The organism is Achromobacter sp. 01N37 (assembly GCF_056399725.1).
Genome location: NZ_JBFTRX010000001.1, coordinates 227,904 through 458,589, shown reverse-complemented (window position 1 = coordinate 458,589; position 230,686 = coordinate 227,904). Strand labels below are relative to the sequence as shown.

Below are 230,686 nucleotides of genomic sequence, written 5' to 3'. Positions count from 1 at the left end.
AGGCGGACACCACGCCGTTCACGGCCTGCACCGCCAGCGAACGCGTGAGCTTCAGCGTCAGGTAGCGCGGGTCGCGCATGTCGCCCACCAGCATGCCGCTGGCAAGCGCCTGCGGGCTGGCGCCGTCTTGCGCCATGTACGGCACGTTGACGGGTTTCCAGACCGGGTCCAGGAAGCCGCTGCCAATATCCACCACCTGCACGCCATTGGCGCGCGCGGCGGCCACATTGGCCTGCCATTGGCTGATATCGGCCGCCGACGCGCCTTCCAGCAGCTTGCTGTTGTAGATGAAGACGTCGCGGCTGTTCTCGTACAGGCCGAAGCGGTCGGCGAACAGGAACTGCACCGCGCTATTGGCCGACAAGGTCGTGCCCAGCTTCAGCGATGCGTCGTTGGAGAACACCGGCTCAAAGCGCTGCCACAGGCTCGTGTCGCTGAAGTCGACGCTGGCACGGTCCAGCGGCGTGGTGCCAGCCGGGCCGATGTAGCGATACAGCGTGTGATACACGCCCGCCAGGTTGACCGCGTTGGCGCGCGACAAGATGGCCTTGTCTGCCTCGGGCAGCGAGTCAAACACGTTGGCGCGTTCGTCGTCCGACAAGCCGCCCAGGCTGGGCAGTTGCAGGGTGTAGTCGCCCAGCTCGGCGCCAATGGAACCCTGGCCCGACGTGCGCAACACGATGCCGCCGCCCGCCTTCACGTTCAGGAAGCGGTCCGCGGGCGGTGCGCCGTCCGTATCACCGTCCACGTCGAACACCTGTTCGTTGATGGCCGCCGACACCGGATACAGCAGGTTGTTCTCGATGTTGCGCAGCGTGGCCGTTGAAAAGTAGAAGAAGTGGCCCGCGTTGTAGGTCTGGCCGTACAGCGCGATATCGGCCGCCGTTTGCGCCGGTGCATCCGCACGCACGGTATAGGTGCGTGTGTAGGCTTCTACGCCCGCCCCGTTCAGGCTGGATGCGTCAAACGCCATCGTGATGGCCTCGCCCATATTGGGATACAGCGCCAGCAAGCCGTCGTTCTGCCCTGCCCCCGTCTGGTACAGCATGGCGTCGGCCAACGACGCCGCCAGGCGGATCGTGCCGTCCGCGCCCACGATGGCGTAGTACGCCGTGTCGGCCCGCACATTGCCCACGGACTGGCGGAAATAGATCTCGTCGCCGGTACGCAGCGCACGCAATTGCCCCGTCCCATCGTCCACGATGTTCATGTTGGCCAGCTTGAAGCTGCCCGACCCCACTGCCGTCAGGCCCGAGCTCACCGCTCCCGCGGCGGACTCCAGGCGGTCGCGCCAGTAGTTGTGGTATTCGGCGGTCTGGGCCAGTTCCTTGTCCACCACGTAGTCGTAGACGATCTGGTTGCGCGTGGACTTGACCAGGTTCTGCGCCGCCGTGATATCCAGCGCGGCAGGCAGGTAGTTGGGGTCAAAGCCCTGGTTCTTCAGCTGTTCGTGCAGCGCCTGCATTTGCGCGGTCAAGCCTGCCGTCGAACCGGCGGCCTGCGTCTGGAACAGGTGCGTGGACACCGTGAACATGCCGTTCACGTCGGCCGCAGCAAAGCCGCGCAACAGCTCGCCCGTGATGCCGGCGTCGGTAAACAGCGCCTTGACCAGTTCGCGGCCCTCGGGCGTCTGGTTCAGCAGTTCAATCTGCTGATGCAGCACCGCCTGTTCCTTGGACGCAAACAGCTGAATCGTGTTGTTGGCGCCCACCAGCACGTAATACGCAACGTTCGTTTGCAAGCTGGCCGTTTTGCCGATCTGCACGCGCACGTCGTTCAGGTAGACACGGTCGTAGTTCTGCAAGGCGCGGTAGCCCGTCACCTGGCCACTGGCATCCGTGACCGGCACGATATTCATGTCGGTCAGCGTGATGACGTTGTCGGCAGACACGGTCGCGCCGCTGGCGGCCGCGTCCAGCAGCTTCACCGTCACCGCGCCCGGCGTGCTGCCTGCCACGCCGAAGATCTGCGCAATCGATACCGGCGTGCCGCCGTTGAAAGCGCCATCCACGCTGCTCGACAGCGTGACCACACGGCCGTTCACACTCTGGATGTAATAGATGGCGGTCTGCGTGGAGTTCGCAAAACTCAGCTCCACGCGCTGGCCTTGCACCAGGCGGTCGGTGCCCGGCAAGGTCAGCGTGGCGGCGCCAAACTGCGTCAGCGACTGCTGCGTAAAGCCGTTGTCCACCAGGCGGATGCCGGCGTTCACCGTCATGCCCTGCAAGGTCGGCGTATAGCCGCCGGAGGTCGCCGTGTCGTGGATGTTGGTGTTCTGGTAGACGTTCAGGTCTTCCAACTGGGACTTCTGCGCATACACCTTGCCCGTGAACGTGATGCGGCCGGTCAGCCAAGCGCTGTCGGGGCTGGCCGCCGTCAACGGATTGCCGTCGGCATCCACGATGGTCAGGATGTGCAGCGTGCCGTTGTCGTAGACGCCCAGGTCATGGCCTTGCAAGCTGCCGTTCTGGTTCGTCATGTACAGCTCAAGCCCGGCCAGCGAGATCGACTGCCCGCTTTGCAGCAGCGCCTTGATGCTGTTGGCCAGCTGCGTGCGCGCCACATCGCTCAGGTTGGCGTTGGTCAGATCCCAACTGAAGCCGTTGCCCATGTCGACGAAGTCGGCATACCCGGCACCCGCCGTTTCCGTATAGGTATAGAACGGCAGCAGGTTCGTGCCGAACCAGCCCCAATTGTTGTTCGGGGTATCCGACGTCAACACGCCCTGCTTCAACGCCGCGGCGCCAAAGCCGCGTTGGATCGTGTAGGCGACGGCCATGGAGCCGGTGCCCTTGCCCAAGCCCGTCAAGCCGTAGACCAGTTGCGACGGCAGCGGCGTTGACGTGACCATGTTCGCGCCATTACGCACGAAGAAACTCTTCAGCGAGACAGCCGCGCCCGAGAACGTGATCGAAATCTGGTTCTGCGCGTTGTAGACGCTGGTTGCCGGCGTGCCGTCGGCCTGGACGAGGCTCAGGGACTCGATACGGCGCCTGTAGCTGACGCCGTCAATCATGAACGTGATCTCGCTGCCAATCAGCCCATTGACGGCGCTGTTCATCCACTGGTTGTAGTCCTGCACGGAATTGCCGGACGGTATCGACCAGCCCAGCGTATTGCCGGCCAGCTGAAGCTGGTTGCTGGTGATGGTGCGCTCAACGACCGTCCAGGTGCTGCCCGGCGTTGTCGACGTCAGGTTTGCGTACAGCGACCCGGCGCCGGTGTTGATCTGGCCTTGCGGGTGGTCCAGGTTGTATTGATCAATTGCCGCGATGATGTCGGCCGAAATGTTCTGATCGTTGGCGCCCAGCGCGGGCGCTGGCGTGCCCGACCCAGGCACCACGGGACGCGTGGCGTTCTGCGTGCCGGTGACCTCGCCCCCGCCCAGCGTGCCGGCCGCATTGCCAAACACGATGTTCAGGTTGTGATGGCCGGTGCTGTCCAGGCTGGTCAGGTCGCCCACATACGGCGACTTTAGCGTGACCAGGATCGAGTCGAAACTGTTCGACCCCCACCACTGGCCGCCCGTCGGCACAATCTGGTCAATCGTCAGCTGCTGGCCGTCCACCAGGATGTAGGTGTAGGTGCGCAAGCCGGCAAGCGCGCGCTGATACAGGTCGCCCTGCGTCTGGCCCGACAGGCTGGCAAAGGCATTCAACTGGTCATTGCTCAGTTGCAGGCGCAAGGTGCTGGACCCCTGCTGCACCGTCAACGCGCCAGACGGCAACGTGAACGAAATCGGCAGGTTGGCGTTGGACTGATCCGTGGCGCCAGCCAGCGCGTACGACGGGCCGTACAGCACGCCTTGGCTGCCCGCCGTGTAACCCAGCGACGCCAGCGACACCGGGCCCGCGTTCGACGTCGGGTTGAGCGGGTCGTACACCGTGAACGTGAACTGGTAGATGTTGTTCGCACCGCTGCCTGCCACCAGGCCCAGATAGCCCAGGATTTCCTTGCGGACGTTCCCGTTCAGGCTGTCGTTGTAGGCCAGGCGCACCAGATGATGGCCATCCACCGCCGCCTTCAACGCGGCGTTGTACTGGTCCGCCGTCAGGTTCAGCGCCAGGTACTGGCCGCCTTCGGCCTGCGTGCTCAGGTACGTGCCGACGCCGCCCAGCGTGATCGTGGCGGTCTGCAACGACCGCACGCCCGACCAGTAGCTGTCGTACTGCGCCAATTGCGCGTTCAGGTCGGCCAGAATCTTGGCCGTGACGGTCGGGTACGCCTTCTCGGTGGCGGTGCGGGTATCGGCAAGCTCGCCATCCAGCAGCGAACCGCCGTTCAGCGTGATGTTGACGCTGCCCAGCTCTGCGTAGACGGACGCTTGCGGGTTTGTCCAGTTCACCGGCTTGACCAGGGTCAGGTCGGCATTCAGCACGTTCTGCGACAAGTAAATGCTCTTGTCGGCGCCGGCCGGGCCGCCCGCCAGGCCCGCCTGGGCGGCGAAACCCTGGCGCGCATTGATCGTCAGCGCCTTGGACGCCGTGCCGATGGCGCCGTAGCCCGCGTTCAATTCGATGCGGTTGCCTGACACGACGGTATCGGTGCTGCTCGTGGACGCATGGGCGAAGATGCCGTTACGCGCTTCGATGGTCACCGTGCCCGCCGACGAGTTCACTTTCTTCAGCGTCGCCCACGAGCTATTACCGCCGTCCGAGAAGTAATTCAGACGGATGTCGTTGCGTGCTTCCGCGCGGGTGTAGCCGTTGGACCCCATCACGTTGAGCGTGATCGCGCCGCCCAGCGCGATGGCGTCCACGTTGACCTGCGCGCTGGCGCCCGTGGGCATCTGCCCGTTCACATCGCGCGCCATGATGCCGACTTCGCCCTGCATCGTGATCGATGTCGGCTTCGAGGCCGACACCGCTTCGATATGCACCGTCTTGCCGTTGCCGACGATCAGGTTGCCCGCTAGCGTGATGTCGCCATTGCTGCGAATGTAGATGGCGTTGTCGGCGTTGCTGGAGCCCATGAAGCTCAGCGTGATTTCCTGGGAAGCCGGCATGTAGAAGGTGAACAGCTCTTGCTGCTTCTTCTCGACCACCTGCGTCAAGGTCGTCGTCTTGGTGCGCAGCCAGCCGCCGCCACTGGTGTGCGGGCCGTCGTTGCGCACGATGACGCCGGTGTTGAACTTGCGGTAAGCCACGCTGAAGACAGAGGTGTCCAGCGCCGTGCCACCCGAGGTTTCCAGACGGTAATGCTTGCCGTCGGGGCCTTCGATACTGCCAGCCGCGTCTTCCACCAGCGTTTGCGTGCCGCTGCCTTCGATCGTGGTGGGCAGCAGCGCGTCGTTCAGTTTGCCGCTGGCGATCAGTTGCTGTTTCAGCGCATCCGGCACGGAATTGACGCCGTCATAGGCGACGACGGTGGACACCAGCACGGGGCGCGGCGTCTCAAACACCGTGACCGGGCCGGACTTGCTGGTGTTCTTGTCCGTCAGCCAGCCCAAGGGGTCGAAGTCGCCGAACAGGTTGAATTGCTTGGTGGTGTAGACGGTGGTGGTGGTTTCGCCCGAGCTCCAGCCCATGACCCACACCATCATCTGGCCGGCCTGGGGCTTGTAGCTCAAGGTCAGAGTCTGGCCGTCCTGCAACGAGCCGGCGGTGTTGCTCAAGCCCGCCGAGCTTTGCTGGCCGTTGCCGTTGTCGTACACCCAGATCCAGGTCAAGGGATTCACTTCACCCGGCGTGGGCTGCACGGACACAAACTTGTTCCACACCGTGTGCACGACGTTGTTCGTGCCTTGCAGCTCGTACAGGTCTTTCTGGCCGCGCGCGGTGTCGATAATTTCGATCCGGCCGCGGCGGTAAGTGCTGACGTCGATGTCGCCGGTAACCAAGGCGTAGGTCGTCTGGTTGTCGATGTGCACCGACGCGTAGCCGTTGGCCACAACCAGGTTGCCATTGCCCACCGACACAATCTGGCCGGTCAGCGAAATGCTGCCGCCCGCCAGGCGGATCGGGTCCAGGATGATGGTCTGCGTGGCGTAGTCGAACCGGCCGGTGATGGCGCCGTACCGGTTCAACGACCCGTCGGCGCTGAACGACACGCCGCTGATGGCGTAGCCGTTGCCGTCTTGCAGCGCCTTGTCCTGGTCGCCGCGGAACGAGCTGTCGATCTTGATATAGGCGTCGGTCAGGCCGCTCTGGATCTTGCCGTCGATGTTCAGCGTCAGCGCCGAAATGCTGACCGCGCCCAGCGCGAAGATACGCGAATCACGCGCCGCCGAGTTGTTGTTCATGTACTGGGCGAAGGTGTCCAGCTTCATGTAGCCCCATTTCAGCAACACGTTCTGCATCGTGTCGCTGATACCGGTGCTGGTGCTGCCGCTCTTCAAGGCGTTGACGACGCTGGCCCAGCTGTCATTGAGCAGCGTGGGGTCAGCGCCGGTGTTGAACCACCCGTCGCTTTGCAGGCTGAAATTGCCCTTGGCCACAATATCCAGGCTCACCGCCTGGATCGTGCCCGACACATTGATGCTGCCCAGCGTGTTGATCACCGACACCTTGCCCAGCGGGTTGACCACCGCGCCCAGCAGGCCCAGGTCTACGGGCGCGTTCGCAATCATATTGGCCAGCGATTTGTCTCTGCTGCCATCGGGCCTGATCTCGTCCAGCATGCCGCCGAACGGGTCCGCGGCCCAGGTGTTCTTGACCTGGCTGATGTTGACTTCGGCCGTGTCGGCCCCTGACGCGCCCTTGACGGACACGTCGTTGATGTACAGATGGCCGGTCTTGAAGACCTTCAGCTGGCCATCGGAACCTGGCCGGATGATGGTGCCGTCCAGCACAACCGCGTCATACACGTTCATCAGCATCGGCGAATCGTTGACGATGTTGATCTGCGTGTTGGCGCGCGCGTCGATGCCCGCCTGATTCACGCCGCTGGTGTCCGTGGCGCTGACATAGACCGAACCGCCCGACGCGTACATGTCGGGGACTTCGACATAGAACGTGGAGAACGAATCCAGGTAGCGAAGCTGCCCATCCACCACCGTCGCCATCTGGATGCTTTGCAGCTGGCGCTGCAAGGCGGCGATGTTGGCCTGGTAACGCGCCACCGCCTGCGGGTCGGACGCGTGCTCGGTCTGCATCTTCGTCAACGTGCGGATCTGCTCGCTGATGACGTTCTGCTGGCTGGCGTAGCGCAGCGTGGGCATGCCCACGTCCAGGGTCTTCAGCACGAAGTACAGGCTGCCCACCTGGGCGGCCGCCGTGCTGCCGAAGTCCGTGCGCAGCGCGTCGTCCTTCTGGGCTTGCGTCGGGTTATTCAGGCGCAGCCAGTAGCTGTTGTTGTAGTTCTCGGTGGCCAGATTCAGGTCACGGCTGTCCAGGCTGTTGTAACGGTAGTAGTTGTTATTGCCGTCCGTAATGATCATGCCGGTCGTGACGTTGACCTTGATGTCGGCGGCGGTGAACGCCGTCAGTTCATAGTTCACGTCGATATTGACCGTACCGGCCGCGCCATCGAGGCTGGTCTTGCCCGCACCCAGCAGCTTTTCCAGAATCGCCTTCACGACGGCCGAGTTCGAATCGAACTTCACCGCACCGCCGGCCGCCTGCACGCCCAGGCCGGACAGGCCCAGTTCCTTCAGCAGCTCGGCCGGAATCACAAACAGGTTGGCCGCGTTGTTCACGCCCGCGATGATCTGCGTAGCGGAGCCCGTTGCCACCTTGCTGGACGTCGTGTCCACCACGCCATCGGCCAGATTGGCCGTGGGGTTCAGGTTCAGGCCGATGACCTGCACCGTGCCATTCACCTTGGCCTGGTCCAGCGTGGACGGGTTGGTTTCCAGGCGCACATTGCGCTGCGCTTTCAGCAGCGAACCGTTGGACGACACGCCGTCGATCAGCACCGTGTTGATCTGGCGCGCCTTCGCGCCGCTGTCCACGTCCGGAATCTGGGCAATGCCCACCAGCGTGAACGACACGTTGTCGTTAGCCAGCAGATAGCCAGTGGACAAGGGGTCGGACGCCTTGCCGCTGCCCGCCAGCGCCAGGATGCTGTCGGCCTCGATCGACGAATTGTCGATCTCGATGGCGTTGCGCACCGTCAGGTTGTTATTGCTGTCGGACTTGCTGAAGCTGGATACCGCCACCACCAGCAGGTCGCTGATGGTGGTCGTGACGCCGCGCGTGTTGGCCGCCATGACCACGTCGCCAAAGGCATTGCGCAGGAAGGCCCCGTCCACCTTGACCTTGGACAAGGCGCCGTCGGTGCTCAGGTGGTTGGTCGACAGCGTGACCGAGACCCCGGATACGCCGGTGATCTTGTTGCGCTGCGTGTAGATGATGTCGTTGGTCGTGACCAGGTCCAGCATGCCCGGCGTGCCGTAGTCGCCACGCGCGCTCACCACCGTCATACCTGCCGACGTGATGGTGTCGCCCGCCTGGCGCGAGCCGGTGATCGTAATCGTGGATTCCGGCTTGATCGTCACCGTGTGCTTGCTGACGTCGGCGCCCGCCACCTTGACGGAATAGCCGCTCAGCGTGGACGTGCCGCGCACGGTGTTGTTGCTGCGGATGTCCAGCTTGTTGCCCGTGACTTGCGCGCCGCCGCTGATGTCGATGGCCGACTTGCCGCCGACGTCCACGTCGATCTTGCCCTGGCGGCCCGCCACCAGCGCGATCGTGCCGGCGTCCATTTTCACGTCCACCGACTGCACCTGCCCCGCCGTGATGCTGAGCAAGGTGCCGTCCACGCGGGCGTTGTTGCCGATGGACACGCGCGCGTCCAGGCTCGTCGTGAGCGACGCGGAGTCAATTGACACCGTCACCCCGCCCACTTCCAGCGAACGCGCTTCGGCCAACAGGCCGGCTTCGCCGTTGCGTTCGGTGGTGGCGCCCACCGTGATGCCGACGATATCGCCCTGCACCTTGGCGTTGTCCACCGAGGCCTTCAGCGACCCGCCCAGGCGCGTTTCAGCGCTCATCACGCCCACGCCGATCACGCCGCCCGTGATCGCCTTGGAATAGGCGCGGCCGTAATAGGTGCCTTGCGCATTGATGTTGACCATGCCGGGCGCCGTGCCCAGGCCGGGCGACGTCACCGACACGCCGGTCAGCACCGCACCGTTCTTGGCTTCGGCCAGCGTCGTCGTGGCGATGTCCACCAGCGCCTTGTTGACGTTGACGGCCAGCCCCGTGGTGGCGGCCACGCCGGCCGTCTGGGTCTGGCTGAAGTCCACGCTGACCAGCGCGTTCATGTCCACCACCGGGGCGGCCACGTTGGCGCCGTCCACCGACGCTGTGGTGGTGTCGCGTGCGATGTTCTCGGCGATGCCCACGCCGACCGCCACGCCCACCATGCCGACCGCCACGCTGACTTGCGTCAGGTCGATCTGCGCGCTGACCTGAGTGTCGGCCGTGATCTCGACTTTGCCCAATGCCCCGACGTTGCCGCCGCCCGTGATCTTGGCGCTGACGTTGTTGCGGGTGTTGTTCGTGACCCGAACGCCTGCGCCCGATGCCGCGATGCCGCCGCCCACCGCGACCGATGCGGTCACGGCGTCCAGGCCCTTGAAGTCGGTCTTTTCCAGCGCCAGCACGGACACGGCGTCGTATGCGCCCACGTTCTTGCCGCTGGCGGTATTGATGTAGGCGCTGACCTGGTTCTCCGCCACGCTGTCCACCAGCGTCACGGCCAGGGCCAGGTTCAGGCCGAAGCTGCCCGGCACCGGCAACGAGGCCGCCACGGCCACGCCATACGCGCCGGACTTCAGGATGGTGCTGGTGTCTTGCGCCCGCACCGTCACGGAACCTGCGCCGCCTGTCAGGCCGGCCGTCACGTCAGACCCCTGAATATAGGCGGACGTCGTGGTGGCAAAGCGGTTCGTCACCTGCACGCCCGAGCCGGCCGCCGAGCCGCCAAAGCCCGCCACCGCGACGCTGCCGGCGAAGTTGACGCTGGTCAGCGTCTCGGTGGACGTCGCCAGCACATCCACATTGCCCTTGGTGACCGAGATGGTGCTGTTGTCGATATACGCCAGCGCGCGGTTGCTGCGGCTGACGCCGTCGCCCGCGTACGCGCCAAACGTATTGTTGGCGATCGACACGCCGATGCTGGCCGCCAGGCCCGCACCCGTTGCGCTGACCGACACCGCGCCCGTCACCGCCGAAATGGTGGACGTGTTGTCCGCCTTGACCGACACGCCCGTGCCTGCGGTGATGGTGGAACCGGTGATATAGCCGCCCACATCGTTGGCGATGATGTGCGTGCCTTCCGCGCCCGAACCGGACACGGACACGCCCGAGAACCCAGCCGCAACCGACGCCGCCACCGACACGCCATCCAGCTTGGCGGTCTCCTTGGCCGACACGGCCACTGCGTCCGACACGTTCAAGGTGGACGCCGACACGTACGACTGCACGCTCATGGCCGCCACGTTGCTCGCCACCGAGGCGCCCACGGCGAGCGACCCGCCCGTCATGGCAAACGCCAGCGATGCGCCAATGGCCTTGGCTTCCAGCGTCGTTGTGTCTTCGGCTGCGACGGACACGCGCGTCATCTGCGCGCCTGTGCCAACGCCCGAACCCACATTCAGCACCGAATTCGCCACCGACGCTTCCACCGCGCCCAGCGCCTTGTTGCTGGCCAGCGCCACGCCCACCGACAGGGCCAGGCCCTGCGACGTGCCAGAGAGGCTGGCGCCTGCGGCGGTGGCTTTCAGCGTGGACGTGTTCGTCGCCTTGACGGAAAGGCTCTCCGCCCCGCGCACGTTGGCGTCAATCTGCGTCAGGCCGTCCACCTGTGCGCGCGTCACCGCGCGCGTGGTGTTCGATGCATTGGAACCCGCCGCCGCCAGCGCGACGCCGTTGTACGCAATGCCCACCGCGCCCGCCACCACCACGGTTTCCAGCGTCTGGATCGTGTCGGCGGTGACGTTGATGGCGCCCAGGTTCGACACCTGCGTGTTGGACAGCGTGGCGCGTGCGCCCGCGTCTTGCGTGATGGTGTTCTCGGCCACCGATGCGCCGATGGCAAGCGAGCCGCCCGCCGCCGTGAAGGCCACGCTGGCGACCACCACCGTGGCCTTGATCGTGCCGCTCATGTCGGCATCAATGGTCAGTGCGTTGGCGCCGTTGCCACTGATGCGCGAGCCGTTCATCACCGCCGTCGCGGACGAACTGATCACGTTGCGCGCATCCGCGCCGCCGCCCGCCAGCGATATGCCGCCCAGGCTCACGCCCACGGCAACCGATGCCGCGACCGATACGGTATGAATGCTGGCCTTGCTGTCCGCCTTGACGGTAATGGCCGGCGCGTTGACGAAGTTCACCCCGTCAACCTTGGCCAACGCTGCGTTGCCCACGTCGTTCTGCGCCAGCGATGCGGCCACCGACAAGGACGCGGTTGCGCCCAGCGACACCGCCACCGAAATCGCCACGGCGGCAATCGTGCTGTCGATGCGCGCCACGTCCATCGCCACGACCGACACGCTGGCCGCATTCCAGGCATGCGCCTGATTCTGGTCCGTGATGCGGGCGGTGATGCCCGTCTTGATCTTATTGACGGCCCGCGCGCCTGCGCCAGCCCCCGACACCGCCAGGCTCGCGCCGTCCACGATGGGCGGCGCGTAGGCCACCGACACTGCGACTGCGCCCGCCACCACCACGGCGTCGATGCTTTGCTGCTGGTCGACGCTGCCGTCGGCCTTGAACGTGGCGTTGCTGGCGTTGACACGCACCGCGCCCGCCGTCACCGTGCTGCCGTCGATGGACGCCACGATCTCATTGACCGGACGGCCCGCGCCCAGCGCCACCACTTGGCCCGCGCTGTTGACGTCGTAACCGATGACGTTTTCGGCCATGGCCACGCCGATGGAGGCCGAAGCCGCCGCGTAATGGCTGACCGACACCGAGGCCGACATGCCCAGCACCACCGCATTGATCTGCGACAGACCCAGCGCCAGCACATCCAGCGCGCCCAGCGTGTTGCCCGCGCCAGACGTGTTGATGATGGCGTCCGCAATGCCCGCCTGCACGCTGGCCGAAATCACGTTGCGCGCCAGCGCGCCGCCGCCACCGATGGCGGCATTGGCGCTATCGCCCACCGACACCGCAACGGATGCGCCCAGCACCACCGACGTGATGTCGGCCTGTTGCGTGGCGCTGACGGTCAACGCCGCACCGCCTGTTTCCACCGCGCCGCCCTGAATGTGGGCATGCACCGTGTTGAAAACCTTGTTGACCGCCACGCTCGTGCCCACCGCAATGGCCACGCCCGCGCTGCCGGCCTGCACGCTGACCGCCCCGCCAATGGCGATGGCGGTGATGGCCGCGCTATCGCTGGCGGACACGGTCACGCCTTGGCTGCCGCCGCGCGTGCGAATGACGGAGTTGTCCACCAGCGCCTTGACGACCGTGCTGATGTCGCTGATAGCGACCGACACGCCCACGGACGCGCCCGCGCCCATGCCACCTGCCGACACCGCCACGGCCAACGCACCGGCCACGGTGACGATGCTGCCGGTGTTCTCGGCGTTGACGCGCACGTCGCCGTCCATGACGCCGCCCGCCTTCGGGTCGACATTGTGCAGCGTCGCCTCGACCGAGCCGCCGATGGTGTTGCCGCTGCCCGCACCCGCGCCGGCCCCGGCGAAGCCCTGGCCCACGGCCACCGCCGCCGCCACCCCGATTGATGCCGACACGATGCGCGAGTCATTGATTGCGTCTACGGCGATGCCGTTGGCCGAGCCGATCTGCGTGCGCAGGCTGGTGTCAGTGTCCGAAGTGCCATCAATATAGGCACGCGTGTTGTTGCGCACCGTGTTGTCGGTGGCCGATACACCGGCCGCAATGCCCGCGCCGCTGCCCGGCGACACCGCCACGCCCAAGCCGCCCGCTACCGCCAGCACATAGCCGTCGTCACGCGCCTGCACCGCCACGCCCGGCGCGCCGCCCGAGGACAAGGCCTCGACCAGACGCGCGTTGCGGATGCCGGCTTCCGTTTTGCTGTTGACGCGGTTGATCGACACCGCGCCGCCCACCGACACCGCCGCTGTGCCGACGGCCACGCTGCCGGCCACCGTCACGTTGTGGATCTGGCCGGTAAACAGCGATGCCACCTGCACGTGCGCGCCGCGCACGGCGCCCTGCGTGTCGCGGATCAAGGCCGACACCGAATGCTCGCGGGCCGTGCCCGCGGGCGCACCGCCCACGTAGTTGTAAGACAGGCTGGCGCCCACCGCCACGCCCGCGCCTTGCGAGCCCAGGCCCAGCGCCACCGCGCCCGCCAAGCTGTTGATGGTGGACGCATCATTGGCTTGCACCACGATGTCACCATCCGCCATCACATCCTGGCCGCTGACGGTGTCGCCAATTTCTGCGGTGATGGTATTGGCGATCCAGTTCAATACCGCCGACCCGCCAAAGCCCACGTTGGCGCCAGAGCCACCCGCGGCGACCGCGCCGCTGACCGCCATGGCGGAAATCTGCGCGTTCAGGCCCGGCGACAAATCATCGGGCTTGGCGAAGGTGGCCTGCACCACGATGTCGCCCGCCGCCGACAGCGACGAGCGCACCGCGCCCGCATACACCGTGTCGAAAATCTGGTTCACGGCAAACGCCATGCCGGCCGCGACGCGGCCTCCCACCGACACCGACACATTGCCGGCCAGCGCCGAAATGCTGGCCATGTCGCGTGCGGCGATACGGATATCGCCCGTGGTTGCGGTGACCGCGGCGTCGCGAATCTGGGCGTGTACCGTGTTCTGGATCGTGTTGACGGCCACCGAGCCGCTGACTGCCACGCCCGCGCCACCCGCCAAGCCCACCGACACGTTGTAGATGCTGGCGCGTTCTTCGGCGCGTACCTGGACGGATTCTGCCGTGACCGTCGCCGAGGCAATGGCGGCGCGCACGTTGTTGCGCATGTCCGCCACCCCCACCGACGCGCCGATGGCCGCCGATGCGCCTTGCGTCAGCGAAATGCCCAATGCGCCCGTGGCGGTGACGATGCGGCTGGCGTCTTGCGCCGATACCGACACCGCGCCGCTGTCCGCCAGCACCTTCGTGCCGGCCGCCGCACCCGTGTTGTCGATGATGGCGGTAACGTCCGCGCGCGACAGGTTCACGCCGATGGCACCCGCGCCGCCCAGGGACTTGCCGCCCGCGCCGGCCACGGTAATGCTCAGCATGCTGTTGGTCAGGGCATGGCCCTGCGTCAGCGAACCGATGTCCAGCGAAATCAAGCCGCCGGAGGTGATGCGATCCACCGCTTTCTGCAAGCTGATGCCGCCCGCGCCAGTCTTGGCGCCCAGCTGCATGGCGATGCCGTCTTGGGCATTTTCCAGCGAGCTGGCCAGTTGGTAGCGGAACGTGCCGCCCTGCGAGGCGTTGATCACGTAGTAGCGCTGGCCGTCGACCAGGCCAGCGATGTTCGTGCCCTGGCTGCGGTAGATCACGGTGTCGCCCGTGGCCAAACCCGCGTCGGTCGCGAACGTGAAACTGTTTTCGCCCGCCACCTGCGTCTTGCCGCTGCTGGCGGACAGGGTCGCATCCGTCGGCGTGCCTTGCGTGATGCTGGTGTTCTCGGTGCCGTCGCTGCCCGTGCTGGTCGTCGTTTGCGAGGTCTGGCGCTGCAATTCCACTTGCGTGAATGCGATCATCGCGTCGGGGTTGACCGAGACCGGCTTGCTCTGCGCGTCCAGCACCTTGTTGCCGGCCGCATCCGTCAGGAAATACTCATAGCGCTTGGTGCCGGTGTTGAACTCGGCCACGTAGCCCAGCGCAGCCAGCGTCACGGCCGCGCCGTTCACGTCCTTGAAGCGCAACGTGGTGCTGTCCACCACCTCGACCACGTACACGCCGTCGTTCGCCAGGCCGGTCAGCACGCCATTGGCGCCCACGCTGACCACCACCTTGTCGCCCGTGGCCAGGCCGTGCGCCTTGGGCAAGGTCAGGCTGCCATCGGCGTTCAGCACCGCGCCCGCGGGGTTGTTCACGCTGAAGCGCTGCAAGGCGCTGCCCACCGTGGCGCCGGACAAATCGATCAGGTTGCCCTGGCCGTCGCGCAGCTGGAACGAGGTCTGATCGGCGCTCAGGTTGACCACGTAATAGGTCACACCCACCTTCAGCACGTCCTTGCCTTGAGCCAGGATGCGGTTGGCCAGCACGTCGTCGATCTGGCCGTTGCTGCCCACCGACCCGCTATACACGATGGCCGAGCCTTCCTGCACGCCCGCGAACGGCGCGTTCAGCGTCAGCGTGTTGGTGGCGGGGTTCAGCGTCACGCCCGCATCCACGCCGTGGAAGGGTTGCAGGTTGACGCTGGTGGAATTCTGCATGCGCACATGGGCAAAGTCCACGGCGCCAAGATTGCTTACGCTGGAAAATTGCAGCGCCTTGCCGCGCAAGGCGTCTTCCTGCGTGTCCGCCAGCTGAATAACGGCTTCGCCATTGGCGGCCTCGCGGCGGATCACGTAGTACACGCGATCGTTGCGCAGGCTGGAGCCATCGGCCAGCTTGATGTTGGACGCGCCCGCGCTCAGGTAAATGCCGTCGCCGGTTTGCCACCCTGAAAACTCGCCGCCCGTGCTGCCCGTCTGGCCGGGCATGCCCGCATTGCCGCTCGTGTCTTGCGTGCCGTTGATGACAGCGGCGGCGTTGCCCGTAAAGGTCAGCGTGCTGCCGCCCTGGTCCACCTTGATGTCGTTGCCGCCCACCGACAGCTGGTCGCCGCCGTTGAGTTGCGCATTGCCGCCCGCGGCCATCGGGTCCACCAGGCCGGCGAACACGTTGACGTTGCCGGCCACCGCATGCACATCGCTGCGCAGGATGGCGGCCGAGACCTTCGGGTTGGGCGTCGCGCCCGCGTTATCCGCCACGTCCACGGTCGTGACCGCCGCGCCGGAATCGGCCAGCGTGGTGTTGTTGAAGCCCAGCAGGTTGCGGTCAAAGGCGGTGTTGCCGCCCATGATGTTGACCGCCACGGCCAGGCCCACCGCCGCGCCTTGCGTGGCGATGGAACCCGCGACCGTGATGGCGTACAGCGCGGAGGCATCCGAGGCGTTGACGCGCACCGCGTCGCCCGTGAAGCCCGTCTGGCTGCCCGCCTTGATGGTGCTGCCGCTGATGCGCGCTTCGGTTGCACCGCGCATCATGTTGACGTTGACCGCGCCGGCCAACGCCAGATTCTTGGACAAGGCGCCTGCCGCGCCCACCGACACCAGCAACGGCGACGAATGCGCCGACACATCCACCTTGCCGGCCACATCCACGTCCGCGTTTTCAATCAACGCGCTGGCGCGCGAGCTGACTTCGTTGACACTGACCGATGCCCCCGCCGCCACCGAACCGCCCGCCGCCACCGCCACGCCGCCCGTCACCGCAACCAGCGTGTTGTTCTCGGTGGCCGTCACCGTCAACGCCGTGGCGTTGATGTTGCTGCGCGCCACCACCGCGCCATTGGCGTCGTAGCGCGGCAGCACATAGGCCGCCACGGCCGAGCTGACGCGGTTCACTTGTATGGAGCCCGCGCCCGCGAACTTGGCCGTGCCCATCCCCACGCCGACGCCCACCGCGCCGCCGCCCAAAGACGACGTGTCTTCGGCGCTGATCTTCACCGCGCCGTGGCCCTTGGTATCCACGGTCGAGCCCTGGATGCCCGCCGTGACCGCGTTGCCGATCTCGTTGTAGCTGATGGCGATGCCCACGCCCGCCTTCTTGCCCACCCCCGCCGCGCCGGTAATGGCCACCAGCGTGGTCTTGTCCTGCGCCGTGACGTTGATGTCGTGATTGCCGGTGGCCGCGCCGCTATGCGTGACCTTGCTGTTGATCAGATAGCTTTCAATGCGGTTGGACACCACGTTGACGGACACCGAGCCGCCTACGCCCGCGCCATCGCGCGCCATGCCCAACGCGCCGGCAAAGCCGACGACGACCTGGGTGGATTCCGCCGACACGTCAATGCGGCCCGTGTACAGCAGGTCCGTTACCTGGCGGATGCCCGCCTCGACATTGCTGGTGCTGACGTTGACCGCAATGGCCGCGCCCACGCCCGCCTTGCCGTCCGTCGTCGCCACGGCGCCCGCCACGGTGGCCAGCACGCTCAGGTCGCGCGCTTGCACCGTGATGTCGCGCGCCGATACCTTGGCCGCGTTGCTCAGCACGGCGATGTTGGCGTAGTCAGCCACACCCACGGCGGCCGAGCCGGCCACCGCCACGCCCTTCTGCCCCTTCGCCCCGGCCATGCCGGCGGCAATCGTCACCGCCACGCCGGTCCGGCGCGCAGCCAAGGCCAGATTCGCCGTGACCGCCAATTCCCCCACCGCCATCACTTCGGCGCGGGCTTCGCCGCCCAGCATGTTCATGCTGTAGGCGCCCGCGATGCCCACGTTCGACTTCGCGGTGTCCGACTGCGCCAACGCCGCCGAGCCCGACAGGGCCAGCGTGTGCGTGTTGTTCAATGCCGTGATCGACGCATCGCCGCCGATCTTGATGACCATGCCGGCCGCGTTGACGTAGGCCTGAGCAAAGTCGCTGACCATGTTGACGGCCACCGCACCCGAGATCGCCACGCCCGCCTTGGACGGCTGGCTGCTGGCCGCGCCACCTGCACCACCGCCGGTCGCCGCGCCCGCATCCTGGGTCAGTTCGCCGACCTTGCTGCTCAGTTCCTCCAGCTTGGTCGAGACATCCGTGGACGACGACCCGTCGCCCTGGCTGCCGGGCAGCTTGATGGCCGACGTGTCGGTGCCACTGCCGCCGCTGCTGCCGCCACTGCCACCGCTGCCGCCCGTGCCTGCGCCCGTGCCCGTTCCCGCACCCGCCACGGGGCTCGACACCCGCGAGCCGGCCACGGCGAAGTTGCCCACAAAGCCCTTGTTTTCTGCCCGCACCGACAGCGACGCGGCCGAGAACGAACCGGCCGGCAAGCCGGTGGGCGCGCCATCGGACACGCGCAGCGTGTCGCCGATCAGCGCCTGCGTCCAGCGGTTCACATCATTGATGGACACGCTCATGCCCACGCCCGCCGCCTGCGAACTGGCGGCGGCACCCGCAATGGTGCCGACCCACGTGGCGTCCGTCGCCTGGATGACGGCCGCGCCGCTGGCGTCCACCGTGGCGCCGCGCCCCACCTGCGCCAACGTTGTCGCGCTGGTCGAATTGACCAGCACCACGCCGTTGACAGCCAAGGTCTTCGCCTGGCCGCCCGAGGCGCCCAAGGTCACCGAGATCAATTCGTTGTCGGCGTTGACGGTCAGCTTGCCGGTGTTGATCACGGCGGTATCGCTGACCACCGCGCGCGTGTCGTGCTTTGCGGCGTTCACATACACCGACACGCCAATCGCCGAGCCTTCCTTCGAGCTGCTGCCGTAGTCAAAGCCTTGGTACTTGGGCGTCAGGAAGCCCTTGGCCAGGTCCTTGCCGTAGCTCATGCGGCTTTGGCCGTCTGCCTTGGGATCGGCCTTTTGCAACGACTTCGCCCCGCCGATGGATATCGACGGCAGGATGATGTTGCCCACCAGATTCAAGCGTTGCGAGGAATTCTCGGCGTCAACCGTGACATCCCCGGCCGCGCCGCCCGCCAGGCGCGTGTCGATCTTGCCTGCCACGTTGGCGAGCGTCTTGGTGTCTTGCACCAGCACGGTGAAGGCGCCCGACAGGGCCAGCTTCTTGCTCTTGGCGGTGGCGCTGGCCCAGCTGCTGAAGCTGGACGAAATGCCGCCCGTACTGGTCAGCGTGGCTTGCAGATTGTTCAGGAAGCTGGTGGCGGCAGCGCTAGCCACCGACATTTTGGCCGTCGTGCCATCGGCCGCGTTCCACTTGGTGTCGATGCCGTCAAACGGCGCGTACAGGTTCACCAGCCACAGCTTGTTCGGGTCGATCTGGTTCAGCGTGCTGGCCGTCGCGGCCACATCGCCGCCATTCGTGGTGATGGTGGCCAGGTTGCTGATGCTGGATTGCGTCTTGACGTCGTCAATCCCGATGATCACCGCGGCCGCCGCGCCAAAGTCGGAGCCGTCCGGCCCCGCCGCGCGTTCCGGCTGATTGGTGGTCAGGTTGTTTTTCTTGTTCAGGAAGGCCTGCTTGTCAGCGATGGCCTGGTCATCCACCCCGCTCATGACCGTGAGCTTGGTGTTGTACTGCGTCACCGCATTGACGGTGACGTCGCCGCCCGCCGTGGTGACCGTGGCGGCGTTGATGCCGTTACCGATGCGGGCGGTCGTCGTGATATTGCTCATCGACATGCCCAGCGCCGCGCCCACTTGGAACTCGGTGGACGGTTCGTCGATTTCCTTCTGGATATCCGAGTCGTACTTGGCGCGGTCCTCGAAATCTTTTTCCTGCTTGATCTGCGTGATCTTGTCGCCGAACTTGCCGCCGCGGCTATCGGATACCAGCGCGCTGAAGAAGCTCTTCACGTACTGCGTGCCGGTGCCCAGGCCGCTTAGCGCACCGCCCACCACCGGGGTAACGGTCTTGGCGATGGCGGCGTTCTTGGCTTCAAGCTGCGCCGACGACAGGTAGTCGCTGCCCGTTGCGGCACGCCCGCCCAGAATGGTCTTGACCGCAATGGCGCTGCCCGTGTCCACGGCTTTGGCTTCAACGGTGACCTTGCCCGCGTTGCGCGTCACGATCGTGCCGTCCATGAAGGCTTCGGTGGTGAGCTGGTTGTAGGCAAAGCCCACGGCCACGCCCACCTTGGCCACGCTGGCCTTGTACTTGCCGGTTTCTTTCGACGGGTCGATCTTGCCGTCCGCGCCCTTCACCGGCTGGGTGTCGTCGCTTTCGGCCATCGCGCCATTGGCGGAAATCGAAATCGTGCTCTTGTGGTTCGTGATGGCCTGAATGGTGACGTCGCCGCCCACGCCGCTGACGGTACCCGTTGTGGGGTTCGCGGTGTGCTGCAAGCCGGTTTCCAGGCGCGCGGACGCACCGATATGCACCGTGGATTCGCTCAGCACAACCGCCACGCCCACGCCGATCACGGCCGGCACGGCGCCCATATGCCCCGGCAACAGGGCAATGGACATCTCGTTGGTGACTTCAGACTTGATGGTGATGGCCTTGGAGGCAATCACCGTGCCTTGCACGTCGATGTTTGAATAGTTTTGCAGCACGCCGACCGCAATGCCGGCAATCTTGGCCACCAGCGGGCTCAGCGTAACCGTGGCCGACGACGTCGACGTGATCGTCACATCGCTGTTGGACACAAGCCGCGCCTGCGTGCCGACATTGATGGACGACTTATAAGTGATGCCCGCCCACGACGCCATGGCGCTGGCGCCGTCCAGGAACTTCATCAGCGCGTCGAACGCGGAGTTCACCCCGCCGGCCAAGGTGCCCAGGATGCCGCTCTGGTTGGCGGCGTTCTTGATCAGCGGGTCCAGATCGTAGTCTTTGCTGTCGATCTTGGTCGTCAGGCTGACGCCCGAGCCGCCCGCGTCCTTGGCCCACAACGTGGCGTTATTGATGGTGATGCGGGTTTCCAGCGTGTAGATCTGGGCGAAGCCACTGCGCCACGGGCGGTAGCGCTGCGCCGCCAATTCGACGGCGCCCGCCGCCAGCACGATGTTCGCGCCCGACGTCGCACCCACCGTGATCTTCTCGCCTTCCAGCCGCAGGGTGTGGGCATTGTCCAGCGTGATGTCAGTAAGTACCGAGAACGATTGCCCACGGATGGTGACGTTGCGGCCCGTCACGGTGAGCGCCGTGTCGACCGTGCCGTTGCCGATGTCCACCACATAGTCCAGCTTGTCGGTGTTGGCGCCCATCGTCACGCCGACAATTCCGCCGCTGGTCGAGATCAGGTTCGACAAGGCCGTGCCCGCGCCGAGCGCCATCACTTGCAGGCTGTTGCCCGACCCCGTGTTTGACGCCAGCGACACCGTGACCGTGCCTGCCGTGGTGTCGGCAGGCTGCGTCACCATGAATGAAACGTTGCTGGTGTTGCCCATCAACGTGTCGTAACCGCCACTGGTCGCCAGCGTGACGGGTTTGCTCCAGGTGGACGCATCCAGCGTGGTCGCGCCCGTGGTGTTGGTGGCGATGAGGGTGGCGTCAGAGAACGCGTTGCCGCCGAAGTTCACAATCGACGTGCTGGTGCCGCCATTGTCGTAATGCACGTTCCCGTTGCTCAGCACCGCGCCCACGCTGGTGTTGACCACCAGGTGATTGCTTGCCGCGGTTTGCGCCTGGATATTGTTGCCCGCGCCGGTGTTCAGCGCCGTCTGGCCATAGTTGACGACAAAGGTGTTGTCGCCGCCGCCCGAGCGGATGGTGGAATTCGTGCCTGCCAGCACGAACTCCGTCTGATGGCCAATCGCCAGCGCCGCGCCGGTCAGAACACCGCCGCTGGTGGAGCTGCTTTGCAGCTGCCCCGCCGCGATCAGGCCCAGCTTGTAGGCCGCATCCGACAGGCTGACGGTGGAGTTCGAGACCGTGCCGTCGGCGTTCAGCGCCGCCTGCATGCCCGGCGCCAGCGAGAACACGCCCGAGAAACCGGCCGCAATCGCGTCCTGGCTGTAAGCCACCTGCAAACGCCCTTGGGCATCCAGGCTGGCCGTCAGCGCGTACAAATAGTCCCAAGGCGTGGTCTTGTCGGTATCCGGAATCAGCTTGCCCGCGTTCGGGCCGCTGACGGCGATGCGCAAGGGCTCGCCCGCCGCGTTCACCATGACGCCCGCGCCGATGGCGTCCAGCAGGTCTTGAACCGTACGCACGCCTTCCAGGCCGACATCGACCCGCGCATTAGCGTGGTTGGGGAACACGAACGCCAGCGCCGGGCCTTCAGCCGGCGTGTAGCCAGACGTCAAATCCGCCAGATAGGTCTGCGTGGTGACGCCGGTGAAGGCGGTGGTGTCCACGGTGTTGGCCGTTGCCCCGCCCTGCACCACAAAGCGGAAGTCATTCACGTTGGTGAATGCGCTGTTGACGGTAACGCCGCCCGTGCTGATCGCGACCTGGCTATTGTTCAGCGTGACGTTCTTGCCGCCGGTGGACAGCTCGATGGTGTTCGAACCGGCCGAGCCGATCACCTGCGTGGCGTAAGCGTTGCTGATGACGAAATAGTTCGACAGGCCGGCCACGCCGTCCAGCACCGCCGTGCCGGCAAAGCGCGAGGTGTCGATCCAGTTGCCGTATTCGCCGCTGACGATGCGGGCGCTGGTGATGCCGGTGTAGGTGGAGGCGGTGGCCTGCGTTTCGCTGGCGGAACGCTTGATCCACGTCGTGCCGCCCGTTTGCTCGAACGACACGTAGCCCACGCCGCCCGTCGCGGCCATCTGCGCAACATAGCCCGCGCCGTCAGTACCCGTCAGGCCATCGGCCGCCACAACCAGCTCGGTCGTGGCGTTAGCGCCGGTGCCGCCCGTGATAGCGTAGCGGCCGCCCAGCAGCATGATCTGATGCTTGGTATTCGCGCCGGAGCCGGACTTGATGACGCCACCGGCCATCAGGCCGCTGACCAGCACCGTGTTGCCGCTGAAGGCCGACGCGTCAATCAGCGTCGAACCCAGGCCGCCGTTCAGGCGCGCGTCGCTGAAGACACCATGCAGCGTGTTCGCCAGCACTGGCGCCGCCTGGCCCGCCGCCAGCGCCGTGCCGTCCGTTTGATACGTGGCCGACAAACCCGTGTTCGTCAGCGTGAAATTCCACTCGCCGTTTTCGTCCAGCGTGTTGCTGAGCGAGCCCGCCTGCGCCCAGAGCTCGTTTGCGCCCTGGTAGCCGGTAAACGTGTTGTGGCCCAAGCCGCCCTTCAGGACGTTGGCGCCTGCGCTGCCGATCAGGGTGAGATCGCCGCGATAATTCGTGCCGTCCAGCGTGACGATGGTGCCCGCGTGCGCGGCCGTGCCGGCCGCTGCGGTGGGGTCAATGGTGCGATAGTCCTGCAAGGTCACGGCGTTCACGCCGCGCAGGGTCACCGTCGTGGCGGCTCCCGCGTCCACGGGCGTGTTCGTCAGCGTGGCCGAGGTCTTGTCGCCGCTGAGGGTGGCGTTGCTGTCCACGCCCGCGATGTATTCGGTGGCGCCGCCCGTGGCCAGGTTGCCAATCACCAGATCGTTGCCGCCGCCCCCGCTGATGCGGTTCTGGCCGCGGCTGTTGGCCACGGTAATGATGTTGTCGCCCAGGCTGCCGACGATGTCGTTGCCGTAGGTGCCGCCCGCGCCAATGACGTTGCTGATGTTCAGCACGCCGGCCATGCCGCTGGCGTCGTACAGGCCGGTGTTGCCGTCCTGGAAGTTCAGGTTGACGGTGACGTTGTCTTCATAGGCCGAGTAGTCCAGCGTGGTCTTGCCGGCCACGCCGAAGAACATCTGCACATCAAGATTGCTGACCAGCGCCGTGGCGCCATTCAGGTTGTTGACGCTGCCGTCGGCGGCCACGCCTGCGCCCAGGTACACGGAAATGCCGCCGCTGGTCTGCACGCGGGCGGTGACGTCAACGCCATATTGGGAGAGGTCCAGGGTGTTGCCGCTTTGGCCAGCCTGCTGGGTCAGGGTGAAGCCGATGGCGCCGCCTGCAACGATGTAGGTGTTGCCGCCGCCGCTGCCGCTGATGATGTCTTGCGAATTGTTGATGGTGACGGTGGTGTCGCCCACCACCGTGATCTTGTTGCCGCCCTGCGTCGAACCTTTGACTCCGCTGATCGCGCGCACATAGCCGAATCCCGTCGGCGGCGGCGGCGGAACTTCTTCGCCATTGGCGTCCGCCGTGGGGCCGGACAGGTCCACCGTGATGCCGGTGGCGTACCCGCTGTAATCCAGCAAGGTCTTGCCGTCCAGCGCCGTGCCAATCAGGTTGAAGGTCTTGCCGCCGATCTTCAGGCTTTGTGTGCCGTCGGCCGACTTGAACACCACGTTCACGGTGTGCTGCGTCCAGACGTTAGCGGCGTCCACCGTCGAATACTGAATCTGGTAGGCGTCGTCGTTGCTGATGATGGCGGTGACGTTGCCCTTGATGGCCGAGAAGTCCAGCGTGTTGTTGCTGTTCTCGTCGTCGTCGTTGCGCACCCAGACGCCGTTTTCCTGCTTCATGCCCTGACGCACTTCGATCGTCGTGACAGCAGCGGTGGAGCTGTTGTTGAAGACGAAGGTGTTGTTGCTGCCGTAGCCGATCAGGTGGTCGTTGGTGGCCACGCCCTGCAAGGTCGAGCCGCCCGATTGCAGGCCGGTGGCGCTGGCCATCACGCCGTTCCAGCTGGCGACCGTAACCGAGTTGGTGTCGATGACGCCGTTGCGGTAGTCCAGCACCCAGTCGCCGCCCAACGCGGCGCTGCCGACCGTGTGCGTCGCGGCGGCCACGTCTGCGCGCGTGATGGCGGACAAGCTGTCCACGAAGGCGATGCCGCCCTTGCCGGCGGCCACGTTGCAGCCGTACAGCAGCAGGTCGCCGTCGTCAGACAGCGCGTCGCCCCAGGCGCGCAGCTGTTCCTTGTAGGTGTCGAGCTGGCCTTCGCCCAGCGTGGCGGTGCCCAAGGTCAGCGACCCGGCGCTGCCGTGGCTCATAATCTGCACCGCAGCCAGGTCCTTGTGCTGGCCCAGAATCTGCGTGATCTGGTCCACGCCGTCGTAACGGCCGTCCAGCACGATGATCTCGGTGTCGTGCGCGCGCAGCACCTGCACTTGCGGGCCTTCGCCCGTGGGCTTGATCAGGCCGTCCAGGCCTTCGGTCTTGCCGCTGATCAAGCCGTACAGGCCTTGCACGATCTGCTCGGCGTTATCAACGGCCGGGTCCACGAAGATGATCTGGCGCACCGGCGTTTGTTCAGACTGCGTGGTGTAGCCGGCAATGTTCGCCGCCAGCGCCGACGGCTTGGCCGCGTTCGCTTCCTGCCCGGGCAGCCACGCCTTGGCGTCGCCCTGGCGCGTGGCGTTGGCCTTGGCGTACTGGTCCAGCGTCAGCATCTCGCTGTGCTGCGCCACCGCCTTGAAGGCCGCGCGTTCCACCAGATAAGGATGGGTGCCGGGCGCGGCGGGCTTTTTGCCCTGATGCGCGCCCGCTGCCGGATCGGCCGGCGCCACAACGGGCGCCTGGTCGCTGGTAGGAGGCGGCGGCGGCACAAGCAGGTCGGCCGACATGAGATAACGGCGTTCCAGCGCCTCGAAGAGTGGCCGCCTGCGGAACAAGGATTGCTGCACCTCGCGAGAGGAACGGCCGGTCCACAGTTTGCGCGCCAGTTTCTTCATGCTCATATCGTCGCTCGACATTTGTTATTGCGGGCGCCGGACGCGCCCAGGATTTTGAACTTCCCCACGTGCGCGGGTGGTGCCGCGCACGTCCTGCCTTTTCTGCTTTGCTTTACAGAATCTGCTGGCTGATCGCCGCGATATCCGCGGCGTTCAGCGTGCCTGCTGCTTGCTTGAGCTTCAGGCCGTCCAGCACAAAGTTGTAGCCAGCCTCGGCCTGCTGGCGCTTGGCGTTGTACAGATTGCGCGAGGCGTCCAGCACGCTCACGATGTCGTTCAAGCCCGCCGTAAAGCCCTCTTCCTTCAGCTTCAGCGCCAGCTCAAACGATTCCACCGAACTGTTCAGCGCCCGAATGCGGTCCACGCCGATGACGATGTTCTGGAATGACGAGAACACCTGGCGCTGCACCTTGCGGCGCGTCAGGCTCAAGTCGGACGACGCGGCGCTCAAGCGGCTGGCGGCCGCGTGGCTCATGCCGTACGTGTAGCCGCCCTGAAAAATCGGCACCGACAGGTTCACGGTGAAGCGGGTATCGGCCACGGTGCTGCCGCCGCCAAACAAGCTGCCGCCGGTTTCGTTGCGGCCGGTGGACGCGCGCAGGTTCACACTGGGGTAGTAGCCCGCCTTTTGCACCGCCACTTCTTTTTCGGCCACGGCCACGCCGGCGGACGCCGCGCGGATCGACCAGTTCTGGTCCAGCGCCGTGCGCAGCCAGGCTTGCGCGTCGTTGGGCGCAGGCAAGGTCATGGGCAGGTCTTTGCGCACCGGACGCAGCTTCAGGTTGCCGTAGCCGATGATTTCTTGAATGGCTTGCTGCTTGTCCAGGTAATCGTTGCGCGCCAGCAGCGTGTTGGCGTCCTGGATGTCCAGACGCGCCTGCACTTCGCTTAAGCCCACGCGCGTTTCCTGGCCGCTGTGATAGCGGGCCTGCACCAATTCCATCTGCTTTTGGGTGGTGCGGCGCTCGGCCTCGGTCAGTTCCACCTGATCTTGCGCGGCCAGCACGCTGAGATACGCGGTGGCCGTGCGCAGCATCAAATCTTGCTGCGCGTAGGCGTAGCTGGCCACTTCCTTGCGTTCGGCGTCCTGCGCCTGGCGCCACTTGTGATACGCGCCCAGTTCAAAGATGGGCTGGTTCAGGGTCAGCGCCCAGCCGTTCTCGGCCCAGTTGGCGCGGCCCGTCTGGTAGACGGCGTTTTCGCTATCGACCACGTTCTGCTTGACGCGGCTGCGGTTCACTTCGCCGGTGACGCTGGGCAACAGGCCCGCGCGCGCGGACGTCACGCCGTAACCCACTGCTTGCAGCTCTTGATAGGCGCCCTGCAATTGCGGGTCGTTCTGTAGCGCCATCATGTAAACCTGGTCAAGCGTCATCGGATCGGTTTGATCCGGCAACTGCGCACCGTTGTACGCCGGGTTGTCTTGCGGCAGGTACGACACCGGCGCGGGCAGCACGGTGGTTTCGTCAAAACGCGGCGCGGGCGACGGCGCAACGTCATCCATCTGCGCGCTGGGCGTCGTCTTGCCGAAGCCGGAATCCTGCTCCGGCGTGCGCTGCCCCATCTTCAACGTGCCGCTTTCGGTCTGCACGCCGCTTGCCGGCGCTGCGGTGGCGGTGACCGGCGTGGCGACGCCCGGCGTGGCGACGCCCGGCGTGGCGACGCCCGAGGCCGACATCGGCGCGGTGTCAGCCTTCGCGGCCGGTGCGCTTTTTTGCGCGGCGCAGCCCGCCATACCCATTGCCGTCAACACGGCCAGCGCGATCATGCCCGTGCGCGTGGGCGCGGGGCGGAAGAGAAGCTTGTCGTTGTCAGTCATAGTAGACAGTCAGAAACTCGTGTCCGTCCCGCGCGGCGCCGGCAGCCAGGCTGTACAGACTGCGCGGTTCGTCGGGCAAAAGAAAACCCAGGACCTCGCTTTCGGCTAGCGCCAAGCTGGCGGCAACACGCAACAGGTCGGGGATGAAGGCTCGCAAAGGCAGATCTGCCCCGCGGAAGGTGACGGTGAACGAATCGCGACGGGTGTCGGCTTCGTCCACTTCCAGAAACATGAAGCCGCTGGGGTCGGCTTGCTCGCAGGCCTCTTGCGCGATGCGTTCGGCCACCTGACGCAACACGGGGTTGGCCAGCTTGGCCAAACGCGGCGCCAGATGCGCGTCAAACGCGGCGCGGTCAGCCAGATAGCGCATGCGGTAGGCGGTAATGGCCGCTTCCTGCTGCGTGGCCGGATGCCATTTGTAGCCGCAGCCCAAGGGCAACACGCCGTGCTGGCGCAGCGCTTCGGGCGTGGGCATGAATTCCAGGTAGATGCGGTAAGTGCCCGCCGCGCCGTCCGGCTCGTAAGCGAAGAACATGGCGCGTGCGTGCTCCATGTCTTGCTGCACGCGCATCCACAGGGATTGCGGAATGGCCAGCGCCTGCGACAGCGTGGCCATGTCCAGCTGATGCCAGTGTTCACGCTGGATGCCCAGCATGAACCGGTTGCCAACAAGACCCGCGGCCGAAAACTTCATCGACCACTCGACCCCGTCGATCTGCCTGCCCTTGAAGACAGACAGCAGGCGATCCGCCCAGATCCGCCGTTCCCCCCGCAGCGTGTGCAGGGGGATGTGGATCTCCGGCTCGGCGCCGGGTTGGCTTGCGGCCGGGCCGATCGCGGGAGTCAAGGTAGCGGTCAGCATGGCCCGGGTGGCGCTGTCAGGCCGCGGACTCGGCGGACGCCGTGTCAGCGGGCGCGGCGTCAGTGCTGGACGCCACGTCCTTTTGCTGCTGCGCCTTCAGGCGGCGCTGCTCGTCCAACTGCATGGCCAGGCGCTGGATGTTGCCCAGCGATGCGCGGTGCAGTTCGATCAAGCGCAGGATGCCCGAACGCTGAAGCTCGACCACGCGCGCGTCGTCGATGCCGGCAAACTTCTGCTCGTCCACCACCCAGAAGCCGCTCAGGTAGCGGTCGCCATCGGCTTGCGAAATCGTGATCGTCTTGGCCGACAACAAGCCCAGCTCGTTCAAGCGCTTGGCCATGTTCTTGGTCAGTTCCATTTCGCCCTGGAACACGCGCAGGAATTCCATCATCTGCGTCAGGTAGCCCGTTTCCTTGCCGTCTTCAAACAAGGCCACGCCGTCAGCGGTATTGATGCCGGGGTAGGACTCGTCGATGCAGACGGCCAGGCGGTCGGCTTCGGACGTCGTGCCCAGCACGAAGGGGTAACGGCGGGCAAAGGCCGGCACGTAGGTGTCGGGCCTCCAGGTGCCCTGCTCGGTCACGAACAGGTTGGACTTGTCTTCCAGGCCCAGCAGCACGGCAACGTGGAAGTTACCGGCTTCGTCACCGACGAAAACGATGGGGTAATGACGGCCGGCATCGGCGAATTCGCTGGCCGCAATGGGCAGCGCATTCGTGTCGTGCGCAAACGCGTAGTGGTCCGGCTGGATTTGGATTTTGGTGTTTTGGTGCGCCGCACGGTCCAGCGCAACAGCCCGCTCGTAAAACACAGTTGCTGACATTATTAAATTCTCCTTACCCGGTGTTTGTCACTTTGTCCACGTTTTCGGCAAGGATTATGCGCAACTTCAGCATGAAGTTTTTCCGAAAAATCCATACGTCATAAGGGTGAACAACCGCAAGAATTAGACGGGTTTTGTCAAATTTCGTCCATACCTGAAATTGGGCATTTTCCCTATGCAGAACACGAACCTGCCGGCTAATGCAGGCAAGTCCAGACATAAACCGATATATTTCACATCACGTCAAAAACGGCCCGGAACTTTTCGGGATAAATGGACAGAAATTGAATAATCGGGCCGTCCTCACCCGACGCTATCCTCACCGCAAAAAATATTCAGTTACCACTTCCCTGGTAACTGAATCCTTGCGTTGACGCCGAAAATTAACCGGAATGAATAGGGGCCGCATTGGACCTTAGTCCTAGGACGCAACACAATCCGACGCCACGGCGGCTGGATATTTCGTTGACCGGCACGTCAGGCTTTGTTAAGTTATTTCCGACTGTGTCACGGCCGATCCGCGCTACGCGGGCTCTTGCATCGGTGCCGGATTCCCCTTCCATCCCTACTCCGACTCGGCCAATTGGCTGACGCGGCCCGCTTTCCGGAGACTTCCCGTGACCGCAGTGCTGATGATCGAAGATCACACCATGTTCCGTGAGGGACTCATGATGACGATCGGACACATGGCGCCTTCGCTGGATATCTGCCCCGCCGCAAGCGGCGCTGAAGCGCTGGCCGTTCTTGAATCGCGCGCTGACATCAGCCGCGTCATCATGGATTACTACCTGCCTGACATAGGCGGCACGGCCCTTTTGAAGCGGCTGCGGCAAGTGCGGCCAGGCGTGCGCATCCTGGTGTTGTCGGCGTCTGAAGATGCGCACGACCGACGCTGCGCGATGACCGCCGGCGCCCGCGCCTTCCTGCACAAATCGGCGAGCAGCCAGATGCTGCTCTCGGCCCTTGAACAAATCGACCTGCCCTACCTGCCTGACGGCCAGCCTGACGCGCAACGCGTGCTGGGGTCGCCCGGTGTGCTGCGCGGTGTATCGCGCGGTGTGTCGCCCGGCGTGCTGCCCGGAGTGACGCCGGCTGTGCAGCCCGGTATGTCGCCACCATCGCCCCCGGTTGAACGGCCCGATGAAGCCGCCCTGCTCAGCGAATTGACGCCGCGTCAGATTGAGGTGTTGCGCCTGATGTGCGACGGCATACGCAACCGCGACATCTCCGAGCAGCTGGGCGTGACGGAGAAGACCGTCAAGGCGCATATCTCCGTGATTCTGGCCACGCTTGGCGTGCCCAATCGAACGCAAGCGACGCTGGTGGCGCGGCGCGGCGGCCTGTTGGGCAAACCGGTTTAGCGGCGGGTCTTGCGCGCCAGGGGTTTATGACAGAATGGCGCCATGCGTTTACTCATCACTGTTTGCATCCTGACTCTGGCCGCCCTGGCTTTCGTGGCTTACCGCTATGCCCAACGTGCGCCGGGCGATACGCCGCGCCGCATTGGCAGCGACGTCCTGGCCGGCGCCATCATGTTTGCCTTGTTCGCGCCAGCAATCGGCGGCGCCGCAGTCACCATCACCATCAGCACCATCGCGATGGCGCCGAAAAATCTGATGATGCTGATCTTCGGCTTGCCCTGGTTTTATATATTTGGCGCCGTGCCTGCATTGTTATGCGGCGTCGTGGCAGGCGCCTTGCGGCCCGCTCGAACCACGTGGTGGTCATACGCCAAGATTGCGCTCGTAGGCGGCGTTTTCGGCGTGGGCTTTGTGCAAGGGTTCACGAGCCGCGAGTTTTCATGGGAAGAACTCAACGGCTCGTTGGCCATCGGCGGCCCGGCCGGCGTGTTCAGCGCCTTTCTCTGCTCGATCTGGTTCTACGGCAAGCCCGGCAATACGCGCCCGGCCGATGGCGATGCGGCGCGGGTAACCGCGTAGCGGGCTGTCGTGTCGGGCAACGATGTAGCGGGCTGCCGTGTCGGACTATCGGGCTGCGAGGCTTCGGGCTGCGAGGCTATCGGGCTGAGGGGGCTATTGGGCTATGGAGCCCTATATATGGAGCCCTATATATAGGGCGATCGGGACACCGGATTATTGGTCAGAAGCCCTTAGCCCCTAGACCTTTCCCCGGCCTTTTCCGCTTCCTCTTTCTCTTCCGCCTCGGTCTTCACCTCTTGCAGCTTGACCGTCTGCGTACAGCCGTTTGCCGCCGCACACTGGCCGGGTTGCTGCGAGCTTTTCACGCATTCCGCAAACGCCAGCGCGGCATCCACCGTCGCGAAGTGGTACGAATGCCCGTCCGCAAAAGCGACCTTTCCTTCCACTGAGCAATCCATGGCTGACTCCATTAGCGTGACGATTCTTGGTCGCCGTAGCCGAAAGGCCAGCGGCGCTTGTTCGGTTCAGGGGTCGGCTTTTCGTTATTCATGATGGACTCCAATTTTCGAATATAGGAATCCTATCTGCGCAGTCGTAACAGCGATGTAAGGGTTCGAAAACAAGCCCTTCAACAGTGGAAATGCCCGCGCCGACGGCAGTCACCACAACAGGTTCAGCGATTTTTCAAGTCTCCGCATTTACCGTTGGCTTGTCATGCGCGAGCCACACTGCGCTGAGAAAATCGGCGAATGCCGCACCAGAAATTTCACCCGCCGCGAGCAGGACGACGACCTCTTCGAGCTCGGCGACCCGTGGTATTTGAATGCCTTGCCGATATAGGTAGGTCAACGCACAAGTCAGCGCAGTTCGCTTGTTCGCATCATTGAAGACATGGCCGGAAGACATGGCCGCGAGCTACCGCTTCCGCGTAGAGGCCCGCAATGCCAAAAACATCATCCAACCCTGCGTAGTGGGCGTGCATTTCTATCCGAAAAAGCGCTGCCTCTACCGCGCCGACGCCACCGCCCGCCAGACCGGGTAGGCCACCGGTTTCGGCCAGGATTTCATCGTGAATGGCAATGACAAACTGAGAATCGAGCACCTACCGATCCTTCAGAGCAATGAGCACATCCCGATGGACGGCAATGACGCTTTTCGCCGCCGATGCCACCTTTTCTTTATCCTTCTCGGTCATCACGGGCGGCAGTTCGCGTGCGGGTTGGATCTTCTCCCGCTGCACTAGCTTGTAGCCATACAACTTTTCACCGTACGAAATTTCCATCGCTGCCTCATTTGCCAATATTGCCGTTGCCCGGACCCCGGACGTGCATCTTGCAACTATACAAGCCCCACAGGGACCTTGGCTGGCCGGCCCAGCCTTTCCCGCGAAACACACACCCGGCATTCAACCACACGGGCGATATTCCCCTCCCCGCCTTCAGTGCTATCAATAAAAGCGCCAAGGGAGAAACCGCCATCCGCTGGCATAACAACATCCGGCCCGATGCGGAATGGCGATTTTAGGGAGGACATTGTCATGGCCTCAGGCTCACGACTGTCTGACGTAATTGTCAAACTGCCGGACCGATCGACCGTACGTGTTGAACGTCGCCTGGTCATTATTCGGAGCGCAGACGCATCGCCGGAACATCGCTATGTCTGCACGTTGGAATCGGGTGAACAAGTGATTTGGCTGGGCGATGGAAAGTACCGGTTGCCAGATGGCGCCGTCGCCGTGGCGGTTGCACACAAACGTCCATAGTTTGCGAACTTCGGCCAGTACGCATCATGGGCGGTTTTGCCATTGCGCTGACCGCCATCGCCGCATTCGCTTCAGTGGTTTTCCTTTGCATGATTGACCGTGTACTTGGGGATGTCGACCGTCAGGTCTTGTTGGCCGACGATGGCCTGGCAACTTAGGCGCGACTGCGGTTCGACGCCCCATGCACGGTCCAGCAGGTCTTCTTCGCCCTCTTCCACGTGATTGAGGGCATCGAAGCCGCTGCGCACAATGCAGTGGCACGTGGTGCAGGCGCGGCTTTTTTCGCACGCGTGTTCAATGTCGATGCCGTGATCCAACAACGCATCGCAAAGGGACGTGCCTGCGGACACGTCGAGCACTGCGCCGGCGGGCGCAAGATCGGGATGAGGAAGAACGGTGATTTTTGGCATATCGGGCGGCCTTGTGTGTCTGTCTTGGAAGATCCAAACCAAGACCCCGAGCCTAAAGATGCCAACGTTGGCAAGGTCAAGCGGCCGCCGCGAAAAACAATTGTGAAGTCCACACGGGTTACTGCGCCGAAACACTGTTATCGCCGCACAATAGTCGCGCACGAATTCTCTGGACATCTCGTCCTTTGGGAGAACCCTATGTGCGATTGCGCCAACTGTCTTTCCCTCTCCACCCCTGAAAATCCCCGCCGCCGCCTGCTACTGGGCGCCGCTGCTGGGATTGCCGCCATCGGAGCCACGGGCTGGCTTGAAGCCGCCCACGCCGAAGTCCCGTCCAACGATATTGGCGGTGACGCCGCCTTGAAGCGCTTGATGGCCGGCAACGCGCGGTACGCCGCCAACAAGCCCAACGTTCGAGACTTTTCAGCGGGCCGTGCCGCTCGCGTCAAGACGCAAAAGCCGATTGCCGCAATTTTGAGCTGTTCCGATTCCCGGGTGGCGCCGGAGTTGGCGTTCGACCAGAATCCGGGCGACGTATTCATCGTTCGAGTGGCGGGCAACTTCGTCAATGACGACGGCCTGGCCAGTTTTGAATACGCCACCAAAGTTCTGAACGTGCCATTGATCCTGGTTCTGGGCCACAACAACTGTGGCGCGGTCGACGCCACGATAAAGGTGCTGAAAGAGAATGCCGAACTGCCTGGCCACCTGCCCGAACTGGTCAACGCCATCAAGCCCGCCGTGGAACGCGCCAGCAAGGGCGACCCCAAGAACCTGCTGACCGCCGCCATCGCTGAAAACGTCCGCCAGGCCGTCCAGCGATTGCAGACGGCGCAGCCGGTGCTGCAAGGCATGGTTCAGCAGAAAAAGCTGATGGTGGCGGGCGGCGTCTACGACCTGGCCACGGGTAAAGTCACGTTGGTCTGATCGCGCGGCGCGGGAAAGCCGCAACGCGCCTTAGTGCTTAGCGACCAAGGGGTGTTCGAAGAAGAATCGCAGCATCTCTTGGGTCGCATTCGGGCCGCTGCCGTCTGTATAGGAACCGCGCGCGGAACCGCCGGCCCAGGCGTGGCCGGCTCCATGCACCACCCAATATTCCGCAACCACGTCGCCCGCCGCATTCCGGTACACGCGCTTGGTGCTGTCGCGCCCGTGGTTCGCGCTGGCGACGCGTTGGCTTTCGGCGCGGGCGCTGGCCCCTGCGCTTGCGGCGACAACCGCGTCCGCGTTGCTGGGGTGGACGGTGGTATCGCGATCGCCGTGAAAGACGATGGTCGGCACCGCATTAGGCGACGCCGCCGCCGGCCCCGCGCCCATTCCTTTCATGGCGGCCAATGCGCCCGGCAGATCCTTGGCGGCTCCCGCCGCCAGCCCGGAATGCACGCCCGCTGCGGCATACAGCTTCGGATAAGTGCTAGCCAGAATCGCGGCCATCGCCCCGCCCGCCGACAGGCCAGCCACGTAGACGCGGCGCGTATCGATGTTGTGTTCGGCAATGATGTGGCGCGTCATGTCCGCCAGAATCGACGGTTCGCCTTTGCCCGCCTGCTGGTGGTTGTGCTTGAACCAGTTCCAGCATTTCTGCGGATTCACCTCACGCGGCTGCACCGGATACAGCACATAGAAGCCCTGCGCTCGCGCGGCGTCGTTCATGGCGGTGCCGGCGGCGAAATCATCGGCGTCTTGAGTGCAGCCGTGCAGCATCACCACCAGCGGCCGGGGCTGATCGCCCGCGCCAGGCGGCACGTAGAGCTTGTAGCTGCGCTGGCCGGCGGCGTTGCGAAAGGCGCCGGAGAGGAAAACATCTGGTTGGGAAGCGGGCTGCGAGGGCGCTTCAGAAACGGGTTCGACAACGGGCTTGGATTCCGGAACTTCCCAGGCTTCGACGTCGATGACGTCGGCATCATCGAATCGCGGCTGCGCGGCGGTGGCCGTTGGCTGCACGCCAAGCAACGCGGCTTGAATGGCGGCCGTTGCCGCAGCCAGATTGCCGGAACGGGTAAGCCGGGTGGCTTGGCTCATGAGCTGCTGAAATTCAGGGTGCATGGTGTGACCTTTAAAGCGGCTAGGACTGTCAGCGAATGCGCTGACGCAGGGCGGCCTTGACGGCGGCGCTTGCGTGCAGCGCCCCCAACACCGTCACGGATTCAATCGTGGCCAGCGCCAGCTCGGGCGTCACGTCCAGCGCAATGGTCGCCAGACCCAAAATCCGAATCTGAAGCATTTCACCGGCGGCCTGAACCGCCAGCAGATCCTGGGCGGTGTAGTGCTGAATACCCAGCACCAACGTTTTCCGGCTGACCGCCTGCCGCACCGCTTCACCATGGGTGGCAAGCTGGTTGCGGATCGCGGTGCGGATCAGATCGGTCCGATTGGCGTAGAAGCCTTCCTGAACCAGCAGATCAATTTGACCCAGGTCGACATAACCCAGGTTGATCGTGATCTTTTCGTCGGAAGGCTTGGGAGCGGAAGCGAGGCGTGGGGGACGTGGAGGCATGAAACGGATCATAAAACCATCCAAGTGGATGGCATATGGATGTTTCAACTTGATAGATATGTTCGGCCAACGCCCCCTGAACCCAGGGCCGGAATCAAGATTGCCTGTTTCAATTGATCCGTAGGGGATCAGATTTTTAAGACGTACTGTGGGTAGGTGGCAAACCGTCACCGCGACCTTAAAGGTCGACATCACCACAACATCAAAGGTGCGCACTATGACATTCCCAACACGCTTTGGGGCTAACGCTACGGGCGCTCATCCGGACAAAACCCAGCCTCCCGGCAAGCCACAGGAAGCGAAGGTCGCGACCAAGGATGATGCTGCGCAAAAACAGGCTCAGGTCGACGCCAGCAAAGCAAGCGCCTTGCAAGGCGACAAGACCTAAGTCCGGCCCGTCGCCCGGGACGGGACTGAAGCTAGCCCTTGTTCCCCGTTGCGGCACCCGCAGGTCAGATCACCCGCCTACTCGGCAGAGGAGATCATCATGAAGCACTCCAGCAATTCAGGGCCCCGGCATACGGTTCTTAAAGAGATGCATCGGCCTGAAGCCCATCGCGTTGAACCCGCGGCCACCCCAAAACCCACACCACCGCGCTGGAGCGAGTCGCCCACAGGCGCCGCCGCAACGCCGCGGTCGGCCGGGCGAGACGACGACCGGGATTCCGTCATCAACGGCCATGGCCATGGGCCGCGCCTGCACGCTGATTGGGATGAGCCGTAATCAATACTTCAGGCGGGTTTGTGCCCGATCGGCCACCCGGCCAACAACGAAAAAATGGCCCCGCACCGGGGCCAGCCTGAACACAGAACGCGTGCGCTAGCACGTCACAGCATGGTGTCCCGCGCCTGTTCGGCGCGTGCGGCGCCAATCGCCGTCTCGACTTTCTTCACTTCCTCTGGCGGCGGCAAAACGGCGGGAAAGCCCAGCGCTTCGATCCACAGTTCCCGGGTCCAGCCCATCGTGTGATACAGGTGATGGTCCTCGTCTTGCTCGACCGCTTCGTGGGCCTTCTTCAAGACTTTGGCCTCTTTGCCCTTCAGCTTGTCAGCGACCAGGCCAATCAACTCCCAATTCTGATGGTCTTTCGTTTCGGCCAAGACGACGCATTCCGCAGCGGCCACCTGCGCCGCCACCGCGTCGCCCTTCGACTTCGCCAGCGCGATGGCCTTCACCAGTGAATCACCATGGTGCTTGACCACTTCGCGGCTGGGCACCCGCTTATCAGGGTCAAGGCCGAGTTCTTCAAACACGGTAAGGAGTACCTGCCGATGCGTCTTGGTTTCGTCGAGATAGCTCTGCCACTCTTTCGCCAAGTCTTCATTCGTGGCACAGGAAAGCGCTGCGGTGTAGACGTTGATGCCGCCCAGCTCCGTTTCCAGCGCCTGATAAAGCAAATCATGGATGCGTGCCATGTCACCGCTTTTGTTGGTAGCCATAAGGTTCTCTTGAGATCGTGAAGTCATGCGGCCCCACAGCGGGGCCGCATTTGAAGGTCAATGTTGGGAAGGTCAACTGCGGGGGATCAACTGCAGAAGGGTCAACTACGGCGCAGGCTGATTGGACGCGGGAGTGCCTACCGGCTCCTCCGGGTCCAACTCATCTGACTCGCCGGGCTCTTCGTCTCCGTCCGGGGGGAAGGGTCCTTCGTCTCCGTCCGGAGGAAAGGGTTCTTCAGCCGCGTCCTCGGGGATATCCAACTTCTTGGATTCCTCAGTGCTTGTCGGCTCGGTTGGCGCGTTGGGAAGTGGGGTATTCATGGGCTTCACCTTGTTCGGCCACATAGCCGCACAAGGGCATCGCAAGAAGCGCTCCCAAACGCCATCGCCCTAAGTCATTGAAATAACGCGCAGTTATGAAAAGGCATGAGGAAATCCCCAATTAGGGTATTTGCTTATGCCTTTTAACTATTTGCAGCGCGCATACTTGCTGGGCAAGAATTCGCTCTGAGCATAAAGCAAGACAGATGGAACTTCGCCAACTCGAGGCCTTCGCGGCCGTTATGTCCACCGGCAGCGTCACCGCTGCCGGGCGTGTGCTTGGCCGCTCGCAACCGGCCATCAGCCGCTTGCTTCAGGAGCTGGAAGCCGAGATTGGCTACGCCTTGTTCGCGCGCAGTGGCCCGCGGGTCACGCCCACCGAACAGGGCTTCCTGCTGTATGACGATGTGGAACGCGCGTTGGCCAGCTTGCAGCAGATACGCGGGCGCGCCGAAGAGATTGCGCGCGGCCAGGCCAAGCCGCTGCTGCTGGCTGCAACGTCTGCCTTGGCGGCGGGCTTGCTGCCCGACGCACTGAAGCGCATTGAATCCCAAGCCGGCGCGGTCCGCATTCAAGTGCGCAGCGCGTCACCTGAACGCGTGGTGCACGCGGTATTGACCGGCGCTGCGCAATTGGGCGCGACGAGCCTGCCGTTGGAACACCGTGGTTTGACCGTGCATTGGATTGGGCAGGCCGCCTGTGTGGCCGCATTGCCCGAAGACGATGCGCTGGCCGCCCTGGACGTGGTGCCGGTGTCGGCCCTGGCCGGGCGCCGTTTGATCACCATGGCCAACCCCTACCGCTTGCGCCGCCGCTTGGACGCAGCGCTCGCCCCCGACGGCAATGCGCCCGGCACCATCGAAACCAATTCGTCCGTCAACGCTCTGGCCGCCGTGCGCGCTGGCCTGGGTGTGTCGGTGCTGGAACCGATCACCGCTTACGGCGTCCCGATGCCGGGCGTGGCGATCCGGCCCATCGACCTGGACATCCCTTTTTTCTTTGGGGTCATCACCCCGCAGTCGCAACCCCTGACGCCGGCCTGCCAGGCCATGGCCGACGCGCTGGCCGATGCCGCCGCCGCCCTGCTGCCCGGCTTTGTGCTGCACGACGCCTGCGAGCATTCGGCGCTGTTGCAGTCGATCTACGGTGATGACGCCCCTGTTTTGGAAACCCCCGCACTATGAATCAGCCCATCGCCACCCCGCCGCAAGGCTTAGCCGCGCTGGAAGCGCGCCTGCGGCAAGACTTGTCCTGGCTGGAAATTCCCGCCAAGAACTGGGTCGCGCCCCGGCTTGTGGACGGCCAGCAAGTGCTGGACGTCGTCGTCATTGGCGGCGGCATGGCCGGCTTGGCTGCGGCGGCGTCGTTGACGCATCTGGGCATTACCGCGCCGATCTTTGACCAGGCGCCCGAAGGCTATGAAGGCCCGTGGGCCACGACGGCGCGCATGGAAACGCTGCGTTCGCCTAAGCAATTGACCGGCCCTGCCCTGGGCTTGCCGGCGCTGACGTTCCGCGCCTGGTTCGAAGCGCAGTTCGGCTCGGCGGAATGGGACGCGCTGGACAAGATTCCGCGCCTGCAATGGATGGACTACCTGCGCTGGTATCGCCGCGTGCTGAACCTGGACGTGCGCAATGAACACCGCGTGTTGTCGGTGCAGCCGCGTGCCGACCGTCTGGTGCAGCTGGACGTGGAATCGCCCGCCGGCCGCAACACCGTGCTGGCCCGCCGTGTTGTGCTGGCCACCGGCCGCGACGGCTTGGGCGGCGCGTATGTGCCTGACTTTGCCAAGAAACTGCCGCGTGACCGTTGGGCGCATTCGTCCGACGTGATGGACTACGCCACGCTGGCCGGCAAGCGCGTCGGCGTCGTGGGCGCGGGCGCGTCCGCCATGGACAGCGCAGGCACGGCACTGGAAGCCGACGCAGCCAGCGTCGACCTGCTGATCCGCCGTAACGACATCCCCCGCGTAAACAAAGGCAAAGGCGCGGGCAACCCCGGCCTGACCCACGGCCACCTGACCCTGCCCGACGAATGGAAGTGGAAGATCCGCCACTACATCAACGCCGCGCAAGTGCCGCCCCCGCGCGGCAGCACCTTGCGCGTGTCGCGCTTCCCGAACGCCCGCTTCAACCTGGGCTGTGGCGTGCAAGACCTGGCAATGGTGGGCGACGACATCCACGTCACCACGCCCAAGGGCGTGTTCGTGCTGGACTTCCTGATCTTCTCCACGGGCTTTCGTATCGACTGGACCGTGCGCCCGGAATTCGCGCCGCTGGCGCCTCACGTGCGCAACTGGGGCGACCGGTTCACCCCGCCCCCCGGCGAAGAAGACCAGGAACTGCATGACTCGCCCGACCTGGGCGCCGTCTTCGAGCTGCAAGAAAAAGTCCCCGGCGCCTGCCCGGGTCTGGACCGCGTGCACTGCTTTTCCTACCCCGCCGCGCTGACGCAAGGCACGATCTCGGGCGACATCCCCGCCATCAGCGACGGCGCCAAGCGCTTGGCGCAAGGCATCGCCGGCCTGTTCTACCGCGAAGACGTCGAAACGTACTACGCGAACATGGAAGCGTTTTCCGAACCCGAAGTGTTCGGCGATGAGTGGACGCCCGCCCCGCCGCCTGCGGCAATCGCCACCCCGGCCTCTCAAGCGGAGACCGCGCAATGACCGGTTGGTTGATACGCCGTGTCGCGCAAGCGGCGGTGGTGGTGTTCCTGATGACGCTGATCGTCTTCGTGGGCCTGCACGCCATCGGCAACCCCGTTGACATCCTGATCGGCCAGGACGTAGACCAGGTCGACCGCGCCCGCATCATCGCGGAGCTTGGCCTGGACAAACCGCTGTGGCAGCAATACCTGGCGTTCCTGAACGGGGCGCTGCACGGCAACCTGGGCAATAGCTTCGTCTACAACATTCCCGCCATTGAACTGGTCATCCAGCGCCTGCCCGCCACGCTTGAACTGGCGATCAGCGCCCTGGGCCTGGCCGTCATCATCGGCCTGCCGCTGGGCTTGATTGCCGGGCTCTATCCCGACAGCCGCTTTTCCAAAATGATCATGGCCGGCAGCATCGTCGGCTTCTCGCTGCCCACGTTCTGGGTGGCGCTGATGCTGATCATGACGTTCAGCGTGTCACTCGGCTGGCTGCCCGCCAGCGGCCGTGGGCAAACGGTGGAATTCCTGGGCTTTCAGTGGTCGTGGTTGACTGCCGACGGCTGGCGCCATTTGATCTTGCCCGCGCTGAACTTGTCGCTGTTCAAAATTTCGCTCGTTATCCGCCTGACCCGCGCCGGCGTGCGCGACGTGATGCCGCTGGACTTCGTGAAGTTCGCCCGCGCCAAGGGCTTGTCGCCGTTTCGCGTGGTCTGTGTGCACGTGCTGCGCAACACGATGATCCCGCTGGTGACGGTGCTGGGCCTGGAACTGGGTTCGACCATTGCGTTCGCCGTCATCACGGAGAGCATTTTCTCGTGGCCCGGCGCCGGCAAGCTGATCCTGGACAGCCTGAACGCGCTGGACCGCCCCGTGATCGTGGCCTACCTGATTGTGGTCGTGTGCCTGTTCGTGACGCTGAACCTGATCGTCGACATTCTTTATAAAGTGCTGGACCCCCGGGTACGGCTGGAGGGCTCGGCATGAGCACCACTGCAACCCCCGAGAAGGTTCCGGCCCTGCGCCGCGAATCGCCCTGGCGCCGCAACCTGACCGAATTCATGTCGTCCAAGACGGCGGTGTTCGGCCTGGCCGTGGCCACCCTGCTGATCCTGGCCGCCATTTTCGCGCCGTGGATCTCGCCGCAGAACCCGTACGACCTGCTGCAAATCGACGTGCTGGATTCCCGCATGCCGCCGGGTTCCATGAATGGCCTGGACACCTTCCACTACTGGTTGGGCACCGACGGCCAAGGGCGCGACCTGTTGTCCGGCATTCTGTACGGCCTGCGCATCAGCCTGATGGTGGGCGTGGGCTCGGCGGTTATCGCCGGCATCGTTGGCACGCTGCTGGGCTTGCTTGCCGCCTACGCGGGCGGCAAGGTTGACGCCTTCATCATGCGTTTGGTCGACCTGATCCTGTCGTTCCCGTCCATCCTGGTGGCCATGATGATCCTGGCCTTTCTGGGCAAGGGCGTGGGCAACGTGGTGCTGACGCTGGTGATTCTGGAATGGGCCTACTACGCCCGCACCGCGCGCGGCCAAGCCCTGGTGGAACGCCGCCGTGAATACGTTGAAGCCGCCCGCTGCCTGGACATTCCCAACTGGCGGATCATGTTGAAGCACATTCTGCCCAACTGCCTGCCGCCGCTGATCGTCATTGGCACCTTGCAGATTGCGCGCGCCATCACGCTGGAGGCCACGTTGAGCTTTCTGGGCCTGGGCGTGCCGGTGACCGAACCGTCGCTGGGCCTGCTGATTTCCAACGGCTTTCAATACATGCTGTCCGGTGAATACTGGATCAGCTTCTACCCCGGCATCGCGCTGCTGATCACCATCGTCGCCATCAACTTGGTGGGCGACCGCCTGCGCGACGTGCTGAACCCAAGGACTCACAAATGACCGACCGCACCGCTACCGGCGCGCCGGCCACGCTTGAAGTGCGCAACCTGCGCACGCACTTCCATACCCGCGCGGGCGTGCTGCCCGCCGTCGACGACGTGTCGTTCACGCTGGAGCGCGGCAAAATCCTGGGCCTGGTCGGTGAATCCGGCTCGGGCAAATCCGTGACGGGCTTTTCCATCATGGGTCTGGTCGACGCGCCGGGCCGCATCGTGGGCGGCGAAGTGCTGTTTCAAGGCCGCGACCTGACCAAGCTGGCCCCGCGCGAACTGCGCCGCCTGCAAGGCAACCGCATCGCCATGATCTTCCAAGATCCGATGATGACGCTGAACCCCGTCTTGCGGGTGGATGTGCAGATGATCGAAACGGTGCGCGCGCATAACAAGATGAGCAAGCGCGAAGCCCGCACGCTGGCCCGCGACACGCTGGGCATGATGGGCATTCCCAGCCCGGAAGAACGTTTGCTGGCCTACCCGCATCAGCTGTCTGGCGGCATGCGCCAGCGCGTGGCCATTGCCATCGCCATGCTGCATCGCCCTGACCTGATCATTGCCGACGAACCCACCACCGCGCTGGACGTCACCATCCAGGCGCAGATTCTGTCTGAAGTGCAAAAGCTCGCGCAGCAGCACGGCACCAGCCTGATCTGGATCACGCATGATCTGTCCGTGGTGGCGGGCTTGGCTGATGACGTGGCCGTGATGTACGCCGGCCGCATCGTTGAACACGGCAAGGTCGACGACGTGCTTGACCGCCCGCAGCACCCCTACACAGTGGGCCTGATCGACAGCCTGCCCAGCAACAACCAACGAGGCCAGCGCCTGCGCCAGATTCCCGGCATGACGCCCAACCTGCTGCACCTGCCCGCCGGCTGTGCGTTTTCCGCGCGCTGCTCGCGCGCCACCGCCGCCTGTGGCCAGCAACCCGGCATCACTCAAGCCCTGCCCGAACACGACGTGCGCTGCTTCCATCCGACTATCCAGATCCACAACGAGGTGACGGCATGACTGTATCCGCCGCCCCCACTCCGCTGATTGACCTTGCTCAAGTCAGCAAGCGCTTTGGCGAAAGAAAGGTCGGCGCAGCCGGCCGCGCCATGCAGCGCATGGGCTTGTCCAAGCCGCCCGCCATTACGCGCGCGGTCGACAACGTGGACCTGATCGTGAACCCCGGCGAAGTGGTCGGCCTGGTGGGCGAATCCGGCTGCGGCAAATCCACGCTGGGCCGCATCGCCGCCGGCTTGTTGACGCCATCGGGCGGTGAAGTACGCATCAACGGCGTGCGCCCGTCGGACATGACATCCGCCCAAGCCCACGCCGCGCGCCTGACCGTGCAGATGATTTTCCAGGACCCCTACGCCAGCCTTAACCCGCGCCTGCGCGTGGACGAGATTGTGGGCGAAGCGGCCCGCATCCATGGCCTGGTCGACAACGCGGGCTTTGACGACTACGTCAGCGCCCAGCTGGAACGCGCGGGGCTCGACCCCGCCCTGCGCCAACGCTACCCGCACCAATTCAGCGGCGGCCAGCGCCAGCGCATCGGCATTGCCCGCGCGCTGGCCGTGCAGCCGTCCATGCTGGTGTGTGACGAAGCCGTGGCCGCACTGGACGTGTCCATTCAAGCGCAAATCCTGAACCTGTTCATGGACCTGCGCGAAGAACTGAACCTGACGTACCTGTTCATCAGCCATGACCTGGGCGTGGTGGAACACCTGTCTGACCGCGTCGTCATCATGTACCTGGGCCGCGTCGTGGAAACGGCCACCGTGGACGAAGTGTTCCAGCGCCCCAACCACCCGTACACGCAAGCGCTGCTGGCGGAAATTCCCAGCCTGAAGTCGCGCCACAAGATCTTTACCGCGATCAAAGGCGAGATTCCCAGCCCGCTGAACCCGCCCGGCGGCTGCCATTTTCATCCGCGATGTCCGCATGCGATGCCGCGCTGCAAGACCGAAGTTCCCACGTTGAAGGGAATCGCCATCAACCATTTAAGCGCCTGTCATTTGAACGACATGGCCTGAACCTAATTGGCCGCGTTGTCCTGAATGCCTGTAGTGGCCTGAATGACAACGCAGCCTTCGGAACACTTAACTCGTTCCCCCCCTACCAAGGACCCCGAACATGAAACGCCTGATTCTTTCGACCCTGACCGCCGCCATTCTCGGCGCCTCTGCCGCGGCCTCTGCCGACAACCTGTCGATCGGTTTTGCCGACCCGCTGTCGTCCCTGGACCCGCAGCTGAACAACCACGCCGGCGACCGCTCGGTGGCCCTGCACTTCTGGGACCTGCTGATCGAAAACAAGTGGAACAAGCTCCAGCCGGGCCTGGCCGTCAGCTGGAAGCCGCTGGACTCCACCACCTGGGAATTCAAGCTGCGTGAAGGCGTCAAGTGGCAAGACGGCACGCCGTTCACCGCCGACGACCTGATCTATTCCTACACCCGCGCGCGCGGCGTGCCGGGCAGCGTGGCAACGTACGCCGGCTACCTGCGCACCATCGACACGATGACCGCCAAAGACCCGTTGACCCTTATCGTCAAGACCAAGGCGCCCAACCCCGACCTGCCGCTGAACCTGGCATCTGTACACGTCGTCAGCAAGCACGTTGGTGAAAAGTCGACCACCGAAGACTACAACTCGGGCAAGGCCATGGTTGGCACCGGCCCGTACAAGTTCGTGTCCTACACGCCGGGCGACCGCGTCATCATGGAACGCAACGACGGCTACTGGGGCGACAAGGCCACCTGGGACAAGGTCAACTACCGCTACATCAACAACGCCGCCTCGCGCACCGCTGCGCTGTTGGCCGGCGACGTGGACGTGATCGACAAGGTCTCGGTGTCGGACCTGGCCAAGCTGCAAAAGGCCCCGAACATCGCGGTGTACCCGTACGACGGCCTGCGCGTCATGATCCTGCAACCCAGCTTCAACCCCGCGCCCAACCAGTACATCACCGACAACAACGGCAAGCCGCTGGACAAGAACCCGCTGCTGGACCTGCGCGTGCGTCAGGCGCTGAACCTGGCCATCAACCGCAAGGCCATTTCCGACCGCATCCTGCAAGGCGCGGCCACCGAAGCCAACCAGTGGATGCCCAAGGGCACCTTCGGCTACAACCCCGACGTGAAAGACATCCCCAACGACGTCGCGCAAGCCAAGAAGCTGCTGGCCGAAGCGGGCTTTCCCGACGGCTTCAAGCTGACCATGCACGTGCCGAACGACCGCTACCCGCAAGGCCCGGAAACGGCCCAGGCGGTGGCGCAGTTCTGGACCCGCGTGGGCGTGAAGACCCAAGTGGAAGTGGTGCCATGGGCCGTGTACTCGGGCCGCGCCAACAAGAACGAATTCGCCGTCAGCATGCTGGCGTGGGGCAACGGCACGGGTGAAGCCAGCTACGCGCTGGTCAACATCCTGGCCACCGTCGACGCCAAGAAGGGCCTGGGCGCGTCCAACTGGGGCCACTACTCCAACCCCAAGGTGGATGCCGCGCTGGAACAGTCCACGTCGGAATTCGATGTGGCCAAGCGTGAAGCCATCTTGCGCGACTCGGTCAAGCTGGTGGCTGACGACGTCGCCATCTTCCCGCTGTTCCACTACAAGAACATCTGGGCCACCAAGAAGGGCCTGAAGGTCACCCCGATGACCAGCGACCGCACGGCCGCCATGATGGTCACCAAAGAACCCGCCGGTAAATAAGCCATGGTGCCGACCCTAACCATCACCCCCGCGGACGCCTTGATCGACGTGCCGCGCCAGATCCGGGTCGAGCACGTCGAGCCGGGCCAGAGGGTAGAAATCACCGCGCTGACCCGCCGCAACGGCGTGCTCTGGCAGGCGCAAGCTGCGTACACGGCTGGCGAGGACGGCGTGGTCGACCTGACCCGCGACGCGCCCCTCTCGGGCGACTACACCGGCGTGGCCCCGATGGGCCTCGTCTGGTCGCAAGCGCCCGTGGATTCCCCCAGCCGCGAACACTTCAACCACCCGGTCACCGATGCCTTGGTTACCGACGTGGTCGCCCGCGTGGCGGGTGCGCAGGCGCAAGCCACGTTCACGCAACGCTTGGCGCTGGACGGCGTCACGCGCCACGACGTCCGCGAAGAAGGTCTGGTCGGCACGCTGTACCTGCCGGCAGGCAGCAAGCCCGGTTCGCACCCCGCCGTCATGATCCTGAACGGCTCGGGCGGCGGCATCAACGAACCACGCGCAGCGCTGTATGCGTCCCGCGGCTACGCCGCCTTTGCGCTGGCGTACTTCAAAGCGCCGGGCCTGTCCGACTACATCTCGAACACCCCGCTGGAATACTTCCAGACCGGCCTGCGCTGGCTGCGCAAAAAGGTTCAACCCAAGCACGACTTCGTCGCCATCAGCGGCCAGTCGCGCGGGGGTGAACTCGTACTGCTGCTGGGCGCAACCTTCCCCAAGGAAGTGTCTGCCGTCGTCGCCTACGTACCCGGCGCCGTCGTCCACAGCGGCCAGAACGCCTGCGACCCCAAGATCGGCCGCGAAGGCCCGACCTGGCTGCTGGGCGGCAAGCCCATCCCCCACGTCTGGGAAAACAACCGCACCGCCACCTGGGCGCCGTTTGATGAAGGCCCATCGCCGCATCGTCACGAGAAAGCCATCCTGACCGCGCTGCAAGACCCCGACGCCGTCGCCCGCGCCCGCATTCGCGTGGAAGACATCGAAGGCCCGGTCATGCTGCTGTCGGCCACCGACGATGGTTCCTGGCCGTCCAGCCTGTACTCGAAGATGGTGCAGAACAAGCTGGTCGACGTGAAACACCCCTACCCCGTCGAATGGCTCGACTACGAAAACGGCGGCCACTCGATCCTGTTCCCGTACGTGCCCACCACCCAGCTCGTCTACGCCCACCCCGTGTCGGGCAAGATCAGCACGAGTGGCGGGAATCCGAAAGACAACGCACGCGCCGACCAGGAATCGTGGGAAGGCGTGAAGAAGTTTTTGGACGCGGCGGTGAAAGCGCGGGCGGCTTCGGCTTCGGCTTCGGCTGCGACAGCGGCTAGTTCGACTGGCGCGGATTCCGCAAGCTCGCAGTCGGCTCCTGCCCATTCAGCAAGCACTTCCGGCGACGCCGGCTGATCAGACACCAAGGAGAACATCCCCATGGCACAACAACCCATCGTCTATGACGCCGTCATTGATCTGGTCGACAAACTCGTCGGCCTGACGCCCGGCAGCAAAACTTTTGAAGTCCGCCACCAACGCGAAAAAGTCGCCGCCGCCACGCAAGGCAGCTACGACGCCCTGTTCGACCCGGCACTGCCCGGCTTGTCGCTGGCCGAACGCCTGCTGGTCGCGCTGTACGCCACCCGCATCAGCCCGTCGCCGCTGCTGGCCTCGCACTACCGCGCCCGCTTGGCAGAAACGGATGCAGCCCCCGCCGACATCGCCGTCGCAGAATCCGGCAAGCCGTCAGACGCCTCCACCCCGCGCCTGGCTGCCGTGTTGGAATTCACGCGCAAGCTGATCGAAAACCCCGTCGAAGGCGACGAAGCCGCGCTGAAGACCCTGCCCGCAGCAGGCGTCACCACGCCAGCGGTCGTCACCCTGTCGCAACTGATCGCCTTCCTGTCGTACCAGACCCGTCTGGTCGCCGGCCTGGCCGCGATGAAAGACCTGGAAGGCCAAGCCCCCCGCGCCGCCGCCGTCCCGCCCGCGCCCTTCGAACCCAACACCGCCGCCACCGAACCCGGCGCCGTCATCAAGGCCCACGGCTTCACCAACGAAGTGCTGGAGTGGAAGGCATGGCTCGACGTCGTCAACGTCGACACCGCCACCCCGGAACAAGTCGCCGTCCTGGAAGAAAGCCACCCCAAGGCCAAGGTCTCGGACTACTACCTGTTTCTGGTCCACCAACCGGAAATCCTGCGCCAGCGCTCCACCGCCTTCAACGCCATCATGTACGCCCCAGGCGGCCTGTCGCGCGCCGAACGCGAGCTGGGCTCCACGGTCGTCTCGCGTGTGAACGGCTGCGTGTACTGCGCATCCGTCCACGCGCAGCGCTTCGAACAACTGGCCAAGCGTAATGAAGTGATCGCGCAAGTGTTCGAAGACCCCTACACCGCCGGCACCACTGCGCGTGAACTGGCGATTGCCCAGTTCTCGATCCAGATCACCGAAGCCCAGGCCGACGTCAACGCCAACAGCATCCAGGCATTGAAGGACGCGGGCTTGAGCGAAGGCGAAGTGCTGGACCTGCTGCACTCGGACGCGATCTTCGCCTGGGCAAATCGTTTGATGCTGAACCTGGGCGAACCGGTTTTTGCCACCGTAGGCTAAGACCCGCTTTTCCGCCGCCCTGCGGCCACGTCAGCGTTTTCGTTAAACTGACGCTTTCCGCGCCACTACGCGCCCCGCCACTAGCGGGGCGCTTTGCCTTCCCCCATGTCAGAAAAAACCCACGACATCCGCCCCGGCCAGTCCGTCGAACTGCTAAAAGCCCTGCACATCCTGACCCGCGACGGCAAGATGAACCAGGACAGCCGCCGTAAGCTGAAACAGGTCTATCACCTGTTTCAGTTCATCGAGCCGTTGCTGAAAGACGTCCAACAAGAACGCGGCGCCGTCACGCTTGCGGATCACGGGGCTGGTAAGTCGTACCTGGGGTTCATTTTGTATGACCTGTTCTTCAAGGAACAGAAGGATGCCGTCGGGAATGGGTCCCATATTTATGGGATCGAGACTCGTGAAGAACTGGTGAAGTCGTCAGAAGAACTGGCTAAGCGGCTCGGGTTTGGCGGGATGTCGTTCTTGAATCTCTCCGTGGCGGAGTCGATTACGTCGGATAAGTTGCCGGCGTCGATTGATGTGGTGACTGCGTTGCACGCTTGTAATACGGCAACGGACGACGCGATTCACTTTGCGTTGGAGAAGAAGGCTAAGTACATCGTGGTTGTGCCTTGCTGCCAGGCGGAGGTGGCTTCGGTGCTAAGGAAGAATAAGGGCAAGGCACTGGCTGATCCGCTGGCGGAGATTTGGCGGCACCCGCTGCATACGCGGGAGTTTGGAAGCCAGATTACGAATGTGCTGCGGTGCTTGCAGCTGGAAGCGCATGGGTATCAGGTCAGCGTGACTGAGTTGGTCGGGTGGGAGCATTCGATGAAGAATGAGCTGATCGTGGCGCAGTTTAAGGATTTGCCGACCAGGAAGCCTGCGGAGAGGCTGACGGAGATGTTGGAGAGGATTGGGTTGCAGGAGTTGAAGGATCGGTTTTTTGTGCCGGTGGCTGGGACGGCCGTCGCTGAGTAGGTATCTGCTTGGGTGATTGGCATGAACCAGAGATAGCTTTAGCTGGTGGTGGGCTGCTGATCTTTCTGTAATCAGTAGCCTGCGATTGCGCTTACGTAAGAGAAAGCGTGATCAATTTGGCACGGAACCGCATCGCGTCCGTCGCCTAACGGGGCATACTCGCCCCGTGGTCCAAAGGATCGCCCGGGTTGACAGCCGGAAAGACAGAACAAGTGGCCGCCGCAATGGCGGCCTCCTTTCTTTCATTGCGTCAATTACACCGGAGCGCCGAGATGAGCGACCACCCTTTTACCTATGACCGTTGGGCCACGCCGGATGATCCGGAGTTTGGTGTTGTTCGAGTTGATGATTTGCGGAAGATCGAGCGGGCTTGCTTGGGAATTTGGGCTATTGCGAGGATTGTGGGGAATAGTGTGAATGAGCCGGAAGCTGCGGGGGCAAGGCCGTTGGATGCTTGGGTGGTGTCGAATTTGCTTGGCGGAGTGGAGAGCCTGTGCGATCAGATCGCTGACCTAGCGGCAAGCTCAATGGATGAACCGCCGGTAGATCCATTATTTTCCAGAGCAGGAACTCCGACGCAATAGCGCAATCATGTCAGCAAGCGCAGAAAACACTGTCCATAAGTCGGCTTGCGACCCATTGCTGCCGTTCGACCCTCGATTGGCCAAGCAACTCTTTATAGAATCTGTCAAGAATTTAGGGCTTTACTGACGTGTGGCCGCTATGCACCGCTTAGCTACGGTTGAACTAGGATGCAGCCTCGCATCAGCTTCCGTACGGCGAACGATTGCTTGCAATGGGGTCGAGATATGTTGCCGTTCGTGCAGGGGAGTTTGTCTGCTGACTCAATCAAGTTTGCTCAAAGCCGTGCTTTACCCCTTCCAACAGTTGGATAGCTAATCGCTTATCAGTGTCTTCGTACTTCAATTGCCTGACGAGATACGCGTAGGCAACTGCAAGCCTTTCACGCTTACTGGCCACCCGAGCGTCCGTCCATCGGCGACATGCCTTTACAAACTCGGCAGCGGGGCAGTCTCGGAGGTATGCATCGACATCTACAAATATGGCGCCTGCTGCATCTCCTGGCCATCCTGACCCACGCAGTGGCCCGTCAGAATGAAAAAGGGCGCTAAGTTCCAGTGTGATCGGGTCGCGGGACGATGGACCATCAGACATGTCACCAAAATCGATCAAGATGGGACGCGACTTTTCATCGACGAGGATGTTGGATCCATGCATGTCGCCGTGCGTGCAGGCCCAGCTGGTCCGAACGGCCTTTCGTTCAATTTCTGCTGTCCATTGGATGCCGAAGGTCTCGACAATCTCGTGATATTTATCGTCAGACATCTGCGCGCGGCGGATGTCGCACACCTGTTTTTGTTCCGTGCGCCTTACCCAATCCGCAGTCAATCGCTCAAGCTGTTGCACTGTATGAGCAATACGGTCGTCTGCCGAAATAATGGAGAACACCGTCTCGTCATAGCCCTTTGCAAGCTGATAAAAAAGGCCTGCATCACCCCCTCCTCCCCACTTCTGCACACGGATCTTTCTTGGCGTGGCTTCGGGTGGTAGCCGGTTTGCGAACTTGTCGTAACGGTTTGCCTCGTCCATGATTTTGCCAATGGGTCCGAGCTTTCCAACGACACCCTGCGTTACGTTTCCTTGAACGTCAGCGACTTGCAGCCGAAACACGGGCGTTCCCGAAAGTCCTCCAGTGATTTGCGACACGGAACACGAAACGTTGTCTAGAGCGCGTGCGAACACTCGTATAAGACGGTCAAACCCTTCCCGAATGTCTAAGGAGCCCTTGTCCAGTTCGACGTCGCGGATCGCCCGGTATGCCTCGACGTAATTAGCTAGAACTTCCTCAAAGCGCCGCAAATCACGTTTCAGACTGAAGTTCATGACGGCTCGCTCGACTCCGTCACCCCAAATATCCGCTTTCGCTCCCCCCTTCAGCAGATCTTCGACGTGTTCACCATATGCTCGCGCCGGCGAGCCAGTGAGGACGAAGATAGGCGTGCCCGCCACACGGGCCTGCGCTTCGGTTAAAACACGCATGCCGTGCGCCGCGCTATCAACCGTATCGGTTGCGTTCCACGGGATACTCATATCGAGGACGATAAAGTCAAAAAAATGGGTATTTAGTAGCTCAATTGCCTGTTCGGCGTTGTCCGTTTCGACGAGAGATACTCCACCCTCGAGTTTTGTCACAATCTCACGCAGCGTATCAAGGTAGTTCGGATCGTCGTCTACAAGAAGAACGTTCATAGGTTTAGCTGCCAGGTAATAAGAAACTTTGCACCGCCGCCATTCGACGGACCAAGGTCGACCGTGCCGTCCATGGTCTCCATTGCCTGGCGGGCGATAGCCAAGCCAAAACCGGAGTGCCCCCGCTTGGTCGTGGCGCCTAGGTCGAACCATGATCCACCAGTTTTCGGAATTCCGACCCCCGAATCGAGCACCGATAGGTAGCACGCAGTGTCTGTAACACCCCAGTTCACAACGACTTTTCTGCGTTCTCGCCCTTCAGGATCGATGTCGCGGATTTTGTAGACCGCTTCAACCTGTTTAGATGCTTCCACCGCATTTCGAAGAGCGTTGCGCAGCGCCAGCTTCAATAGGCGAGGAACACCAAATATCAGCATCGGGCGGGGGCCCACTGCGAGCAACTCAATAGCACCGTCAAACTGCTCGTCGAAAATCGTCTGGTCAACGAACCCCGCAAGATCGAACTCTTCCTGTGACATCGATTTGGTCGCGAGCTGAAGATCTTCGATTGCTGCCAGTGTTGTGGAGAGATCCGACATCCGACTTCTAGTCTTAGAATTTGCATAATCAGCTATTTCTTCGCCGGCGCAATATTCCGCGAGCCCAAACTTATTGCCGATCTCGTGCACGAAAACGCCGGTCACCCACTCCACTGCTTTGCGGTAGGCGATAGGATCAAAAGCGGTCGCCAAATGAGGGGCCGTCAGAGGTTCTCTTTCGCGACAACGCAAAATGGCTCGATCCAGCCACCCCAACACAAAGGCCTCAGCTTCCAGGCTCTTCGCGACTAGAAGCTCGGCGACATCTTCGGCCCGTCCTATTTCCGCCAATGCCCGAGCCGCTGCGAATCGCCGGAGAGGAGCAACTTCCTTTAACGCTCGCAAAGCCTCGTCTCGTTCCATCGGCTAACTCGCACTTGCACCATAAAAATTCGCACGATATGCAAAAGCTTCAGCTCCGCCCTCCATCACCGAAGAGATCGCAGAGATGATCTGCGGTGCATGTAATGGTCCCCTGTTTAGCGCATATCCTCTTTTACCGTCGGACCCCATCTGCACAACTGTCTGGGCACCGCCTAATACGGGGATATTCGGATTGTGCGTCGAGAAAAGCACCTGTCCTGAACCAGCACTGTCGTGAATTGAGCGGATCAGGGTACCGGCGATGAAGGCGTTATCAATATGGTCCTCCGGCTGGTCCACGATCAGCATCCGATTCCGGTGCGAGAGCAGGATCGGCAATACCACGGTGCATCGTTGACCCGTCGATAATTCGGCGAAGTCTTTATAGTCCTGCCCATCAAGCAGTTGAAGTTGCACGTCGTCGTCAACATTCAAGGTCGCGATAGAACCCAGGTCCGCTGAACGTAGGAACCCTAGCAGCTTAGCCGCTCTTTCCTCGCTAATATTTGCGATCTGCGCGACGAGCCTAAAATCGAAATCGTCGACAGACTTCACTAAGGCTCGTGGACTTAGCTGCCTGGCAAGCGGGCCGACCACCTCCCCATATTTCAAACCACTCCCACGCAGAAGGTCCGAGATTGTGGCCGCGAATGCAGGCGCTTGACCGTTGCGAAGGATTCTGACCCTGATGTTCGGGCCCAACCGCTGATTCAGATCTGCGGCGACAGCTTCGCGACGCTTCGCCCGGTCAGCGCGAATTGCCTCTAAGGTGTCCAACGCGGCGTCCCGTGTTTGCAGAAGCGCTGTTAGCTGCACTTGCAGCGCCTGTGCCCGTGCGGAGGCAGCGGTCATGATCGAATGCTTCTCCCGGAGTTCTTGTCCCCTTCGCATCACCGCGCCAGCGCCGGCCTGCAGAACGTCCACCTCCGTCCGCATTTGACGTGCACTTGCCTCCAGCTGCAACTTCGAGGCGTTGATGCTCTCGGACTTCGCTTTCAGAGTGTGATAAGCCTCAGCTACCAGCGCCAGTGCCTCCTGCATCTTGCTTCGTGCAACACCGATTGCACGTTTAGCAAGCTCGGCTTCATTTTCGGACAAACCGGTGAACTGAACCTCGGCCGCCTGGGCCTTCTCGATTTGCTGGTACCAGGTAGCAAGGAAGTTCTCCATTAACTGATGCCCGGCGAGCGACGCAGAAAACCCCGATAGCGATGTGGAGATCTGCTGTAAAGCGGCAGTCTTCTTACTGATATGTGAAGAACCTGCCGTGAGGGCCTGTTCCTCCTGCAACGCGGCAGCCAATGCAGCCTCAATTTCGGGACGCTCGGTTAGACGTTTTGCGGCGTCTTCGAGCTCACCTCTGACCTTCTCGATTTGGGAAGAAACTGAACGGATTTCGCTGGCGGGCAAAGCCTCGGGTTCACCCTCTGTGACCGGCAAAAAACTGTCAATTAGTCCGATCCGTCCGCCCGGGGTCAGGCCAACTGTCTCAATTTCTGTTTGAGAGAAGACAAGGGGCTTTACAAAAGGCGCGCTAGCGCGCGGACCACTCTCAACTGCCGTTCGCGTCACCAGAACTTGCTGCCCTTCGGCCATCAACGAGACGGTGACTTGACCACTTCCCAGAATCGACATTGCATGTTCGCGACTTCGCCGCGAAGTGTCGGCAGACGTGCCCACTGCATCGAGGCAAAACCGAATCAGCTCGATGAGCGATGTTTTACCGGTCCCGCGTGCACCAATAATCGTGTTGAGCCCGGGCGTAAAAAAGACATCGAGCCCTGCAAGAAAGCCTTCCTCTACCTGAATGCGTTCGATATACATACCTACCCTTTGCTGGGACAGTTAAAGTGCCGATGCGGCCTGCATCATAAGCACGAAATAAATGTGTCTGACTACATTTCAGACGACAAGTCAGTGCAAAATTGCAGTCTGAAACCTATGCTCCAAACATCCACCAAAAACAAAGGTGTCAGACCAAATAGACTTGAACACCGCAGTGGACCAGGCCAAATTTGAGTAAAACACCTTAATTCGGCTAACTTCGGAATGATTGCGGCGGCACGTGATTAACGTTTCCAGCAACCTCCGCTAACAACAGACTTATGCATCCGGCCCAATTAGTTCATGCAGTAAGGGGAGCAACTCGCGGTACAAGTCTAAGAAATCCTCAGTTCCCGCATGCCGAGACGCACGAGCCGAAGCAAAAAGCTCATTCCGAACATCAAGCAATGTCGCGCGCGTGCGCAGTTTTGCCGCTTTCATAGAAGCGGAAAACGAGCCGAAATATTCATAGCCACTGAAGGACATTGCAAAGGCGAACACCGCTCGTGAATCGTCTGGGTCAGGGAGGTCGTCTACGGTTACTCGGCTCATTTTTGTTCGAATGCGTTAATTTAATAATGGCAACAGTTACCCTGCTCGAGACAGACTCGGGAACTACGGCTTCCAATTCCGATTCCCGGGTCAACCCCGGGCATGACTCGATCGAAGTTGCAGGTTGACAGCTTATCTCCCTGCCTATGACAGGATCCAGAACTACGACTTGCAACTCTGATGCCCTGTTCAACTCGGAGGCATGAGTCCAACACCTTATTCGCCACAGCAAGGCCCACGCATGGCTGACGATCTTTGACTACATCGATGTCTTCTACAACAGCCGGCGAATCATCAGGGGCTTGGCTATTGAACCCCGGCTCAGATTGAGGCGGCAGTTCCTTAACCAAACTGTCCATAAAATCCAGGTAGTCCCGGTTGACACCTTATTTCTGAACTAACCAACAAAATTATTTCCCCCTCCTTTCGACCCTAACACTAGCTCTGTCGCTGTAGGAAGATAACAAGTAAACTCTATATTGCCAAACATTAGCATTTATAATCATCGCATTCTTATCAAGCCGAATCCTATCCGATGGGGGATTCAGATTAGTTTCCAATACAACCTCACCAACCCAAGATGAGAGCAACTTGAGCGTCAAATCTTTGCTACTACTTTTCCACGCCCCCTTGCCCATTTCTTTACCATCCGATGTCGTAAAAGTCCCCTCTTCCACGAAATCTATATCACTAACCGGATACCACATCTCAGCATCTCTTCTCGCACGCGCCTGATACTCAGAAGTCCATTTAGAATTTTCTGCCTTCAACCTGGAATTCTCCGCCTTGAACCATTCCAAGGTATCGTGAAAATCATTTGCAGCGTTTTCCGCAGTTGAACGACACTGCAGCAAATCTTCTGTTCTTTTTTTTAGCTCATTTGTACCAAAACCAAATTCTCGGCCGTAAATCATAAGAGGCTGGTTGGCTTTATAGCTGGACCACATCATCAAAGAGATAGAAATCACAGCCAGTGCAACGGAAAATATTAAGAAAACTATCGTTGTTTTAGATATTTTATCGATATTCATAGCGCATTATTAAATTTATCGAATCCCAATCGAGCAACTTCATGGCTCAAGCGCCAGCCCGCACAAACCATCAAACCTAGCAGGCCACAAGTTAAACCGCGGGGATATAGGTATCAACCGGCAATTCACCAGCTATCCGCCGCTATCTCTCAGGCTGACACCATTATTTCGATCTGAGAGCTTTATTGTCGCCCTCTCTGCCACGGCCAGATGCGTCAAGTTGCAGCATCGGCCGCATAGAATCCCACTGTCTTCTTCAGCGCGTCTGAAAAGCCATATATTTCGTCTATTGACGAAATGGGATGCCGGGTCTCGGATTTATTCTCGTCAAATATTCCGACGTACTTCTGGGCACGGTTGAAATGAAGACGGCATATAGGCTTTCTATTGTTGTCATCCAACAGTATTCCCATATAACTCTGGGTGTCGCGTTGAACCACGCGTTTGACATCGACGACAGCTCTGACAATTGCTTTGACAACGTGGTACCCCTCAATCTCCTCGAGCGTCGTGGTGATTGAGTCGTCCGCCTTATTTTCCACATTTTCCGCTTCTGGTGTGTCTGCAACTACGGAGGCAACCGCGTTGCTACTCATGGCAGACTTCAGTCGTTCATTGATTTGATCATTCAAGAATTGACTTAAAGCGCGTTTCGTCAACGAAGAGAATTGGTCTCGAACGCGTTGTGTAATTACGCCCTCGTACACTCGCGAAGCGAATAACTTCACAAAATCCTCTTCTGGCGCTACGAATTGATTCGCCACGACCTTCTTGATCTGGCTCAAATACTTGAGTTCTCCAGCCGCGCTAATGACCGACTCCAGGTCAAAGGCGCCTTTAGTGAGCTTCTTCAACTCCGGCACGATGTAATCGTCGATATCTAGCAGATCAAGTTCCAAGAATGGCTTCTGATCCATCTTGTTAGGCGCATCAAGATCGGTGTAGAACTGATATATCTGTCCATTGGTAAGAACCGAAACTCGCGCTGTCGTGACGTGAAAATAGCGGAACAGTTGGGAGGCGTGATTTATGTTGAGCGGATCACCGAACTTCTTGCACTCAATCAGGATCTGGATTTCCGAATTCTGAAGAATCGCGTAATCGACCTTTTCGCCCTTTTTTGTGCCTACATCGGAGATGAACTCGGGCGTCACCTCATTGGGATCAAATACGTCGTACCCCAAGATGTTATGGATGAACGGCATAACAAATGCGTTCTTGGTCGCTTCCTCGGTCTTGATTCCGGAACCTTGCTGCCGAATCTTCTCGGAAAGACCTCTGAGTTTCTCCATCAGTTCCATGCGCTGCTCCAATATGTGCGCGAGATGTGGCTCGCGCGGTGCATAAGTTGCTTGAACATCCGACAGATGAGCGCCTATGCAACAGCGCCCCTTTAGATGTGCGGTGTCCTCCCCCCTTCCTTGCCTCATATATTGAGAACCACAGAAGACAGGACAAACCAAGGAAAGGCCTTACTGTTTCGTACTAGAGGCGGGTCACATCACTGGAATGCCGGCAGACGGCAATTCGCGCCACAAGTGCTGTAGACACGCTTCGTTTCAGACGCAGTGCCGGAGCACAGGCCAAAACGCTTCCGATATTACTGCACATGGCGTTTTTTTTCTAAATGATACGCAGCAGCCGTCGCCAGTAATGGTCGGACACAGAGAGGCGTTGCTGAAGCGCGAAGGAACCATGTGGCACAGTCTCATGGTGGCCGAGAGAATTGACCACTATGGCATTGCACATTTGGAGCGAACGCCATAGCGGCGACGCAGAAGCTTGGCCGAACTTCCTATTAGCGCCCGGGACAACTCACGGACAGATGGCGTCCGGCCAAAGATTTACGTCTGACCCAAGACCTGTGCGTACCTCCCCGCAATCCCCCCCGCCGCAGCCTTCATCCTCTCCACCACCATCCCAAACCTCTCCACCCCCAACCTCTCCGCCATCGCCGTCACCGTAATCGCCCCCAGCGCCACCCCTCCCTCCGTCAACACCGGCACCGCCACCGCGCTAGTCCCCGGCATTAACCCCATTGCCGCATGCGCAATCCCCTCCCTCCGCGCCACCTCGACCCGCGCAATCACATCCTCCACCCGCTCCCCCATCACCTCCAGCCTGGCCGCATTCCCCCGCACCAACTCCACACTTTCCTCCCTTCCCAAACTCGCCAACAACGCCACCCCCGACACCCCCACGCCCAGCGGCCGTCTAACCCCCACCTCAATCGACAGCACCTGTATCGGATGCCTTCCCGTCCGCCGCCCAATACATATCGAATCGTGCCCATGTCGAATACTCAAAAACACCGTATCCCCCACCTGATCGGCCAGCTCGCTCATATACGGGTCCGCCAGCGTCAGCAGCGGAAAGCGCCTTGTCCTGGCCAGCCCCAGCAAACTGATCTCTTGCCCGATCAAATACCGTCGCGTTTCTGAATCCTGTTCAACCGCGCCCTCTTGCACCAGCGTCTTGAGCAAACGATGCACGGTGGGCCGATTCAAACCAGACATGCGTTCCAGATCCACCAGCCGCACGCCGCGCTCTTGTCCGCAGGCAATCAGCCGCAGCAGCGCCAAGGCCCTGCGCACGGTCTGCGCGCCGGATGCGCTTTTATCTTCTGATTCGCTCACGCGGCCTCCGGTTTGATAATGGATTTGGGCGTCTGCTGAATACCGCGCTTGGTGACGATGGGGCCTAGCGATGCGTAGTTCGGCCCGCCGATGCGGCAGATGGGGCGTAGTAATGCGGTATCGATCTTGCCGTCTTGCAGCAGGCCATCGCGAATATGGAACATCACGACTTCGCCCACGAAGAACTCGGCGCCGGTGTCGCCAAACGGGGTGACGCTATGAAAGCGGCATTCCAGGCTGATGGGCGCGGCGGCAAGCCGTGGGGTGTCGATAACGGCGCCGGGAAGCACGCTTAAGCCCAGCACGTCGACTTCGCTGATTTCGGGCGGGTGTTCTTGAGCGCTGTCGTGCAGGGGATCAAGCAGGGTTTCGTCGCCGACGTTGACGACGAAGTGGCGGTTGGCCAGGATGTTTTCGGCGGTGTCTTTGCGTTTGCCGGCTTTGCGGCCGATGTTGACGCCGATCATGGGCGGTTTGTTTGAGACGAAGGTGTAGCAGCTGAACGGCGCCAGATTGACGCCGCCGTGGGCGTTGACGCTGCTGATCCAGGCGATGGGCCGTGGCACGACGATGCCGCTCATCAGGCGGTAGGTTTGTTCGGGGTTCAGGTCGCTGGCGGGAAAGTGCATGGTGGGTCTGGCTCCGTAGTCCGGATATTGAACATTCAACAATGAATAAAACCGCGTGCGCAATAGACGCCCAGGGTAATTCTGCGGCGAAATGCGGTCATGCCAGAAGCGACCCGCAAAGCAACCTGCCAAAAGAGTCCAATATCCGGAACTTTTCTTGAAATTCGGATTGTTCAGCGGCGCAGGAATTTCTAGAGTGTCGTCAAACACAACAAACAAAACGTGATGACACGACCAGGAGACAACCCATGCATCGCAATGCGCTTCGCGCCTGCGCCACGGTGGCGCTGACCGTTCTGACTTCCCTGGCGCACGCCGCGTGGCCCGAGAAGCCCGTGAAGATCGTGGTGCCCTATCCGCCGGGCGGCAATGTGGATGTGGCGGCGCGGCTGATTGCGCCGGGCTTGCAGGCGGCGTTTGGGCAGCCGTTTATTGTCGAGAACAAGCCGGGTGCGGGCGGCATGATTGCCGGCGAGCAGGTGGCGCGGTCCGAGCCCGATGGCTACACCTTGTTCATGGCGGCGAACGGGCCGCTGCTGTTCTCGCCGCTGATTTTCAAGCGGGATGCGTACAAGTGGGATCGGGACTTTGCGCCGATCAGTTCGGTGTCGTACACGCCGCTGGTGTTGCAGGTGAAGCCGGGCTTGCCGGCGCAGACGCTGGCTGAGTTGCTGGCGCTGGCGAAGAAGGAGCCGGGCAAGCTGAACATGGCGTCTCCGGGTGCGGGGACCACGAATCATCTGGTCAGCGAGCTGTTGCAGTCGTTGACGGGCGCGCGTTGGACGACGGCGCAATACAAGGGCAACGCGCCGGCCACAACCGATCTGTTGGGCGGCCAGGTGGATTTCAACTTTGATCAGATTTCAGTGGCGCTGCCGTATGTGAAGGACGGCCGCTTGCGCGCCTTGGCGGTGACGACGGCCAAGCGCGTGCCGTCGATGCCGGACGTGCCGACGTTTGCGGAAGCGGGTGTGCAGGGCATGGAGGCGGCCACGTTTACCGGGCTGCTGGCGCCCAAAGGCACGCCGCCGGATGTGCAGAAGCGCTTGAGCGAAGCGCTGACGAAGATTCTGGCGCAGCCGACGATCATTCAGCGTTTTGATGAGCTGGGCGCCGAGGCGCGCGGCAGTACGCCCGAGGAATTCACGCGCTATCTGGCGTCGGAAGACGCGCGCTGGACGCCGATCATCAAGCGTGCGGGCATCACAGCGAACTAAGGCCAGACCACAGCCGCCGGACCACAGCCCGGCCTGACCCGCTAGCAGCCAGGCCCAGAAAACCGAGCGCATCGCGGCCTTGCGTGGTCATGGCCGCGATGCCGCCCCACCCTCTTCTTTCCACACGGAACCGCCATGAGCAGACGCAGCATTTACGCCGAAGGCTTCAGCCACAAGAATCCCATTCCGGCCGCGTGCCGGATTGGGCCCATGCTGTATTCGGGCAGCATCCAAGGCACCGACCCCGCCACGGGCGCTTACGGCGCGTCGCTGGAACGCCAGTGCGAACTGATGTTCGACCACGTGCGGCGCATTGTGGAAGCGGGCGGCGGCTCGCTGGAGCACATCGCGAAGATGACGGTGTGGATGCGCGACCGCAGCCAGCGCGCGGCGCTGAATGCGGTGTGGTTGCGGGCGTTTCCGGATGCGGAGAACCGCCCGGCGCGCCACACGATGCAGGCCGATCTGGATGGCGACAAGCTGATCGAATGCGATTTTGTGGCCGTGATCGGTTAAGGGAGACAGACGATGACTCAAAGCCAAATGACTCGGAGCCAAAGCTCGCAGAATCAGTCCGTGCAGAATCCAGCGTCGCAGAACCAAGCGCCGCAATACCCACCCTCGCAATACCAACCCTTCAATCCCCGCCCCACTGCCCCCGCCACTCGCCTGCCGCCTAAGGCCTGCGACAGCCAGTTTCACGTATTCGGCTCCGCAGACCGTTACCCGGTTCGCCCCGGCGCGGCGTACGAGATGCCCAGCGCCACCATCGAGACCGCGCTGGGCCTGCATCGCCTGCTGGGCATCGAGCGCGGCGTGATCGTGCAGGCCACCACCTACGGGGCGGATCACCAGGTGGTGCTGGACGGCCTGGCCGCTGCCGGCCCGTCGTATCGCGGTTGCGCGAATGCGGTGGTGCTGGCCGAGCGTGACGACGCCTACATTCAGAAGCTGCACGATGCGGGCGTGCGTGGGGCGCGGTTCACGCGTCAGGGCTTGGGCATCAGCATGGCGCCGGCTGTGTTTGACCGCGCCATTGCGCGCATTCGTGAACTGGGCTGGTACGCCAAATTTCAGCCAGAGCCCGACGGCATGATGGCGCAGGCGGCGCAGTTTGAACGGCTGGATATTCCGGTGCTGCTGGATCACATGGGGCGTGCCGATCCCACTGCGGGCGCGGCAGATCCGACTCGGCAGTTGCTGGAGTCGTTGCTACGTCGCGGCAACTTCTGGGTGATGTTGTCGCTGACGGAAAAGATCTCACGCAGCGGCCCCCCTTGGGACGACGTGACGCCGCTTGCGCAAGCGCTGATCGCCGCTAACCCCGACCGCGTGGTGTGGGGCAGCGACTGGCCACACCCCGTCTCCACCAAGCCCACGCCCGACGAGGGCCAGTTGGTGGACCAGTTGGCGCGCTATGCGGGCGACGCCGCAACGCTTAAGAAAATCCTGGTGGACAACCCCGCTCGCTTGTTTGGATTCGACGAATGAAACTGCTGACTTATACGCATGAAGGCCGCACGCACTTTGGCGCGCTGCGCGGCCAGGACCAGATTGTGGCCTTGGATGGAAATGGCTTTGCCAGCCTGCGCGCTGCGCTGGAAGCCGATGCCCTGCCCGCGCTGGCCAAATTGGCGGACTCGCTTCCCGCCACGCACAAGCTGAACGACGTGCGGCTGTTGCCGCCCATACCCTCGCCAGAAAAAATCATCTGTGTCGGCGTGAACTACGGCAAGCGCAACGAGGAATACCAGGACGGCAGCGCGCCGCCCGCCTACCCCAGCGTGTTTCCGCGCTTTCCGGGTTCGTTCGTGGGCCATGGCGAACCCTTGCTGCGCCCCCCGGAATCCGAGCAACTGGATTACGAAGGCGAGATCGCCATCATCATCGGCAAGGCCGGCCGCCGCATTGCGGCCGAAGACGCCTGGAGCCACATCGCGGGCCTGACCTGCCTGAACGAAGGCACGTTGCGCGACTGGATCAAGCACGGCAAGTTCAACGTGACACAGGGCAAGAACTTTGACGCCAGCGGCTCGATGGGCCCGTGGATGGTGACGGCGGACGAATTCGATCCCGCCGCGCCGTTGACGGTGACCACGCGCGTGAACGGCGAGCTGCGCCAGCAAGACGCTACCGACAACCTGATGTTTCCGTTCGCGGAACTGATCCGCTACATCTCCATCTGGACCACGCTGCAACCCGGCGATGTGATCTCCACCGGCACGCCGATTGGCGCGGGCGTGCGCTTTACGCCGCCGCGTTTCTTGAAGCCAGGCGATGTGGTCGAGGTGGAAGTCGCCGGCATCGGCGTGTTGTCCAACCCCGTGGCCGACGAAGTCGCCGCGCACTGATCAGGAGCCTTCCATGCTTAACGACGACGACCGCGCCCGCGCGGCCAGCCTGCTGCTTGAAGCCGAGCGCAGCGGCGTGCCGACCACGCAGTTGGACCAGGCGTTTCCCGGTATTGAGATTGCCGATGCGTATGCCATCCAGCAACGCAATATCGACCAGAAGATTGCTGACGGCGCAAAGCTGCGCGGCCACAAGATCGGCCTGACGTCCAAGGCCATGCAAAGCACCGTGGGCATTGATGAGCCCGACTACGGCCATTTGCTGGACACGATGTTCTACCAAGACGGGCAAACCATCCCCACCGACAAGCTGATCGTGCCGCGCGTGGAGGTGGAGCTGGCGTTTGTGCTGGGCAAGCCCTTGCGCGGCCCGGATGTGAGCCTGTTCGACGTGCTGGATGCCACGGATTACGTGGTGCCAGCGCTGGAACTGATCGACGGCCGCAGCAAGTATCCGCGCCGCATCGTCGACAACATTGCCGATAACGCTGCGTGCGCCGGCATCGTGCTGGGCGGTCGCCCGGTGCGGCCGATGGATATTGATCTGCGCTGGGTTGGCGCCCTGCTTCTGAAGAATGGCGTGATTGAGGAATCGGGCGTGTCGGCCGCGGTGCTGGGGCATCCCGCGTTGGGCATTGCCTGGCTGGCGAACAAGCTTGCCCAGCACGACGACGGGCTGGAAGCCGGGCACATCGTGCTGGCGGGGTCTTTTACGCGCACCGTTGCGGTGAAGCGCGGCGATACGCTGCATGCCGACTACGGCAAGCTGGGCAGCATCTCGGTGCATTTCTCATAAGGCGGCGCGCATGGAACTCCCCATCAATACCTTTAAACGCGCGCTGCGTGAACAGCGCCATCAGACTGGCCTGTGGGTCACGCTTGGGGCTGCGAACAGCACGGAAATGGTGGCGGCCAGCGGCTTTGATTGGCTGCTGCTGGATACCGAGCACACGCCCGTGGTACTACCGACGGTGATGGCGCAGTTGCAGGCGGCTGGCGCGTACAACAGCCATCCGGTGGTGCGGCCATCGTGGAATGACAAGGTACAGATCAAGCAGTATCTGGATATTGGCGCGCAGACGTTGCTGCTGCCTTATGTGCAGAACGCGGATGAAGCGCAAAGCGCGGTGGCAGGCATGCGTTATGCGCCGCGAGGGGTGCGAGGCGTCAGCGGCACGATGCGCGCGACGCGGTATGGGCGCGTGGCAGATTACATGCAGCGCTGCGAAGAAGAATTATGTTTGCTGGTGCAGGCCGAGACTGGCGAAGCGCTGGAGAACCTGGACGCCATGATTGCGGTAGATGGCGTGGATGGGGTTTTCATTGGCCCCGCGGATCTGGCCGCCAGCCTGGGCTATCCCGGCGAGCCGCAGCATCCGAAGGTGGTGGCAGAGGTGGAAAGCGCCATCAAGCGCATACGCGCAGCGGGCAAGGCGCCGGGCGTGCTGACGGGGGATGAGACGCTGGCGCGCCGGTATATCGAGGCGGGGAGTTTGTTTACGGCAGTGGGCGTGGATGCGGCGATTCTGGTGCGGTATTGCGATCAGTTGGCGGGGCGGTTTGCGGGGGGTTGACGCTGCATTGACAGTCCAACCTCACACAGATCCCGATAACTCCTCCAGCACCTTCGGGTCGTAATCCCAACGATGAAGAGAATTCTCTTTGCATTGGATAATGGCTTTCGTCTGTTTGCCGTCTTTGATCTCTCTGAGTCCTAGCGAGCCACAGCAAATCGGACATTCGCCGCCAATTTGGGTAAGAAACACATGACCAGACTTATTCGCTTCCACAGTCAACACTGACGCAACGCGATGGACTCGTTTGTCTCTCAACCCCGTGCCCACGTTGATCGAAAAAAGGCTGGGTAAAAGCAGAACGAGCCACCAAGCCGAAGGGGCGAACACGAAACCAACTACCGAGAAAACCGTTATCGCGACACCATACTCGCGAAACTCTGAAATCCTGGCTGGCCTTCCGCGGAATGTGGCGGCGTAAACGTGTGTCCTCTCGATCCCACCCGCATACAGTCCGCCCTTGGCTCCAAGCGGCTGATCTAGCGGTGCCACGCCGCCTTTGGCAATACCAAATCCACTTTCACCGGCGTTGAATAGGCTGGGGGTCGACGCACCCCGCAACACGCGCTGGCATTCAAGACACAGCCGCTGATTGCCATTGTGCTCAGCCCCACATTGTTGGCAATGCAATTCTTCGTCCTTGGAGTGGGTATCGAAATAAGGGAAGTGATCTGGCAGCAGACAACGGCTTAACCACAAAGGGCATAGCTATCCGCTGAATGGGGTTGAATACTACACGACTGTTCGCAGGCTCAGAACCGATAAGACAGGTGCCGTGATTTTGGATCTTCCGTGTTTATGAGTCCTTGCTATCCCTGTATTCTCATTGCTCCTCATTGTGCAGCAACTACCCCCATGGCCAACCGTTCGTATCTCTACAGCTTAAGCAACCGCCCCAGCTCCTACGCAGACCGTCCGGACACCGTCTCCGGACTTTCTGAATGGCCGTACGACGTGCCGTTCATGTACCGGCTGTTGATGTCAGGTGATCCGCAGCTGTGCGCGTCGTTAATCGCCGACGGCTTCGATAGCGACGAACCCGAAAGCAAAACAGCGCTCTACGCGATCAGCAGTCACTTCGATACGGGTTTTGCACGCGTCAAACGATTCACGGAAATCATCCGGGCGGCGACGGCGGATTTGCCTTCCGCCGTTGAACCTGCTGCTGCCGCTGCGCCGCAATCTGCTTCCCTCATCAATCGGCTGAAGCACCTATTCGCGCCTCGGCAAGATGCATCTTCAAGCGCCGTGTCTTCAGGCGCCGACGCGCAAGCCCCATCGCTATCCGCTCGCGCATCCGCCGACGAACTGCTCGCCAATCTGGACGAAACCATCGAGTTTCTTGAATCGCATCGCGATACGTATCTGTTGCTGGAAACGATTGAGCTAGACACGATGTCCGAATCCGAAGAGGCCGAATTGAAGGCGTGCGTAGAACAAGAAATTGCGCGATGCGTGCAGGCGGGCGCTGCGGTTGATGCGTTATCGGCTGACTTGGAACAAGCAGGCAAAGCGCTTAGATTGGCCACGCAGCGATCCAGCGCTGCGCCCATGGACGCGTTTTTCGGGCTGCGGCTGGACAACGATTGCGACAGCACACGAACCGGGGACACGGAGTATCCGTTGGGCCTGGTGTGGTACGACACGCTGTACTTTGACGTGATGAATCGAAGCGAATTTGACGCGCAGCAGAACTAGGCGCAGCTGAAATAGCGCCACATTTGTTACTCCCGGTTCCCGGCCCCCGGTGCAACACTATCCCTCAGCACATTTACAGCGGGCTGCCACGCAACCCGCCGTTCATCCCAGCCGAGAAGGAATCACCACCGGAGGCATCACACCATGACCACCCCCACCCCACCCACCGGCCGCATGCACACGCCGCCCGTCGTCACCGCCGACGAATGGGAAGCTGCCCGCCAGCAGCTCTTGCTGAAAGAAAAAGCGCAAACCCGCGCCCGAGACGCCCTGGCCGCCGAGCGCCGCCGCATGCCTTGGACGCCCGTCGACAAGGACTACACGTTCGACGGCCCAAACGGCAAGCGGACGCTCCGCGACCTTTTCGACAAGCGCCGCCAGCTCATCGTCTATCGCGCCTTCTTCGAACCCGGCGTATACGGCTGGCCCGAGCACGCGTGCCGGGGCTGTTCGATGGTGGCCGATCAGGTCGCGCATCTGGCGCACTTGAACGCCCGAGACACCACCCTGGTGTTTGTCTCGCGCGCGCCGCCTGCCGACATCGCCCGCTTGAAGGCCAGCATGGACTGGACGATGCCGTGGTTCACGCTCACCGACAGCTTCGATGCGGACTTTGGCGTGGATGAATGGCACGGAACAAACGTGTTCTTTCGCGATGGCGACCGTATCTTCCGCACGTACTTTCTGAATAATCGTGGCGACGAGCAGATGGGTGGCACGTGGAACTACCTGGACATCACGCCGCTGGGCAGGCAGGAAGCCTGGGAGGATTCCCCCGAGGGGTATCCGCAAACGCCGACGTATAAGTGGTGGAACTGGCACGACAGCTATGTCGCAGACGCGCCGCCGGATCAGAAATGGGTTGAAGTGTCTGACGCCGGGGAGAAGGCGTTCAGGGAGCATTGCGACGGGGCGAAACCGTCGGCGTAGCCGTTACACAGTCACTCGGGAAGGGCGTTCAACGTAAACCGCGGGCGCCCTTGACCCACTTGAACGACCGCTAGCGTAATGAGTACGTTCCGCTTGAGCCAGTCTCTGAGAATCACGTCAGGATCTTCAATCGAAGACCCTATCCGGCCTTTGATCAGCCCATCAACGGTCTGAAACTCAAACGTTCGCGAGTTCGGAAGAATGCCCACGAACTCACCCGCATAGCATTCCGACGCTTCTTTTATGTTCTCTTCGCCAAGCCGGCTGGCGGAGTGAGTCAACTGGTCGAAGCCCTCATATCTAAATATCCTGCCCTTGAATTCCAGCCCGCACCAGGCTTGGTATTGAGACAAGACGGAGAGAAACTCAGAAATTTTCTTTACGGCTCGAGGATGAATGGCATCAACAAATTCCGCCACATCGTCATCACTTCCCGTTGCCGATGCTTCAAGCAAAGACTGCATCTTCTGCAAGGCTTCCTCGGTCTTTTCCTGCTCGGGAAACAGACCACCTGCAGGCAGTTCAAACTCGAATCCAAACGAACCTACCGCCGTACCGGTGATCAAAAGTTGATTCTTCTCGCGATCAGGAATCGGCCTCATAAATTGAAGGTTTTCGTTGAGACCTGCCACCACTGCTGCGAAGGCATCGGCAAACGCGATGGTGGCTTTACCCCCGAAGTCAGCAGCGATTCCGTGGCTGCCGATTGTTGGGCGGCCTCGAAAGGTTAGCTTTAAGCGAGAAGGCTTTGGAGAGGCAAGCTCGCGGTCGAGCGCCCCACGAACGGTTTTCAACCGGTTCTGAATCGAGATTCGTTGTATCGCCGCTGACTCGGGAATACCCTCCAGCATCCGCTCCAACTCTCGGATTTCAGAGGCGAGAAATTCGTCGCGTTTAATCATGGCTCGGCTCCAAGATCGGCCTTGGCTTGGGCTAACCCTTGAACAGCGACCACATCTTCGGCCGGTTCCAGTCCCACTTGGATAAAGCCCTTCCACATGCCGTCTCTTCTGTGGGACCACATGCTGTACCAATAGGAGACGGATTGCACCGCCTCTGCTTTCAGCGGGCGCCCCAGAACTTCCCAATAGGCATCCACTTGAAATGCATCTTTCACGTACGCTTGATCAAAAAGACGAGGGTTCCTAGCGACGAGCGCCTCTTGATCCAGCCCCTTGGGAAGTTCCAAAAACGTCACTACATCCATATCACGTGGGTCTCGCGCCTCAACGACCTCGACATTTTCAGAGAAGCTGCCATTCAGCCATTGAAATCCTGTATCGACTCCAATGGTGTGGATCTCAGCGCGAAATTTAAGAAGCCCTTCAAGAATTTGCAATCGAGCACATGATGTCCCCATCGCGCCGACCAGCGATTGAAGGGATGCCTGATACGGAGAACGATCTGGATCGTGACCATGCGCACCTGGACGCACTGGCGGAATAACGCCTTGAAGGTTCCACGCAGGAATCATAAGTATTGCCTTTGGGCCTTATCAAAAGTCACACAGCTGTTCGATACGACCAGCCATCATAGACCGTAGGCAAGCGGGAGCATGAACAAAAGCGGCAAACAAAGACAGTGAATGAGTCCTACATTTTTAGCGCTGCAACAGCCAGGGGAATTGCCGAGTGCTTTGCCAGAGGCTGCCACAGGCTTTGCAAGAGGCTGCCACGGCGAACCAAGCGTTTAGGCGATACGCCCTATCACCGAAACCTTAACTGCCGTCTCCCCAACTCCCCCACCGTCCTACACCCCATCAACTTCATCGCCCGCTCAATTTCCACGCGCATCTGTTCAAGCGCCCTTTCCACCCCCGGCCGCCCCGCCGCAGCCAACGGAAACAAGTAATACCGCCCTAACCCCACCGCTTTCGCCCCCAGCGCCAACGCCTTCAGCACATGCGTGCCGCGCTGTACGCCGCCGTCCATCATCACGTCGATGCGGTCCCCGACTGCATCAACAATTTCCGCCAGCTGATCAAACGCACTGCGCGATCCATCCAATTGCCGACCGCCGTGGTTCGACAGCACGATGCCGGTGCAGCCGATATCCACCGCGCGCTTGGCGTCGTCGACTGACATGATGCCTTTCAGGCAGAACTGGCCGCCCCATTCCTGCACCATGGCGGCGACGTCGTCCCAGGTCATGGCTGGGTCGAGCATGTCGGTAAAGTAGCGGCTGATAGACATTGCGCCGCCGCCCATGTCGACGTGGGTGTCCAGCTGCGGCAGCCGGAAGCGTTCGTGCGTCAGGTAGTTGATGGCCCAGGCGGGTTTCGCGGCGAATTGGGCGATGCCGGCCAGGTTCAGCCTGAACGGGATGGCGAAGCCGGTGCGTTTGTCGCGCTCGCGGTTGCCGCCGGTGATGCTGTCGACTGTCAGCATCATGACCTGGACGCCGGCCGTCTTGGCGCGGGCCATCATCTCGCGGTTCAGGCCGCGGTCTTTGTGGAAATAGAACTGGTAAACCTGGGGGCCGCCGCTGATCTGGCGGGCTTCTTCCAGGCTGACGGTGCCTAGCGACGACACGCCAAACATCGTGCCGAACTTGCCGGCGGCGGCCGCCACGGCTCGTTCGCCGTCGTGGTGGAACAGGCGCTGCAAGGCGGTGGGCGAGCAGTACACGGGCAGCGCCAATTTTTGGCCCATGACGGTGACGGACATGTCCACGTTTTCGACGCCGCGCAGCACGTCGGGCACCAGGTCGCAGGACTCGAAGGCGTCGGTATTGCGGCGGTAGGTAGTTTCATCGTCGGCGGCGCCGTCGATGTAATTGAAGATGGGGCCAGGCAGGCGCTGTTGCGCCATGCGGCGAAAGTCGTGGAAATTCTGGCACTGGTTCAGACGCATCGGAAGACCTCTATCAACGTCATACGTACACACTGGATACCGATAGCCGAGTCGTTGAATGACCCAACGCAATGGCCAAAGGGCGACCGCCTGCCCTTACCCGAGAAAAGACGCAGTCTGACACTTTTTATGCAGTCTGACTGCAATATTTATGCAGTCAAATATTTATGCAGTCAGACTGCAATATCTCCATCGGCTCGTGCTAAAAAAATGCAGTCTGATTCCGAACTAGGATGCCGATGACAACAATATCGAAACGGTGTGGTGCGGTTAGGCTGACTCACGTGAGGAGCCGGAGAACATGAGCACGGCCCTCACCCTTGAGCCCGCCCGCTGCGCGTTGTTGGTCATGCATTATCAGACCGACATCATCAACCTATTCCCCTCGGCCGCGCCCACTTTGCTGGCGAATACGCGCACGCTCTGCGACGCGGTACGGCGTCAAGGGATCAAGATTTATTTCGCGCAGATTCGGTTCAGCCCAGGCTATCCCGAAGTCAGTCCGTTAAATAAAAACGGGCAAGGCATCAAACAACTGGGATTATTCATCGACGATCAGATCTCGCCGGAATTGGGCCGGCAGTCTGATGAGCCGATCATCACCGCCCATCGCGCCAGCGTGTTTTTTGGTACGGACCTTGAACTGCGGCTGTCCGCGCAAGGCATCGATACGCTGCTGATGGTGGGCATTGCGTCCACCGGCGTCATGCTGTCGTCAATTGCTCATGCAAGCGATGCGGACTACCGATTGTTTACCGTCAAAGACTGCTGCTACGACCCGGATGCGATTGTGCACGAGCACCTGTTTTCGACGGCGTTTGCGTCCCGCACCACCGTGCTGTCGCTTGCCGACGCGTTGGCATTGCTGGCGTAGCGCGCGGCCGCACTCGCCGAACCCACGACGCGCCGATCACTTCGCTGGCGCAAATATCACCTTGACTGGGTTATCCGCCTTGTACGAAGCCGAACGCGGCCCGGACTTCGGATCAAACCCGGGATGCCAAGCCCGCAGCTCCGCCTCCGAGAGCCATTCCAGTTGCAGTTGGTCGTCGGGCGAATACGACTGGAACTGCGCCAACGCATTCACCGCAGACTGGCAGTTTTCTGACATGCCGGACTTCAGGACTGAGACCTGGGTTTGCGCGGTCGATGACATGGAGCCCGGCTGAGGGCATTTGCGGACTTCGACGTGGTATTGGCCTTGGGGCGAAGGCAGATCCACAATGATTTTGTTTGGGCCGCATCCCGTCAAGAGTGCGGCCGTCAGTGCCAGGAGTGCAGTATTTTTTATCATCAAGCCACCTTGTGACTGCCCCGGCAGTCGGACTGTGAACACTTATCCAAGGATTCAGACTGCAATTAACCCTGTTGACTCAATGCCCGGCTGATGCGGTTTCTGGATACCGTCGTCTTTGGTACCTTGAACGGGAACCACGTACGCACGTCTTCTTCCAGCCCGATACCGTGCATGTAGTTGTAGATGGCCTTTTTCAAGGCGCGGCCCAGCGCGTCGTGGTCAACGCCCGTCGGGTCATGAAAGCCGATGTCGTTCTTGGCAAACGTCACTTCCGGCAGCGGCTGCAAGGTCACGCCGTATTCTTCCGGGTTCTTTCCCACCGGCGAATGCACCGTACAGGCAAAGCGGTGAAAGAACCCGCTTTGAATACAGCCGTTCTCGAACAGTTGCCGCACGTACTCCAGCGCGTCGACGGTGTCTTGCACGGTCTGCGTGGGAAAGCCGTACATCAGATACGCGTGCACCAGAATGCCGGCGTCGGTGAAGGCGCGCGTGACGCGGGCCACTTGATCCACCGACACGCCTTTTTTCATCAGGCTCAACAAGCGGTCCGACGCCACTTCCAGGCCGCCCGATACGGCGATGCAGCCGCTATCGGCCAGCAGTTCGCACAACTCCGGCGTGAAGGTTTTTTCAAAGCGGATATTGCCCCACCAGGAAATGCCCGCGTTGCGGTCGATGAGCTCTGTGGCCAGCGCCTTCAGCGATTTAGGCGGCGCGGCTTCGTCGACAAAGTGGAAACCGGTTTGCCCGGTCTCGCGCACGATGGCTTCGATGCGGTCGGCCAACACGGTCGCCGATGCGCCTTCGTAGCGGCCGATGTAGTCCAGGCTGACGTCGCAGAAGCTGCACTTCTTCCAATAGCAGCCGTGGGCCACGGTGAGCTTGTTCCAGCGGCCGTCGCTCCAGAGGCGGTGCATGGGGTTCAGCATGTCCAGCAGCGACAGATAGCGGTCCAGCGGCAGGCCGTCCCAGGTGGGCGTCCCCACTTCCGCGAAGGCCACGTCGGGTTCGACCAGGTTGACGTACTGGACGGCGCCCGTGTCCTTGTCGCGCAAGAAAGTGCGCACCAGGCGTTGGCGCGAGCGCTTGCCTTGCACGTGATCCAGCAGGGCCAGCAAGGGGCGTTCGCCAGCGTCTAGCGTGACGAAGTCAAAGTAGTCGAAGACCCGCGGGTCTTTCAGTTCGCGCAGTTCGGTGTTGACGAAGCCGCCACCCAGCACGGTGATGATGCTGGGGTCGTGCGCCTTGATGGCCTGAGCGATGCGGAAGGCGGCGTAGACGGCGCCGGGAAATGGCACCGACAGCAGCACCATGGTGGGCGTGTGACGCGCCAGCGCGTCCATCGTCAGCTCGCGCAGCGTCTCGTCGATCAGGTTCAGCGGCGCGGCAAGAGACGCCGCCAAGGGGTCGAACGTGGGCTGGCTGCCCGCCAACGATTCCGCGTAGCGAACGAATTCGAAGCGCGAGTCGATGGCGTCGCGCAGCACGTCGGCCAGGTCATTCAGATACAGCGTGGCCAGATGCTTGGCGCGGTCGTGCAAGCCCAACGCGCCGAACGCCCACCCCAAGGGATCGCCGCCGTCTTCGTCCATATAGACGTCCAGCGAGCTGAAACGCGGACCTTCGGGCAGGAAGTGGCGGCCGACGATGCGGTGCGCCAGCGTCGAATCGCGGCCTTGCAGGAAGGCGATGGCGGGTCCGATGGTGGACAAATACCGCGATTCCATCGCCACGAAGGCCTGGATGGCGGGGGTGTGCTTTTCAAGCGGCAGCGTGGCGATTTTGTCCGCCACGGCGCGCAGGCCATCGGCAGACAGCAGACGCAGCACCAGCGCCAGCGCCAGATCCTCCTGAAAGGACGTCACCTCGCGCGAGCGCAAGAAGCCCGTCAGATAAGCGGTGGACGGGTAAGGAGTATTCAGCTGCGTCATCGGCGGGATGACCGACAGCACGCGTAGGGGCGAGGTAGACATGAGGCACGGCAGGGTTGCCGTCAAAGCGAAGATTGGGGGAAATACGGGGGAATTATAGGCAGTGTGGCGGCAGGCCCCTGCCACGCCCTCAAGTATGGCGGTGGCTGCACACCATTGGCTGCCCGGTCAGGTCGCCAATCAGCGTCGCCAGCCCTTCGGCGCTTTCCCGGTCCAGCCCCTCGGCGCGGAGGGTGCGAAACCCCATCGCCAGACTGAAACCCCAATCCAATTCCAGAATCCGATAGCTGCGTCCATTCTGCGCGCAGTGCCATTGGGCGGCGGGGTTCTCATAGGCTTCGCCAATAAAATCCACGTGCGAGTCAAAAGGAGGCATGGATTCCAAGGGCTCGTCCGTACCCGGCAAACAGGGTTCCGAAAGATTCTCGCCCACCGCGACGTGCGGATTTGGCCCGTTGTACGCCAGCAGCATCAGCGCGAAGTGCCTGGGGTCCGCATCATAATCCGCGCGCGACGCGGCGCTAAGGCAAGACCTGGCTGCCGGACCCAGGCAGTATTGGGGGCTGCGCCAATCACTGGATTCATCATCGTTGTACAGCGCGTCGGGGGTGATCCCGTGGCTGGCCAACAGGGCCAGCGTCTCGTCGATGGACGCGTCATGCTGGATCGGCAAATCGGCGGGCAGATAACCCGCCTGCACATATTGCGCAATGACGTCGCCCGCCGTGGCGATCGAATCTGCATATTGATATGAGCCTTCGTTCAGCGCGGCCAAGCCAAAACTCAGAGTCCGCAACGCGCGATACGGAATTTGATTGCCGCACGGGGGCAGCACAAAGCCGCCGTCCAACAGGCGCGCTTCTAGTGCGGGCCAATCGGGCGGCGCCAGATGAAAATCGCGTGGGCAGATGAATTGGTGGTGTTCGGACATGGGGGGTGGGTGTGGTCAGGACGGCCAAGAGACAATCGGCAACGGCTCGAAGAGTCTAAATGAAAATCTTGGCATAAACGACGCGTCGCCATCCGCCTAAAATGCCATTCATGCGCAATCCGTCAGATCCTTTCGCCCCGCCCAACAAGCAGCGCCCTGCCCGCCTGAACTCGCTGCTATGGATTCTTGAACCCTTGGAACGTGACGCCGGTTATACGCGCCGCAAGATGTTCGGGTGCGACGCCGCCTATCTGGACGGCCTGCTGTATCTGGTCGTGGCGGATCGTGAAGCGCCATGGAATGGCGTGATGGTGTGCACGTCACACGATCGTCAAGCGGCGTTGATGGATGACATGCCCAGCTTGCAGCCGCATCCCGAATTGCCTAAGTGGTTGTACTTGCCGCAAACCGATGAGGCGTTTGAAGCGTCGGCGGAGAAGCTGGTGACGCTGGCGCTGGCGCGCGATTCGCGGATGGGCGTGGCGCCCAAGCCGAAGGCCTCGCGCCGGACCTCTTGGCGATCAGCAGATTAATCCGATTCAGTTATTACATCCCAAGCCCGACTCAACACCCGCGCCTCATCGGCCAAAACATACTGCGGCGCGCCCTGCGCCATGGCGGCGAACAACAGCGCGTCGCAGGCTTGCTGCCACAACGGCGACAGCACTTGTTCTGTTTCGCCGTCTTCTTCTATCAGCACGAACGCATCGTTGCCATCAATGGCTTGGGCGCGTTGCCGCAGTTGGGTGTGAATCAACACAAAACCGGAATGAAGCGGCGACCGCTCCTTGTCTCGTCCACGGGACGCGGCTAGCGTGCCGTGCCATTCGTCGGGGTCAGTAGACCGGGTGTCTCCGCCCGCTTGCGCCCATCGTATCCACGCCTGGCCGTAGGCCGCCGCTGCATTCGGGTCAACATTTTGAGCCAGCGCTTCGGCTTGCGCGCGGGTCAGACCGTTGATGCGCGTCAGGATATTGAGCACGGCATCCCCATGCGCGCCGAACAACGTCGACAGCGGCAAGGCTTCAAGCAGCTCGATCGCTGCGGCGCGCCAGTAGCCGGGCCGCGCCACCAGCCCCGACATGTCACCCAGCTCCTGCACACGCACCCGCCACAGTTGCCCGGGCCAGCGGCTGCCGATGGTGATAGAGGCAAGCGCTTGATCAACCACCATCCACGGCGGCGCGGCGGTAGCCAGCCTGACGTGATTGCCGTTTCTGATCAACGTGTCGGACGCGTCGGGAAGGTGGAACCAATAGCCTTCCATGGGGGATGCGGGGGAATGCGGCGATGTCGGCATGAGCCTGTATGAAGTGAAGTCGCCGGGCAGTATAGCGAGGCCGGGCCAGATTTGACCCGAGTGGGCCAAAATTGACTCGACCTAAGTCGTTGATATCGCGGCGTTAATTTTTTATCGGGTCAAATCTGGCTCGATTCTTCGCTGAAACACCGCGTTTTCAAGGATTTATCGCGGGAAGGTTGACGCAGCGGCCGCGTCAAAAATCGCTAAGCCCTTGATAGCACGATGATATTTTTTCTTCCCCCACACATGGCACGGATTTTGCATTAGTCGTGATAGCGCCTCTTTTTAAGATGCCGCCGATCTTTCGGCCCGCTATCGCAACCAGGAATCCGTCATGTTCAAGCCCGCTTCAGTCCGCTGCGGCACCCAGCAAGTTCAGGCGCCACGATGACCACGTACGCGGCGCTATTGAGCCGGTCCCGAATCGCGGACCAGAACTTCTTTCTGCTGATCGATCCCTTGGCGGATTGCGATGACGACCTGCCCGTTCACCCCGACGCCTTGTTGCAGCGGTTTCCATCCGACGCCGTCGAGACCGTCTTGCGCGCCGATCTGGCCTATGCGCCGTCAATCTGCCCGAAGCTGATCACGCTAGCCGACGCCGGACACCCCTTTGACGAGGATCTTGTCCGCTTGACGGTGGACGCAGCGCTGGCGGAACCCATCGGCGCGAAACGTTTGATCTGCGGCTGGCTGAGTAGCCCGTCGCCGTTGGACGAACTGGCGCACGATCTGGCGCAACGCTGCGTCTTGGCCGGCGCGCAAGGGCGACGGTTCATCCCGCTGTTCGAGCCAATGCGCCTGGAACTGCTGGCCACTTGTCTGCAAGACCGCGTTGCGCCTTGGCTGTGGCCCGTCAGCCAATGGATATTGCCCAGCTGCGGCGGCTTGCTGCAACTGTGCGGCAACGCCGCAAGACCCGCCGCGCCGCTGAACGCCCCGGACATTGCCACGCAACACCTTGCCCCGCTGGTGAGCAACGTACTGTCCGCGTGGCAGCGCTTGGCGGCGCAGCCCATGCCGCATGCTGTGCGCGGGTTCGCACCGCGGCTGCGCGACGACGGCGGTCCCGCCAACCTGGCCGTAGCAAAGGTCTTGTCGTCATTGCAGCGCAGCCATGCGCTTGGGCTACGCAACGCGCAGGACCGCATGACGTTTGCGCTACAGCACCTGACCGTGCACGCGCGCCTGGAAACGCACCCGCACATTCAGCAGCGCATACACGACGCCGTATCCGGCAAGACGTCGCTCGAGGCCTCGCTTGCACGCATGAGCGACGGGGAATGGCACTACATCCTGAACACCTTAGCCCGCGAGCGGAGTTGAACGATGGGTTCCTTTGCCAATCAGATCAGGCTGGCCGTTCGCGAAACGTCCTCGGTGCCGGCGGGCGCTTGCCGCACTTGTGAGCGAGGCGGCATGCCCGTGCTGTTGCTGCGTCAAGCGCCGTTGCCTCCATCAGCCGACTTCAACCCCGATCGCGACCGCCATCACATCGACGTCCAGCCAGACCGGCATCGCATGCTGCGAGAAGGCTATGTGTATGTGCTGCTGGATCAGGAAATCTGGCACGCCTATCAGGTCAATGCGCAAGGCCATCTGCGGCAATACGATCCCTACGGCATGCCCAAGGGGCCGGCCAAGCCGCTGTCCAAGGCTTGCACCTCCGAAGGCCACGACATTCGCGCATCGTTCATCCACGTTGATACGAAGCAGCACAAACAAGCGTGGATCGAGTTCTCGCACGACCGTTGGCCGGCGCCCGTGCTGGACGCCTACAAGTCGCAACGCGCACCCTCCTCGCGTTTCTTGAAAGTGGATCTGGCCGCGTTGCGCGACACGCCCAATACGCTGGGCCACGGGCTGACGTACGCGGATGGTTATCTGACGGACCAAGTCTGGGAATATCGCTACGACGCGCGCGACTTCGGCAGCCGGCATGGCCTGCACCTGCGGACGAACCGCATCGTGCCGCTGAATGACTACGTCGATAACGCCGCCCGCGCGCACGCGCTCCCGCAAGGCGTGCCCGTCCTGGTGTTGCCCGATCCGGTAGGCACCGTGCTGGAACTGAACCAGCAACGCCAGATTCTGATTCAAGATCGCCTGGCCTGGGCCGGCAATGCCGAACGCCAGTACCTGTTGTTCACGTCGGCCGCGCTGCTGCAAATCAAGGCGCTTGAGAAATCCTGGGCGCAGGCGGAAGCGCAGATCGAGGTAGAAAAAGAAACCGAATATCGCAAGCAGCACAACGATCATCCGGTGCTGGGTACGCGTACACACTTGCCGCCCGTAGACGTCGCGCGCGAAACCGAGATCGTCGCCCGGCGCATCACCACCGAATATCACGAGCGTCTTGAACAACGCTACAACGAACCGCTGCGCTTGCGGTTTCAACAAGAGCACGACAAGGAATGGCAACGCCGGCAAGCGCTGATTGATACGGTGGGCAAGCGCTATGCCGAGTGGCTGCATTCTGACAGCTGGCAGCGCATTGCTGAACACGACTACTCGGCCGCAGATTCGTATTCCGCTGCCAGCTTCACGAAGATGGTGGCGGCTTGCCTGGATGGCGGGCCGAGCGAAGCGCCCGTGGCGAACGATTCCACCGAACTAGGCCCCACGCAAAAACTATGGCAAGCGCTGCTCGAGAACCCGGACAGCGTTCTATACAAAGCCATGCTGGCCAAGAACGACAGCCTGCTCGCCGGGCTGAAGCCGAGTTTCACGCAGGGGTTTCAGGCGAATGATTCCGGCAAGCTCTATGCGGCGGCAAAAGACGTGCTGGGTTCGGCAGAAGGCCAGATATACCTTCGCGCGTCCGTGTCGGAAGCCATCGGCCTGTTGCAGGGCGCGTTGAACAACGCCTTCAACGGCCTGGAAGCGCAGGTAAAGGAACAGCTCCGGCCAGTCGTGACCTCTCTGCACCAGGTCGCCCTATTGTTAAGCAGCCAGATGCAGCTGATCCGGGTCGAAATTGAGCTGACGCTGGGTGAATACCAGCAATTGCTGACACAGCAGATGCGCGAAGAGTTCGATAAGGCCGCGCAACAGGCCAGCAAGAAAGTGCGCGCGATGATCTTCAGCGGAATGATCGCGCTGCCTGGGCCAGCGCAGAAGCAGATATTCAAAGCGTCGTTCTGGGTTTCGGATACGGCTGGGGGGTTGAAGAACAAGCTTGCTGCGATGGCCGCAGGTGCAGGCGCCACGGTGGATGGCGGCTGGCGCAGGATCGTCGTTGGAATAGAGAGTTTGGAGCCGCAGGCGCGCGCGATTGCGGGAGAGCTGCGCGCCACAGCGGCGGAAGCGAAACTGCGCGGCCATCAGGCGTTTGTGGGGTTACGGGGATTGGCCAGCTTGGATCTGGTGCTGTCGATGGGGGCGCTATTTTTTCAGCAGGACGGGCTGGAGCGCAGCTTGAAGGAGCTGGAGCAGACGATCGGAGCGAAGTATCCGGAGGCGGTTGCTGGCGTTGCGGCGAGTGCGGTTGGGGTATTGGGAGTGGGGATTGAACTGACGGGAGTGGGGATCAAGGGCATGGCCTCGGCGCTTCAGAAAGCCGGCCTGCCGGAGGCGCGAGCGTTGAACGCGTTGGTGCTTGGAAAGGGGTTAATTCGGTATGGGGGAGTAACGAGCGCGCTGGCGGGGATGGTGGAGGGGGTGCAAAGTGGATTTGCTGCGAGCCGGACAGGAAGACAAGGCGATGCGACGGCAAGAAATTACCACTACGTAGCTATGAGCCTTTCGATCGCTTCAGCCGGTATAGCGGTATATGTCGCATATTTCGGCTTGGGGTCGCTTCTAGGCCCCCTCGGTTGGGCCATCGCGTTAGGTCTGCTTGCCTATACGACCTCTGAATACGCCAAGAAAAAACAGTCAACCTTGATCGAGCAATGGGCTCGCCGCTCCTATTTTGGAAAACATGACGAAGCGCCACCTATTTGGTGGAATACCGCAAAGACCCTGCCGAGCGTTCCTGTACACGCCAATAGCTCGATAGGCATCGCCAGAAGCGGTGAGGCTAGTGCCGACACGGATGTCGCAATCGGGGCGCTGAACGCCGCGCTACTGGGGCTCGTGGTGGACTTCGACTTTTATTTTCGACCCCGGCTGGCTCTCACGGCAATTGATGGTGCGGGCATGCAGTGGGGGACCACGCTTGAATACAGCGTCGAGCTTCCAAGTTGGTGGCCGGAGCATTCGGGCTATGCCATGTCTGTTGCACTGCAAAGCTACTTGCCCGAACAAATCGTCATCGCCGAGCAGCACAACGCTCTAGCCATTGAGACGGTATCCGCCAGCCTGAAGCGCCCCGGCTTTTGCATTGACTCTGCTGCGAGTCAGCGCCCGACGAGTGAGCGGCCAGTCATCGCCGGATGCCTCCTGCTGGATATCGCAGAAGCAGATATTGAGTCCGCGACACTACATATTAAGTACTGGCCGAATATTCAGGACAAAGAGGGGTATGCGGAAATCACAACCGTCGCATCCCGTTAAACGCGCTCTGATCATTCCAGAACGCAGTCGATCTATTTCCTAAAGGCACAAATTGTCGTCCAACAACAAAAGCCCCCTCCCCCGCAGACCTAGTCTTATTCCCCCATATCGAGGATGGGCGCGCGATTTAAGCCATCCCACCACCGACCCTCCCGCTCTCGGATTTGATGTCCCACCAGCTATCAACGCGATGAATGACACCTATTTGGAGATTAGTCGCCGCCATAACAATATGCGGGGGCTCTTGCTTCTCATTGTTCCGATTTTCGTCGCCACCCTCATATTCACTGCACCGATGTTTACGATTGGCGAGCTAGATATCGTCTTTCTCTTTCTGGCCATTCCGACCTATACAGGGATACTTTGGCTAACCGCATTGTTTATCCGCGTAGACATTTCAATCCCGCGCGACGAACCCATCCGCTTCAATCGTCTTCGCCGCAAGGTCTACGTCTATAGCTTCCACTTCAGCAAGTGGAACCCCTTCGCCCGCTGGTACGTCACCACCCACACCTACAACTGGGAAGACCTGCGTGCTGAGCTCTGGCGGCAACGTGGCGCCACCCCGCAAGGCGGGCTGCTCATCACGTGGGGCGTCTCCATCGCCGTCGTCAAACCCGGAACGAACGAAGTCATTGAGCGTTTTCCGCTGAGCGTGGGCCACGATGAAGGCGGCTCCTGGGATTACGTGCGCACCTATATGCAGGCAGGACGCAATGCCTTGCCGCCGGTTGAAGCGTTCAATGATCCCAACGCGGTGTCTCCCATGAACTTGGCGCTTCGGCTCGCTCCCAAAGTTGATTGGCCAACAGCAATCGACCGCGAGTCGCGTAGTGGGCCTGAGATCAATGCCGACAACCCGCAAATCATGCCCAGGGGCCGGAAAAATGATGCGAACGAAAAGCCCACCCCTTAGCAAGCAACATCCCGGGTGGCAGCGACATTTAGCCGCGCCTACTTGTCCGATCTTGAGTGAAATTGGAGGGGAACTTAGGCCGGTAATAAACGCATGCAATGACGCTTACGTGGAGATTTCTCGCCGATCGTCAAAGATGCGCGGCCTACTGCTGTTTCAATCAATATTCGGAATAGGCGCATCACTGCTTCTCCTGCTCGACATCGCCAACCCAATTGAGCTTTGGAGAATGGGGCTTGCGAACACCGCAAATGAAGTCGGTCCTCTATTTCTTATTGGGTTCGTGACTTTTTTTTGCATTCGCATAGACACGGCCATCCCCCGCGATGAACCCATCCGCTTCAACCGTCTTCGCCGCAAGGTCTATGTGTACGGCTTTCACCTTATATGGTGGAACCCCTTTGCCCGCTGGTATGTCACTACCAACACCTACAACTGGGACGACCTGCGAGCCGAGGTCTGGCGGCAGCGTGGCTTTACCCCGCAAGGCGGCCTAATCATTACCTGGGGCGTCTCCATCGCCGTCGTCAAACCCGGCACCAATGAAGTCATCGCCCGGTTCCCGTTGAGTGTCGGGCAAGACGAGGGCAGTTCATGGGATTTCGTTCGCGCCTACATGCAACTAGGCCCACAAGCATTGCCACCGGTAGAAGAATTCAATGACCCCAACAAAGTGCCGCCATTGAATCTTGCGCTTCGGTTCGCGCCAAAAGTCGTATGGCCGGCTGCGATGGACTTGGAGTCACGTAGCGGACCCTAAGCCCTCCCCAGCCCCGAGAAGGTGCCCCTGTAGTTCTCGGAAAGCTACTGCCACACAAGACTAAACACGCGGCGGACTCTAGCGGAGAAGGTCCGGCTGAAACCAAAATTACAAAGCCAATCTGACGAGGATATCTATGGCAAGGTCATCGCCAATGTTGGACCGGCCATGTGCCGGATGGCAGGCCGATCTCCCGGCTCCAACCAGCAGAATCGTTAAATTCACCGACATCATTCCACCTATCAATCAGCAGAGCGATTTGTTTCTGGAGCTATCGCGGTGCGTGTCGCCACATCGAGGCGCGGCATTACTTTTGGCTGTATTCCAAACCATCGCAAGCGTTATCTACCTAATTTGGTCGTTCGGAATCCTGATCCCTGCCAGCTTCTTTGGATTCGACCCTCTCATGATCGTTGTTCAAATTTTGGCCGTGGGCTTTTGCCTTATCTTGCCGATTTTTCTTATCTGCTCTGCTGTGCTGCCCCCCAGAGACTGCCCCATCCGATTTAACAGGGCTCTGCGCAAAGTCTATACGTACGGATTCAACGAAAGCTGGTTCCGCTTCCCCACCCGTTGGCACGTCACCACCAACACTTACCAATGGGAGGACTTACGAGCAGAGCTCTGGCGGCAGCGCGGATTCACCCCTCACGGAGGGTTGATCATCAGTTGGGGGATTTCCATCGCTGTCGTCAAGCCCGGGACGAATCTAGTCATTGATCGATTCCCACTCAGTGTGGGCGAGGACGAAGGCAGCTTGTGGGATTACGTCCGCACGTACATGCAGCTAGGCCCCGATGCGCTACCGCAAGTCAAAACGTCCCGTGACCCCAATGCAGTCTCGCGCTACAACCTGGCGCTTCGGCTAGCCCCCAAAGTGCAATGGCCAGCCGAAATGGACGCTGAATCACGCAGTGCGGGCTAGCGTCCAGACTCGGAAAGCAAAGCACAGCTGCCCCACCTAATCCGACTCCCCCGCCCCGCTCAACGACTTCAACACCGTCCATCCCGACTCGATATGCTTTCGCATCGCCAGCATCGCAGCCGACGCGTCGCCTGACGCGAACGCTTGCAAGATCTCTTCGTGCTCTCTTACCGCGTCCTGCCCCCGGCCCGACGCCGAGTTGATCAAGTCGAACGGGTAGCGCGCCCACAGGATCTGCACGAAGTGCAGGGTCTGGGGCAGCTGCGCGATGTCGTAGAGCTGGCGGTGGAAGCGGTAGTTGATGCCGCGTGCGGTGGCGCGGTCGCCGGTTTCGAAGGACTTGGCGAAGTCGTTGGCCAGCACGCGCAGTTCGGTGATGTCTTGGGTGGTGATGCGTTCGATGGCGGCGCGGACCAGTTGCGATTCCAGCAGCAGGCGTAGTTGCAATATTTCGGCCGACGCGCCGGCGTCGAAGGGCACGACGCGCGCGCCGCGGTAGGAGTCGCCGCTGATGTAGCCTTCGGCTTCCAGCAGCTTGAGCGCTTCGCGAACGGGTGTGATGCTTAACTTCAGTTGCTCGGCAATCTCTGCCTGCTTCAAGCGCGACCCGCGCGGAAACACGCCCGAGATGATTCGCTCTCGCAAATAATCCGCGACTTGTTCCTCTTTCGTTCGGTATTCCATTTATTAAGCCTGATTGGCCCGGACTTGCCGGTTAAACCTTGGGTTAAACCCCCTTGGGTCAAACCCTGATTACAGGCCGCGAAGCCCCTGTGGGCCTGATTCTAACCGTTAAGCCATGGCGGCACCCCGGGATTCGGCGGCGATGCGGCGGGCGCGTTCGACGACCGGCTTGTCGATCATTTTTCCGTCCAGCGCGGTGGCCGCGCCGTGGCTGGCGTCAAAGGCGGCCAGCACGCGGCGTGCCCAGTCTTGCTCGTCGGCGGTGGGCAGAAAAGCAGCGTTGACGGCGCCGACTTGGCGGGGGTGGATGCAGAGTTTGCCGCCGAATCCTAGTTGCCGCGCGCGGCGGGCGTCCGCCTGCATCTGTTCCGGGTCGTTGAATTCCAGGCTGACGCCATCGATGGGCGCGGCCAAACCGGCGTGACGGCATGCCAGGACGATCTCGGTGCGGATGGCGGTCATGGCGTCGCCTTCGTCGGCGATGCCGCTGTCAACAGCGAAGTCCACGCTGCCAAAGGCGATGCGCGCCACGCCCGGCAGACGCGCCATCTTGTGCAGGTCCATGTAGCCGCGCACGGTTTCCAGCAAGGCGATGATCGGGCGGCCGGGCAAGGCTTGCACGGTCTGCGCCACGGTGGCGGCGTCGGCCTTGGGCAGCATGACGGCCGCGCCGGGCGCCCCTTGCAGCGCTCGCACGTCCTCCTGATACCACTCGGTGTCGGCAGCATTGATGCGGACGATGCCGTGGCCGCCCTGGGCGAGCCAGGCCGCGACGTCCGCCCTCGCCTGCGCTTTGGCGGCGGGCGCCACGGCGTCTTCCAGGTCCAGGATGACCACGTGCGCCCCGCTGGCTACGGCGCGGGCGTAGCGGTCGGGGCGGTCTCCGGGAACGAACAACAGGCTGCGGGCAAGCGGATTCATGGGCGGCTCATTCAAAAACGACGTCTTGGGAATTGGTGATGCGGCAGAAGCGTTGCAGGCTTTTGATCGCGTTGTCGTGCTCTTCGGTGGTGAGCCCGCAGCAGCAGTCTTCCAGCACGATCATGTCGTAGTCGCGGTCGTGGCCATCGCGCACGGTGGCTTGCACGACGGCGTTGGTCGAGATGCCCGAGCAATAGATTCGCTTGATGCCGTTGGCGCGCAGGATGGATTCCAGGCTGGTGCTGTAGAACGGGCTGACGCGGTGTTTGATGATGTCGAAGTCGCCGGGTTGTTGCCCCAGATCGGGATGCACCTGCGTGCCCCACTCGCCCAGCTTGAAGATGCCGTTCTTGCGCGCGCCCGAGAAGATCGGCGAACTGGGCGGGCATTCGCGGTAGTCGGGCGAAAAGCCCACGCGCACGAAGCCGATGTGCAAGCCGGCGGCGCGGGCCTTGTCCAGCGCGCGCCGCGTGTGTTCGAGAATGCCTCGGCTGCGCACTTGTTCGCCGTAGGCGGCGCGGCCGTTGGGGCCGTCGGCGTGGACCAGATCATTTTCCATGTCCAGCACCAGATAGATCGCGTCTTTCATCAGGGATTCCTTTGCGTGATGGGGGTTGGGTTGTCCGATTGCGCCTGGCAGTGCGTGAGGCCATCACAGGATGACGTCGGGGCCATCACACGATGACGCCGGGGCCATCACAGGATGACGTCGGGGGCTTCACAGGATGCCTTGCGAACCTCACAGGATCACCTCGCGCGCTTCGAGGTCGGCGCGTTGCGCTGTGCTCAGGCCCAGTAGCTGCCCGAAGACATAATCCTCGTCCTGGCCCAAGGCGGGCGTCAAGCGCCGGATGCCCACCTGGTCCGACCCGCTGAAACGCGCAGGCGCACCCACGGCCAGCCGCGGCGCGATGTCGGGCGCCTGCACCGGCGTGACCGCGCCGCGCGCTTGCAGATGGGGGTCTGACGCTACGTCCTGCATCGTCCACGACACGTGTGCGCACACCCCCGCCTGTTGCAAGCGCTGCGCCGTGACTTCGGCGTCGCACGTCTTCAACCATTGGGTCAAGTCTTGGTCCAGATTGGCACGGTGTTCGCGGCGCAGGGCTGCTGTGGCGTAGCGTTCGCCACCCTCACCTTGGCCCAAGGTGTGCGCCAGCGCGCGCCATTCGGTGTCGTCACGTACCGCCAAGGTCAGCCACCGGTCGGGCTGCGCGGTGGGGTAGACGCCGTGTGGCGCCATGGCCAGGTCGGCGTTGCCCGGGCGTTCGGGTGTGATGCCCAGGCTGGCCAGCACGAGTGCGTCGCCGATCATGGCGGACGCCACTTCGCGCGCCGCCAGGTCGACGTGCTGCGCCTGACCCGTGCGGCGGCGCTGGTTCAATGCCGCCAAGGTCGCAAGCGCCGCGTGCACGCCTGCGGCGTGGTCCATGACGTGCCGCATTTCAACGGGGGGGCCGTCGCTGTAACCGCTCATCCAGCCCAGCCCGCCCCAGGCGCCAAAGAGCGGCGCGTAGCCGGCGAAGTGTGAGTCGGGGCCGCTTTGGCCGCAGGATGACAAGGACAGCAGGACAAGATCCGGCTTGGCCTCGCGCAGCGCATCGAAGCTCAAGCCCAAGCGTGCCATGACGCCGGGGCGAAAGCTCTCGGCAGCCACCTCTGACAGCGCGACGATGCGCTTGGCCAAAGTCACGGCTTCGGGCTGTTTCAGGTTCAGGCGCACCGACAGCTTGTTGGCCGACACCTGATCAAACGTTGCGGCCGACATGCGGCCATAGACCGCGTGCGGTTTACGAAACGCGTCGGGCCGGGTGGCGCTTTCAATCTTGATGCACTCGGCGCCCAGTTGGGACAGCAGGTGCGTGCAGAACGGGCCTGCTGCATGAATGGTGAAGTCCGCGATGCGCACGCCGGCAAGCGGCGCACGCAGCGGATCAGTCTGCGGGGAACGTGCCAGAGCCTGGCTCATGCGGTGGCCTCCTGTGCCATCTCGTTCAAGGCGGGCACGGCGCCCGCGCGCGGCAACGGGGTACAGCGGAACTGAAACGGCGCGACCAGAATCTGCGCCTCGCGGCCACTGGCCAGCACGGCGGGTGCGAAGAGGCCGCGTGCGCGCTCTTGTTCCCCTTGGACCACTTCAGCGGGCAAGCGGTATTTGGCGGCAGGCACGCCTAATTCCTGTGCGCGCTGGACGATGTCTTCAACTGTGTGGCGGGCCATCCACTCACGGATATGGCCGTTGATTTCATCGCCCCGGCGGCTGCGTTCCAGGGGGTCGCGCAAACCCGGGTCGGCCGCCCAGGCCGGTTGGCCCAGCAGGTCTACCAGCGACCGCCACTGGCGGTCTTCCAGCGTCAGTAATTCAATGAAGCCATCCTGCGCTTCGAACACGCCGCCATAGCGGAAGCGGCGGCTGCTGCGGTGTTCCAGCGACCCGTCGCCCAGCCGTTGCAAAGCGAACGCGCCGACGGACAGCACAGCGTCTTGCACCGACACGTCCACGTATTGTCCGCCGCCGGATGGGGCGGCCCACCAGGCGGACAGCGCGCAAAGCGCCGCCATCGCCCCGCCTTGGTACCCGCCAAAGTGGCCATAGATTTTCAAGGGCGGCCGGTCAGGGAACAGCTCGTGCGACAAGCCGTTGGGCAGCAGGAACCCTTCACCGCCCGCGTGCAGCAGATTGACCTCTTCGCCATCCCAATCCGCTTTGGGCCCCGTCGCCCCGAAAGGCAGGACGCTGACGTGGACCAGCGCGGGCCAGTCGCGGGCGATCTGCGCGGGCGACAAGCCCTGCGCCTCGCGCTGGCGCACGGGCGTGTCGTCGATCAGGATGTCTGCGTCCGCCAGCTCGCGCACTAGCAAGGCGCGGCCGTCGGGCGATGTCAGGTCAGCTTCCAGGCTGCGCTTGCCCACCGCCAGATAGGCGAACAGCGCGCTTTCATCGCTGTCGCCAATCAACGGCGGCGCGCGCCGCAGCCGCGAGCCGCCAGGCGGCTCCAGCATGACGACCTGCGCGCCCATGACGGCCAGCATTCGTCCGGCGTAGGCGGCCGCGACCGTGTTCGAGCGCTCCAGCACACGGCAGCCGGACAAGGGCAGCATGGCGGTTTGTTGCGTATCGTTGGACTGCATAGGGGCTGTCTCGCAAGGTTGCGGCCGCGGGCCGGTCAGCGGGTAACGGGCAGTTCAAGGTCCACGCCCGACCCATCCAGGAAGGCCGGCAGGCGCACGTCCCGCGAGGGCAAGGCCACGGTGGCGATCCCCGGCGTGGTCAGTTCACCGCGCTGGTTTTCGGCGGCCAGTTCGATGTCGACCAGCCCCGTGTTGTCTTTCACGTACTTGCGCAGGACTTTGCCTTTGCAGAACGTGGTGTCGCCCATGATGTTGAAGCGCCGCATTTCGGTACGCACGCGCTTGATGACGCCCGCGTCGCCCATCCAGTTGGTCACCAGCGAGCACATCCACGACGAACGCTGCGGGCCGTAGTCATACGTGCCTGGCACGCCCACTTCCTTGGCGACCGATTCGCGGTGGTGGCCGATGCCGGTGTATTCCACGCCGCCGCCCGCCTCCGGGTTGCGGAAGAAGTGGCCGGGATGTTTGACCGCCGCTTGCAGCACCACGCCGTGCGTATGGCCGCGTCCGCAACCCACCAGAAAGCCCATCGTGTCCATCAGCGACAAGGGGCCGCGCGCAATCGTCGGCAGCTCTTCGCCTTCCTGTACCTCTTCCCAATAGCGCACGTTGGCGCCACGGATGTTCTTCGGCTCGTCCAGCACCATCTGGTCGATGCGGTCGCGTTCCTGATCGGCGTATTCGTGCTGCACGATTTCCTTGTACTTGCCGGTATCGCGCGCAGCCTTGCGTTCGTGGCGCGTGCACGTGCCCAGCGCGCGCGCAACGAGCTCACCGCGCTGGTTGTAGTAGCTGGCTTCCACGTACTGCAACACCAGGCGGCCCGAGAACTTGCTCTCTTTTTCTTCCACGCCCACCACGCGTTCGATGGCGGTAATGCGGTCGCCCGGACGCACGTGGCGGAACAGCTCCCAATCGTTGCCGGCATAAAAGCCGTGCACGCCCGGCAGGCCCCAGCGGGTGCGGCCCAGCCAGCCAAACGCCATCGGGAACATGGGATGGCCCAGCAGCGTGCCGTAACGCGTGCCCGAGGCGTAGCCAGCATCGCGGTACAACGGGTTCAAGTCGCCAATGCCATTGCACCAATTGCGCAGCGTGTCCGCGGTGGCGTCTTGCAGGTACGGCCCTTCGGGACGCAGGTGCAAGCCGATCATGGCGCGCGCGGCGGCGACGGCTTCGTCGGTGATACGGCCTTCGGCGGGTGCGTTGCCGACATCGGCTTGGGGAAGATTCATGACATTGCTCACGGTTGCGACTCCTCTACCTATAAAGAGAATGCAGAATGCATTCTTTGAGAACGTAAAAAAACGCGTTGATCGCGGGGGTAATTCCAAACTGTCTATTCGATACGGATGCCTGCCGCCTGGATGATGGCGCCCCACTTCTGGCGCTCGTCTTTCACGAATGCATCCAGTTGCGCCGGCCCCATCACGAGCGGTTCCACGCCGATGTCCAGCATCTTGCGGCGCGTCTCGGGTTGCTCAAGCACGTGGCGCACGTGCTCGCTCATTTGTTGAATGATCTGCGGCGGCGTGCCGCGGGGCGCAAACAAGGCGTCCCAGGCCACGACGTCAAAGCCCGGCACGCCCTGCTCCGACACGGGCAGCACGCCGGGCAGCATGTCGCTGGCCTTCAATGACGTAATGCCCACGGCGCGCAACTTGCCGCTGGTCAGGTAGGGCCGCGCGGCGGTCACGGTGTCGATCATCAGCGGAATCTGCCCGCCCATGGTGTCGGTCAACGATTGGCCCGACGCCTTGTACTTCACGGCGAACAACGGCGCCTGCGCCGACTTCACGAATTCCGCGAACACCACTTGCGCCGTCGTGCTGGGCAGCCCGACGTTCAGCGTGTCCGGCCGGGCGCGCGCCCGCTTGACCAATTCGCCCACGCTGTTGGCGGGCAGGTCGGCCGCGGACGTGACGATCACCATCGGCAACAAGCCGATCATCGCCACGCCTGAAAAATCAGCGGTGGCGTCGTAGCCTTGGCTGGCGTACAGGAATTCGTTCGCAGCATTGGTGGCGTTGGTGCCGAAAAGAAAGGTGTAGCCGTCATTAGCGGTACGGGCGGCGGCAGAGGAACCGATATTGCCGCCTGCGCCGGCGCGGTTTTCGATCACGATGGGCTGATTCAAACGCTTGGCCAATTCCTGCGACACCAGACGCGCAAGTAAGTCGGCGCCCTGCCCGGCCGCATACGGCACGATGATGCGCACGGGTTTGTCGGGCCAGCTGGCGGCCTGGGCTTGCGGCATGGTGCCGATGCAGATGGCGATGGCGGCGCTGATGCCGGACCAAGCCACCCTTAACCCCATACGCAACCCCAAACGCAACCCCAAACGCGACCCCATACGCAACCCCGTGCGCAGTCCGATGGGCAACCCCGCGCGCAACCCCATTCGTAACCCCGAGCGCCAGGCGGGCATCGAGCCCGGGCGGGAAATCGTCAGCGTGTCATTCGTAGGCAGCGTCATGATGATCACCCGTTCAGCGCCAAGCCCGCACGCGGCCAGAGCGCCGCGAACAACTGCCCGTAGCCCGACAGCGTGATGTATGCCGTGCGGCGGTCACTGCCGCCAAAGCAGAGGTTGGTGCAATAGCCTTCGGGCGCTTCGTGGAATTCAATGAGCTCGCCCTCGGGTGAAAACACGCTGATGCCGCCGCGCACCAAGGTGGCCACGCAGATGTTGCCGCCCGCCTCCACCGCCAAGGAATCAAAGCGTTGATAGCCGGGCAAGCCGTGCACCAATTGCCCGCCGTTGGGCGACGGCCACGCCGCCAACTGCAATTCACCGGGCGCAGACGCAGGACGCGGGATCGGGTACGACCACAGTCGGCTGGTCTCCGTTTCAGACACATAGAGCCGCGAACCATCGGGCGACAAGCCCACGCCATTGGGCGTCAGCACCGGATGCGCCGCGCGGCGGATGGCGCTGCCGTCCGTGCGGGCGTAGTACAGCGCGCCGCGCAATATCTTGTCTTCGAACGTCTTGCCGAAGTCCGTGAACCAGAAGCCGCCGTGCGCATCGAAGACGATGTCGTTCGGGCCGTGCAGCGGCACGCCGTCGCAGTGGGTGTATAGCGTCTGCACGGCGCCGGTGGCGACATCCACGCGCTGGATGCAGCCGCCGTCGTAGCCGTCTGCCGGGCCAGTGGGCCGCGTGAAGCCCGCGTCGGTGCGCCAGCTGAAGCCGCCGTTGTTGCAGACGTAGCAATGGCCGTCGGGCCCCAGCGCCGCGCCGTTGGGGCCACCGCCCAGGTCCGCTACGTTGCGCAGTTCGCCATTGGGCAGCACACGGGTCAGGCGTCCGCCTGCAATCTCCACGACCAGCACACTGCCGTCGGGCATCGCCACGGGGCCTTCGGGAAATTCCAGCCCGCTTGCCAAGACTTCACCTTGCAGCTTCAGTTGCTTCATGCCCAGGTTCCTTTTCTATGCGTGAATGGCGGAAGACGGCGCTTGCGCGGTCTGGCGCGCGCCCAAGTACGCGTCGATGGCTTGCTGCCGGCCTTCGCGGCTGCGCAGCGCCTGTTTATCGAGCTCACCCACGATATGGCCGTGGCGCAGCACCCACGCGTGCGCCGCCAACTTGGCCGCCACATGAAAACTCTGTTCGACCAACAGCGCCGCCAATTGCTGTTCACGTTGAATCACCGCCAGCCGTTCGTACACTCGCGACACCAGCAAGGGCGCCAAGCCCAGCGACGGTTCATCCAGCAACAGCAGGCGCGGCGCGGACATCAGCCCCCGCCCGATCGCCAGCATCTGCTGTTCACCGCCACTGAGCAGACCGGCCGGCGCATTCCGGCGCCCGGCAATCTCGGGGAAGAAATCCATCACCATCTGTTCGCGGCGCGCTCGCGTGCGGGCATCCACAAAGTACGAGCCCAGCACCAGGTTTTCCGCCACGGTCAGGTCCGTCACGATGGCGCGACCTTCCGGCACGTACACAATGCCCCGGCGAAAGCGCTGCGCGGCCGACAGCCCGGAGATGTCTTCCCCGTCCAGCCGGATACGGCCTTGCGCCGGTTCCAGCCCAGCAATGGCGCGCAGCGTGCTCGACTTGCCCGCGCCATTGGCGCCCAGCAACGCCACCACGGTCGCGGCGGCGACCGACAGGCCGATGCCGTGCACGACCGGCCCCGCGCCATAGCGCACCGTCAAGCCCTCGACCTCCAGCAAGCGCGGCGATGCGTCATTCATCTTCGTCTCCCAGATAGACGCGCACCACTTCCGGGTTCAGCCGAATCTGTTCCGGGCCGCCCGAGGCCAGCAGGCGGCCCACGTTCAGCACATGAATGGTGTCGCAAACTTCCATGATCAAGTCCATGTCGTGTTCGACCACCACCAGCACCAGGTCGGGCGCGCGCAGCCGCAACAAGGCGGACGACAAATCGGCGGTCTCGATGGAATTCAAGCCCGCGGCCGGTTCATCCAGCAACAGCACCCGGGGGTTGCCCGCAATGGCGCGCGCGATCTCGGTCAGGCGCAGTACGCCGGGCGGCAGTTGCGACGGAAATTCGTCAGCCACCTCGGCCACGCCCAGCCGTTCCAGCGCGGTCAAGGCGCGTTGCCGGTTGAGCGCGCGTTCCGCTTTGCCCCGCGGCAGTGGCAAAAAGGCGTCGAACCAACCGGCCGACGACTGCCGGTCCAGCCCCACCATCACGTTCTCGGCCACGGTCAGTTCCGGGCACAAGGCCACATGCTGAAAGCTGCGCGAAAAGCCCAGCGCGGCGCGGCCCGTGGGCGGCATCCCTTCCAGACGGCGGCCGCCAAACTGGATGCTGCCCTGCTGCGGCGAATACAAGCCCGTCAGGCAATTGAAGAAACTGGTTTTGCCTGCGCCGTTGGGGCCGATCAAGCCCGTGATTTCACCGGCCTTCAGATGCAGCCCGATGTGTTGCAGCACCTGGATGCCGCCGAACGACAGCGACAGGTCGTCAACCACCAGGGCATCCGTGTCAGGCATAGCGAGCGCCGTCGTCATGGATTGCCTCCGTGCAAACGGGCGCGCAGCGAAGCCGGCAGCGCATTGAAGCCCAGCACCACGATCAGCAGCGCCGACCCGTACAGAATGGGCACCCAGTCACCCGCCCCCGCCAACAACAAGGGCATCAGCGTCAGGAACAGGCCGCCCAGCAAGCTGCCCAGAATCGACAGCGAATACAGGCTGACCACGGAACCCACCAGCAGGAAGATCGACGTCCACAACGTAAAGCTGTTGGGCGACACGGTGGATGAACTGAACGACAGCATGGCGCCCGCGATGGCGGCAATGGCGCCGCTCAAGGCCATGCACGACAGCCGCGCCCAGCTGCGGCGCACGCCGAACGATTCGGCCGCATGCGGCGACGTGCGGATCAGCAGCAAGGCCATCGCCTGACGCGAGCGGCGGAAATGGCGCAGCAGCAGCGCCACCGCCACCAGCCCGGCCAGCGGCAGGTAGTAGCGCTGGGTTTCCTTGGCCAGCCCGGGCAGCGCGTCCAGCTTCACGTACAGGCCTTCATAGCCGCCCGATACCGACGAAAAATGCAGCAGCACTTCGGGCAAGGCCAAGGCCAGCGCCATCGTGGCCACCGCCAGATAAATGCCCGACAGAAAGCGCGACGGGAAGGCGAAGGCCATGCCCAACACGGCGCCGGCAAGCGCCGCCACCGGCAAGCTGGCCAGCAGCGACACGCCTACGTACTTTTCCATCAAGGCGACGGTGTACGCCCCCGCGGCAACGAAGACGCCGTGGCCGATCGAGACCTCGCCCGCATAGCGCACCAGAAAGCTCACCGACATGATGGCAATGGCGTTGGCAAAGCACAGCCCCAGCGTGTAAGTCCAGTAGCCGCCCGCCGCCATCGGCAGGAGCATCAGCGCCAGCAGACCCGCTACGCCGATACCCGCAGACCAGCGCTTGAACGGCGACGCGGCGGCACGGCCCTGCGCGGCGGACGCAGGCAACGCATTGGTGGATAGCATCACACTAGACACGGGCACCTCCGCGTATGGCCAGCACGCCCTTGGGGAAGACATTGAGCACCAGCAGAATCGTCAGCAGCAGATAGCTGTTGTTGAATTCGGCGGCGACGTAGAACGACAGCAGGTTCATGATCACGCCGATGAAAATGCCGCCCAGCACCGCGCCCGGCAGGCTGTTGAACCCGCCCACCACCGCCGCCGCAAACGCTTGCAGCATGAAGGACGACACGCTGGTCGAAGACAGAAAGGTGGTGGGCACAATCAGCAGCGACGCCACCAGCCCGAGCAGGCCCGCCACCACCCACGAAAACAAATGCACGCGGCGCAGATTCAATCCGCAAACGCGGCTGGCGAAGGGGTTGGCCGACACCGCCCGAAACGCGATGCCGATGCGGGTGCGTTCGATCAGCAGATACAGCAGGCCAATCGCCACCGCCGTCGTGCCCAGCACGGCCAGGTCATACGCGGTGACGATCACCGGCCCCATCTCGCCACGCCACTTGGGCAGCGGCAAGTCCAGCGACACCACGTTCGACCCGAACAGCAGCTGGGTGGCGCCCTGGGCGATCAGCCCCACGCCCAGCGTGGCGATGGTGCTGGTCAGGTCCGACTTGAACACCAGCGGCGCAATCAGAAAGTAGCTGACCGCCATTACCGCCACCATGATGGCCAGCGTCAGCAGCACCGCCGCGCCCCAGGCCATGTTGGCGAACAGGCCTGCCGTGAAGCCGAACACCAGAAACGCGGCCAGCCCCGCCAGATTGCCGTGCGCGAAGTTCACGACGTTGGAGCTTTTGTAGATCAGCACAATGCCGATGGCGCCCATGGCATACAGGCAACCGCTGACAACGCCCGCCCAGATCAGGCCGATCAGGTCATCCATGAGCCCGGCTCCTTTGCGTTGACGCACCGGGTTGAGCGGACTGGCCGGGTTCAGATTCCGCTGCCGCCGGCCCGTCGCCCCGGTCGATCAGTTCGATCACCGATGGGAAATACCGTCCCGAGAAACCGCCGCTGGCGGCGGCCGCGTAATACCGCCGGGCCAGCTCGGCCACATGCGCCGTCAGCTCGCTTTGCGCGGCCAGTTCCAGCACGTAGCTCAAGTCTTTCAACACGTATTCCGGGGGAAAGGACTTGTCGGGAAACTGGCGCGGCAGCATGGCCTTGCGGCCGTGATTGCGCAGCACGAAGCTGTCGCCCGACCCCTTGGACACGGCGTCCAGCAGCACATCGGGCTGCACGCCGGCGCGTTCGCCCAGCACCATCATTTCAGCCAGCGCCACGGTGTTCTCGAACACCAGCGCGTTGTTGATCAGCTTGACCACCTGGCCGCAGCCCACGTCGCCGCAACGCGTCACGTCCGAGCCGATGTAGCGCAGCAGCGGTTCAATGCGTGGGTACAGCGTTTCGTCTGCGCCCACCATGATGCTGAGCTCGCCACGCTGGGCCGCTTCGCGGGTGCGCGCCACCGGCGCATCCACAAAGGCGACGCCGCGCGCGGCAAGCTGTTCGGCCACGCCACGGGCCGACGCCACGGTGGTGGTGCTCAGGTCGACAATCACGGCGGGCCGGCGCGCCCCATCAGTCAGGCCGCCGGGCGCCACGCACACTTGCTCAACCTGCGGCCCGCCCGGTAACGACAGGAACACCACGTCCGCCTGCGCCGCTACGTCAGCAACGGACGCGGCACGGCGCGCTTTGGTGCCGTCCAATAAGCGGAATGCGTCGGCGTTCATGTCAAACGCGATCACGTCCGCCGGATGCTTCAGCGCGATGTTGCGGCACATCGGGCCACCCATCACGCCTAGTCCGATAAAGCCGATCACGGGGTGCTTGTCTGCTGTCATGGCGCGCTCCTGGCTTCAGTCCATCCACATGCCGCCGCTGATATCCAGCGACGTGCCTGTGATCCAGTTGGAAGCCGGCGAACACAGAAACAGCGCCGCCTGCGCAATGTCATCCGGGTTGCCGTAGCGGCCCAGCGGCACGGTGCCGTTGGCCGACGGCGCGCCGCCGCCCGTGACGCTGGCCCACATGGCGGTCTCGACCGGCCCGGGCGCCAGCGTGTTGGCGTACACGCCATGGGGCGCGCCGGCCTTGGCAATCCAGCGCATCATGCCGTGCACGGCCGCCTTGGACGCCACATAGGCCGGCCCCGACGCCACGCCGCCGTTCTTGGCCGCAATGGAGCCCGCCGCCAGAATCTTGCCAAAGCCCTGCTTGCACATCAGCGGAAACAGTTTGCGCGCCGGGTTCACCACGCCGCGCACGTTGACGGACATCACGGCGTCCCACTCATCGTCGGTGCTCTCGGCAAGCGGCGTGCGGGCGATGATGCCGGCGCACAGCACCAGGATGTCGACGCGGCCGTAGTCCTCGATGATCTTGTCGATGACCTGATCCGTTTCGGCGCGCGAGGTCACGTCGTAGCGCCGGTAATCAATGCCGCCGCCTATCTCTTGCTGCTCGACGCGGTCGGTTGCGATGACGCGCGCGCCCGCTTGCCGGAACGCCTTCGATATCGCCTGCCCCATGGCGCCCGCGCCGCCCGTAATCAACGCAACCTGGCCTTCAAGACTTGCTGGGCCGCTCAAATGCTGTGCCATCTTTTCTTGTCTCCTGATCGTTTTTTTCTTGGGGTGCGCGCTCGCGGTCAGCGCAGCGTCGCGGTGGCGGACATCGCCAATTCTCCGTCCGGTCCGCGCGCCCACAGCGCAAGCGATCCGTCTTCATTCGTATGCCCTTCCAGGCGGAACGGGCGCGACACAAACAAGGGGCTGACGCCGCGGAACTCAAAGCTGGCCAGCGCCCGGCCTTCGCCATGGTCCAGCGCCAGCTGCTGCAACAGCGTGGCGGTCAGCGGGCCATGCACCACCAGATCGGGATAGCCCTCTTCGTTGCGCGCATAGGCATGGTCGTAGTGAATGCGGTGGCCGTTGAACGTCAACGCCGAATAGCGGAACAGCAGCGTCGTGTCGGGTTGCACCTCACGGCCCCACCGCGCCTGGCCGGCATAGGGCTCAGGCGGGCTTGCCGCTGCCGCGCCGGGCGGCGTGGCCTCGCGGTAGACGATGTCTTGCTCTTCAATGATGCAGTCCGCGCCATCGCACCGCGTGGTGTGTTGCACGGTCACAAACCACAGCGATCCGCGCTTGCCGACCTTGTTCTCGACTTTCAGGATGCGGCTGCGGCGCGTAGCGTCAGCGCCAATCTTCACGTCCGCCAGATAGCGCACCCGGCTGCCCGCCCACATGCGGCGCGGCAACTCAATCGGCGGCAGAAAACCGCCGCGCTGCGGATGCCCGTCCGTACCCAAGCCGCTACGGCGCGCCACCGGATTGAAGAACAGCCACTGCCAGCCCGGCGGCAGCGGCTCGCCCGCGGCGGGCGCAGCGTCCCGGTCCAGCGTGGCCGCCATGGCCGCAACCGCCGTCGCGTCGATGTGCTGCGTGCGCGATTCTTCGCGGCCGATCCATTCGTCGTAGGTATTGGTCACGCCCTGACTCCTAGGCTAGTTTTGCGTCGAACACGTCGGCGGGATAGGGTTTGAAGTCCCGCACCAGCTTGAAGCCGCCGCCGGACACCGCCTGAATGATTCCTTCCTGGCGCGCGCCGCGATGGTCGCCCGCCTTGAACGTGACCTGGCGCGCGCCGCCTACGGTTTCGTTGGTCATGGTTTCCATCACGTCGACCAAATTCGCGCGCGTCAGCGGCTTGCCGCTGGCCAACAGCATCTGGAAGCCCTTGACGAACAAGGCCGCGTTGCTCCAGCCATTCAGGCCGAACACGCCGATGGGGTCATTGGGATAGAGCTTGGCCACCGTGTCGCGATACGCCTTGATGTTGGCGTCGTCGGCATCCACGGGCATCAGCCACGATGAAAAGTACGCGCCATCCAGCAAGGGGCCGGCCAATTTGTAGGTGGTGGGGTCGGCCGTGAAGAACGGCGCCATCCACTTGCCCTGAAAGCCCAGGCGGTCGGCGGTTTTCAAGGCGGCGGCCAGATTCGCGTTGGACCCGAACAGGATCACGACGTCTGCCTTGGCGTTGGCGATGCGGCGGATATGCGGCGTGAAATCGGTGCTGCGCACTTCAAACGGAATTGATTCCGCCGGCTGCTTCTTGTTGGCCGCCATCAGCAGGTCAAAGCCGCGCTTGGCGGACCGGCCCAGTTCGTCGTTTTCCCAGAGCAGCGCGACGCGGCTGGCGTTCAGCCCGCCAAACGCGTAGTCCAGGTTGGATGCGGCAGACCAGCCGTAGTCCGGCAACAGCGGGAACACGAGCCGTTCGGCGAACAGCGCCGTCGCGCCGCCAATCGGCCCGATCATCGGCAGGCCCACTTCCTTGGCGTAGGGAATCACCGCCACGGATTGCGCGGTACCAACGGGCGCGGCCAAGGCGAAGATCTTGTTCTCTTCCACCAGGCGGCGGGTTACGGCCACGCTGCGCGCCGGCTCGTAGCCATCGTCGTAGCTGACGGACTTGATCTTCCAGCCCTTTAGCGCGTCGGTTTCATTCACCCACTTGAAGCAGGCGTCGGCGGCGCGCGAAAGAATGGCATAGAACGGCACCGGGCCGGTGATGGGCGTGAACGCGCCAACGGTGACCGTCTTGCTGGCCACGTCGATGCCTGGAGAAACGGATTGCGCGCGCGCCCAGCCTGGAAGCGAGATCGAGGCTGCCGCGGCACAGCCGGAAAGAAATGTCCTTCTGAGCACGGTGATGTCTCCTGGTTGTTCTTCGACGGCCGCTGTCTGATGCGCGACTAAGAATGCATTCTATATTTTTAACTGACGCGCAAAATACGGGCTTTCCCTAGGGAAAAGACTATCTCTGCGCAATCCTTACCCATATAGAATGCATTCTTTTAAGAAAACAGCCAGGAGACATCATGCCGAACGCACCACTTTCCGGCCGCAAGGTCATTGAACTGGGCACCATGCTGGCCGCGCCCTTTGCCTCGCACATCCTGGCGCAGCTGGGCGCCGAGGTAATCAAGGTGGAACCCCCGCGCGGCGACCCCACCCGCAGCCTGGTGCGCGGCGGCCCCAGCGGCACGTTCATTGCGTACAGCCACGGCAAGAAAAGCGTGTGCATCGACCTGGCCCACCCCGACGGCCATGCCGCGTTCCTGAAGATGCTGGAAACGGCCGACGCGCTGGTTCATAACCTGGCGCCCAAGGCGGCGCGCAAACTGAAGCTGACGCGCGCCGACTGCCAGGCCGTCAACCCCCGGCTGATCTACTGCCACATCCGCGGCTACGCCGACGGCCCGCAGGCCGACGATCTGGCCTCGAACCCCGTGGCCGAAGCCTCCACCGGCGTCATGGAAGCCAACCGCATCAATGGCCGCCCCAGCCGCTTGGGGCCGTCGTATCACGACCAGTTTGCGGGCGCGTATGCCGTCATTGGCATCCTGGCGTCTTTGCTGCAACCCCAGACCGCTACAGATGGCGGACACGTCGAAATCGGCTTGTATGAAACCGGTTTGCACGTGGCGTCACGCGACCTCGTCGGCGTGCAACTGAAGACGCAACTGCTGGGCCGCCCCGAACGCGAACCGCATGGGGAATTCAGCATGCCGGGGTATGGTGCGTACCTGACCTCGGACGAACGCTGGATGTACCTGTTGATGCTGACGGACGCACACTGGCTGAAGTTCTGCCAGGCATTGGATCTGCCACAGGCGGCCGATGCGTCGCTTGCGTCGTTGAAAGACCGGAAGAAGGCGCGCGAACAGGTGGAGGAAATCGTCAAGGCAGCGGTGGGCGCGCATCGCTTTGACGACCTGGTTGCACGCTTGAAAGCGGCGGGGGTGGGCTGCACGGAAGTGTTGCCGCTGGAACGCGTGCTGGATGCCGAACAGGCGCGGCAGGCAGGCACGCTGCGCAGCGTGCGCTATCGCGATCTGGCGTTCGATGTGCCGGAGTTTCCGCGTTTGCATGCGAGTGATGACGGGGTGCAGACGCTGCCCCCGCCTGATTTGGGAGAGCACACGCTGGACGTATTGCAGGCGGCAGGCTTGTCGCCGGATGAATGCGAGGCCTTGATGGAAAGCGGCGCAGTATCCGCGATTCGTTCGGGCGATTTTGCGTGGGCGCCGGTACGGCGGCAGGCATAAAACACCAGTTGTTCAGGCACAAATACCAAAACAAGGGCGCACAGATCGCCCGACAATAAATCAAGGAGACTGCAAGTGAAACAGCTCAACATGATGTCGGGCCTGATCAAGGCCATGACTGGGGCAATGACGTCTGCAGCAATGACGTCTGCGGCAATGATGGGCGTGACCGTGATGGGTGCGGCCGTGCTTTGCGCGGCGCCGGCGTCGGCCTTGGCCGGCTCTGCGGCGGGATACCCCGACAAACCGATCCGGCTGATCGTGGGATTTCCGCCGGGCGGCGGTGCGGATTTCGTGGCGCGTCAGGTCGCGCAACGGCTGGGCGAAGCGCTGAACGCCAGCGTCGTGGTCGATAACAAGGCGGGCGCCAATGGCATCATCGCTGCCGCTGAAGTGGCGCGCGCGCCCGCCGATGGCTACACGCTGCTGCTGGGCGTGACGGCGTCGCAATCCATCAGCCCTGCGCTATCGCCCAAGCTGCCGTATGACCCGCAACGCGATTTCACGCCCATCACCGAAGTGGGCTACACCCCGCTGGTGCTGGTCGTGAACCCCAAGCTGCCCGTCAAAACGCTGGATGAATTCCTGCGCTACGCCAAGGCCAGCAAGACGCCCATTCCGTATGGCTCCGCCGGCATCGGCAACATCACCCACATGGCCGCCGAGCTGTTCGTGCAATCGTCCGGCGTATCAAACTTCCAGCATGTGCCTTACAAAGGCAGCAGCCAGGTCATGACCGATCTCATCGGCGGACGCGTCGATGCCTATTTCGACACCCTGCCTTCGTCGCTGCCCTTGATTCAAAGCGGTCAGGTGCGGGCGCTGGCCGTGACCAGCGCCGTGCGCTCCGGCACCGCAACCGATATTCCGACCGTGCAAGAGGCCGGCGTGCCGGGGTTCCAGACCACCACCTGGTTTGGCGTGCTGGCCCCGCCCAATCTAAGCGCCGAGCTGACAAACCGCCTCTACGACGCGTTGCGCAAGGGTTTGAGCACGCCCGACGCGCGCCAAGCGCTGGTGTCGCGCGGGGTGGAACCGGTACTGGATTCGCCCGCCCAGTTCACGGCGGAATTGCGCACGGATCTGCAACGCTGGCGCGAGGTGGCGCGCAAGGCGAACATCAAGCTCGAGTAGGCGGGAGCGTCCGTGGGGCGGTTTGGCGCTCTGGCGGTTTGGCGCTCTGGCGGTTTGGCGCTTTGGCGGTCCGGCGCTCCGGCGGTCCGGCGATTTGCCCGTCCTGTAGTCAGGCGGTCAGCCTGTCATGCGGCGACATCGGCTCCGCAATGCCGGCACACGCGAGCATCGCGCAAGATGCGCCCGTCGCAGTGCAGGCAGACCAGATGCGTCGGGGGAACCGGCTCGCGGGCGTGGGGCGACCGGTCGGCAATGGCGAACAAAAACGCAGCGGCAAGCGGCGGGCTGATCAGGCAGGCCAGTATCGTCCAGCCAAATCCCTTGCGCCCCCGGCCGACTGCCAATACGCCCACCACCAGGGCCAGCACGATCCAGAACAAGATGAACAAGAACATGGCGCGATAGTAAACCGCCTCACGCCACCAGATTTTTTCCCAGATGCGCAAAGAAGGTTGCGCCAATGCGCGCCAACGAGAGTAATCTGCTTTGCAGGGCGTGCCGCCCGGGCATGACCCATCCAAAAGATCCGTCTGCATCCAAAAGGAAACGCTTATGAACAAGATCCCTTCAACATGGCGTAGGACCACTCTGGCGGCAGTAGCGTTGGGCGTGTCGAGCGTGCTGTTCGCCGGTTGCACGACGAGTGGGTCCAAATCGACGGCCACTCAAGCTGAAAAGCGCCAGGAAATTAACGCCGCCACCAACGCCACCTTGACCCGGCTTTACGAAGCCTCTCCCCAGTCCAAGCAGTTGGTTCAACGCGCGCGCGGCGTGCTGGTGTTTCCGTCAGTGCTCAGCGCCAGCTTCATCGTGGGTGGCCAATCCGGGTCTGGCGTACTGCGGGTGAATGGCCAAGACACCAGCTACTACAGCATCTCGGGGGGCTCCATCGGCTTTCAGGCGGGCGCCCAGTCCAAGGCCATGGTGTTGTTGTTCATGACGGATGAAGCATTGGCCAAGTTCCGCGCCAGCAGCGGTTGGACGATCGGCGCCGACGCCACCGTGGCCGTTGCAACAGTCGGCGCCAACGGCGCCATCGATTCCAACTCCGTTCAACAACCCATCGTGAGCTTCGTCATGAACAACAGTGGGTTGATGGCGGGTGTGTCGATCGACGGCAACAAGATCTCGCCGCTGGTGCTGTAGCCCGCCCTCGCTTCAGGTCAGCATCGGCGTCATGTCCGGGTCGCCTTTCTTCATGGCCCGGCGGTACGCATCACGGGCGCCGATGCGCTGAAGATACGCCAGGATATTCGGGTAAGGCGACAGATCGAACGAATAGAACATCCGCATCGTCGTCAGCGAGAACACCGCGACGATGTCGGCGGCGGTCAGCGCATTGCCGGCCAGATAATCCGTTTTACCCAACTGCGTGTCGATCAGGCTCAACGCCTGCTTGCGCCGCGCCTGGGCGAACTGCATGGTCGGCTTGTCGTCAGCCACCTCGGCGCGCGACAGCACCATGCAGCGCATCAAGCTCGGTTGCAGCGAGCCGTTGGCGAAATGGAACCAATAAAGATAGTCGGCAAACGCCGCGTCGGTGGCGGGCACCGTCAGGCTGCCGTTGCCGTACTTCGCCAGAATGTACTCAACGATAGCGGTGGACTCCGCCAGCACGATATCGCCATCGGTGATGATCGGCGCGGTGCCTAGCGGATGCAGCGCCTTGTATTCAACCGGCGCCAAGCGCGTGACCGGGTCCCGGTCATAGACCTTCAGCTCGTAGGGGATGGCGAGTTCTTCGCACAGCCAGACGATGCGCTCGGATTGTGATTTTCCCAGATGATGGACGATCAGCATTCGGACTCCTGGTTTAGCGGCCCGGCGACGCCATCGGTTAACCGATGGATACATAACACCGAAAACCGGCATTAATTGGATGCAAGCTGCGTGCTATTTTATGCGCCCGTAGCTGCCCTCGTACGACGGCGGCGCTGTCCTTAGCCACTTCATTCATGACCCTGCACATGACGCCTGATCGCGATACGACTACGCCCAAGAGAACGCCGCGCATTTCCCGGCTGGTTCCGCTGATGTTCGGCCTTGCCCTTGCCTCGGCCTCGCCGATCATCGCCGCGCAGACGGACGGCTCGCTGCGGGCGCATTCCCCCGTCCAGCAAAACAGCGCCACCGCCCTCGCCCCGGTTCAAAAAACCGAAATCAAGAACCAGGCCGCCTACGAACGCCTGCTGAACAACAGCGGCGTCACCGTGCAATGGCTGTGGTCCGCCCAGCGCGGCAAGCTGAACGCCAAGGACGTGAATGACGTCGTTCGCATCGATGGCGAGCAGGCCAACTTCGAAGGCACGCTGAAGATCAACGGTGAAATCGTCTCGATCGACAGCGACCGCTTCATCTTCCGCGGCACCATCCTGATTCTGGACGCCCCGGACAAAGGCCGCCGCTGCGAACGCACCGGCGACTACGAATTCCGCGCCACCGGCAAACGCAAATACTGGCGCTTGCAGCAGATGGAAAGCTGCGATCGTCTGACGGATTACGTGGATATTTTTTATTGATCGCTGGGCGTCTTACACCACCCGCAGCTTCAACACCTGCTCGGTCGTCATCACATCGCCGAACGTGTCTTCGATGCTGACGAGTGCTGCGCGGTGCAGGTTGTCGTGGCTGACGACGCTGCCGTCGGCGCGGTCCAGGTCGCGGGTGGCGCAGGCGTCTTCGGCCACGATCACGTCATAGCCCAGCGGCACGGCGTCGCGGGCGGCGCCGGCGACGCAGGCGTGCGTCATCAGGCCGGTGATGACCAGCGTTTTGACGCCGGCGGCTTTCAATTGCTGGTCCAGGTCGGTCGTGGGGAACACGCTGACGGATGTTTTGCGAACCACGTTGTGGTGCGCGGCCGGTTGCAATTCGGGATGGAACTCGCCGGTCTGGCTTTGATCGGCGAACACCGGCGCGCCGGCGGGCGTGACGTGCTGCACGTGGAAAACCGGGATCTTGGCCGCGTCGGCGTGCGCGATCAGGCGTTGCGCGTTGCCCAATGCCGTCTTGCCGGCGGGGATGGGCAGCTTGCCGCTGAAGTATTCGTTTTGGAAATCGATAACCAGCAAGGCGGTGCTGGACGCGTCGAGCGATGCCGGGGCGGTGGCGCCAGCCAGGGTGCGGATGGTGGGATGGCTCATGGCTTGTCTCTTGTCGGTAGATGAAAGAACACCCAGTGTCACGCCAATGCGGGTTTCTTAATAGTGGCCCGATGGACAACTATTGCTAGAATCGGGCCAACCTATGACCCGTTTGTTGGCCCTTTTTTTGGCCCTTTTGTTGGCCCTTTTGTTGGCCCTATTGTTGGCCCGTTTGTTGGCCCTTTTTTTGGCCCGTTTGTTCTGGACCTTTCGCTCGGGGCCGTTTGTTCTGGTCCATACGCCCTGGCCATCCATAGCCCAATCCGCACGCCCGCCATGCACACCGTCGCCGTCATCGCCTTCGAAGACATCAGCCCGTTTCACCTGTCCGTGCCTTGCATGGTGTTTGGCGACGATCTGGCGCGGCTGGGCGTGCCGCGCTATCGCTTGCTGATCTGCGCAGAAAAGGCCGGGCTGATTGCCACCCTGTCAGGCTTCAAGATCGAAGTCGAACATGATCTGTCGGTGCTAGCCCAGGCCGACACCGTCATCATGCCCGCCTGGAGCGACCCCGAAGCCGCCGCCTCCCCTGCCCTGTTGCAGGCCTTGCGCGCCGCACATGCCCGGGGCGCGCGCATCGCGGGGCTGTGCCTGGGCACCTTTGTGTTGGCTGAAGCCGGCTTGCTGGACGGGCGCACGGCCGCCACGCATTGGGTCTGGGGCGACGACTTCGAACGCCGCTATCCCAAGGTCAAGCTCGACCGCAAATCGTTGTACATCGACGATGGCGACATCCTGACCTCCGCCGGCACCGCCGCCGCCATTGACTGCTGCCTGCATCTGCTGCGCCGCGATCATGGCGCGGAAGTGGCCAACCGCATCGCCCGCCGCATGGTGGTTGCGCCGCACCGGCACGGCGGACAGGCGCAGTACATCGAGCAACCGCTGCCCGAACGCAGCGGCTCGGACAAGCTCAGCGCCACGTTGGACTGGGCCATCGAAAACCTGCGGCAGCCGCTGTCGCTGGACCTGTTGGCGGAGAAAACCGGCATGAGCCGGCGCACATTCACCCGCCACTTCAAGGCGAAGACCGGCGCCACCGTGTCCGAATGGCTGTTGAACCACCGGCTAGCCGCCGCGCAACGCCTGCTGGAAACCGGTCGGCTTGCCGTCGACCGCATCGCCGAAGACGTGGGGTTCGGATCTTCGGTATCGTTTCGCCAGCACTTCACCCATGCCTTTGCGATTTCACCGTCGGCCTACCGCAAGCAATTCTGCGCAAGCGCCACAACCCTACAAGGAGACACCGCATGATCAATGACCTGGACAAGAAACACCTGGCCCGTTGCGTGGCCCTGGCCAAGCGCGCGTTGGAGCTGGGCGACCAGCCCTTCGGTTCCGTGCTGGTGTCCGCGACGGGCGAGGTCCTGTTCGAAGACCACAACCACGTCTCGGGTGGAGACCACACGCAGCATCCGGAATTCGAAATCGCCCGTTGGGCGGCCAACAATGTGCCGCAAGCCGAGCGCGCATCGTGCACCGTGTATACCTCCGGCGAGCACTGCGCGATGTGTTCGGCCGCGCATGGCTGGGTGGGCTTGGGCCGCATCGTGTATGCGGCGTCGTCAAAGCAGTATGCGCAGTGGATGCGCGAATGGGGCGTCGCGCCATCGCGCGTAAAACCGTTGGCGATTCAAGACGTGATTGATGGCGCAACCGTAGACGGCCCGGTGCCGGAGTTTGCGGAGCAGATCAAGCTGCTGCACCAGGAGAACGTGCGCCGCCGGGCGTAGGCGATGCCGTGTTATTTTTCCCGGTGCAATATCACTACTTGATTAATGGCTAAGCGTCCAAACGGCTCAATCGCCTGATGGACAAACCGCCTAACGGCCAGGACCTTCGGCATGCCCTCAAACACCGTCAAATGGATTGTCAGCATCGTCTTGGGATTGCTCATCGGCAGAGTCAGCTACGGCGTGCTGCTGCCGGTGATCCTGGCCTTGAGCCCCCGCGAGCAAGCCGCGTCAGGCGACCCGGACACGATGATCGTTGCCGGCCTCGTCATCTGGCTCGTCGTCACCATCATCGCCAGCGTCCTGCTGGCGCGCATTGCCAACCTGCGCCGTCTGATCGGCTGGGGTTGTGTGGCGCTGGGCGCCGCCATGGTGCTGACGATTCCCGCCACGCTGCTGACGATGGACGTTGGCGCACACGCCACCAGCGCCGCAGACACCCGCGACGCCAACACCGCCCTCTTCTTCTGGGCGCTGATTTTTGGCCTGCCCTATGTCGGCGGCGGGCTGGTGCTGGCGATTTTGGGCACGGTGCTGGTGCGTAAGCACCCGGCGTCAAAAGACCCCGTCCTTAACTAATCCGCCAATCTGCCGTTGTAATAAGAATGCGGCCCCCGCATGCGCCATGCGCTGCCGGCGTGGGTTCGCCTTTTCCTGAACCCACCTGCGTAGCGAATGACTTCATCCCCCGACACGATCGATACCCATCTTGCGCGCCGCGCGGAACTTCGGCAGCGGCTGCAAAGCGGCCAGTTTGATGAACTGGACGCCATCCTGGAACCCGCCGCGCTGCGGTGGCTGGATAGCAAAGGCGAATCGTTCGGATATCGGTGGTTGTTGGACCAGATCAGCGACCCGCAACTGTCAGCGGCGGAGAATCTTGCCCGCCTGCGCGCGTGGCGCGAGGCGCGGCCTGCGTCGTATCACGCGCATCTTGCCTACGGCAACCAGTGGGAGACCATTGCCGGCAACATCCGCAGCAGCAACACCGCCGACTACGTGGACGATGAGCAATGGGCCGGCGCAATGATGGCGCGCGACCATGCCGTCGGGGCCTTCCTGCAAGCGATGGCACTGCATGAGCGGCCCGTGGTGGCCGTGCAGAGAACCATGCGCGTCTGCGCCTACCTGGGCGAACCGGAATGGCTGGCGGCGCTGGCCGCCGGCGCGCCGGCTTCGCACGATGCGTTGCAGGCACGCTGGCCCGCCGAGGTCTGGGAACAAGGCTTGAGCCTGCTCGCCGAACACAGCGGCATGGGCCTGGCCGAGCTGCCCGCGTCCTTGCCCGCCGGCCTGCCCGCGCGCCAGACGGGCGACAGCGACGATCCCAAAACCTATTGGCTGCGGACCTCGTTAGCCTTGCGCCCCAATGATGTGGGCGTGCTCACCACGTACCTGTACTTCCTGTATCCGCGCTGGGGCGGCAGCCACGACGAGATGGACGCGTTCATCAACGGCCCCGTATGCGCCGGCTTGACCGACGCCGAGCGCGATGAACTGCGGTTCCACAAAGAATTCGATTACCTGGGCTGCTCCGCCTTCTATCCGGACGTGGACGACGACGCGCAGAACGCCGCGTTTCGCGACGCGTTCGAGCAATGGCTGACTTTGCAGCTTTCCGCCGAGCAGCGCGCCGTTGCCCTGTGCCATTACGCCAACTTCGAAACCATGCGCGCCCGCCATGTCGATGATGACGGTGACGTGCATTGGGACGCCGCGCTGCTGCAACACGCTTACGACCTGCTGGCGCAGGCCTGCGCCGTGGCGCCTGCGGATATCGACCTGACGGACGAGGCCTACCCCGGCACGGTGTTCACCTTGCAAGCGTGCCTGTGGTTCAAGGGCATGCCCGACACGCACGGCCTGTTCCGGCAGATTCTGCTGCGCGGCGCGCGCTGGGGCGACGATGTGGAAGCCGTGCTGCTGGCGGCGGTGGGCAGCCAGTTCGGCCTGTTCGGTTTGCAGACCGGCGAGCTTGATACGCAAGCGCTGCTGGAACGCGGCTTCGCGCTGGACGGCAAGGACCGCTCGTTCAACCTGCCCCAGCTGGGCCGCAATCTGTGGGGCGACGTGTCGCCTGAGGCCGCGATGTTCTTGTGGCAGGAAGGCGCCGCGCGCGAACGGTCGGATGCGCTGATGTCGCTAAGCGAGCTGTATGCAGGCAAGATCGACGTCGACTACGCGGGTATCGACAAGACCGCCGCGCGCGATTGGCTGACGCGTGCCGCCGAAGCCGGCCATCTGGTGGCCCGCAACAATTTGGCCTATGCCGCCATCGACGAAGGCCGCGACCTTGCCCAAGGCGAATACCAGACCTACCGGCTCTGGCTGGAAAACAACTGGCGCGTGGCCGATCGCGGTTCCCGCATGGAAGCCATGGCCGCCCGCAACCTGAGCTGGCTGATGCTGATGCACAGCGGGTCAGATGAGGACCAGCGCGCGGCGCTCGACCGCGTGCTGCCCTGGATGTGGGACCAAAGCGATGACGGCGACCGCGAAACCGCCGCACGCAGCTACGCCATCGCGTTCATGGAAGGGCGCGGTTGCGAGCCCAATGCGTATCTGGCCAAGGTGTGGATTGCGCGCGCCTGCGCGCTATCGCCCGAAGACGACTACTTGCAGCGACTAAGCGGCGAAATCAATAACGACAGCGGCTGGTTCGGCGGCTGGCGCTTGCGGCGGCGCATGGAACAGGCCCGCCTGCGAGTGGATGGGCGCGGACGCGAGCTGACGTTTGGCCGCGGCGAAACGGACGTCTGAGACACTGCGGGGCTGTCTTAGCTGGCTGTCTCAGTTTGCTGTCTTGGTTTGATTGCCCACGCTCGCCGCGTCCCATTGCAGCATCAGCTGCGTGATCGCGGCGTCGAACACCGGGTAACGCACGCCGTCCCGCGCCGCGAGCGACACGCCCAACAGAAAGCTGTTGAACAAGGTGCCCAGCACTTTGGCGTCTGTGGTTGCGGCAAGCTCGCCGCTGGCGATCCCGCGCTCCACGCAGCGGATGAAGCCCGAATGCGTGCGCTGGCGCGATGCCGCCAAGGGCTTGGCGACGTCGGCATGTTCTGGGGTGGGCGCGCTCATGACGCCCAGCGCCACCATGCAGCCTTTAGGATGCGTGCGTTCGCACTGCATCTTCGCCGACCGGCGCAGCGCCAGTTCTATGCCGGCTTTGGGCGGGGTGTTGTCGTCCCACAGGCTGTCGTTCACGCGGGCGTAGGTGTCCAGATAGCGTTGAACGGCTTCGGCATACAGCGCCTCTTTCGACCCGAACGCCGCATAAAAACTGGGCGCTGAAATGCCGCCGCCAATGCCGGCCTTCAACTGGCTGAGCGACGTTGATTCATAGCCCTGTTCCCAAAATAAATGCATCGCCTGTTCGACCGCTTGATCGCGGTCAAACGCGCGCGGCCTGCCCATTTGCGCCATAGCAGTCTCTCTTTTTCGAATGCGACATCAATACTAATCGATACAAAAGTCGTTGACAACGCGAAAGCTGCGCGCCTACATTTATACCGATCGGTATATAACTAGCGACCCTCAATCGTGGCCCCCATGGCGCCCGTCCCCCGCGCCCGGCCCGCCGCAGATATCGATCCGGCACTCTCTACAAAAGGACTTTTGCGTGAATCACTCAACGACTTCAACCGGGCAGCCCGCGTCTGACCGCCTGCCTGTCTCCGGGCTGCTGGCGCTGGCCATGACCGGCTTTCTATGCATCGTCACCGAAACCCTGCCCGCGGGGCTGTTGCCCCAGATCAGCGCCGGGCTGGACGTCAGCCAGGCGCTGGCCGGGCAGACCGTCACTGCTTATGCGCTGGGCTCTTTACTGGCGGCCATTCCGCTCACGATCGCCACCCGCGGCTGGCGCCGCCGCAACGTGTTGCTGATGACGATCATCGGCTTTCTACTCTTCAATTCCGCCACGGCGCTGTCGACGAACTATGGGCTGACCCTGGTAGCGCGCTTCTTCGCGGGCATGGCGGCGGGGCTGGCCTGGAGCCTGCTGGCGGGCTACGCGCGGCGCATGGTCGCCCCCTGGCAACAAGGGCGGGCGATGGCGTTGGCGATGGTGGGCACACCGATCGCGCTGTCTCTGGGTGTGCCGCTAGGCACCTTGCTGGGCGCTACGGTGGGATGGCGCGTCGCGTTCTGGATCATGTCGGCGCTGACGCTCGCGCTGATCGTCTGGGTGCTGGCCAAGGTGCCTGATTACCCGGGGCAGTCCGCCCATGAACGCATGCCGCTGCGCCGGGTGTTCACGACGCCGGGCGTGCGGCCCGTGCTGGCGGTGGTGGTGGCATGGATGCTGGCGCACAACATTCTGTACACGTATATCGCGCCCTTTGTCGACCCTGCCGGCCTGTCTGAACGGGTGGACCTGGTGTTGCTGGTGTTTGGCACGGCGGCGCTTGCTGGCATCTGGATCACCGGCAGATTGGTCGACCGCCATTTGCGCGTGACGGTGCTGGCGAGCCTGGCCGCCTTCGCCGTCACGGCGCTGTTCTTCGCCCTGGCGCCTGCCAACCCCACCGTGATCTATCTGGGCGTGGCGGTCTGGGGCGTGAGCTTCGGCGGGGCCGCCACCTTGCTGCAAACCGCGTTGGCCGATGCGGCCGGCAGCGGCGCAGATGTGGCGCTGTCCATGAACGTGGTGGCGTGGAATGGCGCAATCGCCGGCGCCGGGGTGGCGGGCGGCATGCTGCTTGAGGCCTGGGGCGTTGGGGCCTTTCCGTGGGCGCTGGTCGTGCTGGTCGCCCTGGCGTTCGTCATGGCGTGGTCGGCGCACGCGCATGCGTTCCGGCCCGGATTACGGAGCTCGGGGCTGGCCGTGGTGGGGCATTGACGCCGCGCTACAGGGCGTAGGGGGTACGCCCGAGGGCTATTGCACCCGGGGCGGCCACGTCAATTTGCAGTTTGAAACGTTTCATCACCGGGCTGGCCGGCCGCCCTATGGCGACAACAGTACAATTCCCGCCACTCCTCGCTACAAAACCCCTTCCCCGCCGCCTCACCCATGTCCAACCTCATCGTCCACGGTGGCACGCCTTTGCGTGGCCGCGTCATTCCTTCGGCCAACAAGAACGCCGTGCTGCCGATCTTGTGCGCCACGCTGCTGACCGACCAGCCCCTGACGCTGCACGGCGTGCCGGACATTACCGATGTCCGCAAGATTCTCGACATCTTCCGCACGCTGGGCAGCGACGTGAAGCTGGACGAAACCACGCGCACGCTGAACCTGCATCACCGCCACACCACGTTCGACGCCACGTCGCACCGGCTGCCGGAAGAGATGCGTTCGTCGATCATGCTGGTGCCGCCGCTGCTGGCGCGCTTTGGCGTGGCGCGGCTGGAAGACAACGTGAAGGGTTGCACGCTGGGCGTGCGCGAGATTGATCCGCACGTGGACATCTTCCGCTCGTTCGGCGGCGAAGTGGAACGCGCCAGCGGTTCCCTGCTGGTGCGCAGCAGCGGCCCGCTGAAAGCGACGCACCACTGGCTGGACTACGCGTCGGTCACCACCACCGAGAACTTCGTGCTGTGCGCGGCGGCAGCCGTTGGCGAATCGTCGTTGACCAACGCTGCGTCCGAGCCGCACGTGCAGGAGTTCTGCCGCTTCATGGTGATGATGGGCGCGGATATCGACGGCATCGGCACGTCGCGCCTGACGGTGCGCGGCGGCGCCACGTTGACCGGCGGCGACTTCACTTTTGAAGAAGACTTCCACGAGATCACGACCTTTCTGGCGTTGGGCGCCATCACGGGCGGCGACGTCGTGGTGCGCAACCGCACGCCGGGCAACTTCCCGCTGATCGACCGCACGTTCGCCAAGTTCGGCGTGCAGATCGAGCACAAGGACGGCTGGTCGCGCGCGCTGCGTTCCGGCCCGCTGAAGGTGCAAACGCCCTTCACCAGCAATGTGCTGACCAAGGTCGAAGCCGCGCCGTGGCCGTACTTTCCCGTGGACCTGCTGCCGATTTTCATTGCGCTGGGCGTGTGCGCCGAGGGCAACGCGATGTTCTGGAACAAGGTCTATGACGGCGCGCTGGGCTGGACGGGCGAGCTGTCGAAGTTCGGCGCGCACGTGTTCTCGTCCGACCCGCACCGCGTGGTGACGTTTGGCGGCATGCCGCTCACGCCCGCCGTGGTCGAAAGCCCCTACATCATCCGCGTGGCGATCGCGCTGTTCATGGTGGCCAGCAGCATCAAGGGCCGCTCGGAAATCCGCAACGCCACGCCGATTCGCCGCGCCCATCCCCAGTTTGTGGAAAACCTGCGCAGCCTGGGCGTGCAGGTGGAATGGACCAGCGAAGAATAAGCCTGCGATAGCGCGCGGCAACCGGTGGCGGGCCTGCCACCGGATAGGCGCGCTTGGCCGCGGCTGCGGCGGGAACGCAACGGCTTACGCCTTGCCTGCCGCCCGCCCCAAAAATTCCAGCACAGCCACATACGAGCCTTCATTGCCCGCCGCATTCGCGGCCGGCGTGCCGCCCGCATCCAGCAGCAAGCCCGACATTGCATGCGGTTTGCTGATCAGCGTGGCCGGCAGGTAGGGGTAATGCACGTGGTGCCCCGCCCCCATGCAGACGTGATGAAACGTGGGCAGACCGTGCGCCTGGCGTTGGCGCATCACAATTTCGGAATACGCGGTGCTGGGCCAGAAGCCATCGTCTGACGCGCTGACCAGCATGACCGGACCCGGATAGTTTTCCACCGGAATCCGCGCGCGCTCGAACGCAGCGCTATCGCGCGTGGCGCTTAAGAACGCGTGCGTCTGCCGATACGGTGGCTCGGAGGCGTAGGCGGCTTCCCAATCAGCGCTGGCGTTGTTTTCCCACAGATGCGGCAAGGGTTCGCCGCCCTTTGTCCAAACCTGGGCATTGCGGCCGGTGCCGGGCGAACCGGCGCTGACAACGCCGTGCGTGACGGGTGACGGCACATAGGCCACCACCGCGCTGACCAGATCGGGATAGTGCGAGGCCACCAGCAGCGACGTTTCCCCGCCACGGCTGATGCCCGACAGCGCCACAAAGCCGTCGCGCGGCGCCAGCGTGTCGTGCGCCCAGCGCAGCGCGTGCTCGAAATATTCCAGCGGCATGTCGTTCAAGTACTTGGGCCGGCCTTCGTAATTGAAGATGGCCAGCGCCAGGCACTGGAAGCCGCGCGCGGCAAAGAGCGCGGCGCGCGGCGCGTTGACGCCGCCCGACGAGCCATTCATGTAGATCACGAGGGGATGCGGGCCGGGGCCGGCGGGCGTATAGAGCTCGCCCGACACCGTCATGCCCCCCACCGTTTCGCGGACTGCGCGGTGCGTGACGCCGTCTTCCAGAAAGTCTTGCACCAGCCGCGCCGACGCGTGGCGCACGCCATCGGTGGCCTCGATCTGGATCACCAGCGGCTCGGTGCGGTCGGGCGGGAACACCACGCGGCTCATGTCTTCGCAGACCATGGACCACACGATGCCCATGGCCGAGGGCTCGGCGTAGCTGCCCGACACGGGGCTGTCGCGCCCCAAGTCCAGGCTGCCATCGAAGCCGGCCACGAACACAGCCTGCGAGCGCCACGGCGCGCCGCACATTTGCATGCTGGCGGTAACGGTGATGAAGGCATAGGCCGGAAAGCCGTCGATGCGGATCTCGCGTGCGACGTCGATCAGGGCGAATTCGGGGGTGACGGTGATGCGGGCTTGTTCAGTCACGAGGTGTCCTTGAAGGTGTCCTTGACGGTGGCGTTAGGCTTTCAGATCGGTCTTGGGCACGCCATTGGCCTTGATGACCTGCGCCCACATGGCGGACTCATCGGCGATGACTTTGTCCAGATCGGCCGACGACGTGAATTCCACGGCCACGCCCTGCTCTGCGAATTGCTGGATCAGGCCGGGGTCGCTCGTGCCTTCGCGCACGGCGTTTTCCAGCACGGCCACCACGTTCGCGGGCATGGCGGCGGGGCCAGAGATCATCATGCGCGTATACAGCTCGAAGCCGTCGACGCCCGCTTCCTTCATGGTGGGCACGTCGGGCAGGCTGGACAGGCGTTTGTCGGCGGTCACGGCCAGCACCTGCAACTTGCCCGCCTTGACGTTGGGCAGCGCGGATGTGGGAAAGTCGAACGTGCTTTGCACCGTGCCGGCCATCAGGTCCAGCAGCGCGGGGCCGCTGCCTTTGTAGGGCACGTCCTGAAATTGCGTGCCCGTCTTGGATTGAAAGTGCAGCAGCGCCAGGTGATTGATGACGCCGCGCCCCGCGTGGGCGCAGGTGATGTCGCCCGGCTTCTTCTTGGCCAGCGCAATGAATTCCTGGACGTTCTTCACACCCAGGTCCGGGTGCACGATCAGCAGCATGGGCGACTTGCCCATCGACCCCAGCTGTTTGAAGTCAGACTGCTGGTACGGCAGATTGTTGTAGAGCAAGGGGTTCAGGATCATGCCGTTGGTGCCGGCAAAACCCAGCGTATAGCCATCGGGCTCTGCACGCGCCACCGCCACGGTGGCGATGATAGCCTGCCCGCCCGGGCGGTTTTCAACAACCACGTTCTGCTTGAGCGTCTTGCCCATGCGTTCGGCCAAGGCGCGCGCGGCGATGTCGGTCAGGCCGCCGGGGGCAAAGCCCACCAGCAGGCGCACGGGGCGCGTCGGAAAGGTGTTCTGCGCCCAGACCGGGCGCGAGCTCAGGGACATCAGGGGCAGCGCGGCAAGCGCACCCAGGGCGTGACGGCGGGACAATCGCATACGGCTCTCCGAGCAAGGGCAAAGGCACCAGCCCCGCGCGCGCCCAGGCAAGCGCCGCGTGGCAAGACGAGGAAACGGGGAAGGACGCACAGGCCGCCAGCCGAACAGCAGCGGTCACAATGGCCGTATGTTGTATGCAATACCGCCGATGGGCTATCTAGGGATATCCCGGTGCGCCAGGGGAGCCCCAGGCGTGTGATGCGCGTGGGGCGCGGTTAATTCCGCCGGGTGGTATTTGGTATGCGATCACTAGCGCGGGCGGGCCGCAGGTTCCGGCCATTGTTGCGGCACCACGCGCAGCTGGCTGGTGTCATAACCCAGCTCGCCAACCTTGGCGACCAGACGCGCGTAATCAGCTTCGGGCAGCGTGGGCGTGCGCGCCATGATCCACACGTAGTCACGCTTGGAGCGGCCAATGATGGTTTGCTGATAGGCGTCGTCCACGTAAGCGATGACGTATTCCGCCTGAATCGGCCAGATGAACTGCATGCCCCAGATGGCGTTGCCCGTGCCCGGCTGCACGGTGCCTACCGGGTGCATGGTTTCCACATCAGCGTCAAAGCTGCCGTGGCGGTAGCGGAAGGTGGTCTGGATGCGGCCGTCGGGCATCAAGGCGTAAGACTCCACCGCATTGAATGACTTGCGTTCGGGCCAGCTGGGAATGCCGGCAATCACATACCAGTCGCCCATGAAGCGCGGGATGTCGACCTGCGCCACGGGCGGCATCGGCGGCGGGCTGCTGCAACCGGCCAGCACGGCCGCCAATGCCAACGCAGAACTTCGGAAGATGTGGCGCATGGCATTCCTCTCTTATCAAGGCCGCGTAAAGCGGTAATGGGCGACCATCCATTGCCGCCCGCGTTCATAGCCGAACAGTTCGGCGCACGCCATCCAGAACATGCGCCAGCGCTGAAACCACAATGCCGCAAGCGCCGGGCCATAGGCGTGCTCCAGCACCTGCATGGCGGCGGCGCGGTTGGCGTCCTGGTTCGCCAGCCAGTGATTCGCCGTGCGTTCGTAATGGCTGCCGTCGATCAGCCAGCGCGCTTCGATGTGCAGATCGCGCTGGAACCACAGCAAGGTGTCCGCCGCAGGCATGATGCCGCCCGTGAAGAAGTGCCGGCCCAGCCAGTTGTCGGCGCCCTCGGTTTCGAACGGGTACATCAGGCTGCGGTGCGCAAAGATGTGTACGAACAGCTTGCCCGCGGGCCGCAGCCACGTGCCGATACGCGCCAGCAGGTCCTGATAGTTGCGCATGTGCTCGAACATTTCGACGGACACGCAGCGGTCGAACTCCGCGGGCGGCAGTTGCAGCGTGTTGACGTCGCAGGTGATGACCTCCACATTGCCCAGGCCGCGCAGCTGGCATTGCTGCTGGATGTGCTGGCGCTGAGATGCGGAATTGGACACGGCCGTGATGCGCGCATTCGGATAGCGTTCCGCCATCCACAGCGTCAGCGAGCCCCAGCCGCAGCCCAGCTCCAGAATGCGCTGGCCGTCGGCCAGTTCGGCGCGCATGCCGGTCAGCTCCAGCATGGCGGCTTCGGCCTGGTCCAGGGTTTCGCGGCCGGTGGCGTAGTAGCAGCCTGAATACTTCAAGCGCCCGCCCAGGCACAGCTTGAAAAAGTCGGCAGGCAATTCGTAGTGCTGGGCGTTGGCGTCGTCGGTATGGATGGCCAGCGGGCTATCCTGCAGCTCGTTCATCAAATGCTGATAGCGCCTTGCCTGCGCCGCCGGGCCGCCCGCCCTTTCGTCGCGCAGCCGGTCGGCGCACAGGCGCCGGATGCCCTGGCGCACCAGCGCATCGGGCACCCATCCGCGTTCGGCCCAGCCCAGCAAGCCCGGGGCAGGACGATCCGAGGGAAGTTGGACGTCGCTAAGAATGGCGGTGTTCATGATTTGCCCTTTGCATGGCGTGGCGGGGAGCCGGCGGCGGAGGCCGGTTTCGGAAACCAGGGGAACAGCATCGGCGTCGTGCGCTGATACTCGCGGTAGGCCTCGCCGCGCGTGCGCAGCGATTGCGCCTCGGTGTAGGGGATGCCGCTGATCCAGCGCAGAAAGATGAACATCACAACGGGCCCCACCCACGCCAGCCACGCGAAGCTGGCGCCCACGGCCAGCGCCACGTAGGTGAACCAGTGGAGCCATTCGAAGAAGTAATTGGGATGGCGGGACACGCGCCACAAGCCTACTTGGCACACGCGCCCGGCGTTGGCCGCGTCCGCGCGAAAGGCCGCCAGTTGCCGGTCAGCCAGCGATTCGCCAGCAACCGCCACAATCCAGATCAGCAGCCCCAGCCCCAACCACGGCGTCATGCCGGGGATCGGGTTGGCGGCAACCGCGATGAAGGGCAAGGTGAACAGCACGATCAAGCCGGCCTGCGCCAGAAAAAACAGCGCGAATTTGGTTTGGCTGCCGTTCCAGTGGGCGCGCAGCGCGCGGTAGCGGCCGTCTTCTTCGCCGTCCCGCACTCGGCGCCAGATATGCAGCGCCAGCCGGCCCGCCCACACGCCGCCTAGCACCGCCAGCAGCAGCCTTGGCATGACGGCGCCCGGCCCCGTCAGCGCAGTCAGCACCGCGCCCAGCCCAACACCCGCCGTCCACATCACATCGACAATGCCGGCATTGCGATGGCGGCGCTGCCACTGCCACCCGGCAGCCATCAGCACCACCCCCATCACCGCCACCATCAGAATCTGCATACCCGGGCTCATGTCGCGCCCCCTGTGATCGAAGCGGATGGCCTCCGCAAATTGCGTTCCCAACGCCGGGCCAGTCGGCAGAGCACCCACATCGCCAGCGCCCAGCCGATGGCCAGCCACGTCAGGCTGCGCCAGACGGGCGGCACAAACACCATCGCGCCCCACCCTCGCGCGGCGCCCCAATATGCCAGCGGCCCGCCAACAAGCCCCAACGCTGCGCCCAGCGCGGGGCGGTCGCGAAGGTAAGCCAGCGAATGATTGAAGGTCATGGCGAAGGCAGCCCAGAGCGCCAAGATCCAGATGGGTGCGCCCCCCATCGGCAAGGCGGGCCGTGGCGTGACGTACAGCGCCCAGCCGCTGGCGGCCAGCACACCGTCCAGCACCATGCCCAAGTACAGCGCCACGGCAACCAGCCGCAAGTCGGCGCGGCGGCTGTCGGACACCCAGGCCTGGATCAGCACAAAGCCCGCCGACAGCGCGACGCCCCACCACGGGTTGCCCCGGCTGGCGCCGATCACCGCGCCAAACCAGACGATCTGGTAGCCGATGAGGTTGGCCCAGAATGTCATGTGGACTCCCTCGCCTACCCGGCGGTCCAGCGCGCCGCGCCGGGCATGGCTGCGGGGCGCGCCAGCAGCAGATGCGATACGCCAATGGCGCGTTCGCGGAATCCGCCTTCGCAGTAGGCCAGGTAGAACTCCCACAGGCGGATGAAGCGTTCATCAAACCCCTGCGCCCGCACCGCGTCAAGCCGCGCCATGAAGCGCTGGCGCCACGCTTGCAGCGTGCGCGCGTAAGACAGGCCGAAGTCTTCCAGATGCACCAGGCTCAGGTCGCTGGCGCGCGTTTTGGCGTTAAGCATCGCCTGGATCGACGGCATGAAGCTGCCCGGGAAGATATGGCGCTTGATGAAGTCCACGGCTTTCAACGCCTGCGCGTAGCGATGGTCTTCGATGGTGATGGCCTGGATCAGCGCCACGCCCGCCGGCTTGAGCAGTTCACCCACTTTGGCGAAGTACGTGGGCAGATAAGCCGCGCCGATGGCCTCGATCATTTCTATCGAGACGAGCTTGTCGAACTGGCCATGCAGGTCGCGGTAGTCCTGTAGCAACACGTCCACCCGGAACTGCAACCCGGCGCGGCGGATGCGCTCAGAAGCCAGCGCATGCTGCTCGCGCGAAATCGTGGTGGTGGTGACGCGGCAACCGTAATGGCGCGCGGCATGCAGCGCAAAGCCGCCCCAGCCGGTACCGATTTCGACCACGTGATCACCCGGTTGCAAGTCCAGCTTGCGGCAAATCACATCCAGCTTGCGCGTGGACGCTTGCTCCAGCGTGTCGTCCTCTCCTTCCCACATGGCCGACGAGTACATCATGTCGTCTGACAGGAACAGCTGGAAGAACGCATTGCCCAGGTCGTAGTGCGCGGCGATGTTGCGGCGGCTGCCGGCGCGGGTGTTGCGGCGCAGCGCATGCAGCGCGCGCATGGCCAGGCCGCCCAGGCGCGCACTGCCGGTTTCCATGCTGTCCAGCCAATCGCGGTTGCGCACCAGCAGGCGGATCAGGCCGACCAGATCATCGCATTCCCAATGGCCGTCGCCATACGCCTCGCCGCCGCCCACGCTGCCATTGCTCGCCAGCGCCCGGTAAAAAGCCGGGTCGCGCACGCGCAAGTGCACGGGGCGGGTTTGGGTTTGGGTTTGGGTTTGGGTTTGGGTTTGGGTTTGGGCTGAGCCGCTGACGCCTGCCTGCATCTGGCCCATGGCGTCTTCGATGGTCAGCGATCCGCCTCGCAAACCGACTAAGCGGCTCTGCAAGTGTTGACGCAGCAGGCGGTCGGCAAACGACATCGGCGGCGCGGCGGGCTCGGGCGCATAGGGCTCGGAAGACGTAGAGGCAGAGTGCGGCGTCATAGTGGGCTTCTCTCGGCGAATCTGGCAGGGACACTGCCATATACGAACCCCGATGCCCGTCAGATGCCTAGGGAAAACCCTAGATCAAACCGTGCGATTGCCGGTCAGCCAACACAAGGTGGCGACCAGGTCGTCTTGCCACGTGTAATGCATCCACACCGCCGTCCCTGCCTCCCAGCCGCCCGGCCCCCAGCTGCGCGTCAGGGTCAGCTGCAAACGGGTGGGCGTGATCGACGTCAATTCCGCGCCATCAAAATCCTGGAATGTGCGCACCAGCGGATGCAGCGCCTTGTAGAGCGATTCCTTGGCGGAGAACAACAGCGTTAGCGCGCTGCGGCGTTCGAAGTAAGGGCTGGCGCGGGCCAATTCGGCGGTGTTCGCGATCAAGGGCATGACCTCGGTCATGACGCGCGGGCTGACCCGTTCCTGGATATCGAATCCCAGCGCCACGCAATGGCGGGACGCCGCCACCGCCGCAGCCGCCCATGCCGTGCTGTGGCTGATGCTGCCGTGCCAGCCTGCCGGCCACACGGGCAGCTTGTCTTCGCCGCGCTGCACGTAGCCGATGCGCCCGGCGCCGGCGGCTTCCAGGGCGCGCGCCGCGCACACTCTGCCCGCCAGGAATTCGCCGCGCCGTTTGGCGCCCATGGGCTGCATGTCGGCTTCCAGACGCCGGGCGTCGGCATCGGTACGCGCAATATCGCTTGCCTGTGCTTGTGCAATCGGTATCAGCGCCATCGAGATCCAGTCTGGTGCATCCAACGCCAAGCGCATGTCTTGCGGCACGACTTACCCCTCTATGCTGGTCAACACGACCCGTGGCCGCAAATAATGCCCGATTGCGGCGAGCCTTGCATCAGCCCCGGGGAAGTGGGCGGAATGGAACGCCCAAGATCAGGGCTGGGAATGGGCGGCCGCGGCCTTCGCGGGGGGCTGGGAATGGCCGGCTGCGGCCTGCGCGGGGGGCTGGCCCGCCCGGGCCGTCTGCCAGACAAAGGCCGCCAGGTCGTCCAGCACCGGCGCGCGCCAGCGCAGCGGACGCGCCAAGGCGCCCGCCAGCAGCGCATGGCCCAGCCGGTCATAACGCACAACACTGACCGGCGCGTGCGCCGCCTGCAACGCCGCCGCCAGGCTTTCCGTGTTGAGCGCGGGGTCGACCGTGGTGTCGGCCATGCCCACCATCAGCAAGGCGGGCGGCGCGGCGGCGCTGACGTGCGCAATCGGTTGGGAATCCGCCGGCGTGCCGGGGAAATGGAAGACGGGTTTCAGGCTGCGCGCCACGATGGGCAGAAAGTTGTAGGGGCCGGCCATGCCGATCCAGCCGCGCAGCATGGCGGGTGACGCGTCAAAGCGCGCCAGCCAGCGCGCGTCCAACGCCACCATGGCCGCGTTGTAGCCACCCGCGCTATGCCCGGCTACGAAGACTTCGGCCGGGTCGCCACCGTAGCGTGCGATGTGATGCAAGGTCCAGGCGACGGCGCGCGCGGAATCGTCCACGAAGTCCGGGTATGACACGTCGGGGTAAAGCCGGTAGTCGGCGATAACGGCCATGATGCCGCGCGAGGCCAGCGCGTCGCCCACGAACTTGTAGTCGGCACGCGAACCGCTGCGCCAGCTGCCGCCGTAAAAGAACACCACCACGGGCGGGCGATCGACGCCAGGCGGCGCGTAGATGTCCAACTGCTGGCGGGGGCTATCACCGTAGGCCACGCCTGACACGACGCGGCTGGCGTCTTCAGGCACCGCGCCATTCAGCACGGCCAGCGGCGAACACGCCGCCAGCCCCAGCACCAGAACCGAGGCCAGCACGGCAAGGATCAGCGCGCTACGCATCGGCGTGCCTGAACGAAGGAACCACGGGGCGGCAAGGTCGTCTCCTTGTGAAGAACATGGGGCATGGGGCCAGTAGTCTGTGGCCCCATGCCCCATATACGAAGACGGCAAGGATTTGGATGCGGGCAGGCGGCCGGCTACACCGGCTACGCCTTGGTCATCAGCCTCTTCCAGCCTTCCAGACCCAGCTTTTTCATCGTGTCGATGTTCTTTTCATAGATGTCCGCCGCGTCCGGGAACGATTCCACCGCCCGGTCGATGCTGTCTTCGCGCAGCAGATGCAGAATCGGGTACGGCGAACGGTTCGTGTAGTTCTCGATGTCGTCCGGCTGCGTGTCCGCAAACTGGAACTGCGGGTGGAAGGTGGCCACTTGCAGCTCGCCCACCAGCCGCATGCGCTTGAGCAGGCGGTCGGACAGCTCTTCGAAATCGTTGAAATCCAGGAAGTCGTCCAGCGCGTCGGGCAAGATCAGCAAGGTGGTGTCGATCTGCTCGGGGTCGGCCTCGGCCAGCAGCGCCAGCTCGTCCTGCAAGTCGGTCAGGACGCCCTCGGCGTCGGTGGCGTCGCTGACCGCAAAGCGGATCTGGTCCTTGACCTGAACCGCTTTGGCGAACGGGCAAAGGTTCAGGCCGATGACGGCCTGAGTCAGCCAGTGGCGGGTTTCAGCCACCACATTGGCGTAAGCGTCAGAAGTCGAAATCATGCCGGAATGGCCGCCATGGTCTGGGCGACGGCAGCCGTCAGCTTCTTGCCATACGGCACGTGCAGGAATTCATTGGGGCCGTGGGCGTTGGACTTGGGGCCCAACACGCCGCACACCATGAACTGCGCCTTGGGGAAGCCCTTTTGCAGAATGCTCATCAGCGGAATCGTGCCGCCCTGGCCGATATAGCCGCAAGGCTGGCCGTAGTACTGCTGCGAGGCGGCGTCCAGCGCCTGGGTCAGCCACGGCACGGCGGCCGGCGCGTTCCAGCCGGTGGCGGCGCCTTCATTGGCCTTGAAGATCACCTTGGCGTTGTAGGGCGCATCGGCTTCCAGCAGTGCCTTGATCTCTTGCGACGCAGCCACGGCGTCCACCAGCGGCGGCAGGCGCAGCGACAGCTTGAACGCGGTGCGCGGGCGCAGCACGTTGCCGGCGCTGGACAGCGGCGGCAGGCCTTCGGCGCCGGTCACCGACAAGGTCGGGCGCCAGGTGCGGTTCAACAGGGCTTGTTCGGGCTCGGTCGTCATTGGCAGCACAAAGCCGCCTTCGGCGCCGCAGCTCCAGGGGAAACGGCGCCACACTTCGTCGCCCAGGATGCGGGCGGTGGCGGACACCTGTTCCACGCGGTCAGCGGGAATTTCGCAATGCAGGCTTTGCGGCAGCAGACGGCCGGTGCCGCTGTCTTCCAGGCGGTCCAGCAGATGGCGCAAGATGCGGAACGACGACGGCACGACGCCGCTGGAGTCACCCGAGTGCACGCCTTCGTCCAGCACCTGCACTTCCAGCGTGCCGGACACCATGCCGCGCAGCGACGTGGTCATCCAGAGCTGGTCGTAGTTGCCGGCGCCCGAATCCAGGCACACGACCAGGGCGACGTTGCCCAGGCGGTCGCGCAGCGCGTCTACGTAAGGCAGCAAGTCGTAGCTGCCGGACTCTTCACAGGTTTCGACGATGCCCACGCAACGCGGGCGCGGAATGCCTTGCTTGTCCAACGCCATGATGGCGGTCAAGGACGCATACACGGCGTAGCCGTCGTCTGCGCCGCCACGGCCATAGAGCTTGCCGTCTTCGTACTTCGGGGTCCACGGGCCCAGGCCCGCGCGCCAGCCCGAAAATTCCGGTTGCTTGTCCAGGTGGCCGTACAGCAGCACGGTGTCGCCGTTGTCGCTGCGGGTAGCCGGCGCGTCAAAGAAGATGACGGGCGTGCGGCCCGGCAGGCGCACCACTTCCAGTTTCAGGCCCGATACTTTCTGCGCTTCCACCCACTGCGCGGCATCACGCACCACGCGTTCAATGAACGCGTTCTTTTCCCAGTCGGCGTCAAAGGCCGGGCTCTTGGCGGGAATGGCGATGTAGTCGGTCAGTGCGGGGATGATCTCGTTGTCCCATTTGTCGTCGACAAATTCCTGGAGCGCTTTCGGGTCCAGGGTGGGCGGCAGTGCGTCTTCGGGGATACGTGCGTTCATGGCGCTGGAATCCTGTGTGCGGGTGTGCGGGTATGGGGTAATTCGCTATTTTATGCCTGAATGGTTATGGCTGAACGGCGCCGCTATCGGGCCGCGTAGGCTTCGATCCGGGTCCAGACCTGGCGGGCCAGCAATTTGGCGTTGTCCACCGACTGATACAGCCGAATCTCCATATGGATGTCGTTACGCGCGCTGTCGGCCCGCACCAGCTTGCCTGCGCGCAAGTCGGCCTCGATCAGCGTGTGCGGCAGCCAGGCCAGGCCAAAGCCCTGGCGCGCCATGGCGTGCAGCGCGTCGGCCAGGTCTGATTCATACAACGTCTGCAATTGCGGCACCACGCAAAGCCCGCGCAGGCGATCGTGCAGGATGCGGCCTAGCGACATGCTGTCGGCATAGGCCAGGAACGGCACGGCCGGGTCCGACGCCAGCTTGGGCACGGCATAGCGGGGGTGGCGGCCGCCCTCCGACACGGGCGCACTGACCGCAACCAGTTTGTCGGCGCCCACGCGCCGGCAGCGGTAGCCGGGGTTATCAATCTTGGCGTACAGCGGCTCGTGCGCATGGCATAGCAGGAAGTCGACCTCGCCATCCGCCAGCATGTCCACGCCGTAGTTCAGCGTGGTGGTGATGACCTTCAGCTGGAACGCCGGCATGCCCTGCTGCACGCTGGCCATCAGCCCGGGCAGCACCGAATGCGCCAACGTCTTGCCCGACGCGATGATGATCTTGCGGTTGCGTTCCTGCTCGGGCTTTTGCAGCGCCAGCCGGGTGTCGCGCAGGATGTCCAGCACGTCGATGGCGGCGGCCAGCATGCTGCGCCCGGCCGCGTTCAGCGTGGTGGCCTGATGGCCGCGTTCCACCAGCGCCACGCCCGCCCATTCCTCAAGCGCCTTGATGCGGCGGCCGAACGCCGGGTGCGTCACGCTACGCGCCTCGGCCGCCTGGAACATGTTGCGCGATTTCGATAGCGCGACGAAGTCTTCCAGCCATTTGGTGTCCATCTGTCTCTCTCATCCCTGCCCGCTTGTCCGGGGCGGGATCGGTATTCATGGGCTGTGCCGATTCGGCACAGCGGATGCTCATTTTGCACAACCCAGAAACAATTGGCAACTAACATCCCGGCATCGACTTCTGGAAAACCCTGATGCCCGACGCCCCTGTTTTGCTCAAATCCATCCGCAGCCACTTTCTGGGCGGCGCCGAGGCTGTCGCCGGCGGTGTGCCGATGCAGCAACAGCAAGTGGTGGACAACGCGTCGGCCCGCCTGGTCGACATGAACGGCGGCTACAGCGTCGGTCAGTTGTACGTGCAGGAATACCGGCTGGCCCAGCCGCGCCACCCCTACCCCATCCTGCTTTGGCACGGCGGCGGCATGACGGGCGCGCAGTGGGAAAGCACGCCCGATGGCCGCGAGGGCTGGCTGTGGCGCTTGCTGCAAGCGGGCTATGACGTGTTTGTGTCCGACGCGCCCGAACGGGGCCGCGCGTCGTGGGCGATGTATCCGCAGGTCTATGACAGCGCGCCCATCTTCCGGTCCAAGGAAGAAGCGTGGCGGCTGTTTCGCATCGGCCCGGCCGACGGCTATGCGCCCGCGGGCCAGCCCCGCCACGCCTACCCCGCGCAGCAATTTCCCACCGACGCCTTCGATACGTTCTCCAAGCAATTCGTGCCGCGCTGGCTGACTCACGGCGACATGGCGCTGGACGCCTACCGCCAATTGCTGGACCTGGCCGGCCCCTGCATTGTCATCGGACACAGCCAGGGCGGCGGCTTCGCCACCCTGCTCGCCCAGGAATACGCGGCCACCGTGCGCGCGGTGGTCGCCGTCGAACCGACGGGCACGCCCGCCACGGCTTGCTGTCAGTTGCCCCCGCAACTGCTGGTCTGGGGCGATCACTTTGGCGCGGACGACACCTGGCAGCGCTACCGCGCCCAGACGGACGCCTACTGGAACGCCCTGCGCACGGCCGGCCAACGCGCCGATGTGCTGGACCTGCCCGCCGCCGGCATCGCCGGCAATTCCCATTTCTGCATGCTGGACCGCAACAGCGACCAGATAGCCGGATTGATCGTCGATTGGCTGAACCGCAGCCTCGACTAACCTTCGCCTGGAGACACAGATGAATTTCAAGAAATCCACCCTTGCCCTGGCGCTGCTGACCGGCGCTACGCTGGCCGCCGGCGCCGCTTCGGCGCAGCAAGCCGCCGACTACCCCGCGAAGCCCCTGCGCCTGATCGTGCCGTTCGCCCCGGGTGGCACGGCCGACATCATCGGCCGCGTGTTCGCCGCCCAACTGGGCACCGAGCTGGGCGCCACCGTCGTCGTGGAAAACAAGGCGGGCGCAGGCGGCTCGATTGGCACGCGCTACGTGGCCGACTCCGCACCCGACGGCTACATCCTGCTGCTGGCGTCCTCCAGCACCCACGGCACCAACCCGGCCGTGTACAAGACGTTGACGTATGACGCCGTGCAAGACTTCACCGCCATCACGCAACTGGTCACCGTGCCGGGCGTGCTGAGCGTCACCAAAGACTTCCCGGCCAGCGACCTGAACGCGCTGATCGCGGCGTCCAAGGCCAACCCGGACAAGTACACCTACGCCTCGTCGGGCGCGGGCGGCCTGGGCAACCTGGCCATGGAACTGATGAAGTCGATGACGGGTTCCAAGCTCATGCACATCGCCTACCGTGGCGCGGGCCCGGCCTTCACCGACGTGATCAGCGGCCAGGTGTCGATGATCTGGGAACCGGTGCCGGCCTCGCTGCCCTACATCAAGGGCGGCCAGATTCGTCCCATCGCCATCGCCGCCGACACGCGTTCGCCGGAACTGCCCGACACGCCGACCTTCAAGGAAGCCGGCCTCCCGCGCTACGAAGCCAACGCCTGGAACGGCCTGCTGGCGCCCAAGGGCCTGCCGGAAGACGTGAAGAAGAAGCTGCACGACGCTTCCGTGAAGGCGCTGAACACGCCCGAAGTGAAGGCCAAGATGGCCAGCCTGGGCGGCACCGTGGTCGCCGGCACGTCGGATGAATTCCAGCAAGTGATCGCAAGCGACGTGAAGAAGTGGAAGAACGTGGCGGCCGACGCCAAGATCCAACTGGATCAGTAAGCAGCAAAACGCCCCGGGCAAGCACGGCTTCCCCGGGGCGATGACGATGGCTGTAGCCAGATACGGCTGTGGCTTGCGTCAGCCGATGCTTGCGTCAGCCGATGCCTGCGTCAGCCGCCGCTGAATTCGGCTATTGCTTCAGGCCGATAACGGCCGGTGCCTGAAAGCTTAAGCGCCGATCAGCGCCGCCTGCGCGCCCCGGCCCAGCGCCGGCGCATCGGCGTCAATCACCTGCCCGCCCGCCTGCAACTTGAACACGGCCACCGCTTCGCGCAAACGTTGCGCCTGGGATTCCAGCGACGCGGCGCTTGCCGCGGCCTGTTCAACCAGCGCGGCGTTTTGCTGCGTCACGCTGTCCATCTGCGACACCGCCTGATTCACCTGCTGAATCCCCTGCGACTGCTCTTCGGACGCGCTGGAAATCTCGTTGATGATGTCCGTCACGCGGCGCACCGACGTCACGATCTCTTCCATCGTCGCGCCCGCGGCTTCCACCTGATCCGACCCGATCGACACCTTCTGCACGGAATCGTCGATCAAGCCCTTGATTTCCTTGGCCGCCTGGCCGCTGCGCTGCGCCAGGGCGCGCACTTCGCTGGCCACCACCGCAAAGCCCTTGCCCTGCTCGCCTGCACGCGCGGCTTCTACTGCGGCGTTCAGTGCCAGGATGTTGGTCTGGAACGCGATGCCGTCGATCACACCCACGATATCGGCGATGCGCTTGGAGCTGTCGGCAATGCCGCGCATCGTGCCCACCACGTCGCCCACGGCCTTGCCGCCGCGCGTGGCCACTTCGGACGCCACCGTCGCCAATTGCGAGGCGCTGCGCGAACTGTCGGCGTTGTTCTTCACGGTGGACGACAGCTCGTCCATGCTGGCGGCCGTTTCCTCAAGGGAAGCTGCCTGCTGCTCGGTACGCGAAGACAAGTCGATGTTGCCAGCCGCGATCTCGCGCGAACCGGTGTGGATTTCTTCCACGCCCAGGCGAACGGCCGACACGGTGCGCGCCAGGCTGTCCTGCATGCGCTTGACGGCGGCGTACAGCACGCCGATTTCGTTGTCGCCGCGTTGTTCGATGCGGTTACTCAAGTCGCCACCCGCGATGCGGTCAAACAAACGGCCCGCGTCATGCAAGGGGCGGAAAACGGAGCGGGCGAAGATCGCGTACAGGCTCACCACCAGCACCGCCACCACCACCAGCAAACAGACCAGCAGCACAATCGCGCCGTTGATGCGCGTGGATGCCTCGCGCGCCACGCGTTGGCCGATTTCGTCCGCGTAGTCCACATACTTCTGGATGGCTTGCGTGAAGGCGATGCCCAGCGGCGTGACCTTCTCCAGGTTCAGGCGGCTGGCGTCTTGGGGCTTGCCGGCGCGAATGGCCGCCACCATCGGCGCGATGGCGTCGCGCTGGTAGACGTCATAGGCGGCCAACGCGGCGTCGAACAAGGGCTTACCTACTTCCGACACTTCGGGTTGCTTGCGCGCCATATCAATCAAGTCAGACGCTTTTTTCGTGTAGCCGTCCAGACGCTGCATGCTCGGCAGGCTGTCGATGCTCTTGCCTTCGATCAGCGCGCTCTGGGCGGCCAGCAAGACGAGACGTGCGCGCAGCAGTTCGGCAGCCGCGCCGTCCACGGCATTGGCGCGCACCAGGTTCGTGTCCAGCAAGACTTCAATGGACGTGCGGTTGGACGTGAGTTGCTGATAGACGGCCACGCCGGTGACCAGGAAAAGGCCAAAAAAGACGGCCAGGGCGGTCGTCAAAATGGCGCGGATACTTAAATTCTTGAACATATAGGGTCACTCCGGTTTGCATAACGCTCCCCGGGTTAACGACAGGCTGCAATGAAAAGTTAAATATCTCATTGGGTTACAGCGGGCTGACAGCCGCTGGCAGCCTCTGACCGCCTCTGACCGCCTCTGACCACCTCTCTGACCACCTCTGACCACCTCTGACCGCCTCTGTCCGCCCCTGACCGCCCCTGACCGCCCTTTGCCCAGTCAGCGCAGCGGCATGTGGCGCTGCGTATACCCCAGCCCGGTAGCGGCGTCATGCGGAATCACGGGCATCGCCGCATTCCATTGCAGCCAGTCGCGCCGCATGTCCGCCAGCCTGCCGGGATCATGCGTGGCCTGATTGGCGCGTTCGCGCTCATCGCGCGACAAGTCGAACAAGTACGAGTAGCCATCCACCTGCAAATACTTCCAGTCGCCCTGCCGGCTGGCGCGCTGGCCGCGGTGCTTGGTGCGCCAATACAGCTTGCGTTCGAACTCCGGCTTGCCATGCAAAACGCCCAACATCGACACGCCGTCCAGCGGAAAGTCCTCGTGCGGCGCCACGCCCGCCGCGTCCAGCACCGTAGCGGTCCAATCCATGGTCATGCACTGTTGACGGCTGATGCGGCCGGGCGCGATCACGGCGGGCCAGTGCGCAATCCACGGCACGCGGATGCCGCCTTCGGTCAGGTCCATCTTGCCGCCCATCAAGGGCCAGCTGTCGGCAAAGCGGTCGCCGCCGTTGCCGCTAGTGAAGATGATCAGAGTGTTATCCAGCAGCCCGTTGCGCGCCAGCGCCTGGCGCACGCGTCCCACGCCTTCATCCATGTGATGAATCATGCTGCGATAGGTATGCACGCTGCCGCCATTCAAGTCGAGCAGATTGGGCGCCACCTGATAGGCGCGCGCTTCATCGCCGCGCGCTTCCCACGGCGATTGCGGCGCCGTGTAGTGCAGGCTAAGAAAGAGCGGCGTGCGCGCTTGGGCCGCGTGGTCGATGGTTTGCACCGCGCGCTCGGTCAGCAGATCGGTCAGGTAGCCGGTGGCATTGGCCGCACGCAGGTTCTGCCACAAGTCGTACTGGCCATGCTGGTCGCGATGGCTGAAGTAGTCCACGGTGCCAGACAGCGAGCCGTAGAAGTCTTGATACCCCGATCGCAACGGGCCGAAATGTGGCGGGTAACCCAAGTGCCATTTTCCGACCAGCGACGTCGCGTAGCCCGCCGCGCGCAACAACGACGCCAGCGTAGGATGCGCCGGCGGCAGGCCCAACATGTCACTGCCGCGCGCGCTGCCGTTCAAAGGTTCTTCGGCCGCGCCACGCAGCCGGTATTGGTAGCGCCCCGTCATCAATGCAAAGCGCGTGGGCGATCCCACGGGCGCATTGGCATAGCCCTGCGTGAAGCGAATGCCGCTTGCAGCCAAGGCATCCAGTTCAGGCGACACATCGCCGAAATCCGCGGGCCGGCCGCCATAGCAACCCAGGTCTGCGGAGCCTAAATCGTCCGCCACGATGAAGACTACGTTTGGCCGTTCCGCCACGTTCTCAGTGCGCATGCTTGCCTCCTTCGTGTGAATGAACTACGGTCACTGAGCACTCTAGATGCGAGCAAGCGGGGACGCTAATAGCAAGATCGACCGAGTAATAACGGGGAGGCATCAACATGAAGTTGCAGCAAGTGTTCGACTTTCTGGCGGTCACGCAACATGGCAGCGTGCACGCGGCAGCCCGCGCGACCGGGCAAACTCAACCGGCAATGACCAAATCCCTGCGACGGCTGGAACGCACACTGGGATTACCGTTGTTCGACAGGCACGCCAAAGGCATGCGGCCCAACGACTACGGCAAACGTTTTCTTCCTCATGCGCAGCATTTGGTTCACGAGACCAAACGCGCGCGCGACACCATGTCGCAAATGCGCGGCGAGCGCATGGGCACGGTGCAATATGGCATCTCGGCGGCGGCATCGGTGTTGCTGGCGCCGTCCGCCATTCAGCGCTTTCGGCAGGTCTACCCCGAAGTCGAGCTCAGTTGCCGCAGCGGGCTTTACCACACGCTGACGCCGTTGCTGCGCGACGGCCAACTCGACTTCGCCATCTGCCCCGTGAATGCAGAGAATGCGGACTCACAGTTGAAGGTGCGCTCGCTGATCGACAGTCCGCTGGTGGTGGCGGCGCGCCGCGATCATCCTTTGCGGCAAGCGCGCACGATGTATGAATTGCAAGACGTGGTGTTCACCGTTGCAGGGCCGCCCGGCCAGCCAGGTGCAGCGGTCTACAAGGTATTTGACGACGCCGGGCTCGGCGCGCCGCGCGTGGACATGTACACGGATGGCCTGATCGACGCGGCAGCGTTGGTGGCCAACAGTGATCGCATGGCGCTGTTGCCCACCGCGCTGATCACAACCGGCATGCTGCGCGAACAGCTTGAAATTGTGCCCGTGTCCGAACCCTTGCCCAGCTATGCCATCGGCTTGTTCCAACGCAGCGCACATCCGCTGACGCCGGCCGCCGAAGAACTGGCGACGCAGTTCGAGCGCGAAGCCACGTACTTTCGCAACGGCGCCTCATAACCGCAAGGCCTAGCGCGTTTTTCGCTTGCTCTCGCGTGACAATGCCTGCCGCTTCGGCAGGCATTGTTGCTTCTGGCTTGTTGCTTCTGGCTTGTTGATTCTGGCTTATTGCTTCTGGCCGTGTCACTTCAGGCACGTTGCTTCAGGCAAGTTGCCTCAGGCCGCAGAATGGCGAGCCGCCCGGCAGGTCCAGGCCAACGCCGCTGCCCACACCGCCTGCAATGCTGCCCACGCATAAAACACCGGCGCCAGCACCACCGACATCGCAATGCTGAACCACAGCCAGGCGAACACGCCCCATGCCCAGCGGATACGGTGCGCGGGCGAGCGCCGCAGCAACATCCACGCAGCCGCGGCAGCAAATGCGCCGGGCGACAACGCCATGTGCAACATGCCTCGGGCAAGCGCCACGCCGTGGCTATCGCCAGCAGCAATAAACCCGCCTTGGATTTTTCCGAAAGACAGTGCCATCACGGCCACATAAAACGCGTAGATCAGCGGAACCAGGATAAGCAAAACGGTTCCGATGACATCGTGCAGCTTATTCAGCTTCATGACGATTCCCCCTATGAATGCAGGATTCCGCCAATGCGGGCTGCCCTCATCCTACTTGCGGAACCGGCGCGTGGCCAATCGTGGCCCGGCCAATCCGAACTCGCAAAAAAAGAACGGGCGCAAGGCCCGTTCTTTATGCTTCCGATGCACCGCGCAAGCGGCAACCAGAACGCAAGCGTGTTATCGCTGTAGCTTTACTTCAACCAGGCGCGCGCGTTGCGGAAGATGCGCATCCACGGGCTGTACGCGCCACCCGTGTCGGCATTGCCCCACGTCTCGGGCGCCCACGACATCATGACGTTGCGGGTCACGCGTTCCGGGTGCGGCATCATGACCGTGAAGCGGCCATCGGCGGTGGTGACGGACGTCAGGCCGCCCGGGCTGCCGTTCGGGTTGAACGGGTAGGCCTCGGTGGCTTGGCCACGGTTGTCGATGTAGCGCGCGGCGGTGAGCACGCGGCTGGCGTCGCCCTGCTGCGAGAAGTCGGCAAAGCCTTCACCGTGCGCCACGGCGACGGGAATGCGAGCGCCTTCCATGCCAGCGAAGAAGATGGACGGCGACTTCGCCAATTCCACCATCGACAGACGCGCTTCGTACTTTTCCGACTGGTTGCGCGTGAAGCGCGGCCAGTGCTCGGCGCCCGGAATCATCGGGGCCAACGCAGCCATCATCTGGCAGCCGTTGCACACGCCCAGCGCGAACGTATCGGGACGCGCGAAGTAGGCGGCGAACTGATCCGACAGCTTGCTGTTGAAGCGGATGGTGCGCGCCCAGCCTTCGCCTGCGCCCAGCACGTCGCCGTAGCTGAAGCCGCCCACGGCCACCAGGCCTTGCATCTGCGCCAGGTCCACGCGGCCGGCCAAGAGGTCGGTCATGTGGACGTCGATGGCTTCAAAGCCCGAGGTATCAAACGCCCAGGCCATTTCGACCTGGCTGTTGCAACCCTGCTCGCGCAGGATGGCCACGCGCGGACGCTTGCCGGTGTTGATGAAGGGCGCGGCGATGTTCTCTTGCGGGTCGAAGGACACGTTCGGGCTCATGCCCGGATCGGTCGTGTCGTTCCAGACGTCAAGTTCCGCTTGCGCGCACGCCGGGTTGTCGCGGCGCGACATGATGCGGTAAGACACTTCGCTCCAGGCGCGGCCGAGTTCAGCGCGCGGCTGGCCCCAGACCTTCTTGCCGTCGCGATAGAACTCGACTTCATCGGCGCCATTCAGGCCGCCGATCACGTGCGAGTGGGCCGACAGGCCAGCGCCACGCAGCACTTGCATGACGGCGTCGCGTTGCGATGCCGGCACTTGAATGACGGCGCCCGCTTCTTCCGAGAACAGCGCCTTGAGCGTCAGTTCTTCGCGCTGCACCTTCACTTGATCCGGGCGGATCTTGTAGTCGCCCCAATCCGCCGATTGCGGATCGAACGTCAGCATGTCCAGGTTCACCGAGATACCGGTGCGGCCGGCGAAGGCCATTTCGGTCAGCGTGGCGAACAGGCCGCCGTCAGAACGGTCGTGGTAGGCCAGGATGGTGCCGGCTTCGGCCAGCGTGCGGATCGTGATGAAGAACGCGCGCAGCTCTTGCGGCGCGTCGATGTCCGGCACGGTTTCGCCGACCTGGTTGTACGTCTGCGCCAGAATCGAGCCACCCATGCGGTGACGGCCACGGCCCAGATCGATCAGGATCAGCACGCTGTCACCGGCGTCGGTGCGCAACTGCGGCGTGAGGCTGGCGCGCACGTCGGCAACGGGTGCAAACGCCGTGACCACCAGCGACACCGGCGCCACCACCTGGCGCTGTTCGCCGTCCTGTTCCCAGGACGTCTTCATGGACAGCGAATCCTTGCCCACGGGAATGGACAGGCCGGTCGCCTGGCACAGCTCGCTGACGGCGGACACGGTGTCATACAGCGCGGCGTCCTGGCCGTCGACGCCGCAAGCCGCCATCCAGTTGGCGGACAGCTTGATGTCTTCCAGGCGCGCCACGTCGGCGGCGGCCAGGTTGGTCAGCGCTTCGGCCACGGCCATGCGGCCGGACGCCGGAGCGTCGAGCATGGCGATGGGGGTGCGTTCACCCATCGACATCGCTTCGCCGCGGAAGCCTTCGTAGTCGGCCAAGGTAACCGCGCAGTCAGCCACCGGCACTTGCCACGGGCCCACCATCTGGTCACGGCTGGACAGCCCGCCCACGGTGCGGTCACCGATGGTGATCAGGAACGACTTGTTGGCGACCGTCGGGTGACGCAGCACGCGGTAAGCGGCTTCGGTCAGGTCGATGCCGGCAAGGTCCAGCGGCGCGGACACGCCAGGCAGGCGGCGCACGTCGCGCGTCATGCGCGGCGGCTTGCCCAGGATGACGTCGATCGGCACGTCCACGGGGCGCACTTCGGCGTCGCCTTGCGGGCGAATGGTGTCCAGGCCGGGCAAGCCCTCGCCGTCCACCACGCGCAGTTGGCGTTCTTCAGTGGCCACACCCACCACCGCGTACGGGCAGCGTTCGCGGCGGGCGATGGCGTCAAAGCGTTCCAAGTCTTTCGGCAGAATCGACAGAACATAGCGTTCCTGCGATTCGTTGCTCCAGATTTCAGCGGGCGACAAGCCCGACTCTTCCAGCGGCACACGCTTCAGATCAAAGATGGCGCCACGGCCGGCGTCGTTGACCAATTCCGGGAAGGCATTGGACAAACCGCCCGCACCCACGTCGTGGATGGCGATGATGGGGTTGTTCTCGGCCTGCTGCCAGCAGCGGTCGATAACTTCCTGGGCACGGCGTTCGATTTCCGGGTTGCCGCGCTGGACGGAATCAAAGTCCAGTTCGGCCGAGTTGCTGCCCATGCTGATGCTGGAGGCGGCGCCGCCGCCCATGCCAATACGGAAGCCCGGGCCACCCAGCTGAATCAGCAGCGCGCCAGGGGGAATCACGTCTTTGTGGGTCAGGCCCGCGTCGATGCTGCCCAGGCCGCCCGCGATCATGATGGGCTTGTGATAGCCCCAGCGCGTGCCGCCAGCGGTCTGCTCGAACGAGCGGAAGTAGCCCAGGAGGTTGGGCCGGCCAAATTCGTTGTTGAACGCCGCGCCGCCGATGGGGCCGTCGATCATGATGGACAGCGGCGAGGCGATGCGCTCGGGCAGGCCGTGGTGGTCGGCTTCCCAGGGTTGCAGCGCGTCGTCGAAACGCAGGTGCGACACGGTGAAGCCGGTCAGGCCCGCCTTGGGCTTGGAGCCGCGGCCGGTTGCGCCTTCGTCGCGGATTTCGCCGCCCGCGCCCGTGGACGCGCCCGGGAACGGGGCGATGGCGGTCGGGTGGTTGTGCGTTTCCACCTTCATCAAGGTGTGCACGGTGGTGTCGCGGCGGATGTACTTGGCGCCGTCAGCGCCCTCGCCCGTGACACCGGGCACGCCGGCCTGGAAGCGCTGCGCGGGGCCGCCTTCCATGATGGCGGCGTTGTCCGAGTACGCGACGACGGTGCCTTCCGGCTGCGCCTTGTGCGTGGCGCGGATCATGCCAAACAGCGTGTTGGGCTGCGACTGGCCGTCGATCACCCATTCGGCGTTGAAGATCTTGTGGCGGCAATGTTCGCTATTGGCTTGCGCGAACATCATCAATTCCACATCGGTGGGGTCGCGGCCCAGGTCGGTGAACGACTTGGCCAGGTATTCGATTTCGTCTTCCGACAGGGCCAGGCCCAGCGAAATATTGGCTTCGGCCAGTGCTTGGACGCCGCTGGCCTGCACGCCAACCGTGCGCATGGGCTTGCCGGCCAGCGTCTGGAACAGCGCCTGGCCGTCGAAGCTGGCGTCAACCACGGTTTCGGTCATGCGGTCGTGCAGGCAGTCCGCCGCGCGCGCCAGCATGGCGTCGTCAAACGATTTGGTGCCGAGCAGGCCGCGTTCGGGGGTGATCACGTAACGCACGCCGCGCTCGATGCGGTGTATCGACGACAAGCCACAGTTGTGGGCGATGTCGGTGGCCTTGCTGGCCCACGGGGAAATGGTGCCCAGGCGGGGAATGACCAGCAGGGACAGGCTCTTGGCCGGGGCGTCGGCCGTGCTGGGCGTGCCGTAGTCCAGCAGTTGGGTCAGGTGTTGCTGCTGTTCGGCCGTCAACGCGGCGTCGGTGCTGACGAAGTGCTCGTAACGAGCGGAGATGTCGGCCACCGGCAGGCCGGCTTCCTTCAATTGCGCCAGTAGGCGATCGCGACGAAAGGAGGACAGGACGGAGGAACCAGGCAGATGCTGAACTAGGGACACGATGCGGGCGCCGTATAAGGATGGGTGCAAAAAGTGATTTTACCTGTTTAGGGGGTTTTCCCGGAGCCGATATTCAAGAAGCGTTCAAGAACCGTTCAAGAATCTTGCCAACCCCCAGTTTTCCCTATTGTTACAAAAGAATTCCGCCGACCTTGCACCCGCATGGTGCGTAGCAATATTTCGGTAAAGCCCTGAGGGCATCGCGGTTTATTCGCCGCCCCGTGGCTCTGGCCAGGCCTCATCTGACGCAATGCAACATGTTGTTGTCGCCCCGCACCACGGGAAAACACGAGCTATCGCGCCCCCGGGGCAACGGTAGGATGCAGCGACTCTCAATAGAAAGCGCGCCTAGCGCCCTGCCGTCGCCTCACCCATGTCCCGTTCCGAAGCCCCCGCCGAGCCTGTCGAACCGATCATCCCCGTTGAAGCAGATCCCCCCGTCCGCGTGCCGCTGGCCATCGAAGACTGGCTGGCCGTGATCCTGCTGGCGACGCTGGCGCTGATCACGTTCGCCAACGTGCTGGTGCGCTACTTCACCGACCAGTCGTTTGCGTGGACCGAAGAAATTTCGGTGTTCCTGCTGATCGTGCTGACCATGGCGGGCGGCAGCGTGGCGTTCGTGCGCAACCACCACATCCGCATCGAAATCCTGGCCGACAACGGTTCACCCCGCCGCCAGCGCATCATGGCGCTGATTTCCAACGGCTGCGTGCTGGCGTTCTTCCTGCTGCTGACCGTGCTGTCGGTGAAGCTGGTGTCCGACGAATATATCTACGAAGAAACCTCGCCCGCGATTGGCGTGCCGACCTGGTGGTATTCGATCTGGCTGCCCGTGATGGCCGCGGCGATTTCGCTGCGCACCATCGGCACGATCCGCCGCATCGCCCGGGGCGCCGACACGAAATGATCGCCACCCTCTTGTTCGTTGTCTTCATCGTGCTGATGCTGATCGGCGTGCCGGTTGGCGTGGCGCTGGGTATTGGCGGCACGGTTGCCATCGTGCTGTCCAACCTGGACACGCCCTGGTATGGCCTGTTGACCGTGCCGCAGAACTTCTACGCGGGGCTGGCCAAGTACCCGCTGCTGGCGATTCCGATGTTCGTGCTGGTGGGGTCCATCTTCGACCGCTCGGGCGTGGCCAAACGGCTGGTGGACTTTGCGATTGCCATCGTCGGCCGCGGCCCGGGCATGCTGCCGCTGGTGTCGATTGCGGTGGCCATGTTCCTGGGCGGCATCTCGGGTTCCGGCCCGGCCTGCGCGGCGGCGGTGGGCGCGGTGATGATCACGGCCATGTCGCGCGCGGGCTATCCGGGCTCGTTCTCGGCGGCGGTGGTGGCGGCCGGCGCCGCCACCGACATCCTGATCCCGCCGTCGGTGGCCTTCATCATTTACTCGGTGCTGGTGCCGGGCGCGTCCGTGCCGGCATTGTTCGCCGCGGGCATGATCCCCGGCATTCTGGCCGGTTTCGCACTGATCATTCCGGCGGTGTGGCTGTCGCGCAAATACAAGATGGGCGCGCTGGAAGCCCACCTGCCCCGCCCGCCTTTCTGGGCCAGCCTGCGCGAAGCGTCGTGGGGGCTGGCGGCGCCTGTGCTGATTCTGGGCGGCATGCGCATGGGCTGGTTCACGCCCACCGAAGCCGCCGTCGTCGCCGTGTTCTACGGCTTGTTCGTGGGCGGTTTCATTCACCGCACCATCAAGTTCCGCGACTTGTACAAGATTTTGCGCGAAGCCGCCGAGCTGTCCGCCGTGATCATGCTGGTGGTGACGCTGGCCGGCATCTTCGCCTGGGCGCTGTCCACGCTGAGCGTGATTGACCCGATCACGAACGCCATCGTCAATTCCGGTCTGGGCGAATGGGGCGTGCTGTCGCTGCTGATTCTGCTGCTGATGACGGTCGGCATGTTCCTGGACGGCATTTCGATCTTCCTGATTTTCGTGCCGCTGCTGATGCCGATTGCCAACGCCTACGGGTGGGACCCGGTGTGGTTCGGCGTGATCCTGACCTTGAAGGTGGCGCTTGGCCAATTCACCCCGCCGCTGGCCGTGAACCTGATGGTGTCGTGCCGCATTGCGCGCGTGCCGATGGAGTCCACGGTGCGCTGGGTGGTGTGGCTGCTGGGCGCGATGTTCCTGGTGCTGGTGGCGGTGCTGGTGTTCCCGCAGCTGGCGCTGTGGTTGCCGAAAAAGCTGGGCTATTGAAGTGCAGGTTCTCAACACAACAACAGACACACTCGCAAAGAGAGGAGACATCGCATGAACTTCCGCAACCTGATCGGCGCCGCGTTGTGCGCGGCGGCTGCCGTCGGCATGACGCCGGTGCACGCGCAAAACTACAAGCCCGAATACAAGCTGTCGATCGTCGTGGGCACCACCTTCCCGTGGGGCCAGGGCGCCGAAATCTGGTCCAAGCTGGTGCGCGAGCGCACCGATGGCCGCATCAACATCAAGGTCTATCCAGGCACGTCGCTGGTGCAAGGTGACCAGACGCGCGAATTCACCGCCATCCGCCAAGGCGTGATCGACATGGCCGTGGGCTCAACCATCAACTGGTCGCCGCAGGTCAAGCAGTTGAACCTGTTCTCGCTGCCCTTCCTGATGCCCGACTACGCCGCCATCGACGCGCTGGTGCAAGGCGATGTGGGGAAAGAGATGTTCAAGCTGATCGAAAAGGCGGGCGTCGTGCCGCTGGCATGGGGCGAAAACGGCTACCGCCAGGTCAGCAATTCCAAGCGCGAAATCAAGAAGCCCGAAGACATGAAGGGCATGAAGCTGCGCGTGGTGGGTTCGCCGCTGTACATCGACACGTTCACCGCGCTGGGCGCCAACCCCACGCAGATGAGCTGGGCCGATGCGCAGCCGGCACTGGCCAGCGGCGCGGTTGACGGCCAGGAAAACCCCCTGTCCATCTACACCGGTTCCAAGCTGTACACCGTGGGCCAGAAGTATCTGACCCTGTGGAACTACGTGGCCGACCCGCTGATCTTCGTGGTGAACCGCGAAGTGTGGAATTCGTGGTCGGAAAAAGATCGCGACATCGTGCGCCAGGCCGCGCTTGACGCCGGCAAGCAGCAGATCGTGATCGCGCGCAAGGGCGTCACGCCGGAAGACCCGTCGCTGCTGAAGGAAATTGAAGGCCACGGCGTGACGGTCACGTCCTTGTCGCCGGCCGAGCACGACGCGTTCGCCAAGGTGACGCAGCCCGTTTACGACAAGTGGAAGAAGCAGATCGGCGAAGACCTGGTCAACATGGCCGAGAAGTCCATCGCCGCACGCAAGAAGTGAGCCGCACCGTACCGACTTAGCAGCAAGCCCCAGGGGAACGGCGGCGCAAGCCGCCACACCGAGGCAGGGACGTCAGATCCCTCCCAACCAAACAGGCGCCAGCCACAAGCTGGCGCCTGTTTCCTTTTCAGGGGAGATTCGCCGATGGGATGCGATCGCGGGATCGGGTCATCGGTCTCAATGGGCGTCCATTACGCCGGATAGCTGACTTCCAGAATATCCAGCTCTTCAATGCCGCCCGGCGTGCGCAGCACCACCGTATCGCCTTCCTTCGCCTTGATCAGCGCGCGAGCCACGGGGGAAATCCAGCTGATTTTCCCGGCCAAGGGTTCGGCTTCGTCCACGCCCACGATGGTGACCTTGTGGTCTTCGCCGGCCTTGTCCGAATACAGCACGGTGGCGCCGAAGAACACCTGGTCGCGGTTGGGCTGGATGGCCGGGTCCACGACTTCGGCGATGTCCAGGCGCTTGGTCAAAAAGCGCATGCGGCGGTCGATTTCGCGCAGGCGCTTTTTACCGTACAGATAGTCGCCGTTTTCAGAGCGGTCGCCGTTGGAGGCGGCCCAGGACACCACTTGCACCACCGACGGGCGCTCGACGTTCATCAGATGCGTGAGCTCGGCGCGCAGGCGTTCGTAGCCTTCGGGCGTCATGTAGTTTTTGGTGCCTGCCGGCAGCGCTTGGGTTTGCGGCAGATCATCGTCGTCGTCGTTGTCCGACTCTTTCACAAAGGCTTTGTTCATAGCGGCTGCGCCGCAATGGCGCGATCCCAGTCAATGGCTTGCAGGATGGGCGGCGGCGCCGCCCGCGTCAGAACCAGTCGTGCCAGACTGGTTTCAAGTCGGACGGCAGCGAGGGCAGACGGCCCAGGTCGATCCGGCTTTCCTTGGGACTGTGAAAGTCCGAACCGCGCGAGGCCAGAAAGCCGTAGCGGCGTGCAACGTCGGCGTATTGGCGGGCTTCTTCGACGGTGTGGCTGCCCGTCGTGACTTCGATGCCTTCGCCGCCCAGTTGCAGGAATTCGTCGAACAGCGCGGCGAATTGCAAAGGGGTGTATTTGTAGCGGCCCGGGTGGGCGATGACGGCACGGCCGCCCGCGCCACGAATCCAGCCCACCGCTTCGGCCAAGGTGGCCCATTGCATGGGCACGTGGCCGGGGCGGTCGTCGCCCAGGTGCTTGGTGAATACGGTTTGCACGTCGGGACAGTAGCCGGCTTCGACCAGATAGCGCGCAAAGTGCGTGCGGCTGATCAGTTCGGGGTTGCCGGCAAAGGGCAGCGCGCCTTCGTAGGCGCCGGGCATGCCCATTTCAGCCAGCCGGTCGCCGATGCGCTTGGCGCGTTCGGCGCGGCCCGAGCGCGTCTGGCGCAGCCCTTCCACCAGCGCGGAGTTGTTCGGGTCAAAGCGCAGGCCCACGATGTGCACCGTCAGCCCTGCCCACGTCACCGAGATTTCCACGCCCGTGGCAAAGCGCATGCCCAGATCTTCGGCCGCACGCGCGGCTTCGGCCAGGCCGCCCACTTCGTCGTGATCCGTCAGCGCCCAGACGTCCACGCCATTGCCGTGCGCGCGCTGCGCCACGTCGCGGGGCGCAAGCGCGCCGTCCGAAACGGTGGAATGGCAATGGAGGTCGATGTTCAAGGTGCGCGATGTCATCGGGCTATTGTAGAGAAGGCCCGGCGCGGTGGATAGCGCCGGGCTGTCCCCATAATCGCGAGGCGGACGGTTCGGCCTGGTCTGGTTAGGTCAGGTCCGGGCAACAAACTCAGGTCAGCAGCTCAGCCGAGCAATTCAGCCGACCCATTCAGCCCAGCAAGAACGCCGCCACCGGTTCAACCTGCGCGTCAGCGATCAGCGTGGGGGCATGGCCCACGCCCGGCACTTCCATGGCTTGGGCGCGCGGATTGCGTTTCAGCATCTCGTCAACCGTGGTGCGCGTCAGCAAGTCAGACTTTTCGCCGCGCACGATCAGCACCGGGCAAGGCGTCGCATCATAAGAGCGCCACAGAATCTGTTCGCCTGCCGCCAGTTCGTCAGGGGTTTGCGCGGCCAGCGCCTGGGCCAGCGCCAGGTCATAGTGCTTGACCCACTTACCGCCGTTTTCCGGGTACAGGTACTGCGCCAAGTCTGCCCATTGCGCGTCGGTATGCGGCCCAAAGGTCTCGGAATTGGCGCGCATGGTGGCCACCGCTTCTTCAAACGTGGCGAATTCGCCCGGCTCGCCCACGTACTGGCCAATGCGCGACAAGGCGCCCGTTTCCAGGCGCGGGCCGACATCGTTCAGCACCAGCTTGTCCAATTGAATGCCCTGGCCGGGCGGCAGCATGCCCGCGTGCGGGCGCATGGCCTGCATCGCGGTGGCGAAGACCGACGCGCCCGACAGCGCCAGCCCGATCAGCCCGCCCATCGACGTGCCTACCCATGCCAGCCGGGCCGGCTGCAACCGCGCAATCAACGTGACCATGTCGGACACGTACTGCGGCACCGTGTAGAACGCCGGGTTGACGAGCCAATCCGACCGGCCGCGCCCCACCACATCGGGGCAAACCACCCGGTACTGGCCGGCCAGCCGGCGGGCCAGCACATCGAAATCACGGCCGCTGCGGGTCAGGCCGTGTACGCAAAGCAGCACCCGGTCGTTGGCGGGGTCGCCCCATTCCCAGTAGGCCATCCGGTGCAAACCGGCCGGGCTGGCGCAAGTGACGAAGTCCAATCGGGGCTGCTGGGTGGCGTCCACCATCTACACACTCCACAAACCGGCGCGCGCCAGGACGGCGGCACAACAGGGCGGACTAGTGTAATCGCGCTACTCGAACATGCACATGAATGGGGCGCGGCAGCCACGACGATGTCGGCCACGCGCCGCACCCCTTCCCCGTGCTGGACACTGCGCCCGCGCCTCGCTACGATCTCCCCATTCTCTTCGGCGCCCCCGGCAGGAAATTGCATTTTTCTATCGCGCCGATCCATTCATTAAATTGGAATCGGCCGCCGCTTAGGGCGAGAGTTATGAGCTTCAGGCATTGCCAGATCAGTCATCCCAAAATTGATATGGAGTCCGTATGCAGCAAAGCAGTCCTGCCTCTCCGCTGACCACCCCCGACCATTCCCCCCCCGCGGTCAGCCCCCCTCCCCCCGAACCTCCCAAAGTGCTCCAGGATGTGCTGTCGCGCGCCGACGTGCAGATCAATGGCTCGCGCCCGTGGGACATCCAGGTGCATGACAAGCACATGTACGAACGCGTGTTCGCCAGCTGGTCGCTGGGGCTGGGCGAATCGTATATGGATGGGGAATGGGATTGCGAGCGGCTGGACGAATTGTTCACGCGGCTGCTGCGCGCCGACATGGGTTCCGCCGCGCTGGGCGTGGCGCGCATCAAGCTGATTGCCGAACACCTGCGCCACAAGCTCTTCAATTTGCAATCCAAGGGCCGCGCCTTTGAAGTGGGCGAACAGCATTACGACGCGGGCAACGACGTGTTCGAAGCCATGCTCGACAGCCGCATGATCTATTCCTGCGCCTACTGGGAAAACGCCAAGACGCTGGAAGAGGCGCAACTGGCCAAGCTGGACATGATCTGCCGCAAGCTGCAACTCAAACCCGGCGAAACGCTGCTGGATATCGGCTGCGGCTGGGGCGGGCTAGCCAAGTTCGCCGCCGAAAACTATGGCGCCACGGTCACCGGCGTGACGGTATCGAAAGAGCAATTGGCGCTGGCGCAGGAACGGGTCAAAGGCCTGCCCGTGACGCTGCTGCTGCAAGACTACCGCGACCTGCAAGGCAGTTTCGACAAGGTCGTGTCCGTGGGCATGTTCGAACACGTCGGCCCCAAAAACTACGACACCTACTTCAGCAACGTGCAGCGCCTGATGTCGACAGACGGCGTGTTCCTGCTGCACACCATCGGCATCGCGGCCACCAGCCAAAGCACCGACCCGTGGATCGACCGCTACGTGTTCCCGAACGGCAAGCTGCCGTCCGCGCGTGAAATCGCCACCGCCGTTGAACACCGCTTCATCATCGAAGACTGGCACAACTTCGGCGCCGACTACGACCGCACGCTGATGGCCTGGTGGGACAACTTCGAACGCGCCTGGCCCACGCTGCAAGCGCGTTATGGCGTGCGCTTTTACCGCATGTGGAAATACTATCTGATGTGTTGCGCGGGCTTCTTCAGGTCGCGCGAGGGCCAGCTCTGGCAAGTGATGCTGACCCACCCGCAACGTCAGGACACATACCGCTCGTTGCGCTGAACGCGTCAGGCCGGCATTGCATCCTGGCGGATCATGTCGGCCGCGCGCTCCGCAATCATGATGGTGGGTGAATTCGTATTGCCGGACGTGATCAGTGGCATCACCGACGCGTCCGCAATACGCAGGCCTTCCAGCCCGAACACCCGCAAGCGCGAATCCACCACCGCACCGCTGTCGGCGCTCTTGCCCATCGCGCACGTGCCTACCGGGTGGAAGATGGTCGTGCCGATCTTGCCGGCGGCTTCGCGCAGCTGCGCATCTGTTTGATAGTCCGGCCCCGGCAGCCATTCCTGCGGCTGATAGCGCTGCAACGCAGGCGCAGCGGTAATGCGGCGCACCAGCTTTATGGAATCGGCCGCCACTTGAATGTCGGCTTCCGTGCTCAGGTAATTCGCCGCGATGACGGGCGCACTGGCCTCACCCGCCTGCACCGGCCCCTGCGCATGCACGCTGCCGCGCGAGGTCGGCCGCAGGTTGCAGACGCTGGCCGTGAACGCATCGAAACCATGCAGCGGTTCGCCAAACGCGCCCAGCGACAGCGGCTGCACATGGAATTCCACGTTGGCGCGCGCTTGCCCCGGGTCCGACTTCGCAAACGCCCCCAGCTGCGACGGCGCCATGCTCATCGGCCCGCTGCGCTTCATCAGGTATTCCAGGCCGATGCCCGCCTTGCCCCACCACGACGCTGTGATGCGGTTCAGCGTCTTCACGCCATTGACCTTGATGATGACGCGCAGTTGCAGATGGTCTTGCAGGTTTTCGCCCACACCGGGCAAGGCATGGCGCAGCGCGATACCGCTTTCGCGCAGCCGCGCGGGTTCGCCGATGCCCGACAGTTCCAGCAGATGCGGCGTGTTCACCGCCCCCGCTGCCAGCACCACTTCGCGCCGCGCGCGCACGGTCAGGCTTTTGCCATCGCGCCGTAACTGCACGCCCACGCAGCGCTTGCCTTCCAGCATCAGCAGTTCCACATGCGCGCCCGTCATCACATGCAGGTTCGGGCGCTTTTGCACGGGGCGCAGAAACGCCTTCGACGTGTTCCAACGCCAGCCGCGCCGCTGGTTCACTTCGAAATAGCCGCTGCCGAAGTTATCGCCCCGATTGAAGTCCTGCACGCGCGGAATGCCTTCCTGTTCGGCCGCGCTGGCAAAGGCTTCCAGGATGTCCCAGCGCAAGCGCTGCGCTTCCACCCGCCATTCGCCGCCCGCGCCATGGAATTCGTCGGCGCCACGGTGATAGTCCTCGCTGCGCTTGAACACCGGCAGCACTTGGTCCCAGCTCCAGCCGGGGTCGCCGGACAGCGCCGCCCAGTCTTCATAGTCTTCACGCTGGCCGCGCATGTAGATCATGCCGTTGATGGACGAGCAGCCGCCCAGCACGCGGCCGCGCGGATAGATCAGCGAACGCCCGCCCAGCCCCGGTTCTTTCACCGTGCGGTACATCCAGTCGGTGCGCGGGTTGCCGATGCAGTACAGATAGCCCACCGGAATGTGAATCCAGTGGTAGTTGTCGCGCCCGCCCGCTTCCAGCAGCAGCACCCGCGTGTTCGGGTCCTGGCTCAGCCGATTGGCCAGCACGCAGCCGGCCGAGCCTGCGCCGACGATGATGATGTCGTATGTCTCCATAAGCTCTTCTTATCTGGTTTTATCCGGCGCCCCCTAATCGAAGGCCGCCGTCACGATGAGCCGACCCGGCTGCGTCGCGTGCGCGCGCGCCGGGCATCTGGCAAGACTCTGGCGCAGCGGCTCGCAACTGTCCAATGAAATGTTGAAAACCGGTTTATAAGCATCTTTAATAATGCTCATCCCCCGATTCCGGACATCGCCATGGACCTGAAGCACATCCGCACCTTTGCCGCCGTGGCGCGCGAAGGCAATCTGACGCGCGCGGCCGAGCACCTGCACCTGACCCAGCCGGCGCTCAGCCTGCAACTGAAGAACTTTCAGGAATCGCTGGACCTGACGCTGTTCGCGCGCACCGCGCAAGGCCTGGCGCCCAACGCCGATGGCCGCGCGCTGCTGCCGTCGGCGCAGCGCATCCTGGACGCGCTGGACGATTTCCAGCGCGCCATCGGCGCCTTGCGCGACACGGTGCAAGGCGAGTTGCGCATCGGCACCATCCTAGACCCGGAATTTTTACGGCTGGGCGCGACCCTGCAATACCTGGTCGAGCACTACCCGAAGATCCGCCCCACGCTGCGCCACGGCATGTCGGGGTCGGTGGGCCGGCAGGTGCGGGCGGGGGAATTGGATGTGGGCTTCTTTCTGGGGCCTGCGGGGTCCAAAGGCGGATCGGGGCTGGACGCGCTGCCGCTGGCGTCGTTTGCCTATTACGTGGTGGCGCCCAAGGGCTGGGGCGCGCAGGTGGCCGGACGCGGCTGGGCGGAAATTGCCGCGCTGCCGTGGATCTGGACCCCGCCAGATTCCGTGCACCACCGCCTGCTGACGGCCAAATTCGACGCGCTGGGCATCGCGCCCAACGCGGTGGCGGAAGTGGATCAGGAAGCGTCGATGCTGGACCTGGTGCGCTCGGGTGTGGGGCTGTCGCTGGTGCGGGACTCCATCGCGCTGCGTGAGTCGCAGGCCAACGGCTTGCTGCTGATCAAGGGGCTGTCGATTCAGGCCGAGCTGTCATTCATCACGCAGGCGCCGCGCCGTGCCGACCCGCTGGTGGCGGCCGCGTTTGCGGCGGTCGAGGCGGCGTTTGGATAGCCGCCCCGGGCAGCACGATTCTCAGCCCCGGGCAGCACGATTCTCAGCCCCGAGCCGCACGATTCTCAGCCCCGAATGCCGGCTTGAACCCACGTCCCCCACCCCCCGCTTTTACACCGCCGCCGACGCCGAACCGCCCGCGCGCAATGACGCGGCCTCCTCAGCCGTGAACGCACGCGTCGCCAAGGCTTCGGGCGCGGGATGCGTCGCCAGCTCACGCAGCGCCGGGACGGGTTGGGCGAGCTTGGTCAAATCCGGACGCGGCCGGTGCAAAGCGTCGCTGGCCGCAAACGCCTGCTCCATCGCATGGCCGCACGCCAGCACGCGCGCATCGCCGCGATGCGGGCCGATGACTTGCAGGCCGAATGGCATGCCGCGTTCGTCCACGCCGCACGGCAAAGACAGCGCCGGGTTGGCCACCAGCGTCACCACGTAAGTCAGCCCCAGCCAGTGGTAGTAATTGCGCGCGGGCTTGCCTTCGATGGTCTGCGCATACAGCTCCGACCACGGAAACGGCGACACCGGCGTCACCGGCGACAGCACCAGATCGTAATCGCGGTACAGCGCTTGGAAACGGCGGAACAGGCGCGTCTGCTCCAGATGGCTCCAGGCGCGATCGGCCAGCGTCATGTTGGCGCCGATCTCGTAATTGGCGCGCACGTTGGGGCCGAGCAAACCGGGATCTTTTTCGTACGTGTCGCGAAACGCGGCGACGAAGCTTTCGGCGCGCACCACGTCAAAGCAGCGGTCGGCCTCGCCCATGTCTATCGATACCGGATCGCAGCTGCGGAACAAATGCCGCATGGCTTCGATCTTGGCGCGGAAGGTGCGGCGGATGTCGTCGTCCACCGGGCACACGCCGAAGTCTTCGGTGTAGGCCACGCGCAACGACCCCAAGTCCACCCGGCCCGGCAGCGCGTACAACGCGCCGTCATCGGAATACGACAAGGGGTCCAAGGGATCAATGGCGACGGTGGGCGCCATTTGCAGGCAGGCATCTTCGACGCTGCGGCCCATGGGGCCGACGACAGAAATCGGCGTCCAGCCCAACTGGCGGCGGTCAACGGGAATCAAGCCCGGTGATGGCCGAAAGCCCACCACGCCGCACTTGGCGGCGGGGATGCGCAGCGACCCGCCGGTATCCGACCCCGTGCACAAGGGCAGCATATCGGTGGCCAGCGCCGCAGCCGAACCGCCTGATGAGCCGCCCGCGTTCAACATGGGGTTGAAGGGGTTGCCGGTGGCGCCCCAGACGGGGTTGCGGGAATTGGCGCCCGCGCCCATTTCCGGCACGTTGGTCTTGCCCACCACAATGGCGCCGGCCGCCCGCAAGCGCGCCACCAGGATGTTGTCGGCCACCGGCACGTTTTCGCGAAAGTTGGGCGACCCGTAAGTGCTGAGCAGGCCGCCCGTGTCTTCCAGGTCTTTCACGCCCAGGGGCAAGCCATGCAGCGCACCCAGCGCATCGCCGCGCATCACGGCCGCTTCGGCGCGCCGCGCTTCGTCGCGGGCGCGGTCAAAGCAGGTGGCCGTCACGGCATTGATGGCCGGGTTCACCGCCTGGATGCGGGCGATGCAGGCATCCAGCAGCTCCACTGGCGACAGGCTGCGGGCGCCGATGCGCCGGCGCAGTTCAACCGCGGACAGCGACAGCAGATCGTTGGAATGGCTCATGCAAAAATCCTTGTCAGTCTTGAAAACAGCGCGGGGACGGCCATGACCGCCCCCCGGGTGTTGCGTGGCATGCCCGGCGTGGCGGGCATGCCTTGCGAAGCGTGGGAGCAGGCTTACTGTGCCTTGATCCCGGCGCGTTTGGCAATCTGCGCGAAGCGCGGCGTTTCTTCAGCGATGATGCGCGCGACCCCCGCGCCGTCCATCGGCGTGGGTTCAAAACCGCTGGCGCGCAACTGGTTCTGGGTGTCGGGGTCTTGCAAGGTCTTGGTGATGGCGGCGTTCAACGTCGCGACCACATCCGCTGGCACGCGCTTGGGCGCGAACACGGCTATCCAGGTGTCCATGCTGACGTCCGGGTAGCCGGCCTCGGCCACCGTCGGCACGTCTGGCAGGAAGCCGGAACGCTGCGGCGTGGTCACGGCAATGGCCTTGACCTTGCCCGATTTGATCTGCGGCATGGCCGACACCACCGTATCGAACAAGACCGGAATCTGGCCGCCGATCAAGTCCGTCATGGCCGGCGAACTGCCCTTGTACGGAATGTGCGTCATGTGCGTGCCGGCGGCTTCCTGGAACATCTCGCCCGCAAAGTGCGACACCGTGCCGATGCCGAACGAGCCATACGAAAACTTGTCGCCCTGCTTGCGCGCGGCGTCCACCAAACCCTTCACGTCTGAATACGGCGTCTGCGGATTGGCGACGATGATCAACGCCGCGCGTCCCACCATGCCCACCGGCTGGAAATCCTGCGACGGGCTGTACGGCAGCTTGTCGTACACGGCCGGGTTCACCGTGAACGTCGTGCCTGAACTCAGCAGCAGCGTGTAGCCGTCGGGCTCAGCTTTAGCCACCGTCTGCGCGCCCAGAATCGTGCCTGCGCCCGCCTTGTTCTCGACGATGATGGACTGCCCCAGCTCCTGCCCCATGCGCTTGGCGATGATCCGGCCCAGCACGTCGCCCGCGCCGCCCGGCGGAAAGGGCACGATCAGCTGGATCGGCCGTTGCGGATACCCGGCGGCCTGCACGGCCCCGGCGCTTGCGGCCAAAGCGATGGCAGCGCACGCCACGGCAAACTTCCTGCGTTGCATGAACATGGTTATTTTCCCCTTGTTGTTCAATTGGTCTGAGCAGAAGTCACAGCAAATAATGCGTTGAAAGCCTGGGCCTAGCCCCCGGATGCCTTGCGCAGCCGCATGGGCGACAGCAACGACGGGGCCACGCCCTCGTCGATCAGCGCGTCCGGCAGTGGCTGGCCGGTCAAGAGCGCCGCCGCCATCGCCGACACGCCCGCCGCCGACTGAATGCCATAGCCGCCCTGCGCCGCCAGCCAGAAAAAGCCCGGCTGTGCCGCGTCAAAACCCACCACCAGATCGCCGTCCGGCACGAACGAACGCAGCCCGGCCCACACATGGGCGGGCCGACGGATCGTCAACGTGGTGGCTTCTTCGATGTGATAGATGCCGGTGGCCACATCCAGTTCTTCGGCCACGACATCGTGCGCGTCCACCGGGTCGGCGTTGGCGGGCGAGCCCAGTAACTGGCCCGCATCCGGCTTGAAATAGAAACTCTCGTCGATGCCAACCACCGCCGGCCACGCCGTGCAGTCCACGCCTTCGGGTGCGGCAAACGTGAAGGCGCTGCGGCGGCACGGCTGCAAGCCTACCGGGGCCACGCCGCAACGCTTGGCCACTTCATCGGCCCAGGCGCCTGCGGCGTTGACGACGATGCCGGCGTCAAGATGCGTGCCGTCCGTCAAGGTCAACGCCCACCGGCCATCCTCCTGCCGCGCGCCCGACGCGACTTCGGCGTGGCAATGCAGCACGGCGCCATGGCGGCGCGCGCCCGCCAGAAAACCCTGGTGCAGCGCATGCACATCCAAGTCGCGCGCGTCGGGTTCGAACATCGCGCCGCCCGCCACGGCCTCGGGCCGCAGGCACGGCACGCGCGCCAACGCGTCATCGCCATCCAGCAATTCCACATTGCCGGCCAGCGCCCGCGCGGCCTCGAAACTGTGGATGAGCGTGTCGCGCTGCGCTTGGCTGGCGATATACAGGCAACCGCGATCTTGAAGAATCGGGTGCTCGGAAAAGCCCGCCGGCGGCTGTTCGTAGAACGCGCGGCTGGCGCGCGTCAGCGCCTGGATCTGCGGTGTGCCATAGGTTTCCATGAACATCGCGGCGGAGCGGCCCGTGGAGTGATAGCCCGGCTGCGACTCACGTTCCAGCAGCAGTACACGGAGCGGAACTCGGAGCGGAACACCCGGCGGCGGCTCGGTTTCCGCAGCCAGCCGGTAGGCCAGCGACGCGCCAGCAATGCCGGCTCCCACGATGACAACATCAAACTGCTGCGTGCTCATGATGCCCTTCGGAATTCTCGTATATGAGAATTCTCGGATATGACAAAATACTCGTCAACCAAAAAAGGCTGGCGAAAAACACGCTAGCCCGTGCCGCTAAGGGAAAGCACCGATATGGCCCCCGTTCGCCCGCCCTCGCCCGCCGCCGACATCCTGGCCGACCGCAGCAGCCTGGGCGTGCGCCTGCGCGCGCTGCGCAAATCGCGCTCGATGACGTTGAAGGCGTTGTCGGCGCTGACCGGCGTGGCGCTGTCCACCCTGTCAAAGATGGAACTGGGCCAGGTGTCGATCAGCTACGCCAAGTTCGCCGCCGTGGCCCGCGCGCTGGACGTAGATATCGCGGAACTGTTCGGCCCCGTCGAACACGCCGACCCCGCTGACGCCGCGCCCAGCGCCTTGCGCTGCACGCTGGCCGACGCCCCCGGTTACCTGACCGGCACCTACGACTACAAACTGCTGGCCGGCCAATACCCGCGCCGCAGCATGACGCCCATGTACGGCCGCATCCTGGCCCGCGATGCCTCCGAGTTCGAGGACTACATGCGCCACGCCGGCCAGGAATTCCTGGTGGTGCTGGAAGGCGAAATCGAGCTGCGCTTCGAGAACGGCGAATCGATGCGGCTGGCCAAACACGACACGGCCTACTTCGACAGCGGCGTCGGGCATATCTATTTGTCCTGCAGCGCCGCGCCGGCCGAAATCATGGTGGTGATGACGGGCGGACACGACGCTTAACGCGGCAGGCACGGGGTTTGCTGACCCTGCGGATCATCCCCTGCAGGCAGACCCCGATGACCGCATCCAAGCCCGATATCCGCAAGGGGCAATATTCCGGCCCGCTTTCGCGCGACACCTTCACGCTGCGCTTCATGCGCCGCTTTTACGACCCCGCGTTCAAGGCTGAAAAAGAGGCGCTGGCACGGTTGGAAGCCATCGCGTGGGATGCGTACCAAGACGGCCGCAAAGCGCCCATCACCGAGAAAGCCGGTGCGGGTTATGTCGACCCGGACTACGACCTGTCCGTGGAATGGAAAGACGCGCACGATCGGCTGGAGCAAGCCGCAAACGTCCAGCGCGACCCCGGCACCCGTTCGCGTGTGCTGATCGTCATCGGGTCCGCCCGCAACGACGGCACCTGTCCGGGCGAAGTCTCAAAAAGCTGGCGGCTGGCGGGGTTGATGCAAGCCGAAGTGGAAAGCGCGGGCCTGCAAGCCGACATGCTCGACCTGAGCCGGCTTACGTCGGAATACCAGTATCAGATCCATGCCTGTAAAGGCTGCGTGTCGTCGGCTATGCCGCTGTGCCATTGGCCGTGCAGCTGTTACCCCAACCATTCGCTGGGGCAAGACAACGATGCCATGAACGATATCTATGAACAGTGGGTCGCGGCGCACGGCGTGATTCTGGTGGCGCCCACGTATTGGTACCAATCGCCCAGCCCGTTAAAGCTGATGATTGACCGCCTGGTGTGCGCGGATGGCGGCAACCCAGATCCCACAACCACGTCCGGCAAAGATGTGGAAAAGGCAAAGCAGCTTGAACTGGCCGGCTGGCCCTACCCCAAGCACCTTGCCGGCCGCGCTTACGGCGTGGTGGTGCACGGGGATGTCGCCGGCATCGAAGTGCAGCGGCGCGCGCTGTGCGACTGGCTGGACTGGATGGGGCTGATCGATGCCGGGGCCATGGCACGGCTGGATCGCTACATCGGCTATTACGAACCCTACGCCACCAGCCACGCCGACCTGGACCACGATCAGGCGGTGCAGGAAGAGGTGCGCAATGTGGCGCGCGCCATGGTCAATTGCCTGCCCCGTTTGCGCTCGGGCGAGCGGGCCCCGGCGGATGAAGGCCTGCGCAGTCCCCGGCCGAAATAGGTGAGGTCCATGCAGAAGCCGAACGTGAAGACCGACGACAACGAACAGCACGCAAAACGGGATCAACCACCGCCTGCAAAGTCGCACGCGATCACGCGCTTCTTCGACCACTTTGCCGCGCACGTCACCAAATGGGCGGGGTCGCCAACCGCGTTCGGCGCCGCGCTCATCGCGGTGTTGATATGGGCCTGCACCGGCCCCGCCTTTGCTTATTCGGAAACCTGGCAACTGGTCATCAATACCGGCACCACCATCGTGACGTTCCTGATGGTGTTCCTGATCCAGCAGAACCAGAACAAGGACGCCCGCGCCCTGCACCTGAAGCTGGACGAATTGTTGATCGCGCTGAAAGGCGCCGACGAAGGGCTGGTTGACGCCGAGCAACTGGACGAAGACAAGCTGCTGGCGCTGGCTGCGGCCTGCACGGCGCGGGCCCGCGCGCAGGCCCGCGTCGACCGCAGTAAAGGGCGCCGGTCGAAGTCAATAAAAGGCGCAAAGAAAACCGTGCGCGGCAGCCTGCGGGTGCGCCGGCGAGTGATGCGCGTGGGCAAGACGGCCACGCCCTAGCCGCCCGCCCCTGCCCCATCAATCAGAATTCCGCCGTCACCGACAACAGCACGGTCAACGGTGCGCCGACGGTCAGGCCTTCACGCGCGGCCGACTGCCAGTAATTCTTGTTGAACACGTTTTCCACCGTGGCCCGCACCACCATCGGCGTGCCGTTGGCCTTGAACCCGTAGCGCGCGCCCACATCGAAACGAGTCCAGCCGGGAATTTCCTGCGTATTGCCCACGTCCACGTATTGGCGACTCGTGCGCAGCATGCGGGCCGTCAAGGTCAGGCCTGGCAGAAAGGGCGTATCCCATTCCGCCGCGGCATTGAACTGGAATTGCGGCACGGCGGGCGCGCGGTTGCCGTCGTTCACGCCGCCTTCCGTGCGAGTCAGACGCCCATCGGTATAAGCCACGCCCCCCAGCAGGCGCACGCCTTTCGCGGCGTCGCCTTGCACCAGGAATTCCAGGCCACGGTTGCGTTGCTGCCCATTGGACACGTAGCGGCGGGTGGCCGGGTCCAGGAAACTGCTGGGGTTCTCGATCTGGAACGCGCTGAGCGACGTGGCGAACTGGCCGAAGTCGACCTTCGCCCCCACCTCGATTTGTTTGGAGATGGCAGGCGCAAACATTTCGCCCGCGTTGACGGCGCCTTCGGGCGCGGTGCCGCCCTGGCTCAGGCCTTCGATGTAGTTGGCGTACAGCGAAAGGGGCTCAATCGGCCGAACCGTCAATGCAAACGCGGGGGTGACGGCCGACTTGTCGTACTCGGACGTGTGCCGCCCCGTAGCCGCGTCGAAGTTGGTCGACTTCACCTGTTGATGCCGCACGCCGGCAATGAACTGCACCCGGTCGTCAAACATCGACAGCGTGTCCGCCAAGGCCACGCTGTACAGGCGCGACTCGCTTGTGCGGGGCAGATCGCCGGGGCGGGCAATGTTCGGCTTGGGCAAATCAACCGGATCATAAATATTCGAGAACACCGTGCGCGAACGGATGCGGGCGGACGAATAATCGATGTCCAGCGCGCTGGCGCTCAGCGCGGGCTCGTGCTTGATCGCGCCGGTATGGAAGCGGCCGCGCACGCCGACCTCTGCCGTCTTGCTCAGCAACGACTCGTTCAAGCGCGCCGGCACGGCGCCAATATCGCCATTGCCATCCAGCATCAGCCAACTGGTTTGCAGGCTTTCGAAGTCGTGCTTGCGCGCACCCACCGCGCCGTACACGGTCCAGTCCGGCGACAAGTCATATTCAGCGCGCAGCGCGCCCGACCATTCCTTGGTTTTCCAATACGTCCACGACGGGAAGAAGTTGCCCCGCGCATCGGGCGCCCGGCCAATGGCCACGCCCGGCTCCGGCGGAAACAACAAACCGCTGCGCGCGTCGGTATTCCGGTTCTGATAGTTGATGTCGCCTTCCAGGCGGAAACGCTCGGCCTGGTAATCCAGGCCGAGCGCAACCGCGCCCAGGCTTTCTTTCGAGCCATCCATGGGCAGATCGCCACCGCTGCCCGCCACGTTCAGCCGCACGCCCCATTCCTGGGTGTCACCATAGCGGCGGGCCAGATCGGCATGCACACCAAACTGGCTGTCGCCAATGTAGGACAGGGTGTAGCGGTTCAGCGGTTCGGCCCCCGCGCGCTTGGGCACCAGGTTGATCGAGCCGCCCACGGACCCATAGGGCGCCATCCCGTTTAGCAAGGCGTTCGGGCCGCGCAGCACTTCCACGCGCTCCACACCAATCAAAGAACTGGAATTGCGCGGCGACACGCCATACAGGCCGTTGAACGACACGTCGTAATTGAACAGCGTGAAGCCGCGAATGTTGAACTCGTCGCGGCCCGCCCCGCGCGAATAGGTGTTGCGCACCGACGGATCATTGACCAGCACATCGCCAATGTTCTGGGCCTGCTGATCTTCGATCAGCTTGGACGTGTACTGCGTCACGCTGAACGGCGTGCTCATGTCGTCCATATTGCCCAGCAGGCCGACACGGCCGCCGCGCGCCACCTGGCCGCCGGCGTACTCGGGCGGCAACCCGCTGGATAGCGCGCTGCCGGTAACGGTCACCGTATCCAGCACAGTGGCTCCAGCTTCTGGCGTCGCGTTCAAGCGAAATTGATTCGGCGCCTGGCGCGTGGCGCTCAAGCCTGTGCCGGCCAAGGCCTGGCGCAGCGCGTCCGCTCGCGAGTAGTTCCCCCGCACGCCGCCGCTTTGGCGGCCCGCCACCAGGTCTGGTGTCGCGGCCAGCAAGATGCCCGATTCATTGGCCAGCCGCGCCAGCACGTGGTTCAACGCGCCCGGCGGGATATCAAACGACAAGACGTCCGACGTTTGGGCGGCGCCCGCTGATGCCGCTTGCGCCCGGGCCGGCTGATCCCAGGCCGCAAGCGCCACGACTAACGCCAGCGGCAAGCCCAAGGCTCGCGCCCCGCTGCGGGTCAACGCCATGGGGCGAGCGGGCGCGGCGGCGAACGCCGTGCGGGAAAGAGGGGTGCGATGGGGCATGACTGGCCTGTGCTCTCGTGCGAAGGAAGGTAAGGAAAGAGAGGGGCGATACGCCGGCCAAACCTCGGGCTCGGCAGACTCTCACTATCCTTAATCGAACGAGATGGCGATTTCCGGAACCGCCAGATGCAGATTTTTTCTTTCAGCCCCGCGGTTCAACGCTGATCCACCAGGGCAGCGTGCGTTGAACGCGAATCGGCAGCACCGACGACAGCATGTCCAGCGCCCGGTCGGCATCGTTGATGGGGTAGCTGCCGAACACGCGCATGCGCGCCAATTCCGGCGATAGCCCCACATGGCCATAGCGGTAACGGCGCAACTCCGCCACCACTTCTGAGAGCGGCGTGTTGTCGGCCACCAGCACGCCATGCGCCCAGGCTTCGTGCGCCGGATTGGCGGGCGCCATGGTTTGCAGGGCATGGGCGGTGAACCGGAGCTGCTGGCCCGCCGGGACGATGCCCGTCGCATGTGAGCGCGCGGCGTCGACGCGCACCGCGCCTTCAAACACCGTCACCAAGGTATCGCCAGCGTCCTGGCGCACGGTAAAGCGCGTGCCCAGCGCTTGCAGACGCCCTTGCTCCGTATCCACCAGGAACGGGCGCAGCGGATCTCGGCCCGTATCGATCAGCATTTCCCCGCTCACCAATTGCAGCCGGCGCTGCGCGGCGTTGAAGTCCACGTTGAATGCGCTCAGCGCCTTGAGCCAGACCTGGGTGCCGTCGGGTAGCGCGACGCGCGCGGTTTCGCCCACGCCCGCGCGATGGTCCGCGCCCCACGTCGACGCCATGACAGGCAGCGCCGTGTGCCGCCACGCGCCCCAGCCCAAGCCGCCCGCGGCCAGGCCAGCCAAGCCCAGCAGCACGGCGCGGCGCCTGCGCGGCGCCCCGTTCGCCGCCTGGCCAAAGGCCCTGACCGCCGCATCGCGGTCCGGGCTGGCATGCAAAGGCTCAAAGCGACGGCCCACGCGTTCCACATAACGCCATGCCTGCTGGTGCTCCGCCGCGTTGTCCAGCCATTGTTTCCACTTGCGCTGCTCAGCCGCAGACGCCGACCCGGTACGCAACAAGGCGTACCACTCGGCCGCCTGCTCCATCACCTGGTGCGACGGTTCCTGCCCAGACGCCTCGACCCGGCCCATCACGCCAGCGCCAAGTCTGTGCCGCCAGCGGCCAGCCGCGCTTCGAGCTTCATGCAGCACAACATGGCCTGCGCCACGTACTTGCGCACCATCCGGGATGACACCTTCAGCACGGCCGCGACTTCGTCGTCGGTCATTTCGCACGCCACCGCCATCACGAATGCGTGCGCCGCCTTGGGCGGCAGTTCGCGCAGCATCGCGTCGATTTCGCCCAGCGCCTCAAGCACCATGGCCTGCTGTTCGGCGGACGACGCCGTCGGCTCGGGTTGCGCGGCCAACTCTTCCAGCCAGGCCTGCTCCAGCGTGCGGCGGCGCCACAGGTCCACGCACATGCCGTTGGCCATCTTGCGCAAATAGGTGCGCGCCTGCTTGGCGTCATCAAAGTGGCAGGGCCGCGTCAGCAGGCGCACAAACGCGTCATGCGCCAGGTCGGCCGCATCCGCGGCGTTGCCCAGACGCCAGTTCACCCAAGCCAGCAGCCAGTGGTGATGGTTGCCGTACAGCTGCTCGAATTCCTGCGACACACTTTGCGATCCACTCACGATCTTGCCCGCTCCTGACCCGACGCCCCGCGCCCGTTCTTGCCGCAATTCAGCATCAATGTGAATGCGAACGGTTATCAATCCAATGAAGGGCAGATTATGGCCCGGCAGAAAGCGCTTTGGCAACGCCGCGTAAGTGGTATCGATGCAACGGCGCGGGTGGGCGCGGACCCAAATCGGTGCGGCAACGCACAACGCGGTGCACCAGTTTGGCGCGCGAGCCTGATCCCGCGCGATGCCAACGCCATGCAGCCTGCGGGCACACGCTGCCTGCCGGCTGCCCTATTCCCCTATGAGCCGCGCGTTAAAACGTGCCCCCGTTATGACGGACCTGCCGCGTTGGCACGGTCTTTGCTTAATGGTTCATGCAGGCCGCAAGGCCGCACCACAACTTGAGCAGTACCGGCAAAGGCGCCCCGACCAACAGGTCCAGGGCGCCTTTTGTCTTTTGATTCACCTTCAGCGCTTGGGGATATTCATGAAAGCAGCGGCCTCTCCCGATTCCTTGCAGACGCTCGTCGTCATTGGCAACGGCATGGTGGGACACCATTGCGTCGAGCAACTGATCGCGCGCGGCGCACTTGAGCGCTATCGCATTCACGTCTACGGCGAAGAGACGCGGCGCGCGTATGACCGCGTGCATCTGTCTGAATACCTGAACGGCCGCGACGCCGAATCAATGGCGATGTGCGACGCTGCCTTCTATGAACAAGAGGGGCTGCATCTGCATCTGGGCGAACCGGTGCTTGAGATCGACCGCCACACGCGGGAAGTCGTCACGCAGCGCGGCCGCGTGGCCTACGACAAGCTGGTGCTGGCCACGGGCTCGTACCCATTCGTGCCGCCCATCGCGGGCGCGGAAGGCGCGTCGCGCCTGGTGTATCGCAGCATCGATGACCTGGACCTGATCCGCGACGCCGCACGCGGTGCGCGGCGCGGCGTGGTGGTGGGCGGCGGCCTGCTGGGGCTGGAAGCGGCCAACGCCTTGAAGTCATTGAACCTGGAAGCGCACGTCGTGGAATTCGCGCCGCGCCTGATGCCGGTGCAACTGGACGAGGCGGGCGGCGCGGCGCTCAAGGCGCGCATCGAAGCCTTGGGCGTGGGCGTGCATCTGTCTCGCGCCACGCAAGACATCAAGCCGGGCACGCGTTACCGCTACCGCATGCGCTTTGCTGAAGGCGAGCCCCTGGAAACGGACTTGATCGTGTTCTCGGCTGGCATCCGGCCGCACGTGACGCTGGCGCGCAAAGCCGGGCTGACGTTGGCCGAACGCGGCGGCGTGGCCATCGATGACCGCTGCCTGACCAGCGATGAACGCATCTACGCCATCGGCGAATGTGCGGCCTGGAACGGCACCGTGTTCGGCCTGGTGGCGCCGGGCTATCAGATGGCGCGCATCGTCGCGGCCGACCTGTGCGGCGCGGAAGAAACGCCCTTCACCGGCGCCGACATGTCCACCAAACTGAAGCTGCTGGGCGTGGACGTGGGCTCCATCGGCGACGCGCACGGAGTCACGCCGGGCGCGCGCAGCTATCGCTACATCGACGAAGCCGGCTCCAGCTACCGCCGCCTGGTGGTGTCCGAAGACGGCAAGCGCGTGCTGGGCGCCGTGCTGGTGGGCGACAACCGCTACTACGACACCCTGCTGCAATACGCGCAGAATGGCATCGCGCCGCCCGCCGACCCCGCCAGCCTGATCCTGCCGCTGGGCAAGGCCGCGCCCGCACTCGGCGTGGACGCGTTGCCCGCCACCGCCACAATCTGCTCCTGTCACAACGTCAGCAAAGGCGCGGTCAGTGCGGCCATTGATGGCGGCTGCACCGACTTAGGCAGCGTCAAGCAATGCACCAAGGCGGCCTCGGGCTGCGGCGGGTGCGCCGCGTTGCTCAAGCAGGTGGTGGAACACGAACTGGCCAGCCGGGGCGTGGAAGTCGACAAAAGCCTGTGCGAACACTTTGCCTACACGCGCCAGGAGCTTTACGCGATGGTGCGCGTGGGCGGCATCGAAACGTTCGACGAATTGCTGGCCCGCCATGGCAAGGGCCACGTCGGTTGCGACATTTGCAAGCCGGCCGTGGGTTCGATTCTGGCGTCGTGCTGGAACCGCCCCATTCAAGACCCGCACCTGGTGCCGCTGCAAGACACCAACGACACCTTCATGGCGAACATGCAGAAGAACGGCACGTACTCGGTGGTGCCGCGCATTCCCGCCGGGGAAATCACGCCCGATGGCCTGATCGCCATCGGCGCCGTGGCCAAGAAGTACCAGCTGTACACGAAGATCACGGGCGGCCAGCGCATCGACCTGTTCGGCGCGCAGCTGCATGAATTGCCCGACATCTGGGCCGAACTGATCGCCGCCGGTTTCGAAACCGGGCACGCCTACGGCAAGTCCACGCGCACCGTGAAGTCGTGCGTGGGCAGCACGTGGTGCCGCTTCGGCGTGCAGGACAGCGTGCGCATGGCGCTGGACATCGAGCACCGCTACAAGGGCCTGCGCGCGCCGCACAAGCTGAAGTTTGCGGTGTCGGGCTGCACGCGCGAATGCGCCGAAGCGCAGAGCAAGGACATCGGCGTCATCGCCACCGAAAACGGCTGGAACCTGTACGTGTGCGGCAACGGCGGCATGCGCCCGCGCCACGCCGAGCTGTTCGCCACCGACCTGGATGACGCCACGCTCATCCGCACCATCGACCGCGTGCTGATGTTCTACATCCGCACCGCCGACAAACTGCAACGCACGTCCGTCTGGCGCGAATCGCTGGAAGGCGGGCTGGACTATCTGAAGGACGTGGTGCTGAACGACAGCCTGGGCCTGGGCGCCGAACTGGACGCGCAGATGCAGCTGGTGGTGGACCGCTACGAATGCGAATGGGCCAACGCCATCAACGACCCGGAAAAGCTCAAGCGCTTTCGCACCTTCGTCAACGAGCGCGGCGGCGACCCCGACATCCAATTCGTGCAGGAACGTGGCCAACCCCGGCCGGCCCCGGCTCGTGCTGCACGTGTCATTCCGATTGCCGAGGAGATCGTCTGATGGCTGCCATAAAACCTGCCTTGAACGCCGCATTGAGCCCGGCCTCCGCTCCGAACTGGCGCGCCGTCTGCTCCCGCCACGACCTCGTCGCCGGCTCTGGCGTCGTCGCTCTGCTGGACGGCCAGCAGATCGCGCTGTTCTACCTGCCTGACGCCGACGGCGCGCCCTTGTACGCCCTCGACAACCGCGACCCGAAATCGGGCGCCAACGTCATCGGACGCGGTCTGATCGGCCAGTTGGGCGGCGACCTGATCGTGGCCTCGCCGCTTTACAAGCAGCACTTCCGTCTGGCCGACGGCACGTGCGTGCAATACCCCGAACAACGCTTGCGCACCTGGCAGGCGCGCTTCAACGGCGACGCCGTCGAAGTCGCCTGAGCGCCACGCCCTCTTACCTACAACGCAATAGGGAATCATCATGTCCTACCTGGTACCTTCCGAATTCGTCACCAAAATGGTGGACGCGGGCGAGTCGAAAATCTACATGGCGACCCGTGACGTCCTGATCCGCGCCTTCATGGCCGGCGCCATTTTGGCGATTGCCGCCGTGTTCGCCGTGACGGTCACGGTGCAAACCGAGTCGCCCATTCTGGGCGCGGCCCTCTTCCCAGTGGGCTTCTGCATCCTGTACCTGATGGGCTTTGACCTGCTGACGGGCGTGTTCGTGCTGACGCCGCTAGCGCTCTTTGACAAGCGGCCCGGCGTCACCGTGAAAGCCATCCTGAAGCATTGGGGTTTTGTCTTCATCGGCAACTTCGCCGGTGCGCTGACGGTGGCGGTGCTGATGGCCATCGTGTTCACCTACGGGTTTTCCGTGCCGCCCAACAAGGTCGGGCAGGTCATTTCGCACATCGGTGAAAACCGCACGCTGGGCTACAAGGAATACGGCGCGGGCGGCATGCTGACCATCTTCATTCGCGGCGTGCTGTGCAACTGGATGGTGTCGCTGGGTGTGGTGGGCGCGATGATCTCGACGTCGGTCAGCGGCAAGGTCATCGCCATGTGGATGCCGGTGATGCTGTTCTTTGCGATGGGCTTCGAGCATTCCATCGTCAACATGTTCCTGTTTCCGTCGGCGATGATCATGGGCGGCAACTTCTCGATCATGGACTACATGATCTGGAACGAAATCCCGGTGGTGCTGGGCAACCTGATCGGCGGCATCTCTCTGACCGGCCTGACGCTCTACACGACGCACATGAAGACCGCGCCCAAGCGCCGCTTCAACTGATCCCGCCAGGACGCGCGCCGTGATGGACCGCCCCGCCCCCGGCGCCGCCGCCTGCTTGCAGGTGGCGGTGGGCCAGCACACCGAGCCGGGGCGCAAGCCGGTCAACCAGGACTTTCACGGCCTGTGCGTGCCGGCCGAACCGCTGCTGGGCGCCAAGGGCATCGCCATCGCGCTGGCCGACGGCATCAGCAGCAGCCAGGTCAGCCACATCGCCAGCGAAACCGCCGTGGCCAGCTTCCTGGAAGACTATTACTGCACGCCCGAAACGTGGTCGGTGAAGAAGTCGGCGCACAAGGTGCTCAGCGCCACCAACGGCTGGCTGCATGCGCAGACCCGCCAGCGCCATCACCCCGACCAGCCGCGCGACGCCGACCGCGGCTACGTCTGCACACTGACGGTGATGGTGCTGAAGGCGACGACCGCGCACATCTTGCACATTGGCGATGCGCGCATCTACCGGCTGCGCGGCGGCGCGATGGAACCGCTAACCGACGACCACCGCGTGTGGATCTCGCAAGACAAAAGCTATCTGGGCCGCGCGCTGGGCCTGGCGCCGCACTTGGAGATTGACTATCACACCCAGCCGCTGGAGCTGGGCGACGTGTTCCTGCTGGCAACCGATGGCGTCTACGAATACATCCATGCGCAGGACGTCACGCACGCCATCGCGATGCATCCCGACGCGCTGGACGATGCGGCGCGCGCGCTGGTGCAACTGGCGTTTGAACGCGGCAGCGACGACAACCTGACCGTGCAGCTGGTGCGTATCGATGCCCTGCCCCCGCGCCGCGCCGACGAAATTGCGCGCTACAGCCTGAACCTGCCCTGCCCGCCGTTGCTGGCCGCCGGCATGGAATTTGAAGGCTTCCGCATTCAGGATGAACTTCGCGCCAGCCATCGCAGCCACGTCTACCTGGCCCAAGACATTGCCAGCGGCGACGCCGTGGTCATCAAGATTCCGTCGTTGGACTTGCGGCATGACCCGGCGTATCTGGAACGGCTGATGACCGAAGAGTGGATTGCCCGCCGCATCGACAGCCGCCACGTGGTGCGCGCCTGGCCGATGCCGCGCGCGCGCCGCTATCTATACACGGTCAGCGAGTGCATTGCGGGCCGCACGCTGACGCGATGGATGGCCGACCACCCCCGCCCCACGCTGGAGCAAGCGGTGGCGCTGATCGAACAGATTGCGCGCGGCCTGCAAGCGTTTCACCGGCTGGAGATCGTGCACAACGATTTGCGGCCCGACAACATTTTGGTGGGCGACGACGGCAAGGCCACGATCATCGACCTGGGCTCCACGCAGGCCGCCGGCCTCTTGGACCGCAGCGCGCAAGATGACGACGCCCCCCCGATGCTGGGCACGGCGCAATACGCCGCGCCCGAGCTGTTCCTGGGCGAAGCCGGCACGGCGCGGTCTGACTTGTATTCGTTGGCCGCAATGCTCTACCAGATGCTGTCCGGCCGTCTGCCTTATGGCGCTGACGTGGCGCGCGCCCGCAGCCGCGCCGCACAGTTGCGCTTGAACTATGTGTCGGTGCTGGACCGCGAGCGCGAACTGCCCGCCTGGATTGACGGCGTGCTAAGCCGCGCCCTGCATCCCGACCCGGCCGAGCGCACGCCCGAGCTATCGGAATTCACGCATGTACTGCGTCACCCGCCAGCGTCCGCCGCCCACCAAGCGCGCCTGCCGCTGCTGGAACGCAATCCGCTCGCCTTTTGGAAAGGCCTGTGCGTGGTGCAGCTGATCGTGATCCTTATCCTTTTTCTTGATCGTTGAATCCAGGAGCCCTCTCATGAACCCTTCCGTCTGGTTGATTGGCGCCGGCCCTGGCGACCCGGAACTGCTGACCCTCAAAGCCGTGCGTGCGCTGGGACTGGCCGACGTCGTGCTGGTGGATGATCTGGTCAACCCGCAGGTGCTGGACTACTGCGCGCAAGCCCGCTTGGTCCATGTCGGCAAGCGCGGCGGCTGCCGCTCCACGCCGCAAGCCTTCATCCAGCGCTTGATGCTGCGCTATGCCCGGCAAGGCTTGCGCGTGGCGCGCCTGAAAGGCGGCGACCCCTGCATCTTTGGCCGTGGCGGCGAAGAAGCGCAATGGCTCAGCGACCACGGCGTAGGCTGCGAAATCATCAACGGCATCACCGCTGGCCTTGCCGCCGCCACCGCCTGCGGCATCCCATTGACCCAACGCGGCATGGCTCAGGGCGTTACACTGATCACCGCTCATTCCCAGGACGGCACGATGCCCGACTGGACGGGGCTGGCACGCAGCGGCACCACGCTGGTGGTCTACATGGGAGTGGCCAAATTGCACGACATGAGCAGCCAGTTGCTGGCGGCCGGCATGGCGCCCGACACCCCCGTGGCAATGATCGAACGCGCATCATTGGCCGACCAGCGTGAATGCCGCTCGACACTGGCCGCCATGACGCACGACGCCCAAGACTTTCAATTGCGCAGCCCCGCCGTGCTGGTCATCGGCAACGTTGCCGCCTGCCAGGTCTTCGGCGCCATGGATACGCCAATGGATGCGCCGATGCTGACGTCCATCAAAGATACGCCGATGCTGACCTCCACCAAAGATACGCCGATGCTGACGTCCACCGAACCCGTTTTGCGCCGCCGCGCCTGACTTTCCGAGACTGACAAAGAGACCGCCATGGCCGAACGCCACATGCCGCCGCCCTTGCGCTTTCTGCTTGCCGCCCGGCGCAGCGAGCTCCACGGGCTGGAAGCCTTGGCCGGCACCTGTGAATTGGTGGTGCGCATCAGCGCGCTGGTACACGCGCTGCAAAAGGAACGCGGCTACTCCAACCTGACGCTTTGCAGCCCGCAAGAACGCTTGCAGCACACGCTGGCGGGCTTGAGCGACACCGCCGTCCGCATCGAGGCCGACGCGCGCCATTTCCTGGATGGCTTGGCGGCCGACCCCGCGCATGGCAGCGGCAAGGCCCGCTTGCTCAACGGTATCGCCTTCGCCCTGTTCCGGCTGGACGAACTGCCCGCCCTGCGCCGCCAGATCCGCGACCGCGCCATCGCCGTGGCGGACGCCGATGCGCGCTTCACACAGGTCATCGGCAGCCTGCTGGCCGTGGTGTTCGAAGCGGCCGATTCGGCGCTGGACCCCGGCGTCACCCGCATCCTGGTCGCGCTCTTGAACTTCATGCAAGGCAAAGAGCTGAGCGGGCAGGAACGCGCTTGCGGTGTGATGGGATTTACAGCCGGGTTTTTCAGCGACGCGCAAAAGGCCCGCATGCTGGGCCTGGCGGCCAACCAGCGCCGCAGTTTTGATATCTACGCCGAACACGCTGACGGCGCGCCGCGCACGGTTTGGGAACAAATCCAGCAACAAGGCGAACCCGTAGAACGCATGCGCGACATGGCGCAGCGCACCGCCGACGGGCAACGCGTAGACGGCAGCCTTGCCGAACTGTGGTTCGACCTGTGCACCGCGCGCATCGACGCCATGCGCGAAGTGGAAAGCCTGCTGGCCCAGGCGTTGGCGCAGCAGTGCGAACGCCGTATCGCCGACACCCGCAAAGAACTGGACGACCGCCGCCTGCTGCTCAGCCGCTATGCCGAGCACGCCAGCGGCCAGGCGCCCAGCATGGTCTTCAGCGTGCAAAGCCGCATCGTCGACACCCCCGCGCCTGACGGTGTAGGCAGCGAATTGGAGCGGTCGATTCTGGACATGATGCGCGAGCAGACGCTGCGCATGCAGCGCGCCGACGACGCGCTGCACACCATGCGCGGGGCGCTGGAAGAAAAGAAACGCATTGATCGCGCCAAGCTGCTGCTGATCAGCCATTACGGCCTGACTGAGCACGCCGCGCACGAACGGCTGCAACGCGCGGCGATGGATGGCGGCCTGTCCTTGTCGGACGTGGCGCGCCAGGTGATCGGCGAGCTGGCCGGGAATTGATCCGCCGCGCCGCCTAGCGAAACACCCGCTGCGTGACGCTGACCACCACCCCGGCCAACGCCAGCACGGCCAGCACCCGGAAATGATCCAGGTTCGCCAGCAGCACCGATTGCTGGTCCAGCCATTGCGAGATATGCGCCATGGCCATCTGCTGCGCCCGCGCGGGGTCGGCCGCCGCAGCGTAGACGCCGCTCAACTGCGCCTTGGCCGCTTCAAAATTGGCGTTGCCTTGGGCGATGCCCGCCATCAGCACGTTGTAGTGTTCCGACGTGAACCACTGCTGGCCCACCGTCGCCACCATGATGCCCAGCGCCTGCCCCACCTGCGCCAGCATGTTCTTCACCTGCTGCGCATGCGCGAACACCGCGGGGTCATGGGTCAGCCCCGTGAAGGTGTTCATGGCGGTGGCCGGCATGACGATCATGATGAACACGCCGTAGCAGGCCAGCGCGGGTAACACGTCGGTCCAGGGGTCAGCCGAAGGCGTCAGCCGCGACATCAACACGGCAAACGCCGCCAGCGCGGTAAAACCCGCCACGAAGAATTTGCGCGGCGACGGCCAGCGGGCAAGCAACTGCGACATCACTGCAAACGTCAGCACGCCCGCGCCCAGCCCCATCGCAAAGAACACGCCCGTGTTCGCCCACGACAAGCCCAGCGCGCGTTGCAGCATCAACGGCACCAGATAGCCGTTGGCGCCCAGCATCAGATAACAAAACATGAATAGCGCCAGGCCGCTCAGAAAGCGCACTTCCTTCATGCCGCCCAGCTTCAGCAACGGCGCGCCATGACGCGTTTCCGAGCGCACGAAAAACGCCAGCGCCGCCAAGCCCGCTGCGGCGTAAAGCACCAGCAGATGGCGGTCGCTGAAAAAGTCGTAATAAGACCGCTGCAACGCGTGCAGCAGCAAGAAACTGCCCAGCCCCAAGGCCGCAATCGGCGCCAGCCGCGCCTGCCCTGCCACCGTCACGCCACCGTGATCGGGCATGGCGAGCGCTACCGGAATCATCGCCAGCAACGACAGCGCGGCGACCAGCCAGAACATCACGTGCCAGCCGGTTTGATCCACCGCCACCGACGCCAGCAACGGCCCCAGCGCCGTGCCCGTGCACAACCCCGTCGCCAAGGCCTTGATGCCCTGAAAACGCGCGGGGCCTGGCGGAATCAGGTTCACCGTCAGCCGCGATGACGTCAACATTGCTGCGCAGCCCATTGCCATCAGCACCCGGCCCAGCAGAAACCCCGCTTCGCTGCGCGACAGCGCACACACCACCGCCCCCGCCGCCGCCGCGCCCAACGACGCCAGCAGATAGCGCCGCAAGCCCAAGTGATGCACCAGCCAGCCTTGCAGCGCAATCATCACCACGGCCACGCAGGCATAGATGACCGCGACGGTGGTGTATTCCTCGGGGCTGGCGCCGATCTCACCCATGATGGGCGAGGCCGCGAACGTGACCATGCCGTTTTGCAGGAAGTCGACAAACGTCAGCGCGCCGATCGTCATCAGCAAGGCGGGGGGAATGGGAGGATGCGGGGAAGCTTGCATGGTGCGGCGAGTGTTCTTGAATTTATGCCCAGGCTGTATATGCCTAGGCAGATAAATAGATAAAAAAAATGCGGACGGACCGATTCAGCACTTGCCCGCGTTGATTAGCAGCCGCGACAACAGCTTGTGCAGAGTCTCGGCATCGTCTTCTGAAAACCCTTGCAGCAAACGCCGCATGGCGACTTCGGTTGCGTCCAGCGCTTGCGGCAAGGCGGCCTGCCCCAGCTCGGTCAGTTCGATCAGGTAGCTGCGCCGATCCGCCTCGTTCTCGACCCGCCGGATAAAGCCCTTGGCCACGATGCGATCCAGCAAGCGGGTCATCGCGCCCGAGTCATAAGCCAGCACCCGGCAAAAGTCGCTAAGCGTACGGCCCCAGCCCTTGGCCAGACAGTTCAGCACCACGTACTGCGGCGTCGTCAGGTCATACGGCGCCAGTTCGCGCTCCAGCGCATCGTGAATGCTGGCGCGCACGGACGTCACCATGAAGCCGAGTTCACCGGTGTAGAAACTGTCCAGCACGGAAGGTTTGGCAGGCGACATGGCGGTCTGGGAGATCAAAGCGAAAAGCAATTCCCGGATTTTATCTGCCTAGGCAGTAAAAACACAAGCGCTGGCGTCAATTCGTCAGGTGCAACGCCGCCAGGGCCAGCAACAGGGCGGGAGGCATCACGACGAGGCCCAGGCGCAGGAAACTGAACGCGCTGATATGCATGCCCTCGCGGCGCACGGCCAGCAGCCAGAGCAAGGTGGCGAGCGAGCCGCTCACGGACAGGTTCGGCCCCAGGTCGATACCGATGAGCAACGCGGCGGTTGTGCCGCTGGGCAGGTCAGCCATGCGCGCCAACGATCCCGCCATCAGACCCGCCGGCAAGTTGTTGATGACATTGCCCGACAGCGCCGCGCCGATGCCGCTGGCCCACAGCGCGGCGTTGGCGGACAGGCCTCGCATCAGCTGCGCCAGGTCTTGCAGCACGCCGCTTGCAGCCATGCCTTGCACCAATACGAACAAGCCGGCCACCAAGGGCAGAACGCCCCAGGCGACGCCCTTGATCAGGCGCCATGGGCTGGACCGCGTCACGCCCAGCACCAGCACCGCCGAGGCGGACCCCGCGACCAAGGTGGGCATGCCCAGCCGGTAGCCCAGCGCCGACGTGATCAGCAAGGTGCACGCCGTGCCCGCCACGCCGACCGCCGCAATCCGCAAGGCCGGCGTCATCGGCGGCAGCGGCGGCGATGGCTTGAGCGGCTGTCGCAAGTCGTCGCGAAACACCAGCCGCAGCGTGACGTAGGTGGACGCAATCGCCAGCACGGAAGGCAGCGCAAAGTGCGCCAGCCAAGGCATCAGTGCGGGCATGCGGTCGCCAAACACCACCAGATTGGCGGGATTCGAAATCGGCAGCACGAAGCTTGCCGCGTTGGCGATGAACGCGCACACGTACAGATACGGCAACGGCGGCGCGCCCACCACGCGCGCCACGGCATAGACGGCCGGTGTCAGCACCACCGCCGTCGCATCGTTGGACAGCAGCACCGTGACCACCGTGCCCACCAGGAATACCAGATCGAACAGCCGCCGCGCCGAGCCGCCCGCATGATCGGCCGCCGCCACCGCCAGCCAGTCGAACAGCCCTGCCTGCCGGGCCACCTCGGCCACGAGCATCATGCCGATCAGGAACAGATAGACATCCGTGCCTTCCAGGATGGCGCTGCCCGCCTGGGCGGCCGGCAGCAAGCCCAACCCCACCAGCGCGACGGCGCCCGCACAGGCCCAGACGTATTCAGGCAACCGCCAGGGGCGAAACAAGATGGCCATGGTGGTTGCCGCGGCAATCAACCAGATCAGTGCATTGGACAAAGACATGCTTACCGGCAAGAAATCAGGAAAGGGAAGAGACGGAAGTGGTGGGTTTTACGAGCGCCTTGCGCGTCTCTGGCAAGGCCAGCAACGTGACGCACGCGAGCGCCGCGATGCCGGCCAAAGCGAGAAAAGCAGCACTGTAGCCCGCCTGCTGAACGATCACGCCGGCCACGCCGTTGCTCAGCGACGCACCGATGCCAAACACCGTGGTCACCGCGCCCAGGCTGGCGTTGAAACGCCCGGTGCCTTGGGTCAGGTCCAGCACCATCAAAGGCAGGACGGCCCCGAAGATACCCGCGCCCACGCCGTCCAGCAACTGCACGGCCACCAGCCATGCGGTGTGGTCCGAAAAGGTGTACAGCACGCCGCGCAACGGCAGGATCAGGAATCCGATCAGCAACAAGCGCTTGCGGCCCAGGCGGTCGGCATAGCGCCCCACCGCCATCGCCGCCGGAATCATGACGAATTGCGCGGCGACGATGCAGGCGGCGGTCAGCGGCGTGGCAAGCGCGGGGTTCGCCAGCGCCAGCTTCTGGCCCACCAGCGGCAGCATGGCGGCATTGGCCAGGTGGAACAGGGCGCAGCTCAAGGCCAGCAACAGCAGTGACCGGTTGCTGAGCAACTGGCGCAGGGCAACGGGGTGGGCGTCGGCAGCGGCGTCGTGGTCCAGCCCGCGAGCGCGGTCCACATCAATATGCGCGGGGATGCGCGACGCCGCGGCCAGGCTGGCCAGCGCCATCGCCGCCATCAGGTAAAACACGGCCACCGGCCCCCACACATACGCCAGGCCGCCGGCCAGCAAGGCGGCAAACGCGTTGCCGGCATGGTTATACGATTCGTTGCGCGCGATACGCCGGGTAAATCCGTTGGCGGCGGTCAGCCCCAAGGTGATGCCCGCGATCGCCGGCGCGAAGACCGACGACGCGATGCCCGCCAGCGCCTGCGTGACCGTGACCCACGCAAAATTGTCATTCGCCAGCACCGCCATGCACGCCACTGTCACCAGGATGGCGGCCGCCATCAACAGCCTGCGCTTGTTCGCCGTGCGGTCGACCAGCGCGCCAGCCGGTGTTTGCGCCGCCAGCGCCGCCAACCCGGAAATGGTCATGACAAGACCGATGCTGTCAGGCCGCCACTGGTGCACCGCAAGCAAATAGATGGCCAGATATGGCCCAAGGCCATCCCGGACATCGGCCGCGAAAAAGTTCAGCCAGTCCAAAGGACGCGAAGCAGAGGATGGAGATGGCAAGGTAGCGATGAAAGCCGTGGGCCGCAGATGGCGGATTGTAGACAGGCATGGCAATAAAAAGAATTGCCGTTTCAATCCTTCACGCGGCTACGGCAGATTCTCTCGAAAGATCACCTGGCTGCGCGCCAGTTCCACCCCGTTCATCGTGCTGCGTTTGTCGCGCAGGTTGCAGAAGATGCGCACGCAGCTCATCAGCGCTTCCATCGGGCTTTGCGTGATGACGGCATCCATCGTGCCGTCGATCAGTAACGAACGGGTGTCGGGCGTCAGGCCGTGGCCGATGAACACCACGCGATGTTGCAGGCCCGCTTCCTTCAGTGCGCGGGCGACACCGTCGGACGCGCCGCCGATGTTGTAGATACCCGCCAGGTTCGGATATTGCTCCAGCAGCTGGCGCGTCTGTTCGTAGTTGCGCTGCGCGTCGTCATAGCCTTCGCGCAAGTCCACTACCTGCATCGCCTGGAATTGTTCGGCATACAGCTGAAGGAAACCGCTTTCGCGTTCCTCATGCGCGCGGTAATGGCGCGACCCGGCAATCAGCGCCACGTGCGCCGCGCGCAAGCCAATGAAGCGCGCGATCAGATAGCCCGCCGTGCGGCCGGCGGCGCGGTTGTCCAGCCCCACATAGGCCGTTCGCGCGCTATTGGCGATATCGGAAATCAAGGTCACCGTGGGCACGCCCTGCTCCGCCAGCGCATTGACGCCTTCGCGCACCACCGGGTGCTCCAGCGCCATGAAAGCAATGCCGTCGGCGCGTTTGCCGTGCTTGGCCAAGGCCTGCGCCAGCGCATCGGGGTTGAAGCTTTCCACGTATTCGATCTGGCACTTGGCGTTCAGCGGCCCGAAATGTTCATGCGCGTAGCTGACGGTGTCGCCCAGCATGCGCAGATAGCGGTTGCTGCCGCGCGGCAGCAGGAACACCAGCCGCATCGGTTCCGCAGGCGCAGCAGCGCTCAGCTCCTGTTCAGGCAGGTAGTCCAGTTCGATGGCGGCCTTGAAGACCTTTTGCGCCGTATTGGCGCGCACGCCGGGCCGGCGGTTCAACACGCGGTCGGCCGTGGCGGTGGAGACGCCAGCGCGCTCGGCCACATCGGCCAAGCGCGCCAGCTTGCGTTCGGGAGCAGGTTTATTCACATCAAAAACCATCATGAATAAGGTTTGACGATGATACTGCCTATTCACTATTGTCCAGTCTGCCGCATGGTATTGGCGTATTTGTGGCACATCAAAAAACATCATAACTACGATTATGGAGACAACCATGAAGCTGCTGACACGCCGCAGTGCCTTGCGCCGCCTTTGCGCCGTTCCCGCCGCCGTCGCCCTGGGCGGGGGATTCCCGCTGATTGCCCGCGCCGCCGACTACTCGCTCAAGTACGGCAACAACCTGCCGGTGACGCACCCGCTGAACGTACGCGCCCAGGAAGCCGCCGAACGCATCCTGAAGGAAAGCAACGGCCGCGTGGACATCAAGATTTTCCCGAACAACCAGCTGGGCGGCGACACCGACATGCTGGCGCAAGTGCGCTCGGGCGGCATCGACTTCTTCACGCCGTCGGCGCTGGTGATCGCCACCCTGGTGCCGGTGGCCGCCATCAACGCCGTGGGTTTCGCGTTCAAGGACTACAACCAGGTCTGGGGCGCCATGGACGGCGCACTCGGTGCGCACGTGCGCGCCGCCATCGCGCAGCGCAAGCTCTACGCCTTTGAAAAGATGTGGGACAACGGCTTTCGCCAAACCACCAGCAGCAAGGCGCCGGTGGCTTCCGCTTCCGACATGAACGGCCTGAAGATCCGCGTGCCCGTGAGCTCGCTGCCGATCTCCATGTTCAAGGGCCTGGGCGCCGCGCCCGCCAGCCTGCAATTCAGCGAGGTCTATTCGTCGTTGCAGACCAAGGTCGTGGACGCGCAGGAAAACCCGCTGCCCATCATCCAGGTCGCCAAGCTGTACGAAGTGCAGAAGTACTGCTCGCTGACCAATCACATCTGGGACGGCTACTGGTTCATCGCCAACGGCCGCATGTGGGAAGGCCTGCCGGAAGACCTGAAGACGGTTGTTGCGCGCGGCATCAACGAAGCGGGTCTTGCGCAGCGCGAAGACATCAAGAAGCTGAACGCCTCGGTGCAGTCCGACCTGGAAGCCAAGGGCCTGCAATTCAATCAGCCGGCCGCCGACAGCTTCCGCGAACAACTGCGCACGGCGGGCTTCTACAAGGAATGGCAAGGCCGCTTCGGCAACGAAGCCTGGTCGCTGCTGGAACAAAGCGTCGGCAAGCTGGCCTGAGGTCGCGCCATGTCTTCCTTGTCCGCCCCCCACACGGCCGCCCCGGTGCTGCCCGCCAACCCCTTGCGGCGGGCGGCCAACGCCCTGGACAGCGCGCTTGGCTGCGTGGTTGAACACGTCGCGGCCGCGATTGTGCTCGTCGAAATCATCGTGCTGTTTGCGGGTGTGGTGGCGCGCTACGCGTTCCACAGCCCGCTGGTCTGGTCCGATGAGCTCGCCTCGATCCTGTTCCTGTGGCTGTCCATGCTGGGCGCGGTGGTCGCGTTGCGGCGCGGCGAGCACATGCGCATGACCGCGCTGGTCAACAACGTCAGCCCCGCACGGCGCGCGCAGCTGGAAACCGTGGCGCTGGCGGCATCGCTGGCGTTTCTGGTGATGATCCTGGCGCCCGCCATCGAGTACGCGCACGAAGAACACTTCATCATCACGCCCGCGCTTGAGCTCAGCAACGCGTGGCGCGCATCGGCCATTCCCATCGGCATGGCGCTGATGGCGGTGGTGGCGTTGTTGCGTCTCTTGCGCACGCAGCCCTTGCCGCAAGTGCTGATGGCGCTGGCGGGCGTGGCGGTCGTCGTCGCCCTATTCTGGTTCGCGCAGCCGCTGTTCAAGGGGCTGGGCAAGCTGAATCTGGTGATCTTCTTTGTGGGCATTGTGGCGGCCACGGTGTTCTCGGGCGTGCCGATTGCGTTCTCGTTTGCGCTGGCCACGTTCTCGTACCTGGCGCTGACGACCAACACGCCGATGGAAGTGATGGTGGGCCGGCTGGACGAAGGCATGTCGCACCTGATGCTGCTGGCGGTGCCGCTCTTCATCTTCCTGGGTTCGCTGATTGAGATGACCGGCATGGCGCGCGCCATGATCCAGTTCCTGGCGAGCCTGCTGGGCCATGTGCGCGGCGGCCTGTCGTATGTGTTGATTGGCGCGATGTACCTGGTGTCGGGCATTTCGGGTTCGAAGATCGCCGACATGGCGGCCATTGCGCCCGTGCTCTTCCCGGAAATGCAGAAGCGCGGCGCCAAGCCGGGCGATCTGGTGGCGCTGCTGTCGGCTACCGGCGCGCAAACCGAAACCATCCCGCCGTCCATTGTGCTGATCACGATTGGCTCGGTCACGGGCGTGTCGATTGCGGCGCTGTTCACGGGCGGCCTCTTGCCCGCGGTGGTGCTGGGCCTGGCATTGTGCTCGGTGGTGTGGTGGCGCTATCGCCGCGAAGACCTGAGCCTTGTGCAGCGCTTTTCCTTCAAGGAAATCGGCCGCTTCTTCGTGATTGCGCTGCCCGCCGTCGCCCTGCCCTTCGTGATCCGCGCAGCGGTCGTCGAAGGCGTGGCCACCGCTACCGAGGTCTCGACCATCGGCATCGTGTATTCGGCCGTGATCGGCATCCTGATCTATCGCCGCTTTGACTGGGCGCGCTTGAAGCCCATGCTGATCGAAACGGCATCTTTGTCGGGCGCCATCATGCTGATCGTGGGCTGCGCCACCGCCATGGCCTGGGCGCTGACGCAATCGGGTTTCTCGGGCGATCTGGCCCGCCTGATGGCCGGCATGCCCGGCGGCAGCTACGGCTTCCTGGCCGTGTCCATCGTGGCCTTCATCATTCTGGGCAGCGTGCTGGAAGGCATCCCCGCCATCGTGCTGTTCGGGCCGCTGCTGTTCCCGATCGCAGTGCAGGCGGGCGTGCATGAAGTGCACTACGCGATGGTCGTGATCTTCGCCATGGGCATCGGCCTGTTCGCACCGCCCTTTGGCGTGGGCTACTACGGCGCCTGCGCCATCAGCCGCGTCGACCCCAACGAGGGCATCGGCCCGATCTGGGGCTACATCGGCGCGCTGCTGATCGGGCTGATCGTTGTGGCGGCCTTCCCCTGGTTCTCCATCGGCTTCCTGTGACCTGACGCGGCCCGGACGTGATTGCGCGTCGGGCCGCTTCCCCTTCCGTCTCCCTCTTTATAAAGATCCATCATGAGTCGTTTCCTGGGCGAGATCCGCCAACTTGGGTATGTCGTGCACGACATCGAAGCCGCCATGGAGTACTGGAGCACCACGCTGGGCGTGGGCCCGTGGTACTACAACCCGCGCGTGCCGATCGTGAATTACCAGTACGACGGCGAACACTACGAACCGCACAACTCGGTTGCGCTGGCGAACTCCGGCTTCGTGCAGGTGGAACTGATCCAGACCCGCAACGACGTGCCGTCCATGTACCGCGACTTCCTGCAAGCCGGCCGCACCGGCCTGCAACACGTGGCCTACTGGACCGAAAGCTACGACGCCGATCTGGAGCGCCTGCTGGCCCAAGGCTTCAAGCCCAAGATGAGCGGCGAAGTCGGCGAGAAAGGCCGGTTCATTTATTTCGATACCGAATACCACCCCGGCACGGTGATCGAACTGTCTGAAGTGGCCGGCCCCAAAGGCCGCTTGTTCGACCTGATCCGCGAAAGCGCCTCGGGTTGGGATGGCAAAGACCCCGTCCGCCCCTTCCCCGATCTGTCCCGCCTCTGAAGCCCCCTTCGACTCGACACCGTTGTCCGCCGCCACCATGAATTCCCAATCGTTTAGCGCCACCTACCTGATCGAAACCCCGATGGACCCCGCACGGGTCGCGGAGGTCATGGCCGGCGAACAGTCCTGCGGCACCTTCACCCGCGTGCAAGGTGAAACCGACGAACTGCGCGCCCGGGCCCGCGCGCGTGTCGAGTCCATTGAACTGCTGGACACCGTTACTGCGCCCAGCCTGCCCAACGCGTGGCTGGCGCGCCAGCCGGGCGGCATGCCGGGCACGTACCAGCGCGCCCGCGTGCGCATTTCGTTTCCGGTGGCAAACGTAGGCGCCAACCTGGCGACGCTGGCCGCAACTGTCGGCGGCAACCTGTACGACCTGGGCGAAGTCACCGGCCTGCGCCTGGAAAGCATGGAGCTGCCCGCCAACTACCGCGCACAGTTTGAACTGCCGCAAGTGGGCATCGCCGGCACGCGCCAGTTGACGGGCGTGGCGCAAGGGCCGCTGGTGGGCACCATCATCAAGCCCAACGTCGGCCTGTCGCCCGAACAAACCGCGCATCTGGTGGCGCAGCTGTGCGCGGCGGGGGTGGACTTCATCAAGGACGACGAAGTCTGCGCCAACCCCGCCCACGCGCCGCTGGCGCAACGGGTGGCCGCCGTCATGGCGGTGGTGCGCGCGCACCGCGACCGCACGGGCCGGCAAGTCATGGTGGCCTTCAACATCAGCGACGAAACCGACGCCATGCGCCGCCACGCAGAACTGATCGAACGTGAGGAAGGCACCTGCGTCATGGCCAGCCTGAACTGGTGCGGCTTCTCGGCCATCCAGACGCTGCGCCGCAGCACGCCGCTGGCGCTGCACGGCCATCGCAACGGCTACGGCGCACTGTCGCGCGATCCGCTCCTGGGCATGGGCTTTCAGGCGTATCAGACCCTGTGGCGGCTGGCGGGTGTGGACCACATGCATGTGCACGGCCTGCAAGGAAAATTTGCGCAAGACGACCGCGAAGTGGTCGACTCCGCGCGCGACTGCCTGGCATCGTTGACGCCCGGCATCGACGACGCCGTCATGCCCGCGTTCTCGTCCGGCCAATGGGCCGGCACCGTGCCCGCCACCTGGGCCGCCGTGCGCACCGACGACCTGATGTTCATGTCCGGCGGCGGCATCCTGGCCCACCCGGATGGCCCGGCTGCGGGCGTGCAAAGCATCCGCCAAGCCTGGCAAGCGGTGCGCGAAGGCCAGCCGTTGGACGACTTCGCGCGGAATGCGCCGGAGTTGCAACGCGCGCTGGCCTTCTTCGGAAGCCGCGCATGACTGCGGCAGGTAACGAAGCCCGGGCCAAGTCCCCCACCGAATCCGGGGGTGAATCCCAGGGCGAGGCCCATCGCGACGCGCCCGTTGTTCACGCGCCGCGCGTGTGCTGGTATGGCGACGACTTCACCGGCGCCACCGACACGCTGGCCGAAGTGGCGCGCGCCGGCCTGCGCGGCCTGCTGTTCCTGGGCGTGCCATCGCCCGAGCAACTGCGCCGCGCCGGTCCGCTGGACGCCATCGGCATCGCCGGCGCCGCGCGCGCCATGACGCCCGCCGACATGGAAACCGAACTGCGCGCCGTCGGCCGCTTCATGGCCGGCACCGGCGCGCGCGTGCTGCACTACAAATGCTGTTCCACGTTCGACAGCGCGCCGCACGTCGGCAGCATCGGCGTGGCCATCCGCGAACTGCGCCGCCACATGCCCAACCCGCTGGTGCCCATCGTTGGCGGGCAGCCCAGCATCGGGCGCTATTGCAGCTTCGCGCAGTTGTTCGCGCGCGCCGGCGCATCGCCCGAGATCCATCGCATCGACCGCCATCCGGTCATGAGCCAGCATCCCGTCACACCGATGCACGAGGCCGACTTGCGCCGGCATCTGGCCGCGCAGGGGCTGCCCGATATCCGCTCGGTGCCGCACACCGCCTACCCTCGCCTGCGTATGGCGGATGACGCGCCGCGCGTGGAAGACTGGATCGACAACATCATCGAAACGTCCGACGGCCCCGTGCTGTTCGACCTGACCGATGACGAGCAGCTTGCCGTCATCGGCCGCCTGATCTGGCGCGCCGCCGCGTGCGTGCCGCTGTTGGCGGTTGGCCCCAGCAGCGTGCAACAGGCGCTGGCGCGGGCCGCTTCACCGGGTCACGCTGGCCACACCGGCCACACTGGCCACACCGGCCACACCGGTCACACCGGCCACCTGGACCCCGCCGGCCCTGCCGCCCCACCTTTGCCACCCGCATCGGGGCCGGTGCTGGTCGTGGCGGGCAGCCTGTCGCCCGTCACCGCCCGGCAGATCGCAGCGTGTCAGCGCTACGTGCATCAACCCTTGAACGTGCAGCAACTGCTGAATGACCCGGCGTATGCGGCCGCTCAAATCCAGCACGCAGCAACCGCCTTGCAACGCGGCCAGAATGTGCTGGTCCATACCGACCGGCCCGATCAGGCCGTCACCGCGGATCAGGCTGCATCTACCGCGCGCGCCACCGCGCAAATGGCGGCGAACATCATCGCCGCCAGCGCGGAACGCGGCACGCGCCTGTCGCGCATCGGTATCGCGGGCGGCGACACCTCCAGCCAGGCAACGCTCGCCTTGGGGCTCTGGGGCCTTGCATTCCGCTGCGTGCTCGCGCCCGGGGTCACCGTCAGCATTGCCCGCAGCGACAACGCGTTGGTCGACGGCGTGGAATTGATGCTCAAGGGCGGACAGATGGGCGGTGATTTGCTGTTCGACGATCTGGTGACGGGCACGGCCTGACGCCGCAGGCTGGGCCGTAGGTTGGGCCGTAGGCTGGGCCGCAGTTTGGGCCGTAGGCTGGGCCGCAGTTTGGGCCGTAGGTTGGCGTTGGATTCATGTCGGTTATGCTGCCCCCTGATTTGTCCGGCAGCATGCCGCACGCCCCCCAACCAGGAGATCACCCCATGCCTTGGCGGTTCCGCGCAACCTGCATTGCCGCGCTAGTCCTTAGCCTGTCCGCCCCCGTCGCGGCCAACACGTTGACGACACAGGCCGAGTGGAACACCGCCGTCCGCAAGCAAGTGCAGCGCAAGATCGTCACGCCGCCCGCCGTCCTGCGCGCCGGCCGGACGCTTGACGTCCAGGTGCGCATCGACATCCTGGCTGATGGCACGCTCGATGCCGTGACGGTCAGCCGCTCATCCGGCGACCCCGCCGTCGATGACGCCACCATCGCCATGATCCGCCGCGCGGGCCGCCTGCCCGCTTTCACGCCCGATATCAAAGCGGAAAAGCAAAGCCTGATGCTGCCTGTACGGTATGTGGTTGAAGGCAGCGGCAACGCTCCGCGTGCGGCCGCGCCCGCACCGGCCGCCCAACGCACCTATGCCAACGACGCGCTGGGCTTACAGATCAGCGTGCCCGCTCCCTTCCACATCGCGGGCCATCGCAAGACCTCGCGCTACGACGTGCTGGTGGAAATCGCCAGCGCCAGCGGCGGCCCGCCCGCGGTGGGCGGCGGCAACATCGTCTGCACGGTCGGCTACCAAACCACGCGCGTCACGAAAGCCACCAGCAAGCACGCCCCCGATTCCCCTGAAGCCCAAGCCGCCAGACTGGCCGCTGTCCGCAACGTGCAGGCGGCGCAAGGCGCCACGTTGGAAACGCTGGATAGTTTTGCTTTGGCCGGCATCCATGGCGTGGATTACGTGGTGGCGCCCGGCATGCAAGGCAATGCGGGAGCCGGTGACATTCGTCAATACACCGCGCTGTACGACGCGCCGCAAGCCCGCGCCGTCCTTGCGTGTGCGACGACACGCGCAGCGATGGCCAGCGCGTTGCCAGCGTTCCGGCAGATTCGGGATGGCGTTGGCATCAGCGGGCGCTGATGCTTGGCAGCACCTGCCCGTCGATGTTGGTGGGAAGCCGTCTACCTCCCATGCCAGTACCGCCGCGCGCGATCCCGTTGCGACCACACGCGCAGCACGCGCTCGGTCGACTCCGCCATCACCGCCCCGTCACGATCACTGCGCCAGAACGCCGCCCCCGCCCGCAACCAACGCCGTTCCACTGCCGGGGCGGGATGACGAAAGCGGTTCAAGTGGCCGGCCTGCGCAATCGCATGGCTGGCCTTTACCGCCATCACCCAATCACGGCCAGATGACGACGCCGAGCCATGGTGCGGGGCTAGGACGACGTCGGTAGGCGGTACGCCGCGGGCGACCAGTTGCCGCTCTTGGGCCACGCCAATGTCACCCGTCAACAGTAGCGAGTGGCTGGCGCCCTGCACGCGCAGCACGCAGCTATCGGCATTGCGGTCTGCCGGTGCGCCACTGCCGCCATCGGCCGGATGCAGAAATGTGAACCGCACGCCGTCGACTTCCCAAGCGTCATCGCGACGGCAGCGCAGCATGCGATCGGGCAACGTGGCTTGCGTGCCGGGCGAGGCCTTACCTGGCTCCGGCCACACGCTGGCGTCCCGCCGCACAAACGCCGCAACATCAAACGAGGCGTAGCTGCGCTGCACCGGCACTGCCGCCAGCACCGCACGCGCGCCGCCCACGTGGTCCTGGTCAGCGTGTGACAACACCAGCACGTCCAGCGCCCCAATGCCGCGTGCTTGCAGGAACGGCGCGACAACGCGATCGCCTGCGTCGCTGCCGCCGTAATGCCGTGGCCCGGCATCAAACAGCAAGGTCTGGCTGGCGGTCTCAACCAAAATCGCGCTGCCCTGCCCCACATCCAACGCGCTCATCCGCCAATGGCCGGGTTCAGGACGATCCGGACGCCAACATAGCAAGGGCAGCATGCACACCCAGCCCAAGTGCCGCGCCGGCCAGCCCCGCACCTGCAACGCCCAGACCATGCCCGCCACCGCCCACAGCAGCCACGGCCAGGGCGCCGCCGCGACGGACACGCTTGCCCACTGCGCGTTGCCCACCCACGCGACCGGCACCATTGTGTAATCAAACGCCGCCAGCCCAATTTGCCCCACCCAGCCCGCAACGGCTTGCGCGCCTGGCACCACGGACAACGCCGCGCACAACAAGGCCAGCGGCGTCACGATGAACGTCACGGACGGAATCGCCACCGCGTTCGCCAGCGGCGACCCAACCGACACCTGATGTACCAGATACGCCAGCAATGGCGTCAGCCCCAACGTGACGATCAACTGCAAACGCGTGGCCTGTTCCAAGCGGCTGGCCCAGCGCTTGTGCCAAGGGGCCTCGGCATCGAATGGCATGTCGGCAATGCGCAGCAGAATCGCTACCGCCCCGAACGACAGCCAGAACCCCGGCGACATCGGCGCCCAGGGGTCCAGCGCCACCACCGCCGCCCCCGCACCCGCCAGCACCCTGCCCGCCGTCAACGGCAAGCGCGACAGCGCCGCCGCCAACACCACCGACAACATGAAGAACGTACGCCGCGCCGGCACGCCCCAGCCCGCCAGCAGGCAATACAACAACGCCACCACGGCCGCCGCCGCACCGCCCGCAATGCGCGACGGCGCAAACTCCGCCAACCCCGCGCCCCGCCATCGCGCGCGCCGCCACAACGCCGCCACCAGCACGCCCGCGATGCCCGCGATGGACGTCACGTGCATACCACTGATCGAGACCAAATGCGTAATGCCGCTGCGGTTGAAGATGCGCCAGTCATCGCGCGCCACCCCCGCCTGATCCCCGATCGCCAACGCAATCAACACCGGCGCATAGCGGTGTTCACCCAAGGCCTTACGCAAACCCGCCCGCACATGGTGCCGCGCGCGTTCGATGGCGATGCCCGCCGACGCCCAGGGCTGATCATCCAACAAGCGCGGTTGCCCCCGCACGGTGCCCACCGCACGCAGCCCACGCGCAAACATTCGCGCTTCGGCGTCCGGCCCTGCCGGGTTCAACACCCCGTGCGGCCGCCGCAACACCACGGCCATGCGCCAGACCTGACCCGGAACCAAAGCAGGCATGGCGGACGATGCGCCGGGCGGCGTCTGCCACGTGACTTGCACGCGCGAAGGAATGCCCGCGCGCGGCGGCTCCGCCAGTTCGCCCACAAAACGCTGATGCCGGTCATCACCATCCGGCAGCTCCGCCACGCGCAGAATCAAGCGGGACACCTGGTCTTGATGCAAGTCTGACAACGCGTCATTCAGGCGAACATGAGCCTGAACACTGGCGTTGAGCGTGCTGCTGCTAAGACCCAGCAACAAAGAACAAAAGACGCGAACGGTGTCGCGGCTGCTGCGGACCCAAACCACGCACGCAACAGCACCTGAGCCGGTAATTAACAGCAAAGAAAAAAACCCAGGCAACGCCGGCAAGCACTGCACACCCGCCGCGCCCGCCACTAGCCCTAAGCAAAATGAACGGCCGGTGATGTCCTTCTCCTAAAGCCAGGAGCGTAGGACGAGGACAGGGCGAGTGGGTCATCCAGTGAATGGAATTGTCCACCTCGGCAAGCCGCAAGCGTCTCAATACGTCGTGCGGTGGGCTACCCAATTCAGCTTTCAAGGTACATACCAAAAACTGCGTATGTACGGGGCGAGCAAAGTCACCTCATCATCCTCTCCGCTGGCATTGCGGCGCCCCGCGTTGAAGTTCCGATGGCGCGCACAGGACGCAAAGCCCGCGCCTGATCCTTAGTATTTACACGAGGAGACCGACACGATGGCCAGCATCAAATTCGTTCCCAGCGCAGACGCGTCAGTCGTCAGCGAGCACTCCCGTTCAATCCTGAGTTCAATCCTGGATTCCGCCGGGCTGCCATCCTGCGTCATCACCAGCACCGTGCGCACGCCTGCTAGCCAAGCCCGCGCCATGTTCGTGAACATCGAGGCCGCAAACATTCAGAAGCAGCTCGACCTGTACGGCCCCGCCGGGCAGACCGTCATTCGCGAATACCAGCGCCTGAAACCGTTGGGCCATGGCAAACAAGTGATACTCGGCGCGATGGAAGCAAAAATTCTTGAGCTCGGTCCAGGCAAGGTCAGCCGGCATTGTGCGGACCCGTCTGCACTGAACGTGATCGATATCGCCCCTTCGTCCATTGCCAATCGAACGCGCTTTCTCAATGCGCTTGAAAAGGCAAAGGCCGCGGGCGACATCTCGAAGTTCTATTCTCCCGCCAATGGCGACCCTGCGTTTCACATCGAAATTCCGCAATCACCGCAGGCATAGTCAGCGCGGCACTCACGCAAGCGCCATCGCGCCCCCGCCTTAAACCGGAAGCCAGGTCTTGCGGCTCAACGTGCGTGAATGCAGCGGTTCAAGCTGATTTTCCGCGAAGAAAGAAAACGACACGTGCTTGTTATCGATGTCGACAAGGCCGTAGTTTCTGCACGTTTGGCCTACCGTCACGGCGTCCTTCACCGCCACGCCCGACGACGTTGCCTCATGCAGGGGCCACCCGCCCGTGAAAAAGGCATCCGACTCATTGCGATGGATATCGCCACTGAGCACCAGGGTTTTGCTCACGGCGGCCCTGCCGAGCAGCCAGCTCCAGTCTGCCGCGTACCCGATTTTGTAGTCGGCACAGACCGAGCCGCTTGCAAAGAGATGGACCGCATTTGGCTCCGCATCCATCGCCGCATCGAACGCAGCGCGTTGTGGGGCGCCCAACAAGGTGCATATTTTCTTCGGCACGAGCCACGTGCCGGTGCGCCAGGTGCGAACATCCGCAAGGTGCAGCATCACGTCATCCGATAGCCAGACGCTGGGCGTTTCCAGAACCGGCTGATTGACGTTCCAAAGCTCGGGCGCGGCATAGGATTCAGGAAATGAACCGGCGGCCAACCCTAGCCCTAGCGTCCGTCGATACGCCTCATGCAAAGCGGTGCTCATGCGGATCTTTGGCGCATGCTGGGGGTTCGCTGCGGCGACCGCTCCCAAGGCGTCATTCCAAAGAAAGTCATGGTCGTCCCACGTAGCCCAGACCGACCTTTTGGGCAGCGACTTCACCAGCGCGGAGAACTGCGGCTGATTCAGCAGTTGCTGGTAGCGGCCAAAGGCATGTTTGGCAAAGTCGTTTTCGCTCATATCTTTGGGATGCCCTGCCTGCTCGACGTGAATGTCCAGATACATGCTGTCGCCCAGCAGAATCAAATGATCGGGTGCGTGCGCACCAATCCATTCCCAGACGGGTTGATCGCTGAACACATTGGTGGCGATACAGGATGCAAACGCGATGCGCATAACAGGTCCTTAAGGTGGCTGGTGCAAGGGCGGCCATGATCTTGCCCATACGGCCCTTGAAAGGCCCATACCCCATCTGGGGTATGGATGATTCGCGCACGGTGTCTACCTGCCAAGCTAGACTGAAACTTCCGGGGACACCCAACACCTCAATGGAGTTTTCATGAAAAAGTCCATCTTCCCCTGTGCCGTTTCCTTACTTCCTTCCTTACTTCCTTCCTTACTGCTTTACGGTGTTATTGCCACGGCGCAGACCGTGACGCCGATGAAAGGCCAATCGCCCGAAATGACTCAACAAGACGTGGCGGCATGCCAATCGCAGTCGGGCGTCACCAGCACCCCCAGCGAGCCCCAATCCGGCGGACGCGCCCGAGGCGCCGCGACGGGTGCAGTGGCCGGGGCAGCCGTCGCCGGCGCGCGCACCAATCAACACGACGAGATCTCTGACCGCGTCGACGATGACCGCAAGCAGGACTACCGACAAGACAAGGCGAAAAATGCCGCCGTGGCTGGCGCGGTGGTAGGCGGCTCCCGGCAGCGCCAGGATCGGCGCGAAGACGCAAAGACGAATGCCAACGCGTCGTCGGCTTACACCAGCTGCATGCAACAACGTGGCTACCAGGTCACGCAGTAAGTCACGGTAAATGACAGGCGACGCCCACACATAGACCGTAGCGCCGCATCCCGGGCGAAAGCCGCCATCTTGCGGCCCCGCCCCCTCCTTTCCCACAGCGAAAGCCGTTCATGGAAAGGAATGGCCCAGTAGCCAGAAAGCGATACCATCTTGAACACCGCTAGGAGCCGGAGCACGAGATGGGAACAAGCAAGACGCGCCAGCTGGGCGTGTTCATGACCGCTATTGACGAAGCCGCGTTCTTCCGTGCGCTTCAAGCGCGGTTGCCAGCCATACGCTGCATTGATGTTTCGCAACAGACGCACTCGGCAACACCCCGCTATCAGACGGATATTGCCGAGTGCGCGGGCCGCCTCGTCACGTTCGTCGATTCGAATCTGATTTCAGAATCCACCTTCCACGCAAGGTACGTGGTGCGCCACCCTGGCGGCGAGCAATGGATATACGCCATGGTGGGCAGCGGGCTGATCAGTCTGCTGCGCGGCGTACGGGCAAACTATGCGCCGGATTGCCTGCTGAATGGTGAGCTCCGCGCTTCCATCCCGACCGCCGACACCGCTTGCGCCGCGTTTGCGGACCTGGCTTTCGACACGGCGGCGCAGGCGCACAAGGTGTATGCCGTGGACCGTGCCAGCGGCGAAACCGCACGCCGGGCCGAACGCAAGCTGATCGCGTGGCCGGATGCCGCCGCACGCTTCGATGGCATCGATGGCCGCTATCTGACCAACCACACCGAAGCGTGGTTTGTGGCGCGTGCGGCAAGCTAGAGCACCGCGCGTGTGCCCCCTTCGTTTGACAAGCTCCGGCACGCGCCAGAACATACACCAATCCTCCGGCGCGCGACGCCAAGACGCCTACATTCCAACGCATGACTGACGCTTCCACCGAACTCGCCCCCCTCGCCCAAGCCTCGCAAGACCTCTACGCCACCGTGCGCCGTGATGCGCCGCTGGTGCAGTGCCTGACGAATTTTGTGTCCATGAACATTGCCGCCAATGTGCTGCTGGCCATGGGCGCATCCCCCGCCATGGTGCATGCCACGGACGAAGCGCCGGAGTTCGCGCGCCTGGCCGGTGCGGTCGTGATCAACATCGGCACGTTGTCCGCTCCCTGGCTGGAAAGCATGTTGCTGACCGCCGCATCGGCCAACCAGGCCGGCATCCCCTGGGTGCTCGACCCGGTGGCTCATCACGCCACGGCCTTTCGCCGCAACGCCGTGCAGCAGTTGCTGGCGCTGCGCCCCGCCATCATCCGAGGCAACGCCTCGGAAATCATCGCGCTTGCCGGCGGCCAAAGCAGTGGCCGCGGCGTGGATGCGCGCGACGCGGTGGCGCAAGCGGAACAATCGGCCGACATCATTGCACGCGCTCATGGCACGATCGTGGCCGTGACGGGTGAAACGGATTACGTCACCGACGGCACGCGTGGTGTGCACATCACGGGCGGGTCGGCGCTGATGCCGCGCGTGACCGCCACCGGCTGCGCGCTGACCGCACTGGTCGGCGCGTTTGCGGCGGTGGCGAAGGATGACCCATTCACCGCCGCTGTCGCCGCCCTGTCCTGCTTTGCGATTGCAGGCGAGCGCGCCGGCATGCTGGCCCAAGGCCCGGGATCATTCGCATGGCGGTTCCTGGATGCGCTGGCGGCGCTGGAAGTGGAAAGCCTGACGCGGGAATCGCCGCTGCGCTAAGGCATCGACGCGTCGATGCAGGAGTGCGTCGATGCGCTGATGCACCGCGCTGCGCTAAGGCAGGGATCGCGGCAGCAGCTCCGCACTGCGGCCGTGTCACGCCCAGGTCACACACTGTCCCCAAAATCAATTTCCTTCATGACACGGAAGGAAAGACAGTGAAGCCACACGTACGAAAACTGTTTGCGGTATCCGCCAGCGTGCTGCTCCTGACCGGCCTGGCCGGTTGCGGCAACGATGATGATGACGATGACGACTCCGGCGCGGTCACGCCGCCCGCGGCCAGCGTGCCGCAAGGCGCGGCATTGGACGTTGCGATTCTGGCCACGACAGACCTGCACGCCAACGTGCTGGGGTACGACTACTACAAGCTGGCCGAAGACAAGAGCTACGGCGTGGATCGCACCGCAACGCTGATCGCCAACGCCCGCAAGCAGCACGCCAACACGCTGCTGTTTGACAACGGCGACACCATCCAAGGCACCGCGCTGTCTGACTACCAGGCGCTGGTCTCGCCCGTGCAGTGCTCGGACATGATTGCCGTCTATAAGCAGATGAAGCTGCTGGCCTATGACGCCGGCACGATGGGCAATCACGAATTCAATTACGGCCTGCCCTTTTTGTCGCAGATCACGAACGTGGACTTCGGCCTGGCCGGCATTGGCAAAGGCACGGCGCAGACCAACCCCGCAGGCGCGCGCGATTGCGCGGCACCGGGCTTTCCGTTCGTGTCGGCCAACGTGGTGTCGGCCGCCAGCAAGCAACCCATCTTCAAACCCTGGGTGGTGCTGGACAAGACGTTCAAGGCCACGGACGCCAGCGGCAAGACCATCGATGTGCCGTTGAAGGTGGGCGTCATCGGCTTTGCGCCGCCGCCCATTCTGCAATGGGACAAGGCCAATCTGGAAGGCCATGTCGAGGTCACGGGCTGGAAGGAGACCGCGCAACGCTATGTGCCCGACATGAAGGCCGCGGGCGCGGACATCATCGTGGCGCTGGCGCATGGCGGCATCGACATGAAGACGGCGTATAGCCCGTCGATGGAAAACGGCGCGGGCTACCTGAGCCAGGTGCCGGGCATCGATGCACTGATCACCGGCCACCAGCACTTGCTGTTTCCCGACACCAGCACGACGTCTCAATTCGCGGGCCAGCCGGGCATTGATCTGGCCAAGGGCCTGATCAACGGCGTGCCTGCCGTGCAGGCCGGCCAATGGGGCAACAACCTGGGCCAGATCACGCTGAAGCTGGCGTATGACAAGGGCTGGCAGGTGCAGAAGGACGCCACGACGGTCGCGCGCATCTCGACACGCCTGACCGCGCAAAGCGGCACCACGCCGGCCACCTACGTGGCGCCCGACGCCGCCGTGCAGCAGCTGGTGCAGGCCGAACACGCCGCCACCATCAACTACGTGAAGACGCCCATCGGCCAAAGCCAGTTCGACATGGCGACTTATTACGCGTTGACGGGCGATGTGTCGGCGTTGCAGATCGTGAACATGGCGCAGATCGACTACCTGACGGATTACATCGCGAAGAACAATCCGTCGTACGCCAGCCTGCCTATTCTGTCGGCCGCCGCTCCTTTCAAGGGCGGGCGTAACGGCCCGGGCGACTTCACGTTCGTGAAGCAAGGCAATGTGGCGATCAACAATGCTGCCGACCTCTATCTGTATCCCAACACGCTGCAAGTGGTGCGCGTCACGGGTGACACCGTGCGCCAGTGGCTGGAGAAGACGGCCGAACAGTTCAAGCAGATCGACCCCGCCCAGGTCGCGCCGCAAGATCTGGTGGACACAAGCTTTCCCACGTTCAACTTCGACGTGCTGTACGCCGCGGGCAATGCGCTGAAGTACGAGATAGACGTCAGCCAACCCAAGGGCTCGCGCATTTCGGGGCTGACGTACCAAGGCGCACCGCTGGACCCAGCCGCGCAGTTCCTAGTGGTGACCAACAACTACCGCGCAAGCGGCGGCGGCGACTTCCCCGGCCTGGCCGGCGGCAAGGGCGACATCGTGCTGCAAGCGCCGGACGCCAGCCGTGATGTGCTGATCAGCTACATCAAGAAGAACCCGACGCTGGATCTGGCCACCTATGGGCTGGACCGCAGCTGGCGCTTCAAGCCGCTTGCCACGTTGGCCGGCCCGGTGGTGTTCTGGTCGGTGCCTGGCACCGTGGCGATGGCCGCCGCGCATGGCGTGACGAACGTGTCCGTGTACGACGCCACGCCTGACGCGACCACGCAATTGTCGCGCTACGCGGTGGATCTCAGCCGGTAGCCCGACCTATCGGCGGGGCGGCGAGGAAGGCGGGGTGTCGCGGACGGGGCATTGCGGGCGGCGCGTTGCAGGCGAGGCGTTGCAGGCGGGGCGTTGCGGACAGGGCGTTGCGGACAGGGCGTTGCGGGCTGCCCCCCTTCGCGGTCGAGGCGCCCCGCCCCGCCTGATGACCCAAGCTTGTAAGCATGGTCAATGCCGACACAGACAAATGACAGCTTTCGGTGCTTACAATAGCGCTGTTGCGCCGCAACATCCGCCGAATCTCCCCTAGTCCATTCATGTCTCACCCCTCTTCTACGCAGCACCGGCCCGCGCTGGTGCTGCTTGCTCTGGCTGTCGGCAGTTTCGCCATCGGAACCACCGAGTTCGCCACGATGAGCCTGCTGCCCTATTTCTCTCAATCGCTGGGCATTGATGCGCCCACCGCGGGCCACGTCATCAGCGCCTATGCGTTGGGGGTGGTCGTTGGCGCGCCCATTCTTGCTGTGCTGGGCGCCAGAATGCCGCGCCGCCGCTTGCTGATTGCGCTGATGGCGCTGTTCGCCGTCGGCAACGGCCTGAGCGCCATCGCTCCCAATTACCACTGGATGCTGTTCTTCCGCTTTCTTAGCGGCTTGCCGCATGGCGCGTACTTCGGCATTGCATCGCTGGTGGCCAGTTCGCTCGTGCCCGCCAACCGGCGCACGATGGCCGTGGGCCGGGTGTTTCTGGGGCTGACCGTCGCCACCATCGTGGGCGTGCCGCTGGCCAACTGGCTGGGCCAGGTGATTGGCTGGCGCTGGAGCTTCGGCCTGGTGTCGCTGCTGGCAGTGCTGACGATGATCAGCGTGGCCATCTACGCGCCCGACACGCCCGCCGACCACAAGGCCAGCCCGCTGCGCGAACTGAGCGCGCTGGGCCGCGGCCAGGTCTGGATCACGCTGGCGATCGGCGCCGTGGGTTTTGGCGGCTTGTTCTCGGTCTACACGTATCTGGCCGACACGCTCACCGCCGTCACGCAGGTGTCGCCGTCGGTGGTGCCGTTCGTGCTCAGCGCGTTTGGCGTGGGCCTGACCGTGGGCAATATGGTGGTGCCGATCTTTGCCGATCGCGCCGTCATGCGCACGGCCGGCCTGCTGCTGGTGTGGTCGGCCGTGGTGCTGGCGCTGTTCCCGCTGATGGCGCACAACGTCTGGCTGATCACGCTGAACGTGTTCCTGGTGGGGGTGGGCGGCGCATTGGGCACCGTGCTGCAAACCCGGCTGATGGACGTCGCGGGCGATGCGCAAGGCCTGGCCGCGGCGCTGAACCACTCGGCCTTCAACACCGCCAACGCGTTGGGCCCGTTACTGGGCGGCCTGGCGATTGCCGCGGGCTATGGCTGGACGTCGACCGGCTGGGTCGGCAGCCTGCTGGCGCTGGCCAGCTTGCCCTTGTGGCTGTGGGCCGTCTTGCTGGAACGCCAGCATCGCGCCGCGCGTCGCAGCGGGCTGGTCGCCAGCACGGAATCGGCGCGCTGAGTTTGCGCGCAGTCTTAACACCCTGGCGGAACGCGCTGCCTGAGCGCGCTACCTGAGCGCACTGCCTGCCCGCCCTGCGCTCACAATCCTGCGGGGTGGGCTACGCCCGCCCTGCCCCTACCGGTAATACACGCAGATCCGCTTGCCGCCGATCTCGTGCACGTCGATGGGCAATTCATACAAGGGGCTCAGCACCTCGGGCCGGATCAGTGCTTCCGGGGTGCCTTGATGCGCGATCTTGCCTTGCCGCATCGCCACGATGCGGTCGGCGTAGGTGGACGAAAAATTGATGTCGTGCAGCACCAGCACCACCGTCTTGCCCAGCTCATCCGCCGCGCGGCGCAGGGTGCCCATCATGGCCACCGCGTGCTTCATGTCCAGGCTGTTCAGCGGTTCGTCCAGCAGCACGTAGCGCGTGTCCTGGCATAGCACCATCGCCACAAACGCGCGCTGACGCTGACCGCCCGACATCTCATCCAGATAGCGGTCTGCCAGCGGCTCCAGGTTCAAATAAGCAATGGCGCGGTCGATGTGGGTCTTGTCGTCCAGCGTGAGCCGGCCGCCCGTGTGCGGGTAGCGGCCAAACGCGACCAAGTCCTTCACCGTCAGCCGCAAGGGTAGATGGTTGTCTTGCCGCAAGATGGACAAGCGGCGTGCAAGCTCGCGGCTGTCGGCCTTCGTCACGTCCAGCCCATCCACCTGGATCTGGCCCGCCGATAGCGGCAGCAAGCGGCTGACCATCGACAGCAAGGTCGATTTACCCGCGCCGTTTGGCCCGATGATGGCGGTGACGCCATTGGCCGGCAATTGCAAGCTGACGCCATCAACGACCACGCTGTCGCCGTACTGCTTGCTGACTTCGGTTATTTCAATCATCGGCGCCCCTTGCGCAAAATCAGGACGAGGAACATCACGCCGCCTACGAATTCGATCACCACGCTGACGGTGGTGTTCAGGCCCAGCACGCGTTCCAGCAGCGTCTGGCCGCCCACCAGGAAGATGACGCTCAGCATCGTGGCGGCGGGAATGGTGTACTTGTGCTTGTCGGAACCCATCGCCTGATACGCCAGGTTGCTGACGAGCAGGCCGAAGAACGTCACCGGCCCCACCAGCGCGGTAGACACCGACACCAGCACGGCGATGGCGCCGAGCGTCAGCATCAGGCTGCGGCGATAGTCCACGCCCAGGTTCACGGCAATCTCGCGGCCCAGCGCCAGCACATCGTAGCGATGGCGCATGCGCCAGATCACCAGCGTGGCCACACAGACGGCGGCAAACGCAATCGGCAAGAGCGACACGCGCACCGAATTGAAGCTGGCGAACATGCGGTCTTGCAGCACCAGAAATTCGTTGGGGTCGATCAGCCGCACCATGAAATTGGACAGGCTGCGAAACAGCAGCCCGAAGATGATGCCCACCAGCATCATCAGGTGCAGGCTGCGTACTGCGTCTGAAAACAACCAGCGAAACAGCAGGCACGCAAACGCCGTCATGGCGCAGACTTCCAACAGGAACGCCGCCACGGGGTGGTTCGCTGCCGTTGCGGCCTGGCCGAAGCCGAACACCACGACGGCCTGAATCAACAGGTACAGCGCGTCAAAACCCATGATGGCGGGCGTCAGGATGCGGTTGTGCGTGATCGTCTGGAACAGCACCGATGACACGGCCACGGCATACGCCACCAACAGCATCGTAATCAGCTTGCCGCCGCGAAATGGAATCACGAACGACCACTGGCCGTTGGCGCCCAAGGTCATGAACGCGGCCACGCACGCCAGCGCGGCGGCGGCCAGCCAGAACAAACGCATCGGTTGAGGCGGGATTTTCGTCGCGCGCAGCACGGAGGCGGCTTTCACAAGTTCAGCCAAGACGATTCCTCCGCAGGCGCAGCAGGCACAGGAACAAGATGCTGCCCAGCACGCCCACAACGGTACCGATAGGGATTTCGTAGGGATGAATCACCAGCCGGCCGATGATGTCGCAGGCCAGCACGAAGATGCCGCCCAGCACCGCCACCCAGGGAATGGATCGGCGCATGTTGTCGCCCAGAATCAGGCTGACGGCGTTGGGCACGATCAGGCCCAGAAAAGGAATGGCGCCCGCCGTCACCACCACCACGGCCGAGATGGCCGATACGATCAGCAGGCCCACCAGCGTCAGGCGCGCATGGTTCAGGCCCAGGTTGGACGCGAACTCGCGGCCCATGCCCGCCACCGTGTAGCGGTCGGCGGCGGCGTAGGCCGCGCAGGCCAGCGCGAAACCAATCCACAGCAATTCATAGCGCCCGCGCAACACGCCAGAGAAATCACCCGTGGTCCAGGCGTGCAGCGATTGCAGCAGGTCAAAGCGAAAGGCCACGAAGGTGGTCATTGCATGAATCACGCCGCCCAGGATCAGCCCGATCAAGGGCACGATGAACGGCGTGCGCAGCGGCACGCGGCGCAAGAGCGCCAGGAACAGCAAGGTGCCGGCCAGCGCGAAGGCGGTGGCGGTGAGCATCTTGCCGATCACTGGCGTGTCGGGCGCCAGCAAGGTGACGACCAGGATGCCCAGCGTGGCAGACTCGACGGTGCCGGCCGTCGTGGGTTCGACGTAGCGGTTGCGCACCAGCATCTGCATGATCAGCCCGGCCACCGCCAGCGACATGCCGGCCAGCAGCAAGGCCAAGGTGCGTGGCACGCGGCTGACCATCATCAGGCGCCAGGCGCGTTCGGCGGCATCGCCCTCGCCCCACAACGCCGTCAATGACAGCTGCCCCGCGCCCAGGCTGACGCTGGCCGCGCACAACAGCACCAGCACCAGCAACACGACGGCCAGGCCGCCCCAACCGCTAATCGTCTGCCGCCAGCTCACAGGCGGCCTTCCCTCGCTTCCCACGTTTCCCGCACTCCGCTTACTTTCCTTGTGCCAACGCCGCAGTGATGTCGTCCACGTTCTGCTGCATCGCCGTCAGCCCGGCACTGCCCAGCAAATACCAGTTAAAGCCATTCAGATACACCACCCGCTTGTTCTTCCACGCCTTGGTCGGGCGCACCAGATCGTTGTCCAGCATGCGCTGGGCCGACACGCCTTCTCGGCCGATGGCGGCATCGCGGTCGATCACGAACAGCCAGTCGGGGTCGGTCTGGGCGATGAACTCGAACGAGATCGCCTGGCCGTGGTTCGACACGTTCAGGCCGGGTGCGGCGGGCTTGACGCCAAAGGCGTCGTGGATCACGCCAAAGCGCGAGCCGGGGCCATAGGCGCTCATCTTGCCGCCCGTGGTCAGCACGATCAACGCGGTGCCGGCCGAGCCGGCCTTGTCGTGCAGCGTCTTGATCGATGCCTGCAAGGCCGCCAGCTTCTGCTTGGCCTCTGCCTCTTTGCCGTACAAGGCGGCCAGCGTTTCGGTGTTGCGCGTGACGCTGCCGACCAGGTCCTTGGCGTCAACCGTCAGGTCGACCGTGGGCGCCAGCTTGGACAGCTCGTCGTACTTGGGCGCCGAGCGGCCTGCCACGAAGATCACCTGCGGCTGCGCGGCGTGAATCACTTCGTAGTTGGGTTCGAACATGGAACCCACTTTCAGATAACGCTCATCGGCGTACTGCGCCAATTGCGGCGGCCACTTGGCAACGGCAGGTACGCCCGTGGCTTCAACACCCAGCGCATGCATCGTGTCCAGCACGGCCAGGTCCATCACCACAGTCTTGGCGGGGTTGGCCGGCACGGCGGTTTCACCGCGCGCATGTTTGACAGGCACCGTGGTTTGCGCGGCGCAGACGGTCGTCGCGGCGCCCAAGGCCAGGGCGGCGGCAACTTGCAGCAACCCGCGGCGGCCACAGCCCGTTTTTCCTTGCTTCGTCATAGAAACCTCTTCGTGTTGCGGGGGACGCAAGCGCCCCCCTTTCCTGAAACTTAGAACTTCACGCCGACGCCCAGCCAGTAACGGCGGCCGTCTTCCACGTATGCGTAGTCGTCATACGTGACTTGCTTGTCGAACAGGTTGTAGATGCCGGCGTACACCGACACGGTCTTGTTCACCGCGTACGACGCGCCCATATCCACAAAGGTGTAGGACGGCGCCACCACCGACGACGACGAGGCGCCGGTGGTCGGCTGGCTTTCCTTGCCGCGATAGTTCACGCGCGCCCAGGCTTGCAGCGCGTCGGACGCTTCCCAGTTCACCGTGGTGGTGAACAGATGCTTGGGCAACTGGTTCAAGGGCTCGCCCTTGTACTGGCCCGACTTCTGTTCCGACTTGGTGAACGTGTAGCTGCTGGTCAACGACCAGTCACGCGCCAACGGCAGCTTCATGCTGGCTTCCACGCCGCGCGACACCGCCTTGTCCACGTTCATGTAGGTGGTGGGGTTGGAGCCGAACTGGTTGGGGCCTTCCGTGCACTGCGACAACGGGCAAGCCACGCGGGTGATCTTGTCCTTGAAGTCGTTGTTGAAGACGGTCAGGCCGGCGTTGAAGCCTTCGCCGTCGTCATACAGGATGCCGATTTCTTCAGTAACCGACTTCTCGGGTGTCAGGTCGGGGTTGCCATACATGTTGCCGCCGCGGCTGACCTGGCCCCAGCCCGCCACCGTCTGGCGCAGGTCCGGCGCACGGAAGCCCGTGGACACACCGCCCTTCAACGTCCAGCGCTCCGCCATGTGCCACACGCCGTACAAACGCGGGCTGAAGTGCGTGCCGAAGTTCTCGTCTTCGTCCATGCGCAGGCCGGCGGTCAGCGCGAAGCTGTCGGTCAGGCGCCATTCGTCTTCGGCGAACAAGGCCCACTGGTAGCGGTCGATCTTGCTCGGGCCGCCCGACAACTGATTGCCGGTTTGATCGTTCAGGCGCTGGCTGAGATACGTGCCGCCCAAGGTCAACATGTGCGAACCCAACGGCAGCGTCCAGCTCGATTGCAGGTTCAGGTTCTTGACCTTCATTTGCCGCGAACGGTTGTCGAACTCTTCCTGCTGCACATAGCTGTCCGACACGGCCCAACCCCAGCGGCCGGTATGCGACAGCGCCCACTTGTTGCTCCGATAGTCCGTCTGGGCCGATGCCGGGCAGCCGTTGCGCCCGCAGGCCTCGCCCGGCGCCAGCGGCGCAACCGTCTTGCCCAGCGTTTCCTGGATTTTCTGGCGCATCGTAGTGGCTTCCAGCACGATGTCGTGGTCGCGGTTCGGCGTGAGCGCAAGCTTGGCGGTCACGCTATCCGAATTGCGCTTGCGGAAACCGTCGACGATGTTGTCTTCATCGCGCTGCGAGGCCTGGCCGTAGATCTGCAAGCCCAGCAAATCGTTCTTGATCGGTCCCGCCAGATAAAAATTGCCCTGGTAGATGTCGCCCGATTTGCTGCTTTCCTGAATGGTGGTATCCATGCGGATCTCGCCATGCCATTCCTTGGGCACCTTGCGCGTGATGATGTTGATCACGCCGCCCATGGCATCCGAGCCATACAGCGACGACATCGGGCCGCGCACCACTTCAATGCGTTCGATGGCGGCAAGCGGCGGCGTCCAGCCGCCTTCAACGCCGGAAGAATCAGAGTTGGTACGGGTTTCGCGGGAGCTCTGGCGCTTGCCGTCGATCAAGATCAGCGTGTATTGCGGGCCCATGCCGCGCAGCGAAATGTCCTGGCGGTCGCCGCCGCCGGTAATGATGACGCCCGGCACGTCGATCAGCGCGTCATTCACGTCGCGGTAGAACTTCTTGTCCAGATCTTCGCGGGTGATCACGCTGATGGACGCCGGCGCATCCTGAATCTGCTGCTCGAAGCCGCTGGCCGTCACAACGACGGTTTCCAGGGTCTTGGCCGAACTGTCGTTTTGCGCCCAAACGGCCGCCGGGCTCATGCCCAAACCGGCCGCGCACAGGGCCGCCGCCAGTTGCGTACGCGACACCGTGACGCGCCCGCCCAAGGCCAGATCTTTGCTGCTCATGATTCCGCTTTCTCCCGTACCGGACCCTGCCGCACCCCACGTGCAACACCGGGCCCACCTCTTATTTCTTAATGAAAACTATTCTCATATTAGAATTGAGGCTGTCGGAATCCGGCAAATGCCTTTCCGCAACTTTTACTTTCTTCGCACTTCTTGACACTTGGAAGTTCGGCCATCAGCCAAACTGCCGGGTGCGGAACACAGATAACGGATGCTTTTCTCACACACAGCGGTTACGCGCCGCATCCTCCTGATCGACGACGATGTCGAGCTGGCTCAGATGCTGCGCGAATACCTCGAACCCAATCACTGCCTGCTGACACTGGCCCACACCGGCGCGCAGGGTCTTGCCCTGCTGGCGCAAGACGACTATGACCTGGTGCTGCTGGACCTGATGCTGCCCGACGGCAATGGCCTGGACCTGCTCAAGCAATACCGCGCGCGTTCGCGCCGGCCCGTGATCATGTTCACGGCCCACGGCAGCGAGACCGACCGCGTGCTGGGGCTGGAGTTCGGCGCCGACGACTATCTGGCCAAGCCGTTCAGCCCACGCGAACTCAAAGCCCGTATCACCGCCGTGATGCGGCGCTTTGAAGAAGTGCCCGAGACCACCAAGCCCTGCCTGACGCTGGGCGCGTTGTCGCTGGACCCGGCGTCCGGCCGTGCACGATTGGGTCAGGAAGAAGTCCTGCTGACCGGGGCCGAACAGCGCATCCTGGAACTGCTGATGCGCGTGCCTGGCCAGGTGGTCGCGCGTGAGCAGATCGGCATGTATGCCTTGGGCCGCCGCCCCGAACGCTACGACCGCAGCATCGACACCCACATCAGCACCTTGCGCAAGAAGCTGCGCCTGGATGCGTCCGGCGACACGCTGTCGATCCGTAACCTGCGAGGGCTGGGCTACGTGCTGGCGGGCGCGGCAGCATGAGCTGGCCGCTGCCCACGCGGTCCCTTTTCTGGCGCGCCTTTCTGACCTTCTGGTGCGCCATGGCGATCATCCTGGTGTGCGGCATGCTGTTCACCGCCACGGTTGCCTGGTATCGCATCAACTCGCTGGATGGCTTGAACCCCGCCAGCCTGACCCAAGACGCCCGGCAGGTGGCGCGCATCCAGGGCAAGGAGGGCCTGACGCGCTGGGTCGAGGCCATGGATCAGCGCTATTCCGCGCTCAAGATCTACGTGCTGGACACGCGCGACACCGAAATTCTGGGCCGCACTCTGCCCACGCGCATGCACGATTGGCTGGGCGCCTATCGCGCTGCCTCGGACCCTGCCCCGCACGCGGACTACCCACAACCCGATGCCGTCAGCGAACGCGTGTCGTGGTGGCAACCTCAATTGCTGGTGCTGCCGGATGGCTCAGAGCTGCTGATGCTGTTCCTGCCGTTCGACTCTTCGCACTGGGAAGTGTTGGGGCTATCTCCCGTGGCGCTGGCCTTGCTGCTGTTTGCGCTGGCCGTGACGGCGCCTTTTTGCTGGGCGTTGACGCGGCACGTCACCGCGCCACTGACGCAGCTGCGCCACGCCACCCAGGCCTTGGCGGCGGGCCGGCTGGATGCCCACACACCGCCCAAGCTTGCCAGGCGCAAAGACGAACTGGGGCTGTTGGCGCGTGATTTCAACGCCATGGCCGACCGGCTCAAGGCCTTGGTCGATACGCGTGAACAGCTGCTGCACAACATCGCCCACGAATTGCGCTCGCCGCTGGCGCGCTTAAGGCTCGCGTCTGAACTTGCGCGGCGCAAAGACGAACGTCAAGACGTGCAGCTGGATCGCATTGAACGCGAATGTGAACGCCTGGATGCGCTGGTGGGCAATACCTTGCGGCTGGCTCGTCTGGGCGCGTTGCCCGAACCCAGCGATACGCTGGACCTGACCGCCATTGTGTCCGACGTGGTGGACGATGCGCGTTTCGAGGCCGACGCGCTGCACGTGCGCATCACCTGGGAGCCGCCCGCACCGGTCATGGTGACGGGCGAGCGCGACAGCTTGTCCAGCGCGATTGAAAACGTGCTGCGCAACGCCTTGCGCTTCGCCCCCGCGCACAGCGCCATCCGGGTGCGGCTGCTGATCAGCGCGCGTGAAGCCTGCCTGGAAATCGAAGACCGCGGGCCGGGCGTACCGGCGCAAGATCTGGAGTCGCTGTTCGAACCGTTCTACCGTGTGGCGTCGGACAAGAACACCGCGGGCTCCGGCGCGGGGCTCGGGCTGTCCATCGCCCAAGCCGCCATCGCCGCGCACAAGGGGCGGATATCGGCGCGCAACATGTCTCCGCAAGGCCTGAGCGTGCGGATGGAGCTGCCGCGCCAATCTTCGACCTAACCCCTGCAATTTAGAACGTGATGTTCGCCGATACCCACAGGCGGCGGCCTTCCAGCACCTGGCGGTACGAGTTGGCCCAGTTCGCATTGGCGGCGGGCTCGCTCGTGCCGATTTTGGTCGGCCCGTAGTTCACGAAGTTCTTGTCGAACAGGTTGAACACCGACGCCGACAGCGTCACGTTCTTGTTGACCACATACGAGCCGCCCATGCTGGCCAGCCAGTACGGGTTGTAGAACACCTGTTCCTTCTCCCAGTTCATGTCATTGAACTGCTTGGCGCGATACTCGCCGCGCACCCAGGCGTTGAACTGGTCGTTGATGCGCCAGTTCAGGCCCAGGTTCAAGCTGTGGCGAGGCTGCGAACCCAGCGGCTGGCCTTGCTTGGCGCCGGAGGTGACTTCGCTGGCGGTCAGCGTGTAATTGCCGTTGAACGACACGCCGCCATAAAGCGGAATCCGGCCGCCCAGCTCAAAGCCCTGGATGGTCGCGGTGTCGATGTTCACGCGCTGCGAGAAGTTCGCCACCGGTATGCCGTTGCGCTCCCATACGCCCAGGTCCAGGCAGCCCGGCGCGGGGCCGCCCACCGCCAGGCAGTTCGGCACGTTCTGGCTGTCGATCTTGTCTTTGAACTTGGTGTGGAAGGCGGTCAGATTGCCGGACAGGCCTTCGCCGTCGTCAAACAGCAAGCCCAGTTCCGACGAGGTGCTGCTTTCCGGCTTCAGCTGCGAATTGCCCAGCAGCGGCATGGTGCCTTGCGCGCCCAGGCCGATGATGCCGTCGGTCATCAGGTTGATGTCGGGCGTCTTGTAGCCCTTGCTGACGCCGCCCTTGACCGTCCACATCGGCGTGGCGTTCCACACCAGATAGCCGCGCGGACTCCACTTGCCGCCGAACTGTTCGTTGCGGTCGTAACGGGCGCCCGCCGTCAATGCCAGGTCATCGACAATGCGCCATTCGTCTTCCGCGAACAATGCCCATTGATACTGGCGCAAGTTCAGCGGCGCGGACACCAGCGTGTCCTTGAAGTGCTGCTCGCGCCACTGGCCGCCCAGCGTCAGGTTGTGCCGGTCGTTGAACAGCGGCATCGTCCACTTCGTGTCCAGCACCCAGTTGTCGTATTCCAGATCGCGCTTGTCGCCGTCCGTCGGCTTGCGGGGCGCGTTCATGGGATTGGTGCGGCCGATGGTTTCGGTGGTGTCGTACACAAAGCTCGTGTCCGAGCTGATGGAACTGCCGTATCGGCCCAGATGCGTCAAGGCATAGCGCTGACGGTTGAACTTCATTTCGGGCTCGTAGCCGCCGCCTTGGCGGTTGGGCGCAATACTGGTGTTCAGCGTGCCGAGTTCGCCATTGGCGTTGTCATACGTCTGCCAGTAGCTGTCCACGTCCAGCAGAACGTCGTGATTGCGGTTCGGCGTCAGCGACAGGCGCAGCCCAACGTTCTGCTGCGTGCTGTCGCCAAGGCCGGAGAAGCTGGCGATGTCGCCGGTGTAGTTGCCGCTGTTGTACTCGGCCTGATTGACGGGGTAGCTGCCGTTGGCGCTCAGGCGGCGATAGTGGCCGCCGCGCAAGGTCAGGCCCAGCTTGTCGGTCTTGATGGGGCCGCTCAGGTAGAACGCCGCGCCGTAGTTGTTGCCGAAGGTGTTGTCGCCCTGCGCCGTGCCGTCCAGCGTGATCTGGCCCATCCAATCCTGGCTGACCTTGCGCGTGATGATGTTGATGACCCCGCCCATCGCATCCGACCCATAGAGGGTGGACATGGGGCCGCGCACCACCTCGATGCGCTCGATGGCGGCCATCGGCGGAATGAAGTTGGTGTCCACGTCGCCAAAGCCGTTCGGGCGCGCGCCCGAGCTGTTCTGGCTCATGCGCTTGCCGTCCACCAGCACCAGCGTGTAGTCGCTGGGCAAGCCGCGGATGCTGATGTTCATGCCGCCCGCCTTGCCGCCCCGCTCGACCGTCACGCCTTCCACGTCCGACACCGCATCGGCCAGATTGTGAAAGGGCTTGGTCTCCAGCTGCTCTCGCGTGATCACCGAAATGGATGCGGGCGCGTTCTTGATGTCTTGCTCGAAGCCGGAGGCGGTCACCACCACGGTGTCCATTTGCGCGACACCCATGGTGTCTTCCTGGGCGCCCGCGACGGGTTGCGCATGCGCGGCGCCGATCGTTGCCAGCGCCAGCGTCAGGGGCAAAGTCAGGGGCAAAGCCAGCGGCAATAGACGGAAGGAATGGGAAGGTGAACGACGAGCTCGAACGGAGCCGTGGATGCTGTGAAGAGTCGACATAGGGAATCAAAGGGAACCGCCCGAACAGGGCGGCGCGCATTGCGCTGATTGATAATTTCAATGAACGGCAATGATATTCATTCCTAATATGTCATTCAACTTTTTGTCAGCATTTATTCAGTTTTTAGACAGCTTTGAGAAAAATCTTAGAAATGTGATGCATCCGCACGACAACTGACGTTATCGCGCAGGCAACATTCAGGGACGGATTTCAGTCGTCAGCGAGAATCGCGGCCGGCAAACGCGGCAACACCCGCATGGCGTTCGCGGTGGTGACGTGCGCCACCTGGGCGGCCGTGATGCCGCGCAGCTCGGCCAGCACCTGGGCGATGCGGGCCAACTCCCCCGGCCGGTTGCGGCGTTGCGGGGGGTGCAGCCAGGCGGGCGGAATGTCTGGCGCATCGGTTTCCAGCACCAGATGCGACAAGTCGACGTCCACCGCGTGGCGGCGGATCTGCAAGGCGCGCTCGTAGGTCATGGCGCCGCCCATGCCCAACGCAAACCCCAGATCAATAAAGGCCTGCGCCTGCTGGGCGCTGCCGTTAAAGGCATGCGCGATGCCGCCGATGCGGCCATGGCGGCGCAGATACTTCAGCAGAATGTCTTGCGAGCGGCGCACATGCAGCAGCACCGGCAGCTTGAATTCGGCGGCCATCGCCAACTGTGCGGCGTAAAAGCGTTCCTGCTTTTCGCGGGGTTCGCCCGAAGATATCTCGGGCACGAAGAAGTCCAGGCCGATCTCGCCAATGGCGACAAAGCGCGGATCGCCTAGCGACGCTTTGATGGCGTCGCGCAGCGCGTCCAGATCGGAATCAGCGGCGCGCTGCACGTAAAGGGGATGGATGCCCAGCGCGTAGGCGCCGCCTGCCACTTCGGCCGCCATGTTTCGCACGATGTCGAAATTGGCGCGTTCGATGGCGGGGATGACGATGGATTGGACGCCGGCCTCGCAAGCATGGTCGGCCACCTGCTGGCGGTCGGCGTCGAACTCTGCAGCGTCCAGATGACAGTGGGTGTCGATCAGCATGGGCGTGGCCTCCTGTTGCGGATTATCCACCCGCATCCCTTATCCCGATACCAGGCGGCCGTTTTCCATCAGCAATTGGCGGTCGGCACGGCCAGCCAGCTCCTGGTCGTGGGTGACGATGGCGAACGCCGTACCCGATTCCTGATTCACCTGGGTCAAGAGTTCGAACATCTTGTGCGCGGTGTTGCGGTCCAGGTTGCCCGTGGGTTCGTCGGCCAGCACGCAGACTGGGCGCGTCACCAGCGCGCGCGCAAGCGCTACCCGCTGGCGTTCACCACCCGACAGCTGACCCGGGAAATGGTCTTGGCGCGCGGCCAGGCCCACCAGCGCCAGCACCTCGCGCGCGGCCTCGCGGGCCTTGTCACGGTTCTCGCGGCGCACGATAAGCGGCATCGCCACATTGTCCAGCGCCGAAAATTCCGCCAGCAGATGGTGGAACTGATAGACAAAGCCCAGGCTGCTGTTGCGCACGGCGCTCTTCTTGGCTTCGGACAGGCCGACTGCCAATTGGCCATCCACCGACACCGACCCGCTGGTCGGCACGTCGAGCAAGCCCAGGATATGCAACAAGGTGCTCTTGCCCGAACCTGATGCACCCACAATGGCAACCATCTCGCCACGCGCGACGGACAGGCTGACATTGCTGAGCACTTCGATGCGGGCGGGGCCCTCGTCGTAGACCTTGACGATGTTCTCGGCCTGCAGCGCAGGCGTCAGGGCGTCAGCGTTTTGAATCTTAATCATGGCGCAGCACCTGAGCCGGTTGCAGACGCGAGGCGCGCCAGCTGGGATACAGCGTTGCCAGCAGCGACAACACCAGTGACGTCAGGCCAATCGTGATGATGTCGCCCACTTGCGGATCAGACGGCAAGGCGCTGATGAAATAGACCTCGCGCGGCAGGAAATGCACGCCCAGCAGACGCTCGATGAACGGCACGATCACGTCCACGTTGTAGGCAATGACGATACCGCCCGCCACCCCCAGCAACGTGCCGATCACGCCGATCAGCGCGCCTTGCACCAGGAAGATGCGCGCCACTTCGCCCGGCCCCGCGCCCAAGGTGCGCAAGATGGCGATGTCCGATTGCTTGTCCTTCACGGCCATGACCAGCGACGACAGCAGGTTGAACGCCGCCACCGCCACGATCAGCGCCAGGATCAGGAACATCATGCGTTTTTCGGTTTGCACGGCGGCGAACCAGGTGCGGTTGTTGCGCGACCAGTCGCTGGCCATCACGTAGGGCGGCAGCACTTTTTTCAGTTCGTTGGCCACTTCGGGGGCCTTCTGCATGTCGGCGATACGCAGGCGCACGCCGGCCGTGCCGTTTTCGCGGAACACGCGCGCGGCGTCTTCGTTGTCAACGAACGCCAGCGACGAATCATATTCATAGTGGCCCGACGAGAACACGCCAACCACGGTGAACTGGCGCATGCGCGGCGCGAAACCGGCGGGGCTGATCGAGCCTTGCGGGGCCATCATCAGCAGCGTGTCGCCCAGCTTCACGCCCAGGCCGTCGGCCAGTTCGTTGCCCAGCACCACGCCGAAGCCGCCCGCCTTCAGGTCGGTCAGCTTGCCCGACACCATCTGGCGCGGCAGGTCAGATACGTTGCCTTCCGTGGCAGGGTCGATGCCCCGCACCTGCACGCCTCGCAACGCTTGCCCGCGCACCAGCATGCCCTGCGCGGCCACGAATGGCGCACCGGCCTTGACCTCGGGATTTTTCTTGGCGGCGTCAGAGAACTGCTGCCACTGCTCCAGCACCCGTTCGGGCAAGGCCCCGGGTATGTAGAGTTCGATGTGCGGCAGCACCGACAACATGCGGTCGCGCACTTCTTTTTGGAACCCGTTCATCACGGACAACACGACGATCAGGGCGGCGACGCCCAGCGCGATACCGGCCATGGAGCTGGCGGCGATGAAGGAGATGAAGCGATCGCGGCGCCCGCGTCGCTGGCGGATTCGGGCCAACCCGGCATAGCGGGCGCCTATCCATAGTTCGTAGGGTATTTTCAGCACGTGCGCATTATGGCATTAACGGCCCGACAATCGCGCCGCGAATGTGCGGTTCCACGACCAGCCGTTTCAACCTATGGCAGGCGCTGGCACGCCTTAGTTCCCGGGCTTCTTTCGCGCCCCTTTCGCGGCGTCCTTCCCCACTACGTTGCGTGCCTGCGTCCCCGCCCCCGCCCGGACTACAATCCCCGCCATGCTGATCGTCATTCCGGGCGCCTTGCCCGCCCTACCCGTGGCCGCCGAACTGGCCAAACTCCTGCCAGAACGCGCGCCCACCCTGCACAGCTGGCTGCAAGCGGGCGCCGCCCGCCCGGCCGCTTTCGATGCGCGCGCCCACGGCTGTACGGCCTTTGAGTCCTGGCAGTTGAACCGCGCAGGCTACACCGCCGAACCCGGTCTGCTGCAAGGCGCGGGCCTGGGGCCGCTGCTCGCGGCCGGTCAAGCCCCGGCGGGCGACCCTGCGGCGGGCGCTCCCGCGGCGGGCGCCCCCGTCTGGCTCGCCGAACTGGTGCACCTGGCCTTGGGGGCCGATCAGGCCAACCTGCTGGACCCGGACCAGATGGACCTGCGCCCCGAGGAAACCGCTGCCCTGCTCGACACCGCTCGTTCGCTGTTCGACGGCACCGGTTTCACGGTTCAGGCCTTGTCGCCGCAGCGTTGGCGGCTGACGCTGCCCGACGGGCTGCGGCCGCAGACGGCATCGCCCCACGTCGTGGCCGGCCACCGGCTGAATGAATGGTGGCGCCAGGATGCCGACATGCGTCCGTGGCGCCGGTTGCTGAATGAAATACAGATGGCGTGGCACGAACACCCCGTCAACGACGACCGCGCCGCCCGCGGGCTGCCCCCCGTCAACGCCTTGTGGCTATATGGCGGCGGCAGGCCCTGGCCCATCGCGCCGGCCGGCCCTGAACGGGTGCTGACCGGGCTTGACGCCCCGCAACGCGCAGGCGACTGGTCCGCCTGGCTGGACGCGCTGGCTGAACTGGACGCGCAGCACCTGCGTCCGTTGGCCGGCAAGCAGGGTGTACCGGATACGCCCACTGACCTGCTGCTGCTGGGCGATGACCGCCAAGTCGCCCTGACCCTGAAACCGCGCGGGGGCCTGCTTGGCTTGCTGCCCGCGCCCAAGAAAAACTGGAGCGCCTGGTGGTCTCACCCCGCTTAACGATACGCCCCGCTGACCTGGACGCCTGCCGCGTTCTGGAAGCCTCGGGCATTCATCCTCTGCTGGCCCGCCTGTGGGCCTCGCGCGGCGTCACCCATCCCGACCAGACCAAGCTCGCCTGGCCGTCGCTGCTGCCGCCCGCTGGCCTGACGCATTCGGCGCATGCCGCCGGCGTCCTGGCCGACGCCATCCAGGCCGGCAAGAAACTGCTGATCGTGGCCGACTATGACTGCGACGGCGCCACCGCCTGCGCGGTCGGCCTGCGCGCGCTGTCCGCCATGGGCGCGGATGTTGACTTCCTGGTGCCCAACCGCTTCGAGACCGGCTACGGCCTGTCGCCTGCCGTGGTGGACCTGGCCGTCACGCACCGCAGCGGCAAGCCCGACATCATCATCACCGTCGACAACGGCATCGCCAGCGTGGACGGCGTGGCCGCCGCCAACGCGGCCGGCATCGGCGTAGTCATTACCGACCACCACTTGCCGGGCGACACCCTGCCCGACGCCCTGGCCATCGTGAACCCGAACCAGCCCGGCTGCGGCTTCCCGTCCAAGAACCTGGCGGGCGTCGGCGTCATCTTCTACATGATGCTGGCCTTGCGCGCCGAGCTGCGCCGCCGTGGCGTCTATGCCGCCGACGGCGGCCCGCGCCTGGATGCGCTGTCTGATCTGGTGGCGCTGGGCACGGTCGCCGACGTGGTCAAGCTGGACGCGAACAACCGTCTGCTCGTCACCCAAGGCCTGCAACGTATGCGCAGCGGCCGTCTGCAACCGGGGCTGCGCGCGCTGTTCGCCGTGGCCGGCCGCGAGCCGCGCAGCGCCAACGGTTTCGACCTGGGCTTCGCGCTGGGGCCGCGCATCAACGCGGCGGGCCGTCTGGCCGACATGAGTCTGGGCATCGCTTGCCTGACCACCGACGACGAAGCCCAAGCGCTGGAAATGGCGCGCGAGCTCGACAACATCAACCGCGAACGCCGAACCATCGAAGCCGAGATGCGCGAACAGGCGCTGGCCGCCATGGAAGAACCCAACGCGTCAGCGGGCGCCACGGTCTGCGTGTTTGACCCCGGCTGGCACCAGGGCGTGGTGGGCTTGGTGGCGTCGCGCTTGAAGGAAAAATTCTGGCGTCCCACGCTGGCCTTCGCCCCCGCGGGCGACGACGAAATCCGGGGTTCCGGCCGCTCGATTCCCGACGTGCATTTGCGCGACGCGCTGGATCTCGTGTCCAAGCGCCATCCCAACCTGATCCGCAAGTTCGGCGGCCACGCCATGGCAGCCGGCCTGACGCTGGGCCGCGAAGATTTTCCCGCTTTCGCCCCCGCGTTTGACGCTGCCGTGCGTGAGCTGACCGGACGCGACACCTTCGAACCCGTCATCGAAACCGACGGTTCGCTGGAGTCCGGTTACGCCAATGCGGAAGTGGCCGGCATGCTGCAACAACAGGTGTGGGGCGCGGGCTTTGCCGCGCCGTTGTTCCTGGATGAGTTCACCGTGCGCAACCAGCGCCTGGTCGGTGAAAAGCACTTGAAGCTGTCGCTGGAACGCGGCCATCAACGCTTTGACGCCATCTGGTTCGGCCATGATCAGTCGCTGCCCGAACACATTCAGGCCGCGTACCGGCTGGAGCAAAACGTGTGGAACGGGATGGTGTCGGTGCAATTGGTGATTGAACACGCGGGGTGAAAACAAAACGGCGGGGGCTCGTAAAAGCCGCCGCCGTTTTGTTTTCCAACTGGCCCGAAGCATGACTCCGGGCCGCCCCGTTATTTATTCACCAGTTTGGCTGGCTGCGCCAGCGCCACCAGCGCGCCCACCACCAGGCAGCCTGACAGCATGTACAAGCCGGTGTTTGTCGTGCCGGTCATGTCTTTCAGCCAGCCCACCAGATACGGGCTGACAAAGCCCGCCAGGTTGCCCACCGAGTTGATCAGCGCAATGCCAGCCGCCGCCGCCGTGCCACCCAGCAAGGCCGTGGGCAGGCTCCAGAACAGGGGCAGCACCGTGCAGATGCCGATGTTGGCCACCGTCAGCGCCAAAATCGCCAGCACCGTATTGCCGCTCCAGACGGCCGAGAAGAACAGCCCCACCGCGCCGAACAGCGCGGGCAGCGCCACGTGCCAGCGGCGTTCACGCAGCCGATCCGAATTGCGGGAAATCAAGATCATCCCGATCACGGCGAACAGGTTGGGAATTGCCGTCAATAAGCCAATCGCCAGCGGGCTTTGCACGCCCGTACTCTTGATCAGGCTCGGCATCCAGAAGCCCACCCCATACAACCCCATCACGAACGAAAAGTAGATCAGCGCCATCGCCCACACGCGCGGACGCGTCAGCGCGGCGCGAATCGGGGGGTCTTCCTTTTGCTGCTCTTCGGCCGCGATATTGCGGATCAGCACCGCTTTCTCGTTGGCGGTCAGCCACTTGGCTTTGTTGATGCGGTCATCCAGATAGATCAGCACCAGCACGCCGATCAGCACCGACGGAATGCCTTCCAGCAGGAACAGCCACTGCCAGCCCGACAAGCCGTGGTCGCCATGGAATGTGGACATGATCCAACCCGAGATCGGGCCGCCGATCAGCCCGGACATCGGCACCGCCGTCATGAAAAACGTGGTGATGCGCCCGCGCCGTGCAGCCGGATACCAATAGGTCAGGTACAGGATGATGCCGGGGAAGAACCCGGCTTCGGCTGCGCCCAGCAGGAAGCGCAACGCGTAGAACATATGCACGCTGGTCACGAACATCATGCAGGCGGAAATGATGCCCCACGTGATCATGATGCGCGCGATCCAGATTCGCGCGCCAACCTTATGCAGAATGATGTTGCTGGGAATTTCGAAGATGAAGTAGCCGATGAAGAAAATGCCTGCGCCCAGCCCGTACACCGTTTCGCTGAACTGAAGCTCCTGCAGCATTTGCAGTTTGGCGAAGCCCACGTTCACGCGGTCCAGGTAGGCCACGACGTAGCACACCACCAACAGCGGCACCAGCCGCCAGCCTACCTTGCGGTAGATGCGGTCCTCCTCACTCGCCGGGATCGCCGGCGTGACCCCGGGGGTCATCGTGTTTTCCATCTATGTCTCCTGTCCTCTAGCGGGATAGGCCGGCTGCGTGCCGGCATCTTGCGGCCCCCGCCCCTGATCGGGGACGCAATGGCCGCTTTGTCTAGCCTAGAACCCACGGGTTGACAAAAAACTGAACAACTAAGGCTGATTCGCGTCATCCCCACGCAAACCCCTAGAGACCAATCCGTCCCTCTTCTTGCAACACGCGCCCGCGTAGTTGTTCCATCCACGGTAAAATGCCAGGTTTCGCACAAAAGTCATCAGGAATCATCATGGAAGCCGAACGTCAGAACCAGCTCGCAGCCCGCCTCGCCGATTACGCGGAGCGCGAACAGGCTCTACGGAGGTATCTTTGACTACGATGCCAAAGCTGAACGCCTGCACGTTGTAAACGCCGAGCTCGAAGACCCGGCGGTCTGGAACGACCCCAAGCACGCCCAAGACCTGGGCCGTGAAAAGAAAGCCCTGGAAGACGTGGTGGAAACGCTCACCGCGCTTGGCACGGGCCTGGCCGACGCCAACGAATTGTTTGAACTGGCCGAGGCCGACGACGACGATTCCACGCTCGAAGCCATCGAACAAGACGCCGACGGTTTCCAGGCAAAACTTGAAAACCTTGAATTCCGCCGCATGTTCTCGAACCCGGCCGACCCGTTGAACTGCTTCCTGGACATCCAGGCTGGCGCCGGCGGCACGGAAGCGCAGGACTGGGCGTCGATGCTGTTGCGCCAGTACCTGAAGTACGCCGAGCGCAAGGGCTTCAAGGTTGAAGTGCTGGAAGAATCCGAAGGCGACGTCGCGGGCATCAAGTCGGCCACCATCAAGATGGAAGGCGAATACGCCTTCGGCTACCTGCGCACCGAAACCGGCGTGCACCGCCTGGTCCGCAAGAGCCCGTTCGACTCCTCCGGCGGCCGCCACACGTCGTTCGCCAGCGTGTTCGTGTACCCGGAAGTGGACGAATCGTTCGAAGTTGAAGTGAACCCCGCCGACCTGCGCGTGGACACCTACCGCGCGTCAGGCGCGGGCGGCCAGCACATCAACAAGACCGACTCCGCCGTGCGCCTGACCCACATCCCGACGGGCATCGTCGTGCAGTGCCAGAACGACCGTTCGCAGCACCGCAACCGCGCCGAAGCCATGCAGATGCTGAAGTCCAAGCTCTACGAACTGGAAATGCGCAACCGCATGGCCGAACAGCAGAAGCTGGAAGACTCCAAGACCGATGTGGGCTGGGGCCACCAGATTCGTTCCTACGTGCTGGACCAGAGCCGCATCAAAGACTTGCGCACGAACGTTGAAATTTCCAACACGCAGAAAGTGCTGGACGGCGACCTGGACCCCTTCATCCAGGCCAGCCTGAAGCAAGGCGTCTAAGTTCCGCGATTTTTCCCCTCACCGTACCCAGAGGTCCACGAATGTCTGACACCATCGCAATCCTTACCGGCGCCTCGCGCGGCATCGGCGCCGCCATGGCGCGCGGCCTGGCCAAACCGGGCACGCGCCTGATCACGCTGGCGCGCCGCGAAGACCCCGAGCTGGCCGCCTATGCGCGGTCGCAGGATGTGCAGCTGGAACAATTGTCCGTGGACCTCTCGGACTTGAAGGCGGCTGAAACCGCGGCCGAACGCATCTGCTCGGCCCTGCCGCGCGACGCCAAACGCTATCTGCTCATCAACAATGCGGGCACGGTGCACCCCGTGACCGGCACCGACGCCCTGATCGACAGCGCGGCCATCACCGCCGCCTTCAATCTGAACGTCACCGCCGTCATGCTGCTGACCGCGCGCTTTTTGGCCGCCGTCGAAGACCTGAAGGCCGACCGCCGCGTGCTGAACATTTCCTCCGGCGCGGGCCGCAACCCGAACGCCGGCTGGGGCGTTTACTGCGCCACCAAGGCCGCGCTCGATATGTACTCGCGCGTGGTCAAGCAGGAACAAGGCGCCGACGGCGCGCGCATCGTTGCGCTGGCCCCCGGCATTGTCGACACCGACATGCAGGTCGCCATCCGTTCCAGCGACCCGGAAAGCTTCCCGGCCCTGGCCAAGTTCCAGGACTTCCACGCCACGGGCAAGCTGTCTTCGCCCGCCAATGTGGCCACCCGCATCCTCGCCTACCTGGATCGCGAAGATTTCGGCACGACCGAAATCGACGACATCCGCAATTACGACTGATCCCCCGACCATGACCGACCACTCGACCACTCCGGCCCCCGCCCAGGATGAAAACCGCTTGATCGCCGAACGGCGCGCCAAGCTGGCCAAACTGCGCGAAACCGGGGTCGCGTACCCCAACGATTTCGTCCCGGACGCCCGCGCCGCGGCCCTGCATGACAAGTACGACGGCGAAGAACAGGAAGCCCTGGCCGCCGCCGCCGTCACCGTCAAGGTCGCCGGCCGCATGATGCTCAAGCGCGTCATGGGCAAGGCCAGCTTCGCCACGCTGCAAGACAGCACCGGCCGCATCCAGATCTACCTGGACCGCGGCACGCTGGGCGAAGACAACTACGCCGCGTTCAAGCAATGGGACATCGGCGACATCATCGCGATCGAAGGGTCGGTCTTCAAGACCAACAAGGGCGAACTGTCGGTGCACGCCGCCACTGCCCGCCTGCTGTCGAAGTCGCTGCGCCCGCTGCCCGACAAGTTCCACGGCGTGGCCGACCAGGAACTGCGTTACCGCCAGCGCTACGTTGACCTGATCATGACGGATTCCACGCGCCGCACATTCGAAGCGCGCAGCAAGGCCGTGGGCAGCATCCGCCAGTTCATGCTGAACGCCGGTTTCCTCGAAGTGGAAACGCCCATGCTGCACCCGATTCCGGGTGGCGCGGCGGCCAAGCCCTTCGTCACGCACCACAATGCGCTGGACATGGAAATGTACCTGCGCATTGCGCCCGAGCTCTACCTGAAGCGCCTGATTGTCGGCGGCTTTGAACGCGTGTTCGAAGTCAACCGCAACTTCCGCAACGAAGGCGTGAGCCCCCGTCACAACCCTGAATTCACGATGATGGAGTTCTATGCAGCCTTTGCGGAATACCGCTGGCTCATGGACTTCACCGAAGAGCTGATCCGCCAGGCCGCCATTTCGGCCACCGGCAGCGCCGTGCTGACTTATCAGGAACGCGAACTGGACCTGTCCAAGCCGTTCGACCGCCTGACCATCTGCGAAGCCATTCTGAAGTACGCGCCGGGCTACACCCAGGAACAACTGGACGACGCCACCTTCGTGCGCGCCGAACTGAAGAAGCTGGGCGCGGACGCTGACGGCCCCGTGCTGTCGCGCGCCGGCCTGGGCGCGCTGCAACTGGCGCTGTTCGAAGAGACGGCCGAAGCCAAGCTCTGGAACCCCACCTACATCATCGACTACCCGGTCGAAGTGTCGCCGCTGGCGCGCGCTTCCGACACGCGCGAAGGCATCACCGAGCGCTTCGAACTGTTCATGACGGGCCGCGAAATCGCCAACGGTTTCTCGGAGTTGAACGACCCCGAAGACCAAGCCGAACGCTTCCGCTCGCAAGTCGAAGCCAAGGACGCCGGCGACGAAGAAGCCATGTTCTACGACGCAGACTACATCCGCGCGCTGGAATACGGCATGCCTCCGACGGGCGGCTGCGGCATTGGCATCGACCGCCTGGTCATGCTGCTGACCGACAGCCCCAGCATCCGTGACGTCATCCTCTTCCCGCACCTGCGCCGTGAAGACTAAAGGCCGCAAGGCCACGGCGGCATCATGATCTTCAAGATCCTGATGCTGCTGCTGGTGGTGGCGGGGCTGGTCTACTGGATCAAGCAACCCCGCCGCATCCAGCCGGGCTCGCAGGGCGCGTCTTATGCGCCCGTGCGAGCGCGACGTCCGGTATTCATTGCGCTGTGCATCGCCGCCGCGATCTCGGCCGTAGCGGCGCTGATGACCGCCCTGCTGTGGATGGGCGGCGTGGCAGGCGGCGTCACCGGTGGCGGCTATCACGGCGAAGCCGATTACCTGCTGACGGTGTCCGGGTCGCTACTGGCGCTGGCTGTCGCCTGCGCCGTCGGCGCCTTCCTCAAGCGCCGGGGCTAAGCCGCCGTTATGCCGCAACGGGCCACGCCCCCGCTCCCGCGGGCAAAGCCGGCAGCGACGCCAACAACATCGCATCAATGAACTCGGCAGGCGCAAGACGCCCGCCGGGCTTGTACCACTGCACCGTCAGGTTCATCGCCCCCAGCACGCAGCGCTTGATGACGCGTGCATCCCCCTGGAGCAGCCCCGCGTCCACCGCGCCCGCCACCGCTGATTGCCACATGGCTTCGTAGTGGTCGCTTAGCGCTTTCACGGCCGCCTGGCTGGGTGCGGACAAGCTGCGCCATTCGTACACCAGCGCGTTCATCGCATCGCCACCCGCGCCTTGCAGCATGCTCCACATGTGCACGCGGAACAGCGCCGCCAGACGATCGGCCGGGGCGTGGTATCGCGCCAGCGCGCGCTCGCCGCCATCAATCACCTCCTGAATGCCGTTGTTCATCACCGCCACCAGAATTTCTTCCTTGCTGCGGAAATGGTGAAACAAGCTGCCGGATTGCAGCCCGACCGCGCGCGCCAGTTCGCGCACCGTGGTGCGCTCATAGCCGTGCTTGCAAAAGAGCCGCCCCGCCGTCAGCACCAGTTCGCGGCGGCGTTCGGAATCAGTGCCTTCGTCGCGCGGCACGGCGGCCACGGTCTTGGTCATGACGCGTCACAGCCTCTGGATAATCGTCGCGGTGGCCATGCCATGGCCGATGCACATCAGCTGCATGCCGATCTCGCCTTCCGTTGCTTCAAGCCCTGTCAGCATCTTGGCCATCAGCCCCGCGCCCGTCGCGCCCAGCGGGTGCCCATGCGCAATCGCGCCGCCCCAGGGATTCACGCGCGACAGCTTGGCGTCCAGCTCGCGCTGCCACGCCAGCACAACGCTGGCGAAGGCTTCGTTGATTTCGATCCAATCGATGTCTTCCAGGCTGAGTCCCGCGCGCGCCAACGCCAGCCGCGTGGCCGGGATCACCCCCGTCAGCTGCATCACCGGGTCAGACCCAACCACCACGCGCGCCAGGAATCGCGCACGCGGACGCAGCCCATCAGCAAGCGCGCTATCGCGGTCGGCCAGCAACACCGCCGCAGCACCATCCGCCAACTGGCTGGCATTCGCTGCGGTGACGCCGCCCTGCCCCACTGGCCGCATGGCGGGCGCCATGGCGGCCATGCGCGCGGGGTCCGTTTTCTCGCGGATGCCTTCGTCGCGGTGCGCGGCCTCTTGCGGACCCGGCAGCAATTCCGCATGCCACCCGGCACGCGCGGCGGCCCAGGCGCGCGCATGGCTTTCGCGCGCCCACTCGTCCATCGCGGCTTGCGACAGCTGCCAGTGGTCGGCGATGCGTTCCGCGCTTTCAATCTGATGGATCAACGGATAGCGTTCCAGCAGCGCCGGGTTCAGCGATTCAAATCCCTTGAACTCGCCCTGCCCTAATGTCACGTCCAGGAACATCGGCACGCGGCTCATGCTCTCGACACCGCCCGCCACCACGTACCGCATATCGCCCGCCGCGATGGCCTGCGCGCCGAAGTGCACCGCCTGTTGGCTGGAGCCGCACATGCGGTTCAACGACACGCCCGGCACGCTTTCCGGCAAGCCGGACAGCATGGCGGCCAACCGCCCGATGTTGGCGCCCTGCTCGCCCGCCTGGCTGACGCAGCCCGCAATCAGATCTTCAACGCGGTCAGCCGGCAAGCCCGCACGCGCCAGCAAACCGTTCACGGTCTGCGCCAACAACGTATCGGGCCGGGTATCGGCCCACCATCCGCCGCGGCGGCCAAATGGCGTGCGCACCGCTTCCACGATCACGGCTTCATTCATGCCATCGTCTCCTCAACGTAGAGCGTTTCGATTTCTTTCGCATACGTGCGATAGATGCTGGCGCGGCGCACCTTCATCGTCGCCGTCACCTCGCCGTCGTCATGATCCAATTCTTTGGTCAGCAGGTGAAAGCGCTTGATCTGCGCCACCGGGGCCAGCCCGGCATTGGCGCGCGACACTTCCTGCTGCACCAGCTCGCGCACCTGCGCCGATTCGGCCAGCGACCGGAAATGCGTGAATGCAATGCGGCGCGACTCCGCCCACTTGCCCACCGTATCGAACTCCAGCTGGATCAGCGCCGACACGAACTTGCGCCCATCCGCAATCACGATGCATTCCTTCACATAGGGGCTGCCCTTGACCGCGTTCTCGATTTCAGAAGGCGTCAGATTCTTGCCGCCCGCCGTGATCATGATGTCTTTCAGGCGGTCCACGATGCGCACGCGGCCATCCAATTCCGCCACCACATCACCCGTATGCAGCCAGCCATCGCGCACGGTATCCGCCGTGGCGTCGGCGTTTTTGTAATAGCCCTGGAACACCATGTCGCCACGCACCAGCAGTTCGCCCGCGTCGCCCATTTTCCAGTCGACACCCAGAATTGGCTCGCCCACCGTGCCCACCTTCACACGGTCAGGATGCTGGCCAAAGATCATGCCCGCGGACTCCGTCAGCCCGTACACCTCTAGCAGCGGCACCCCCAGATTGCGGAAGTAGCGCACCACGTCGGGCGGAATGGGTGCCGCGCCCGTCATTGCCACGCGCGCGCGCCGCAAGCCGATGAAGTTCTGCAAAGCGCGCAGCACCAGCCAGTACCACAGCGCATGCGTCAGCCGTTCGCCCACGCTGTACTGCGCGGGCGACTTTTCCAGAAACGGCGCGCAGCGCGCCAGCGCCTGCCGGTACAGCCATTGCTGCAGCCGGCCCGCTTCCTGCATCTTGATCGAGATCGACGCGTGCAGTTTTTCCCAAATGCGCGGCACGCCCAGGAAGATCGTGGGCGCCACTTCACGCAGGTCTTCCTGCACGGTACGGATCGACTCCCCAAAATTCACCTGCGACCCCAGGTACAACGGCACAAAGGTCGACAGCATCTGCTCGGCCACGTGGCACAGCGGCAGGTAAGAGAGATGCACGCTATGCGCATCCATCGACAGCCGGTCCGCGATGCCCGGGGCCACGCCGCGCATATTGCGAAAGCTCAGCATCGCGCCTTTGGGCTTGCCCGTGGAGCCCGACGTATAGATCATCAGCCCGGTTTCATCCAGGCCCTGCGCATCCAGCGCGGTGTTCAGCGCAGCAAGCTCGGCGGCCTCGCGCGCCGCGCCATCGGCTTCGATCTCGGCAAAGGTCACGATGCGTTCGCGCTCGGCCGGCGCATACGACCGCAGCCCCTTGGTTTCCATCATCACGATGCGGCGCAAGCGCGGCAGGCGGCTGGCCACTTGCAGCACCTTGTCGGTTTGCTCCTGGTCTTCGCATACGACGAGCTCGACGTCCGCATGCTCCAGCACATAGCCCATTTCTTCGGCGGGGCTGGTGGAATACACGCCCACCGCCACGCCGCCCACGGTGCCCGCCCCCAGCTGCGTCAGCAGCCATTCCACGCGGTTCTCGGACACGATGGCCACGCGGCCGCCGGAGCTCAGGCCCAAGGCGCGCAGCCCCATCCCCACGCGGCAGGCACGCTGCCAATATCCCGCCCAGGTCAGCGGCTTCCAGATGCCGAAGTCCTTTTGCCGGATGGCAATGCCGGCGGGCTGGCGCCGCGCCTGCTCGCGCAGCATCTGCGGCAAGGTCAGCTCGGGCCAGACGGCAAGGTCGATGGGGGCAATCATGGTCTTATCCTTCATGACAGCCAGCGCTTGCGGCGCTTGTAGTGCTTGATGTCGCGAAAGCCGCGCGCCTCGCCCGTGCCGCCCACGCCCAGATAGAACTCGCGCACGTCCGGGTCGGCCGCCAGCTTGTCGGCAGACCCGTCGATCACCACCTTGCCCGTTTCCATGATGTAGCCGTAATGCGCCACGGCCAGCGCCACCGAGGCGTTCTGTTCAACCAGCAACATCGACACGCCCTGCTCGGCGTTGATGCGCGCAATGATGGAAAAAATGCTTTCCACCAGCATTGGTGATAAGCCCAGCGAAGGTTCATCCAACAGCATCAGCCGAGGCTGCGCGATCAGCGCCCGGCCGATGGCAAGCATCTGCTGTTCGCCCCCGGACAAATACCCGGCCAGCCCGCGCCGCCGCTCGAACAGCCGCGGGAAATACCCGTAGACCAGATCGAAGTCCACGCGCGCCCCCGGCCTGCCCGTCAACGCGTAGGTGGCCGCCACCAGGTTTTCTTCCACGGTCAGGTCTTCGAACACGCGCCGCCCTTCCATCACATGCGCCAGCCCCGCGCGCACCAGATTCTGCGGTTTGGCGCCCGCCGTGTCGCCGCCGTTGTAGACGATATGCCCACGCACCAGCGCCCCATCTTCCAGGTCCAGCAAGCCGGACACGGCCTTCAAGGTTGTGGATTTGCCTGCGCCGTTGCTGCCCAACAGCGCCACGATGCTGCCGGCAGGCACCGACAGGGACAGGCCGCGCAACACCTGCACCGCCTTGTTGTAGACGACTTCGATATTGTTGATGTCCAGCACCGCTGCGGGCGGCGCCGTTGTCGTCTGTTGCGCGTCATGTCCCAGGTTCACAGTGGCCTCACTTCAACACGATCCAATCGGACGCCGGCACCATCTGCTTTTGCTTCACGTCAGCGCGATAGATCCGGCCCACCGGAATGGAATTGCCCTTGATTGTGATCGGCACGCCGATCAGCCCGCCCGTGTCGAAGTCCTTGATGCCATCCAGCGCGGCCTTCATGTTGGCGCTGGTCAGTTCCTTGCCGGCGTCCAGCGTGCGCTTGGCCACCTCTGAAAACAGCATCGCCGCCAGGAAGCCCTGCATATAGCCCGTGCTTTGATACTGCGGACGCATTTCGCGAATCTTCTTCAGCATCGGCGCGTCGCCTTCGGTGTCGTAGTAGTAGCGGTACGGCATCACGCCCATGAAGCCTTCGGCGTCTTCACCCATCTGCATCACCGTGGAGTTGTCCATGGTCCAGAAGGTGCCCATGTAGCGTGTCTTGAGACCCATGCGCTTGCCCTGCCCCACGAATTCGGGAATGGGCGCCAGCACATAGCCGTGGAAGATCGTGAAGTCAGGGTCGGCGCGGCGCAGCTTGATGACTTCGGTCGATACATCAACGCTGCCCGGCGGCGTCATGATTTCGGTGGCGACTTTCAGCCCCAGCTTTTCAGCCACCGCGCGCGAACTCGCGATGGGGTCGCGGCCGAACTCGGTATCGGAATACACGAACGCGACTTTCGCGCCCGGCTGTTCCTTGGCGATGTAGCGCAGCAGAATGCCGAACATCTCGGTGTAGTCCGGCCCCAGCATGAACTGCGCGGGATACTTGGCCGGGTCGTTCAGCTCAGTCGCGAACGATGCGCCCGTCATCAGGATGTCGCCCGTGCGGTTCAGTTCGGCGTTGATGGTCTTCGAAAAACCGGTCGAGTCCCCGTAGTAGAAATTCACCTTGTTCTGGCTGGTGATCTTCTTGAACGCGGCTACCGACGCATCCACCTTGTAGGCCGTGTCCTCAGGCACGTAGCGCAGCTTGCGGCCCTTGATGCCGCCCTGGTCGTTGATGATCTTCACGTAGTCGGTGATGCCCGCGTGAATGCCCTGGCCCGCGAAGGCGAACACGCCGCTCAGCGGAATTGACCCGCCCAGCACCAGGTCGTCCGCGGCCTGCGCCGCGGGCGCCGCCGCCAATGCCGCCGCCAGGCCCAATGGGGCCAACAACTTCGATAAACCGCTGCCTATCCGGATGCGCTTCATGATGTGTCTCCTTGGGTCTTATGGGTATTGCAGTCGGCCAGTCAGCGCTCAGGTCCGGAAAGGCCACAGGTGGAAGAAGCGGCGCACTCGCCGCCAGATTTCCGCGAGCCCATGCGGCTCGAAGATCAGAAAGCCCACAATCAGCAGGCCGAAAACAATGGTGCGCACGGGCGACACCAGCCGCAGCGCATCGCCGCCCACCGGCAGCCAGCCCACGATCAGCTTCAACAATTCCGGCACCATCGTCATGAAGATGGCGCCCAGGATGGAGCCCAATATCGACCCCATGCCGCCCACGATGATCGCGGCCAGAAAGAAGATCGACATGATCAGCGGAAAGCTCTCGGGCGTGACGACGCGAAAGAAATACGCCCACAGGCCGCCCGCCACCCCCGCGTAGAACGACGACAAGCCAAACGACAGTAGCTTGTAGTGCAGCAGCCGGATGCCCAGCACTTCGGCCGAGATATCGCGGTCACGGATGGCGATAAAGGCGCGCCCGATCCGCGTGCGGAACAGGTTGGCTGCGCCCAGCACCATCAGCACCGTCACCGGCACAATCAGCCAATAGATCTTGAACGAGGTGTCCAGGTCCACCCCCAACAGCCGTGCTGGCGGCACTTGCAAGCCGCTCGTGCCGCCCGTGAATTGCCAGTTGGCGAAAATGAAATGCGCGATGAACGAGGCGGCAATCGTGGCAATGGCCAGGTACAGCCCCTTCACCCGCAGCGAGGGAATGCCGACCAGCAGCCCGCCCACCATCGCCACCACGCCACCGCCCAGCAGATTGACCAGCACCGGTGTCCCCAGGCGCAGCTCCATCACGGCCACGGTGTATGCGCCCAAGCCCATGAAGGCCGCCTGCCCCAGGCTGACCAGCCCGGTGTAGCCCGTCAGAATATTCAGCCCGGTCGCGCTGGCGATGTTGATCGCCACCAGGCAGGCCAGGTACAGCCAGTACGCGTCGGCCACGAACGGGAACAGCACGAGGGACGCCGCCAGCAACGCCAGCCACACATGCTGCGTGCGCGTATCGAATAGCGCTTCGTCGGCCAGGTACGTCTGCTTTGCAGTGGCGATGCGCATGGGTCAGAGCCTCTCGATTTCACGGGTGCCGAACAGGCCGTAGGGCCTGACCATCAGCACCACTACCAATACGATGAACGTGGCCAGCAGCTTGAACTCGCCGCCCAAGTACGCCCCCGCCCACGCCTCCAGCAAGCCGATGAACACGCCGCCCACCAAGGCGCCCGCCACGCTATCCAGCCCGCCCACGATCACCACCACCAGCACCGACAAGCCAAACACGCCCATCGATGACGAGATGCCGCCAATCGCACCCACGATCACGCCCGACACCGCCGCCAACGCACCCGCCGCCACCCAGGCCAACGAGAACACGCGCGGCACGTTGATACCCATCGCATACGCCGCGCCTTGGTCAGACGCCGTCGCGCGCAACGCCACGCCGCCGCGCCAGTAGCGAAACACCACCAGCACCAGCAAGGCCAGCACCACCGCCACCCAGAATCCGTAGAACACCTTGGGCGCCACAAAGGCTTCGCCCACCATCACGGGTGAACGCGGCATGAACTCGGGCAAGCGGCGTTGGTCGGCCGTCCAGATCAGTTCCACCACGCCCACCAGAATGGACGCCAGCCCCACCGTCACCATGAATACCGAAATCGGCGCTTCGCCCAGCATGGGCCGTATCGTCAACCGCTCGACCAGCGCGCCCAAGGCGCCTGACACCACCACGGCGCCCACGATCGCCAGCCAGATCGGCCATTCCATGCCGGTGGCAAAGGCATAGAACACATAGGCGCCCAGCATCAGGAATTCGCCGATGGCGATGTTCACCACGCGCGTCGCCTTGTAGACAATCACAAACGCCAGCGCCGCCAGCGCATACAGGCCGCCGCTGCCCAAGCCGGCCAACGTCACTTCCAGAAAGAACAGCATGTCCATCAGGCAGCCTCCCGCAGGCGGCGGCGCAGGTCGCCCACATCACCCGCGCCCAGATACGCCTTGATGACTTCCGGGTTCGCTTGGACCTGGCTGGGCGTGCCATCGGCAATGACCTGCCCAAAATTCAGCACTACCACGTGGTCCGACAGGTCCATCACCATGCCCATGTCGTGCTCCACCATCAGCACCGTCACGCCCCACTCCGAACGCGCGTCCAGAATGAAGCGCGCCATGTCGTCGGTTTCTTCGCGATTCATGCCGGCTACCGGCTCGTCCAGCATCAGCACTTTGGGGTTCATGGCCAGCGCGCGCGCCAATTCCACGCGCTTTTGCAACCCATACGACAAGGCCGCGACGGGTGCGTGGCGGATGTGGTCGATTTCAAGAAAATCGATGATGCGTTCTTCGATGTCGGCCCGCAGCGCCATCTCTTCGCGGCGCGCGCGGCCCAGGTAGAACAAGGCGTCCAGCACATTGGTGCGCAGATGCGCGTGGCGGCCCAGCTTGATGTTGTCCAGCACCGTCATGCCGCGAAATAGCGCAATGTTCTGAAAGCTGCGCGCCAAGCCCAGCTTGGCGCGTGCAGGCGCCGCGACACGCGTAATGTCGCGCCCTTCAAAGCGGATCTGCCCGGCGGCGGGTTTATAGAACCCGGAAATGGTGTTGAACAGCGAGGTCTTGCCGGCGCCATTGGGGCCGATGACCGTGGTGATGGAACCCGGCGCCACGCGAAAGCCCACGCCCGTCAGCGCTTTGACCCCGCCAAACGCCAAGGTAACCCCATCCACCTCCAGCAAGGGAGGTTGCTCGGACTGATCCACCATTTGTCTCCTCGCTGAATGATCGCGAAGTTTTTTTGCCGCCTTGGGCGGACATTTTTTAAGACGATGAATCAGGCGACCCGCGAGCCAGGAGATGCAACGAACCTGTCTTTACCTTTGCCTGTTCAGCGCCGGAAAATCGTTCATGCGGTACTGCGATGCGTTACGCTAAGCGTGCTCAAAACAAAACCAAGCAAGCGCTCGGTTCAGACCATAGCATCGCGGTTTTTGGATCGACAGCTGGTACTTACCCGATAACGGAGACACGCCATGACCCAAGGACTTCCCACGTTTCAGACGCTGCTGCTGGAGGCCGAAGGCGCTCTTGCGACCATCACGCTGAACCGCGCCGACACGCTCAACGCCATTGATGTCGCCATGGCGCGCGACCTGCAACGCGCCGCCCAATGGCTGGAAACCCGCAAGGAAATTCGCGTGGTGCGTTTGCGCGCGTCGGGCAAAGCCTTCTGCGCGGGCGGCGACATCAGCATGTTCACGGGCGCGCCGGATGACGTGCGCAACACGCTCTTGGACCTGTTCACGCCGCTGAATGATTTCATCTCGCGCATCGGCCGCATGAACAAGGTCTGGCTGGCCGAAGTGCATGGCGTCGCGGCGGGCGCGGGGTTGTCGCTGGTGCTGGCGTGCGACCTGGCCATCGCCGATGCGGGCACGCGCTTCATGACCGCCTATCTCAAACTTGGCGCCACGCCAGACGCCGGCATGACGCACGGGCTGGCACGCGTACTGGGTCCCAAGCGCGCGCTGGACTTGCTGCTGCGCCACGACGCCTTCACCGCCAGCGATGCGCTGGCCTGGGGCATTATCACGCGCGTGGCGCCTGCGGAAGAACTCAGCGTTGCGGCAGAACAATATGCAGTGGACCTTGCCCGCCATGCGCCGCATGGCATCGCTGGCGCGAAGGACCTGCTGCGCTCGGCCGCGCACGCCACATTGGAAACCCAGCTGGCGGACGAGACCGCGCGCTTTCTGGATTCCGCGCGGCGCGCCGACTTCGCGGAAGGCGTGCAAGCGTTCCGGGAAAAACGGGCGCCGGCGTTCAAGGGTGAATAAGGAATCGGAACGGCCGATGAAGGCCGATCATCATCGATCACCTCTCACCCGGGTAATAGCCAGATCAGATCAGCCCGGCGCGCTTTTCCACGGCTTGCGCCCAGCGCCGCGCCACCGTCGGCGACGTTGCGCACGTGGCCGACTCCGTCACCACGCGCACGGCGCGTTCCAGCAGCTGGATATCCGCTTCATGCTGACGCGCCACATGCGGGTCTTCAAAGAAGATCACGCGCTGGCATTGATGCTCCAGCACCAGCTCGGCAATCTGCGCATCGCCGCCCAGCGGCCCGCTCAGGTAACGATGCACCCACGGCGTATCCTTCGGCCAGCCGCGCGACCACGCCAGCTCGTTCAGGCGCCCGCCGGTGGTGCCGGTGGCGACACGCCGCGCAAACTGCGACAGCACATCAAAGTGCTCGCTGGCGAACGCCACCATCTCGTCTTTGAGCGCATCGTGGGCGATCATCGCCAGCGTCTGGCCCGCAAAATTAAAGAGGCGCGATGCCGACGCATCGGGCGCGAGCCCGGCATGCACACGTTCGACTTCCATCCATTCGATGGCGCCCGCGAGCGTCGAGATAAACGGCCGGCCGTGCGTGATGCACTGACGCTTCAGCGCCAACGCTTCGGGGAAAATCGACGACGGGTCCACCGGATCAATCAGATAGATGGCGCCATCAAACGGCGCCTGCCCATCGCGGCCTTCGGTGACGCGCGCCACCAGCTTCATCAAGCCGCCTTCGCGCCCATACGGGTAGCGCACCAGGCCGCTATAGCCTTGCAGCATGCCTTCGCGCACGATGGCGTCGTGCGTGCGGCCAACGGTGTGCAGCTGCACACCCATCTCGCGAATGGTGGACGAACAGGCCCGCAACCAGGTGAACAGCGCGGCATCGGGAGTTTCGTGGTGCAGTCGATTGGCGGCCAGGCCAAAACGCAATTGGGCAGCGGGCATCGGTAGACTCAGGCAAATAGGAACACAACAATCGGACCCCTGATAATACCGTGGCCATGAAGGCCGCGGCATCGCAGGCGCCAAAACAAAACGCTCCCCGTAGGGAGCGTTTTTGCCAGCGGCTCAGTCCGCTTCGTCGATCCAGGCCATCTGAATGGCTTCCAGGATCTTCTCGCCACAGTGGGCGGGGTCATCGCTGAAATCCGGCAAGGCCATGACCCATTCGCGCAGCTGCGTGAAACGCAGTGTCTTCGGGTCCACGTCAGGGTGCGTGTCGACCAGCGCGGCCGCAATCTCGTAGGTATCGGTCCACTTCATCAATGGCCCTCTTTCGCGTGGTTGATGGTGTACTTGGGAATCTCGACCGTCAGGTCGGTATCGGTCACCAGCGCCTGGCACGACAAGCGCGACGTCGGCGTCAGGCCCCAGGCCTTGTCCAGCAAATCTTCTTCGTCGTCCGTCGCGTCTTCCAGCGCGGAATAACCTTGCTTGATCACCACGTGACAGGTCGTGCACGCGCACGACAACTCGCACGCGTGTTCGATGTCGATGTGGTTATCCAGCAGAACGCGGCAGATCGACACGCCCTTGGGCGCGTCTTCGATCACGGCGCCTTCGGGGCAGTAATCGGGATGAGGCAATACAGTCAGTTTCGGCATAACTTCTAATCAGGCGATCTCATCAAGTTTGCGGCCCGCCAATGCGGCGCGGATGCTGCGATCCATCCGCCGCGCGGCGAAGTCATCGGTCGCGGCCGACAAGGCCTGCACGGCGTCTTTCACCGTGTCCACGTCCTGCGCGTTTTGTGCGTCGATGGCGGCTTGCAGGCATTCGTCCACCTGCTTGCGCTCGTCGGCTTCCAGCAAGTCGCCGTCAACCGCCAGGGCGGCCTGAACGGATTCGACCAGTTGGCGCGCGTCCACCTGCTGCTCGCGCAACATACGCGCACGGGCATCGGTATCGGCCTGCGCCACGCTGTCGGCCAGCATCTGCGCGATCTCGTCGTCGGTCAGGCCGTACGACGGTTTGACTGACACCGCAGCTTCCACGCCAGTGCTCTGCTCGCGCGCGGTAACGCTCAGCAGGCCATCCGCATCCACCTGGAAGGTCACGCGAATGCGCGCGGCGCCCGCCACCATCGGGGGGATGCCACGCAATTCAAAACGTGCGAGCGAACGCGAGTCCGCCACAAGATCACGCTCGCCCTGCACCACGTGGATGCTCATGGCCGTTTGGCCATCCTTGAACGTCGTGAACTCTTGGGCACGCGCCACCGGAATCGTGCTGTTGCGCGGAATCACCCGCTCAACCAGGCCGCCCATGGTTTCGAGCCCCAGCGACAGCGGAATCACGTCCAGCAGCAGCCAGTCTTCGCCCGGCGCGCGATTACCCGCCAGCAGATTGGCCTGCAAGGCCGCCCCCAGCGCCACGACTTGATCCGGGTCCAGATCGGTCAACGGCTCGGTGCCAAACACCTTGCCAACCGCGGCGCGCACAACGGGCATGCGCGTTGCGCCGCCCACCATCACGACGCCACGCACATCGGCGGGTTTCAGCGACGCGTCGCGCAAAGCGCGGCGTGCGCAATCCAGCGTGCGCTCGATCAGCGGCTGCGCCAGCGTTTCAAATTCAGCGCGCGTCAGGGTCAGATTCACATCGCGGCCGTCAGACAAAGCCAGCTTCAACGTGGCGGTCTCGGCGTCCGACAAGGCTTCACGCGCGGTGCGAGCGGCCATCAGCAACCCGCGGCGATCCGCCGGCGAGAACTCGCCCGCCGCCAGCTTGGCCACGGCGTGATCAGCGATCAGCGCATCAAAGTCATCACCACCCAGCGCGGTGTCGCCGCCGGTGGAGATCACTTCGAACACGCCCTGCGTCAGACGCAAAATCGAAATGTCGAACGTGCCGCCGCCCAAGTCGTACACGGCGTACACACCTTCGGACGCGTGATCCAAACCGTAGGCAATGGCCGCAGCCGTGGGCTCGTTCAGCAGGCGCAGTACGTTCAGGCCGGCCAAACGCGCCGCATCGCGCGTCGCTTGCCGCTGAGCATCGTCAAAGTATGCCGGCACGGTGATCACCGCGCCCACCAGGTCGTCGCCCAGCACGTCTTCAGCGCGCTGGCGCAGCACCGCCAGAATCTGCGCGGACACCTCGACCGGGCTCAGATCACCCTGCGCCGTGCGGATACGCACCATGCCGGGCGCATCCACGAATTCGTAGGGGGCACGCGTGGCGCGCGCCTCTTCCAACGAACGGCCCATGAATCGCTTCACGGACACAACGGTATTCAAGGGGTCTTCGGCTTGCTGAGCCAGAGGCTCGCGGCCCGTGGTGACTTTCCCGCCGGGGAAATAACGCACCGCCGACGGCAGCAAGGCATAGCCCTGCGCGTCAGGCAACACTTCGGCCACGCTGCTGCGCACCGCCGCGACGAGAGAATTGGTAGTGCCCAGATCGATCCCGACCGCCAGCTTGCGCTGGTGCGGCGCGGGCGATTCACCGGGCTCGGATATCTGCAATAAGGCCATGATTCTATTTTTCTGGTCAGTAGGCGGCGAAGTCCTGGCGCCCGTCTCCGGGGCGCCCCAACGCAGCGTAGGGCTATCCAGCGGGCTGGGCGTGCGCCAGCTCTTCAGCCAGCTTTTCCACGAACATCCATTCCCGCACCTTGAGCCCGGCAGTCGCGTAGTCGCGTTCGGTATCCAGCAGCCGGGTCAGCGTGGCGCGCATCGCAACGCGCGCCTCTTCCAACTCCGATTGCAGGGCGGCCAACGCGGCAGCGTCGTCTCGCGCATCGTCCAGCATCTCGCGCCAGGTCATTTGCTGCATCAGGAAAGCGGTGTCCATGGACGTGTTGCTTTCGGTCTGCAAATCAACGCCTGCCTGCTCGCACAGGTAACGCGCCCGCAGCAACGGGTCGCGCAGCACACGGTAAGCCTCGTTCGCACGCGCCGCCCATTGCATGGCGACGCGGCGTTCCGCGGGGCTGGCCGTGGCAAAACGGTCGGGATGCACTTGCGCGGCGACAGCGCGCCACGACGATTCCAACGCTTGCGCGTCCAGGTCGAAGCGTGCCGGTAAGCCGAACAGGCTGAAGTGGTCGTCTCCAGCCAAGACTTACACCGTGAACGACTCGCCGCAGCCGCAGGTCGCCTTCTCGTTGGGGTTGCGGAACTTGAAACCTTCGTTCAGGCCTTCGCGGGCGTAATCCAGCTCGGTGCCATCCAGGTAAGCCAGGCTCTTGGGGTCGATGAAGACCTTTACGCCAAAGCTCTCGAACACGGCGTCTTCCGGCGCCGAGTCGTCCACGTATTCCAACTTGTAGGCCATGCCGGAGCAGCCCGTCGTCCTAACGCCGAGCCGCAAGCCGATACCCTTTCCGCGCTTTTGCAAGTAGCGGCCGATATGGGTGGCAGCCTGTTGGGTCAGGGTAACGGACATGATCAGCCTGCCACCGCTTCGGCCGGAACCGAGTGCTTTTCTTTGTAGTTCTGCACCGCGGCCTTGATCGCGTCTTCGGCCAGGATGGAACAGTGAACCTTCACCGGCGGCAGCGCCAACTCTTCAGCAATCTGCGTGTTGCGGATGTTCATGGCTTGGTCCAACGTCTTGCCCTTGACCCATTCGGTCACGAGCGAGCTGGACGCAATGGCCGAACCGCAACCATAGGTCTTGAAGCGCGCGTCTTCGATCACGCCAGCTTCGTTCACCTTGATCTGCAGCTTCATCACGTCGCCACAGGCGGGCGCGCCGACCATGCCGGTACCAACCGACTCGTCCGACTTGTCGAACGAACCGACGTTGCGCGGGTTTTCGTAGTGATCCAGGACTTTAGTGCTGTAAGACATATTAGTTCTCCACGTATTTCTTGGCGCGGGCGCTTAGTGCGCGGCCCACTGCACGGTGTTCAGGTCGATGCCTTCCTTGGCCATTTCCCACAGCGGCGACATATCGCGCAGCTTGCCAACACGGCTCTTGAGAAGTTCGATCGCGTAATCCACTTCCTTTTCGGTCGTGAAACGGCCCAGGGTGAAGCGGATCGAGCTGTGCGCCAGCTCGTCGTTGCGGCCCAGTGCGCGCAGCACATAGGAAGGTTCCAGGCTGGCCGAGGTGCAGGCCGAACCGCTGGAGACGGCTAGTTCCTTGATCGCCATGATCAGGGACTCGCCTTCGACATAGTTGAAGCTGACGTTCAGGTTATGCGGCACGCGCTGGTCCATGTCGCCATTCAGATAGACCTCTTCGATCTGCGACAGGCCATTCCAAAGACGATCACGCAACATGCGGATGCGTTCGTTCTCGGTGCCCATTTCTTCGCGGGCCAGGCGGAAAGCTTCGCCCATGCCGACGATCTGATGGGTGGCCAGCGTGCCAGAACGGAAACCACGCTCATGGCCACCGCCGTGCATTTGCGCTTCGATGCGGATGCGCGGCTTGCGGCGCACGTACAACGCGCCGATACCCTTGGGGCCGTAAGTCTTGTGCGCCGAGAACGACATCAGGTCGACCTTCAGCTTTTGCAGATCGATTTCCACCTTGCCGGTCGCCTGAGCGGCGTCCACGTGGAAGATGATCCCTTTCTCGCGGCAGATCTCGCCCAGGGTCTCGATGTCCTGGACAACGCCGATCTCGTTGTTGACCATCATCACCGACACCAGCACGGTGTCAGGGCGCAGCGCAGCCTTGAAGACGTCCAGATCAATCAGGCCATCATCTTTCACATTCAGATACGTGACTTCGAAGCCTTGGCGCTCGAGCTCGCGACAGGTGTCCAACACCGCCTTGTGCTCGGTCTTCACCGTGATGATGTGCTTGCCGCGCTCGGCGTAGAAATTCGCGGCGCCCTTGATCGCCAGGTTGTTGGATTCCGTTGCGCCAGAAGTCCAGACAATTTCACGCGGGTCAGCATTGACCAGCTTGGCGACTTCTTCGCGGGCGCGCTCAACGGCTTCTTCGGATTCCCAGCCAAACGAGTGGCTGCGCGATGCCGGATTGCCGAAATTCTCGTACAGCCAGGGCACCATCTTGTCCACGACGCGGGGGTCGACGGGTGTCGTGGCCGAATAGTCAAAATAAATCGGGCGGGTGGTCATATCTACAACTCCTGATACTGCTTATACGGTGGCATTGGCGGCGACGGTCGTGGTCGGGGCATTGGCGGCGGCGTTCGCCCCACCCACCCGATTCACACGTACCGCGCAGGCCTGCGCTTGATTGCTGGCTTCCTGCAATTGGCGCACGCGCTGCTGATCAACGAGATCTTGCAGGGACACCGAATCCAGGTAATCGACCATCTTGCGATTCAATGTGGCCCAGAGCTCGTGCGTCATGCACTTGCCCGGCTTGCCGTCATTGCCGCTCGTACAGTCCCGTTTTCCGCCACAGCTGGTGGCGTCCAAAGGTTCATCAACCGCAAAGATGATGTCGGCAACGGTAACGTTGCGCGCAAGACGCGCAAGCGAGTAACCGCCGCCCGGACCACGCACGCTATCCACGAGTTCGTGGCGACGCAGTTTTCCGAACAGCTGTTCCAGATAGGAAAGCGAAATATTCTGACGCTGGCTGATGGCCGCAAGAGTGACCGGGCCGCTATGCTGCCGCATAGCCAGATCGATCATGGCAGTCACGGCGAAACGCCCTTTGGTAGTTAGCCGCATGGTGGGTTCCCTGTGATTCGGCAATGGCCGCCAGCGAATCCAGCGGTCAATACCCGAGTAATTGGGTCAAGTATAGCCTATTCCCGACTAATTTGGTATGGCTCCCGGCTAGAAAAAACCGCGCAGTTGCGCGGTTTTTTTCACTGCCCCAGTACGCCGAGAGCCGCACTACAGGCGGCTCTACGGAAAAGCGATCAAGCTGCTTGGTACTGAGTAGCGCGCTTACGGACCAGTTCAAGAACACCCTGACAGGCGTCTTCCAGGTAGTCGAGCACCTTGCCGAAACCATCGGCGCCGCCGTAGTACGGATCAGGCACGGTGGCCTCCTCGAACTCGTTGGCGAAGCGCATCAGCAGCATCAATTTGTGCTGATAGGTTTTGGGGCACTGCTGCTGCATGGCGGACAGATTGTCCCAGTCCATGGCGAGGATAAGATCAAAATCGCGGAAATCTTCCGCGGTGACCTGACGCGCCTCACAGTGCGTGATCTCGTAGCCGCGCTTACGCGCCGCAGCCTGCGCCCGGGCATCAGGCGCCTCGCCGATGTGAAACGCGTGCGTGCCCGCAGAGTCGATGCGAACGACGTCGCCCAAACCCGCGTCGTTCACCAAATGGCGAAACACGCCCTCTGCGCTCGGCGAGCGACAGATATTGCCCATGCAAACGAAAAGTACCTTGGTCATCATGGGAGTAAGTGTGCGGGAAAACCCGAGATAAGGCAAGCTTTTTTTGCAAATCCCGGATTGAATCAGAGCAAATACATCAGCTTAATTTACCTTTAAAAATCAGTATCTTACTGATTTATTAACACCCAAACTCTTAGCTTGATATCCCATAAATTACAAGGTTTATGAAAGCCTGATTGCAGTGCAGTAGTTTTTACAACAGTTCAGCTAGCTGTCAGCAAGCAGACACATTCAGAAACGCCAATTCCTTCACACGGCGCCATCCAAAAGCACCCTTTGCTTCAATGCAGTCAGGGCGTCGCGGGCGGCGGCGGCCTGCTCGAACTCCAGGTTCCGCGCGTGATCCATCATCAACTTTTCCAAACGCTTGAGCTCTCGCGCCAAGGCTTTTTCGTCTTTGAGGAACTCTGCGGGAACCGCCGCTTCCAGGGCGTCGTGCTGCACCGGCGCAACAATGCCGTCGATCAGCTCGCGCACCGCCTTCTGCACGCCACGCGCCGTGATGCCGTTATCAATGTTGAATTGCAGCTGCTTGGCGCGGCGGCGGCTGGTTTCCTCCATGGCTCGCTGCATGGAATCCGTGATGCGGTCCGCATACAGGATCGCGTGCCCGTTCAAATTGCGGGCCGCACGGCCAATGGTCTGAATCAAGCTGCGCTCTGAACGCAGGAAACCTTCCTTATCCGCATCCAGGATCGCCACCAGCGACACCTCGGGGATATCCAGGCCTTCGCGCAGCAGGTTGATCCCCACCAGCACGTCGAAAGTCCCCAGTCGCAGGTCGCGCAGAATTTCCACGCGCTCGACAGTGTCGATGTCCGAGTGCAGATACCGGACCTTCACGCCATGCTCGCTGAGGAAGTCCGTCAGATCTTCCGCCATGCGCTTGGTCAGCGTTGTCACCAGCACCCGCTCGCCCAGCGACACACGGGCCTTGATCTGGCCCAGCAAGTCATCAACCTGCGTGCGGGCAGGCAGCACCTCAACCAGCGGATCAACGAGACCCGTGGGCCGCACGACCTGCTCGACCACGTTATCTGTATGTTCTTTCTCGTAGGCGGCCGGGGTCGCCGACACGAACACGCACTGACGCATGCGGGCTTCGAACTCTTCAAGCTTGAGCGGCCGGTTATCCAAGGCGGATGGCAGACGGAATCCGTACTGAACCAGCGTTTCCTTGCGCGATCGGTCACCGCGGTACATGCCGCTCAGTTGGCCGATCGTGACGTGGCTTTCGTCGATGAACATCAGCGCATCGGACGGCAGGTAGTCGATCAACGTGGGCGGAGGCTCACCCGCCGCCGCGCCCGACAAATGCCGCGAGTAGTTCTCGATGCCCTTGCAGAAGCCTAGCTCTTGAAGCATTTCCAGGTCGAAACGGGTGCGCTGTTCCAGGCGTTGCGCTTCAACAAGATGCCCGTCATCGACGAAGCGCTTCACGCGATCACGCAGCTCTTCCTTGATGGTTTCGATGGCGCGCAGGACCGTATCGCGCGGCGTCACGTAATGCGAGCCCGGGTAAACCGTAAAGCGCGGCAGCTTTTGGCGAATGCGGCCCGTCAGCGGGTCGAAAAGCTCCAGGCTTTCGATCTCGTCATCAAACAGCGTCAGACGCAGCGCCAATTCGGCGCTTTCCGCCGGGAAAATGTCGATGGTTTCGCCACGAACCCGGAACACGCCGCGCGTGAACTCGGCGTCGTTGCGCGTGTATTGCATGGCCACCAGGCGCGCCAGAATCTCGCGGCGGGAAATCTGATCGCCGCTACGCAGGATCAGCACCATCGCGTGGTAATCGCCCGGGTTACCAATACCGTAGATGCAGGAGACCGTACCCACGATGATCGTGTCGCGGCGCTCCAGCAGGCTCTTCGTGGCCGACAGCCGCATCTGCTCGATATGCTCATTGATGGACGAGTCCTTTTCAATAAACAGATCGCGCGTCGGCACATAGGCCTCGGGCTGGTAATAGTCGTAATACGACACAAAATACTCAACCGCGTTCTTCGGAAAGAACTCACGCATTTCTGCATAAAGCTGCGCGGCCAGCGTCTTATTAGGGGCCAGCACCAACGCGGGTCGCCCCATGCGGGCGATTACATTGGCCATGGTGTAGGTTTTGCCCGACCCCGTCACGCCCAGAAGTGTCTGGAACATGAGGCCATCTTCGACCCCTTGGGTCAGGCCTTCGATGGCGGCGGGCTGGTCACCTGCTGGCGGATAGGGTTGGTAAAGCTGAAACGGGCTATCCGGAAATTCGACAAATCCAGGTTTCACTTCCCCGCCTGGCATGGCCGCAGCCGATGCCGGCGCCGCCGTCAGATCCGCAGCGAGATCATCAGTCAGATCTCCCGCGCTGCTCGGGTCTATTGGGCTCTTGGGCATGCTAGACTGTTCCAGGGTAAACCCCCCATTATCCACAGCACATCGTACTGCGTCCACCCATCCTCATCAGAGTCCCATGAGCAACCTTTTCGATTCCGTCGAACTCGCGCCGCGCGACCCCATTCTTGGTCTGAACGAACAATACAACGCGGATACGCGTCCCGGAAAAGTCAATCTGGGCGTGGGCGTGTACTACGACGATCAGGGTCGTATCCCCTTGCTGGCCGCCGTTCGCAAAGCTGAAACCGCCCGCATTGAAGCAGCTGCCGCCCGCGGCTACCTGCCGATCGAAGGCATTGCCGGATACAACCAGGGTGCGCAAGCGCTGCTGCTGGGCAAGGACTCCGCGCTGGCCGCCGCCGGCCGCGTGCTGACCACCCAAGCGCTGGGCGGCACCGGCGCACTGAAGATCGGCGCCGACTTCCTGCATCACCTGCTGCCGGGCTCCAAGGTCCTGATCAGCAACCCCAGCTGGGAAAACCACCGCGCGCTGTTCGAACGCGCCGGGTTTGAAGTGGGCACGTACTCGTACTACGATGCCACCACCCGCGGCCTGAACTTCGACGCCATGCTGGCCGACCTGAAGGCCGCCCCGGCCAAGACTGTCGTCGTGCTGCACGCTTGCTGCCACAACCCGACCGGCGTGGACCCCACCGCCGACCAGTGGAAGCAGATCGCCGCCGTGGTCAAGGAAAACAACCTGGTCCCGTTCCTCGACATCGCCTACCAAGGCTTTGGCGAAGGCCTGAAGGAAGACGCTGCAGTCGTGCGCCTGTTCGCCGACCTGGACATGACCATGTTCATCAGCTCGTCGTTCTCGAAGTCGTTCTCGCTGTACGGCGAGCGCGTTGGCGCCCTGACGGTTGTGGCTGGCAGCAAGGACGAAGCCGTCCGCGTGCTGAGCCAACTGAAGCGTGTCATTCGCACCAACTACTCGAACCCGCCCACCCACGGCGGCACGGTGGTGTCCACGGTCCTGAACTCGCCCGAACTGTTTGCGATGTGGGAAGAAGAACTGGCCGGCATGCGTGACCGCATCCGCCTGATGCGCAAGCAACTGGTCGAAAAGATCAAGGAACATGGCGGCAAGCAGGACTTCAGCTTCGTGCTGGAACAACGCGGCATGTTCTCGTACTCGGGCCTGACCTCGGCCCAAGTTGATCGCCTGCGCGAAGAGCACGGCGTCTATGCTGTGTCCAGCGGCCGCATCTGCGTTGCCGCCCTGAACAGCGGCAACATCGACAAGGTCGCGGCCGGCATCGCAGCCGTCCTGTAAGCGTCGAATCGGAGCGGGCCGGACGGCCTGCACCCCAAAGAACGGAGTCCTTCGGGCTCCGTTTTGTTTCGGACGCCGCCCGCGGCTTGCATTTTTGCGCTGCGTCCCCCAGAATGGCGCTGTATATATGTACAGTCCGCTCGCACCGGATCATCGCCATGGCCAGCAAACTTACAGATCGCCAGCAACAAATTCTGGACCTCATCCGGCAAACCGTTACGCGCACCGGCTTCCCGCCGACGCGTGCCGAAATTGCCCAGGCTTTGGGCTTTCGCTCACCTAACGCAGCGGAAGATCACCTCAAAGCGCTGGCCCGCAAGGGCGCCATTGAGCTTACCGCCGGCGCATCGCGCGGCATCCGCTTGAAGGACAGCGCCGCTGCGTCCTCACAGACTTCCCTGCCCCTTCCCTCACTGGCACAGCTGTTGCTGCCTCTGGTGGGCCGTGTGGCCGCTGGCAGCCCCATTCTTGCGGCCGAGCACGTGGAACGCGAAGTGGGCGTCGACCCACACCTGTTTGCTCAAGCGCCCGATTACCTGCTGAAGGTTCGCGGCATGAGCATGCGCGACGCGGGTATTCTTGAAGGCGACTTGCTCGCTGTGAAGAAAGCGTCCGAAGCCCGCAATGGCCAAATCGTCGTCGCTCGCCTGGGTGACGACGTCACAGTCAAACGGCTGCAACGCACAAACGGCCATATCGAGCTGTTGCCCGAAAATCCTGACTTCCAAACCATCATTGTTGAAGCCGATCAGGAATTCGCGCTGGAAGGCATCGCGGTCGGCTTGATCCGAACTCACGCTCTGCACTGATCGCAGGAGTTTTGTGGAAGCCCTTCCCCGAAACGATCAGCCCAGTAAAAACCCCGCCGCAGCGGGGTTTTTACTGGGCGCCTGCTTTCGAAGGCGCCCTGAGATTCGCGATCAGTGCTTGAGCACCGGATCAGTCGAACCCGGCTCGGCCGGCTTGGCAACCAGAGGTTCCTTTACGGCTTCGTCCTCTGCCAGAGGTTCCGGCAGACGTTCCAGCGCCAACTCCAGCACCTTGTCGATCCAACGGACCGGCACGATCTCAAGGTGGTTCTTGACGTTGTCCGGAATCTCCGCCAAATCCTTGACGTTTTCTTCCGGGATCAAGACCGTCTTGATGCCGCCACGGTGCGCCGCCAACAGCTTTTCCTTCAGGCCGCCGATCGGCAGCACTTCGCCGCGCAGCGTGATCTCGCCGGTCATGGCGACATCGGCGCGCACCGGGATGCGCGACA

At 63.7% G+C, this 230,686-nt stretch carries 190 protein-coding genes (2 of these 190 only partly in view); 80 read left to right on the top strand and 110 right to left on the bottom strand.

Translation table 11 applies throughout. The annotated features are described in order from the left end of the window. The 4 genes from AC1DSJ_RS01980 to AC1DSJ_RS01965 form a co-directional block, all read right to left on the bottom strand. On the bottom strand, positions 1–25,138 hold the 5' portion of the coding sequence (locus AC1DSJ_RS01980) for a DUF4347 domain-containing protein (protein WP_476760262.1). It extends 7,121 nt beyond the left edge of the window; only the first 25,138 of its 32,259 coding nucleotides appear in the window; it begins with the start codon at positions 25,136–25,138; its stop codon lies off the left edge, out of view. A gap of 106 nt (positions 25,139–25,244) precedes the next feature. Continuing rightward, positions 25,245–26,951, bottom strand: coding sequence for a TolC family outer membrane protein (locus AC1DSJ_RS01975; protein WP_441370885.1), 1,707 nt, complete (start codon positions 26,949–26,951; stop codon positions 25,245–25,247). After that, positions 26,944–27,813, bottom strand: coding sequence for a hypothetical protein (locus AC1DSJ_RS01970; RefSeq protein WP_391432291.1), 870 nt, complete (start codon positions 27,811–27,813; stop codon positions 26,944–26,946). Before AC1DSJ_RS01970 ends, AC1DSJ_RS01975 begins: the two co-directional genes overlap by 8 nt. Positions 27,814–27,829: 16 nt before the next feature. Continuing rightward, the gene (locus AC1DSJ_RS01965) at positions 27,830–28,636 is read right to left on the bottom strand and encodes a SapC family protein (RefSeq protein WP_175169181.1); all 807 of its coding nucleotides are present in this window, start codon (positions 28,634–28,636) and stop codon (positions 27,830–27,832) included. A gap of 617 nt (positions 28,637–29,253) precedes the next feature. Here AC1DSJ_RS01965 and AC1DSJ_RS01960 point away from each other — a divergent pair. Beyond that, positions 29,254–29,997: a response regulator gene (locus AC1DSJ_RS01960; protein ID WP_441370884.1), complete on the top strand. Its 744-nt coding sequence runs from the start codon at positions 29,254–29,256 to the stop codon at positions 29,995–29,997. Between the two features lie 42 nt (positions 29,998–30,039). Beyond that, positions 30,040–30,576 (top strand): hypothetical protein, encoded by a 537-nt coding sequence (locus AC1DSJ_RS01955; protein ID WP_441370883.1) that lies wholly within the window; start codon positions 30,040–30,042, stop codon positions 30,574–30,576. A gap of 170 nt (positions 30,577–30,746) precedes the next feature. Here AC1DSJ_RS01955 and AC1DSJ_RS01950 read toward each other — a convergent pair whose 3' ends face one another. The 4 genes from AC1DSJ_RS01950 to fdx (AC1DSJ_RS01935) all read right to left on the bottom strand — a co-directional run bounded on the left by AC1DSJ_RS01950 (position 30,747) and on the right by fdx (AC1DSJ_RS01935) (position 32,688). Further along, the gene (locus AC1DSJ_RS01950) at positions 30,747–30,974 is read right to left on the bottom strand and encodes a hypothetical protein (protein WP_054425445.1); all 228 of its coding nucleotides are present in this window, start codon (positions 30,972–30,974) and stop codon (positions 30,747–30,749) included. Positions 30,975–31,396: 422 nt separating this feature from the next. Then, positions 31,397–31,618 carry a hypothetical protein gene (locus tag AC1DSJ_RS01945; RefSeq protein WP_441370882.1) on the bottom strand — a complete coding sequence of 74 codons (222 nt, stop codon included), beginning with the start codon at positions 31,616–31,618 and terminating at the stop codon, positions 31,397–31,399. After that, positions 31,619–31,798: a hypothetical protein gene (locus AC1DSJ_RS01940; RefSeq protein ID WP_175169183.1), complete on the bottom strand. Its 180-nt coding sequence runs from the start codon at positions 31,796–31,798 to the stop codon at positions 31,619–31,621. 551 nt (positions 31,799–32,349) lie between these two features. Continuing rightward, entirely contained in the window at positions 32,350–32,688 is a 339-nt protein-coding gene (gene fdx / locus AC1DSJ_RS01935) for an ISC system 2Fe-2S type ferredoxin (RefSeq protein ID WP_175169184.1), read from the bottom strand. Between the two features lie 198 nt (positions 32,689–32,886). On the opposite strand from fdx (AC1DSJ_RS01935), the gene AC1DSJ_RS01930 reads away from it, so the two are divergent. Continuing rightward, a complete protein-coding gene (locus AC1DSJ_RS01930) occupies positions 32,887–33,615 on the top strand; it encodes a carbonic anhydrase (protein ID WP_346550296.1) in 729 nt (242 codons plus the stop codon). 30 nt (positions 33,616–33,645) lie between these two features. Here the strand turns inward: AC1DSJ_RS01930 and AC1DSJ_RS01925 are convergent, their stop codons facing one another. Continuing rightward, a complete protein-coding gene (locus AC1DSJ_RS01925; RefSeq protein WP_441370881.1) occupies positions 33,646–34,734 on the bottom strand; it encodes an extracellular catalytic domain type 1 short-chain-length polyhydroxyalkanoate depolymerase in 1,089 nt (362 codons plus the stop codon). A 28-nt stretch (positions 34,735–34,762) separates the two neighbouring features. Further along, entirely contained in the window at positions 34,763–35,197 is a 435-nt protein-coding gene (locus AC1DSJ_RS01920; protein ID WP_441371074.1) for a CopG family transcriptional regulator, read from the bottom strand. A 205-nt stretch (positions 35,198–35,402) separates the two neighbouring features. On the opposite strand from AC1DSJ_RS01920, the gene AC1DSJ_RS01915 reads away from it, so the two are divergent. Beyond that, entirely contained in the window at positions 35,403–35,573 is a 171-nt protein-coding gene (locus AC1DSJ_RS01915; RefSeq protein ID WP_156336765.1) for a hypothetical protein, read from the top strand. A gap of 440 nt (positions 35,574–36,013) precedes the next feature. Here the strand turns inward: AC1DSJ_RS01915 and AC1DSJ_RS01910 are convergent, their stop codons facing one another. Beyond that, complete coding sequence (locus AC1DSJ_RS01910) at positions 36,014–36,625, bottom strand: ferritin-like domain-containing protein (RefSeq protein ID WP_054425438.1); 612 nt, start codon at positions 36,623–36,625, stop codon at positions 36,014–36,016. A gap of 527 nt (positions 36,626–37,152) precedes the next feature. On the opposite strand from AC1DSJ_RS01910, the gene AC1DSJ_RS01905 reads away from it, so the two are divergent. The 11 genes from AC1DSJ_RS01905 to AC1DSJ_RS01855 all read left to right on the top strand — a co-directional run bounded on the left by AC1DSJ_RS01905 (position 37,153) and on the right by AC1DSJ_RS01855 (position 49,354). Continuing rightward, positions 37,153–38,130 carry a LysR family transcriptional regulator gene (locus AC1DSJ_RS01905; RefSeq protein ID WP_342065785.1) on the top strand — a complete coding sequence of 326 codons (978 nt, stop codon included), beginning with the start codon at positions 37,153–37,155 and terminating at the stop codon, positions 38,128–38,130. Next, positions 38,127–39,614, top strand: coding sequence for a SidA/IucD/PvdA family monooxygenase (locus AC1DSJ_RS01900; RefSeq protein ID WP_441370880.1), 1,488 nt, complete (start codon positions 38,127–38,129; stop codon positions 39,612–39,614). The genes AC1DSJ_RS01905 and AC1DSJ_RS01900 overlap by 4 nt, the downstream gene beginning before the upstream one ends. Further along, positions 39,611–40,585 (top strand): ABC transporter permease, encoded by a 975-nt coding sequence (locus AC1DSJ_RS01895; protein WP_054425431.1) that lies wholly within the window; start codon positions 39,611–39,613, stop codon positions 40,583–40,585. Before AC1DSJ_RS01900 ends, AC1DSJ_RS01895 begins: the two co-directional genes overlap by 4 nt. Next, positions 40,582–41,499, top strand: coding sequence for an ABC transporter permease (locus tag AC1DSJ_RS01890; RefSeq protein WP_441370879.1), 918 nt, complete (start codon positions 40,582–40,584; stop codon positions 41,497–41,499). Before AC1DSJ_RS01895 ends, AC1DSJ_RS01890 begins: the two co-directional genes overlap by 4 nt. Then, positions 41,496–42,506, top strand: a complete 1,011-nt coding sequence (locus AC1DSJ_RS01885) for an ABC transporter ATP-binding protein (RefSeq protein WP_054425426.1) — start codon at positions 41,496–41,498, stop codon at positions 42,504–42,506. Before AC1DSJ_RS01890 ends, AC1DSJ_RS01885 begins: the two co-directional genes overlap by 4 nt. After that, positions 42,503–43,519 carry an ABC transporter ATP-binding protein gene (locus AC1DSJ_RS01880; protein ID WP_441370878.1) on the top strand — a complete coding sequence of 339 codons (1,017 nt, stop codon included), beginning with the start codon at positions 42,503–42,505 and terminating at the stop codon, positions 43,517–43,519. Before AC1DSJ_RS01885 ends, AC1DSJ_RS01880 begins: the two co-directional genes overlap by 4 nt. A gap of 100 nt (positions 43,520–43,619) precedes the next feature. Further along, positions 43,620–45,194, top strand: a complete 1,575-nt coding sequence (locus AC1DSJ_RS01875) for an ABC transporter substrate-binding protein (protein WP_175169193.1) — start codon at positions 43,620–43,622, stop codon at positions 45,192–45,194. 3 nt (positions 45,195–45,197) lie between these two features. After that, positions 45,198–46,601 carry an acyl-CoA thioester hydrolase/BAAT C-terminal domain-containing protein gene (locus AC1DSJ_RS01870; RefSeq protein ID WP_441370877.1) on the top strand — a complete coding sequence of 468 codons (1,404 nt, stop codon included), beginning with the start codon at positions 45,198–45,200 and terminating at the stop codon, positions 46,599–46,601. A 24-nt stretch (positions 46,602–46,625) separates the two neighbouring features. After that, positions 46,626–47,801: a CMD domain protein gene (locus tag AC1DSJ_RS01865; RefSeq protein ID WP_441370876.1), complete on the top strand. Its 1,176-nt coding sequence runs from the start codon at positions 46,626–46,628 to the stop codon at positions 47,799–47,801. Positions 47,802–47,906: 105 nt separating this feature from the next. After that, the gene (locus AC1DSJ_RS01860) at positions 47,907–48,770 is read left to right on the top strand and encodes a class I SAM-dependent methyltransferase (RefSeq protein WP_441370875.1); all 864 of its coding nucleotides are present in this window, start codon (positions 47,907–47,909) and stop codon (positions 48,768–48,770) included. Between the two features lie 272 nt (positions 48,771–49,042). Next, positions 49,043–49,354: a hypothetical protein gene (locus AC1DSJ_RS01855; RefSeq protein WP_441370874.1), complete on the top strand. Its 312-nt coding sequence runs from the start codon at positions 49,043–49,045 to the stop codon at positions 49,352–49,354. A 265-nt stretch (positions 49,355–49,619) separates the two neighbouring features. On the opposite strand, the gene AC1DSJ_RS01850 is transcribed toward AC1DSJ_RS01855, so the two are convergent. The 7 genes from AC1DSJ_RS01850 to AC1DSJ_RS01820 form a co-directional block, all read right to left on the bottom strand. Next, positions 49,620–51,041 carry a response regulator gene (locus AC1DSJ_RS01850; protein WP_441370873.1) on the bottom strand — a complete coding sequence of 474 codons (1,422 nt, stop codon included), beginning with the start codon at positions 51,039–51,041 and terminating at the stop codon, positions 49,620–49,622. Further along, positions 51,038–51,943, bottom strand: coding sequence for a sensor histidine kinase (locus AC1DSJ_RS01845; protein ID WP_441370872.1), 906 nt, complete (start codon positions 51,941–51,943; stop codon positions 51,038–51,040). Before AC1DSJ_RS01845 ends, AC1DSJ_RS01850 begins: the two co-directional genes overlap by 4 nt. A 3-nt stretch (positions 51,944–51,946) precedes the next feature. Then, entirely contained in the window at positions 51,947–53,767 is a 1,821-nt protein-coding gene (locus AC1DSJ_RS01840) for an AAA family ATPase (RefSeq protein ID WP_441370871.1), read from the bottom strand. Between the two features lie 962 nt (positions 53,768–54,729). Further along, on the bottom strand, positions 54,730–55,350 hold the full coding sequence (locus AC1DSJ_RS01835) for a hypothetical protein (RefSeq protein WP_441370870.1): 621 nt from the start codon (positions 55,348–55,350) through the stop codon (positions 54,730–54,732). 215 nt (positions 55,351–55,565) lie between these two features. Next, positions 55,566–56,651, bottom strand: coding sequence for a type I restriction endonuclease (locus tag AC1DSJ_RS01830; protein ID WP_441370869.1), 1,086 nt, complete (start codon positions 56,649–56,651; stop codon positions 55,566–55,568). Positions 56,652–57,194: 543 nt separating this feature from the next. Continuing rightward, entirely contained in the window at positions 57,195–57,986 is a 792-nt protein-coding gene (locus AC1DSJ_RS01825; RefSeq protein ID WP_441370868.1) for an IclR family transcriptional regulator, read from the bottom strand. Continuing rightward, positions 57,983–58,615 carry a flavin reductase family protein gene (locus tag AC1DSJ_RS01820; RefSeq protein WP_313462423.1) on the bottom strand — a complete coding sequence of 211 codons (633 nt, stop codon included), beginning with the start codon at positions 58,613–58,615 and terminating at the stop codon, positions 57,983–57,985. The genes AC1DSJ_RS01825 and AC1DSJ_RS01820 overlap by 4 nt, the downstream gene beginning before the upstream one ends. 248 nt (positions 58,616–58,863) lie before the next feature. Between AC1DSJ_RS01820 and AC1DSJ_RS01815 the strand changes: the two genes are divergently transcribed. From AC1DSJ_RS01815 to AC1DSJ_RS01790, 6 genes are all read left to right on the top strand, one after another. Further along, positions 58,864–59,832 (top strand): Bug family tripartite tricarboxylate transporter substrate binding protein, encoded by a 969-nt coding sequence (locus AC1DSJ_RS01815; RefSeq protein ID WP_441370867.1) that lies wholly within the window; start codon positions 58,864–58,866, stop codon positions 59,830–59,832. A 135-nt stretch (positions 59,833–59,967) separates the two neighbouring features. After that, positions 59,968–60,348, top strand: coding sequence for a RidA family protein (locus AC1DSJ_RS01810; RefSeq protein WP_441370866.1), 381 nt, complete (start codon positions 59,968–59,970; stop codon positions 60,346–60,348). 12 nt (positions 60,349–60,360) lie between these two features. Further along, entirely contained in the window at positions 60,361–61,323 is a 963-nt protein-coding gene (locus AC1DSJ_RS01805) for an amidohydrolase family protein (RefSeq protein ID WP_476760261.1), read from the top strand. After that, the gene (locus AC1DSJ_RS01800) at positions 61,320–62,183 is read left to right on the top strand and encodes a fumarylacetoacetate hydrolase family protein (protein ID WP_441370865.1); all 864 of its coding nucleotides are present in this window, start codon (positions 61,320–61,322) and stop codon (positions 62,181–62,183) included. Before AC1DSJ_RS01805 ends, AC1DSJ_RS01800 begins: the two co-directional genes overlap by 4 nt. Before the next feature lie 13 nt (positions 62,184–62,196). After that, a complete protein-coding gene (hpaH, locus tag AC1DSJ_RS01795; RefSeq protein WP_441370864.1) occupies positions 62,197–62,979 on the top strand; it encodes a 2-oxo-hept-4-ene-1,7-dioate hydratase in 783 nt (260 codons plus the stop codon). A 10-nt stretch (positions 62,980–62,989) separates the two neighbouring features. Continuing rightward, complete coding sequence (locus AC1DSJ_RS01790) at positions 62,990–63,757, top strand: HpcH/HpaI aldolase family protein (RefSeq protein WP_441370863.1); 768 nt, start codon at positions 62,990–62,992, stop codon at positions 63,755–63,757. 21 nt (positions 63,758–63,778) lie between these two features. On the opposite strand, the gene AC1DSJ_RS01785 is transcribed toward AC1DSJ_RS01790, so the two are convergent. Continuing rightward, a complete protein-coding gene (locus AC1DSJ_RS01785) occupies positions 63,779–64,456 on the bottom strand; it encodes a hypothetical protein (protein WP_175169205.1) in 678 nt (225 codons plus the stop codon). Between the two features lie 156 nt (positions 64,457–64,612). Between AC1DSJ_RS01785 and AC1DSJ_RS01780 the strand changes: the two genes are divergently transcribed. Together AC1DSJ_RS01780 and AC1DSJ_RS01775 are read left to right on the top strand one after the other, a co-directional pair. Then, on the top strand, positions 64,613–65,455 hold the full coding sequence (locus AC1DSJ_RS01780; RefSeq protein WP_441370862.1) for a DUF7822 domain-containing protein: 843 nt from the start codon (positions 64,613–64,615) through the stop codon (positions 65,453–65,455). A 144-nt stretch (positions 65,456–65,599) separates the two neighbouring features. Then, positions 65,600–66,385 (top strand): DUF899 domain-containing protein, encoded by a 786-nt coding sequence (locus tag AC1DSJ_RS01775; RefSeq protein WP_441370861.1) that lies wholly within the window; start codon positions 65,600–65,602, stop codon positions 66,383–66,385. 11 nt (positions 66,386–66,396) lie between these two features. Here the strand turns inward: AC1DSJ_RS01775 and AC1DSJ_RS01770 are convergent, their stop codons facing one another. The 3 genes from AC1DSJ_RS01770 to AC1DSJ_RS01760 form a co-directional block, all read right to left on the bottom strand. Further along, complete coding sequence (locus AC1DSJ_RS01770) at positions 66,397–67,287, bottom strand: hypothetical protein (RefSeq protein ID WP_441370860.1); 891 nt, start codon at positions 67,285–67,287, stop codon at positions 66,397–66,399. Continuing rightward, positions 67,284–67,859: a DUF6932 family protein gene (locus AC1DSJ_RS01765; protein WP_441370859.1), complete on the bottom strand. Its 576-nt coding sequence runs from the start codon at positions 67,857–67,859 to the stop codon at positions 67,284–67,286. Before AC1DSJ_RS01765 ends, AC1DSJ_RS01770 begins: the two co-directional genes overlap by 4 nt. A gap of 232 nt (positions 67,860–68,091) precedes the next feature. Next, the gene (locus AC1DSJ_RS01760) at positions 68,092–69,237 is read right to left on the bottom strand and encodes an alpha-hydroxy acid oxidase (protein WP_054425382.1); all 1,146 of its coding nucleotides are present in this window, start codon (positions 69,235–69,237) and stop codon (positions 68,092–68,094) included. 301 nt (positions 69,238–69,538) lie between these two features. Here AC1DSJ_RS01760 and AC1DSJ_RS01755 point away from each other — a divergent pair, with 301 nt between their 5' ends. Next, positions 69,539–70,111 (top strand): cysteine hydrolase family protein, encoded by a 573-nt coding sequence (locus tag AC1DSJ_RS01755; RefSeq protein ID WP_441370858.1) that lies wholly within the window; start codon positions 69,539–69,541, stop codon positions 70,109–70,111. A gap of 36 nt (positions 70,112–70,147) precedes the next feature. Here the strand turns inward: AC1DSJ_RS01755 and AC1DSJ_RS01750 are convergent, their stop codons facing one another. The 3 genes from AC1DSJ_RS01750 to AC1DSJ_RS01740 form a co-directional block, all read right to left on the bottom strand. Further along, complete coding sequence (locus tag AC1DSJ_RS01750) at positions 70,148–70,393, bottom strand: hypothetical protein (RefSeq protein WP_254600484.1); 246 nt, start codon at positions 70,391–70,393, stop codon at positions 70,148–70,150. A gap of 203 nt (positions 70,394–70,596) precedes the next feature. Continuing rightward, positions 70,597–72,510: a B12-binding domain-containing radical SAM protein gene (locus AC1DSJ_RS01745; RefSeq protein ID WP_181953205.1), complete on the bottom strand. Its 1,914-nt coding sequence runs from the start codon at positions 72,508–72,510 to the stop codon at positions 70,597–70,599. A gap of 88 nt (positions 72,511–72,598) precedes the next feature. Further along, on the bottom strand, positions 72,599–73,243 hold the full coding sequence (locus tag AC1DSJ_RS01740) for a hypothetical protein (RefSeq protein WP_441370857.1): 645 nt from the start codon (positions 73,241–73,243) through the stop codon (positions 72,599–72,601). Between the two features lie 266 nt (positions 73,244–73,509). On the opposite strand from AC1DSJ_RS01740, the gene AC1DSJ_RS01735 reads away from it, so the two are divergent. Further along, positions 73,510–73,932: a hypothetical protein gene (locus AC1DSJ_RS01735; RefSeq protein ID WP_441370856.1), complete on the top strand. Its 423-nt coding sequence runs from the start codon at positions 73,510–73,512 to the stop codon at positions 73,930–73,932. On the opposite strand, the gene AC1DSJ_RS01730 is transcribed toward AC1DSJ_RS01735, so the two are convergent. Beyond that, positions 73,929–74,699, bottom strand: a complete 771-nt coding sequence (locus AC1DSJ_RS01730; protein ID WP_441370855.1) for a hypothetical protein — start codon at positions 74,697–74,699, stop codon at positions 73,929–73,931. The two genes, AC1DSJ_RS01735 and AC1DSJ_RS01730, sit on opposite strands and share 4 nt — an antisense overlap. A 390-nt stretch (positions 74,700–75,089) precedes the next feature. Between AC1DSJ_RS01730 and AC1DSJ_RS01725 the strand changes: the two genes are divergently transcribed. The 5 genes from AC1DSJ_RS01725 (at position 75,090) to AC1DSJ_RS01705 (ending at position 81,800) form a co-directional block, all read left to right on the top strand. Then, entirely contained in the window at positions 75,090–76,028 is a 939-nt protein-coding gene (locus AC1DSJ_RS01725) for a hypothetical protein (protein ID WP_441370854.1), read from the top strand. A 3-nt stretch (positions 76,029–76,031) separates the two neighbouring features. Continuing rightward, on the top strand, positions 76,032–79,199 hold the full coding sequence (locus tag AC1DSJ_RS01720; RefSeq protein WP_441370853.1) for a T6SS effector BTH_I2691 family protein: 3,168 nt from the start codon (positions 76,032–76,034) through the stop codon (positions 79,197–79,199). Positions 79,200–79,389: 190 nt separating this feature from the next. Next, positions 79,390–80,115: a DUF6708 domain-containing protein gene (locus tag AC1DSJ_RS01715; protein WP_441370852.1), complete on the top strand. Its 726-nt coding sequence runs from the start codon at positions 79,390–79,392 to the stop codon at positions 80,113–80,115. A gap of 136 nt (positions 80,116–80,251) precedes the next feature. Next, positions 80,252–80,875: a DUF6708 domain-containing protein gene (locus AC1DSJ_RS01710; protein WP_441370851.1), complete on the top strand. Its 624-nt coding sequence runs from the start codon at positions 80,252–80,254 to the stop codon at positions 80,873–80,875. A gap of 154 nt (positions 80,876–81,029) precedes the next feature. Beyond that, the gene (locus AC1DSJ_RS01705) at positions 81,030–81,800 is read left to right on the top strand and encodes a DUF6708 domain-containing protein (RefSeq protein WP_441370850.1); all 771 of its coding nucleotides are present in this window, start codon (positions 81,030–81,032) and stop codon (positions 81,798–81,800) included. A 36-nt stretch (positions 81,801–81,836) separates the two neighbouring features. Here the strand turns inward: AC1DSJ_RS01705 and AC1DSJ_RS01700 are convergent, their stop codons facing one another. The 16 genes from AC1DSJ_RS01700 to AC1DSJ_RS01625 all read right to left on the bottom strand — a co-directional run bounded on the left by AC1DSJ_RS01700 (position 81,837) and on the right by AC1DSJ_RS01625 (position 97,135). Continuing rightward, positions 81,837–82,484 (bottom strand): GntR family transcriptional regulator, encoded by a 648-nt coding sequence (locus AC1DSJ_RS01700; protein ID WP_054425367.1) that lies wholly within the window; start codon positions 82,482–82,484, stop codon positions 81,837–81,839. A 108-nt stretch (positions 82,485–82,592) separates the two neighbouring features. Further along, on the bottom strand, positions 82,593–83,405 hold the full coding sequence (locus AC1DSJ_RS01695) for an HpcH/HpaI aldolase/citrate lyase family protein (RefSeq protein WP_441370849.1): 813 nt from the start codon (positions 83,403–83,405) through the stop codon (positions 82,593–82,595). 7 nt (positions 83,406–83,412) lie between these two features. Continuing rightward, entirely contained in the window at positions 83,413–83,994 is a 582-nt protein-coding gene (locus tag AC1DSJ_RS01690) for a cysteine hydrolase family protein (protein ID WP_342065817.1), read from the bottom strand. Between the two features lie 150 nt (positions 83,995–84,144). Then, positions 84,145–85,374, bottom strand: a complete 1,230-nt coding sequence (locus AC1DSJ_RS01685) for a CaiB/BaiF CoA transferase family protein (protein ID WP_441370848.1) — start codon at positions 85,372–85,374, stop codon at positions 84,145–84,147. Further along, positions 85,371–86,537 carry a CaiB/BaiF CoA transferase family protein gene (locus tag AC1DSJ_RS01680; RefSeq protein WP_441370847.1) on the bottom strand — a complete coding sequence of 389 codons (1,167 nt, stop codon included), beginning with the start codon at positions 86,535–86,537 and terminating at the stop codon, positions 85,371–85,373. Before AC1DSJ_RS01680 ends, AC1DSJ_RS01685 begins: the two co-directional genes overlap by 4 nt. Positions 86,538–86,572: 35 nt before the next feature. After that, positions 86,573–87,775: an FAS1-like dehydratase domain-containing protein gene (locus AC1DSJ_RS01675; RefSeq protein ID WP_054425359.1), complete on the bottom strand. Its 1,203-nt coding sequence runs from the start codon at positions 87,773–87,775 to the stop codon at positions 86,573–86,575. Between the two features lie 104 nt (positions 87,776–87,879). After that, positions 87,880–89,016, bottom strand: coding sequence for a Bug family tripartite tricarboxylate transporter substrate binding protein (locus AC1DSJ_RS01670; protein ID WP_441370846.1), 1,137 nt, complete (start codon positions 89,014–89,016; stop codon positions 87,880–87,882). A 5-nt stretch (positions 89,017–89,021) separates the two neighbouring features. Then, positions 89,022–89,960 carry an SMP-30/gluconolactonase/LRE family protein gene (locus AC1DSJ_RS01665; protein ID WP_441370845.1) on the bottom strand — a complete coding sequence of 313 codons (939 nt, stop codon included), beginning with the start codon at positions 89,958–89,960 and terminating at the stop codon, positions 89,022–89,024. Positions 89,961–89,975: 15 nt separating this feature from the next. Then, positions 89,976–90,746 carry an ABC transporter ATP-binding protein gene (locus tag AC1DSJ_RS01660; RefSeq protein ID WP_441370844.1) on the bottom strand — a complete coding sequence of 257 codons (771 nt, stop codon included), beginning with the start codon at positions 90,744–90,746 and terminating at the stop codon, positions 89,976–89,978. Continuing rightward, entirely contained in the window at positions 90,739–91,530 is a 792-nt protein-coding gene (locus AC1DSJ_RS01655; RefSeq protein ID WP_054425352.1) for an ABC transporter ATP-binding protein, read from the bottom strand. Before AC1DSJ_RS01655 ends, AC1DSJ_RS01660 begins: the two co-directional genes overlap by 8 nt. Beyond that, a complete protein-coding gene (locus AC1DSJ_RS01650) occupies positions 91,527–92,525 on the bottom strand; it encodes a branched-chain amino acid ABC transporter permease (protein ID WP_245636383.1) in 999 nt (332 codons plus the stop codon). The genes AC1DSJ_RS01655 and AC1DSJ_RS01650 overlap by 4 nt, the downstream gene beginning before the upstream one ends. Continuing rightward, on the bottom strand, positions 92,518–93,396 hold the full coding sequence (locus AC1DSJ_RS01645) for a branched-chain amino acid ABC transporter permease (protein WP_054425348.1): 879 nt from the start codon (positions 93,394–93,396) through the stop codon (positions 92,518–92,520). The genes AC1DSJ_RS01650 and AC1DSJ_RS01645 overlap by 8 nt, the downstream gene beginning before the upstream one ends. Then, complete coding sequence (locus AC1DSJ_RS01640; RefSeq protein ID WP_441370843.1) at positions 93,389–94,360, bottom strand: NAD(P)-dependent oxidoreductase; 972 nt, start codon at positions 94,358–94,360, stop codon at positions 93,389–93,391. The genes AC1DSJ_RS01645 and AC1DSJ_RS01640 overlap by 8 nt, the downstream gene beginning before the upstream one ends. A gap of 15 nt (positions 94,361–94,375) precedes the next feature. Continuing rightward, positions 94,376–95,119: an SDR family NAD(P)-dependent oxidoreductase gene (locus AC1DSJ_RS01635; RefSeq protein ID WP_342065824.1), complete on the bottom strand. Its 744-nt coding sequence runs from the start codon at positions 95,117–95,119 to the stop codon at positions 94,376–94,378. 47 nt (positions 95,120–95,166) lie between these two features. Beyond that, positions 95,167–96,009 (bottom strand): HTD2 family dehydratase, encoded by an 843-nt coding sequence (locus AC1DSJ_RS01630; protein ID WP_441370842.1) that lies wholly within the window; start codon positions 96,007–96,009, stop codon positions 95,167–95,169. A 10-nt stretch (positions 96,010–96,019) separates the two neighbouring features. Continuing rightward, positions 96,020–97,135 (bottom strand): ABC transporter substrate-binding protein, encoded by a 1,116-nt coding sequence (locus tag AC1DSJ_RS01625; protein WP_245636382.1) that lies wholly within the window; start codon positions 97,133–97,135, stop codon positions 96,020–96,022. 269 nt (positions 97,136–97,404) lie between these two features. Here AC1DSJ_RS01625 and AC1DSJ_RS01620 point away from each other — a divergent pair, with 269 nt between their 5' ends. Both AC1DSJ_RS01620 and AC1DSJ_RS01615 read left to right on the top strand, forming a co-directional pair. Further along, positions 97,405–98,634 carry a CaiB/BaiF CoA transferase family protein gene (locus tag AC1DSJ_RS01620; RefSeq protein ID WP_427947442.1) on the top strand — a complete coding sequence of 410 codons (1,230 nt, stop codon included), beginning with the start codon at positions 97,405–97,407 and terminating at the stop codon, positions 98,632–98,634. A gap of 75 nt (positions 98,635–98,709) precedes the next feature. Next, complete coding sequence (locus AC1DSJ_RS01615) at positions 98,710–99,768, top strand: Bug family tripartite tricarboxylate transporter substrate binding protein (protein ID WP_441370841.1); 1,059 nt, start codon at positions 98,710–98,712, stop codon at positions 99,766–99,768. A gap of 125 nt (positions 99,769–99,893) precedes the next feature. Here AC1DSJ_RS01615 and AC1DSJ_RS01610 read toward each other — a convergent pair whose 3' ends face one another. Next, positions 99,894–100,214: a hypothetical protein gene (locus AC1DSJ_RS01610; protein ID WP_156336745.1), complete on the bottom strand. Its 321-nt coding sequence runs from the start codon at positions 100,212–100,214 to the stop codon at positions 99,894–99,896. 106 nt (positions 100,215–100,320) lie between these two features. On the opposite strand from AC1DSJ_RS01610, the gene AC1DSJ_RS01605 reads away from it, so the two are divergent. Next, positions 100,321–100,914 (top strand): BPSL1445 family SYLF domain-containing lipoprotein, encoded by a 594-nt coding sequence (locus tag AC1DSJ_RS01605; RefSeq protein ID WP_441370840.1) that lies wholly within the window; start codon positions 100,321–100,323, stop codon positions 100,912–100,914. A 12-nt stretch (positions 100,915–100,926) separates the two neighbouring features. On the opposite strand, the gene AC1DSJ_RS01600 is transcribed toward AC1DSJ_RS01605, so the two are convergent. Next, positions 100,927–101,568 (bottom strand): glutathione S-transferase family protein, encoded by a 642-nt coding sequence (locus AC1DSJ_RS01600; protein ID WP_441370839.1) that lies wholly within the window; start codon positions 101,566–101,568, stop codon positions 100,927–100,929. 155 nt (positions 101,569–101,723) lie between these two features. On the opposite strand from AC1DSJ_RS01600, the gene AC1DSJ_RS01595 reads away from it, so the two are divergent. Further along, entirely contained in the window at positions 101,724–102,287 is a 564-nt protein-coding gene (locus AC1DSJ_RS01595; protein WP_054425328.1) for a hypothetical protein, read from the top strand. Positions 102,288–102,299: 12 nt separating this feature from the next. On the opposite strand, the gene AC1DSJ_RS01590 is transcribed toward AC1DSJ_RS01595, so the two are convergent. Further along, positions 102,300–102,911: a cysteine hydrolase family protein gene (locus AC1DSJ_RS01590; protein WP_054425326.1), complete on the bottom strand. Its 612-nt coding sequence runs from the start codon at positions 102,909–102,911 to the stop codon at positions 102,300–102,302. 276 nt (positions 102,912–103,187) lie between these two features. Here AC1DSJ_RS01590 and AC1DSJ_RS01585 point away from each other — a divergent pair, with 276 nt between their 5' ends. From AC1DSJ_RS01585 to AC1DSJ_RS01570, 4 genes are all read left to right on the top strand, one after another. Then, entirely contained in the window at positions 103,188–104,165 is a 978-nt protein-coding gene (locus AC1DSJ_RS01585; protein ID WP_441370838.1) for a GlxA family transcriptional regulator, read from the top strand. Further along, positions 104,162–104,644 (top strand): nucleoside deaminase, encoded by a 483-nt coding sequence (locus AC1DSJ_RS01580; RefSeq protein ID WP_441370837.1) that lies wholly within the window; start codon positions 104,162–104,164, stop codon positions 104,642–104,644. Before AC1DSJ_RS01585 ends, AC1DSJ_RS01580 begins: the two co-directional genes overlap by 4 nt. A gap of 111 nt (positions 104,645–104,755) precedes the next feature. Then, positions 104,756–105,223 carry a hypothetical protein gene (locus tag AC1DSJ_RS01575; RefSeq protein WP_441370836.1) on the top strand — a complete coding sequence of 156 codons (468 nt, stop codon included), beginning with the start codon at positions 104,756–104,758 and terminating at the stop codon, positions 105,221–105,223. A 96-nt stretch (positions 105,224–105,319) separates the two neighbouring features. Further along, a complete protein-coding gene (locus tag AC1DSJ_RS01570; protein ID WP_441370835.1) occupies positions 105,320–107,404 on the top strand; it encodes a DUF4034 domain-containing protein in 2,085 nt (694 codons plus the stop codon). A 30-nt stretch (positions 107,405–107,434) separates the two neighbouring features. Here AC1DSJ_RS01570 and AC1DSJ_RS01565 read toward each other — a convergent pair whose 3' ends face one another. Next, entirely contained in the window at positions 107,435–108,013 is a 579-nt protein-coding gene (locus tag AC1DSJ_RS01565) for a TetR/AcrR family transcriptional regulator (protein ID WP_346550398.1), read from the bottom strand. Positions 108,014–108,341: 328 nt separating this feature from the next. Here AC1DSJ_RS01565 and AC1DSJ_RS01560 point away from each other — a divergent pair, with 328 nt between their 5' ends. Next, entirely contained in the window at positions 108,342–109,487 is a 1,146-nt protein-coding gene (locus tag AC1DSJ_RS01560) for an MFS transporter (protein ID WP_441371072.1), read from the top strand. Positions 109,488–109,658: 171 nt separating this feature from the next. Beyond that, positions 109,659–110,960, top strand: coding sequence for a UDP-N-acetylglucosamine 1-carboxyvinyltransferase (locus AC1DSJ_RS01555; protein ID WP_054425311.1), 1,302 nt, complete (start codon positions 109,659–109,661; stop codon positions 110,958–110,960). A gap of 84 nt (positions 110,961–111,044) precedes the next feature. Here AC1DSJ_RS01555 and AC1DSJ_RS01550 read toward each other — a convergent pair whose 3' ends face one another. From AC1DSJ_RS01550 to AC1DSJ_RS01495, 12 genes are all read right to left on the bottom strand, one after another. After that, positions 111,045–112,340, bottom strand: coding sequence for an acyl-CoA thioester hydrolase/BAAT C-terminal domain-containing protein (locus AC1DSJ_RS01550; protein WP_054425309.1), 1,296 nt, complete (start codon positions 112,338–112,340; stop codon positions 111,045–111,047). A 33-nt stretch (positions 112,341–112,373) separates the two neighbouring features. Continuing rightward, entirely contained in the window at positions 112,374–113,369 is a 996-nt protein-coding gene (locus AC1DSJ_RS01545) for a Bug family tripartite tricarboxylate transporter substrate binding protein (protein WP_441370834.1), read from the bottom strand. Between the two features lie 249 nt (positions 113,370–113,618). Then, positions 113,619–114,167 (bottom strand): lipocalin family protein, encoded by a 549-nt coding sequence (locus AC1DSJ_RS01540; RefSeq protein WP_175169224.1) that lies wholly within the window; start codon positions 114,165–114,167, stop codon positions 113,619–113,621. A gap of 15 nt (positions 114,168–114,182) precedes the next feature. Beyond that, a complete protein-coding gene (locus AC1DSJ_RS01535; protein ID WP_441370833.1) occupies positions 114,183–115,265 on the bottom strand; it encodes an SAM-dependent methyltransferase in 1,083 nt (360 codons plus the stop codon). Next, positions 115,262–116,083 carry a DUF1295 domain-containing protein gene (locus AC1DSJ_RS01530; protein WP_441370832.1) on the bottom strand — a complete coding sequence of 274 codons (822 nt, stop codon included), beginning with the start codon at positions 116,081–116,083 and terminating at the stop codon, positions 115,262–115,264. The genes AC1DSJ_RS01535 and AC1DSJ_RS01530 overlap by 4 nt, the downstream gene beginning before the upstream one ends. Next, positions 116,080–116,640, bottom strand: a complete 561-nt coding sequence (locus tag AC1DSJ_RS01525) for a DUF2878 domain-containing protein (protein WP_427946446.1) — start codon at positions 116,638–116,640, stop codon at positions 116,080–116,082. Before AC1DSJ_RS01525 ends, AC1DSJ_RS01530 begins: the two co-directional genes overlap by 4 nt. 14 nt (positions 116,641–116,654) lie before the next feature. Then, positions 116,655–117,983 (bottom strand): class I SAM-dependent methyltransferase, encoded by a 1,329-nt coding sequence (locus tag AC1DSJ_RS01520; protein ID WP_441370831.1) that lies wholly within the window; start codon positions 117,981–117,983, stop codon positions 116,655–116,657. 84 nt (positions 117,984–118,067) lie between these two features. Continuing rightward, positions 118,068–118,769, bottom strand: a complete 702-nt coding sequence (locus tag AC1DSJ_RS01515; RefSeq protein WP_342065842.1) for a 4'-phosphopantetheinyl transferase family protein — start codon at positions 118,767–118,769, stop codon at positions 118,068–118,070. Positions 118,770–118,877: 108 nt separating this feature from the next. Next, positions 118,878–119,816 carry an alpha/beta hydrolase gene (locus tag AC1DSJ_RS01510; protein WP_441370830.1) on the bottom strand — a complete coding sequence of 313 codons (939 nt, stop codon included), beginning with the start codon at positions 119,814–119,816 and terminating at the stop codon, positions 118,878–118,880. A gap of 146 nt (positions 119,817–119,962) precedes the next feature. Further along, a complete protein-coding gene (locus tag AC1DSJ_RS01505) occupies positions 119,963–120,520 on the bottom strand; it encodes a DUF1415 domain-containing protein (RefSeq protein WP_054425291.1) in 558 nt (185 codons plus the stop codon). Then, positions 120,517–121,986, bottom strand: coding sequence for a M20 family metallopeptidase (locus AC1DSJ_RS01500; RefSeq protein ID WP_441370829.1), 1,470 nt, complete (start codon positions 121,984–121,986; stop codon positions 120,517–120,519). The genes AC1DSJ_RS01505 and AC1DSJ_RS01500 overlap by 4 nt, the downstream gene beginning before the upstream one ends. 83 nt (positions 121,987–122,069) lie before the next feature. Next, positions 122,070–122,987: a LysR substrate-binding domain-containing protein gene (locus tag AC1DSJ_RS01495; protein WP_054425287.1), complete on the bottom strand. Its 918-nt coding sequence runs from the start codon at positions 122,985–122,987 to the stop codon at positions 122,070–122,072. Positions 122,988–123,130: 143 nt separating this feature from the next. On the opposite strand from AC1DSJ_RS01495, the gene AC1DSJ_RS01490 reads away from it, so the two are divergent. Further along, positions 123,131–124,087: an alpha/beta hydrolase gene (locus AC1DSJ_RS01490; RefSeq protein ID WP_175169231.1), complete on the top strand. Its 957-nt coding sequence runs from the start codon at positions 123,131–123,133 to the stop codon at positions 124,085–124,087. A 19-nt stretch (positions 124,088–124,106) separates the two neighbouring features. Then, positions 124,107–125,096 carry a Bug family tripartite tricarboxylate transporter substrate binding protein gene (locus AC1DSJ_RS01485; protein WP_441370828.1) on the top strand — a complete coding sequence of 330 codons (990 nt, stop codon included), beginning with the start codon at positions 124,107–124,109 and terminating at the stop codon, positions 125,094–125,096. A 168-nt stretch (positions 125,097–125,264) separates the two neighbouring features. Here the strand turns inward: AC1DSJ_RS01485 and AC1DSJ_RS01480 are convergent, their stop codons facing one another. Continuing rightward, complete coding sequence (locus tag AC1DSJ_RS01480; RefSeq protein WP_175169233.1) at positions 125,265–126,893, bottom strand: methyl-accepting chemotaxis protein; 1,629 nt, start codon at positions 126,891–126,893, stop codon at positions 125,265–125,267. Between the two features lie 207 nt (positions 126,894–127,100). Then, complete coding sequence (locus AC1DSJ_RS01475) at positions 127,101–128,432, bottom strand: sulfatase family protein (RefSeq protein ID WP_441370827.1); 1,332 nt, start codon at positions 128,430–128,432, stop codon at positions 127,101–127,103. A 107-nt stretch (positions 128,433–128,539) separates the two neighbouring features. Here AC1DSJ_RS01475 and AC1DSJ_RS01470 point away from each other — a divergent pair, with 107 nt between their 5' ends. Beyond that, positions 128,540–129,448, top strand: coding sequence for a LysR substrate-binding domain-containing protein (locus AC1DSJ_RS01470; RefSeq protein ID WP_054425277.1), 909 nt, complete (start codon positions 128,540–128,542; stop codon positions 129,446–129,448). A gap of 156 nt (positions 129,449–129,604) precedes the next feature. Here the strand turns inward: AC1DSJ_RS01470 and AC1DSJ_RS01465 are convergent, their stop codons facing one another. Then, a complete protein-coding gene (locus AC1DSJ_RS01465) occupies positions 129,605–130,003 on the bottom strand; it encodes a hypothetical protein (RefSeq protein ID WP_054425275.1) in 399 nt (132 codons plus the stop codon). Positions 130,004–130,197: 194 nt separating this feature from the next. After that, positions 130,198–134,247, bottom strand: a complete 4,050-nt coding sequence (gene purL / locus AC1DSJ_RS01460; protein WP_441370826.1) for a phosphoribosylformylglycinamidine synthase — start codon at positions 134,245–134,247, stop codon at positions 130,198–130,200. Between the two features lie 373 nt (positions 134,248–134,620). Here purL and AC1DSJ_RS01455 point away from each other — a divergent pair, with 373 nt between their 5' ends. The 3 genes from AC1DSJ_RS01455 to AC1DSJ_RS01445 are packed head-to-tail and all read left to right on the top strand — an operon-like array spanning position 134,621 to position 137,532. Then, entirely contained in the window at positions 134,621–135,154 is a 534-nt protein-coding gene (locus tag AC1DSJ_RS01455) for a TRAP transporter small permease (RefSeq protein WP_054425273.1), read from the top strand. Next, positions 135,151–136,449 (top strand): TRAP transporter large permease, encoded by a 1,299-nt coding sequence (locus AC1DSJ_RS01450; protein WP_054425271.1) that lies wholly within the window; start codon positions 135,151–135,153, stop codon positions 136,447–136,449. The genes AC1DSJ_RS01455 and AC1DSJ_RS01450 overlap by 4 nt, the downstream gene beginning before the upstream one ends. A gap of 54 nt (positions 136,450–136,503) precedes the next feature. Beyond that, positions 136,504–137,532 (top strand): DctP family TRAP transporter solute-binding subunit, encoded by a 1,029-nt coding sequence (locus AC1DSJ_RS01445; protein WP_054425269.1) that lies wholly within the window; start codon positions 136,504–136,506, stop codon positions 137,530–137,532. 191 nt (positions 137,533–137,723) lie between these two features. Here AC1DSJ_RS01445 and greB read toward each other — a convergent pair whose 3' ends face one another. The 3 genes from greB to AC1DSJ_RS01430 all read right to left on the bottom strand — a co-directional run bounded on the left by greB (position 137,724) and on the right by AC1DSJ_RS01430 (position 140,272). After that, positions 137,724–138,275 carry a transcription elongation factor GreB gene (greB, locus tag AC1DSJ_RS01440; RefSeq protein ID WP_054425267.1) on the bottom strand — a complete coding sequence of 184 codons (552 nt, stop codon included), beginning with the start codon at positions 138,273–138,275 and terminating at the stop codon, positions 137,724–137,726. 67 nt (positions 138,276–138,342) lie between these two features. Beyond that, positions 138,343–139,188, bottom strand: a complete 846-nt coding sequence (locus tag AC1DSJ_RS01435; RefSeq protein WP_441370825.1) for a 3',5'-nucleoside bisphosphate phosphatase — start codon at positions 139,186–139,188, stop codon at positions 138,343–138,345. 148 nt (positions 139,189–139,336) lie between these two features. Next, positions 139,337–140,272 carry an alpha/beta fold hydrolase gene (locus AC1DSJ_RS01430; RefSeq protein WP_054425264.1) on the bottom strand — a complete coding sequence of 312 codons (936 nt, stop codon included), beginning with the start codon at positions 140,270–140,272 and terminating at the stop codon, positions 139,337–139,339. A gap of 322 nt (positions 140,273–140,594) precedes the next feature. Between AC1DSJ_RS01430 and cfa the strand changes: the two genes are divergently transcribed. Next, on the top strand, positions 140,595–141,785 hold the full coding sequence (gene cfa, locus AC1DSJ_RS01425; RefSeq protein WP_156336737.1) for a cyclopropane fatty acyl phospholipid synthase: 1,191 nt from the start codon (positions 140,595–140,597) through the stop codon (positions 141,783–141,785). Between the two features lie 5 nt (positions 141,786–141,790). Here the strand turns inward: cfa and AC1DSJ_RS01420 are convergent, their stop codons facing one another. Both AC1DSJ_RS01420 and AC1DSJ_RS01415 read right to left on the bottom strand, forming a co-directional pair. After that, on the bottom strand, positions 141,791–143,410 hold the full coding sequence (locus tag AC1DSJ_RS01420; RefSeq protein WP_441370824.1) for a GMC family oxidoreductase: 1,620 nt from the start codon (positions 143,408–143,410) through the stop codon (positions 141,791–141,793). Positions 143,411–143,443: 33 nt separating this feature from the next. Continuing rightward, positions 143,444–143,590, bottom strand: coding sequence for a hypothetical protein (locus AC1DSJ_RS01415; RefSeq protein WP_175169238.1), 147 nt, complete (start codon positions 143,588–143,590; stop codon positions 143,444–143,446). A 21-nt stretch (positions 143,591–143,611) separates the two neighbouring features. On the opposite strand from AC1DSJ_RS01415, the gene AC1DSJ_RS01410 reads away from it, so the two are divergent. Further along, entirely contained in the window at positions 143,612–144,496 is an 885-nt protein-coding gene (locus tag AC1DSJ_RS01410; RefSeq protein WP_441370823.1) for a LysR family transcriptional regulator, read from the top strand. Between the two features lie 111 nt (positions 144,497–144,607). On the opposite strand, the gene AC1DSJ_RS01405 is transcribed toward AC1DSJ_RS01410, so the two are convergent. The 3 genes from AC1DSJ_RS01405 to AC1DSJ_RS01395 all read right to left on the bottom strand — a co-directional run bounded on the left by AC1DSJ_RS01405 (position 144,608) and on the right by AC1DSJ_RS01395 (position 148,529). Continuing rightward, complete coding sequence (locus tag AC1DSJ_RS01405) at positions 144,608–146,170, bottom strand: amidase (protein WP_441370822.1); 1,563 nt, start codon at positions 146,168–146,170, stop codon at positions 144,608–144,610. A gap of 113 nt (positions 146,171–146,283) precedes the next feature. Next, the gene (locus AC1DSJ_RS01400) at positions 146,284–147,264 is read right to left on the bottom strand and encodes a Bug family tripartite tricarboxylate transporter substrate binding protein (RefSeq protein ID WP_082387152.1); all 981 of its coding nucleotides are present in this window, start codon (positions 147,262–147,264) and stop codon (positions 146,284–146,286) included. A gap of 71 nt (positions 147,265–147,335) precedes the next feature. After that, positions 147,336–148,529: an NAD(P)/FAD-dependent oxidoreductase gene (locus AC1DSJ_RS01395; RefSeq protein ID WP_441371071.1), complete on the bottom strand. Its 1,194-nt coding sequence runs from the start codon at positions 148,527–148,529 to the stop codon at positions 147,336–147,338. A gap of 111 nt (positions 148,530–148,640) precedes the next feature. Here AC1DSJ_RS01395 and AC1DSJ_RS01390 point away from each other — a divergent pair, with 111 nt between their 5' ends. From AC1DSJ_RS01390 to AC1DSJ_RS01380, 3 genes are read left to right on the top strand one after another with little or no spacing between them, the layout of a single operon-like run. Next, positions 148,641–149,261, top strand: coding sequence for a helix-turn-helix domain-containing protein (locus tag AC1DSJ_RS01390; protein ID WP_441370821.1), 621 nt, complete (start codon positions 148,641–148,643; stop codon positions 149,259–149,261). A 56-nt stretch (positions 149,262–149,317) separates the two neighbouring features. Then, entirely contained in the window at positions 149,318–150,400 is a 1,083-nt protein-coding gene (locus tag AC1DSJ_RS01385) for a flavodoxin family protein (RefSeq protein WP_441370820.1), read from the top strand. A 9-nt stretch (positions 150,401–150,409) separates the two neighbouring features. Beyond that, positions 150,410–150,967 carry a low affinity iron permease family protein gene (locus tag AC1DSJ_RS01380; RefSeq protein ID WP_441370819.1) on the top strand — a complete coding sequence of 186 codons (558 nt, stop codon included), beginning with the start codon at positions 150,410–150,412 and terminating at the stop codon, positions 150,965–150,967. A gap of 22 nt (positions 150,968–150,989) precedes the next feature. Here the strand turns inward: AC1DSJ_RS01380 and AC1DSJ_RS01375 are convergent, their stop codons facing one another. The 3 genes from AC1DSJ_RS01375 to AC1DSJ_RS01365 all read right to left on the bottom strand — a co-directional run bounded on the left by AC1DSJ_RS01375 (position 150,990) and on the right by AC1DSJ_RS01365 (position 155,141). Next, positions 150,990–153,458, bottom strand: a complete 2,469-nt coding sequence (locus tag AC1DSJ_RS01375; RefSeq protein ID WP_441370818.1) for a TonB-dependent siderophore receptor — start codon at positions 153,456–153,458, stop codon at positions 150,990–150,992. Positions 153,459–153,600: 142 nt separating this feature from the next. Next, positions 153,601–154,596, bottom strand: coding sequence for a FecR domain-containing protein (locus tag AC1DSJ_RS01370; RefSeq protein ID WP_441370817.1), 996 nt, complete (start codon positions 154,594–154,596; stop codon positions 153,601–153,603). Beyond that, the gene (locus tag AC1DSJ_RS01365) at positions 154,596–155,141 is read right to left on the bottom strand and encodes a sigma-70 family RNA polymerase sigma factor (protein ID WP_420865329.1); all 546 of its coding nucleotides are present in this window, start codon (positions 155,139–155,141) and stop codon (positions 154,596–154,598) included. The genes AC1DSJ_RS01370 and AC1DSJ_RS01365 overlap by 1 nt, the downstream gene beginning before the upstream one ends. A 475-nt stretch (positions 155,142–155,616) precedes the next feature. Here AC1DSJ_RS01365 and nirB point away from each other — a divergent pair, with 475 nt between their 5' ends. Genes nirB through AC1DSJ_RS01335 form a run of 6 tightly spaced genes read left to right on the top strand, consistent with a single transcriptional unit; the run spans position 155,617 to position 163,331 of the window. Next, entirely contained in the window at positions 155,617–158,175 is a 2,559-nt protein-coding gene (nirB, locus tag AC1DSJ_RS01360; protein WP_441370816.1) for a nitrite reductase large subunit NirB, read from the top strand. Further along, positions 158,175–158,552 (top strand): nitrite reductase small subunit NirD, encoded by a 378-nt coding sequence (nirD, locus tag AC1DSJ_RS01355; RefSeq protein ID WP_175169245.1) that lies wholly within the window; start codon positions 158,175–158,177, stop codon positions 158,550–158,552. The genes nirB and nirD overlap by 1 nt, the downstream gene beginning before the upstream one ends. Positions 158,553–158,592: 40 nt before the next feature. After that, on the top strand, positions 158,593–159,405 hold the full coding sequence (locus AC1DSJ_RS01350) for a formate/nitrite transporter family protein (protein WP_054425243.1): 813 nt from the start codon (positions 158,593–158,595) through the stop codon (positions 159,403–159,405). A 22-nt stretch (positions 159,406–159,427) separates the two neighbouring features. After that, positions 159,428–161,185, top strand: a complete 1,758-nt coding sequence (locus AC1DSJ_RS01345; RefSeq protein WP_441371070.1) for a bifunctional protein-serine/threonine kinase/phosphatase — start codon at positions 159,428–159,430, stop codon at positions 161,183–161,185. A gap of 16 nt (positions 161,186–161,201) precedes the next feature. Then, positions 161,202–162,041 carry a uroporphyrinogen-III C-methyltransferase gene (gene cobA, locus AC1DSJ_RS01340; RefSeq protein WP_441370815.1) on the top strand — a complete coding sequence of 280 codons (840 nt, stop codon included), beginning with the start codon at positions 161,202–161,204 and terminating at the stop codon, positions 162,039–162,041. Positions 162,042–162,068: 27 nt separating this feature from the next. Further along, positions 162,069–163,331, top strand: coding sequence for a nitrate- and nitrite sensing domain-containing protein (locus tag AC1DSJ_RS01335; protein WP_441370814.1), 1,263 nt, complete (start codon positions 162,069–162,071; stop codon positions 163,329–163,331). A gap of 13 nt (positions 163,332–163,344) precedes the next feature. Here AC1DSJ_RS01335 and AC1DSJ_RS01330 read toward each other — a convergent pair whose 3' ends face one another. From AC1DSJ_RS01330 to AC1DSJ_RS01310, 5 genes are all read right to left on the bottom strand, one after another. Continuing rightward, positions 163,345–164,877 carry an MFS transporter gene (locus AC1DSJ_RS01330; protein WP_175169247.1) on the bottom strand — a complete coding sequence of 511 codons (1,533 nt, stop codon included), beginning with the start codon at positions 164,875–164,877 and terminating at the stop codon, positions 163,345–163,347. Positions 164,878–164,961: 84 nt separating this feature from the next. After that, complete coding sequence (locus AC1DSJ_RS01325) at positions 164,962–165,417, bottom strand: MarR family winged helix-turn-helix transcriptional regulator (RefSeq protein WP_441370813.1); 456 nt, start codon at positions 165,415–165,417, stop codon at positions 164,962–164,964. Positions 165,418–165,493: 76 nt separating this feature from the next. Continuing rightward, the gene (locus AC1DSJ_RS01320; protein ID WP_175169248.1) at positions 165,494–166,738 is read right to left on the bottom strand and encodes an arsenic transporter; all 1,245 of its coding nucleotides are present in this window, start codon (positions 166,736–166,738) and stop codon (positions 165,494–165,496) included. 16 nt (positions 166,739–166,754) lie between these two features. After that, entirely contained in the window at positions 166,755–167,954 is a 1,200-nt protein-coding gene (locus AC1DSJ_RS01315) for an MFS transporter (protein WP_245636379.1), read from the bottom strand. 117 nt (positions 167,955–168,071) lie between these two features. After that, positions 168,072–169,133 (bottom strand): LacI family DNA-binding transcriptional regulator, encoded by a 1,062-nt coding sequence (locus AC1DSJ_RS01310; protein ID WP_441370812.1) that lies wholly within the window; start codon positions 169,131–169,133, stop codon positions 168,072–168,074. 112 nt (positions 169,134–169,245) lie between these two features. Here AC1DSJ_RS01310 and AC1DSJ_RS01305 point away from each other — a divergent pair, with 112 nt between their 5' ends. The 6 genes from AC1DSJ_RS01305 to AC1DSJ_RS01280 all read left to right on the top strand — a co-directional run bounded on the left by AC1DSJ_RS01305 (position 169,246) and on the right by AC1DSJ_RS01280 (position 176,651). Further along, positions 169,246–170,268 carry a TRAP transporter substrate-binding protein gene (locus AC1DSJ_RS01305; protein ID WP_054425226.1) on the top strand — a complete coding sequence of 341 codons (1,023 nt, stop codon included), beginning with the start codon at positions 169,246–169,248 and terminating at the stop codon, positions 170,266–170,268. 9 nt (positions 170,269–170,277) lie between these two features. Then, the gene (locus AC1DSJ_RS01300) at positions 170,278–172,158 is read left to right on the top strand and encodes a TRAP transporter large permease (RefSeq protein WP_054425224.1); all 1,881 of its coding nucleotides are present in this window, start codon (positions 170,278–170,280) and stop codon (positions 172,156–172,158) included. Positions 172,159–172,230: 72 nt separating this feature from the next. Further along, positions 172,231–172,770, top strand: coding sequence for a VOC family protein (locus AC1DSJ_RS01295; RefSeq protein WP_054425222.1), 540 nt, complete (start codon positions 172,231–172,233; stop codon positions 172,768–172,770). 37 nt (positions 172,771–172,807) lie between these two features. After that, positions 172,808–174,085, top strand: a complete 1,278-nt coding sequence (locus AC1DSJ_RS01290; protein WP_441370811.1) for a ribulose-bisphosphate carboxylase large subunit family protein — start codon at positions 172,808–172,810, stop codon at positions 174,083–174,085. Continuing rightward, positions 174,082–175,563 (top strand): four-carbon acid sugar kinase family protein, encoded by a 1,482-nt coding sequence (locus AC1DSJ_RS01285; RefSeq protein ID WP_441370810.1) that lies wholly within the window; start codon positions 174,082–174,084, stop codon positions 175,561–175,563. Before AC1DSJ_RS01290 ends, AC1DSJ_RS01285 begins: the two co-directional genes overlap by 4 nt. Before the next feature lie 164 nt (positions 175,564–175,727). Beyond that, on the top strand, positions 175,728–176,651 hold the full coding sequence (locus AC1DSJ_RS01280; protein ID WP_441370809.1) for a TonB family protein: 924 nt from the start codon (positions 175,728–175,730) through the stop codon (positions 176,649–176,651). A gap of 41 nt (positions 176,652–176,692) precedes the next feature. On the opposite strand, the gene AC1DSJ_RS01275 is transcribed toward AC1DSJ_RS01280, so the two are convergent. Then, positions 176,693–179,080 carry a DNA internalization-related competence protein ComEC/Rec2 gene (locus AC1DSJ_RS01275; RefSeq protein ID WP_441370808.1) on the bottom strand — a complete coding sequence of 796 codons (2,388 nt, stop codon included), beginning with the start codon at positions 179,078–179,080 and terminating at the stop codon, positions 176,693–176,695. A 346-nt stretch (positions 179,081–179,426) separates the two neighbouring features. Here AC1DSJ_RS01275 and AC1DSJ_RS01270 point away from each other — a divergent pair, with 346 nt between their 5' ends. Beyond that, positions 179,427–179,936 carry a hypothetical protein gene (locus AC1DSJ_RS01270; RefSeq protein WP_476760260.1) on the top strand — a complete coding sequence of 170 codons (510 nt, stop codon included), beginning with the start codon at positions 179,427–179,429 and terminating at the stop codon, positions 179,934–179,936. Positions 179,937–179,975: 39 nt separating this feature from the next. Here AC1DSJ_RS01270 and AC1DSJ_RS01265 read toward each other — a convergent pair whose 3' ends face one another. After that, on the bottom strand, positions 179,976–180,950 hold the full coding sequence (locus AC1DSJ_RS01265) for a metallophosphoesterase family protein (RefSeq protein ID WP_342065869.1): 975 nt from the start codon (positions 180,948–180,950) through the stop codon (positions 179,976–179,978). A gap of 163 nt (positions 180,951–181,113) precedes the next feature. Between AC1DSJ_RS01265 and AC1DSJ_RS01260 the strand changes: the two genes are divergently transcribed. From AC1DSJ_RS01260 to AC1DSJ_RS01240, 5 genes are all read left to right on the top strand, one after another. Next, on the top strand, positions 181,114–181,584 hold the full coding sequence (locus AC1DSJ_RS01260) for a hypothetical protein (protein WP_346550423.1): 471 nt from the start codon (positions 181,114–181,116) through the stop codon (positions 181,582–181,584). A 179-nt stretch (positions 181,585–181,763) separates the two neighbouring features. Next, on the top strand, positions 181,764–182,351 hold the full coding sequence (locus AC1DSJ_RS01255; protein WP_346550424.1) for a hypothetical protein: 588 nt from the start codon (positions 181,764–181,766) through the stop codon (positions 182,349–182,351). Between the two features lie 101 nt (positions 182,352–182,452). Next, positions 182,453–183,274, top strand: a complete 822-nt coding sequence (thiM, locus tag AC1DSJ_RS01250; protein WP_441370806.1) for a hydroxyethylthiazole kinase — start codon at positions 182,453–182,455, stop codon at positions 183,272–183,274. A gap of 158 nt (positions 183,275–183,432) precedes the next feature. Further along, positions 183,433–185,553 carry a 5'-nucleotidase C-terminal domain-containing protein gene (locus AC1DSJ_RS01245; RefSeq protein ID WP_441370805.1) on the top strand — a complete coding sequence of 707 codons (2,121 nt, stop codon included), beginning with the start codon at positions 183,433–183,435 and terminating at the stop codon, positions 185,551–185,553. A gap of 278 nt (positions 185,554–185,831) precedes the next feature. Beyond that, positions 185,832–187,052, top strand: coding sequence for an MFS transporter (locus tag AC1DSJ_RS01240; RefSeq protein WP_054425204.1), 1,221 nt, complete (start codon positions 185,832–185,834; stop codon positions 187,050–187,052). Positions 187,053–187,169: 117 nt separating this feature from the next. On the opposite strand, the gene AC1DSJ_RS01235 is transcribed toward AC1DSJ_RS01240, so the two are convergent. The 5 genes from AC1DSJ_RS01235 to AC1DSJ_RS01215 are packed head-to-tail and all read right to left on the bottom strand — an operon-like array spanning position 187,170 to position 192,968. Continuing rightward, entirely contained in the window at positions 187,170–187,928 is a 759-nt protein-coding gene (locus AC1DSJ_RS01235) for an iron ABC transporter ATP-binding protein (protein WP_441370804.1), read from the bottom strand. Beyond that, a complete protein-coding gene (locus AC1DSJ_RS01230) occupies positions 187,925–188,860 on the bottom strand; it encodes an iron chelate uptake ABC transporter family permease subunit (protein ID WP_441371069.1) in 936 nt (311 codons plus the stop codon). The genes AC1DSJ_RS01235 and AC1DSJ_RS01230 overlap by 4 nt, the downstream gene beginning before the upstream one ends. Positions 188,861–188,912: 52 nt before the next feature. After that, positions 188,913–189,905 (bottom strand): ABC transporter permease, encoded by a 993-nt coding sequence (locus AC1DSJ_RS01225; protein WP_441370803.1) that lies wholly within the window; start codon positions 189,903–189,905, stop codon positions 188,913–188,915. Between the two features lie 40 nt (positions 189,906–189,945). Continuing rightward, complete coding sequence (locus AC1DSJ_RS01220; RefSeq protein ID WP_346550428.1) at positions 189,946–190,896, bottom strand: siderophore ABC transporter substrate-binding protein; 951 nt, start codon at positions 190,894–190,896, stop codon at positions 189,946–189,948. 50 nt (positions 190,897–190,946) lie between these two features. Continuing rightward, the gene (locus AC1DSJ_RS01215) at positions 190,947–192,968 is read right to left on the bottom strand and encodes a ligand-gated channel protein (RefSeq protein WP_054425199.1); all 2,022 of its coding nucleotides are present in this window, start codon (positions 192,966–192,968) and stop codon (positions 190,947–190,949) included. 211 nt (positions 192,969–193,179) lie between these two features. Between AC1DSJ_RS01215 and AC1DSJ_RS01210 the strand changes: the two genes are divergently transcribed. Together AC1DSJ_RS01210 and AC1DSJ_RS01205 are read left to right on the top strand one after the other, a co-directional pair. Next, a complete protein-coding gene (locus AC1DSJ_RS01210; protein ID WP_054425197.1) occupies positions 193,180–193,896 on the top strand; it encodes a response regulator transcription factor in 717 nt (238 codons plus the stop codon). After that, positions 193,893–195,290, top strand: coding sequence for a sensor histidine kinase (locus AC1DSJ_RS01205; RefSeq protein WP_441370802.1), 1,398 nt, complete (start codon positions 193,893–193,895; stop codon positions 195,288–195,290). Before AC1DSJ_RS01210 ends, AC1DSJ_RS01205 begins: the two co-directional genes overlap by 4 nt. A 10-nt stretch (positions 195,291–195,300) precedes the next feature. Here the strand turns inward: AC1DSJ_RS01205 and AC1DSJ_RS01200 are convergent, their stop codons facing one another. The 4 genes from AC1DSJ_RS01200 to AC1DSJ_RS01185 all read right to left on the bottom strand — a co-directional run bounded on the left by AC1DSJ_RS01200 (position 195,301) and on the right by AC1DSJ_RS01185 (position 200,573). Beyond that, positions 195,301–197,577, bottom strand: coding sequence for a TonB-dependent receptor domain-containing protein (locus AC1DSJ_RS01200; protein WP_441370801.1), 2,277 nt, complete (start codon positions 197,575–197,577; stop codon positions 195,301–195,303). Positions 197,578–197,788: 211 nt separating this feature from the next. Further along, a complete protein-coding gene (locus AC1DSJ_RS01195) occupies positions 197,789–198,604 on the bottom strand; it encodes a TatD family hydrolase (RefSeq protein ID WP_441370800.1) in 816 nt (271 codons plus the stop codon). A gap of 39 nt (positions 198,605–198,643) precedes the next feature. Then, positions 198,644–199,348: a lipoprotein-releasing ABC transporter ATP-binding protein LolD gene (gene lolD, locus AC1DSJ_RS01190; RefSeq protein ID WP_054425190.1), complete on the bottom strand. Its 705-nt coding sequence runs from the start codon at positions 199,346–199,348 to the stop codon at positions 198,644–198,646. Beyond that, entirely contained in the window at positions 199,341–200,573 is a 1,233-nt protein-coding gene (locus tag AC1DSJ_RS01185; RefSeq protein ID WP_245636394.1) for a lipoprotein-releasing ABC transporter permease subunit, read from the bottom strand. Before AC1DSJ_RS01185 ends, lolD begins: the two co-directional genes overlap by 8 nt. A gap of 238 nt (positions 200,574–200,811) precedes the next feature. On the opposite strand from AC1DSJ_RS01185, the gene AC1DSJ_RS01180 reads away from it, so the two are divergent. After that, a complete protein-coding gene (locus AC1DSJ_RS01180) occupies positions 200,812–201,786 on the top strand; it encodes a hypothetical protein (RefSeq protein WP_441370799.1) in 975 nt (324 codons plus the stop codon). Further along, a complete protein-coding gene (recJ, locus tag AC1DSJ_RS01175) occupies positions 201,768–203,468 on the top strand; it encodes a single-stranded-DNA-specific exonuclease RecJ (RefSeq protein ID WP_054425184.1) in 1,701 nt (566 codons plus the stop codon). The genes AC1DSJ_RS01180 and recJ overlap by 19 nt, the downstream gene beginning before the upstream one ends. A gap of 80 nt (positions 203,469–203,548) precedes the next feature. On the opposite strand, the gene AC1DSJ_RS01170 is transcribed toward recJ, so the two are convergent. Further along, the gene (locus tag AC1DSJ_RS01170) at positions 203,549–204,859 is read right to left on the bottom strand and encodes an MFS transporter (RefSeq protein WP_054425182.1); all 1,311 of its coding nucleotides are present in this window, start codon (positions 204,857–204,859) and stop codon (positions 203,549–203,551) included. Between the two features lie 263 nt (positions 204,860–205,122). On the opposite strand from AC1DSJ_RS01170, the gene prfB reads away from it, so the two are divergent. The 4 genes from prfB (at position 205,123) to AC1DSJ_RS01150 (ending at position 208,912) form a co-directional block, all read left to right on the top strand. Then, positions 205,123–206,227 (top strand): peptide chain release factor 2 gene (prfB, locus tag AC1DSJ_RS01165; RefSeq protein WP_156336730.1). Its coding sequence is split into 2 segments (ribosomal slippage): positions 205,123–205,203 and positions 205,205–206,227, totalling 1,104 coding nucleotides; the frame shifts between segments, so codons are not numbered across the junction. A gap of 41 nt (positions 206,228–206,268) precedes the next feature. After that, a complete protein-coding gene (locus AC1DSJ_RS01160; RefSeq protein WP_054425178.1) occupies positions 206,269–207,024 on the top strand; it encodes an SDR family oxidoreductase in 756 nt (251 codons plus the stop codon). Between the two features lie 10 nt (positions 207,025–207,034). Then, a complete protein-coding gene (gene lysS / locus AC1DSJ_RS01155; protein ID WP_054425176.1) occupies positions 207,035–208,558 on the top strand; it encodes a lysine--tRNA ligase in 1,524 nt (507 codons plus the stop codon). 24 nt (positions 208,559–208,582) lie between these two features. Continuing rightward, positions 208,583–208,912: a preprotein translocase subunit TatB gene (locus tag AC1DSJ_RS01150; RefSeq protein ID WP_175169273.1), complete on the top strand. Its 330-nt coding sequence runs from the start codon at positions 208,583–208,585 to the stop codon at positions 208,910–208,912. Positions 208,913–208,919: 7 nt separating this feature from the next. Here the strand turns inward: AC1DSJ_RS01150 and AC1DSJ_RS01145 are convergent, their stop codons facing one another. Genes AC1DSJ_RS01145 through AC1DSJ_RS01110 form a run of 8 tightly spaced genes read right to left on the bottom strand, consistent with a single transcriptional unit; the run spans position 208,920 to position 217,395 of the window. Next, complete coding sequence (locus AC1DSJ_RS01145; protein ID WP_054425172.1) at positions 208,920–209,558, bottom strand: TetR/AcrR family transcriptional regulator; 639 nt, start codon at positions 209,556–209,558, stop codon at positions 208,920–208,922. A 6-nt stretch (positions 209,559–209,564) separates the two neighbouring features. Then, on the bottom strand, positions 209,565–210,719 hold the full coding sequence (locus tag AC1DSJ_RS01140; protein ID WP_441370798.1) for a thiolase family protein: 1,155 nt from the start codon (positions 210,717–210,719) through the stop codon (positions 209,565–209,567). Then, a complete protein-coding gene (locus tag AC1DSJ_RS01135; protein WP_441370797.1) occupies positions 210,716–212,572 on the bottom strand; it encodes an AMP-dependent synthetase/ligase in 1,857 nt (618 codons plus the stop codon). Before AC1DSJ_RS01135 ends, AC1DSJ_RS01140 begins: the two co-directional genes overlap by 4 nt. After that, positions 212,569–213,363 (bottom strand): ABC transporter ATP-binding protein, encoded by a 795-nt coding sequence (locus AC1DSJ_RS01130; protein ID WP_054425593.1) that lies wholly within the window; start codon positions 213,361–213,363, stop codon positions 212,569–212,571. Before AC1DSJ_RS01130 ends, AC1DSJ_RS01135 begins: the two co-directional genes overlap by 4 nt. A gap of 58 nt (positions 213,364–213,421) precedes the next feature. Next, entirely contained in the window at positions 213,422–214,603 is a 1,182-nt protein-coding gene (locus AC1DSJ_RS01125; protein WP_346550433.1) for an ABC transporter substrate-binding protein, read from the bottom strand. A 48-nt stretch (positions 214,604–214,651) separates the two neighbouring features. Beyond that, entirely contained in the window at positions 214,652–215,689 is a 1,038-nt protein-coding gene (locus AC1DSJ_RS01120; RefSeq protein ID WP_054425165.1) for a branched-chain amino acid ABC transporter permease, read from the bottom strand. A gap of 3 nt (positions 215,690–215,692) precedes the next feature. Beyond that, the gene (locus AC1DSJ_RS01115; protein ID WP_054425163.1) at positions 215,693–216,571 is read right to left on the bottom strand and encodes a branched-chain amino acid ABC transporter permease; all 879 of its coding nucleotides are present in this window, start codon (positions 216,569–216,571) and stop codon (positions 215,693–215,695) included. Continuing rightward, positions 216,571–217,395 (bottom strand): ABC transporter ATP-binding protein, encoded by an 825-nt coding sequence (locus tag AC1DSJ_RS01110; RefSeq protein ID WP_054425161.1) that lies wholly within the window; start codon positions 217,393–217,395, stop codon positions 216,571–216,573. Before AC1DSJ_RS01110 ends, AC1DSJ_RS01115 begins: the two co-directional genes overlap by 1 nt. Before the next feature lie 267 nt (positions 217,396–217,662). Here AC1DSJ_RS01110 and AC1DSJ_RS01105 point away from each other — a divergent pair, with 267 nt between their 5' ends. Then, entirely contained in the window at positions 217,663–218,466 is an 804-nt protein-coding gene (locus tag AC1DSJ_RS01105; protein WP_441370796.1) for an enoyl-CoA hydratase/isomerase family protein, read from the top strand. 64 nt (positions 218,467–218,530) lie between these two features. Here AC1DSJ_RS01105 and AC1DSJ_RS01100 read toward each other — a convergent pair whose 3' ends face one another. From AC1DSJ_RS01100 to uvrB, 11 genes are all read right to left on the bottom strand, one after another. Then, a complete protein-coding gene (locus tag AC1DSJ_RS01100) occupies positions 218,531–219,421 on the bottom strand; it encodes a methylglyoxal synthase (protein ID WP_342065884.1) in 891 nt (296 codons plus the stop codon). Positions 219,422–219,544: 123 nt separating this feature from the next. Continuing rightward, positions 219,545–219,739 carry a Fe-S cluster assembly protein IscX gene (iscX, locus tag AC1DSJ_RS01095; RefSeq protein WP_054425153.1) on the bottom strand — a complete coding sequence of 65 codons (195 nt, stop codon included), beginning with the start codon at positions 219,737–219,739 and terminating at the stop codon, positions 219,545–219,547. Continuing rightward, positions 219,739–220,080 carry an ISC system 2Fe-2S type ferredoxin gene (gene fdx / locus AC1DSJ_RS01090; RefSeq protein ID WP_006225293.1) on the bottom strand — a complete coding sequence of 114 codons (342 nt, stop codon included), beginning with the start codon at positions 220,078–220,080 and terminating at the stop codon, positions 219,739–219,741. The genes iscX and fdx (AC1DSJ_RS01090) overlap by 1 nt, the downstream gene beginning before the upstream one ends. 9 nt (positions 220,081–220,089) lie before the next feature. Beyond that, complete coding sequence (gene hscA, locus AC1DSJ_RS01085; RefSeq protein WP_054425150.1) at positions 220,090–221,952, bottom strand: Fe-S protein assembly chaperone HscA; 1,863 nt, start codon at positions 221,950–221,952, stop codon at positions 220,090–220,092. Positions 221,953–222,025: 73 nt separating this feature from the next. After that, positions 222,026–222,538, bottom strand: coding sequence for a Fe-S protein assembly co-chaperone HscB (hscB, locus tag AC1DSJ_RS01080; RefSeq protein ID WP_054425149.1), 513 nt, complete (start codon positions 222,536–222,538; stop codon positions 222,026–222,028). A 3-nt stretch (positions 222,539–222,541) separates the two neighbouring features. Then, positions 222,542–222,865: an iron-sulfur cluster assembly protein IscA gene (gene iscA / locus AC1DSJ_RS01075; RefSeq protein WP_006225296.1), complete on the bottom strand. Its 324-nt coding sequence runs from the start codon at positions 222,863–222,865 to the stop codon at positions 222,542–222,544. 2 nt (positions 222,866–222,867) lie between these two features. Further along, positions 222,868–223,272, bottom strand: coding sequence for a Fe-S cluster assembly scaffold IscU (iscU, locus tag AC1DSJ_RS01070; RefSeq protein WP_006225297.1), 405 nt, complete (start codon positions 223,270–223,272; stop codon positions 222,868–222,870). Between the two features lie 33 nt (positions 223,273–223,305). Beyond that, positions 223,306–224,517, bottom strand: coding sequence for an IscS subfamily cysteine desulfurase (locus tag AC1DSJ_RS01065; protein WP_054425147.1), 1,212 nt, complete (start codon positions 224,515–224,517; stop codon positions 223,306–223,308). 21 nt (positions 224,518–224,538) lie between these two features. Beyond that, entirely contained in the window at positions 224,539–225,081 is a 543-nt protein-coding gene (gene iscR, locus AC1DSJ_RS01060; protein WP_054425145.1) for a Fe-S cluster assembly transcriptional regulator IscR, read from the bottom strand. 194 nt (positions 225,082–225,275) lie between these two features. Further along, positions 225,276–225,767, bottom strand: coding sequence for a low molecular weight protein-tyrosine-phosphatase (locus tag AC1DSJ_RS01055; RefSeq protein ID WP_006225301.1), 492 nt, complete (start codon positions 225,765–225,767; stop codon positions 225,276–225,278). A gap of 249 nt (positions 225,768–226,016) precedes the next feature. After that, positions 226,017–228,149, bottom strand: a complete 2,133-nt coding sequence (gene uvrB, locus AC1DSJ_RS01050; protein ID WP_420840104.1) for an excinuclease ABC subunit UvrB — start codon at positions 228,147–228,149, stop codon at positions 226,017–226,019. Between the two features lie 76 nt (positions 228,150–228,225). Here uvrB and AC1DSJ_RS01045 point away from each other — a divergent pair, with 76 nt between their 5' ends. Continuing rightward, positions 228,226–229,425 (top strand): amino acid aminotransferase, encoded by a 1,200-nt coding sequence (locus AC1DSJ_RS01045; protein WP_054425142.1) that lies wholly within the window; start codon positions 228,226–228,228, stop codon positions 229,423–229,425. A 158-nt stretch (positions 229,426–229,583) separates the two neighbouring features. Further along, positions 229,584–230,234, top strand: coding sequence for a transcriptional repressor LexA (gene lexA / locus AC1DSJ_RS01040; RefSeq protein WP_054425136.1), 651 nt, complete (start codon positions 229,584–229,586; stop codon positions 230,232–230,234). Between the two features lie 111 nt (positions 230,235–230,345). On the opposite strand, the gene lon is transcribed toward lexA, so the two are convergent. Beyond that, on the bottom strand, positions 230,346–230,686 hold the 3' end of the coding sequence (gene lon / locus AC1DSJ_RS01035) for an endopeptidase La (protein ID WP_054425133.1). 2,110 nt of this gene lie beyond the right edge of the window; only the last 341 of its 2,451 coding nucleotides appear in the window; its start codon lies beyond the right edge, outside the window; its stop codon occupies positions 230,346–230,348.

Coding starts and splice junctions, on each gene's coding strand:
- AC1DSJ_RS01975 (WP_441370885.1), bottom strand. CDS start 26,951: ATGACTGACAACGACAAGCTTCTCTTCCGCCCCGCGCCCACGCGCACG.
- AC1DSJ_RS01970 (WP_391432291.1), bottom strand. CDS start 27,813: ATGCTGACCGCTACCTTGACTCCCGCGATCGGCCCGGCCGCAAGCCAA.
- AC1DSJ_RS01965 (WP_175169181.1), bottom strand. CDS start 28,636: ATGTCAGCAACTGTGTTTTACGAGCGGGCTGTTGCGCTGGACCGTGCG.
- AC1DSJ_RS01955 (WP_441370883.1), top strand. CDS start 30,040: ATGCGTTTACTCATCACTGTTTGCATCCTGACTCTGGCCGCCCTGGCT.
- AC1DSJ_RS01950 (WP_054425445.1), bottom strand. CDS start 30,974: ATGGATTGCTCAGTGGAAGGAAAGGTCGCTTTTGCGGACGGGCATTCG.
- AC1DSJ_RS01940 (WP_175169183.1), bottom strand. CDS start 31,798: ATGGAAATTTCGTACGGTGAAAAGTTGTATGGCTACAAGCTAGTGCAG.
- fdx (WP_175169184.1), bottom strand. CDS start 32,688: ATGCCAAAAATCACCGTTCTTCCTCATCCCGATCTTGCGCCCGCCGGC.
- AC1DSJ_RS01930 (WP_346550296.1), top strand. CDS start 32,887: ATGTGCGATTGCGCCAACTGTCTTTCCCTCTCCACCCCTGAAAATCCC.
- AC1DSJ_RS01925 (WP_441370881.1), bottom strand. CDS start 34,734: ATGCACCCTGAATTTCAGCAGCTCATGAGCCAAGCCACCCGGCTTACC.
- AC1DSJ_RS01920 (WP_441371074.1), bottom strand. CDS start 35,197: ATGATCCGTTTCATGCCTCCACGTCCCCCACGCCTCGCTTCCGCTCCC.
- AC1DSJ_RS01915 (WP_156336765.1), top strand. CDS start 35,403: ATGACATTCCCAACACGCTTTGGGGCTAACGCTACGGGCGCTCATCCG.
- AC1DSJ_RS01910 (WP_054425438.1), bottom strand. CDS start 36,625: ATGGCTACCAACAAAAGCGGTGACATGGCACGCATCCATGATTTGCTT.
- AC1DSJ_RS01905 (WP_342065785.1), top strand. CDS start 37,153: ATGGAACTTCGCCAACTCGAGGCCTTCGCGGCCGTTATGTCCACCGGC.
- AC1DSJ_RS01900 (WP_441370880.1), top strand. CDS start 38,127: ATGAATCAGCCCATCGCCACCCCGCCGCAAGGCTTAGCCGCGCTGGAA.
- AC1DSJ_RS01895 (WP_054425431.1), top strand. CDS start 39,611: ATGACCGGTTGGTTGATACGCCGTGTCGCGCAAGCGGCGGTGGTGGTG.
- AC1DSJ_RS01890 (WP_441370879.1), top strand. CDS start 40,582: ATGAGCACCACTGCAACCCCCGAGAAGGTTCCGGCCCTGCGCCGCGAA.
- AC1DSJ_RS01885 (WP_054425426.1), top strand. CDS start 41,496: ATGACCGACCGCACCGCTACCGGCGCGCCGGCCACGCTTGAAGTGCGC.
- AC1DSJ_RS01880 (WP_441370878.1), top strand. CDS start 42,503: ATGACTGTATCCGCCGCCCCCACTCCGCTGATTGACCTTGCTCAAGTC.
- AC1DSJ_RS01875 (WP_175169193.1), top strand. CDS start 43,620: ATGAAACGCCTGATTCTTTCGACCCTGACCGCCGCCATTCTCGGCGCC.
- AC1DSJ_RS01870 (WP_441370877.1), top strand. CDS start 45,198: ATGGTGCCGACCCTAACCATCACCCCCGCGGACGCCTTGATCGACGTG.
- AC1DSJ_RS01865 (WP_441370876.1), top strand. CDS start 46,626: ATGGCACAACAACCCATCGTCTATGACGCCGTCATTGATCTGGTCGAC.
- AC1DSJ_RS01860 (WP_441370875.1), top strand. CDS start 47,907: ATGTCAGAAAAAACCCACGACATCCGCCCCGGCCAGTCCGTCGAACTG.
- AC1DSJ_RS01855 (WP_441370874.1), top strand. CDS start 49,043: ATGAGCGACCACCCTTTTACCTATGACCGTTGGGCCACGCCGGATGAT.
- AC1DSJ_RS01850 (WP_441370873.1), bottom strand. CDS start 51,041: ATGAACGTTCTTCTTGTAGACGACGATCCGAACTACCTTGATACGCTG.
- AC1DSJ_RS01845 (WP_441370872.1), bottom strand. CDS start 51,943: ATGGAACGAGACGAGGCTTTGCGAGCGTTAAAGGAAGTTGCTCCTCTC.
- AC1DSJ_RS01840 (WP_441370871.1), bottom strand. CDS start 53,767: ATGTATATCGAACGCATTCAGGTAGAGGAAGGCTTTCTTGCAGGGCTC.
- AC1DSJ_RS01835 (WP_441370870.1), bottom strand. CDS start 55,350: ATGAATATCGATAAAATATCTAAAACAACGATAGTTTTCTTAATATTT.
- AC1DSJ_RS01830 (WP_441370869.1), bottom strand. CDS start 56,651: ATGGAACTGATGGAGAAACTCAGAGGTCTTTCCGAGAAGATTCGGCAG.
- AC1DSJ_RS01820 (WP_313462423.1), bottom strand. CDS start 58,615: ATGCACTTTCCCGCCAGCGACCTGAACCCCGAACAAACCTACCGCCTG.
- AC1DSJ_RS01815 (WP_441370867.1), top strand. CDS start 58,864: ATGCATCGCAATGCGCTTCGCGCCTGCGCCACGGTGGCGCTGACCGTT.
- AC1DSJ_RS01810 (WP_441370866.1), top strand. CDS start 59,968: ATGAGCAGACGCAGCATTTACGCCGAAGGCTTCAGCCACAAGAATCCC.
- AC1DSJ_RS01805 (WP_476760261.1), top strand. CDS start 60,361: ATGACTCAAAGCCAAATGACTCGGAGCCAAAGCTCGCAGAATCAGTCC.
- AC1DSJ_RS01800 (WP_441370865.1), top strand. CDS start 61,320: ATGAAACTGCTGACTTATACGCATGAAGGCCGCACGCACTTTGGCGCG.
- hpaH (WP_441370864.1), top strand. CDS start 62,197: ATGCTTAACGACGACGACCGCGCCCGCGCGGCCAGCCTGCTGCTTGAA.
- AC1DSJ_RS01790 (WP_441370863.1), top strand. CDS start 62,990: ATGGAACTCCCCATCAATACCTTTAAACGCGCGCTGCGTGAACAGCGC.
- AC1DSJ_RS01780 (WP_441370862.1), top strand. CDS start 64,613: ATGGCCAACCGTTCGTATCTCTACAGCTTAAGCAACCGCCCCAGCTCC.
- AC1DSJ_RS01775 (WP_441370861.1), top strand. CDS start 65,600: ATGACCACCCCCACCCCACCCACCGGCCGCATGCACACGCCGCCCGTC.
- AC1DSJ_RS01770 (WP_441370860.1), bottom strand. CDS start 67,287: ATGATTAAACGCGACGAATTTCTCGCCTCTGAAATCCGAGAGTTGGAG.
- AC1DSJ_RS01765 (WP_441370859.1), bottom strand. CDS start 67,859: ATGATTCCTGCGTGGAACCTTCAAGGCGTTATTCCGCCAGTGCGTCCA.
- AC1DSJ_RS01760 (WP_054425382.1), bottom strand. CDS start 69,237: ATGCGTCTGAACCAGTGCCAGAATTTCCACGACTTTCGCCGCATGGCG.
- AC1DSJ_RS01755 (WP_441370858.1), top strand. CDS start 69,539: ATGAGCACGGCCCTCACCCTTGAGCCCGCCCGCTGCGCGTTGTTGGTC.
- AC1DSJ_RS01750 (WP_254600484.1), bottom strand. CDS start 70,393: ATGTCATCGACCGCGCAAACCCAGGTCTCAGTCCTGAAGTCCGGCATG.
- AC1DSJ_RS01745 (WP_181953205.1), bottom strand. CDS start 72,510: ATGTCTACCTCGCCCCTACGCGTGCTGTCGGTCATCCCGCCGATGACG.
- AC1DSJ_RS01735 (WP_441370856.1), top strand. CDS start 73,510: ATGCGCAATCCGTCAGATCCTTTCGCCCCGCCCAACAAGCAGCGCCCT.
- AC1DSJ_RS01730 (WP_441370855.1), bottom strand. CDS start 74,699: ATGCCGACATCGCCGCATTCCCCCGCATCCCCCATGGAAGGCTATTGG.
- AC1DSJ_RS01725 (WP_441370854.1), top strand. CDS start 75,090: ATGACCACGTACGCGGCGCTATTGAGCCGGTCCCGAATCGCGGACCAG.
- AC1DSJ_RS01720 (WP_441370853.1), top strand. CDS start 76,032: ATGGGTTCCTTTGCCAATCAGATCAGGCTGGCCGTTCGCGAAACGTCC.
- AC1DSJ_RS01715 (WP_441370852.1), top strand. CDS start 79,390: ATGAATGACACCTATTTGGAGATTAGTCGCCGCCATAACAATATGCGG.
- AC1DSJ_RS01710 (WP_441370851.1), top strand. CDS start 80,252: ATGCGCGGCCTACTGCTGTTTCAATCAATATTCGGAATAGGCGCATCA.
- AC1DSJ_RS01705 (WP_441370850.1), top strand. CDS start 81,030: ATGTTGGACCGGCCATGTGCCGGATGGCAGGCCGATCTCCCGGCTCCA.
- AC1DSJ_RS01700 (WP_054425367.1), bottom strand. CDS start 82,484: ATGGAATACCGAACGAAAGAGGAACAAGTCGCGGATTATTTGCGAGAG.
- AC1DSJ_RS01695 (WP_441370849.1), bottom strand. CDS start 83,405: ATGAATCCGCTTGCCCGCAGCCTGTTGTTCGTTCCCGGAGACCGCCCC.
- AC1DSJ_RS01690 (WP_342065817.1), bottom strand. CDS start 83,994: ATGAAAGACGCGATCTATCTGGTGCTGGACATGGAAAATGATCTGGTC.
- AC1DSJ_RS01685 (WP_441370848.1), bottom strand. CDS start 85,374: ATGAGCCAGGCTCTGGCACGTTCCCCGCAGACTGATCCGCTGCGTGCG.
- AC1DSJ_RS01680 (WP_441370847.1), bottom strand. CDS start 86,537: ATGCAGTCCAACGATACGCAACAAACCGCCATGCTGCCCTTGTCCGGC.
- AC1DSJ_RS01675 (WP_054425359.1), bottom strand. CDS start 87,775: ATGAATCTTCCCCAAGCCGATGTCGGCAACGCACCCGCCGAAGGCCGT.
- AC1DSJ_RS01670 (WP_441370846.1), bottom strand. CDS start 89,016: ATGACGCTGCCTACGAATGACACGCTGACGATTTCCCGCCCGGGCTCG.
- AC1DSJ_RS01665 (WP_441370845.1), bottom strand. CDS start 89,960: ATGAAGCAACTGAAGCTGCAAGGTGAAGTCTTGGCAAGCGGGCTGGAA.
- AC1DSJ_RS01660 (WP_441370844.1), bottom strand. CDS start 90,746: ATGAATGACGCATCGCCGCGCTTGCTGGAGGTCGAGGGCTTGACGGTG.
- AC1DSJ_RS01655 (WP_054425352.1), bottom strand. CDS start 91,530: ATGACGACGGCGCTCGCTATGCCTGACACGGATGCCCTGGTGGTTGAC.
- AC1DSJ_RS01645 (WP_054425348.1), bottom strand. CDS start 93,396: ATGGATGACCTGATCGGCCTGATCTGGGCGGGCGTTGTCAGCGGTTGC.
- AC1DSJ_RS01640 (WP_441370843.1), bottom strand. CDS start 94,360: ATGACAGCAGACAAGCACCCCGTGATCGGCTTTATCGGACTAGGCGTG.
- AC1DSJ_RS01635 (WP_342065824.1), bottom strand. CDS start 95,119: ATGGCACAGCATTTGAGCGGCCCAGCAAGTCTTGAAGGCCAGGTTGCG.
- AC1DSJ_RS01620 (WP_427947442.1), top strand. CDS start 97,405: ATGCCGAACGCACCACTTTCCGGCCGCAAGGTCATTGAACTGGGCACC.
- AC1DSJ_RS01605 (WP_441370840.1), top strand. CDS start 100,321: ATGAACAAGATCCCTTCAACATGGCGTAGGACCACTCTGGCGGCAGTA.
- AC1DSJ_RS01600 (WP_441370839.1), bottom strand. CDS start 101,568: ATGCTGATCGTCCATCATCTGGGAAAATCACAATCCGAGCGCATCGTC.
- AC1DSJ_RS01595 (WP_054425328.1), top strand. CDS start 101,724: ATGACCCTGCACATGACGCCTGATCGCGATACGACTACGCCCAAGAGA.
- AC1DSJ_RS01590 (WP_054425326.1), bottom strand. CDS start 102,911: ATGAGCCATCCCACCATCCGCACCCTGGCTGGCGCCACCGCCCCGGCA.
- AC1DSJ_RS01585 (WP_441370838.1), top strand. CDS start 103,188: ATGCACACCGTCGCCGTCATCGCCTTCGAAGACATCAGCCCGTTTCAC.
- AC1DSJ_RS01580 (WP_441370837.1), top strand. CDS start 104,162: ATGATCAATGACCTGGACAAGAAACACCTGGCCCGTTGCGTGGCCCTG.
- AC1DSJ_RS01575 (WP_441370836.1), top strand. CDS start 104,756: ATGCCCTCAAACACCGTCAAATGGATTGTCAGCATCGTCTTGGGATTG.
- AC1DSJ_RS01570 (WP_441370835.1), top strand. CDS start 105,320: ATGACTTCATCCCCCGACACGATCGATACCCATCTTGCGCGCCGCGCG.
- AC1DSJ_RS01565 (WP_346550398.1), bottom strand. CDS start 108,013: ATGCATTTATTTTGGGAACAGGGCTATGAATCAACGTCGCTCAGCCAG.
- AC1DSJ_RS01560 (WP_441371072.1), top strand. CDS start 108,342: ATGACCGGCTTTCTATGCATCGTCACCGAAACCCTGCCCGCGGGGCTG.
- AC1DSJ_RS01555 (WP_054425311.1), top strand. CDS start 109,659: ATGTCCAACCTCATCGTCCACGGTGGCACGCCTTTGCGTGGCCGCGTC.
- AC1DSJ_RS01545 (WP_441370834.1), bottom strand. CDS start 113,369: ATGCGATTGTCCCGCCGTCACGCCCTGGGTGCGCTTGCCGCGCTGCCC.
- AC1DSJ_RS01540 (WP_175169224.1), bottom strand. CDS start 114,167: ATGCGCCACATCTTCCGAAGTTCTGCGTTGGCATTGGCGGCCGTGCTG.
- AC1DSJ_RS01535 (WP_441370833.1), bottom strand. CDS start 115,265: ATGAACACCGCCATTCTTAGCGACGTCCAACTTCCCTCGGATCGTCCT.
- AC1DSJ_RS01530 (WP_441370832.1), bottom strand. CDS start 116,083: ATGAGCCCGGGTATGCAGATTCTGATGGTGGCGGTGATGGGGGTGGTG.
- AC1DSJ_RS01525 (WP_427946446.1), bottom strand. CDS start 116,640: ATGACATTCTGGGCCAACCTCATCGGCTACCAGATCGTCTGGTTTGGC.
- AC1DSJ_RS01520 (WP_441370831.1), bottom strand. CDS start 117,983: ATGACGCCGCACTCTGCCTCTACGTCTTCCGAGCCCTATGCGCCCGAG.
- AC1DSJ_RS01510 (WP_441370830.1), bottom strand. CDS start 119,816: ATGCGTAGCGCGCTGATCCTTGCCGTGCTGGCCTCGGTTCTGGTGCTG.
- AC1DSJ_RS01505 (WP_054425291.1), bottom strand. CDS start 120,520: ATGATTTCGACTTCTGACGCTTACGCCAATGTGGTGGCTGAAACCCGC.
- AC1DSJ_RS01500 (WP_441370829.1), bottom strand. CDS start 121,986: ATGAACGCACGTATCCCCGAAGACGCACTGCCGCCCACCCTGGACCCG.
- AC1DSJ_RS01495 (WP_054425287.1), bottom strand. CDS start 122,987: ATGGACACCAAATGGCTGGAAGACTTCGTCGCGCTATCGAAATCGCGC.
- AC1DSJ_RS01490 (WP_175169231.1), top strand. CDS start 123,131: ATGCCCGACGCCCCTGTTTTGCTCAAATCCATCCGCAGCCACTTTCTG.
- AC1DSJ_RS01485 (WP_441370828.1), top strand. CDS start 124,107: ATGAATTTCAAGAAATCCACCCTTGCCCTGGCGCTGCTGACCGGCGCT.
- AC1DSJ_RS01480 (WP_175169233.1), bottom strand. CDS start 126,893: ATGTTCAAGAATTTAAGTATCCGCGCCATTTTGACGACCGCCCTGGCC.
- AC1DSJ_RS01475 (WP_441370827.1), bottom strand. CDS start 128,432: ATGCGCACTGAGAACGTGGCGGAACGGCCAAACGTAGTCTTCATCGTG.
- AC1DSJ_RS01470 (WP_054425277.1), top strand. CDS start 128,540: ATGAAGTTGCAGCAAGTGTTCGACTTTCTGGCGGTCACGCAACATGGC.
- AC1DSJ_RS01465 (WP_054425275.1), bottom strand. CDS start 130,003: ATGAAGCTGAATAAGCTGCACGATGTCATCGGAACCGTTTTGCTTATC.
- AC1DSJ_RS01455 (WP_054425273.1), top strand. CDS start 134,621: ATGTCCCGTTCCGAAGCCCCCGCCGAGCCTGTCGAACCGATCATCCCC.
- AC1DSJ_RS01450 (WP_054425271.1), top strand. CDS start 135,151: ATGATCGCCACCCTCTTGTTCGTTGTCTTCATCGTGCTGATGCTGATC.
- AC1DSJ_RS01445 (WP_054425269.1), top strand. CDS start 136,504: ATGAACTTCCGCAACCTGATCGGCGCCGCGTTGTGCGCGGCGGCTGCC.
- greB (WP_054425267.1), bottom strand. CDS start 138,275: ATGAACAAAGCCTTTGTGAAAGAGTCGGACAACGACGACGACGATGAT.
- AC1DSJ_RS01435 (WP_441370825.1), bottom strand. CDS start 139,188: ATGACATCGCGCACCTTGAACATCGACCTCCATTGCCATTCCACCGTT.
- AC1DSJ_RS01430 (WP_054425264.1), bottom strand. CDS start 140,272: ATGGTGGACGCCACCCAGCAGCCCCGATTGGACTTCGTCACTTGCGCC.
- cfa (WP_156336737.1), top strand. CDS start 140,595: ATGCAGCAAAGCAGTCCTGCCTCTCCGCTGACCACCCCCGACCATTCC.
- AC1DSJ_RS01420 (WP_441370824.1), bottom strand. CDS start 143,410: ATGGAGACATACGACATCATCATCGTCGGCGCAGGCTCGGCCGGCTGC.
- AC1DSJ_RS01415 (WP_175169238.1), bottom strand. CDS start 143,590: ATGAGCATTATTAAAGATGCTTATAAACCGGTTTTCAACATTTCATTG.
- AC1DSJ_RS01410 (WP_441370823.1), top strand. CDS start 143,612: ATGGACCTGAAGCACATCCGCACCTTTGCCGCCGTGGCGCGCGAAGGC.
- AC1DSJ_RS01405 (WP_441370822.1), bottom strand. CDS start 146,170: ATGAGCCATTCCAACGATCTGCTGTCGCTGTCCGCGGTTGAACTGCGC.
- AC1DSJ_RS01400 (WP_082387152.1), bottom strand. CDS start 147,264: ATGTTCATGCAACGCAGGAAGTTTGCCGTGGCGTGCGCTGCCATCGCT.
- AC1DSJ_RS01390 (WP_441370821.1), top strand. CDS start 148,641: ATGGCCCCCGTTCGCCCGCCCTCGCCCGCCGCCGACATCCTGGCCGAC.
- AC1DSJ_RS01385 (WP_441370820.1), top strand. CDS start 149,318: ATGACCGCATCCAAGCCCGATATCCGCAAGGGGCAATATTCCGGCCCG.
- AC1DSJ_RS01380 (WP_441370819.1), top strand. CDS start 150,410: ATGCAGAAGCCGAACGTGAAGACCGACGACAACGAACAGCACGCAAAA.
- AC1DSJ_RS01375 (WP_441370818.1), bottom strand. CDS start 153,458: ATGCCCCATCGCACCCCTCTTTCCCGCACGGCGTTCGCCGCCGCGCCC.
- AC1DSJ_RS01370 (WP_441370817.1), bottom strand. CDS start 154,596: ATGGGCCGGGTCGAGGCGTCTGGGCAGGAACCGTCGCACCAGGTGATG.
- nirB (WP_441370816.1), top strand. CDS start 155,617: ATGAAAGCAGCGGCCTCTCCCGATTCCTTGCAGACGCTCGTCGTCATT.
- nirD (WP_175169245.1), top strand. CDS start 158,175: ATGGCTGCCATAAAACCTGCCTTGAACGCCGCATTGAGCCCGGCCTCC.
- AC1DSJ_RS01350 (WP_054425243.1), top strand. CDS start 158,593: ATGTCCTACCTGGTACCTTCCGAATTCGTCACCAAAATGGTGGACGCG.
- AC1DSJ_RS01345 (WP_441371070.1), top strand. CDS start 159,428: ATGGACCGCCCCGCCCCCGGCGCCGCCGCCTGCTTGCAGGTGGCGGTG.
- cobA (WP_441370815.1), top strand. CDS start 161,202: ATGAACCCTTCCGTCTGGTTGATTGGCGCCGGCCCTGGCGACCCGGAA.
- AC1DSJ_RS01335 (WP_441370814.1), top strand. CDS start 162,069: ATGGCCGAACGCCACATGCCGCCGCCCTTGCGCTTTCTGCTTGCCGCC.
- AC1DSJ_RS01330 (WP_175169247.1), bottom strand. CDS start 164,877: ATGCAAGCTTCCCCGCATCCTCCCATTCCCCCCGCCTTGCTGATGACG.
- AC1DSJ_RS01325 (WP_441370813.1), bottom strand. CDS start 165,417: ATGTCGCCTGCCAAACCTTCCGTGCTGGACAGTTTCTACACCGGTGAA.
- AC1DSJ_RS01320 (WP_175169248.1), bottom strand. CDS start 166,738: ATGTCTTTGTCCAATGCACTGATCTGGTTGATTGCCGCGGCAACCACC.
- AC1DSJ_RS01310 (WP_441370812.1), bottom strand. CDS start 169,133: ATGATGGTTTTTGATGTGAATAAACCTGCTCCCGAACGCAAGCTGGCG.
- AC1DSJ_RS01305 (WP_054425226.1), top strand. CDS start 169,246: ATGAAGCTGCTGACACGCCGCAGTGCCTTGCGCCGCCTTTGCGCCGTT.
- AC1DSJ_RS01300 (WP_054425224.1), top strand. CDS start 170,278: ATGTCTTCCTTGTCCGCCCCCCACACGGCCGCCCCGGTGCTGCCCGCC.
- AC1DSJ_RS01295 (WP_054425222.1), top strand. CDS start 172,231: ATGAGTCGTTTCCTGGGCGAGATCCGCCAACTTGGGTATGTCGTGCAC.
- AC1DSJ_RS01290 (WP_441370811.1), top strand. CDS start 172,808: ATGAATTCCCAATCGTTTAGCGCCACCTACCTGATCGAAACCCCGATG.
- AC1DSJ_RS01285 (WP_441370810.1), top strand. CDS start 174,082: ATGACTGCGGCAGGTAACGAAGCCCGGGCCAAGTCCCCCACCGAATCC.
- AC1DSJ_RS01280 (WP_441370809.1), top strand. CDS start 175,728: ATGCCTTGGCGGTTCCGCGCAACCTGCATTGCCGCGCTAGTCCTTAGC.
- AC1DSJ_RS01270 (WP_476760260.1), top strand. CDS start 179,427: ATGGCCAGCATCAAATTCGTTCCCAGCGCAGACGCGTCAGTCGTCAGC.
- AC1DSJ_RS01265 (WP_342065869.1), bottom strand. CDS start 180,950: ATGCGCATCGCGTTTGCATCCTGTATCGCCACCAATGTGTTCAGCGAT.
- AC1DSJ_RS01260 (WP_346550423.1), top strand. CDS start 181,114: ATGAAAAAGTCCATCTTCCCCTGTGCCGTTTCCTTACTTCCTTCCTTA.
- AC1DSJ_RS01255 (WP_346550424.1), top strand. CDS start 181,764: ATGGGAACAAGCAAGACGCGCCAGCTGGGCGTGTTCATGACCGCTATT.
- thiM (WP_441370806.1), top strand. CDS start 182,453: ATGACTGACGCTTCCACCGAACTCGCCCCCCTCGCCCAAGCCTCGCAA.
- AC1DSJ_RS01240 (WP_054425204.1), top strand. CDS start 185,832: ATGTCTCACCCCTCTTCTACGCAGCACCGGCCCGCGCTGGTGCTGCTT.
- AC1DSJ_RS01235 (WP_441370804.1), bottom strand. CDS start 187,928: ATGATTGAAATAACCGAAGTCAGCAAGCAGTACGGCGACAGCGTGGTC.
- AC1DSJ_RS01230 (WP_441371069.1), bottom strand. CDS start 188,860: ATGCGTTTGTTCTGGCTGGCCGCCGCCGCGCTGGCGTGCGTGGCCGCG.
- AC1DSJ_RS01220 (WP_346550428.1), bottom strand. CDS start 190,896: ATGACGAAGCAAGGAAAAACGGGCTGTGGCCGCCGCGGGTTGCTGCAA.
- AC1DSJ_RS01215 (WP_054425199.1), bottom strand. CDS start 192,968: ATGAGCAGCAAAGATCTGGCCTTGGGCGGGCGCGTCACGGTGTCGCGT.
- AC1DSJ_RS01210 (WP_054425197.1), top strand. CDS start 193,180: ATGCTTTTCTCACACACAGCGGTTACGCGCCGCATCCTCCTGATCGAC.
- AC1DSJ_RS01205 (WP_441370802.1), top strand. CDS start 193,893: ATGAGCTGGCCGCTGCCCACGCGGTCCCTTTTCTGGCGCGCCTTTCTG.
- AC1DSJ_RS01200 (WP_441370801.1), bottom strand. CDS start 197,577: ATGTCGACTCTTCACAGCATCCACGGCTCCGTTCGAGCTCGTCGTTCA.
- AC1DSJ_RS01195 (WP_441370800.1), bottom strand. CDS start 198,604: ATGCTGATCGACACCCACTGTCATCTGGACGCTGCAGAGTTCGACGCC.
- lolD (WP_054425190.1), bottom strand. CDS start 199,348: ATGATTAAGATTCAAAACGCTGACGCCCTGACGCCTGCGCTGCAGGCC.
- AC1DSJ_RS01180 (WP_441370799.1), top strand. CDS start 200,812: ATGCTGATCGTCATTCCGGGCGCCTTGCCCGCCCTACCCGTGGCCGCC.
- AC1DSJ_RS01170 (WP_054425182.1), bottom strand. CDS start 204,859: ATGGAAAACACGATGACCCCCGGGGTCACGCCGGCGATCCCGGCGAGT.
- AC1DSJ_RS01160 (WP_054425178.1), top strand. CDS start 206,269: ATGTCTGACACCATCGCAATCCTTACCGGCGCCTCGCGCGGCATCGGC.
- lysS (WP_054425176.1), top strand. CDS start 207,035: ATGACCGACCACTCGACCACTCCGGCCCCCGCCCAGGATGAAAACCGC.
- AC1DSJ_RS01150 (WP_175169273.1), top strand. CDS start 208,583: ATGATCTTCAAGATCCTGATGCTGCTGCTGGTGGTGGCGGGGCTGGTC.
- AC1DSJ_RS01145 (WP_054425172.1), bottom strand. CDS start 209,558: ATGACCAAGACCGTGGCCGCCGTGCCGCGCGACGAAGGCACTGATTCC.
- AC1DSJ_RS01140 (WP_441370798.1), bottom strand. CDS start 210,719: ATGAATGAAGCCGTGATCGTGGAAGCGGTGCGCACGCCATTTGGCCGC.
- AC1DSJ_RS01135 (WP_441370797.1), bottom strand. CDS start 212,572: ATGAAGGATAAGACCATGATTGCCCCCATCGACCTTGCCGTCTGGCCC.
- AC1DSJ_RS01125 (WP_346550433.1), bottom strand. CDS start 214,603: ATGAAGCGCATCCGGATAGGCAGCGGTTTATCGAAGTTGTTGGCCCCA.
- AC1DSJ_RS01120 (WP_054425165.1), bottom strand. CDS start 215,689: ATGCGCATCGCCACTGCAAAGCAGACGTACCTGGCCGACGAAGCGCTA.
- AC1DSJ_RS01115 (WP_054425163.1), bottom strand. CDS start 216,571: ATGGACATGCTGTTCTTTCTGGAAGTGACGTTGGCCGGCTTGGGCAGC.
- AC1DSJ_RS01110 (WP_054425161.1), bottom strand. CDS start 217,395: ATGGTGGATCAGTCCGAGCAACCTCCCTTGCTGGAGGTGGATGGGGTT.
- AC1DSJ_RS01105 (WP_441370796.1), top strand. CDS start 217,663: ATGACCCAAGGACTTCCCACGTTTCAGACGCTGCTGCTGGAGGCCGAA.
- AC1DSJ_RS01100 (WP_342065884.1), bottom strand. CDS start 219,421: ATGCCCGCTGCCCAATTGCGTTTTGGCCTGGCCGCCAATCGACTGCAC.
- iscX (WP_054425153.1), bottom strand. CDS start 219,739: ATGAAGTGGACCGATACCTACGAGATTGCGGCCGCGCTGGTCGACACG.
- fdx (WP_006225293.1), bottom strand. CDS start 220,080: ATGCCGAAACTGACTGTATTGCCTCATCCCGATTACTGCCCCGAAGGC.
- hscA (WP_054425150.1), bottom strand. CDS start 221,952: ATGGCCTTATTGCAGATATCCGAGCCCGGTGAATCGCCCGCGCCGCAC.
- iscA (WP_006225296.1), bottom strand. CDS start 222,865: ATGTCCGTTACCCTGACCCAACAGGCTGCCACCCATATCGGCCGCTAC.
- iscU (WP_006225297.1), bottom strand. CDS start 223,272: ATGTCTTACAGCACTAAAGTCCTGGATCACTACGAAAACCCGCGCAAC.
- AC1DSJ_RS01065 (WP_054425147.1), bottom strand. CDS start 224,517: ATGACCACCCGCCCGATTTATTTTGACTATTCGGCCACGACACCCGTC.
- iscR (WP_054425145.1), bottom strand. CDS start 225,081: ATGCGGCTAACTACCAAAGGGCGTTTCGCCGTGACTGCCATGATCGAT.
- AC1DSJ_RS01055 (WP_006225301.1), bottom strand. CDS start 225,767: ATGATGACCAAGGTACTTTTCGTTTGCATGGGCAATATCTGTCGCTCG.
- uvrB (WP_420840104.1), bottom strand. CDS start 228,149: ATGCCCAAGAGCCCAATAGACCCGAGCAGCGCGGGAGATCTGACTGAT.
- AC1DSJ_RS01045 (WP_054425142.1), top strand. CDS start 228,226: ATGAGCAACCTTTTCGATTCCGTCGAACTCGCGCCGCGCGACCCCATT.
- lexA (WP_054425136.1), top strand. CDS start 229,584: ATGGCCAGCAAACTTACAGATCGCCAGCAACAAATTCTGGACCTCATC.